Raw genomic sequence first — 230686 nt, forward strand, 5'->3', positions numbered from 1 at the left:
ACGACAGTCTCTTTTTTTTATTAATGAATCATCATGAAACTGATCAGGGCAAGACCCAGCAGTAAAAACATGAAGGCAATAAAGTTAATGGTGAATAATATCATCCCGACAATAATGCTTACCAGACCATGAGCACGATATACGCGCCGGTGAGCAATAAAGAAATAGGCCATCGTGTACAATGACAGGAGTGATATTGCTAAATACAAAATGGTATTAACCGGCCAGAGGTCTGTGAGACCTGCTAATTTGGAGAGTAAGAAAATGAGTAAGATGGTGAGCAGTAAAAATGAGAAGTAATGCAGCGTGAAAATTCCGTGATCAAAATACCACCATTTTTTCTTACTATGGAAGACCCATAAAAAGAATGCGAAAAGAGGAAGATAGATAAAAAGTGCTTTGGGAAGATTATGAAAGGACTTTTCTACCATACCGGCCATAATCTCCTTTTTCTTCACTCCTTTTTCTTTTAGTTCAAAGAATTTGTGAACAATTGGGGCTTCAATAAAACTAAGAGATGACGGATTTTTGGCTTTAGCCGAATCATAAGCCTTTCTGGTTTTGTATTCACCGAAACTAACATCCGGATCTATCTTTTTATCCATGTCAATGATATCTTCTATTTCAGAAGAGTCGGGAACTGCTTTCAGGCCTTCAATGGCAAGAGAGTCTTCCCCATTCAGGTGTTTTTTTGCTTTTATGCTGTCTATCAGCTTTTGTTTTTCAACAGGCTTCATGACTTTCAGTAGATTCGTCTTGCCATTTTCTCCGGTATTTCTCTCTTTCGAAGAACCAATATTAACCATAGGAAAAAGGGCAAACACAAAAAATGTAATAAAACTGACAAAAATATAAAGCTTTACAGGAGGTACAAACTTCTGTCTTTTCCCTTCAAGATAAGTGTTGGTCAGTTTACCAGGTTTAAATAACAGGTTTTTTACAGTTCCCCAGAACTGGCCGTCATAATGCGTAAAATCTTCAATGAAATGGGTAAAAAGAAAATAAAAGGGCTGCCGTCTTTCAGTATTTTCCTGTCCGCAGTGAGGGCAGTACCTTTCTTCAACCTGATGCCCGCAGTTCAGGCAGGTTTTGTCTTCTCTTAGTTTTCCGTGACTCATGGATATAGAATATGATTAACGCAAATATAAATATTTCAATGAAATTATAATGATATCTGGGTATTTTACGGAAATCTTTAAAGTAAAGTTAATAAAAGAAAGAGTTGAGGGAATAAACTCTTTGCTGTTTCATTGTGTTTTTAGAATCTTCGAAGTGTTTCTTTTCATCGGCTCATAAGTTCGCAAGTTTTATGCCAAATTGTAAATAATGTTAAAATCTATTGATAGAGGGGTATAACACATGGATTATATAGATTAAATAAAATATGTTTTTGGGTTACAAAAATAATTTGTACCTTTGCACACCCTTTTAGGGGTAAATTATGTTTAATCTTTAACTAAAACGTGTGAATACATTAAGTTACAAAACTGTTTCAGCGAACAAAGCTACTGCTAATAAAGAATGGGTTGTGGTAGACGCTGAAGGACAGCCGTTAGGTAGATTAGCTTCTACGGTTGCAAAGATTTTGAGAGGTAAGCACAAAACGAACTACACACCTCACGTAGATTGTGGTGATAACGTAATCGTTTTGAATGCTGGGAAAATTACACTTTCCGGAAACAAGTGGGCTGATAAGACTTATATCTGGCATACAGGATATCCTGGTGGACAGAAGTCTATGACTGCGGCTGAACTTCAGAAGAAAGATTCTTTAAAGGTATTAGAGAAATCTGTAAAAGGTATGTTACCTAAAAACAGATTAGGAGCTGCTATCCTTAAGAACCTTTACTTATATGAAGGAACTGAGCACAAACATGAAGCTCAACAGCCAAAAACAATTAATGTTAACGAATTTAAATAATTAATTATGTCTATAGTTCACAAAATCGGAAGAAGAAAAACTTCTGTAGCTAGAGTTTATGTAAAACCAGGTTCTGGTGTTATTACAGTAAACGGTAAAGATGCTAAAGAATATTTCTCTACAGACGTGATGGTTTACAAATTAAACCAACCGTTTATCCTTTCTGAGACTGTTGGTCAGTATGACGTTACCGTAAACGTATTCGGTGGTGGTAATACAGGTCAGGCAGAAGCTATCAGATTAGGTATTTCTAGAGCTTTATGCGAAATCAACGCTGAGTTCAGATTAGCATTGAAGCCAGCTGGTTTACTTACAAGAGACGCAAGAATGGTGGAAAGAAAGAAGCCAGGTCAGAAAAAAGCAAGAAAGAGATTCCAATTCTCAAAACGTTAAGATTTCTCGTTGGCAGATGGCTTATGGCTATTGGCTACAGGAATGTATTAAATTTTTTTTAAACTTAATCTCGGCGAAAAGCCCATTGCCAAAAGCAAAAAGCAGACCGCCAATTGCCCGTTACGTTTAGCATCCAAACGCTTCTCCCATCTAAAGAAGTTGTTGATTGTTTAAAAGACGGAAAGTAAACTAACAAAAACAGAAAACATGGCAAAAGCAAATGTAAAAGACCTTTTAGAGGCTGGCGTACACTTCGGTCACATGACCAGAAAGTGGAATCCAAATATGGCTCCATACATTTTTATGGAGAAAAACGGTATTCACATTGTAGACTTACATAAAACAGCAGTTAAATTGGATGAAGCTTGCAACGCTTTAGAAAAATTAACTTCTGCAGGTAAAAAAGTTCTTTTCGTAGCTACTAAGAAGCAAGCGAAAGAAGTAGTTGCAAAACACGCTTCTGAACTTAATATGCCTTATATTACAGAAAGATGGCCAGGTGGTATGTTAACGAACTTCGTTACTATCAGAAAGGCTGTAAAGAAGATGAATGCTATCGACAAAATGAAAAAAGACGGTACATTCGAAACTTTATCTAAAAAAGAAAGATTACAAGTTGACAGACAAAGAGCTAACCTTGAGAAGAACTTAGGTTCTATCGCTGACATGGTGAGACTTCCATCTGCTGTATTTGTAGTTGATATCTTGAGAGAACACATCGCGGTAACTGAAGCTAAGAAATTAGGTATTCCAGTTTTCGGTATCGTTGATACAAACTCTGACCCTAGAAAAGTTGACTTCGTTATCCCAGGAAACGATGATGCTTCTAAGTCTATTGATATGATCCTTAGCGTAGTTTCTGAATCTATCAAAGAAGGTCAGTCTCAAAGAAAAGCTGATAAAGAAAAATCTAAAGAAGAAGGAGAAAAAGTATCTGCTGATACAGATGCTGATTTCGATGCGGAATAATTGAAGATTTTCTTTAATATAGGAAAAACGCTGGATTTCGATCCAGCGTTTTTTTATTTATATCAGAAATCATTTCTTTGGATTCTTATTTTTGATGTTATGTTTTCTCCGCTTTAAGTGTATTTGTTTCTGCAGGCCTTAATAAAGGGTCAGAATATTCATTAAAATAAAAACCAGCAGAATTCTGCCGGTTATATCTTAATTTGAAAGTTTTATAGAATAAGAAGTTGTGATAAACTTTGTAGACTGGTATACCGAGTTGCAAAGAATACCCGATAATCTGTAATTTTGATTTTTCGGAACCATGGTATATCCAATTTTCCCTGCCCCAATGGGGATTTTCTTGAAGAAATTACCCCCGCTTACCGTAAGCACCATATTGCATGGAGATTTGTTTTCTACAGAAATAGAAGTCCTGGGATTCTTCGGATCATCATTATTCAGAAGGTCGTTCAGAACTTCAGCTGTTTCCGGCTTGTAGGTCTTTATAAGTTCATTATATTCTCTTTCTGTATTGGCTCTGTTGCCTGTTGAATTACCGGCAGGATAGGAGGTTCTTCCCGGATAACCGCCGTAATTTACATTACAACCGGCAAAGATTATTGAAACTCCGGCAAAAACTAATAGTTTTTTCATACTATTTTATTTTTTGATTTTTCTTTTGTTTGATGGCTTGTTTTTCTGAACCTCATCCTTTTTGATTGCACTGGCTTGCGTTTCGGACATTTTTGGGCTGTCCACCGTTACAAATATACTTTTTTTAATATCTTTCTGGGAGAAATATTTTATATCACAGATATTACTACTAAGCGTGTATGAACCTTTATTGATCACAATAAAATTTTCTCCGTGGGCCGGAACAGCGAGGTTATAGAAGTCTTTTCCCTCAACTCTCAATACAATATTACAATCAGAATTATTTTTAAATAAGAGTATAGCCTCCTTGCGTGTAATATCTTCATTGAACATTGCATTCAGAAGCTTCACTGTTTTCTCTTTATGTTCAGCAGAAGTCTCTGTGATAAGTTTTTTAAACTCTTCAGCATCATCTGAATTAGGGTTTTTCATAATGCTTTTAGGGATGTCGGAGATAACAGGCCTTGCTTCCATAGGTTTGGCAGTACGGGCTCCCTTTGTCCATTCAGAGTTTTTTAAAGCAATAAGCTTAGGCTTCAGCACAGTTCTTTTGGGATCATCAGGGTGTGCATTCTTTAGGTATTCTTCAATTTCTTTAATATTCGTGCTTTTTAGAATATCTTTACTGCTTTTCTGAGCCTGTGTAAAGCCGGGAATAAGAAAAGTGAAGAATAAAATCGTTAAAAAATTTTTTTTCATCAGGTTTTTATTTCATCAGCTTATCCGGAATTTGATGTAAGTTATAGTTTTTCCTTTCGCTGAGAATAACTCTTCATAATACGTTTTGATATCTCTCAAATGCTCCGTATTTGGGTCGTATTCCGGGGCACCATAGATATCATGATGAGCAGAAATGATCTCATAACCTGCTCCCTGTAAATATCCTAGCGTATACCCATGCAGGAATTCTGAATCGGTTTTCAGGTGGATAATACCTCCTGGCTTCAGGAACTTTTTATATCGGTTTAAAAAATCCGGATGTGTTAATCTGTGTTTTGTTCTTTTGTATTTAATCTGCGGATCAGGGAATGTAATCCAGATTTCATCTACTTCATTTTCTGCAAAGAAATAATCTACAAGTTCGATCTGAGTTCTCAGAAAAGCTACATTAGTCATGTTGTTTTCTACAGCTTCTTTAGCGCCAAACCAAAATCTTGCACCTTTAATATCAACCCCGATAAAGTTTTTTTCAGGAAATGTTTTTGCGAGTCCTACAGAATATTCTCCTTTTCCGCAACCCAGCTCCAGTATAATAGGATTGTCATTTTTAAAGAAATTTTCTCTCCATTTTCCTTTAAGTTCGAAACCATTCAAAGCATCTTCTCTTGTTGGTTGAATGACATTCGGTAATATTTTGTTTTCTGCAAATCTTGCTAATTTATTCTTGCCCATTGAGTTATAAAATGAGTGCAAAAATAGTGAAAATTTATGGAGTCTCTATGTCTTTTGGTCGTAAAAGACACAGAGATCATTCGTTCCTGGTTTGTGTTAATGGCCTCCTAAAGCGACCATAATTGGCCTTTCAATTGTTTTTTGTGACGCATATTGAGCCCCGCAGACAAGGCTGGTGAAAAGATATTGCCCTTTATCTATCACAATGGAACCTTCACCCTGAGCAGGAACTGCCAGCCTGTATTTGGTAGTTCCTACACCTTCCATTCTTACAATAATATTACAGTCTGATTTATTTTGAATCAAAACGATGCATTCTTTAGTATTGGGATCATTATCAAATAAGGAATTCAGGATCTTTACAGTTCTGTTTTTATGTTCTACAGGAGACACTGCCATCAGCATGTTGAATTCTTCTGCTTCAGTATTAGGAACGGCAGTATTGGCAGCAGTATTTACAACATATGTATTTTGAGCAGTGCTGGGTGTATACACTGTAGTAGATTGTTTTGCCGCAAGCTCAGCTTTATATTTTGCAATCTGCTTTTGTTTGATGATGGCATTCATTTCATCAAAAGTAATTTTGGTAGAAGGTCTTCTCCGTAGCATAGCAAGCATTTCCTGCATATCTTTTACTTTTTGATCAGCAGGATGTGCATTTTTGATATACTCTTTCATCATTTCCATGACCCTTGGTTTAAGAACTGACCTTCGGGGATCATCAGGATGGGCATCCCGTAAAAAAGCATTGATCTCGTAAATATTCTTACTTTTCAAAATATCACTGTAGTCTTTCCCTTTTTTTTGAGAAGACATAGTAACGAAAAACATACAACAAAGAAGTAAAAGTACTTTTTTCATTAATTCATATTAAGTTAGAAATTTGGTGTTTCTCTTTTAATTTGCTTTCACGGATCGGTTAGTTTTTATTTTGATAACGAAATACCAGTGTTTTTATTTTAAACACTTGTTTGTGAGATAAATTTAAACATATTTTTGAATATTAAAGAATAATATGTTCTAAAAGTTGAATAATCCATAGCGTAGCTGCTCTAATGAAGTATCATTGCTGTTTTTCAGCCATTCAATAAAAAATACCCCATGTTAACGTACATGAGGTATAAAATATTTCAAATGATTCTTTTGAATATTAATTGCTGCCTACAACTTCCTGAAGATGTGAGCTTCTTAACCTTTTCTGATAAATAGGAAGATATTTTTCAATAGGGACTTTTATTGCTTCAAAGTTACCCGCCAAAACATAAGCCTGGATATTTTCTGAGGAATACACAAACTGAAGAAAGTTATCAATTAAGTTTTCCGGTATTTTAAATTTTGTGAAATAATCTTTACCCAGATAATTTTTAATCTGTGCTATAGAACTGTTCATTCTTTCATAAGCCTGGTAACGCTGTTTTTTCTTTCTTTCTCCGGAAAGAATATCATAGATGCTTTCCAGACTGAAGGTAAGCCCACCATCACGGAGTCCGGCAACAGGAAGTTCCGGAGGTGTTCCGTCACCTTTTGGTCCAGGAAGACCAATTACTTTTTTTAGAGCGTATGCTTTGTCTTCTTTTCTTAAGGAGTTTACATCATACCGAAGATTTCCGGTAGGTTTAAACCTGCTGAGAACGATTTCCTGAATTTCGTAATACGCAATTTTGAGCTCAACCAGATTTTTCTGCTCCATAGATTGAGGAGTCAGTTTGATGTCTTTTCTTTCGGTCACAATAGAGGTAAACCGGATCACGTCCCCGATATTGGCAGGAATATTAAAATTACCATTGTAGTCCGTGAGAACGGTTTTTTGTGTATTCAGGTTGGTGACATACACCTGATTGAGATATAAAATAGAGTTGTCTCTCAGAAATACCTCCCCGGAATATATTTGTGCATTAATTTTTGCCAGAAAAACCAATAGCAGTAGAGTAAACAGTTTCTTCATATAATGCACAAAATTACATAGAAATAAAGCAATTTTGTGTAATTAGATAAAGAATAGTGGTTAAAGTTATATTAAACTTTGGGATTTAATTGTTAAGGAGTGTTAGAAACTTGCCATATATTCAAAAATGGGAGATTTCAATAAAAAAACCGGAAGAAAGAATTAATTAAATTTCTGGTGTCCTTTCTTCCGGCTTTGTGTATTATCTGTGTTTTACCAGCAGCCAGCTTGTATATTTTATCATAAGGCTGGAGCCGTATTCCGTCCAGGTGATAAAGTACCAGTAATTAGCCGTAGGAACATATCTGCCGCCCACTCTTCCGTCCCAGATATATCTGTTTTCAGGGGTTCCTCTGAAAACTTCTGCACCATATCGGTCAAAGATCCGGAATACGAGATTATCATTATTCATTAAGGCAGAATAGTCTATTACTTCATTAACGCCGTCTCCATTCGGAGTAATGGTATTGATCAGATTAATAATGGCAAATGGCTTTTTAACATCTTCACACATTTTAGAGTCTCTTACAAATACATTGTGTGCTCCTCTTGGTACATTGTAAAAAACATTAGAACTCTGCCATACCACTCCATCTAAAGAATATTCATAAGGAGGTGTACCGCCGCTTGCCCCAACTTTTACAGTTGTTCCATCAATTTCAATAGTGGTTATTATAGGCAGTGGCAGTTCCGTAACATTTACATATTGCTTGTATACACAGCCATTAAAGGTAAGCTCTACCCAATAATTTCCAGGGGCAACATTCGTAATGGAGGAAGTGGTAGCTCCTGTACTCCAGAGGTATTTTTCAAATTCTGGTCCTGCATTAAGTGTGGTAGTGGTTTTCGGGCAAATTGCTTTATCTGTTAAAATATCTGATTTTTTAGGAACTTTAATGTTGATTTTCAGAGTTCCTATTTCAGGACAAACTCCATTTTTTTCAAAACGGATATAATAAGTCTGTGAAGTAGTAATATTCACTGGGGATAAAACCGCATTTACATTATTCTGAGCATCTGCTAAAGTTGCATGAAAAGTGTAAGTTACATTGGGATCCAGGGTAAACTGAGGAATAAACTGTGTTAAATTGACACTTTTAATTCCGTCCAGATCATCATCGCAGGTACTTTCTGTAACGGTTTTTGTAATTAATGGTATTTTAGCTCCGATACTGAATTGCAAAGGTTTGATCACAGAAGCGCACCCGTCAGGAGAATCTACTCTGATGTAAATGGTAGTGGTGGCTGTATAGCTCCAGCTGTTTGGAAGGGTATTGTTGTTTCCTGCATTGGCATCTGCAAGACTGGCATAGTATCTTACATTAGTAAAGTAATTCGGATTGTTAAGTACAATTGGGGTTATATTGGAAAGTGCGACTGTAACTGTTCCATCGAGATTATCATCACAGAAAACACCATTGTAGTTATCCGGTACAATAGCTTTATTAAAAAGGGATAGTGTTATCTGTGCAATATTTTTACAGCCAATATGGTCATTAACAACTGCGTATACGATTGTTCCGTTAGTTGCGGTATAGGCGGTTGTATTAGTGATCAATGCCGCTGCATTTTCATTCTGAGCATCCAGAAGGGTAGGGTAATAAGTAATGGTAACAGGTGAATTGCTGGTCACATTTGCTGTAGTCAGATTGAAGGTTCCCTGTCCATTGATATCACAGGCAAATAATGTTGCATTCATTACTGTTAGAGCCTGAATATTCAGGGTAACAGTGACTGTTTCGCAATCCGGGAAGTCAGGATCATCTCCGCAGAATGTATAAGTGAATGTATCTGTCCCTGATGTACCCAAAGTATTTACCGTATAAGTAATGCTACCGGTAGATGGGTTTACAACAGCTGTGCCTAATGAAGGTGCTGTCGTAACAGCTACAGTGCTTGGGTTAGGAGTCTGTGATGAACTACTGAATCCAGGAGCTATGGTTTTAGCATTACATACATTATAGGATGTATTGGTAAGTTTTGTACAGTTCAGAACTTTAAATTGTTCAGTAACCAAGGGCGCGCAACTTCCCATAGTTACAGAGCATGTGTAATATCCCGGTAAAGTAGGGGTGATGGACGAAGTGGTAGCTCCCGGAACAATAACCCCGTTTCTGTACCATTGGTAGGTATCATAAATTAAAGGATCTACGGTAAGAACCATTCCTGGAATACAGCCGCCTCCAGATTGTAAAATAACTGGCTGCGTAGGAAAGCCTGCAAAAAAACCTCCGTATCCTACGGCATCACTTCCGGCAGTAATTCCAGCCATTATTGCCTTGTCTGATACTACGGTAATAGTACCTGTCACATTGGGAATACCATAGGTAACCCAATTCGTTGTGCCTGTCATATTGTAAGGACCTGTTATTGCAGGAGGATTTGTACCGTTAACTGTAACGTTAGCTCCTCTTTCTGTAATAATATTCAACTTTGTGGTGATATTCAGAATACCTCCGGGGTGGCCGTTGGAATGGACAAAATTTTCATTAATAAGCCCTAGTTCATTAATCTGCTTGGGAAGATAGCAGTTTAACGCGGGAATAAAATTGAATCCCCCGGTAAATACTTCACTTCCTGCATTTGAATCTCCAGCTAAAATCTGATAGACGTAAGCATTTTTAGATGTTTTGAGATATAAATTATAATGACCATTTCCCTGAAGGATGTATTTGGAGTCGGGAATAATGAAATATTTTCCTGCATTGATGTTTGCTACAGGAAGGATTTCATTATTGACAAAGATCTGAGTATTGTCTTCAGTAGCAATTACAATGACCCCTTCTGTACGGGTACCAATCGGTCCGCTTCCTTTTACAATGGCAAATTCATTTCCAAGTCTGTTGACAGGTACTGCCTGATCCATTAAAATATCTGAACTAACTGGATAATTTCCTGCATATTGACCGTTAAAGTTTCCATTGGTTACGTTCACAGGTCTATTCGAAGTAATCTTTGCGCCAATGAAGCCATTAAAGTTGCCTGCTATGTTGCCGATTCCGTCAATAATATAAGACTGCCCTTTATTTAAGGTAAATGTCATCGTCGGGTTGGCGGCTCCTGTCATTCCATTTGAAAATTGTACAGTAGGACTGTAGCCGGAAACAGTAACAATGGTGTTGTCTTCAGTTGCCAGTATGCTGGTCATGAAATTCAGAATGGAGTTGCTCACAGTAATAGGAGCAGCAGCAGCGTAAAACTTTAGTCCTGTGGAAGAAATTCCTTTGGAAGTAATGATTTCTGCATGATTAAATACTGAAAACCTTAAATTGGCATAAAAAGGAAATTCAGCCTTAAGATATAATCCCTTAGTTGTTGGGGTAAATAAATCTCCCTGCAGCTTGGTAATAATATAATCCCTTAATACATCAAACTTCTGGGGATTATTTTTACTGATATTTACTGTCCCGATTAAAATATTATTGTTATAAATATTTACAGGAAAAGGAGTTGTTCTGTTGGTAGATAAATACAGTTTTTGATAAGGATTGGGAGCGCCCGTTCTATCTATCATTGGAGCAAACCAATGCTCCCGGTCCAATTGGGCAAAAGCAGAGGTGAATATGCAAAGCATAAACAAAAAAGATAAAATTTTTTTCATTCAGCGGTGGTCTTTGTAGCAAATTTAGTGATAAAAAGTATTAAATTATTGAAAATAGAACAAAAAAATATGATTTTGAAATAGTGATTAAGAAGAGTTTAAGTTTGTATTATTTTTTTTCTGTTTTTAACATAATTATCAGATAAATTTACTGGGAAAGATTAATAAAAATAAGCCGTGATCAGACGATCGCGGCTTATTCAATATAGTTTTAAACTAATTATTACTCTCTGTTTTTAACCAGAATCCAACCTGTATATTTTATTGGAGTCTTTTCTTTGTTGGATTCATTCCAGCTGATATGGTACCAGTATGTTCCTGTTCCCAGCTTTTTATCAAAATGTTTTCCATCCCATCTGTAGTTGTTGAATCGGTTTCCGGTAAACACCATGTTTCCGTATCTGTCATACACTACAAAGCTCAGATTTTCCTTATAAGCCAGTTCGCTGTAATCTATATAATCATTTACATTATCTCCGTTAGGGGTAATTGCATTGAGCAGATTAGGAATTGTGACTTCTACAGCAATAGGCGTACAGTCATAAAAATCTTTTACATAGAATGTGTGCTGACCTCTTGTTAAACCTGTGAAGGTATTTGAATCCTGCCAGTTAGCAGTTCCATCAACCGCATATTTGAAAGGTGCTTTACCACCGCTTACAATGACAGTAGCTGTATTGTTGTTGATTTCAATAGTTTGGATTACCGGATCTTCCACTTTTTTAACTTTTACAGTCTGGGTAAGGAAGCATCCGTTCTTACCAAGGATTACGGTGTATTCCCCAACACCTATATCTCTGATACCTGATGTGGTAGCTCCTGTGCTCCATAGATATGAATCATATCCAGGACCAGCATCCAGGTTAGTTTTAGCATCCATACAGATGTACTGATCTACAAGGACCGGAGACTTTTTAATTGGAAGTACAATTAATTCAATTTTGGCATTTGCCGTACATCCTTCAGCAGTAGTTACTTTCACATATACAAATCCTCCTGTTGAAGGGAAATTTTCTGGTGTTGTGATTGCATTGATACCTGCAGTAAGGTCATTCAGAGTACGATAATATTTTTTTGTAACAGCATTATAATCTGTTACCTTTGCTTTGGTAAGGTCAAAATAAGCATAAGGATCTACATCATACCAGCAAGCCTTAATAGAAGTATCCGTTACAATGAATGGTACTACAGTAAGGTTTAAGGTTACCTGTTCGCAATCTGTAAACTCAACTGAGTTTCCGCAGAATTTATAAACGATTTTGTCTGGTCCCAGATATCCCGGATTAGGGGTATAAGTGATCGTTCCGTTTGGATTAACCACGGCTGTTCCTTTGGTAGGAGGAGTCAAAATTACTACCGTACTTGGAACCACAGTCTGAGTGGAAGAAGTAAATGTCGGGGTAATAATTTTAGTAGAACAAGCATTAAGAGCCTGTGTGGTTTCTTTTAAACAGTTTTGTACTTTATAAATCGGAGTTGTCACAGGAGGACAAGTTCCCATAGTTACTTTTACGGTGTAATTTCCTGATTGTGTAGGTGTGTAGGTATAGCTGGTAGCACCCGGAATGGCAACTCCGTCACGGAACCACTGGTAGGTTTCATATCCATCATCTACTTCAAGAACGATTCCCGGAACACATTCACCTGTTTTTTTTGCAATAACAGGGATTGAAGAGAATCCTGCAAAGTAACCACCGTATCCTGCAGAGCTATATCCTCCGTTGATACCTGCTGTTACAGCTTTTGTAGACGTAATCTTAATATTTCCGGTTACACTGTTGATGGCATACGTTACCCAGTTGGCATTTCCTGCAAGGGGATAAGGACCTGCTTCAGGGAGAAGAGGCGCGTCATTCAACATTACAGTAGCACCAGCCTCTGTTAGAATGTTTAATTTTACTACCAGATCACTGGGAGTAGAGCTGGCTCCTCCCACTCCAAGTGGCATTTCATTAATCTTCCCGATTTCATCAATTTTTCTTGGAAGGAAACAGTTTAATGGCGGGATATAGTTGAATCCATTGGTAGCATCACTTTGCAAAACTCCGATAAACTGGTATAAATATACATTTTTGGTGGTGGAAATGAACATATTTGAATGTCCTGATGTGCCCTGAGCAACATAGCTGGTTTCGTTAATTCTGTACCATTCTCCGGCAGCAAGTGTTGCAACAGCAGTACCTCCGCCGTTTAAATATACTTCAGTATTATCTTCGGTAGCAACAATAAGACCTCCCTCCATATTTAAGGAAGGTTGAGTAGATCTTGTTTTTACCATGGCAAAAGTATTCCCAAGTCTGTCAACCGGAACAGATTGATCGAGAACCGGATCACTTCCTGTTGTTGAAGCAGAGAAGTTGGCATTACAGCTTCCATTAGTCAACGTTACAGGCTTATCAGAAACAATTTTGGCACCGATAAAGCCTGTTTTATTTCCGGACTGAGAACCGGATCCTGCAAGAATGAAAGATTGTCCTTTTTGTAAAGTGAAAGTCTGAGTATTTCCAGTAGGATTTCCATTAATAAAAACAACTCCGGCAGTAGGATTCCATGATACGGTTACATTGGTATTGTCTTCGGTAGCAAGGACACCTGCCGTAAAATTCTGAATACTGCTGGTATTGGTGTTGGGAGCGGCAGCCACGAAAAATGTTTTTCCAATTCCGGCTTTTCCTTTACTGGTTATTACTTCCCCGTGAACACTCTGAGCCAGTCTTAAGCTGCAGTAAAAAGGCTTGGCTGCTTTTAAATACAATCCCTTATTACCCACAACAAATGCGTCAGTAGTAGTGGTAGCAGAAATAAGACTGTTGGTAACTTTATAAGTCTGCGGGCTACCTTTACTGATTGTAACGGTGGTTACTGGAGCATTATTATTGTAAATGGTTACATCAACGGGAGTTGGAGAGTCTGTGGAAAGATAGAGCATGTTGACATAGCTGTTGCCGCCAACACTGTCGTAATAGGGAGCTATCCAGTGCTCGGTATCCCTTTGTGCAAAGAGTGTATTAATTGTCAAAAAAATTAATACCAAACTGAGTAGAAATCTTTTCATGAGTATGGAATTAGGATTTCTACAAAAATAAAATAAAAAATGAAATACTTTTAATAAAATTTAAATAAATGTTAAATAAAAGTCTTCTATTTTTAATTAAAAGCCTCCTTGGGTATGAAACTGGTAATAGCTGTTGGGCTTAATCTTTCTGATTATCGTTAATTAATTCTTTAATGTGTGAATTATTTATATTTGTTAATTTTTTTAAATGTTTATTGTACAGATGGGTATAAATAATGTTAACAAAAAATCCCGGTGAAATTTTCACCGGGATTCTATATTTTTTGAAAAAGTCAGCTTATAAGCTTACTCTTACAAATCCTGTTACTTTTAAGTCTGCGTTTACAGATTTTACATAATCAGCAACTGAGATACTTCCGTCTTTAATGAAATCCTGGTGTACCAAAGTGTTGTCTTTGTAGAATCTCTGCATTTTACCTTTAAGGATGTTGTCGATAATGTTGGCAGGCTTACCTTCTTCAGTAAGTTTGTGTCTTTCGATTTCCAACTCTCTGTCGATAGTTTCCTGAGAAACCGCAGTTTCGTCAAGAGCAATTGGGTTCATTGCAGCAACCTGCATAGAAACAGCTTTAGCAGCTTCTTCAGCTCCGTCTACTTTTGCAGATAGGGAAGTGATTGCAGCAATTTTGTTTCCAGCGTGGATGTAAGCTCCTAAGAAATCTCCCTGGATTCTTTCGAAAGATCCGATCTCAATTTTCTCACCGATAACTCCTGTTTGCTCAACTAATTTCTCAGCAACAGTGATTCCGTGGAAATCTGTAGCTAAAAGCTCTTCTTTAGTAGCAGCAAAGATTGCCATTTCAGCTAATTCGTAAGCTAGCTCAACGAATGCTTCGTTTTTAGCAACGAAGTCAGTCTCACAATTTAAAGAAATTACAGCACCTAAAGTGTTGTCTTCGTTTACTCTTGCGATTACTGCCCCTTCAGTAGACTCTCTGTCTGCTCTGTTAGCAGCAACTTTTTGTCCTTTTTTTCTAAGGATATCTACTGCTTTTTCGAAGTCTCCTTCAGCTTCAACTAGAGCTTTCTTGCAGTCCATCATACCTGCACCTGTTTGGTTTCTTAATTTAGCTACATCTGCAGCAACTGGTGTATAAGACATAATATCTATTATTTTTTATTTAAGATTAGTATTAATTTTTAGCTTAATTTTAGAGCAGTGCAAAGATAATGATTTTAATGATAAACTAAAAAATGACTTTTCACGTTATTAATATATTTAATACTATTTTAAAGGTTTGATTAATGAAAAAAATCTTCTTCCTTCTATTTATATGCATTTTTGCACTAGGTTTTTCTCAAAAAAAGAAAAAAACAAAATCTAAAGCAGTTGTTGAAAAAGAAACTGTAATCATCTATACCGAACAGGAAGCCGAGATCTCAAAAGAGGCAAGGGTAATTGCCGGCTTTTTGAAGCAGAATCCCGGACATGCTAAAACAGACTATTTTAAGAGAAAACTGATTGATATTATCATGGCAGGGAATTCTCCGGAAGCAAAACCTACCATAAAACCAATCAGCAAAGAAAAAATTGAAAATATCGTTAAAAATAATGAATTGAACAGCGGAAAGACGATGGCCGCAAAAAAAACATATACAGCTAATGGAAAACCTGTCTCTAATAATACAGCAGCTGCTATAGAAGCTTTAAAAGAAGAAAGAAGAACAACTACCTTTGCATCAGTGAGTTCTGCAAAAAATGCCGGTAATTCTAAAGCAGGACCCAGTGAAGAAAATAAAAGAACAGCAGCAATGCTTACCCACCTTTTTAATAATGATATTAATAAAAACGAAGCATATATCAATATTAAAAACAGATCCACCTGCAATCTTATTGTAAAGATAAGTGGTAAAAAATATTATAATCTCAGTGTACCTGCCAAAGGAGAAAATTTTATTCTGGTAGATAAAGGGGAATACGTGCTGACAACAATGGTTTGTGATGCCAAATATTCTTCTTTGAAGAAAATCACCCAGGATATTGAAATTGCACTGAATGTTGCAGAATAGAAACAGAAGAAAACTAAATAAAAAAGGTTAAGAAAAAATTCTTAACCTTTTTTATTTTTTATCCTTTGAACTGGCCCATTGCAATGAATTTGTCCTGTCTCTGGGTTTCAAGCTCCTGTCCTGTAAATTTGGAAAAAGCTTTGATATTTTGTAAAATTGAATTTTTCAGGTTCAGATAGGTTGTTTCCTGATCATAATGAGCACCTCCAAGCGGTTCCTCAATGATACCATCAATGAAATTTTCTCTTAAGGCATCTGCCGGAGTAAGATTTAATGCATTGGCTGCATCTTCTTTGTGATCCCAGTTTCTCCATAAGATAGAAGAGCAGCTTTCCGGTGCAATTACTGTATACCATGTGTTTTCCAACATATATACCTTATTTCCTACACCTATTCCTAATGCTCCACCACTGGCACCTTCTCCGATGATGTACGTGAAGATTGGAGTTTTCAGCTGAACCATTTCAAAAATATTTCTTGCAATAGCTTCACCTTGTCCTCTTTCTTCAGCTTCCAGCCCTGGATAAGCTCCCGGTGTATCTACTAAAGTTACTACAGGGATATTGAACTTTTCAGCAAGCTTCATTAATCTTAAAGCTTTTCTGTATCCTTCCGGATTTGGCATCCCAAATCTTCTGTGCTGTCTTTCTTTGGTCGTTCTTCCTTTTTGAGTCCCTATGATCATTACTTTATGACCATCAAGGGTAATCAATCCTCCAATCATTGCCGGATCATCAGCGAAATTTCTGTCTCCATGAAGTTCTAAGAAACTGCCTTTGTCTGCCATTCCGTTAATATAATCCAATGTATAAGGACGATCCGGATGACGGGACAGTTGTACTCTTTGCCAAGGTGTAAGATTTCCATAGATTTCTTTTTTCTTTTCTAAAATCTTATCCTCAATCTGGCTGCATGCTAATTTTACATCAACACCACTTTCTTCTCCTACTAAAGAACACGTCTGGTATTGATCCATCAATTCTTTGATAGGAAGTTCGAAACTTAAATATTCCATTTCTTGAAGTAAATTAAATCTTTCAAATGTATGAAAAATTATGGTTATTCTATTTAAAATTATTTACAGCATTGTTTATTCTGGAGATACTTTCCTCTTTACCAAGGATTTCCAGAATATCCGGAACGTCCGGTCCTTTCAATTCTCCTACTAAAGATAATCGTAACGGCATCATTACTTTACCCATTCCTAATCCTTTGTTTTCCGCGAAATCATGCATGGTCTGCTTTAATGTCTCAGCCACAAAGTCTGTCGTTTCAAAAGCAGTCGCCAATTCACCTAAAATTGCCGATGTTTCTTCATTCCATGCTTTTTTTGATGCTTTTTCATCATACGAAGCAGGAGCTTCGAAGAAGAATTTGCCGTTTTCATAGATATCTTTCGGGAAAGTGGCTCTTTCTTTCATCAGATGAATTACTTTCAACAGTTTTTCATCAGATACACCGGAAAGATCAAGATCTGTGTTTTTCAGGATTTGAAGAAGCTCTTCATCAGACTTCATCTGAATATACTGATGGTTGAACCACTCAGATTTTTCTTTGCTGAATCTTGCGCCCGCTTTATGTACTTTATGAAGATCAAATTCCCTGATCATTTCATCCAGAGGAAGTATTTCTTTATCATCTGCAGGAGACCATCCTAATAATGCAACCATATTAATGAAAGCATCAGGAAGATATCCGTTTTCTCTGTATCCCTTAGAAATCACACCGGTAGCAGGATCTTTGAAATCAAGCGGGAACACCGGGAATCCGAATTTATCTCCGTCTCTTTTGCTTAACTTCCCTTTTCCTTCAGGTTTTAAGATTAAAGAAAGGTGGGCAAACTGTGGTGCTTCCCACTGCATTGCTTCGTATAATAAAGTGTGAAGTCCTAAAGATGGAAGCCATTCTTCTCCACGGATCACGTGGGAGATTTCCATTTCATGGTCATCAATAATATTGGCAAAATGATACGTTGGCATTCCGTCATTCTTTACCAGAACTTTATCATCTAAAGTATTGGTATTGACTGAAAATTTTCCACGAATAATATCTTCAAGATTTAATACTCTGTCAACAGGCATTTTAAACCGTACTACATAAGGCGTCTTTTCGTCTAATAACCTTTGAACCTCTTCTTCAGAAAGGGCAAGGCTGTTTCTTAAACGGTTTCTTGTTTTATTATCATAAGAGAAAACATCACCTTTCGCTTCATATTCTGCACGCATTGCATCCAGTTCTTCAGCCGTATCAAAGGCAATGTAAGCATAATCTGTTTTCAGGATCTGCTCAGTATATCTGTCGTAGATGTCTCTTCTTTCAGACTGTCTGTAAGGAGCAAATTTTCCTCCTTTCTTTGGACTTTCATCAGGAATGATTCCGCACCATTCTAAAGCTTCTTCAATATATTCTTCAGCTCCTTCTACATATCTGGCCGTGTCTGTATCTTCAATTCTCAATACAAATTCTCCCCCTTGATTTTTAGCAAAAAGATAATCATATAATGCGGTTCTTACGCCTCCCAAATGTAATGGTCCTGTAGGACTTGGAGCAAAACGTACTCTTACTTTCTCCATTTCAATTTTAATTTTTGCAAATTTACTTAAAGTAACTTGAAAAATAAATTGTTTCATAGGATAAAGTTTGAATTGTGATAATAAAAAATACTATCTGAAAAACAGATAGTATTTTTATATGATGAAAGTTTTTATTTAGTAGATATCTGTAATTTCTTCTACGGCAATTTCGTGCCTTTCATAATTGTTTCCTTCAAGAATAAAAGTTGCATAATATTTAGTCCCGGTTATTGCATTGGTTTTTTTTATGATTTGAAGTTTAAATCCTGGATTTGATACTGATTCCGAATCTGTATTTGTTGCCCAGATAGCGTTTCCTGCTACATAGGGCTGCGCCTTGTATAATACCAAATTACCATCGCTTTGAGCTGATAAATAAGGTTGGTATAATCCGGTTCCAAAATCTGTATTTGAAGCCCATTTTACTGGATAAGGTACCGGTCCCCAATAATTAATGGGACTTGCATAGAGCACTAAATTAGAATCAAATTGCATATCCAAATGTAAGTTTACATTTCCATATTTTAAAACTAAGGATTGCCCGGCACTAAGGCCTGACATTCTTTGGCTTTCAGCAAGTACCTCCGTCTTCGTCAATGAAATCCTCTCCTGAACGTTCATTTTTTCGACAGTTTGTATAGGTGGTTGCTCTGTCAATGAATCGTTTTCTCGTGAACATGAGGTAATAGCTAATGTAGCGAAGGCTAAGGTAGAAATTTTTAAAAATTTTTGCATTTTTTAATTTTTTATAGAAACAAATATAAGATTTATTTCTTTTAATTGTGATTAATTTAGCATTAGTATTTTAGATATATCTTATAAATATAAGGGGTTTTCGAGTATTTTTAATTCTTAATATAGTGATTATTTGTGTTGTTAATATTATTTTAATAAAAATTTACACTATGATTATAATATCACATAAGTTTAGTTTTTAATGTAAACTATTTATTTTGTATAGATACCGCATATCTCAATTAATTATTTAATAAAATTTCCTATTTTGAGAATGGTAATTTATTTTACGAACTAAGATCTCATTTTCTGTTTATAATTAAACCCGTTTTCAGTATTATTTAAATAATTATTAAATTCACTTAATATTGATATAAATCATTAGGTGTTTATTTTTTTCACTTGATGATGAATATTATATTTGCTGAAACTTTTAAATAATCTATGAAAAAACAAATTTTATTTTGCTTCAGTAGTCTGCTGATGCTTTTTATGAGTTCATGTTCAACGGAAGAACTGAATAGCGAGACAACCCCTGAAAGCCCTGCGGTAAAAGCTAATAATCGCTTATCTGCTTCCAAATTTGCGGGAGACGGAATTTATGATGTTCTGGGACATGGTTATAATGTTACCGGTGAATATGCCAATGCAACAGCTGCCGGTTTTAAGGTGGTTGATATTGATCGTTTTAAATTGGAGCAAGCCAACAGATTAATCAGCGAAAACACAAACTCTCAGGAGTACTCCGAAGATTATGGTGAAAATGCTGAGGCTTACTCTAAAATGGTTTCAACCAAAGTGGATGCAACAGTTAATTTTCCACTGTTTAAAAAAATACTTTCTGTAGGTTTTGGCTCAGCGGTAACAACCAACAATAAGTTTGATGCAAAATATATCTACGGAAGTTATAACCTTACGATCAAACAGAAAAGAGTAAGATTCAATGCTACTACCGATATGCTGGGTGATTATATAACTCCTGAATTTGCTCAGGATTTACAGACAAAAACTCCGCAGCAGATTGTTCAGGATTATGGAACTCACGTAATGACGGATATTTATACAGGAGCAAAACTTGATATTTTATTCCAGTCTGAAACAACGAGCCAGACTCGTGATAAGGCAGCCAGAATCGGAATAAAGGCAGGAATGCTGAATATTTTTAATGTGAATGTGGATAATGATGTGAATACTTCTGAATACCACATGAATTTTTCTAAAAAGTTGACTTACAAAACCAGAGGCGGGGATCCTTCAAAAGGCTTAGTAGGAGATTTGAACCTAGATCAGACCAATACTAAAGTTAATATTTCCAATTGGCAGAACAGCTCAAATGTAAATAATTCTGTTTTGGTTGACTTTGGAAGCAACGGGTTGATTATTATTTATGACTTTGTAAAAGACCCTGCTAAAAAAGCTCAGCTTAAAGCCTATGTAGATCAATATCTGATTGATAATAAGGTGTATTTAGAATTTAACACCATTCCAATTTACAGATATTATAACGGAGTAGATCATTACTATACAAAAATTGCTGGAAGCTACAGCGGATATTCTTTTGAAGGAACAGAGTTTCACGCATTCTTGTACAAAGCTCCCAATACAGTTCCTATCTACAGATACTGGAATGGTAAAGATCATTACTATACAAAAACTCCGGGATATTATCCGGGATATGTAGATGAAGGAATCGAGTTTAATGCTTTTGCTACTCAGCAGCCTAATACAGTTCCTATCTACCAATATTGGAACGGTAAAGATCATTATTATTCAAGATCCAGCGTAACACCTTCAGGTTATATTAAGGAGGGAATTGAATTCTATGCTTATTAATTAAAAATATTGATATTCTATAACTACAAGCCGTCTCAGTTTTGAGACGGTTTTTAATGATAAATAATATGATATATTTTTTTACCATTAAAAGATAGTACTGCCTTACTGTTTGTATTCATTTTCATTGATTATAATAATGTGCTGTTAATTATTCCTTTTCCAGGGTGTACATATATGGACTTAAGCAAATGTTAAATTGATGTTGGATTTTTTCTTTTACAACTAATTTTGATGGGGTAAATAGAAGTATGATTTTTATTATTTATCTTTACATAAGGAAATAAAAAACATAAACTTATGAGAAAGCATTTATTAGCAATGTTTGGGCTATTGGCAGGAATTTGTATAATGGCTCAAAATATTACACTTGGCACTAATTTGGTAAAGGATAGAAGGTACTATTCCCGAAATAATCAGCACTTTCTGATTTTTCAAAATGATGGAAATTTGGTAGTTTATAATAGCCAGAATCAGCCGGAATGGAGTTCCAGGACTCCTGGTGAAGGTTCAAGGGCTATTTTTCAGGAAGATGGTAATCTTGTCGTTTATAATTCTTCAAACAGACCCTTATTCAGTACAAACACCACCAACAAGAATGCAGCCAACCTTGAGATGCAGGATGATGGCAATCTTGTAATTTATAACAGGAGACGAAATGCTTTGTGGTCTTCTAAGGGAGGTTCTGACGGAAACAATTTCGGTGGAAACGGAGGTTCTAATACAGGAAGTTATAATAATGGTAATATTTACAAAGGATTTAGATTTGTAAAAGGACAAAAGATATTTTCTGAAAATTATAACTATTATTTAATTTTCCAGACAGATGGTAATTTGGTAATGTATAGTAACGGAACTAAAAAAGATATCTGGTCTTCGGCAACAGCAGGAAGTGGAAGAAGCGCTATTTTTCAGGAAGATGGAAATCTGGTAGTCTATGATTCTTCACATAAACCTGTTTACAGTACAGGTATAAGCTCATCAAATATTGAAAGACTTTCAGTTCAGAATGATGGAAATATTGTGATTTACAACAACAACGGTAGTGTTGTTTGGGCAAATAAAAAATAATAATTTAATAAAAAAAGTTAAGTATAAAAAAAGCTAGCCGAAAAGGTTAGCTTTTTTATGCAGTTTGTCTCGTCCTAATATAGCGTTTCTTTTGTAAAGAATATCGTACTCTAGCATTGGGAAATTATTTTTTCCCACGTACTGATCCAATCTTGTGTTTCATTTTCCAAGGAATAATTTTTCATCACAAATTGTGACCCTATTTTCCCTTTTTCAGAAAAAAGAGTCGGATTCTCATGATATTCTAATGCGTGGCTTTCTATTTTTTCAACAAAATCAATAATGTTACCTTCTTCAACCAGGCAAGAAAATTCTTCTTTAAAATATTCTTTTCCTCCTTGTCCAGAGTAACCGATTACAAAACATCCACAAGACATAGCTTCTATAGGAGGAAGCCCAAAGCCTTCTCTATGATTGAAGCTTAAAAAAAATACGGATTCTTTTAAATGTTTTGCAACTTCCTGTTCATCCATATTGTCAATTGGGAAAAACTCCCAATCATCCATCTTTTTTCGTGCTTTTAAAATATTAATAACTTGTAAAGAATCCTCAGCAAGTTTCCTTGGCATAAAAGCAATTTTTTTCTTTTTTTTATTTTCAAAACTGAAAATATGGGTATCAATTCCTAAACGGACTCTATATAGACCAAGAGCAGGAAATACAACATTAAAATATTTTTGTGCATTTTCTGATGCTACAATAGTTCCTAAACAATTTTTATCTAAATAAGGATTCTTTTCATTATAATCAAATCCATACCCCTGAAAGGTGTAGTAGCAATTCTGGTTAAGTATTACATACTGATGATTGGGAATAGTTTTATGGAATGATTTTCCATATATTTCCGGAAAAACAAATAGCGCATCTTTCTCTATGGGATGTGAAAATAAATTGTTATAGAACAGTTTTAATCTTTCGTAAAAACTATTTTTATGTTCTTTAGGGTTATTACTATTTTCTATGTTTTTTAAAAGTTCATAATGATAAGATATTTTTGTGTCACGATACCATATATTATCTCTTTTTCTCTTTTTTTTTAATAAAACAGTAGCATTATAACCATGATTGTTTAAAATATTTACATATTTATAAATTTGTTTTATACCCCCAAAAGGTACAGAAACTGATGGGCAAACAAAATATATCTTTCTTTTTTTCATAATAAGATTACTGTTTTTGAATACAATGCTTCCATATATGTTTTGATTAACGGAAATCAATATCCTTTAAAGTTTTCGGTATTTATTAGGCATTAAATGATTTTGTTGATTAATCAAATCTTATAAACAGAAGTGAATTTATTGCACTCCAGGAACAAAAGATAACCAACTTATTACTCTCATAGTTTACAATAAATGCTTAATTTTGTTTTTCTAAAAAGGCAGGACAAAATAATAAATTTAAAATGGGAATTAAAAGGTTTTTTAAAAATAAAATAAAGGATCGGAATTTTATCAATAATAAGAGAAAACTAAAGATCAATCATTTTGAACTCGACTTTTTTAAAAAACATACATTTGGCTTTATTTATGAAAATGAGCCAGAAGTTTCTATCATAATTCCTGTTTACAATCAGATCAGATATACTCTTAATTGTTTATATACAATTGAACAGTATGATAAAGACGTATCAAAAGAAATTATTATTATCAATGATAACAGCTCAGATGAAACTTTAAAGTATCTGGATACAGTTCCCGGAATTACAATTATTAATAATACTGAAAATTTAGGATTTTTAAGAAATATAAATAAAGGAATTCGGAAGGCAAGAGGAAGATATATTTATTTGTTGAACAATGACGTAGAAGTTCAGGAAAACTATTTATCCAGTCTGTTGGAGGTTTTTAAGAACAATAAAAATGTAGGTGCAGTTGGCTCTAAAATGGTATTTTCAGACAATACATTGCAAGAGGCGGGCTGTCTTATTTTTAATAATACCGAAATTGTTAATCTAGGAAGAGGTGAAGCTATTGATACTCCAAAATATAACTTTTTAAGAAAAGTAGATTATTGTTCAGGATGTAGTTTGTTATTACATAGAACTGATACTGATGGAAAACTTAATCTTTTGGATGAAGCTTTTTTACCTGCCTATTATGAAGAAACAGATCTATGCCAACGCTTGAAATATGAGCAGAAGCTGGATATTTATTATCAGCCTAAATCGGAAATTGTTCATTTTGAAAATGTTTCTTATACTGGAAAAGATAATGGAAAGGAACTTTTGCTTCAGAAAAACAGAACTGTCTTTATGAATAGATGGGATTCGTATTTTACTGATTCAAGATTTCTGGATAATGAAGGAAGAAATAATATTAATAGATTTTATAAAAAGCCCAATATTCTTATTCTGGAGGAACGTATGCCACAACCTGATAAGGATTCTGGCTCAAGAAGGTTTCTTGAAATTGTAAAGATTCTGCAAAAAAATAATCATAGAGTTATTTTAGGGATTCAGCAACCCAACCAAGAGGATGATATCTACGTTGATTTTTTTCGGAGCATTGGTGTAGAAGTTTGTAAAGACTATGTAAATGCTCAGAACAAAATTGTAAAAGTTTTGGATCAAGTGAAAGAAGCTCTTCATTATGTAGATATTGTTTGGATTTTCAGACCGATTGGATTTGATTTTTGGTATGGGAAAATTAAAAATGATATCTCCGGAAAGAAGATTATTTATGATATGGTCGATCTTCATTATCTAAGAATGGAGAGAGAAAACAAATATATTGAAGTGACAAAGTCCCGTAAAAAAGAGATGAGATTCTTTAAGGAAAAGGAATATTTTGGAATGCAAAAGTCAGATGTGGTTATTTCCATCAGTGATGAAGAAAAGAAAATTGTCTCGGGCCAAGGGATCAAAAATGAAAAGATCTTTACTGTTAGTAATATTCATGAACCTGTAGAATGCAGAGATATGGATTATTCTGTTCGGGAAGGTGTTTTATTCATTGGAGGTTTCTATCACATGCCCAATATGGATGCCGTCAAGTTTTTGTATGAAGATATAATGCCTTTAGTTTGGGCCAAAGACGATTCTATTAAAGTATATATTTTAGGACCACATTTTCCTGAAGAGATTAAAGGAAAATATAATTCTGAGAAGTTTCAGATATTAGGTTATCAGAAGAGTGTAGATTACTGGTTTGAAAATTCGAGAATATTTGTTGCTCCTCTACGATATGGAGCTGGAGTGAAAGGAAAGATAGGGCAGGCTCTGGAGTTTGGATTGCCTGTAGTCACTACATCAATTGGGGCGGAAGGAATGGATCTGGAAGATCGAAAAACAGCCCTTGTTTCCAATGAAGATCCGCAGCATTTCGCAAATAAGATATTGGAACTATATTACGATGAAAATTTGTGGAAAACTCTTCATAGTAACAGCGCACTACCACTTGCTAAGTTCTCAGTTGGGCAACAGGAAAAGAATATCAATAATATTATAAATTATTTAGGATTTAAAGATTAAATAAAGAAAGCTTTTATCAATAAAGCTTATTTTTTATGTTATGATTTTTTTGATCCAATTACTGAAACCATATTTTTTTACAATGTCATCTGATAATGTAAAATAAGGTTTTTTTAGAAACTGTTCAATATTTTTATAATTATTATTTTCCACAACAAAGATATTATCAGGATGGTAAAAATCGTATTTTTTAACCGTCACATTATCCGTAATTACTTTTTTCTTATAGTATATTCCTTCAAAGAAACGAATGGAAAGTCCGTTGTGTAATGGATCAACAAAATCCAAAAGAATGTCTGAACTTTTAACAAGATCCAGATTTTCTCGGAAACTAATTCTGTTTTGAATATATTGTATTTTATCATTTTTCGTTTCAGGTTCCTGAAAATATTGAATGAAAATAGAAAGTTCAATAGATAAACCTGAGACTTCATCAATAAATCGGTTAATTTTTTCTTCACGGCTTTTCCAATATAAACCTACAAAGTAAAGCTTAGGCTTTTCTGCATTATATTTTTTTTCAGAAGAAGGAAGGTGATCAAAATAAAAATTAGTAATAGGTTGAATATTGGGCTGAGATTCTACTCTTTCAAAACAAAAGAAGATATCAAATAAATTGAAATAGTTTCTGATCTCTGGAAATTTTTCAATACCATCCCATTGATAAGCAATTAATCTTTGGGTTTTACTTTTTAGATTCTTTATAAATGAAATTGGGAAATTATCCGGACGAATCACCAGGACATAATCCAATTCTTCCGTAATGGCAGAAAGGTTTTTATTCAGCTCATCGAGAAAATGCTTTTGAATAAGATATTGTTTATACTCTTTATTTCTAAGAATATTTTTAATGAAAAAATTTTTTATGCTTTCACAGCCCTTGTATTTAAATCCTGAAACATTGTCTGTGATTAAATAGGGTTCAAAACCTTCCTTCTCCAAGTTCTCTAAAAATAGCTTTGGAAAATCGGAATAGTCAGGCATTACCAAAAGAAATTTTCTTTTTTTCACTTTTTTAATTTAAGTTAAGTATACTGAATATTAATATTTTGTAGTATTTTCTGAGACTGTTGACGGGATTATTAAAATATTCTTTTTTTATGGTCTCAGCATCTTTTAAACTGAGGGTATTAATATACCGGAAATATTTTTTCTCAATACTTTTCAATGAAATATTATCATTGAATTTAGGATTAACTTCTTTGAATACCGTTTCCATCTTATGAATTGCTGTATTGGAATAATTTGAATGATGTTTGTAATTTCCAATAATAATTTTCTTTAAATAGGCAATATAATAGGCAATATTGCTTTGTTCAGGATATTGTAAATAGTAGTTGTTATATATCGTTTGAATAACACTCAGATATCCTAAAAGATTTTTATCACTGTTCTTTTTAGTGATGGACTGTGCATTGTCGATAGTGTAGAAATAAGTAATATCAGGAATAAAGACAACATTCTTTGCCTGGAACATCGTTTCAAAGAACCATAATTCATCTTCGTGATAAATTCCACTTAAAAAGGTGAGATTATTTTCTTTTAAAAATGAAGACTTATATAATTTATTCTGAGCAATTGGACTTAAGCCTTCCGCTATATTTTTAAGCAGGACTTCCGTATTTTTATTTTCTAAGCGTTGTTTTTCTTTAGGCTGAGGTAAGAATGAAACGTTTCGTTTCTCTTCCCATGAATAGGTTGATGTTTTTCCCACAATAATATCCTCTTTACCTGTATACTCGGATATGAGTGATTCCAAGGCATTAGAAGGAAGAAGATCATCACTGTCACAGAAAAAAATAAAATCTCCGGAGGCTTTTTCCAACCCGAAATTTCGAGTATCGGAAAGACCTTTGTTTTTCTGGTTGTATACATGGAATCTTTCGTCTGAAAAACAATTGATAATTTCAAGAGTATTATCTGTACTACCATCATTAATAATAATACATTCAATATTGTAATGAGTTTGGCTCTGTATACTTTCGAGTACTTCTTTTACATAATAAGAAGCGTTGTAGCATGGAACAATAATGCTGATTAAAAATAAAGAATTATCCATTCTTAATTAAATTTTTTTCAAAGTAGAACTTACGGAATCAATGGAAAATGGTTTCAGACTGTCAATAGAATTTTGACTTAATGTATTCCAAAGCTCTTCATCATTACTTAATTGAAGAATTGCCTGAGCAAAACTATTTTCATCATTCGCTATCAATACATTTTTATGGTTGGTGAGGCTCATTCCTTCCGCTCCGATATCTGTTGTGATTACAGGCAAGAAATATTCGAATGCCTGTCCGATTTTCCCTTTTACACCCGCTCCAAATCTTAAAGGCGCCACCATAATTCTGGAATTCATAAAATGCTCTTCAATGCTTTCCACAAAGCCTAAAAATTTAAACTTAGGAAATAGTTTAAGATCAAGTTTTTCAGCAACATTCCCGATGATGCTTACTTCCAGCTCAGGATTGGTTTTCCAGACGATAGGCATTATTTTTTCATAGAGAAACTTTACCGCATCAATATTTGGCTCGTGGATAGATCCGATGAAGGTAATTCCTTTGCTTTCACTGAAACGTTTTCTTTCAGAAATATCAATTTTGGGATAATGAATATTAGATACTGTAATGATCTTATTTTTATCTGCATACTGGCTCATAATTGCTTTCTCCTTATCAGATATGGCAATGATATAATCCAGTTGTGGTGCAACAGCTGTTTCCAGACGGAAAAAATGTTTATAATTCTTCTTTAATGAAATACGGGTAGGTTCCAGTTCTATGGCTCTTTTAAACCTTAAAAAATGAATGTCTACCATATCATAAATAAATTTGGCAGAAGATAAAACGGCTTTCATTTTTTCATAAAAAAGATTCAGAGCCAGAGGCCCGTTGAACCAAACGTAATCTATCTTTTTAAAAGAAGACAGGAAATCATAGATATTCCTGTACTTAGTGTTCTCTATGTAAACGATAACATTGCGCTGCTGATAAAACTTCACATAAGAATCGTCTTCAAACATATGAGGAGCGAATATAATGCAGTTGTATCCTAATTCTTTGTAAATAAGTATAAGTTCTTTCAGTCTGTTAGCCCCGGATTCTTTATCATGGGCTGGGAAATCTCTTGATGCAAACAGGATCGTTTTTTGGGAAGCATCATACAGATTAATGTTGACGATATCCTTAGACTGAAGATATTTAAGTTTTTCTTTTCTTTCGAAGTGCTTTTTTATTTTTTTTAAGATTCCCATTTGTCAGTTTTTAGTATCAAGTTCAAAAACTTTATTCACCCAACTATCCAAAGTGTATCTGTAATAGATTTCTTCCGGAATTTTCTCGTAGGGTGTTTCAAAAAAAGATTTGTCAAGATTACTAATATTTTTGTTTAAAATCAAAATATTATTGGGATTGTAAAAGTCATAGGTTTTAATGGCTTCGTTATCAGTAATGATTTTCTTATCCAGAGCCATGGCTTCAAAAACCCTGAAGCTGAGCCCGTATTGCCCTTCACGCATAAGGTCCAGTAAAACTTTAGAGTTTTTATAATACTTTGGAAGATCGTTATGCGGAATTTTTTTGATACTGAAAATCAGAAAAAGATTTTTCGGTACCGTCATGAAAATATTGGTCAGCTGATGCTTCCAGGATTTTTTACCAATGATCATAATCTGGAATTTTAATCCCTGTTCAATCAGCTTTTTAGCCAGTAATTTTATTAATGAAACTCTTCTGTTATCATAAGATGTAATATAGAAAAGATCCATTTCAGGCTGTTGGATTTCCTGTGAACAATGGGGAAGATAAATATAGTTTGTTAACTTTTCGAACCCGTGCTTTTTGACGTCAACATAGTCGAATGAGAATACTTTGTCAAAAAGATACAGCTTATCTTCTACAGGAACTCTTTCAAGATTATCATAAAGATAGGTCAACAGACGATCTGTATATTTTCTAATTTTTTTGAGAGTAGAAAGATCAAATGTATCCGGATTCATCACCAGAATCTGATCCTGATGGCCTAATTGTTCCAGAGAATCCAGAACATATTTCTGTCTTTTTTCAGTCTTGAGATTTTTATTTAAAAAAGTTTTGCTTAAAGCATTTACAGCTCTTTCATTGAAGTTGGAATGAGTAACGCTACTGATCTTTATATGATGAGCATCAATATCTCTTTTGCATAATGTCTCAACAATATACTTATCATAATCCCAAAAATCATAACTAATGATACAAATCTTCATTTAACTAATTTTGCTCTTTTTTTAATGATTCATAGGTTTCATAAACGCTTAAAGACTGCAGATAAGATAATTGATAGCCTTCTTTTCCGTCTAAAATACCCAGTCTCATTATATAGGCCTTAAAGAATTTAAAAGCTGTTTTAAGATATTGAACCAAAACACTGTACTTTTTCCCTTTTGCAGCCAGTTCCTTCCCCTTTAAAACTCCGTAATGAATCATCTTTTTTCTATAAGATTCATAATCTGAAACGGAGTAGTGGAGTAATTTATTTTTTAAAATACCGATGGTTCCGTTAACCTCCAGAGTTTCATGTACCTTTTTTCCCGCCATATATCTGGCCTTCGATTTTCTGAATAGCCTGAAGTTTTTATCAGACTGTGTTCCTGAAAAGTGAATCGGTTTTTGGGCAAAAAAGAATTTCCTGTAAAAATAATAGGCATCCTTTTGCCCGGGTTTGTTCAGCTCACCGATAATTTCCTGCTGCAGGGCCGGAGTAATTCTTTCATCACCATCCAAAAATAATACCCAGTCGTTGGTTGCATGATCAAGAGCTAAATTTCTCTGCTTTGTAAAGTCCTCAAATTTATTCTGAATCACTTTTACATGGGGGAATTTCTTTGCAATTTCTACAGTTTTATCCGTACTAAAAGAGTCTACCACAATTATTTCATCACAAAAATCAAAAGACTCAAGGACATCCTGTATATTTTTTTCTTCATTATATGTTATGATTAAACCACTTATATTCATCACAACGTTTTGTTTAATAAGGAAATATGTACTATCTCTCTTAAGGTCATTCTAAATAGTTTTAATCTTTCAAAGATAAGTCTAAATTTGAATTTTATAGACCAATCTTTGTCATTTATCTCTATTATGCAAATTTCGAAAAAATGCCGCCTTTGAAGAATATACATTATTGTATTCGGATGTATATAGCAAATACAATTCCTAAATTTTTAAAAAGTGAAAAAATATGATTTTTTTATGCTTTTTTGAAGTCATTGCTGACGGTATGTCTAGGGAAATACATGTATTGATGAGATACATTAAGGGTATGGTTTTTAACTACCATACCCATTAATCTTTTCCGGAAATCAACAGTTCAAATAGTGTTGATCATATTAAAATATCCGATGAATATCAGTTTATTTATACTCGAGAATAGTCTTTTCAATAATCTTCACGCAATCCAGCAATTGTTCTTCAGTAATGACCAATGGTGGTGCAAGTCTGATAATGTTACCATGTGTAGGTTTTGCCAGCAATCCGTTTTCTTTCAGCTGCAGGCAAAGATTCCATGCGGTAGAGCTATCAGGTGTATCATTGATCAGAATAGCGTTTAAAAGGCCTTTTCCTCTTACTTTGGTAATAAGGTTTGTCTTTTCAATAAGCTTCTCTATTTCAGCTCTGAAAAGCTTTCCTAATTCTTCTGCTCTTTCAGACAGTTTTTCGTCAGCTACTACATCCAATGCGGCTACTGCTACGGCACACGCAATAGGGTTTCCTCCGAACGTGGAGCCATGCTGTCCCGGTTTGATAACATTCATAATGTTGTCATTCGCTAAAACAGCAGATACGGGATACATACCTCCGGAAAGTGCTTTCCCTAAGATCAGGATATCCGGTTGTACATCTTCATGGTGGCAGGCAATCAGTTTTCCTGTTCTTGCAATACCTGTCTGAACTTCATCAGCAATGAAAAGGACATTATATTTTTTACATATTTCAGAAGCATTTTTAAGGAAGTTTTCATCAGGAACATACACTCCGGCCTCTCCCTGAATTGGTTCTACTAAGAACGCAGCAATATTTCCGGCTTCTCTGCTTAATACTTCTTCCAATGCAGTGATATCGTTATAAGGAATTTTGATAAATCCTGGTGTAAAAGGTCCGTAATTCTGGTTGGCATCAGGATCATTAGAGAAAGAAACAATTGTTGTTGTTCTTCCATGGAAATTGTTTTCGCAAACGATAATTTTCGCTGCATTTTCTGCAATTCCTTTTACTTCATAACTCCATTTTCTGGCTAATTTTACCGCTGTTTCCACAGCTTCAGCTCCGGAATTCATTGGTAAAACCTTGTCAAATCCAAAAAGAGTGGTTATTTTCTGTTCATATTCTCCTAATTTGGAGTTGTAGAATGCTCTTGAAGTTAAAGCCAGCTTTTGTGCCTGCTCTACCAGTGCTCCAACAATTTTAGGATGAGAATGTCCTTGGTTTACAGCAGAATATGCTGAAAGAAAATCATAGTACCTTTTGCCCTCCACATCCCAGACGAAAACACCTTCTCCGCGATCCAGAACTACTGGAAGGGGGTGATAGTTGTGCGCTCCATGTTTGTCTTCAAGGTCAATAAAATACTGTGAGTTTTTTGTTTGTTCTGCTGTTGACATATTGTTGTTTTTTACAAATTTACACAATATTAATGATACCCATAAACAAAAATAGAATTGAGTATAAGGCTGTGATTAGAGTATATTTTGAGGGAAAATGAATCCCTAATGGAAAATATTTTCTTAACGGATAACAGTTGCAGGTATTCTATCTTTAAGAATAAGAAATTTATACTGAGAAGATTATTCTACATTTTAATCATTCCGGTATTGATTTGCTGTTCTATCAGGGCTATAATATTTTTAAATGCTGTTCCCTAAACAGCTTTTGATTGGGGTTTATCTTATAAATTACTATTGTACGAAATATCAAAAACTTTTTCCATTTGTCTTTCGTTAGTAGTTCTAGGGGTTGCCTTTAATAAAGTATTACGGAGCCAAACTGCCGCACTGTTTTCATAATGAGAAATTTTACCAATAGCAGCGCTTGTATTGACGATATAATGTGCTTTTTTCATGCGCAGTTTTTCGTATTGAGTGAAAGCTTCATCCACCTTTTTACCTTCACCAAAAAGCTTTCCAATGATGTATGCATCTTCAATGGCCTGGCATGCACCTTGTCCCATATTAGGTGTTGTTGCATGGGCTGCATCACCAATCAGGCAAACACGGTCTTTTTGCCATTGGTAAATCGGTTCTAAATCGATAATGTCACTGACAAATATTTTCTCTTTGGGTGTTTCGGAAATCATGCTGAGAATTTCGGGATTAAATTCAGCAAAAAGCTCAGCAAGATTATTGGGATTTTTAACCAGGTGCTCGTTAACCACAGCGTACCAGTAAACTTTGTTATCACTAATTTTCACGAAGCCGAAGCGCCTGCCTTTTCCCCAGGCTTCATAAACATGGTGATTATATTTTTCTGTCCAATCAGATTCGATGACGCCACGCCAGCATTTTTGCTTGGAAGATCTGAGTTTTCCAATATTTAAAATTTGACGACGTACTACTGATTTAATTCCATCTGCTCCAATAACAGCATCTGCATTAGCGATAGTTCCGTCTTCAAAAGTGAGTTGATAACCGTTTTCCTGTTCGATTTTGGATAAACGTTTAGAAAGTTTAATGTTTTCAAAACCAATTTCTTCAGCCAGAATCATTTGTAAATCGGCACGATGAATGGCAATATTGCTTACTCCGTATTTACTTTCGAATGTATTTAATTGTACATCCGATAAGGTTTTGAGCTGTGGATTAGTAATGTTAATAGTTGAAATTTTATGACCTGCCATTTCGATTTTGTGGCGAATGCTTAGTTTGTCAAAAATCTGCATGGCATTATTAGCCATAATGATTCCGGCGCCCACAGGCTTTATTTCGGGTGCACTTTCGTAAACGGTAACGTCCAGATTATTTTTTTGTAAGGCTAAAGCTGTTGTCAAACCACCAATTCCGCCACCGATAATTGCTATTTTCATTGTGATTGCATTTATATTATGAGGCAAAATTAATGGCTGGAAAAACCAAAAACGTTCACTTAAGTTAATTTTCTGAAATTAGCAAATTCTTTTCCGGATTCTGCTCAGCGATTGTGGCGTAATTCCTAAATATGAAGAAATATATTTCTGTGGAATTTTGTTCAGAATTTCGGGTGACTTTTTCAAAAGATTGAGATAGCGTTCTTCCGGTGTATAAAAAAACAGTTCGTCAAGCCTTTGTTTTGCATCCAGAAAAGCTAAATCCGATATGCGTTTTGCCAGCCCAAGCCAGAAAATATCTTTCTGAATTAACATCCCAACAGCTTTTTTATCAAAATATAAAACTTCAGTTTTTAGAAGAGCCTGTATAACAGCGATTGATTTTTTTCCGGTAATATAGCTTGCGTAATCACCAATTACGTCATTATTCACCTGTAAAAGATAGCTGATATCTTCGCCTTTTTCATTGATGTAATAAATCCGGACAGCGCCATTCAAAATGATTCCTAAACGATCAAATACTCCATTTTTAGGTTCTATCATTTTGCTTTTATCATAAGTTACGATATAGCAAATATCCAAAAATTCCTTCGCACGCACCATAGAAATCTGAAGTGTCTTTGCTAATTTCTCCTGTATTGCTGATGTCATCGCTCCTATGTTGGTTTTAATTGATACTACAAAAATAATTTTTCCTGTTTTATTAGAACGAAATAGAGTATAAAACTAAAGAAGGCGCCTTTTTGGACGCCTTCTTTTTATATGAATGATAATTCTTTTTAGTGATTATCGTATTTTCTATCCATTACAAAATCTTCCATGAATTTTGTAGTATAGTTCCCTGAAAGATAATCTTCATTATCCATCAGCTGTCTGTGGAAAGGAATCGTTGTTTTTACTCCTTCAATATAGAATTCTTCAAGAGCCCGTCTCATTTTTGCAATGGCTTCCTCACGGGTCTGAGCCGTAGTAATAAGCTTAGCAATCATTGAATCATAGTTGGAAGGAATTGTATATCCGGAATACACGTGAGTGTCTACTCTGATTCCGTGTCCTCCAGGGATATTTAATCCTGTGATTTTCCCCGGAGACGGTCTGAAGTCTGCGTAAGGGTCTTCTGCGTTGATTCTACATTCGATTGAATGTAATTTAGGATAATAGTTAATTCCTGAAATAGGAGTTCCAGCAGCAAGAAGAATTTGTTCTCTGATCAGGTCATAATCAATTACCTGTTCAGTAATAGGGTGTTCTACCTGGATTCTTGTATTCATTTCCATGAAATAGAAATTTCTGTGCTTGTCTACAAGGAATTCGATTGTTCCTACCCCTTCATATCCAATGAATTCCGCAGCTTTTACAGCAGCTTCCCCCATTTTCTCACGCAGTTCGTCTGTCATGAAAGGAGAAGGTGTTTCTTCAGTTAATTTCTGATTTCTTCTCTGTACAGAACAGTCTCTTTCAGAAAGGTGGCACGCTTTTCCGAATTGGTCACCAGCAACCTGAATTTCGATGTGTCTTGGCTCTTCAATCAGTTTTTCCATATACATACCTCCATTTCCAAAGGCAGCTACAGCTTCCTGAATAGCAGATTCCCAGTGATCTTTAAGGTCTTCAGCTTTCCATACAGCTCTCATTCCTTTTCCACCACCACCTGCAGTAGCTTTGATCATTACCGGATATCCTGTTTCTTCAGCTATCTTTACAGCGTGTTCATAAGATTCGATCAATCCGTCAGAACCTGGTACGCAAGGTACACCTGCTGCTTTCATAGTAGCCTTAGCGTTTGCTTTATCTCCCATTTTTTCAATCTGTTCAGGAGAAGCACCAATAAATTTGATACCGTTCTTCTGGCAGATTCTTGAGAAGTTAGCATTTTCAGATAAAAATCCGTAACCTGGGTGAATAGCGTCAGCATTGGTAATTTCCGCTGCAGCAATAATGTTAGGGATTTTAAGATAGGAGTCTTTACTCATTGCAGGACCAATACATACTGCTTCATCAGCAAATCTTACGTGAAGACTGTCTTTGTCAGCAGTAGAGTATACTGCAACGGTTTTGATCCCCATTTCTTTACAAGTACGTAAAATACGCATTGCAATTTCGCCACGATTGGCTATTAATATTTTTTTGAACATCTTAATACGATTTGAAATTTGAAAATTTGAAATTTGAAATTGATTTTATAATCAATCATCAATCATCATTAATCAATATTTAATTAAGATGGATCTACTAAGAATAAAGGTTGGTCATACTCTACAGGCGTAGCGTCGTCAACTAAAATTTTAACAATTTTTCCGCTGATTTCAGATTCAATCTGGTTGAATAGCTTCATTGCTTCAATAACACAAACTACTTTACCAACAGAAACTTCGTCACCTACATTAACAAATACATCTTTATCAGGAGATGGTTTTCTATAGAAAGTACCAATCATTGGAGATTTGATTGTTACATATTTGCTGTCATCAGATGCAGCTTCAGCTTTCTCAGCAGCAGGAGCAGCCGGAGTTGCAACAGGTGCCGGAGCAGCTACCGCTTGCGGTGCAGTGTGATATACTGCAGGCTGTGCATAAACAGCATCGCTTCCAGCTAATGGAGTTTTAATAGTGATTTCGAAATCTTTAGTTTTGTACTTCACTTCTGAAACTTCAGCCTTAGATACAAACTTGATAAGATTTTGTATGTCTTTAATGTCCATAAATTTGATATTTGATTTGATGCCAAAGATACCAAAAAAACGTAAAAAACAACAAAAAACCGCCAAATTTTATCAAAATTGGGCGGTTTTTGTATTAAAATGAGGCTTTTTCAGCGAAAAGCGACTCTTAGTTTTCTTCAGTAGCAGCTACTTCTTTTTCCAATACTACTTTACCTCTGTAGTATAATTTTCCTTCATGCCAGTGAGCTCTGTGGTATAGGTGAAGCTCTCCTGTTGTTGCATCTTTAGCTAATTGAGGAACTACAGCTTTGTAGTGAGTTCTTCTCTTATCTCTTCTTGTAGACGACTGTCTTCTCTTTGGATGTGCCATTTTCTAATAACTTTTTTAATTGATGAGCGATGAGATTCATCATCTCATCATATTTAAATTATTCTATTTAATTATTGTCTTTTAATTTTCTTAAAGCATCCCATCTTGGGTCACTTTCATGTTCTTCTTCTTCAGTTACCTCAATATCTTTAGGACTGAACTGGTCAAGAATTTTAAGATCTTCATCACTTACATTCGGTGAAATCTTTTTCATCGGGATAGAAAGCATTACATTTTCATAAATCAAATGTGCTACATTGAAAACATGCTCTCCGGTAGGAATGGTAATCACATCTTCATTGCTGTCATCATATTCTTCCCCGAAATTCACCAAAATTTTGATTTCATTCTCAATAGGATAGTCAAAATTTTCATTGGTGATATCACAAACCAATTCAACTAATCCATTAATTTTAATCTCAAATTCTAGAAAAGTAGTGTGTTTATCAAGCGATACATTCACTTCTATTCTAGGATTTGTAAATTCCTGCTCAGTGTCAAATAATTGAAAGAACGTTTTATCTATCTCAAACTTGAACTCGTGTTTTCCGTTTTTAAGTCCGGAAAAGCTTACGTCATAGTTTCTTAACTTGTCCATAAAATGAGTGTGCAAAAATATGCATTTTTTTTATAATAACAAATAAAATCTGAAACAAATTAATTTAAAATTTGTTTTAAAGATTTATGCTTCAGTTTCCTCCGGCAGATCTTCATCTATTCCGTTGTCTACAGCCATTTTTCTAGGCTGCAGGCGGTTGCTCATCAGTTCGCTGTATTCACTTCTGTTTTTGAAAACCTTAATAGCAGTGAAGATCGCTTCTGTAAAACTTTGTTCATCAGCCATATTTTTTCCTGCAATATCATAAGCAACTCCATGATCCGGAGATGTTCTGATGAAAGGAAGTCCTGCCGTATAATTTACTCCTTCTTCATACGCTAATGTTTTAAAAGGAGCCAGCCCCTGGTCGTGATACATCGCTAAAACAGCATCGAAATTTTTGTATTTGCCCGGCTGGAAGAAACTGTCTGCAGGAAAAGGTCCGAATGCCAGTATTCCGTTGTCAGAAAGTTCTTTAATAGCTGGGCTGATGATCTCGATTTCTTCATTTCCGATAACACCGCCATCTCCTGCGTGAGGATTTAATCCCAGCACTGCAATTTTAGGCTTTTGAATACAGAAATCTTCTATCAGCGTCTGGTTTAAAACTCGGATCTGTTTCTTTATTTTTTCCTTGGAAATATTTTCAGCCACCTTTGCAATAGGGATATGATGAGTTGAAACAGCCACTTTAAGATCTTCGGTAACAAGGAACATTAGTCCTTTTTTATTGAATTTCTCTTCAAAATATCCTGTGTGTCCTGCATGTTTGAAACCCATCTTTACCATTTCATCCTTGTTGATCGGAGCGGTTACCAGAACGTCAATGTCTCCTTTCATTAAAGCTTCAGTAGCTGCTTCCAGAGAATCAATTGCCATCTTTGTAGATTCTTCGGTAGGAACTCCCAGTTCTACATTCACGTTTTCTTTGGTAAGGTTCACCATATTGAGTTTCCCTGCCTGTGCCTGCGAAGGTTCATTAACATAGTTGAAATTAATATTCAGCTTAAAAATATTTTTCTGATAAGTGAATAATTTTCCCGACCCAAAAATTACAGGTGTGAAAAAATCTGTAATAGTTTTGTCTTTCAGAGACTTCATAATGATCTCCGGGCCGATGCCGTTGAAATCACCGATTGAAATTCCTACTCGTACTTTATGGTTTTTTGGGCTCATTTTGATTATCTTTGAAGATTATAATTTACAAATTTAGCAAAAAATAATATGTTCACAGGAATTATTGAAGCAGTTGGTGTTATTGAGAAGATTGAAGAAAAAGGAAGCAATATAGATTTTACCCTGACTTGCCCTTTTACAAATGAACTGAAAATTGATCAAAGCCTTGCGCACAACGGCTGTTGTCTTACAGTTGTTGAAATAAAAGACAATCATTATGTGGTGACGGCAATCAATGAAACATTGGAAAAAACCAACCTTGGAAAATGGGAATTGGGAACCGTTGTCAACCTTGAACGCTGTATGAAAATGGATGGAAGACTGGATGGTCATATTGTTCAGGGACATGTTGATAAAACCGGTGAAGTGGTGAGTATCGAAAATAAAGACGGAAGTTATTTTATTACTATGAAGTATGATAATGACGGAAGTTTTGTAACGGTACCTCAGGGATCCATTACTGTAAACGGAATCAGTCTTACTGTTGCTAAAAGTGAAGATAATCAGTTTTCCGTAGCTATTATTCCTTATACCTGGGAATTTACGAATATGAAACATTTGAAAATTGGTGACAAAGTAAACCTGGAATTTGATATCATTGGTAAGTATATTGCTAGGTTAATTAAAAAGTAGAATGTCAATAAATAAGTATAAAGGATATAGCTTAAGGAATCGTGTGTTTTTCGGTTTCCTGCTGGTATGTTTTTTAAGTGTGGTTGCTACATCACTTGTTCCTTACTTTGTATTGAGAAATCATTCTTTACAGCAGAGTAATATCGATATGCAGGATAAAACCAATGCTGTAATGCGATATCTGGACTATGCGGTAAGCCAGAAACTTATTGAGACAAAAGATCTTCCGGAGGTTTTGGGGAATAAAATCTTCGAGATAGCGGATATCAACCAGCATGACATTTTTATTTATGATCTGAAAGGAAACTATTTGCTTTCCAACAAAGACGAAGGATTAATTGAGCAGAAAACAATTCCTATAGAAATCATCAATAAGATTCTGTCTACTGATGCAAGAGTAGATATGGTGAATTATGATGCAGCTAAGGATGCAAAGCTTACCTCTTCCTATCTTTTGCTGAAAAACAATGAACTTGAGCCTATCGGAATTGTTTATATTCCTTTATACCATAATGAATCTGCTTATCTTGAAGTTCTTCATCAGTATGTAAAATATATTCTTTTAGTAGATATCTTCCTTATTCTTTTCAGTATCTGGATCAGTTGGGTGACTTCTAATAGCCTGGCGAAAACCATTACGAAATTCTCTGATATGATTACCCGTATTACCTTGTTTGAAAACGAAATGCGCCCTATCAGATATTATAAGAATGATGAGCTTAATGCTTTGGCCAGAGCTTATAACAGAATGATTCTACAGATTCAGGACCAGAAAGAAAGACTTAGATTCAAAGCATCCGAAGAAGCATGGAGAGAGATGGCCAAGCAGGTGGCTCATGAGGTGAAAAATCCGCTGACGCCAATGAAGCTGACGATTCAGAATTTTGAAAGAAAATTTGATCCTGAAGACCCGAATATCAGAGAAAGAGTAAAGCAAATGAGTAAAACTATTGTTGATCAGATTGATCTGATTGCTACCGTAGCTTCAGCATTCTCAGAATTTGCGAAACTTCCTGAAAAGAATAATGAAGTGATCAATCTGAATACCGAAGTTGAAGATATTCTCCGTGTATTCAACGATGACAGTATTTTCATGCATGCCAACAAGACGAATATTATGATCAATATGGACAGGATTTATCTTTCCAGAATTATCACAAACCTTGTTACCAACGCAAAGCAGGCAGAAAGTGATAAGAGAAAACTGATCATCAATGTAGATGTCGAACAGCACCAGAGAAGAGTCATTATCTCTGTTCAGGATAACGGAGTCGGGATTCCTGAAAATATGTACGAAAGAATCTTTGAGCCGAATTTTACTTCTAAAAGCAGTGGAATGGGGCTTGGTCTGTCTATGGTGAGAAAAATGATTGAGGATTATAAAGGTGAGATCTCTGTAAAATCAGAAGTAGGGAAGGGATCTACATTCATTATTACACTGCCTACCAATTTATAGTGAAGCCATTTACATTTAAACAATTTCAAATTCAGCAGTCTAAAGATGTCTTCCGTGTAGGAACAGACGGTGTTCTGCTTGGAGCTTTGGCAAATGTTGAAAATGCTTCCAGTGTTTTGGAAGTAGGAACAGGTACGGGACTAATTTCTCTTATGCTGGCGCAAAGAAATCTTCAGGCCGGCTTTTTGGGATTAGATATTAATGAAGAGGCAGCAAAACTTACCCAGCTCAATTTTGAAAATTCTCCTTTTCATGCCAGGTTGAAAAACAGTCATCAGGACTTTAAAACTTTTGAAACGGAAGACCGGTTTGATCTTATTGTGTCCAATCCTCCGTATTTTGAAGAATCAGGATCTGAAAAAGATAAGGTTGCACGTCAGACCGTAGAATTGAACTTCATGCAGTTGATCAGTAAGGCGGCAGAATTATTGTCAGAAAAAGGGATATTTTCTGTAATCATACCTGTGGAAGCAGGGGAAGTTTTGATTTCAATTGGTAAAGAAAATAACCTGCATCTGAACAGAAAAGTGAATATCAGAGGAATTGAAAATGCAAAGGCAAAAAGATTGATTCTGGAGTTTTCGTTACAAGAAAAAGAAATCAACGAATCTGATTTTATTATAGAAAAAAGTCCGAGACAATACTCGGACCAATATCTTGAACTCACGAAAGAGTTTCATGTTTTTAAGTAAAGAAGCTAGAAATTAGATTTTAGAAGTTAGTTATTTCTGACCTTCTTATTTTTTATTCTTATTCAAATAATTCTGAAGTATCCAATACAGAAACTTTTCCGTCTTCACATCTGATGGCTTCACCAGGGAAGTTCTGAATCATGTGGTAATCATGTGTTGCCATTACTACAGCAGCTCCATTTTCAAGGGCAACCTGCTTTAATAGCGTCATAATTTCGTTGGAAGTCTCAGGGTCAAGGTTTCCTGTTGGCTCATCGGCTAAGATAAGATCCGGGTGATTCAGAAGGGCTCTTGCGATGGCAATACGCTGCTGTTCCCCTCCGGAAAGTTCGTGAGGCATTTTGTGCTTCTTGCTTTTCATGTTCACGCTTCCCAACACCTCGTTGATACGGTCTTCCATTTTTACTTTATCATTCCATCCTGTTGCTTCAAGAACGAACTTCAGGTTTTTCTCAACCGTTCTGTCTGAAAGCAGCTGGAAATCCTGGAATACAATTCCCAGTTTTCTTCTTAAATTAGGGATATCAGACGGCTTTAGTTTTGCCAGATCAAATCCTACAACAGCCCCATGTCCTGATGCCAATGGAATGTGTCCATAAAGCGTTTTCAGAAGGGAGCTTTTTCCGGAACCTGTTTTTCCGATAAGGTAGCAGAATCTACCTTTTTTAATGTTAAGATTTACATCAGAAAGAACAGTGAAATTTTTTTGCGCAATCTTCGCGTGCTGCAAACTTATAATATTGTCTCCGGAGATATTGGTATGTGGCATAATTTAATTTTAAAGGCTGTTTCTTATAAAAATATTTCAACTTCTAAAAATAGAAAAAAGATGTTGATGTAGCCTAAATTTTAGTAAATTTTAACAACAAAAAATGCCTGAAAAGGATCTTCTCAAGCATGTTTTGTATATGATAATTAGAAATTATCTCTTAGCGCGTGCAGCACTTACAGTTAATCTCTTTCTGCCTTTAGCTCTTCTCGCAGCCAAAACTCTTCTTCCATTTGGCGTAGACATTCTTTCTCTGAAACCGTGTTTGTTTCTTCTCTTTCTTTCTGATGGCTGGAATGTTCTTTTACTCATTACTATATGTTTAAATCGTAATTAATCTATTAATTTTCAGGTTGCAAAGATATATAAATTTTTATAAGTTACAAACTTTAATTATCTTTTTTTAAAATTAAATGTAATGTTTTTTGGTAGGGTATTAACAAACCCTCATCACAAAACCATTTTTCCGGTACAAAAATAATATTTAAATGATTTATATAAAAGCTCTATCTTTGAAAACTTTAATTTTAACGAAAAATAAACACCGGATGTTTACACCAGCAGAACTTTTAGATATCAATACATTACTTACCCAGGATAGCAGAATAGTGATCCTTACCCATTATAACCCGGATGGAGATGCTATTGGTTCAAGCCTTGGATTAAAACATTATCTGAAAGCAAAAGGAATTCATGCGGAGGTTATCGTACCCAATGATTTTCCGAAATTTCTGAAATGGATGCCGGAATCTAAAAAAGTTATTATTGCAGAATATAAAAGAAAACTGGCTGCGGATTTGATTGCGGGAGCAGATGTTATTTTCTGCCTGGATTTTAATTCTCCGTCAAGAATAGGATTATTAGGAGACTGGCTGGTAAAAGCTCCGGGGAAGAAAATCCTTATTGATCATCACCAACAACCGGAACAATTTGATTTTGTGTATTCTGATACAGTCATTCCTGCCACTTCACAGATGATTTATCATTTCATTGAAGCAATGGAGGATGAAAAGCTGGTGAACCAGGATATGGCGGAATGTCTTTATACCGGAATCATGACGGATACAGGAGGTTTCCGTTTTCGTTCTACCAGTGCTACTACCCACAGGATTATTGCTAATCTTATTGAACACGGTGCAGACCCTGCCATGATTACTTCCAATACATGGGATACCAATACGGTTTCCCGCCTGCATTTGCTTGCTTTGGTTCTTGGAAGAATAGAAGTGGTGAATGACGGAACCGTAGCGGTTTTAAGCCTGACAAGAAACGAACTGAAAGAATTTGGTTTCCAGAAAGGAGATACAGAAGGTTTTGTGAATTATGGTTTGAGTATTGCCGGAGTGAAAATGTCAGCATTCTTTATGGAAGATCTGTACGAAGACTTCGTTAAAATTTCTTTCAGAAGTAAAGATGATGTGGATGTGAACCAATTCTCAAGAAAATATTTCAATGGTGGCGGGCATATTAATGCAGCCGGAGGGAAATCTTTAGATTCTTTAGCGGGAACGATCGTCAACTTCAAAGAAAAAGTAAAAGAGGAAGGTTTATAGAGGCAAAAATCTGTAAATTTTTCTGATTAACTTCTAAATACTTCTACGAAACCCCTTTTCTTCAAGCTCCTGGCAGGTATAATCATACACTTGCTGAAACATTTCATCCATATATCTTTTGTTGAAAAGACTGTATTTCGTCATTTTGGGCGGATCAAGAAAAATATTGCAGTATTTTGCTTTAGAATAGACCGACTTTGCGATCGCTAAGTGAAGGATTCTGTCGAATTCTTTCATCAGGCTCATCTTGCTTAACTCATCATAGCTGATGGAATTGACATGAGAGGCAATCAGAAAATTACATTTATCCATGATAGGCTCAATGGGAAGATTATCCAGAACGCCGCCATCCACATAAATTTTCTCACCAATTCTTACCGGTGGAAGAATAAAAGGAACGCTTGAGGAAGCCAGTAATGGTCCAAAAAGCTCTCCTTCAGAAAAGAAATCTACAATGCCATGAGTCATTTCCGTTGCGGCTACATACACCGGAATTTTTAAAATACCGAAATTGTCTTCAGGGAAATAATCTTTGAACAGTTTTAAAATAAAATTGGAACTGAAGATTCCGTTTTTGGATAATTTTAAAGATGACCTGGAAAAAAAAGAAGTTTGCTTGACAATTTCCATCATCTCTTCCGGCGTTTTTCCAAAAGAATAAAAAGCACCAATGATGGATCCTGCGCTGGTTCCTGAAATAATGTGTGGTTTCAGATTGTATTCTTCCAAAGCTTTCAGTACGGCAATATGAGCAATCCCACGCATTCCTCCGCCTGAAAGTGTAAGTCCGATAACCGGTGGTGCCGGTGGTTTCTTTTTTTTGAATGAAAATAAAGCCATTACCCAAATTATCCTCTACTAATATACAGGATTTTTTGTTATGCACAGCTTAATTTGTCAGGTAACCTCTTTTATAAAACCAGTTTTTTAGGAAGATTGTGAAGAAGTTCTGTATTGATGATTTCTGCGCAGATTCCTGGCTTTTCCCAATGACCGTTGTGTCCGCAGTCCAGGATATAAGATTTGATATTCGTTCTGTCCGGAAGATGTTTGATCATCATATCCGTTTTTACCGCATTATCATGTTTACCCGCCAGTACTAAGATTTTAGCTTCCAGGTTTTCCAGCACATGCTTTTTGTCGGTTCTTTCCACCATACCTTTTACACAGGCAAGTGCTCCCAGATTGTTGGTGGAAAGGGCTGTTTCAAGAGCGGTTTCTATTTTTCCTTCCAGGATATCCCTTTCGTTTGGATTGAATAAATTGGGAACTCCGGCTCTTGCATAGTGGGCGAAAGCATCTTTGATGATTCTGTAGCTTTTGATCCGCTGCTGTTTTTTCTCTTCATCATCCGGAAAATACGTAGAGAAAAATAATGTAAGACTTTTTAAAGAATCAGGATACTTCTCTGCAAAAGCGAGAGATGTATATCCTCCCATAGAATGTCCCAGAAGATGTATTTTTTCTAAATGCTGATCATCCAATACTTTTTTTACTTCTTCAGCCATCAATTCCATGGTGTGAACTTCAGCCAGAATTTCAGACTGTCCATGGCCGGGAAGGTCAATTTTGAGCAGTGAAAAATCTTTGGAAAGGTGATGTTCCATATCACTCCAGATGGATAGATTTTCCATAAATCCGTGAAGAAGTACCAATGTTTCTTTTCCGTTTCCTTTTCTTTCAAAGTTCAGCATGATTCCAAAATTTAGAAGGTTAAAAATAATACAGCAGGTTATCTGCAGATCCGTTTCTCCTTTCAAATTTAGTTAAAAAAAAGAGCATTAAAAAAATGCCCTTGTCTTTTATTGAGTTAATTCCTTGTAAACCTTTGTTTCCCAGGGCTTGATATCTGTAACCCCATATCTTTCCTTTTTAGAAATAGCAAGGTTGTCCAGCATATCTACAAAATTCTTGTAATTGGCTTCGTCTGTTGGTTTTACAATCACTGTGAATTTATCAGGTGCCGGAGCATTTTTATACGCTTCAGCAATGATCTTTGAAATTTTTATTCCACTGAAATCTGTTTCTTTCAGGTTTCCTGTATTCAGATCTTTCTGATTGCTCTGATGATAAAATACGCGGTTGTCTTTTCCAAGAATAAAGGTAATCTGGTTTTGATCTCCAATTACCGGAGTATCAATAGAACTGGGATTTGGATCTTTTGCAGGGAGTCCCAGGTCCATTACGTTCGGTTTTGTAAAATTGGTGGTGAACATGAAGAAAGTGATGAGTAGGAATCCCAGATCTACCATAGGAGTCATGTCCACGCGGATCATTTTTTTCTTTTGCTTTCCGCCTTGTTTTTCTTGTGCAATTACTTCTGCCATGATTAAAGTTTTTAAATGTTAGACTATATTTTTTTGAAGAATTCATACAAAACATATGCCTTGATTATTAAAAACTTTATAGATTCATGAATCTATTGATTATTATTGCGTGAATTTTACCTATTTCTGTTTTTTAATACTTTTCCTGAAGGGAAAGGGTAATTATGATATTTTCAAGGGGTTACCGGGTGATTGTTATTTTCTTTGTAAGAATAATTTCTTCTTTGTTTTTTACCTGTACCATATAAAGTCCTTCCGTGAATGCAGATGTACTGATTTTAATTTTTTCTTCGTTATATTTTTGAGAGAAAAGTTTTCGTCCGGACATATCAGTAATGCTAATAGTACTTTCCCGGGGCAGATGATCTAAATAGAAAAAGTCTTTTGCAGGGTTAGGGTAGAGGTTGGGTTTATGCCTCTGTTGATTTTCCGGAATGCCAAGCTGTTCAGGACTTAATTTAACTACCCAGGCATCGATCATACCATGATGTCCGGTAACGTCTCCACTTGTGGATCCTGTACTTCCTGAAACAATATATCCGTTATCAGCGGTCAGTTCAAGAGCAGTTAAGTAATCGAAATCGGGACCTCCCAGGGTTTTCTCCCACTTCAGATTTCCGCTGCTGTCCAGTTTTATGATCCAGTAATCCAGATTACCGTGGTGATTGGTTACCTGTCCGTTGTTGGAAGCTGTCCAACCCGCAACAATATAATCCCATTCGGGAGTCTGGCGAATAGTTATGGCGTTGTCATGAAAACTTCCTCCAAAATATTTATCCCACTCGATGGTTCCGTTATTGCTTAGTTTGATAACCCAATAATCGGGAAGTCCGCTCTCAAGATTTGAAGAATTAAAAGAAGTGCCCACGGCAATATAACCGCCATCAAAAGTCTGTTGCGCATAATATCCTATGTTATCACCAATATTGCCCAACGTTTTTTGCCATTGCATATTTCCGCCGGAATCGAGTTTTACTACCCAAAAGTCATTGTTTCCGTAGCTTACAGTAATATCGCCATCTGTAGACACGGTGGTTCCTGCAATAATATACCCGCCATCAAAAGTTTGCTGCACAGAATTGACCTGTTCACTGCTGCTTCCACCCAGCGATTTCTGCCATTGTATATTTCCGTTAATATCTAATTTTACGATCCAATAGTCTCCTCCTCCATGATTTCCGCTCACATCTCCGTCATTGGAACTTGAAGATCCGGCTACAATATATCCTCCTTCAGAAGTCTGCTGAATAGATTGTGCCATATCCATACTGCTTCCACCCAGCGATTTCTGCCATTGCATATTCCCGTTGGAATCAAGTTTTACAATCCAGTAATCATAATTTCCATGATTTCCGCTGATATCCCCGTCACCGGAATTGGATGATCCGGCAATAATATATCCTCCATCGGTAGTTTGACGGATGGATTGTGCATCATCAACATGGCTTCCTCCTAACGTTTTTTGCCATTGTATGCCTCCTGCAGGGTTTAATTTTACGATCCAGTAATCTCCTCCTCCGTGATTCCCGGTGACATCTCCATCATTGGACATAGAATGTCCGGCTACAATGTATCCTCCGTCGGAGGTTTGCTGAACGGCATTCGCAGATTCACCATGGGTGCCTCCCAGTGCTTTTTGCCATTCTATGGAAGGGGCAGACTGGGCAGCTAATGCGGAATAGATAAGAAATAAAAAAGTAGATGTTAAATATTTCATATGTATTTGAATTGGTGATAGTTATTCAAATATAATTAATTTTAGACTACGTTTTGTGTTTTATTGTTTATTTAATTCATGAAATAAAAAAACTCACACGATAAAGTGTGAGTTTTTGAATGATATGTTAATAAATTATTTATTCTTTTTATAGAAATTTACCCCGCATTCAAGGAATTTTTTGAAATCCTCTTTAGGCATATATCCTGAGACAGGCGTGTTGATTACTTTACCATCAGGAGTAATTAAAACATAGTGAGGTTGAGAGTTATTATTGAAGTTCACCTGCTGGAATAAACTCCATCTGTCTCCAATTGTTTTTACCTTCTTGATCTGTCCGTCTCCAAGGTCGATTTTGGTTTTCTGATCCTCAGGAAGCTCTTCCTTGTCGTCTACATAGAGAGAAGCCAGTACTACATCGTTCTGAAGAATCGGTAAGATATCTGGTTCGCTCCAAACAAATTCCTCCATTTTTCTACAGTTTTCACAACCGTATCCTGTAAAGTCGATCAGGATTGGTTTATCTTCTTTTTTGGCCAGTTCTACAGCTTTGAAGAAATCGTGCTCCGGATGCATTCCTAAAATTCCGTCTTTTTCATCATGGAAATAGCTTACATTGAGTGGAGGTAAAATTCCACTTAATAACTGAAGTTTCGGACGGTCAGATGGGATTAACCCTTGAACCAGATAGATCACGAAACCAATTCCCAATACCCCTAATATTTTTCTGGTGATAGAGATTTTAGGCTTTTTATCATCATGAGGGAATCTGATCAATCCTAATAAATAGATTGCTAATCCTAAGGCGATAATAATCCAGATCGCAATGAAAAGCTCTCTTTTTAAGAAGAATGTTTTGGATACAAGATCAGCTTTAGACAAGAATTTCAATGCCAATGCCAGTTCTACGAATCCTAAAACAACTTTTACCGTATTCATCCATCCTCCGGATTTCGGAAGGCTTTGTAATGCCTGCGGGAATAATGCCAGCAGTCCAAAAATAATCGCCCATGCCAGCCCGAATCCAGCCAAAGCAAAGGTCAGCAGCATAGGAACATTGGATGAACCTGTTACTGCACTTCCCAGTAAACTTCCTAAAATAGGTCCTGTACAGGAGAAAGAAACAATCACCAACGTTAATGCCATGAAGAAAATACCGATAATTCCTCCCGCTTCTTCCGCTTTGGAAGATTTGTTGGCGATAGAACTTGGCAGCGTGATATCATAATACCCGAAGAAACTTCCGGCAAAGAAGATGAATATGATGAAGAACGCAATGTTCAGCCATACACTTGTGGAAATTTCATTGAAGATATTTCCGGCAATTCCATCAATAATATGGAAAGGAATACTTAATAAAACAAAGATCAGAAGGATAAAAAAGCCATAAATAAGAGCGTCTCTTTTTCCTTTGGCTTTGTTTTTACTTCCTTTGGTAAAGAAAGAAACCGTTAATGGGATCATCGGGAACACACATGGCGTAAGCAAAGCGATTAATCCTCCGATAAATCCAAGGAATAGATACGTCCAGTAATTTTCATCCACTTTGGCAGACGCAGTACCGCAATCTGTCAATGGCTTTTTGAAATCGATGGTTGCAATTTTCAACTGCTTTGGATCCAGTTTTGAAGCTTCTGTGATCGTAGTTTCAGTTTTTGCAGGATTTTCAGTAACGGTCCCGGTAACTTTCACTGAATCCTTTACAGGCGCTGCGTTTTCCTCGGCTGCAGCCTCTTCCGCTGCCCCTTTTGGAGTAACTTTTTGATTGAATTCTAATGTATTGGGAGCCAGGCAAACTCTGTCATCACAAGTCTGATACGTAATCTCGGAAGTGACATCTGCAGGTTTTGTCGGATCTTTTAATTTAAATTTCTGCTTAAATCCGGCAGCATTGGAATAAAAAACAATAGTACCTCCGAATGCTTCAGAAAATTCTTCATGTTTTTTACCTACTTCGGTAAATTTTCCAATCAACTCAATATTCTTTCCTGTCACTTTATACTCCGTTGGAATTCCGGTATCTTCCGGTAAATCTTTGGAGTAAATATGCCATCCGCTTTCCATGGTAGCATTCAATACCGCTTCGTACTGATTGTTTCCCAGATCGTTGATGGTGAATTTAAACTTTACAGGATTTTTTATCTGCGCATTAATTCCTGTCGCTAAAAATAGTAGAATTAATAAAAACCAGTTTCTAAATTTCATTGTTCATTTCATTAAAGTTTTGAGACTCCATTTCGTTTTCTCATTCTTTGCATATCTTCTGTTTTCCCTGAAGGATAGCTGTCAAATACAGTATTTTTCCTGATGAGTGCGTGTCCGGATTTTTTGCCTCGCTAAAATAGATAATTTTTCGTCCCTAAAAAATTTAGAAACTTTCTTTTTTTAAGCCTGATGCCTAAAAATATTTCGTCTTCTGCCTTCATCACCATGGCGGTATCACTTATTTCATCATTTAAAGTGATTATTGATTTTGTCAATTTTGCCAACGTGGTATTATGATGATCGTTTGTCATGATAAAAGTTTTGGACCAATCAATTCAGGTTTTTTACAATATCTTCTACAGATGCTCTCTTTTTATAATCTGTATCAAAATGCCTCCATTTAATTTCTTTATCCTCATTAAGGATGAAGGTTGCCGATACAGGAAGTTTTCCGGAATGATCTGATCTGCTGTCAGCAAAATCCTCCTTTAATTTTGAATTATATAAATTAAGAGTTTCACTGTCAGGAGTATAAAGGACGTCAAATGCTTCTGCTATTTTATAGCCTTCATCATATAAAACGGTATAATCGGTCTTTGTTTTACTGATTGTCTTTTCGATAAATTCCGGTTTTTCAGGAGAAATAATAACGAGTTTTGCATTTTTCGACTTCAGTTCAGGAGCCAGATTCTGTAATGTTTCAATATATTTGTTACAATAAGGGCACCATTGTCCGCGAATAAAAACAACCACCAGTTTTTTGTTTTCTGCTGATGAAGAAAATGTATTTCCCAAATGATCTTTCGCACTGAAATTACCTATCTTATCTCCAATCATTTTTCCCTTTACCTGATCTAAAGTTTTACCGGACTGAGGCATTTTTTTTTCAATAACAGCTGCTCCTACACCTAAAAACTGTTCAGCATTATAATAGCCGAAATCATATTGAACCAGTTTTCCTTTTGGATCCAGGAATAAAAAAGAAGGGTAGTTGACTACTTTAAATTCTTTGGCCAGGCTTAAGCCTTCTTTTTCCGCGTCTATGGCCAGGTTTACAAAATTTTTGTTGAACATTTCTCCGACTCTGGAATCTGTGAAAGTGTTTTTTGCCATGAGCTTGCATGGGCCACACCAGGTAGTGAACAGATCAATGAAGATCAGTTTATTTTCTTTTGCTGCGACTTTTTTTGCAGCCTCCAAATCAATTTTTTGAAAACTGATGCCTGTGCTTTGTGCATGTAATGAAATTCCTATTGCTATAAGAAAACTCAAAATGATTTTTTTGAACATATATTTCTTTTCTTATTAAGTTCCCTGATTCATGAAAAAATCACCCATAGATTAAATTATTTTTTTAATGATTTGATTGTCAGGTAGAAAAAATGCTATTGTTTTTAATCCTTTTGATCTGCTCTACACATTTGTATTTTTGATTCTGAGCATTATGCCTGCTGGAATACTGATATTTATTCTGAATTTCCTCTATACTTTTATTTTCGATAAAAATGTCATGAATCAGATTCTGGCAATGTGAGGAAATAGACTTGATATAACCGGCTAGCTTTTCCCAATAATATCTTTCATTTTCAATGGCCGTACTTATTTCCTCCCGATGTTCCATGAAATAGTTTTCAGGAGACTCAACATAAAAGTTTCTGTTTTTTAGTTTTTTAAACCACAGATTTTTTACAATTCCGATAATATAATTTCCCAGACAGGTTTGGACTTTGAAGTCATCAGCATTCAGCTTTTCGTAAAGAATGAGCAGTGCATCCTGGAAGATATCTTCTGCATCTTCAAGATTTCCTTTATTTTTGAGAATGAATTTCTGGGTATAACCAAAATACTGTTGGTATAAAATTCCAAAAGCTATATTGCTGTCTTTCTTAAAATCATCAACAGCTAACGAATTAGTTGTTTTTCTGTCCACTTTACAGTTATCTTTTTTTGAGTAGTGCTGTCTGCCTGATACCTGCGATCCTGTCTGAGAGGGATAACTCCCAGGATATGGTTCCCGGAGTCACATAATAACCAGATCTTTTCCCTAATCAAAGCAGATAATTTTTCGTCCCTGAAAAATTTAGAAACTTTCTTTTTCCCTGAAAACGCTGTCGGATAAAATTCATCTCCGTCCTGCTTTTTCCTCAAAAGAAGTGGGAACTGAAGCTTTTCAGCATCGAAATCCCATTCAAATCCTTTATTGATTCCGGAAATGTTTTCAATATCATCTACGAGATTGATGCTCATCTGGTTTTCAGAAAAATCAAAGTGTTCAATCAATACTATTTCTTCCGGAGTTTCCTTTTTTCCACTTTTATCAATAAAGATGAGTTCATCTCGGTTGACAATCAACTGATATTCCTTTGAAAAAAAAGAACTGTTATTTCCGGCTTTAAAAATTTTCGGAATTTCTTCCTCCTGATTGAATCCGTATTTCTTTAAAATTTCAAATTTTACAAAATCACTTTCACTATCCAGCTTTCCCTTTGATAAGATTTTATAGTTTTGGTTAAATACGGTCAGGCGATTTTCTATCTCCTGGATCTGTTGTTGTACAAACTCTTTGGTTTGATTCAGATATAAAGAACTTTTTCTGAAATTTTCCAGAAAATGATCGTTGGTCTCCATCAGCACCGGAAAAATCTCATTCCTGATCTTATTCCTCAGATAATCACTTTTTTTATTAGAAAGATCTTCCCGAAATTCAATAGTATTCTGCTCAGCAAACTGGTAAATTTCTTTTTTTGAAACATTTAAAAGGGGACGAAGGATGTTATTATCATTCGATGGAATTCCACTCAATCCATTAATGCCGGCAGCTTTGGACAGATTAATAATGAACGTTTCCAGCTGGTCATTAAGATGATGGGCGGTAACAAGAAATTCCAGTTTTTCCTTTTCCTGAATTTCTTTAAAAAAGGCGTATCGAAGCTCTCTTGCCCATAGCTGAATAGAGTTTTCGGGTTTCTGATCTTTTTCTGAAACTTCATACAAATGAAATTTTATATGATTTTTCTCACAAAAATCCTGCACTGTTTTCTGATCCAGATCCGAATCATTCCCCCGAAGTTTATAATTGATATGAGCTACCTGAAACTGAAACCCGGCATCTTGAATTTCCTGCCTGAAATCCCTGAACAATGAGGCCAGAACCATAGAATCTGCTCCTCCGCTTACCGCTAAAAGATAGGTGTGATTTTCCGGCTCGTGAACGAGATTTTTTAACTGACTGATAAAGGCTGATTTATTCAACATATATGTTGAGAATTTCTTTTATGCAAAGATAACCGATATAATTCAATTGAATTTTCCTAACTTTGAGTAGTCTAAAAATGATTATTTATGAAGATTTTAAAAATTTTAGCAGTTTCTGCAATGGCGCTGGGGATGACATCTTGTGTCAGCAAAAAGCAGTATGATGCTTTGAGCACAAACTATAAGCAGTGTATTGAAAATATTGGAGAAAGACAAAGAGAAATTCAGGATTTGAAATCTCAGAACTCTGCATTGGCGGGTGAAAACAACTTGTTGAAAAGCCAGCATGATGCTTTAAAATCATCACTTGATGCATGTTTGTCGAACACAGGAAAAAGTTCTGCTAACATTGATAAACTGGTAGGGGAAATCAATGCTTCCAATTCTTATATCAAGCAATTGATCTCCAGTAATGCTAAAAATGACAGTTTGAACCTGGCATTGTCTAATAAACTGAAGAGATCTTTGGATAATGTATCTGATGAAGATGTACAGGTAAAAGTATTGAAAGGAGTAGTAATGATCTCCCTTTCTGATAAAATGCTATACAAAACAGGAGATTACAACATCCTGCCTGCCGCTCAGGAAGTGTTGGGTAAAGTAGCAAAAGTAATCAACGATTATGATAAATACTCTGTATTGATCGAAGGTAACACGGATAACGCTCCGTTGAACTCTCCAAATCTTCCAAGAGACAACTGGGATCTTTCTGCATTAAGAGGTACTTCAGTTGCTAAAGTTCTTCAGACTCAGTTTGGAGTAGATCCGGCAAGAATTACTGCTGGTGGACGTTCTGAATACAACCCGAAAGCGACTAACATGAGCGTTTCCGGAAGAGCAGAAAACAGAAGAACGGAAATCATCATTATGCCTAAACTTGATGAGTTTATGAAACTGATGGATATCGCTCCTAAGAAATAATGACTACACCCTATATCATTACAAATCCCGAAGCAATTCGGGATTTTTTTATGATGTGTTAATCTGTTTCGGAATAGAATCTGCCAATTTTTTTTGAAGAAAAGATTGTCTTTATTTTTTGGAAATGACATTCGACAGTTTAAAACAAAAATAAATCCCGAAGGTGGCCGGGATCTATTCTTAATCAAATTAATTCTTCCTTTTTCAGGAGCGAAATAATTCGTTGCAAAAATGAAGTGGATATTTCTTTCTTACTTTTTGCTGCAGAAGAATCAGTTCTACTTTTCAGTACAACTTTAGTGTGATTCTCATGGTTAGTTTGTGTCTCTCCTGCAATCATCATGTTTTCTCTTAGTGTTTTTACCCCTTATTCTTACTGCAAACTTATAACTAATACCACAAAAATACCATCCGTGTTTTTACGGTATTTTATATGGGGTTTTTCCCTGTGTTATGTAAAATTTTAATTTATTAATCAAATATGTATGATATAATTGTCTGATTAATAAAAGAATGTGTATATTTAAATCTCCAAATAAGGAAATAAAACAGAGGTGTCCGAAAATCTTAAAGAGTAGGAAATTAATACTAAACTAAAATTATTATGAAAAATTCCAAAAAACTTTCAAGAGGAGAAATGAAAACTGTACAAGGTGCTATTAACGGGTGTAATCCACAGATATTTTGTACCAGCCTGCAAACAAAGTGTTGCCCGGGATGGGTTTGTGCCGGTATAAGAGAATATTGTATAGCAATATAATAAACTTTTAAAGTATATAGATGCATGTAAGGGAGATTAATTTCTCTCTTTTTTTTATCTTCTTCCTGAATTAAAAAAGTAGCTTTAAAATCCTTAAATTTGTTTAAATTAAAATGGTATGAGTTTTTTTGAAGAAAAGAATCCTGAAATGGACAGATATTTGGAGGCGCACGCTTCTTCGGAATCCGAAATTCTGAAAAAGCTGAGAAGAGAGACGTATCAGAAAACAACACAGCCTCATATGATTTCCGGATATCAGCAGGGAAGACTGCTGACGATTATATCCCAGATGCTGCAGCCGAAAAATATTCTTGAAATAGGAACATTTACCGGATATGCTACTTTATGTCTTGCATCAGGACTGGCAAAAGACGGAAAAATCACCACATTGGATGTGAATGAAGATCTTGCCTATCTTCCTAAAAAATATTTTGAATCCAGCGAATATGCCAGCCAGATCGATTTTAAACTTCAGGATGCCAAGGAATATTTAAAAAAAACAGATGAATTTTTTGATCTGATTTTTGTAGATGCTGATAAGGAAAACTATGCCGAATATTTCAGATTGATTAAACCTCATACAAAATCCGGAACGGTGGTGTTATTTGACAATGTATTATGGTATGGGAAAGTGCTGGAAGAAAATCCGAAACTGAAATCTACCCAGTCGATCCAGGAATTGAATGATTTGGCAGCAAAAGACGAAGATTTTGAAAATCTTATTTTACCTTTGCGTGATGGAGTGAACTTTCTTCGCAGAAAGTAACTGAAATATTCAAGGATTAAACATTTAAAGAGATACAACATTGTATTTTAATCTTTAAATTATTCAATCTTTAAATTGAAAATTAATGAATAAAGGAGTTTGTATTGTTACAGTAGCGCCGGTTCGTGCAGAAAATTCTGACAGAGCTGAAATTGTTACGGAAATATTGTTTGGAGAAAGTGCGGATATTCTGGAAGTGGATAAAAACTGGACCAAAATAAAGATGCATTATGATGGCTACGAAGGATGGATGGACACCAAACAGTTGAAACCTGTAACAGACGAAGAGCTGGCCAAAAGAAAAGTGACTGTGGTTACCGAAGATTTTTCTTCCGTATTAATGAACGATGGAAAAACTTTGCTTTCTATGGGTTCAGAAGTGGAATTTCCGGTAGTAGCTTCAAGAAGAAGTCATGATGTGCGCGAAAGCATCGCTCTGACGGCAAAAGAGTTCCTGAACGTGCCTTATCTGTGGGGAGGCAAAAGCTTTTTTGCAGTAGACTGCTCCGGATTTACCCAGTTGGTTTATAAAATTCACAATATAAAAATACCCAGAGATGCTTCACAACAGGCTGAAGTAGGAGAACCGCTTACTTTCGTGGAAGAAACACAGCCTGGTGATCTTGCTTTTTTTGAAAATGCAGAAGGAAAGATTATCCATGTAGGAATTATGCTGGAGAATCAGAAGATCATTCACGCTTCCGGAAAAGTAAGAATAGACACGCTGGATTCCACAGGCATTTTCAATAAAGAAATGAATAAGCATACTCATAAACTGAGAGTGTTGAAAAGTGTAATTTAATCCTCATTCAATCTCATCTTAAATGGAAAATATTCTTTTTACAATTTTTGATATTTTAAATTTTGGATGGGTCGCTTTTTTATGGGGATTTACCCTGAAAAACTATAACACGTTGCCAGAGAGAATTCCCGTACATTTTGATATGGAAGGAAAAGCGGATGGATTTGGAGGAAAAATGTACGCCTTTCTGATGCCTGTACTGGCTCTGGGATTGTATGCTATATTCACTTATGGGATAAGACATCCTGAAGACACTAATTTTCCGGTAGAAATTACAGACCAGAACATGAATGCTCAGTTTTTAATTATGAAAATCGGGCTGAGAATTCTTTTTGTTGTACTGGCAATGGTTTTTCTCAACCTTCAGGACTATATGTTCAGATATGCTGCTGATGATAAAGCCAAACCCAGAATTTCAATGGCCACGATCTTTTTATCAGTCGTTTTATTTACTCCTGCATTACTCTTTATTGCTTATCTGTTTAAATGATACATTCTAAAAATAATTCAGAACATTATACGTGGGGAGACCAATGCGACAGCTGGATCCTTAAAAATACCCAGGGCTTATCCGTAAAGCAGGAAAAAATGCCTGCGGGAACTTCGGAGAAACTACACTTTCATAAAGTGGCAGAACAGTTTTTCTATATTCTGAAAGGAGAAGCCGTATTTTATATCAACGAAGAGAAATTCCTGGTTAGCCAGGGAGAATCTATCTCTGTTGAGCCGGGAGCAAAACATTTTATCTCCAATGAATCCACTGAAGAAATTGAGTTTTTGGTCATATCCAATCCTCCTACGGATCATGACAGAATTGAAATTAAAGAATAAGTAAAATGGCTTTTTTCTACAATATATTGATCAGTCTTCTTTCCTTCGGAATGAAGGTCTTTGCCTTGATTAATGATAAAACTAAAAAAGGCGTTGAAGGGAGAAGGCAGTCTTTGGATAAAGTAAAATCTGAATTTTCAGAAACAGATAAGGTCATCTGGATGCATGCGGCAAGTCTGGGTGAATATGAGCAGGGCTTACCTGTTCTGGAGAAACTCCAGGAGAATTTTCCTCAGCACAAAGTTCTTGTGACGTTCTTTTCTCCGTCAGGATATGAAAATGTGGTTAAGAAGAAACACATTGCTGACGTTGTTTGTTATTTACCTTTCGACAATAAAAAGACTGTCAAAGAATTTACAGATCAATTTAATACTGAACTATTTTTTACGGTTAAATACGATTATTGGTACAACCTCCTCGCTGAACTGAAAAGTAAAGGCACAAAAATTTATGTTATTTCGGCGCTGTTCTATGAAAGGCAATCTTTCTTTACTTCCTACGGAAAATGGTTTGTAAAACAGCTTCAGAAAAATGTGGATTGGTTTTTTCATCAGACCCAGTTTTCTTTGGCATTGGCGAAAAGTATAGGACTGGTAAAGTCTTCCGTAACAGGAGATACACGATTTAACAGAGTAAAACAGCTGCGGGAAAGAAATAATCATGTAGATTTCATTGCAGACTTTATTGGCGAAAATAAAGCAATAGTCTTTGGAAGTTCATGGCATGCGGAAGAGAAAATAGCAGAAATGGTTTCCCGTAAAAATAATACGGTAAAACTTATTATCGCACCCCACGATCTGAAAAGAGTAGAGCATTTGAAAAATATATTCCCGGATGCCTTATTGTACAGTGAAATACAAAACACTCAATCTTCAACTTTCAATACTCCCATTCTGATCATAGACAGCATAGGTTTATTGTCCAGATTATATTCTTATGCAGATGTAGCTGTTGTGGGAGGAGGATTTCATGATGCCGGGCTTCACAATATTCTGGAAGCCGCTACTTTTGGTGTTCCGGTGATCTTTGGGAATCACTACAAAAAGAATCCGGAAGCTGACGACCTGATCTCTGCCAATGGAGGGAAATCTTTCTCTGATGAGTATACGGCCTCAGAATTTGTCTTATTTCTAACGAATGAAGATAACAAAGAAGAACTTACTGAAATGTCTCAAAATGCTGAAAAATTTGTAGACGGGAAACCTGATTCTACGAGAATGATTCTTCAGAAAATTCTATCGTAAAAATCCCTGGCTTTTAATATCTTTCATAATCTGATCAATGTTGTCAGGAATCCTGTTACATTCAAACCAGTTAAAGTCAAGACCATTGTTGATGCACAGCTTTTGGAGATAAGGATTCTCTAAAACTTTATTCAGGGTATCACGAAGGTATTCATCAATTTCCATCCAGTAATCTTGATCCAGTTTTTTTATAAGGACCAAAGATTTGAAGATTTTGTTGATGATGTAAATATAAAGTTTGTAAACATTGTCAAACCTTTGTCTGCTGAGATCACCATTATTTTCCAATACCTTGTTCACGAGAAGAAGATTCAGGGAAACCTCTCCGAATTTATCAGTCGTAATTTTTACATGTTCTGTAATTTCAGCACTTATTTTCCGGACAACAGACAGAAAATATTTGGCATTTCCCACGTATTTTGATGCAAGAAGAACCTGTTCCTCCACATGTTCTTCCATGGCATTTCTTTTATCATCGGTAGTTTCCGGATCTATCAGTTCAAAGTAGAGCTTTTTCGACAATAATTTATCCTTTCTCAGGAGTCTGAAAATAAGTTTATCTTTCTCCGTTCCGGAAAAAGCACTCAGCGCAGCTTTGAACTCTTTTGAATATTCCATTAATTAAAAATTTTCGAATATTTCAGGAATCCGTTTACGGCCCAGTTAGCCGTATAATACAATGATTTTACTGTTGAGAATCCCATGAAATCTTTATAGACAAGATACTGATCTTTGATGATATTTTTTTTATTTCTTGAAACACTGTTTTCACGCATTCTGTATTTTGCCAGTGTCTTTTGTACAGGAATTCCTTCCGGAATTACTTTTAAAAGATTCAGCCACATCACATGATCTTCGCGTTTGCTTTTCACTGGGAACAAAAACTTACCAACCCGTTTGGTGTCATACATCGTAGAAACCGGTGCCAGACGGCATGTCTTCAGCAGATTGGAGAAGGTAACCACTTTGTCCGCCAGAAAATCTTTCAGAATAGGCTGAAGTTGTTCGTTACATCTTGAATAGTTACAATATACCAGTTCTGCATTGTGTTCCTGCATATAATCCGTCATTGTTTCCAGATATTCAGGATACCAGTAGTCGTCAGAATCCAGAAACGCAATATATCTTCCCTGGGCTCTTTCCAGGCTGTTGTTTCTTGCATTTCCTGCACCACCGTTTTTCTTCAGTACCTGCAGTTTTATTCTCGGATCATTATATTTTCTGATGATCTCAAGAGTATTATCTTTGGAAAGGTCATCTGTAATCAGCCACTCCCAGTTTTCGTAGGTTTGATTAAGAACAGACTGTATGGTTTCCTCGATAAATTCCGCAGAATTATAACAGGGAGTAATGATGGAGACAAGATCTTTCATTTGTGTTTTTTAAACTGCTAAATTATAAAAATCTTTTTTCATAAAGATGCCATGAGCTTACACCTACCGCAATAACCACCAACATACATACCAAAGCCATTACAAATGGATTGTAATCTTCAAACAATCCTAAAGTCTGAAAAGTTCTGATAATAGGAAAGTGGAAAATATAGATTCCGTAGGTGAAATCACCATATTTTCCAAAATTATTTAAGAATTTGAATGAATAGGCAATGTACATTACGATAACCCCGATCATCATTGGAGAAAAAAGCTGAACTTTTAAAAATAAGTCAATCCACACAGTAACGAATGCAATGATGAAAATGAGATTTTTATGCTGGATGAATTTATCAAAATTAAAGTAAATCAACATTCCAGGGATAAAATAGGATAATGTTCCAGGGAGCTGTTTGGCAATCGAAATTTTATTTAAAGATTCAAAATAATTGAGGTAAATAAGTGATAAGAAGTATAGAATAACCAAACTTACATTTCTGTATTTATTGTTTTTTCCGAAAAGCAAAAACAACAGAGGAACCGCAAAATAGTAGCACATTTCTATTTTCAGTGTCCATAGGGCACCATTCACTGCTTGATTCCCGAAAACTCCGGGAAGCCAGGGTGCTTTAAAGTTTAAAAATAATGAATTCCAAAATAGGTATTTATAAACTTGTGTATTGCTGAAATATTCAATGAAGGAATAGGTACTTACCAGACTTAATAAAATTGCACATAAAAAAATAACCAATAAGTAGGCGGGAACAATTCTTCTGATTCTCTTTTTTAAATAGCTTTTCAGGCTTGAAGACCTTTCATAGCTCCTTGCAATAAGAAATCCGCTCACCGCAAAAAAGCCGAAAACTGCAATTTCTATAGGGCTGTGCTCAAAAATCTTGAGGTCAGGAGAAGCGCTGAGTGTGCCAAGATGTCCCAAAAAGACAATAAAGGCAAGGAGAACACGTATAAAATCAAAATTGTTTCTCGTAATATCCTGCATTTGTATTTTGTTTCCTGCAAAAATAACTTTTTTAATAGAATGAACGATGCTCATGTATTCATTATTTGTTAAATAAAGGGAAAATGAGGTGTCCCTATTTTTAAATATATATAAATAATCGTCGATGAAATAATTTTTCATAAAAAATAGTAATATAAATCAAAAAAATTATAATTTTAGCGCTTGAAAAAATTGATCTATGAAGAAATTAGCATTACTATTTGCAGGTTTATCTTTGTTTGCTGCCGCTACAGGCTGCAGCAGTGACAACGATACTGTTATGGAAGCTCCTCTTGTTGGGACATGGCAACCGTTAAAAGAAGTAGTTACCACTGTGGAAGTTGGTGAAGACCCGGTTTCTAACACGATTACTTATACAGACTGTCAGAAACAGACAAGATGGTGGTTCAGCGCTGACTCCAAAGGAGGGAAAACGAACTGGGGAGATACTGCTACACCTGGTCAGTGTGCTATTCTTTCAGATATAAAATTCAATTATACATATAATAAGGAAGGGAAGGACGTTCAGATGAAAATTCAGGGAATCGTAGAACCACAGAATGCAAAGGTGATTACTTTGGATGCAACAACGCTCAATCTTGCGGTAAGAGAGGAGACTCAGGATCCTACTATATTTCAGACAAGAACATATACCTTCAAGAGAGTTACTCAATAATAGTATATACTTCAGGATATAAAACAGATCTCATCTCCGGATGGGATTTTTTTGTTGAGGTAGAATTTGTAATTCATCATAATTTCAATTTCTATTTACTTTAAAATCATTAATTTTGTGAATCTTGACAAAAAGAAAAAATAATCAGTCTAACATATAACATATATATCAAGTGTTTTACGATCATCAGCAGATAGAAAAAAAGTGGCAGAAATACTGGGAGGAAAATCAAACCTATAAAACCTCTAATAACACAGACAAACCTAAGTTTTATGTACTCGATATGTTTCCGTACCCATCAGGAGCAGGACTTCACGTAGGTCACCCGCTGGGATATATTGCATCGGATATCTATGCGAGATATAAAAGACATCAGGGGTTTAATGTACTCCACCCGGTAGGATATGACAGCTTTGGACTTCCTGCTGAACAATATGCTATTCAGACAGGACAGCATCCGGCTATTACTACAGAACAAAATATCAACAGATATGAAGAGCAGCTGAGAAAAATCGGTTTCTCATTCGACTGGAGCAGAGAAGTAAGAACTTCAGATGCTTCTTATTATAAATGGACACAATGGATTTTTATCCAGTTGTATCATTCGTGGTATAATAAAGATACGGATAAGGCAGAATCTATTGATTCTTTGATTCAGCATTTTGAAGAAAAAGGAACAGAAGGATTAAATGCCAATCAGAATGATGAATTAAATTTCACTTCAGAAGAATGGAAGAATGCTTCCGATATTGATAAAGAAGATATCCTTTTAAACTACCGTCTTGCCTACAGAGCAGAAACGACTGTAAACTGGTGCCCTGCATTAGGAACTGTACTGGCCAACGATGAAGTAAAGGATGGAAAATCCGAAAGAGGAGGATTCCCGGTTTTCCAAAAGAAAATGATGCAGTGGAGTATGAGAATTTCCGCATATTCTGAAAGATTATTACAGGGATTAAACACTCTGGACTGGCCGCAGCCGTTGAAAGATTCCCAGGAGTACTGGATTGGGAAATCTCAGGGAGCACAGGTTCAGTTCAAAGTAGAAGGACATGACGAAACTGTTGAGGTTTTTACAACAAGACCTGATACGATCTTTGGAGCGACCTTTATGGTACTGGCTCCGGAAAATCCTTTAGTGGAAACGATTACTACAGATGCTCAAAAAGTAGAAGTAGATACTTATATTGAAGAAACTTCCAAGAAAACGGAGAGAGACAGAATGTCTGACGTGAAAAACGTGAGCGGAGCTTTCACCGGAAGTTATGCGGTCAATCCGTTCAGCAATGAAAAAATGCCGATCTATATTTCCGACTATGTGTTGATGGGATATGGAACAGGAGCAGTAATGGCAGTTCCGGCACACGATGAGCGTGACCACAGATTTGCTAAGAAATTTAATCTTGAAATCAAGAAAGTTGTAGAAACCGAAGAAGACGTTCAGGAAAAATCTTTTGACTCTAAAGATTCCGTTTGTGTAAACTCTGATTTCTTAAACGGATTACATTATAATGAAGCGAAAGCAAAAATGATTTCTGAGATCGAAGCAAAAGGCATCGGTCACGGAACTACCAACTACAGACAGCGAGATGCTATTTTCTCAAGACAGCGTTATTGGGGAGAACCTGTTCCTATATATTATAAGGATGGAATGCCTTACACGTTGCCAACTTCTGCTTTACCTTTGGAACTTCCTGAAGTTGAAAAATACTTACCAACAGAAGATGGAGATCCGCCGCTAGGAAATGCAAAAGAATTTGCATGGGATGAAGCTAACCAGAAGGTAGTTGCTACAGATCTTATTGATGATAAAACAATTTTCCCGTTAGAATTATCTACTATGCCTGGTTGGGCAGGAAGCTCATGGTACTTCCTTAGGTATATGGATCCTAATGATGAAGAAACTTTTGTTAAAAAAGAATTAGCAGATTATTGGGGACAGGTAGACTTATATATAGGAGGAAGCGAACATGCAACCGGCCACTTATTATATTCCCGTTTCTGGAACATGTTCTTAAAAGACAGAGGCTATATCAGCCATGATGAGCCATTCCAGAAATTGATCAACCAGGGGATGATCTTGGGAATGAGTGCATTTGTGTACAGAATTGACGGAACGAATCAGTATGTATCTAAAAATTTAGCTAAAGATTACAAGACTCAGCAGATTCACGTAGATGTATCCTTATTAAAAGGAACTTCTGACGAATTGGATACTGAAGCCTTCAAAGCATGGAGACCGGATTATGCAGATGCAGAATTTATTCTGGAAGACGGAAAATACATTACAGACCGTGAAGTAGAAAAAATGTCCAAGTCAAAATATAACGTAGTAAATCCTGATGATATCTGTGAAGAGTACGGAGCAGACGGCTTACGTTTATATGAAATGTTCTTGGGGCCACTGGAACAATCCAAGCCTTGGAATACTCAAGGGTTAAGCGGAGTATATGGTTTCCTTAAAAAATTCTGGAACCTGTATTTCAACGGAGATGTATTTGAAGTTTCAGACGAAGAACCTACAAAAGCGGAATACAAAGTTTTACATACCTTAATAAAGAAGGTAGTATATGATATTGAAAACTTCTCTTTCAATACATCCGTATCATCATTTATGATTGCTGTAAATGAGCTTCAGAAAATAAAATGCAACAAGCGCAATATTTTAGAACCGCTTGCCGTTATCATTTCTCCGTATGCTCCTCACATCTGTGAAGAATTGTGGAGTTTATCAGGACACAGTACATCGATAGAATTTGAAAAATTCCCGGCATTGAATGAGGATTATCTGGTTGAAGATGAAATTGAGTATCCGGTAAGCGTAAATGGTAAAATGAAGTTCAAAATTTCGCTTTCAGCTCAATTATCTGCCAAGGAAGTGGAAGATTTGGTGATTTCGAACGAGAAAATGCAACAGATTTTGGAGGGTAAAACCCCTAAAAAAATCATTGTAGTCCCTCACCGTATTGTGAATATCGTAATTTAAAAAAAAATTAACATTGGGAAATTAAAAAAAATGGGTGTCTTATTTTTTTGATTTTTTAATTCAAATGTTAAATTTGGAAAAAATAAATAAAATAATTTAAAATAATTATTATTTCGAAATCGTATTAAAATTTCTTTATCAAAAAAAAGCAAAATGTTTAATTAAGACTCTTGCATTTTAATTAATTTTGCCTTTAATTTACACCCTGTAAAATTTTAAAACAATATAATTTAGTTAAATATGGAAATGAATGTTTCAAAAAATGATGAGCAAGTAGTTGCTAGAAAGGCAGGAGGTTTAAATCCAGCTGTTATTATTCCTATTCTATTTGCTATAGGAGTATGTATTTATTTATTCGTTCTTGGTAGCCCAGGAAACTTTAAAGATGCAGATAAACTAGGAAGTGGTTCTGTAGCTTTTTCAAGTGTTGAAGGAAAAGACATTCACCCAGAATCGTTTTTAGGTATTATCTACAAAGGAGGGGTTATCGTACCAATCTTGATTACTTTCATGATTACTGTAATCGTTTTCTCTTTTGAAAGATATTTCGTTCTTGGTAAAGCAGCTGGAAAAGGAAACTTAGACAACTTTGTTGTACAGGTAAGAAGCTTACTAAACCAAAACAAAATCGACGAAGCTATCGAAGAGTGTGACAGACAACAAGGTTCTGTTGGTAACGTGGTAAAAGAAGGTCTTACTACTTACAAAGCACTTTCTCACGATACTACATTAAATAAAGAGCAGAAAATGGTAGCGCTTAACAAAGCTATCGAAGAAGCTACTACTCTTGAGATGCCAATGCTTGAGAAAAACATGATGATCCTTTCTACTTTAGGTACTGTTGCAACGTTAGTAGCACTACTTGGAACGGTAATCGGGATGATCAAGGCGTTCTTCGCATTAGGTTCAGGAGGTGGTACTCCGGATGCTGCTGCTCTATCTACTGGTATCTCTGAAGCCTTGATTAACACAGCTTTAGGTATTGGTACTTCAGCAATCGCTATTATCCTTTATAACTTCTTTACATCTAAAATTGACGGATTAACTTACAAGATCGATGAGATCTCTATGAGTATCCAACAGTCTTTCGCTGAATTCAACTAAGAATTAGCAAGATATTTGCATTAGCAATTAAAAGAAGTTTAATTAAAAATATTTTATAATAATGGCGAGAGTCAAACCAAAAAGACATGGAGTAATTACGGACATGACTGCAATGTGTGACGTTGCGTTCCTACTCCTTACGTTCTTTATCTTGACCACTCAGTTTAAAAAACCTGACGTGGAGCAGATCAAACCGCCATCTTCAATTTCGGAAAAATTGCTTCCTGATGCTAGTTTAATGACTATCAACGCTACTCCGGACGGAAAATTCTATTTCCAGCCAGTAGAAAATGCATCAGAAAGACTTGCACTTTTGGATAAAATGGGACAAAAGTATGGTATTACTTTTGACAACAACCAAAAAGCAGCTTTCCAGAAAATTCAGGCAATTGGAGTTCCAATGAACCAACTTAAAGGGTATTTGGATCTGCCTGCAGATGAGCAGAAAAATTATAAGAGTCCTACAGGTATTCCTATGGACAGTACAAATAAACAATTAATTGATTGGGTAAAAGAAAGTTTGAGCGTTAACCCTGACTACAAGTTAGCGATTAAAGGTGACGTTACAACTGAGTATCCTAAAGTTAAAAGTCTATTTGAGGGTTTAAGAGATATTGATTTTCTTAAATTTTGGTTGATTACATCACAAGAAGGTAAACCTAACGAATAATATCGATAGAAATGGCAGAAGTACAAGTACAAGAGAAAGGCGGCAAGGGCGGCAAGGTCCGTTCCAAGAAGCAAAGTACCAGAGTCGATATGACTCCGATGGTGGACTTGGGTTTTCTATTGATTACCTTCTTTATGTTCACAACTACGTTCAGTAAACCGAACGTTATGGATTTGGGTCTTCCGGCTAAACCGAAAGATGAAAAACAAAAACCACCTCCAACAGAAATTAAACTTTCTAACTCAATTTCTATCTTATTAGGAAAAAATAACAGAGTTTTCTGGCACCAGCAGGATGCTACTTCCTTGAATGACCAGACTCTTATGGAAACTACCCTTGATAGAGAAGGAATTAGAAAAGTAATTCAGCAGGCAAAATCTAGAGCTGCAGATCAAACGAAATTTACCGTGATCATTAAGCCAACTGACGATGCTGTATATAAGAACTTTGTTGATATTCTTGATGAAATGGCAATTACCAAAAGTGAGCAGTACGGGGTTACTGATATCAAACCTTGGGAAAAAGCTATTTATGAGAAAAAAGTAGGAGGTGCTGCTGCACCGGCTGCTGCTACAAAGTAATTTAACCATAAAATTGTTATATCTAATCTATGGCAGATGAAAATGTATATGGTCAGAATCTTACTTTAGACGAGATCGTATTTGAAAATAGAAACAAGGAATATGGTGCCTATGATCTTAGACATCAGTATCCGAGACTTTTAACCAAGTCTTTTATTATCGGAACAGCATTATTCCTTTTGGCAGCTTTGTCTCCGTTCATCTATCTTACGATTAAAAATCTTACAGCTCCGCCTAAGCAGGAAGTAAAGGCAGATTTGGTAGATATTATCGAAGAAGATCCGATTATCGAGCAGCCTAAAGAAGAAGAACCACCTCCACCACCTCCACCTCCAAAAGAAGAGGAGAAAATTGAGGTTATTCAGAACGTAGTTCCTGAGCCTGTAAAAGCTCCGAAAATTGAAACTCCACCACCGCCGATTTCTAAGCAGTTGGAAACAACAACTGGTTTACAGAATCAGGAGGGGGTAAAAGCTCCGGCTTATACACCACCACCGCCGCCACCATCTACAGGTACTAAAGCTAGTACAGTAGAAGTAAAAGCGAACAACCCTAACGAGATCTATAAAGATGTTGACCAGTCTGCAGAATATCCTGGAGGTATGGGAGCATTGAGAAAGTTCCTGGGTGATAACTTTGATACTTCTTTGATGGAAGGAGGTGAAGGGACACTTAAAGCGAAGCTTAAGTTCGTTGTAGAAAAAGACGGTACTGTTTCGAATGTAACGATTGAAGAAAAATCTCCAAACGGCGACTTCAACAGTGAAGCGATGCGTGTAGTTAAGAAACTTAAAAAATGGACTCCTGCGAAGAGAAACGGGGAGAGCGTTAGATCTTACTATAGCGTACCATTTACGATGAACTTTGAATAAGACTTATTTATTCAAAATATAAATAAAAAGAGAGGCTTATGCTTCTCTTTTTATTTTTTTTGGTATTTTTGTTACATGATGTTCAATTGGTTATCCCTGGTTACGGGATTGTTTTATATCGTTTTAGGAATTGTAGTGATTGTCTACAAATTCTTCTTTACTATTTTAGAGCCTGCTGTTGCTTATGCATTGGGAGTGGTGCTCATTATCTATGGTATTTTCAGAATTTACAGAGCGATCTCAAGAATTAAAAAATCGAGAAATGAAGAATAGTTTCAAGCTTGCAGTAATTTTTGTACTGAGCATAATGCTTGCAAGCTGCAAAAAGGAGAAAAACGCTCCTTCCTATCACAAAGGTGATCTTACCATTTTCACTGATGAATCTTTTCAAAGCGTCACAGAAGCATTAGCTGATGGCTATATGATCAACTATCCTGAAACACATATCAAAGTAGAAACCAAGAAAGAAGACTTAGGACTTCTTGATCTTTTGAAAGGAAGTGCTAAAGTGGTGGTGATGTCCAGAAATCTTAATCCTGAAGAAATTAAAACATATGAGGAAAGAACAGATCTGAAGTTCCTTCCTGCTAAATTTGCTGCGGATGCAGTGGTTTTTGTAGTTCCTAAAGATTCTCCGAAAGAAAGTATTTCAATGGAAGAAATCAGCAGCGGTCTGATGTCTGATAAAAAAGAATTTATTTTTGATGGAACCAACTCCAGTAACCTGAACTTTGTTGCTGAGAAATTAAAAAAACAGCCAAAAGACCTGAAATTTTCCATTATTCCGGGAAATCAGAAGATTATAGAGGAATTGGGGAAATATCCTGATAAAATAGGCGTTATCGGATTGAATACTTTCAGCCGTCCTTATGATAAAACTTCAGAAAAGCTGAGAGACATGGTGAAGGTACTTCCTGTGGTAGAGAAAGGAAAATCGTATACTGCAGATTTTGATGGACTTCGCACGATGGAATACCCGTTTACCAGAGTTCTTTATTTCCTGATTAATGAAGGTAACTTTAATATTGCCAATGGCTTTATAAGATTTTCATGTACCCATTTAGGACAGAAAATTGTGCAGAAAGAAGGCTTACAACCTTATAACATTTATAAGAGAGAAGTTCAGATGCGTTAAAAAATATTAAATTCACAATTTGTCCTTATTAAAAATTTTGATTTGGTCTGAAAATTGTGTATAATAAAACTCAATTATTAGAAAATATAAAATGAAAGATATAATGAATATGAATGTAAAGAAGATTGCTTTTGGAGCAGCCGTGGTATTTTTTACCGGTTTTGCCTCTGCACAAACACTGCAGGATGGTATCAACAGTATAGACAGTGATAAATTTGCGCAGGCAAAAACAAACTTCACTGACATGATCGCTAAAGAGCCTACAGCTGAAAACTACTTCTATTTGGGAAATACTTTCTTAAGACAAGGAGAGCCAGATTACGCTAAAGCAACTGAAAATTTCAATAAAGGCTTAGCGGCTGATGGTAAAAGCTATCTGAACAAAATTGGTTTAGCTGCTGTTAAATTAGGTAAAGGCGATAAAAATGCTGTTGCTGAAATTCAAAAAGTAGTTGCTGATTCAAGAGAAAAAGATGCTGAAGTTCTTTTCAGAGCAGCAGAAGCTTTAACTTTATTCGAGAAAAACAGTTCACCGGACCTGGCAATCCAGTTTTTGACTAAAGCTATTGAAAAAGCTGAGAAAAAAGGTGTTCCTGCACATTATTATTATACATTAGGAGATGCTTACAGATTGAAAAGATCTCCGGGAGAAGCCATGTCTGCTTACGACAAGGCGTTACCTGTAGCAAAAAATAAAGCTTCAGTTTACACGAGAATGGCTACTTTATGGATGGCTGCTCAAGTGTGGCAAAAAGCGAAAGAAAGCGTTGATAAAGCAATTGCTGTAGATCCTACATACGCTCCTGCGTACAAAGCATTGGCTGGTTACGATATCAGATACCAGCAAAATGCAAAGGCTACTCAAGATCTTATCAACTATACAAAATATGCTGATGAAGATCCATATACCCAATTAGAAATTGCAAAACTATATTTCACGAATGAAGATTATGCAAACTCTAAAATGGTATTAGATAAGATTTTTGATAAAATTGATGATCCTATCAAATTCAAATTGAGAGCTTATAATGCATATGCAGATAGAAATTATGCAGACGCCAAGCAAAATATGGATACTTTCGTTTCTCAGGCAGAGAAAACAAGAGTATTGCCTGCAGACCAAGGTTTACAGGGACTTATTGCTGCCGGTTTAGCAAAAGATGAAAAAGATGCTGCTAAAAAATCTGCTTTAATGGCTGAAGCTCAGCAAAAAGTAGGTATTGCAAAAGCTGCTAAGGATGAAACAATGAAGTGGGATCTTGAATTGGCAAACATCGCAGGTGGTGGTGGAGCTTCTCAGGCAGAAGCAGATAAAGGACCTACTACTCCTGAAATTGAAGCATTAAAACAGAAAGTTGCTGCCAACAGCCAGGATTCTGATTCATTATTTAAGTTAGCAACAGCTTACCAGGATGTCAAAAACTGGAATGGAGCAATTCTTACATGGCAAAAAATGTCAGCACTTCTTCCTGATTGGGCTCCGGCATATTACAGCCAGGGGTATTCTTACCAGCAGGCAGGAAACAATGAAGCAGCAAAATTGGCTTATGAGAAATTCATCAGCACAGTAAAACCTGCTGATCAGGAAGCTAACAAACAGACTCTTGCTTACGCTTACTTTGCAGTAGCATATATGAGTAAAGATTCTGATATGGCAAAAGCAAAAGATTATGTAGCTAAATCTTTACAGCTAGACCCTACTTATCAGGATGCTGTAAAATTAAATGCAGAAATCAACAAGTAATTTAAAATTTAAATTATAGATATTAAAACTTCCCATGCGTAATGTTTGGGAAGTTTTTATTTTAAATCCTATCTTTGAGTTTATGAAAACTGATATACTTGCTTTTGGTGCACATCCTGACGATGTAGAACTTGGATGTGGCGGAACTATTGCTAAAATGGTTTCTGAAGGAAAAAAATGCGTTGTTGTAGATCTTACCAGGGGAGAGCTTGGAACAAGAGGTACAGATGAAACCAGAAAGACTGAAGCAGCAGATGCAGCCAAAATCCTTGGGCTTTCCGCAAGAGAGAATCTTGGAATGAAAGATGGATTTTTGGTAAATTCCGAAGAATATCAAATGAGGATTGTAAAAATGATCCGCAAATACAGACCAGAAATCGTCTTGGCTAATGCAATTGATGATAGACACCCGGATCATGCAAAAGGAGCGAAATTAGTGTCGGATGCGTGCTTTTTGTCCGGACTGAGAAAAATTGAAACCGTACTGGAAGGTGAATCTCAGGAAGTGTGGAGGCCAAAACATATTTTTCATTATATTCAGTGGAAAGATATTAAACCGGAATTTGTTATTGACATTTCAGAATACCTGCCTAAAAAACTGGAAGCTTGTATGGCGTACAAAACTCAGTTTTATGACCCAACTTCTAAAGAACCTGAGACTCCCATTACGACAAAAGACTTCTATGAAAGCTTAACGTACCGGGCACAGGATTTAGGACGGTTATCGGGAGTTGCTTATGCTGAGGGCTTTACGTCTGAAAGATTAATTTCTTTGAAAAATTTTGATGGAATTGTTTGGTAGTTGAGGAAATTGTCCTATATTTGCACTCAGAAAACGGTGATTGTAGCTCAGTTGGTTAGAGCGTCGGATTGTGGTTCCGAAGGTCGTGGGTTCGAGACCCATCATTCACCCTAAATTAGCACATTTTCAAAAAGAAAATGTGCTTTTTTTATGTCCCAAAAACAATCAAGTTGTATTGAAATGACACTTTTTGGTGTGTTATTTTTTTTATCCTGGCTTAGAAAAAGTATATTTGCACGATAATTATAAAACATTATCGGGTAATGAAAAAGATCTACTTTTTACTTTTTATATTCAATTTCATTGTAATTTCCTCAACAGTACGATATGTGAATATTAATTCCACCACCGGAAGCGCACCCTACACTTCATGGGCTACAGCAGGCAATGATTTGCAGGAAGTAATCAATAGCAGTCAGATTGGAGATGAAGTCTGGGTTGCCGCCGGAACATATTTTCCTACCAGAGATCCGTTTGGAAATCCTTCTCCTTCAGATATCAGAGATAAGACGTTTTATTTAAAAGATGGTATTTCAGTCTACGGTGGTTTTAATGGAACAGAAACTTCTTTAACAGACCGGAATTTAAACACTAATATAACGCTCTTAAGCGGCGACCTGGGAGATTTAGGAACTAAAAATGATAATTGCTATCATGTGGTGCTGTTTGCAGCGAATATTGCCAGCGCTATTGGAGTAAAATTAGACGGATTTTCCATTTCCAATGGTTTTGCTGTTGGCACTGTTAATAATAATGTAAGCGGAAATATTGTTTCGAGATTAGCAGGTCCTGCTATCTATTTTATTAATGGAAATAATACAATTTCCAATAACAGGATTTATTTGAACTCCGGCTATTCCGGTGGAGGCATTTATACTTCAAATGGTAATAATATCATTTCTAACAATGAGATTTATAATAATAAAGCTTTTTATGACGGCGCAGGTGTGATTGTATTTCAAGGAACCAATACCATTACCAATAACTATATTCACGATAATACTGCTACCGGCGATGGTGGAGGTATCTATGCGGTTTTGGGTGTAAATAATGTAATCAGTAAAAATGTAATTGCTAAAAATAAAGCCGGGATCAGCCAGATTGATACCTATTATTATGGTGGCGGCGGTATTTATACTGAAAAGGGTTCAAATCTCATCGTCAATAATCTGCTTTATGAAAATACTTCAAACTATATGGGAGGAGGAATTTTTCTTTATTACGGAAGCAATAAAGTGATCAATAACACCATTTATAAAAATATAGGAACAAGAGGCGGCGGATTTTTTACCTATCTGGGAAATAATTATGTGAAAAACAATATATTCTGGGGTAATATCAATGGTACGGATAATCAGCCTGGAGCAGATTATAAAAATCATAATGACTGGCCGGCTGAAAATTACTTCTATAATAACCTGTTTCAGTTGCCGCAGGGATTTTATACTTTGGCAAACCAAAATTCTTTATATGGTTATCCTAATAATATATTCCAGACTAATCCTGGTTTTACAGATGAAGCCAATATTTTTGGAGCTGATGGAGTTTTAAGAACTTCAGATGATGGTTTGTCCTTGTTACCCAATAGCGTTGCTGTCAATTACGGAATGCTGACAGATGCGCCCTCAGACGATATAAGAGGAACAGCCCGTATGGGTAATCCAGATGCTGGAGCTTACGAATTGATGGGAAACCTTGGTGTTGCAGAATTACCAATTCACGATTTTAAAATTTATCCAAATCCCACTAAAGATATTTTGAATATAGAAACCAATAATAAAATTTTGAAGGTGGAAGTATTTAATCTATCCGGGCAACTTATAATAACCACAAAAGAATCGAAAATTGATATTTCAGCATTTCTGCCAGGAATTTATATTCTCAACGTAAAGACGGAAAGCAAAATCATTACAGAGAAATTTGTCAAGAAATAATGTACGGATAAATCTTACTTATTTTTAGCCTTTCAAAGTTTGAAAGGCTTTTTTTATTTTTTTTCAGTATCGATAAATCTTTCCTCTATTTACAAAATATTATATAAAAGTTCTTTAAATAAATTCTATGAGTGGTGATCAAAACATTTATATTTGTTTAACCAGAATCGTGAGAAAAATCTCGTTAAAATTACCATAATCAAAGCTATTAACATGAAAAAAATCTTTACAATTCTTATTGTTTTTTTTGCAATAAAATCTTATTCTCAATCAGGTTCCCAATCTTATTATAAACGTCTTTTTGATACAAGAGGTCTTGATCAGTGGGATGGTAATTCAACAAGTCCGGATCAGCTTGAGTTCGCGTGGGCTGTACCGGCCCATATGGAAGCATTGGTTTTAATGTATGAGAAGACAAAAGAACCAAAATATGCCAAAACCTTAATAAAATGTATTGGTAACACTATTGACAGAAGGGATGATCTTAGAGGTCAGGTACCGGGTTTAAGTCAAATTTCTGATTATAGAGATAGTATAGGTCCTGCTTGGTCGAATAATCACTATAATATACCAAAAATGGATTCGGGAGCAACCTATCCTCATCTGGTGCATAGTGCTAATATATTATATCCTATGGCTAAATTTGCAGCAATCGTTAAAAAAGATAACATTATTCAAAACTTAACATATGATTTACCTGGCCGTTATACCGGACAAACCTATAACGCAATTGCCAATGACCTTATCCTGAAAATAAAGGAAACACTTAATTATCATTCAGATCAATGGTTTATAGAGCCAGGTTCTAACAACACCATAGGATATTACAAAGAACGAAGCGATAATAATCTACCAATAGCTTTTCCAGGAGTAATTTTACCATTCAATATGCAAAGTTCTGTTGGAAGGGTGCTTGTACAAATGTACAGAGCAACGAATGAAAACAATTATCTTGTCCAGCTCAATCAAATTGCCAATTTTATAAAAGCAAATACACAACTTAATACCAACTTAGGATCTAATGTCTGGACCTACTGGAAGTATGATACTTTACGTGAAGATATTTCCCATGCTGATTTGACTGCTGCTTTTCCTTATGAATGTAATAGGTATGGTATTTCAATCAATGGAAGCCTTATTTATACCACTGCAGATATCAATGCCTATACTAAAACACTGACAAAAGATATTTATATCTCTCCTTTACATATAAAAAATGGGGTTAATTATAATGGTGAAAATTGGAATATCAAGTATAATATTAATACCTCTGATCCTACTGTGACTCCTAGATACGGTACTTATACCGCTTATTTATGGTTGTATTTATCTCAATATGATGATCAAATGTTATATCAGATCGTTTCAGATCTGCAGGCTGCTAAAAATTATTATAGCAATATAACGGTATTTGATTCTTCAATAACTTGGGCACTTTTATCAAATTTTGAACACTTAGTTGTGCCTGTCAATACGGATCATGAATATGGAGAAGACTCCGATTGGAGAGGTATTGCCAGTGGTAATTTCGATGGAGATAGCGATGATGAATTTGTTGTTATCAGAAATTTTGACGGCTTAATGCAGACCTTAGAACCCCACGACAGAGCCTTCCGACAGGTTACCACCAGTAAAGTATATGGTGGTTCCAATAACTGGAAAGGATTGGCTGCAGGCGACTTTTTTGGAGATAATAAAAGTGAGATCATAGCTTTAAATGATCATGCAGATGCTACCGAAAATGGTCTTTATGTCCTAAAAGTTGAAAATGGTAATATTGCTGAGCATGCTAAATATACAGGATGGGGAACCCAGTCCGAATGGGCAGGGGTTGTTGCAGGAAATTTTATAAGTGGAGGAAAAGATGATGTTATCACAGTAAGAAATTTTAATAAAGAAGTTAGGGTATATAAATTTGTTGGCACAGATATACAGTCAGTATATGTCAATACACTTAACTTGGCTGCAAGTTCTAAAATTAAAGCGGTAGCATCAGGTGATTTAGATAAAGATGGCAAAGATGAGATTGTGCTGCTTGTTGATGCGGATGATAGTAATGCTGTAAATAATGGTATCCATGTTTATCGTGTAAACGATAGTGGTGTTCTCACAAAAATTACTGAATTTACAAATTGGGGCTCTGCTTCAGATTGGAAGGGGCTTGCTGTTGGAGATATTGACGCCGATGGTGCTGCTGAAATTATTGCTCACAGGAATTTTGATGGGGATTATAAATTATTTAAACTGAATGGGAATAGCTTATCCGGCATTACTTCTGAAAAATTTCCTGTTCTGCAAACCAAAAACAATGTAATGTGCTTCGGAAATTTTGATTCAAGTACTAAGAATGAAGAGTTGGCTACCCTTAGAAAAGATGGGGGAATTGTCATGTTTTCTGCCGCAAATGTTACAAATAATAGTGTGAACAGCATGAATAACAGAAATTCAGAAGATCCATGTCAGAATGAGCTGCCAGATGTGTTATACAGTTTCCTGAAATCAGCACCTTTTGATAAAGAAGATTCAAAAGAAATAGTATCAGTAAAATACGAAAAAAGGAAATAACTAGTTAATATTCAATATAAACGGGCTTTAGCCCGTTTTTTTATATTTAAACAATTTCAGAGCACAAAAAAAGCATCTTTTTCAGATGCTTGTGTTTTTAGATATTCTTTTTTAAACTTCGTCGTCAGAATCAATTGTAAAAGATCTGCTTTTGAAGTCTTTGTCATGTTTTTCTGAAATTACATCCTCACCCTTTTCATTAATGATGAAATCTGTGGACTCATTAAACATCTCCTGGAAACTTTTAAAATCTTCCTTGTAAAGGTAAATTTTATGCTTCTCGAATGTAGCTTCCCCATTCTCTCCGAAATTCTTCTTACTCTCAGTGATTGTAAGATAATAATCTCCTGCTTTCGTCTCGCGCACATCAAAGAAATAAGTTCTTCTCCCTGCTTTTAACACCTTCGTGAAAATCTCATTTTCATGGCGTTCCTTGTATTCACTCATTGTTAGATATTTTTTAATCTTGTTAAGAACAAATATAAAAGAATTCTTTTAATCACAAAATTTTTTTTATGATTTATTTAACAATTGAGAATGAAATGGCTAAGCGGTTACAGAATTGGCAATTTCAGTAAGGTTGATAATTTGATGGGCTTTTTGAGCGCTAGACTCTCTGTGTGTGATAATTATGGAAGTGGCATTGCTGATTTTTCTATCAATATTTTCCAGAATATTCTGCTCAGTTTCTGTGTCTAAAGCAGACAAGGAATCGTCAAAAATGATAATATTGGGGTCCTTAATTAAGGCTCTTGCGATACAAATTCTCTGCTTTTGTCCCCCCGAAAGCATTACTCCGCGTTCACCAACAAGTGTTTTATATTGATCTTTAAACTCTACAATATTCTTATGAACATCTGCAATTTTTGAGTATTCTACTACTTTCTCGTGAGAAGGATGATCAATGGCAAAACCAATATTATTTTCAATAGAATCAGAAAATAAGTAACTTTCCTGAGGAATATACCCGATAAAGTTTCTGTAGTTCTCCAGATTATGATCCTTCAGGTTTTTGCCATCAATTAAAATTTCCCCTTCTGTAGGATCTATTAATCTGCACAACAGCAAGGCAATTGTTGATTTTCCACTACCGGTTTTACCCATAATAGCCAATGACTCTCCGGCTTTTACTTTAAAACTTAAATTATCCAGTGCCCTGATTCCCGTATTTGGATATACATAAGAAACGTTTCTGAATTCAATATCTCCTTTGATAGGATAGTTTTCAAAATTGGTATTAATGATCTCCGATTTCTTATCCATGAATTCATTGATCCTCTGCATAGACGCTTCAGCTCTCTGATTCACAGAAGTTACCCATCCTACCATAGAGAACGGGAAAATCAGGGTGTTGATATACATGAAGAAATCAGCAATCTTACCGATACTTAATTCTCCGGCAATATATTTGGCACCTCCAATCCAGATGATGGCTACGTTTAATAAACCGATAACGAAAAGAATAATGGTGAAGAAATAGGCTTCTGTCTTGGCCAGATCCAAGGCTTTGTTTTGATAATCAGTAACTTTGATGCCATAGTTTTTTTCGATATATTTTTCTCTGGCGAAAAATTTTACCACACGGATTCCGGAAAAGCTGTCCTGTACAAAAGTTGAAATCGCAGACTGGCTTTTCTGCATGATTTTTGACTTTTTATTGATGATTGAACTTACCTTATAAATAGCATACGATAAAATAGGAAGAGGAAGTAAAGTCCACATCGTCATGGAAGCATCTGTTTTTACCATGTAGATCGCCGTTATCAATACTAAGACAATCAGATTGGCTACATACATGACCCCGGGACCAAGATACATTCTTACTGCAACAACATCTTCGCTCAATCTGTTCATTAAGTCTCCGATGGTGGTCTGTTTATAATCCGTTAAAGATAAATCCTGATAATGTCTGTAGATTTTATTTTTAAGTTCATATTCTATTCTCCTTGACGCAACAATAATGGTCTGTCTCATCATAAAAGTGAAGAATCCGGTTAAAAGAGAACATCCTACAATAATTCCAACATAGATTAAAACCTGTTGGTTGAAGCCGAGATTCCCATTTTTTGTAAGTTCATCAACAGATTTTCCTACAAACTGAACCTTATATATATTAAAGAAATTACTGGCAATGATAAAGAGTACCCCCCAAAACAATAGTATTTTGTGTTTCCAAAAATAAGGGTTTAAGGTTTTTAGCGCTTTCATATAGTTTGACAAAATTACAAAAATGTCATCACACTACGAATTTCATCAATTTTAAATTTTGTATCTTTGCAGCCATAAAAAAGCTCTTTGAATGTTAGGAAGACGACAAATCCGTGAAAAAGTAGTACAGACCGTGTATTCTTACTACCAAAATCCTGTAAAATTTGATGTTTTAGAGAAAAACATGTTTGCCGGGATAGAGAAAATCTATTATCTATACATCTATCAGCTCAACTTTTTGGTGGGTCTGAAAGATTTGGCAGAGAATCAGATCGAAATTGGTAAGAATAAATTTCTTAAAACTGATGCTGATATTAATCCTAACCAAAAATTCATCAACAACCAGGTATTGCGTAAACTGGAAGAAAATCCTGAAAGATTATTTTTTACAGGTCAGCACAAGCAATTGAAATGGGATATGCATGATGACTTATTGGTAAAAACTTTCCAGAGAATTACTGCTGGAAAACGTTATCAGGATTTCATGAAAGAAGAAGGATATTCTTTTGAAGAAGATCAGAAATTTATTGGGAAATTATTCTTAAGATATATTGCTGAGAATGAAGATTTTCATGATTATTTAGGTGATAAGGAACTTTCATGGTATGATGATATCCATATCGCCAATTCAATGGTACAAAAAACAATCGGTTTCCTGAGAGAAGATGAAGAAAGCAGAACTTTGATCAAAATGATTAAAGATGAAGAAGATAAAACATTTGCTGCAAAATTGTTGAGAGATACCCTGAACAACTGGGAGAACAATGAAAAGAAGCTGGAAGAAAGACTCGAAAACTGGGATCTGGAAAGAGTTTCTCTTATGGATAAAGTAATTTTATCTACAGCTATTGCAGAGCTTGACAACTTTGCTTTCACACCTTCAAGAGTGATCATTAATGAATATATTGAAATTGCGAAAGTATTTGCTACAGACCGTTCCAATATCTTCATCAATGGTATTTTAGATAAATATTGTAAAGATCAAAATAGAATATAAAATGAAAAAGACGTTATCAATTATCGCCTTGTCAATTATAGGCTTTGGGTTAGTTTCATGTAAAAAAGAAAACAAAGAAACTCAAAGTACGGAAACTGCAACTACTGATTCTGCAGCTGTTGCGGCTCCGGTAACCACTGATTCTACAGCAGCAGCTGTAACCGGTGAAACGGCAGCTCCGGTTTCCAACGAACCATCTACTTCTGTAGCTTTATCTGAAAACAACTTTGATTTTGGTAAAATCAAAAAAGGAGATAAAGTAGAGCATGTATATGAAATTACCAATACAGGGAAAAATCCATTAATTATTTCTGAAGTGAAGCCAGGATGCGGATGTACAGCTCCTGATTTTACAAAAGAGCCAATCATGCCGGGTAAAAAAGGAAAAGTTACTTTGCACTTTGATTCTTCAAGCTTCGACGGAAATGTTCAGAAGTATGCTGACGTTTTTGCAAACGTAGAAAAATCGCCAATCAGATTAACGTTCACAGCGAACATTCAACCATAATATTTAAAATATGTTGACATTATTTTTACAGGCACAGCCACAAGGATCTTCATCAATGATGATGATAGCAATGGGTGTGATGTTCGTAGGGTTTTATTTCCTGATGATCAGACCTCAGATGAGAAAGCAAAAGCAGGAGAAAAACTTTCAGGAAAACCTTAAAGTAGGAACAAGAGTAGTTCTTACATCGGGTCTTCATGGAAGAATTGCTCAGGTTCAGGATGATGGTTTTGTTATTGAAACATTATCCGGAAAACTGAAATTCGAAAAAGCAGCGGTTTCAAGAGAAATGACAGAAGCGCGCTTTGGAGCAAAATCTGCTGATAAGGCAGATGACAAAAAAGAGACAGCCACTGAAGAAAAGAAATAATTCAGTCTGAAAATATTTAGCTGCGGCGGGTGAACTTTGTTCACCCGCCGCAGCTTTTTATAAGATTTTGATCTCATAAGTCGTATTTACTTCCCATATTTTTAATATGTTTGGCTGCTTTTGGGTCCAATTGTGAAAGCAATGAGTGGGAATAGTGTTTAATAAAAAAATTATCTTTGCTTCATGAATCAAAACACAAACAAAACCGTTCTTATTCTTGGTGCTAATTCAGATGTAGCAAAACAATGTATGATACAATATGTTGAAAAAGGATTCACAGTCATTGCTGCTTCCCGAAATACAACATCTCTGGATCATTTTGTTGATTCAAATAATCTTGACCGCTCAAAAGTTTCTATTTTGTATTTTGATGCTGCTGATTTTGGTTCTCATCATCAGTTTTATTACAATCTTTCTGTAAAGCCTCATATTGTAGTCTATGCTGCAGGTTTTTTAGTAGACAACCAACAAGCTCTCACTGATTTCAAGGGAGCAAAGCAAATGATGGAGGTCAATTATATGGGAGGTGTGTCTATTCTGAGTATTATTGCAATGGATAAAAGCAATACGAACCTGGAAAGAATAATTGGTCTTTCATCCTTGTCAGGGGTAAAAGGGAGAAAAAGCAATTTTGTCTACGGAAGTACCAAGGCTGCATTTACGCAGTTTCTGGCAGGGCTGAGGCAGGAATTAGCTTCCCGTAAAATCATCGTGAATGCTTTGATTATCGGGTATATCAGAACAAAAATCAATGAAGGATTGGAACTGAATCAATCCCTGATCATGGAACCGGATTATGTGGCGAAATTTATTGTCGGTGCAGGAAACTCTTTTACCATTGTTCCAAATTTTAAATGGAAAATGATTTATCATATTCTTAGACTTTTGCCGGAAAGCCTGGTTGCGAAATTACCTTAATGAATTTTCATTAATATTATTTTTCTTTAATAGCAGACAGTTCGGTATCGTTTTTGTAATTCTATGTCCCAAAAATTATTTCTTCCTGCAAGATTCAGTTTCTGAATGATTATTGAATAAAGCTGAAACATTCTTTTTCTGCTGTCAATCTATTTCAAGGATAAATATGATTCACCTTCGCTCAGGTAGGGAAGGGTAGAATTCTTTTTTCAAATCCTGCAGAAGATATCAATGCTGTATTGATATAATATTGATATAAATAGTAACACATAGTATAAAAATGGACGATTTAGAATTGAACAAGATTCAACAACACTGGGACACCTTAATTTCTTCAGCAATTTCATGGGCACCGAGGATTTTTACTGCAATCATTTCTGCATTATTAATTTACCTGATTGGCTCATGGATGATCAGAATGATCAAAAAGCTGGTTGAAAAAGCTTTCAAAAAACGAAACATGGAAGCTTCGCTCCAGCACTTTCTTTTAAATATTATCAACTGGGGATTGAATATTCTTTTGTTTATTGTTGTTGTAACACAGCTTGGAGTACAGACTTCTGCATTTGTTGCCATGATTGGTGCCGCAGGTCTGGCAGTAGGTTTAGCCTTACAGGGATCCTTAACGAATTTTGCAGGTGGAATTTTAATTTTATTATTAAAACCTTTTAAAATCGGAGATTTTATTTCTACCAGTTCAGGTGTGTCAGGAACTGTACAGGCTATTGATATTTTTCATACAAAGCTGGTTACACCACAAAACCAACTGATTGTTATTCCTAATGGGGTAGTGTCAAATAATAGCATTACCAATTTTACCCAGCTGGGAACAAGAAGAACATCATTGGATATCGGAGTTGCTTATGATGCGGATCTTAGGCAGACCAAGGATATTCTAATGGAAGTTATTAAAAATAATCAATATGCTCTTGAAACACCTGCGCCCCAGGTAGTAGTAACAGAGCTTGGAGACAGTGCTGTCAATGTATCGGTAAGAGTAAGTACTTCCACTGAAAACTTCTGGACAATGAATGAAGAATTAATCATCGGTTGTAAAGAAGCTCTCGATAAAGCAGGAATCGGAATTCCTTTTCCTCAAAGGGATGTGCATATTTACAATCAATAATTATATTTAATTTTTTTAAAGAAACTCCTGCGTTATATTATGTGGGAGTTTTTATTACTGAGTTATGCGAATAACTGCTGTTGCTACAAATATTTAAGATTAATATTGCCTGCTCAAATATTACATTATATTTGCAAAAAATTACTAACTATGATTAATAAACTGCTCCTTTTTATAGGAATTTTTAGTGCAGTAACATCTGTAACAGCACAAAGCCAATTTTTAGATCCTTCTTTTGGCAATAATGGAATATATACATACACGCCTAACAATGCATACGGATTTATTTATGAAACCGGAGCTTTTACTGCACAGCAGAAAATTATGGTAAGTGGAACCTTTTACAATATACCCAATAGCAGTCAGTCTACTACCAATGTAATTCAAAGGCTGAATGCTGATGGTACTATAGATAACAGTTTCAATACAGTATTTATTCCGCCAGTTTCTTCCAACCCGATTTCCCGTTTGATTAAAATGTGTATTCAGCCTGATCAAAAAATTATCCTTGGTGATATTTTGGGCAATAAGTTAATCCGGTTGAATGAAAACGGAACTTATGATATAGGGTTTGGTACTAATGGAGTGGTTGCTAATTCTGTATTTAACTCATTTTTTGACACCCTTGGACTGTCTGGCCCTTTTAATTTTCATAATGTAATTTTAACTAGTAATAACAAAATTTTGCTGTGCACAACAGTAGTAGATAACCAGTTATCAAAATTAGCCGTTCTCCGCCTTAATGAAAATGGTTCTATTGATACCACGTTTGGAAATAATGGTCTTGTGCTGCAGGAAGCAAATTTAGGACGCCTGGTACTTCAAAATGATTCAAAATTACTATTAATCGGGCAAAAAACAGATGGACAATTTATAAAGTCAAGGTATTCTGCAGATGGCATTTTAGATACTACTTATAATAATAATTCGATATCTTATACCCCGATTCAAAATTATTCAACTTATTTCTGTACGGCAACAGGTAAAGATAATAACACTTACATATATGGAGTTTCGTCTTCTGCTGCTTCACCAGTATCTCTGATCACGTTGATGAAATTAAATCAAAATGGAGATCTGGACAATAGTTTTGGAACGAATGGTATTGTTAATGAATCTTACTATAATAGCAATAATTATTATGTTGACAATAATATCCTTTATCCTACTTTATTATTAGATAATAGCAACCATTTATTTTTGGTATGTATGGCAAGCCCCACGGGAAACGCAGCAGACCTTAACCAATTTATCAAAAAATTTAATACGGATGGTTCCGTAGATTTGGGTTTTGGGAATAACGGAATAGTTGATGTTGATTTAAATTATAAGGAATTTATGAGATCTGCAATCATGACGGCTGATCAGAAAATATTGATTTTTGGAAATCATCAGACGCCGAATAAAGGTATTATTACAAAGGTTTTAAATAATGGAAATATATTAACGGCTAAAGAGGAGAGAATTAAGGATGAAAGTGTAAGTATATATCCTAATCCTGTAAAGAATATCCTGAATATTAATTCCAGAAAAATGAAGGATAATAATGTAGAAATTACAGATGCAAGTGGAAGAAATATATTGAAAGCAATTATTAAAGATAATAAGATAGACGTTAGTAATCTTGAACACGGGATATATTATCTGAAAATCGGAAGTATAACCAACAAATTTATAAAGGAATAAAAAAGAGACGAGAATTTTCTCGTCTCTTTTTTTTACTCTATATTCTGCAGCAGCTCCAAAGCCTTCATCATATCAATTCCCTTACCCAAAACTGGTTTAAACAAATCTCCTTTCTCTTTAATTCTTTCAAGGGTATTGTTAATAGTAAAATCTGTAGGTTTCATTCCCAGTTTCAATTCGTCCCATTCCAGAGGTATGGAAACTGAAGCTCCGGGTTTTGGTCTCAGACTGTATGCACTTGCCAGAGTCTGCCCTGTTCTGTTTTGCAGGTAATCAAGGTAAATTTTTTTGTTATCCCTTTTTTGAAGACTTCTTTCCAGCGTGGTAATCTTGGGCAGTTTATCATTCACCTGCTTCATGAGGATATGAGCGAAATCTTTTACCTGGTCAAAATCATATTTACCACCCATCGGAATATAAATGTGAATTCCTGTACTTCCTGAGGTTTTGCAGTAACCTTTTATTTTAATTGATTTTAAAACTTCATTCACCTGAAGTGCCGTTTCAATCACCTCATCAAATGTATTTTTTGAAGAAGGGTCAAGGTCTAAAACCAGATAATCCGGATGCTCAAGATCTGGTAAAGAACTGTTCCATGGATTGAAATCAATGCAGCCTAAATTATTAAGATAAGCCATAGTAGCTTTGTCATTACAGTAAATATAATCGATATGTTTATCATTGGATTCCGAATATACCTGTGTGGTTTTTATCCAGTCAGGAACATGATCTCCTGCATCTTTCTGATAAAAGCTCTGCTCTTCAATTCCATTGGGAAAGCGGTTGAGAGAAAGCGGACGATTTTTTAAATAAGGGAGAATATAACGTGCTACAGACTGATAATATTCAATGACATCTCCTTTTGTAATGCCATCTTCAGGAAAATATACCTTATCCTGATTGGTAAGCTTTACGGAATGCTTGTCTAAGGTAATCTCTTTTTCAGAAGTCTTTGTCTTTTTTGATGAAGCTTTTGTATTCATATCTTTGGATTTTTCGGTGAAGGATGGATCTTTAGTATCTTCCGGGCTTTTGTCATCCCTGATTGTGATAAAAACCGGATGTCTGAAGATTCCATCCTTGGTAATTTCAGAATATTTGATTTCACATACCAGCTCAGGTTTTACCCACGTTACCGGCATATTGGTCTTGGGAGCTGTTTCGAATGGAGATGACTTTACAATTATTTTCTGAAGTCTCTCATACACTTCTTTCAAAGAAACCGTATTGAAACCTGTTCCTGTATGACCACAGTAAGTAAGCTCCCCATCGATAAATTTTCCTAAGATCAACGCTCCGAAGCTTTCCCGGGATCCTCTGGGTTCCGTAAAACCACAAATAATGACCTCTTCTGTATTGGAAAACTTGATTTTAAGCCAATCGGTGGTTCTGTGATTTTCAACATACAGGCTGTCTGCCCTTTTTGCAATCATCCCTTCCAGTTCCATTTCTTTCATTTGTGCAAAAAACTCAATGCCCTTTTCAGGAATATGATCGCAATACTTGATCCGTTCGGTTTCTGTCAGAGCTTCTTTTAAAAGTTCTTTACGTTGAATTAAAGGAAGATCTTCTGTAGAATGGCCATTGAGCCATAGAATATCAAAAACCTGATAGGCAAGGGCGGCATCAGGGTTATCCCCGATTTGTTGCAAAAGTTGAAAATCAGGTCTTCCCTGTTCGTTATAGACCACAACTTCGCCATCCAGAATCATACGATGTTTTTGTTGGTCGAAATCCTGGGCAATTTTGTCAAATTTTGATAAAAAGGAAATTCCATTCCGGGAATAGAAAAGCGGAGTATCATGGCTGAGATCTGCAATAGCTCTGTAGCCATCCCATTTTATTTCAAAGATCCAGTCTTTATCATTAAAGGCTTCCTCTGAAAGTTTAGCCAGCATTGGTTTAATGAAAGACTTGAGCTTTTTTTCATTTGTTAAAGAATTGAAGTTTCTGAAAGGTTTTTCAGAAGTTACGACTTCTTTTTTTCTTTTATTTTTAGGCTTTTTTTTTCCTCTAAAAATTGGGTGACCAAAGATTTTGGTGAAGTGTTTTCTTCAGCATCGTAAGGACTTTCTGCAAATTCGTCCTTATGTTTGATAAGCAACCATGAGTTGTCATCATTATTTTTCATTTTAACCAGAGCAAATTCACCTTTCAGCTTTTTGCCATGCAAAATAAATTTTAAAGAACCGGCATGGAGTTCCTTCAGAAGTTCTTTTTCATCAGAAAGTTTAGAATTTTCTTCCAGAGGTTCATAAGTTCCGCTGTCCCACACTTCCACTTGTCCGGCTCCATAATTTCCTTCCGGGATGTTTCCTTCAAAATCTTTATAATCGTAAGGATGATCTTCTACCATCATGGCAAGTCGTTTGTCTTTTGGGTCTAAAGACGGGCCTTTCGGAACAGCCCAGCTCTTCAGTACACCTTCCATTTCAAGCCGGAAGTCATAATGAAGCCTGGAGGCTGCATGCCTCTGAATTACAAAAATCAGTTTGTCTTTGCTTTTCTTTGTTTTTCCTTTAGGTTCGCTGGTTTCATCGAACTTTCTTTTGTTATGATAATCTTTGAGAGCCATTACGATGCGGATTTGGATTTAGAGGTATTCAGGCTGGCTTTTAATTGGGCCATAAGGTCAATCACTTTACCTTCCTTAGCAGGCTGCGCTTTTTGGGCTTTTACGTTTTTGCCTTTTGCTTTCTGCTTGATGATCTTCATCAGCTCATCAGAATAGGTATCTTTATACATTGCGGGATCAAATTCCTGAGAAAGCTGCTCAATAAGGCTGACAGCCATTTTCAGCTCTGCAGGTTTCGGAGCTTTTTGGGCAGGAATTTTTAAATCTGAATAGTCTCTTATTTCCTGATCAAATCTCAGGCGGTTAAGAACCAGTATGTCGTCATTGTAAGGACGGATCATCCCAATAGCTGCGCTGTCACGGAGTACGAAAGTCCCTATTCCTACCATAGCTGTTTTTTCAAGAGCTTTTAATAAAAGTCTGTAGGCATTTTCACCATTTTTCTGAGGTTCCAGATAATAAGGAGTCTCAAAATACATACTGTCTACTTCTACTTCCTTTACAAACTGGTCAATAGAAAGTATTTTTGTTTTTTCCGGGCTTGCAGCCTCGTAATCTTCTTCATCAAGAACGATATATTTGTCGTCCATGAGATAACCTTTAACAATGTTTTCCCATTTTACTTCTTTTCCTGTATTTTCATTTACTCGCTTGAACCGGATGTTTGAAAAATCAGATTTGTCGAGCATATCGAGATCCAGTTTTGTGGTTTCCGTTGCGGAATAAATTTTTACAGGAATGTTGACTAATCCGAAGCCAATTGCGCCGTTCCAAATTGCTTTCATTGTCTTACGTTTTTAAAAATCAAGCAATTAATATGCCGACAGAAGCCCGTGTGGTACCTTTCATGGACTTTGTTGCCAAATGACAATTGTTTTTATCTCCGACTTTTATATCTTTATCTTTCCGCAATCCGTGGTGATATCAAAATATGGAAGAGCTTTTTACTTATATCAAAAAATTCGGAATACTGAATCCTCAGGACGAGCTGCTGATTGCTGAAGGAATTCAGGAAATGACAGTAAAAAAAGGAGAGCCTTTTATAGAAGCCGGGAAAGTAAGTCAGAGAATTGCCTTTGTGAAGGAAGGAGTTTTCCGGTCCTTGTATTACAACAAGCAAGGTGACGATTTTACACGGTATTTTATCTATGAAGGACGATTTATCGGAGACTTTCAGGGCTTTACGGATCAACTGCCCGCGCATGAAGATATTGAAGCGATTACCGATGCTGTATTGCTGGTGATTGACCGTGAACATTTTAAAATTCTGGAAGAGAAAATTGCAGTATGGCCTGTTTTGTTTGCAAGAATCCATGCTTTTGTAGTGGAAAATAAACTGAAGGTCGCCAGTATCATGCTTAATCAGGATGCGAAATCACGGTACATTCATTTTTTAAATCATTATCCCGGTCTTGCCAACAGAGTTCCTCAATCTATGCTGGCTTCTTACCTTGGCGTTACGCCGTCTTCACTGAGCAGGATCAGGAGAAATATTGTCTAGAATTATTAATGATAATTGATAGATGATATTATTTTGAGTGGGAGAGTAAGAGGGTTTGTGAGTTTACTAACTTCTAAAATCTAGCTTCTAGTTTCTCAAGAAATCTCTTTTTGTCAAATGACAATGGTCTTTCCTTCTGACTGCCATAGCTTTGCTTCATAAAATTTAAAATACGAATATGGATATTGTATTAGGATTACAATGGGGAGATGAAGGAAAGGGAAAGTTCATTGATCTGATCAGTGAAAATTACGACATTACAGCACGTTTTAATGGCGGATCTAATGCTGGGCACAGCATTGAAAGAAACGGGCGCAGAATAACACTTAAAATGATTCCTTCGGGAATCTTTATGAAAGGAGTACAGAATGTAATCGGTACGGGAACTGTTATTGATCCTGTAAGTTTTAAAAAAGAAATTCTGAATCTTCAGGTATTTGATAAAACCATTCAGCCGGAAAACAATATCATTATTTCCAAAAAAGCACACCTGGCAATGCCAACGCATAAGCTTCTGGATATTTTCATGGAACAAAGTCCTGAGTATACCACTATCGGAACTACAAAAAATGGAATTGCCCAGGCGTATTCAAACAAAATATTAAGACAGAGCCTGAGAGTAGGGGATATATTTTTACCAGATTTTCAAAGCAGGGCGCAGCATATTCTGAATAGAGATTACAGGATGCTTGAAGAAGGAGGAATGATTGTTTTGCCTGCTTTGGAAGAAATCAGTAAAGAGTTTTTTGATGCGGTGGAATTCCTTAAAAAATTCAATTGTACAGAAACTGAAATTTATATCAACAAAGCTTTATCTGAAGGTAAAAAGGTATTGGCAGAAGGATCTCAGGCGGCGATGCTGGATATTGATCATGGTACTTATCCTTATGTAACGTCTTCCTCAACGACAGCATCAGGAGCGAGTAGCGGTCTAGGTGTTTCACCGAAAAAGATCGGTGAAATTTACGGGATAGCGAAAGCGTATTGTACGCGTGTGGGAAATGGTATATTTCCAACGGAACTTTTAGATGAATTTGGTGATGATCTCAGAATGAAAGGAAATGAATTTGGTTCCAATACAGGACGTCCCAGAAGAACCGGATGGCTGGATTTGCCTGCTTTAAAATATGCGGTAATGATCAACGGGGTTACTCAGCTGGTTCTGACAAAAGCAGATGTTTTGAGCGGATTAAAATCTGTAGCAATCTGTACCCATTATGAACTGGAAGATGGAAAAACAGTGGATGTTTCAGGTTTACTTCCTGAAAACGGAAGACCTGTATTGAAATGGATGAATGGCTGGGATGCTGATTTTACTGCCATGAAAAGCCCTTCGGAGCTGCCAAAGGAAGTGATTGAATTTCTGTCATTTCTGGAAGCAGAATTGGGAATCCCTGTAGCGTATCTGTCGACAGGGCCGGGAAGGGAGCAGATGTTGAAATTGATCAGCAAATAGTTTTATGCCAGGCAGTGTATACTGATCTTATAAACAGAAGAGGTTAGAAAATTTATTTTCTAACCTCTTTATTGTATGGAAAAAACTTAGTTAACTTTTGTAAGTGTAAAGCGCTGCTTTGTAGAAGGCTGAACCGTTTGATCCGTAGTGCCGATTACAATAGGGGTAAGATTGGTTGTTAAGCCATCTTTTACCTCTAATCTCAATGCCGGCGCATTTTTGGGAGCAAAACCAAAGCCATTGTTTCCCAGATTGAATAATAACCATTTCTGAGAATCGGCATTAGCATTGGTTCTTAATTCAACAGCCGTTCCATTCGTTGTTCCGTTACCTCTCACGGTTAACACCTTTGAAGGATCCAGTATAGATTTGATGATATAATACCCATGATCTGATTTGCTGAAAGTAAATCTCTGATTATTTCCTGTAGAAGCTGAATACAAAATTATACTGGTGCCATCTGTAGTAGAACTTCCGGTAATATCTACATTTTTATTGTTTGCTAAAGCTGTTGTCATCGTATAAGTCCCGTTGATTGCGGAACTGGCATTAACAGGTCCATATAAATGGTTTATTCCGGCATAATCACCGGCAGACAATCCAGTTCTTTGTTTGGTAAATGTAGATCCGTCCAGCTTAGTCATTACAGGCTGGCTTGGGTCTATAGCAAAGTCTGTAGACTGATACATCATGACTGAACCGAAATCAAAATCCCCATATCCTGCGTAATCATTGTAAATGTTAAAGTTGTGGCGGCTTCCTTCTACAGCTTTGTTAACATCTACAATGATGTACTGATCTCTATCCGGACGGCATTGCTCATGCATAATTCCCATAGAATGCATTATTTCGTGAGCGATAATGGCGGGATACGTGATATTATAAATCTTAATACCGTTAACTCTGTTTTGTTGCCATCCGAGTGGAGAACTGTTGGAAGTTGTATAAGTAAAGGTGATGTATTCTGTTTGATTGGTACGTTGAACAAACTGCATACTGGTTTGAGACGAGATCAATTCAAACGCTTTGTTAATATTGGTAAGGAACGTATTATAATTCTGAGTGCTCATAGTTCCCTGGCTGGGTAATGTATAATAGACTGTGGCATTCGGCCATGTTTTAATAAATGAGCTTACAATAGTACTTTTTTGAGCTGTGGATATTTCTGAATTAGCCAGGCTTTTTAATTTATTAAACTGCTCGGTACTGATTGTTATATCATCTGCATAGAAATATTCGCCATTGACTTCATTAACATATGTGTATTTTCCGTCAATTAATAATTTGTGAATCTTCGCATTGTCCTGTTTAGTCGTTGTAAGGTCTATTGAATCTGTTTGTGCATTTTCAATATCCGATCTACATGAATTCAGGGCCAAAACAAGGCATCCTGATAAGAGTAATAGTTTGCTTTTCATATTATTTAATATTGGTTTGGTGATCAAGGTTTAAAATATGAACAGCTATATTATTATCATACGCATGAGATTATAAAAATACATCAATTCCTAAGTTTTGATTAAGTCTTCATTATAATTCAGCTGTGTAACGTAAATATATTAATAAAAATTATATTTACATATAACATAATATAATGATTGATTTGTTCTTTTTTTATTTGAAAAATGTATTTATTTCGTTGATTCAATTGTTTTAATTTAATTTTTACTATTAAATTGTAAATCAAGTTATTTCATGAATGTTTGATATAATGTGTAAAAATGCATATTTTGCTAGTGTAAAGTTTGTTTTGTTAGTAAATCGATAAATTATAGTAAAATTTGTAATGTTTTTTGATTCTAAATAATATTACTTGATTAAGATTTGTTTTTCAAAATAGTATTGTCAGGATAAAATATCAGGAAGTTCAAGGTGAACTTAAGGTTGTAGGAGAATATAAAAAAAGCGGGGCAAATACCCCGCTTTACATTATGCTTTTAAATTCAATTGTAATTCCAGTTCGTCGAGCTGTGCATCTGCAATAGAAGCCGGCGCATCAATCATTACATCTCGTCCTGAATTGTTCTTAGGGAAAGCGATGTAATCTCTGATCACTTCATTTCCGTCAAGAATAGCTACAAGACGGTCAAATCCGAATGCTAAACCTCCGTGTGGCGGTGCTCCGTATTTGAAGGCATTCATCAGGAATCCGAACTGAGCTTCTGCTTCTTCTCTGGTAAATCCTAATAAATCAAACATTTTAGACTGAAGATCTCTGTCAAAAATTCTGATAGATCCTCCACCGATTTCGTTTCCGTTCAGAACCATATCATAAGCGTTAGCTCTTGCTTTACCAGGATCAGTTTCCAGTAAGTGGATATCCTCTGGCTTCGGAGAGGTGAACGGGTGGTGCATTGCATGGTATCTTTCGGTATCTTCATCCCATTCCAATAGCGGAAAGTCTACTACCCAAAGTGGAGCAAACTCATTTCCTTTTCTTAATCCCAAACGGTTTCCAAGTTCCATTCTTAATGCAGAAAGCTGAGCTCTTACTTTATTTTCGTTTCCGGAAAGAATCAACATCAAGTCACCTTCTTTTGCTCCGAATTTTTCGATGATCTTTGTTAAATCTTCTTCGTTGTAGAATTTGTTTACCGATGAGGTTTTTACTCCGTCATTCTGGAATTTTGCCCAAACCATTCCTGAAGCACCAATCTGCGGACGTTTTACCCAATCAACAAGTTCATCAATCTGCTTTCTTGTATAGTCTGCACACCCCTCTACATTGATTCCGACTACTAATTCAGCATCATCAAATATCTTAAAGTCTTTTCCTTTTACCAGTTCATTCAATTCTACGAACTCCATTCCGAAACGGATATCCGGTTTGTCATTTCCATATTTTCTCATCGCATCTGCGAAAGTCATTCTTGGGAAATCTCCGAATTCCTGACCTGTAATATCTTTTAAAAGAGTTTTAGTCATCCCTTCAAATACGTTCATGACATCTTCCTGCTCTACGAAAGCCATTTCGCAGTCGATCTGTGTAAACTCCGGCTGTCTGTCTGCTCTTAAATCCTCATCACGGAAACATTTTACAATCTGGAAGTATTTATCCATTCCACCTACCATCAAAAGCTGTTTGAAAGTTTGTGGAGACTGTGGCAATGCATAAAACTGCCCCGGATTCATTCTGCTTGGTACAACAAAATCTCTTGCTCCCTCTGGAGTAGACTTGATCAAAACAGGTGTTTCCACTTCAATGAAACCTTCGTCAGATAAATAATTTCTTACTTTCTGTGCCATTTTGTGGCGGAAGATCAGTTTATCTTTTACCGGATTTCTTCTGATATCCAGGTAACGGTATTTCATTCTTAACTCCTCACCACCATCCGTTTCATCCTCAATGGTGAAGGGAGGAAGCTGAGAATCGTTCAGAATTGTCAGTTTCTCTACCAGAATTTCGATTTCCCCTGTTGGAATATTAGGGTTTTTGCTTACTCTTTCAATAACTCTTCCGGTAGCCTGAATCACAAATTCACGGCCCAGTTTTTTAGCTTCTTCCATCAATTGTGCAGAAGAACGCTCCTGGTCAAAAACCAGCTGGGTAATTCCGTAACGATCCCGAAGATCTACCCAAATCATAAATCCTTTATCACGGATAGTCTGTACCCATCCTGATAGTGTAACTTCTTCATTCAGATTTTTCAGAGATAGCTCTCCGTTGGTGTGTGATCGAAACATAATTATTTGTTTAAAGTTCAATGTTTAAGGTCCAGTTCCGGACCTTGAATTTTTCGTTGGCAAAGATAAGATTTTTGCAGGTTTTATAAATAAAAAAAACTTCCTTTCGGAAGTTTCATCTATTGTTTTTAGTTTTTTAATCTCTATTACCGCCTTTTGCAATAAGAATTCTTTTCACTTCTTCGCTGCCTTTAGTCTCATCAGCTACTTCAAGAGGCGTTTTGTTCTGACATTTTTTATTGACATTAGCCTTGCTGTCCAAAAGGAAGTTGATAATGTTTTTTCTGTCGGACATTACACTGAAACCAAGAGGTGAATAAAGTATATTTCCAACAAGGAAACATTTGTTGTAATCTCCCGGAGCAAACTGTTTTTTAAATGTTGATATATCATCAGAATAAATGGCTTTCATCTTTTCCTGAGTCATCTTCTGGGCAGATAACATACTGCCAGACAGTAACATTCCAAATAGAAAGGTAGTAGAGATTATTTTTTTCATAAGAATAATTTTTAAGAATATACAAATCTAAATTAAATTTTATTACCAATTGCTAAGTTTTTCTAATAATTGGATTTGTATTTTTGGGATTACACAAAATATTAATTGCGAAATGACAAAATATATTGAATTTTTGAAAAAAGCATTCAGCGGTGAAGAGACCGATTTTACGAAAGTGAATATCAGAAGTGCTGTGCTGCTTTTAGCCATTCCCATGATGCTGGAAATGGCTATGGAATCCGTATTTGCGCTTGTTGATCTTTATTTTGTGGGCCATCTGAAAGAAAGCGGTTTTGCTATTCAAACGGTAGGACTTACTGAATCTGTACTTTCCATAATGTATTCTATTGCGATTGGGATGAGTATGGCGGCAACAGCATTGGTAGCAAGACGAATTGGTGAGAAAAACCCGGAACAGGCTTCCAGAAGTGCTGCGCAGGTATTGTTGGTTTCTTTTGCGGTTACTTTTGTTTTAAGCTTACTGGGAGTCATCTATGCAGAAGAAATCCTGATCCTGATGGGTTCAAAACCTGAGGCTGCCGCTTATGGAAAGAATTTTACCAGAATTATGATGGGAAGCAGTACAATCATTATGCTTTTATTTTTAATTAATGGTATTTTCAGAGGAGCCGGAAACGCGATGATTGCGATGAAAAGCTTATGGATAGCCAATATAGCCAATATTATTCTCTGTCCGATTCTGATAAAGGGATTGGGGCCTGTACCTGCTTTGGGGCTTACGGGAGCTGCTTTGGCAACAACAATCGGACGTAGTATTGGAGTAATTTATCAGCTGTATCATCTTTTGGTTGCGGATACTCAGATCCGTATTCTGATTTCTTATTTTAAACCGAATTACGGATTAATCAAATCTATTATAAAAATTGCAACTCCCGGTATTTTTCAGTTTGTCATTGCTTCTTGCAGCTGGATTTTTCTTGCAGAACTGGTAGCTACTACAGGAGGAGAGAATGCATCGGCGGGTTACCAGACCGCTTTAAGACTGATGATGTTCTTTATGCTTCCTGCCTGGGGTTTGAGTAATGCCGCATCTACATTGGTAGGACAGAATATGGGAGCGAATGAAATGTTGAGAGCGGAACAGTCGGTGATGAAAACCGTGAAATATAATGTCATCTTTATGTTGATCGTAAGTCTGATCTTTCTTTTTATGGGGAATTTTTTAGTAGGCTTTTTTACTCAGGAAACTGCCATTAAAGATTTTGCTAAAAATGCGCTTCAGATTATGAGTGTTGGATTTATTTTCTATGGAATCGGGATGGTGATGATCAATGCCTTTAATGGAGCTGGTGATACATGGACACCTACCTGGGTTAATCTTTTTGGTTTCTGGCTGTTTCAGATTCCGCTGGCCTATTTTTTATCAAAATATCTTGACTTGGGACCCAAAGGAGTTTTTATATCAATTCCAGCCGCAGAAACATTGATTACCATTGTTGCCTTTATCTTATTTAAAAAAGGAAAATGGAAGACAATAAAAGTGTAGAAAGCGTGGGTGATGGAATTCTCCAGCTTTCCTCCCTAATTTATAAAACTTTAACAGCTTCACTAATTGGATTTTAGTATTGTATTTTCTAAATTCGTGGTACAACAAATACATAATACTATGGGAAAAGGAGACAAAAAATCAAGAAGAGGAAAAATTAATTCCGGAAGTTATGGTAAAAGAAGACCTAAAAAAGCCTCAAAATCTTTTGCAGCTTCTGAAGAAAAATCTAAAAAGTAATCAAAATAAAAAGACCGAAGATCATATCTCCGGTCTTTTTTATGAAAATTAAATTAATTATTTACCTCCTAAAATATTGCCAAGGATGCTGCCTAGTCCGCCGCCGCCTTGTTGTTGGTTTCCTCCACCACCCAATACATTTCCCAGTATATCGTTCAGAGGATTTCCTGATGATTGAGATTGTCCGCCACCTCCCAAAACACTTCCTAGAATGTCATTCAAAGGATTAGACTGCTGGGCTTGAGCCTGATTGGAAGCATTTCCAAGAATTCCTCCTAAAAGATCTCCCAGGCCGCCTGCTCCTACGTTACTCTGTTGTTTCTGCTGTCCGATATAGCCCATAACTACAGGTGCCAGCATCGCAAGAATAGGACCAATTTTGTCTATTGAAATTCCTGTATTTTGTGATAACTGGTTTTCAACAGTACTTTTTTGCCCGCCAAAGATATGATCAAGAATCGATCCTCCTTCAGCCTGTCTTGCCTCAATTTGTGAAGCATCATTTAAAATACTGCCGTTATGGTCTTTATCTAAAGCATTATTTAAAGCTTCCGCTTCTTTAGCATCCTGAGATTTATTTCTAAGATAAGAAATGATAAGAGGTGCAGCAACGGCTAATAGGGCAATTACCTGATTTTTGCTGATTCCGAATTTGTTCTCAGCCTGTTCAGCAACCTGATTGCCGGTGTTCCCTGTAAGAAGGTCAATTAAACTCATTTTTGTGTTTATTAAGTATTAAGTAAACCAAAGTTATCAAAAAATATGCCTCAGAAAATAACCTGCTCTCACAAATATTGTTAAAGTTTAAGGAAGGCTTCAGCAGCCTTTAATTTTTGATAATAGGAACATTAGAACATGCTTCTCCGAACATCAGGGATTTTACCATTGGCTTTAATTGTTCTACCAATTCAATATAAGCATTTTCGGGAATTTCTTTATCTGAACATCCTTTTACAAGGACTCTCTTTCCTCTCATTTCCTCAAAATCATGAGTCTGGATGGCATTATGCATTAAAATAACTTCCAGGTCTTCACGGCTTCCAAACACTATTTTCTTAGCTACATCTGTAAGTTTTGCAGTTAAGACAAAATAAGCCCAAAGAGGAATAATGGTATCTACAGAATTGTAGATGTATATATAAGTATCTTTATATTGTTCCGTATCGATTGCATCTACCTTTTCACGGAAATCCTTTTCTTTAAGGATCATTTCCTGAAAAAGGAAATCTTTAAGATCAATACCTTTTCTTTCCCCTTTTGGCAGTAAAGTGGTAAGGTCAAAATTGATAAGGCCGCTTTCTGCAACTTTATTCCGGATTTCAAATTCTTCTGACATTTTTTATCATTATCTTTGAACAAATTTACGAATTAAGATCATATCTGTCTTAATTTGTTCTCTATCCTTACTATAGAAATGAAGTATTATATTATTGCAGGAGAAGCTTCCGGTGATTTGCATGGAAGCAACCTGATGAAAGCCTTAAAACACAAGGATCCCCAAGCGGAATTCAGATTTTGGGGTGGCGACCTGATGAAAGCTCAGGGAGGAACTCTGGTAAAACATTACCGTGACCTTGCTTTTATGGGATTTCTGGAAGTTGTGATGAACCTCCGTACTATTCTGAATAATATTAAATTCTGTAAAGAGGATATTCAGAAAAACAGACCTGATATCCTGATTCTGGTAGATTATCCGGGATTCAATCTGAGAATTGCAAGATTTGCCAAAGAGTTGGGAATTAAAGTTGTTTATTATATTTCTCCACAGCTTTGGGCATGGAAAGAAGGCCGCGTAGAAATTATCAAAAAGTATGTGGATGAAATGATGGTGATTCTTCCTTTTGAAGAAGATTTTTACAGAAAACACGGCGTTCACTCTCATTTTGTAGGTCATCCTTTGCTGGATGCTATTTCGGATCTGCAGGAAATCAGTATTGAAAAATTCAAGTCGGAGCATGGATTGAACGAAAAAGAAATCATAGCATTGCTGCCCGGTTCCAGAGAACAGGAGGTGGAAAAAATGCTTGAAATCATGCTTTCCGTAAGATCATATTTTAAAAATTACCAGTTTGTCATTGCCGGAGCGCCAAGTTTACCAAAAGAATTTTATCAGAAATATGTAGATGATAATGTTCATTTTGTTTCCAATAAAACTTATGATCTGCTAAGATGCTCGAAGGCGGCTCTTGTGACTTCCGGAACTGCAACACTGGAAACAGCTTTGCTGAATATCCCTGAAGTAGTCTGTTATCGTGGAAGTAAAATTTCCTATGCTATTGCTAAAAGATTGGTGAAAAATATCAATTATATTTCTCTGGTTAATCTGATTATGGACAGAGAAGTCGTAAAAGAATTGATTCAGAATGATCTGAATACTAAAAATCTGGTAGAAGAACTGAATAAAATCATAGCTGGAGAGAAAAGAGAACAGGTTCTGAATGACTATAACCTTCTGAGAGAAAAGCTCGGTGGAAAAGGCGCAAGTGAGCATGCTGCTGAGGTGATATTGAAAGTATAGTCTTTATCAAATCTTTTGAGAATTTAATCTACATTGTAACTATGAATTATTTTAACCGTTTTCTTCTATTATTAACGTTTACATTATTTTTCTCAAACAGTTTTGCTCAGCAGAATGATGAAAGAGATAAAGTCCAGATATTTTATTACGGCTGGTACGGAAATCCTGCAACGGACGGAAGTTATCAGCACTGGAACCATGAAATCCTTCCCCACTGGAGCAACCCGAAGTGGAATAATATGGGCCATCACACAGGAGGAGATGATATTGGTGCTAATTTTTACCCGGCACTTGGAAATTATAGCTCGAATGATACAAAAATCATTGAACAGCATATGAAAATGATTAAGGACTCCGGAGTGGGAGTGGTTGTGGTAAGCTGGCTGGGAAAAGATTCGTTCACAGATAAAAGTCTTATCAAATATCTGGATATTGCAGATCACTTTGATTTAAAAATTGCCTTTCATATTGAGCCGTTCTATAAAAATACATCAGAATTAAAAGAACAACTTTCTTATCTGGTAAAAACCTACTCTCATCATCATGCTTTCTATAAAAAAGAAGGGAAGCCTTTGTTTTATGTCTATGACAGTTATAAAATCCCCAAAGAAGAATGGATGAAAATATTATCCAAAAATGGTGAGGAAACAGTTAGAAACACAGATTTAGATGCTCTTTATATCGGGCTTTGGGTGGAGAAAGATGATGCTAAATTCTTTAATAAATCCGGTTTTGACGGTTTCTACACTTATTTTGCCAGTGAAGGGTTTGTGTATGGAAGTACAACAGACAACTGGGATTTTATGGCCAAATTTGCTAAAGATCATCATTTGATTTTTATTCCTTGTGTAGGTCCTGGTTATTCCGATACAAGAATCCGCCCATGGAATGAAGCTAATTTCAAAAGCAGAGACAAGGGAAAATATTATGAGAAGATGTTTGATGCAGCCATCAGGGTAAAACCGGATTTTATCGGAATTACCTCATTCAATGAATGGCATGAAGGGACACAAATAGAGCCTGCTGTTCCTAAAAAAGCAGGTGATTTCAAATATGAAGATTACGGTAAAGATCCTTTATTTTATATAAAAGAAACGAAGCGTTTGACGTATAAATTTCTGAAAAAGAAATAATATACTTTCAAACTTAATTTTTAAAACAAAAAATAAAGCGTTCTGTTGACATTTTTAATGAAGACAGAGCGCTTATTTAGTTCTTTAAGAGTTTATAAATTCTCCTTTAATCACTTATTTTAAAAGGATAATTAATGGAAATTGAACAAGCAGCCTCTTCTTATTCTGGCAGTATGTTTTATTCTTGGAATTCTTTTTCAGGATAAAATAGCATTGGCAGAATATTTTATTGATGGGGTTGTTGGAACTTGTTTGGTTCTGCTTGTTTTAATCTGCTTTCATTCTTATTTTCTGCATAAAGCCAAAACTGTTTTACTGATGCTCCTATTGTTTGGAGCAGGCATTATCCTCCATTTTTATAATACCTCTTTGTCAGACGATAAGCTTCTGATAAAGAAACATGAAACAGTTACATTTAAGATCTCTCAGAAATTAAATTCTTCTGAAAAGTATAGAAAATATGAAGGAATAACCCGGAAGGGGAGTACATCTTTCAATTCAATTTTTTATGTTCCAAAAGACAGGAAAGAACTTGATTTTATTCACTACTACAAAGCTGAGGCTTATATTACGCAACCTCAGGCGCCAACATATGATTTTCAGTTCGATTATGCCCAATACCTCAAAAGGAAACATATTCATTACCAGATTTATATTTCAGAAGGAATTTTTTCTGCGGAACGGAATGATTTAACATGGGCAGACCGGCTTAAACAATACAGGTTTGAGGTTCTTAGAAAAATAGATAAAACAGCAATTTCAGAAAAAACTAAAGAATTTCTAAAAGGTATTATTCTGGCGGATAGAACAGAAATTGATGCAGGCACTGTCAGAGATTTTAATAGGTCAGGATTGGTTCATTTTCTGGCCATTTCCGGGACTCATATTGTGGTTGTTTTTGGGATTTTTTATTTTTTACTGACTCGTTTTACAACCTTAAAACTCAGAAAATACGCGGTCATTCTCAGTTTGATTTTCATCTGCTTGTTTGCCGCTTTTATCGGATTGGGTAATTCAGTATTGCGGTCATGCATCATGTTGAGTGTTTATTTTATTTTCGTTTTGCTTCAACGAAAGCCGGATCTTCTTCATTCACTGGCCTTGTCTGCTTTTTTTATTCTGATTGGAGATACCCAGCAGCTTTTTGATGTGGGTTTTCAGCTTAGCTTTCTGGCTGTTTTGGGAATTTACTGGTTGAATCAGCCATTGCTGAAATGCTTTCCAAAACAGGATAATGATATTAAAAAACTTTTGTATAACACCATTACACTTTCTTTATCAGCACAGTTGGCAACACTTCCTCTGGTGCTCTGTTATTTTCACCAGTTTTCATTCATATCAATTATTGCCAATGTAGTCATTGTTCCTTTTTCTGAAATTATCATTGTCTTTTCATTTGTAATGACCGGTCTTATTTCTTTGGGAATTGATTTTGATCTTATAAACAGAGTGTATGATGAAGTTATTCAGGTTCTGCTGAAGATGATCCATTGGTTTGCTGAGGTTGATTTTCTTTTCTTTGAAAATATTCCAATGAGTGGAATAGAAGTGATATCTGCATCGGTGTTTGTATATTGGTTAAGGCCGGCTATTCTGAAATTCAATGTGAAAAATAGAATGAGTTTGGTGACCGCAGTTTTACTCTTTCTGATTATAAGAAGCGGAATCACGGCTTTTGAACATCAGAAAGAAGAGATATTGGTTTATCATTTTAATAAAAGCATCGTTTTTTCAGTAAAAAATGGTAGCAGAGTATGTTTCTGGATTTCGGATATGAAAAATAAGACGGAGGTTTTGCAGTATATAATCAACCCATATTGTGCATCCAGAAGAGTAGACCATTTTGAGATAAAAACCTTGTCACCCTCCATTCAAAAAGTAGTTTTCAGAGATAAGACTTATGATCTGAAATGACGGTTCTGAATTTAGCCATTTTCCTGTATTTATAACGGGTGAAAATCTTATTTAGAAAGATTACAAACTGTCTATTTGTGAGATTTCTCACTTTTCGATATTGTTAAACTTTCTTAATTTTGTGGAAATTCAAATTTAAACTTATATGGCAGGTTTAACGAGTTCTACGATAGGTAGAAAATACGCTATGGCATTATCAGCTCTGTTTTTGCTGATTTTTCTTATACTGCATTTGACAACCAATTTGTTATCAGTTCTAAACAAGGATGCATTCAATACAGCATCTGACTTTATGGGCTATAATCCTTTTGTGCAGTTCTTAATGCAGCCTATTCTTGGTTTTGCAGTAATTTTCCATTTTGTAATGGGATTTGTATTGGAGATCAAGAATAATAAAGCGCGTCCGGTAAAGTATGCAGCAAACAACGCATCTGTGAATTCTTCATGGATGTCCAGAAATATGATTATTTCAGGAGCTGTTATTTTAGCTTTCTTGGCGCTTCACTTATATGATTTCTGGCTACACGAAATGAATTACAAGTATGTAGAAGGATTGACTCCTGATGCAGAACGTTTCTGGCCTGAGCTCCATGAAAAGTTTGCTGATCTTTGGAGAGTGGCTTTATATGTAATCTCTTTTGTTTTGTTAGGATTACACTTAGCTCACGGATTCCAGTCTTCATTCCAGTCTATCGGTGCCAGACATCCAAAATATACGCCGGTGATCAAAGCTTTCGGGAAATGGTATTCCATCCTTATTCCTGCAGGATTCATCATCGTAGCAGTTTTCCATTTTATAACTCAATAATATCAATATACTAATATGAGTAAATTAGATTCAAGAATTCCAGCGGGTCCTCTTAAAGACAAGTGGAAAAATCATAAAGACCATATGAACCTTGTTGCACCAAACAACAGAGATAAGATTGATATTATTGTTGTAGGTACAGGTTTGGCAGGAGGTTCTGCTGCAGCTACATTAGCTGAGCAAGGATACAACGTAAAAGCGTTCTGCTACCAGGATTCTCCAAGAAGAGCTCACTCGATTGCAGCTCAGGGAGGGATCAACGCAGCTAAGAATTACCAGGGAGATGGTGACTCTACTTACAGATTATTCTACGATACCATCAAAGGTGGTGACTATAGAGCAAGAGAAGCTAACGTTTACAGATTAGCTGAAGTTTCTGCAAATATTATTGACCAGTGTGTTTCCCAGGGGGTTCCTTTCGGAAGAGATTACGGTGGTCAGCTGGATAACCGTTCATTTGGTGGGGTTCAGGTAAAAAGAACTTTCTACGCAAAAGGACAAACCGGACAGCAGTTATTATTAGGTGCTTATTCTGCAATGAGCCGTCAGATCGGTAAAGGAAGAATTAAGATGTACAACCGTCATGAGATGTTGGATCTTGTTATTGTTGACGGAAAAGCAAGAGGAATTATTGCAAGAAACCTTGTAACAGGAGAAATTGAAAGACACTCTGCTCACGCAGTAGTAATTGCTTCAGGAGGATACGGAAACGTATATTTCCTTTCTACCAATGCAATGGGATCGAACGTTTCTGCAGCATGGAAAATTCACAAGAAAGGAGCTTACTTCGCAAACCCATGCTACGTACAGATTCACCCTACTTGTATCCCAGTTCACGGAACACAGCAGTCTAAACTGACTTTGATGTCTGAATCATTAAGAAACTCAGGAAGAATCTGGGTTCCTAAGAAAATTGAAGATTCAGTAGCGATCAGAGAAGGTAAATTAAGACCTGAAAATATTAAAGAAGAAGATAGAGATTATTATCTGGAAAGAAGATATCCTGCATTCGGTAACCTTGTACCTAGAGACGTAGCTTCCAGAGCTGCTAAGGAAAGATGTGATGCCGGATACGGAATTGAAAATAATGATACTAAAGAAGGTGTTTACCTTGATTTCTCTACAGAGATCATGAAAAAAGGTAAAGAAGCCGCTATCGAAAAACATATTCATAATCCTACAGATCAGCAGATCTATGATCTTGGTAAAAAGTGGGTTGAGGAGAAGTATGGTAACTTATTCGTAATGTACGAAAAAATTACAGCTGATGATCCTTACAAAACTCCAATGAAGATCTATCCTGCGGTTCACTATACAATGGGTGGTGTATGGGTTGATTATAATCTTCAGTCTACGATCCCTGGATGTTTCGTAATCGGTGAGGCTAACTTCTCAGATCACGGGGCAAACAGACTGGGTGCTTCTGCTTTGATGCAGGGTCTTGCTGATGGATATTTTGTACTTCCTTACACGATTGCAGATTACCTTTCTGCAGATATCAGAACAGGAACTATTCCTACCAATTCAGCAGCATTTGACGAGGCTGAAAAAGGAATTAAAGAGAAAATTAATTTCTTCTTAAACAATAAAGGAACTCATTCTGTAGACTATTTCCACAAGCAGTTAGGAAACATTATGTGGAATAAAGTAGGAATGGGAAGAACTCCTGAAGGGTTAAGAGAAGCGATCAAGGAAATTGAAGAAGTAAGAAATAACTTCTGGAAAAATGTAAAAGTTCCGGGAGAAGGAGAAGGAATGAACACTGAGCTTGAAAAAGCATTCAGAGTGGCGGACTTCCTTGAGCTTGGACAATTAATGGCTATCGATGCACTACACAGAAACGAATCTTGTGGTGGACATTTCCGTGAAGATCATTCAACTCCTGACGGAGAAGCGGAAAGAGACGACGTAAACTACAAATACGTCGGAGCTTGGGAATATCAGGGAGACGATATCAACGCGGAAGTGTTGCATAAAGAAGAACTGATCTACGAGAACATCGAGGTTAAAACTAGAAGTTATAAATAATCTCCAACCTATAAATATAACATTATGAGTGCAAAAAAAGGCTTACATCTTACGCTGAAAATTTGGAGACAAAAAAATAGTAAAACTAAAGGTCAGTTTGAGACCTATAAAATATCAGATGTATCTACAGACTCTTCATTTTTAGAGATGTTAGATATCCTGAACGAAAATTTAATTAACGAAGGAAAAGAACCAATCGCTTTCGACCACGACTGTCGTGAGGGAATCTGCGGTATGTGTTCTCTTTACATCAATGGTAGAGCTCACGGACCTGATACAGGTATCACAACTTGTCAGCTTCACATGAGAATGTTCAAAGATGGAGAGACTATCGTTATTGAACCTTGGAGAAGTGCTGCTTTCCCTGTTATCAAAGACTTGATGGTAGACAGAAGCGCATTCGACAGAGTAATGGCAGCAGGAGGTTTCATTTCTGTGAACACTTCCGGTAATACACTGGATGCTAACGCTATTCCTGTTCCGAAAGAAGATGCAGACAAAGCAATGGATGCTGCAGCTTGTATTGGATGTGGAGCTTGTGTAGCGACATGTAAAAACGGATCTGCAATGTTATTCGTTGGAGCAAAAGTTTCTCAGTATGCATTACTTCCACAAGGTAGAGTAGAAGCTAAGAGAAGAGTTCTGAACATGGTAAAAGCTATGGATGAAGAAGGATTTGGTAACTGTTCAAACACAGGTGCGTGTGAAGTAGAATGTCCTAAAGGAATTTCTCTTGAAAACATTGCAAGAATGAACAGAGAATACATGGCTGCTCTTGTAGATCAAGGATAGAATTGATTCAAATACATAGAAAATCGCCTTCATTTTTGGAGGCGATTTTTTTATGAAAAAGAAGACTCTGTTAAAGTTTGTTAACTTATGGCCGGATCTTCGTCATTCTTTATTTATTAACTATATATTTGAAAGGTAGTTGAATCGTTTTTATGAAAAAGCTTTCAAATGCTTTTTACCATCAAAAAGGTGTCATTCAATAATTGGAATACCCCTTTTGAACGGTAATAATAAAATTTTTAAAAAAAATAATTAGTGTGAATTAGCAAGCCCTAAAAAGCGTATTTTTGTGTAATATTAAAAATTGAAATGAAAAAATATCTTTTATTGTTTATCATCACATTCTTTGTGATGTCTTGTTCAAAAAAAGTAGAAGTAAAAGGAAAAATTACCGGAAGCTCACCATTGGAAAGAATTGAATTTGTAGAAGCTTCAGGAGTAGGAACCCTGCCTTTAATTAATATAGGTCTCGATAAAGACGGAAACTTTTCAGGAAGTTTTGATGCTCCTAAGGATGGGATGTACGTAATCAACTATGCAGGCAGACAAAGCCTGATTTATCTTGAAGGAGGACAAAAAGTGAATATCTCAGGAAACGGAGCTACCTTCCCAAATGAATATGTGATTACCGGAGATGCTAAAAAGAATAATGATTTCCTTACAGCTTCTCAGAAGTTTTTAGCTGAGTATGGTAATAAAGTTAACTTAGGCGCTTTGATGGCAGGAGATGAAGCTGCATTTTTGAAAGGAATGCATAAAATTGAAGCGGATATTAATAAAAACGTGGATGACCTTGCTAAGAAAAATAATCCAAGCAAAGGATTACTAGAGTGGAAAAAAAATGATGTGAAAGTAACCATTCTTAATTTGCTTGCCAACTATGAAATGTCTCACGGTCCTATGTCCGGAAACCCTTCTTACAAATCATCTAAAGCTTTTAAAGATTATGAAACCCAGTTAGAAACAGACAAAGAAGCGATGGTGAAAACTATTCCTCTTTACAGACAGTATCTGCTGGTAAAAATGACTCCTGATTTCCAGAAATATGCTGAAGCAAACAGCAAAGGAAAAACAGGTATTACAACTTCTGAGATGTTTGCCCAGTATTTAAAAACTAAAAAAGATTTATCTCAAACAACAAAAGATTATCTTCTTGCATTTGTAATGGCTCAGGCTGATATTCATCCAACAACTCCGGCTGCCAATATCGACAAGATTAAGAAGATCATCGATTCAGATATTAAAGATGCTACTATTAAAAGCGACCTTTTAAAAATGCAGGTAGCGATTACAGGACTTAAAATCGGAGAGGCAGCTCCCGAAGCAGCTTTAGCAAAACAAGACGGAAAAGCTTACAAGCTTTCTGAAAACAAAGGAAAACCTTATATGCTGTTCTTCTATGCTTCATGGAACCCTTACATCAGCGAAGCTACCGTACCTGTATTAAAAGAAGTCGTAAACTTCTATAAGTCTAAAATGAATTTTGTATTTGTAAACGTTGATGATACAAAAGACCAGTTTATTAAAACAAGTAATTCTTTATTAAAAGGAATTCAGGGAGTAAATGTTTACGGAGAAGGAGGATTGAACTCAGATATCGCTAAGAAATATGGCGTATACGGATTCAAATTACCTTGCTTTGTAATCATCGATAAAGACGGTAAAATTGCCAGCAGATCTTTCGTGAACCTTGGTGAGCAGGAATTGGTGACAATTCTTGATAAACTGACAGGTCTTTCTGCTCCGAAAGTAGATCCGAATGCGCAAATGCAGCCACAACTGCAGCTTGATCCATCTGCAATGCAGCAAGCTCCACAGCCAGCAAATCCACAGCCGGCTCCAACAAAATAATAAACTTTAACATTGTATAGAAACCTTATCTTCGGATAAGGTTTTTTTTATTGTATTTTTGCAAACTGGAACGTAAAAGTTTCAATTAGGAAAATAGAAAATTTTAGAATGAGTAGGAAGAAAAAAAGAGATCTGACTCTTGAAAATATAAAATTGTTGACTGCCGGAGCAAAAGGCGTGGCAATAGGAAAAACAGAGGAAGGTAAAACAGTAATGGTAACAGGCGCAATTCCAGGAGATATTGTGAATGTGAGAGTGAAGAAAGCCAAGTCAAAATATTATGAAGGCGAAGCCATTGAAGTTCTTGAAAAATCACCTTACAGAGTTGAGCCTAAATGTATTCATTTTGGTACTTGCGGAGGATGCAAGTGGCAGAATATGAGCTATGAAAAACAGCTTGATTTTAAACAGGAAGAAGTTTACAATAATATCAAAAGGATCGGAGGAATTGATGACTTTGAAACGGTTCCGATTCTAGGATCTGAAGAACAATATTTTTACAGAAATAAAATGGAGTTTTCCTTCTCCAATGCGAGATGGCTTACTCAATATGAAATAAGCTCCGAAGAAAATTTCGGGAGCAAAGATGCCTTAGGTTTTCATATTCCGGGAATGTGGAGCAAGATTCTTGATTTGAAAGAGTGTTTCCTTCAGGAAGATCCTTCCAATGCCATTAGACTGGCTGTAAAAGAATATGGCGTTAATACTGGCCTTGACTTTTTTGATGTGAGAAATCAGGAAGGATTCTTAAGAACCTTAATGATGAGACAGAACTCTAAAGGAGAATGGATGGTTCTTTTCCAGCTTTACAGAGAAGAAAAAGAAAACAGAGAAAAACTTTTTGAATTCTTATTAGAAAAATTCCCGCAGATTAAAACATTGGTATATGCTATTAATCCTAAGCAGAATGACTCTATTTATGATTTAAATATCAATGTATATTTCGGGGAAGGTTACCTTATGGAAGAAATGGACGGACTGCAGTTTAAGATTGGCCCGAAATCATTCTTTCAGACCAACTACAAACAGGCACTGGAGCTATACAGAAAAACATTGGAGTTTGCAGATCTTAAAGGAGATGAAGTAGTGTATGACCTTTATACCGGAACAGGAACAATTGCCCAATATGTAGCAAGAAATGCAAAACAGGTGATTGGAATAGAATCTGTACAGGAAGCCATAGACGCAGCTATAGAACACGCCGCATTGAACGGATTGACAAACACAACGTTCTATTGTGGAGATATGAAAGATATTTTCAATGATGAATTTATGGCGAATCATCCTAAAGCAGATGTGTTAATCACGGATCCTCCAAGAGATGGAATGCACCAGAAGGTTGTAGAGCAGATTTTAAAACTGTCACCTGAAAAAGTAGTTTATGTAAGCTGTAACTCAGCAACACAGGCGAGAGATCTTGCCCTGATGAAAGATCATTATACTTTGGTAAAGATCTTACCGGTAGATATGTTCCCGCAAACGCACCATGTCGAGAACATTGCGTTGCTTGTTAAAAAATAAATTATTTAAATTTGAATTTCAAATCTTAATATGAAGTACTTTAAATTTCTCATAGCAATCTGCTTTTTAGGGATGCTTTTTTCCTGTGGCGGAGATGATGATATCTGTGAAAGCGGAGAAGGAACTCCCAGAATGAAGGTAGGTTTCAGAACATTGGCGGAAGGAAAGGATACAACCATAGATACATTGTATGTATCAGTAGACTATGGCGGAGGAAAGGTGGATTTGGGAAAACTTGCCAACATTGATTCCAGGTTAATTCCTTTACGTGTAGACAACTCACCCTATACGGATGTTTATTTCAAAACCAGATTCAAAGGGCCGGAGTCTCATGTAAGAATCAGCTATAGTACAAAGTCTACCTATGTATCTCCGGGGTGCGGAATCAAAAAATCTTATGAGAATTTAAGTTCAGAATTAGTAACTCCGAATCCTGTTCTGAAACTGGAAGCCGGGCAAAATCAAATAGAGAATGAAGACAAGACTAATCTTTACCTTTCTTTTTAGTTTATTGGGAATAATAAGCTGGGCACAAGAGAAAAAAAAGGAAGCAGAAAAGAAAGTTCATGAGAAATATGAACCCAATTTTATGGTTGGCCTTGATGTACTGAACACCGGAGCCGGATTCTTTTCAGACAGAAAACTGTATCAGGGATTTATTTCGTCAAAGATAAAAGGAAATCTGCATGCTATTGCGGAAGCAGGTTTTGAAAAGAATGTGTATCAGAAGAATGGTTATGATGCAAAAGCAAGCGGTCCCTTCGTTAAGTTGGGGGCTTTCTATATGCTGGCAAAAGATGCAGAGAATGAATTCAACGGATTTTATGCTGGTGGAAAAGCAGCAGGATCATTCTATAACCAGGAATATATGGCAATTCCCGTTCGCGGATTTGGGGGAAGCAGTTCCTCTGAAGCATTTCCTTCATCCTCTCAGTCTTCTTTCTGGCTTGAAGGTACATTGGGGGGCAGAGTGCAATTGTTTAGTTCCAATTTTTATATAGATGTAAATCTTCAGCCAAGATATATGGTTTACACTTCCAAACAGGATGATATTTCTCCAATGATCGTTCCCGGCTTTGGAAGAAGTTCCTCAAAGTTTAATATGGGGTTTGCATGGAATATTGCTTATAAGTTCTAGAAATAACTGCTCTTACCATTTAAAATATAAAAAACACAAACTTTAGATTGTCCTAAAGTTTGTGTTTTTTTTAATGAATGTTACTTATAATTTTTATAAATGATAATTCTTGAATTGTACAATATATAGAATATAAAATTAATCATATTCTTTGATTTGTGTTTTTTTTAATGAATATGTTTTTTAGATGTATAATATTAAAAAATATTAAGTTATTTAATTTGTTTGATTTATAAAATAGCTATATTTGGCGGAAATTATAATTGTTTTTTAATTTATGAAAAGAGTATTTACTGCTTTAATGTTAACTTGCATAGGAGGGGCAGTGTTCGGGCAATGGACACCTACTTCTCTTAAAAAAGGAGACGACAACAAAAGAAGTACAGGATTTAGAGTAGATCAATCTAATGTAAGAGGTAACGGGTACTATAAACTGGACCTGAACTTACTGAGATCTCAGCTGAAGAATGCACAGGAAATGGGAGCTAATTCCACTCCTGTAGTAATTTCTCTTCCTACAATGAGTGGGAAGATTGAAAGGTTTAATGTATACAGTTTTCCGGTAGTTGTAAAAGAACTGGCAGACAAGTATGAATTAGGATCTTATGTTGGAACAAGTGTCGATGACCCTACCAAATACTTAAGATTCAGTATCGCTCCTAACGATTTTCAGTCAATGATTATTCATGGAGATAAATATGAATTTATCGATCCGGCATCAGCAGACAAAACGGTTTACGCTGTTCATCCTAAAACAAAAAAGGATAAGAACGGTTTCCTGTGTTCTACAGAAGAATCTCCTGCTGCTAAGAAGGAAATAGATGCTTTATTGAAAAATGGGCAGTCATTCTCTAATCAGCCAACAACTTTTAACAAAAGTTCTGATAAGAAATACAGAACAATGAGACTGGCAATGTCTGTTACAGGTGAGTATACACAATACTTTATGACACTTGCAAACGTGCCTGCCACTGCTACAGATGCCGAGAAAAGAGCTCCTGCATTGGTTGCCATCAATAACACGCTAACCAGAGTAAATGGAGTTTTTGAGAAAGATTTTGCATTGCATTTGAATTTACAGAATTTTCCAAATGTAATTTATATTGATCCGGCAACCGATCCATATGCTGCAGCTGCAACGGGATCACAAGGGGCTTGGAACACACAGCTGCAAGCAGCTTTGACAGCCAATGTTGGAAACGAAAACTATGATATCGGACACTTGTTCGGTAAATCAGGAGGTGGAGGAAACGCCGGATGTATCGGGTGTGTATGTATCAATCCTACAACTGCAGTTCCTAAAGGAAAAGGTTCAGGATTTACTTCTCCGGCGAATGGAATTCCGTCTGGTGACGCCTTTGATATCGATTATGTTGCACACGAAATGGGGCACCAGTTAGGAGCTAACCATACTTTCTCTCATAATCTTGAAGGAAGCGGGGTAAATATGGAACCAGGTTCAGGAACTACCATCATGGGATATGCAGGTATTACCGGCCCTGATACAGATGTTCAGCAAAACTCTGATCCTTATTTCCATAAAGCAAGTATCGGTCAGGTACAGGCTAATTTAATTGCAAAAACTTGTGATGTAGAAACTACAATTACCAACAATCCACCTGTAATTGCTGATCTTCCAACATATACTATACCTAAAGGTACTGCTTTTGCTTTAACAGGTTCTGCTACAGATCCTGAAAATGATCCAATGACTTATTCCTGGGAAGAGGTAGATGATGCTTCAGTTTCTATTGATAAGTATAATTTAGGAAATACAACATCAGGAGCTTCATTCAGATCTGCTGCTCCAAACGCAAGCCCGACAAGATACTTCCCGAAATTTACTTCTGTAATGAACGGAGTATTAAATAATGCGAACAATACATGGGAAGCTGTATCTACTAAGGCAAGAACTACAAATTTTGCATTAACGGTAAGAGATAATAATTCCAATGTAGCCCAACAGCAATCTGCTTTTAAAATTCAGACTATTGTTGTAGGAGATAATGGTCCTTTCAGATTAGCTAACCAATATGCTGATGTGAATACGCCAACGCCAATTCAGTGGATTGTTGCCAATACCAATGCAGCTCCTTATAATGTTGCTAATGTAAAAATTGATTACACTACAGATAACGGAACAACCTGGACGGTATTATCAGCATCAACACCTAATGACGGATCCGAAAACTTCACTTTCCCTTCTTCATTGAACGGTCAGACAATTAAAGTAAGAGTTTCTTCAATAGGAAATGTTTTCTATGCGGTAGGACCTGTAAGTATTGCACCTCTATCTGCTTGTAGCAGTGCTGCTCCAACTAACGTTGTTGTAAGTAACATTACAGTGTCTTCAGGAAGTGTATCCTGGATGTCTTATACAGGCGCAACTTATAAAGTACGTTACAGAAAAGTAGGTACAACTGTATGGACTGAAGCTGATACAGCAGTTCCTTCAATCAACTTAAGTAACTTAATTGATGGTACAACGTATGAAGTTCAGGTAGCTTTAGTTTGTGGTACTACAGTAGGAACATATTCTACATCCGTAAACTTCAGTACACCTGCACTTGCTTACTGCGCAGCTGCTTCAACAAGTTCAGACTATGAGTATATTGCCAATGTGACACTTGCGAATGTAAATAACACTTCTGTAAATAGTACATATACAAACTATACAACAAATACAGCACTTCAAATTAACTTAACAAAAGGGAATGTTTACCCTATGTCTGTTACTGTAGGGAACTCCGGTAGTGCTGATTATGATACGGTAGCTGCATTTATAGACTTTAACAAAGATGGTGTTTTCAGTGATTCAGAAAGAGTATTGAATTATCCTGTAACATTAACGCAGCCATCAACTGTAGTAAGCGGAAACGTTACAATTCCAGCGAATGCAGTAGAAGGACAGCCATTAAGAATGAGAGTTGTAGCATTCTATGTAGGTGCTGGAACTGGAGGAGGTAACATTGGTTTATCATTACCTTCAGATTATGTTTGTGGAGAACTTTTCGATGGTGAGGTTGAGGATTATAATGTAGTTATCACAGGTAACCTTTCTACTTCTGAAAACGATGTTAAAAATAATGGTATTCAGATTTATCCAAATCCTGCAACTGATGTTTTAAATATTACTAAAGTTTCAGATAAAGCAACTTATAAAATTTATAGTGCTGCCGGACAATTAGTAGACAGAGGAAATATCAATAATGGAAAAGTAAATGTTTCAGCTTTAGTGAAAGGTGGTTATATAATTACTATTGATGATAAAGGAATTGAACAGTTCAAATCTAAATTTATCAAGAAATAAAGATAACCTTTAAATATTAGTAAATCCCCGGAACTTCCCGGGGATTTCTTTATTTAGATCATAAGTAGTTAATTTGTTATTTTTTTATAAAAAAAACATAAATGTACTTATAAATTAATAATAAAAAATGATTAGATTTGTGTGATTAATATTATAATGAAAACATTATGAAGAAATTCTTTACCTCTTTAATTCTGTTTCTCTGTTTGATTTGCACAGGCTTTGTATCCAAAGTCTCGGCTCAGGCAGGCCAGATCGGGACAGGAACGGGTACCTCTGTGTATCTCCCCATACGTTCCTATTATGGGTATAGTTATTCTCAGCAGATTTATACTGCTGCAGAGCTTACGACTGCTATAGGTACGTCAAACTATATCACGGCTATAAAGTTTTATTCCACCACCGTTGCATCCTCTCAGGCTGTATATAAGGATTGGGTGGTATACATGGGAAATACAACCCAGAATAACTTTGCCACCAATACAAGCTGGATTCCGGTAAGTTCTATGACTCAGGTGTTTGACGGAGTTTTACCTAACTTAACGAATGGAAGCTGGGTAACTCTTCAATTGTCTACACCATTTTTATGGAATGGAACAGACAACCTTGTGGTTGCTGTAAATGAAAAAACTCCTGATTATGCATCTTCTCCAGGTACGGCCTGGGGATCATACAATGCAGGAGCAAACAGGGGGATCATCTATTATGAAGATAGCGCAAATCCTGATCCTGCAGCACCTCCTTCTGCAAAAGACAGACTTGCAGATATTCCCAGAATACAGTTGGAAAGCCACCCGCTTCCGGCTTGTTCAACAGCTCCGCCTACCAATATTACAGTTTCAAACCTGACAACAACTTCTGCTAATATAGGCTGGTACCTTTCTGCAGGTGCCACTTATGTTGTAAGATACAGACCTGTATCAGGAGGAGCTTGGACAACAATCAATGTGACAACTCCTATGGTCGCAAACCAGATTATTACCGGATTAACTGAGCAGACTCAGTATGAAGTTCAGGTAGCGACTGTCTGTGGAGGAACACAGGGAGCATTCTCTTCCAGCGTCAACTTTACAACTCCTGCACTTACTTATTGTAATTCCGCTGCTACGAGTACCTATATTGATGGATATATCAATCAGGTTTCTGTAAATGCACAAGGTGCTCCGTCTATGTACAGCAACTCCGGTCAGAGTGGCTATACAGATTACAGTACAGATCCTGCAAGAGTAGTTACTTTGGTAAGAGGAGGTACAGCTACCGTTTCAGTTTCAAAAACGTGGCCAGGCTACCAGTACGGCTTCTTGACAGGAGTTTGGATTGACTTTAACCGTAATGGTGTTTTTGAAGCGAGTGAAAGAGTACTTACTTCACCAAGTAATACAACAACTCCGGTTACCGCTACATTTACAGTACCAACTGCTGCCGGTGGTGCTTATACAGGAAACCTGACTACAAAAATGCGTGTTGTATTAAATGAATACAGCCCAATTAGTGCTTGTGGAACTTATTATTATGGTGAAACTGAAGACTATGCAGTAAAACTTATCGATTTGGCTGGATGTTCTACAGCACCGCCATCTAATATCATGGTTAATAATGTAACCCCTTCTTCAGCGAATGTTACTTGGACATCCACTACAGGAGCTACTTATATCGTAAGATACAGAGTTTCTCCTTCCGGAGCATGGCAGCAGATTGCAGTAAATACACCATTAATCAGTAACCAATTACTTACCGGATTATTGGAACAGACTGCATACGATGTACAGGTAGCCACTGTTTGTGGAGGTACTACAGGGGCATTCTCACCAACTGTTACCTTTACAACACCTACTCTTACTTATTGTACAGCAGGTCCTACAAGCAATACTGCAACAAGCGGATATATTAATAATGTAACTGTTACTCCTACGAATACTCCTATTATGATGAGTAATTCCGGATCTGACAATTATAAAGATTATACACCGGATGCTACAAGAGTAGTAATCTTTGAAAGAGGTTCAGCAAATAATAAAATTTCTGTAAACAAATACTGGCCGGGTTCTCCTTCTTCATATGCAGTTTCAGCCTGGGTAGACTTTAACAGAAACGGAACATTTGAAACCAGTGAAAGAATTCTTAATACCACATACAATACAACTACTCCTGTAACGGCTACTTTCTCAGTACCTACCGTTGCAAGTGGTAACGTGTATACAGGAACTCTTCCTACCCGTATGCGTGTAGTAATGAGATATTTTGATAATGCTAACCCTTGTGGTACATTCACTCAGGGAGAGGTAGAAGATTATGCAGTAAAATTTGTAGATGCTCAGCCTTGTTCAACGGCCGCTCCAACAAATATTACAGTAAATAATATCGGAGCTACTACAGCAACGGTATCATGGGTTGCTACTGCAGGAGCTACTTATAATATCAGATGGAGAGTTTCTCCGGGTGGAGTGTGGCAGACAGCTACAGTTCCTGCGGGTCAGAACTTCTATGGAATTACTGGTCTTACAGAGCAGACTAATTATGATGTTCAGGTTTCTACAACTTGTAACGGTTCCACAGGTTCTTACTCGTCAACAGTAACATTCACAACCCCTCCATTAACTTACTGTCAAATGACAGGAACGGGTACGAATGACCATATTTCGAATGTAACAGTTACCTCTTCGAACCTTGGAGTTCCTCCGATGAATAATACTTCGGTACAGACCAATTATATCAGTTATACTTCTCCGGAAACTCTTATTACTTTAGATGTAGATTCTCAGAATAATAAAATTTCCGTAGCAAAAGGCTGGACAGGTGCAACAGGTAACGATGCTGTAACAGCCTGGATCGACTTTGACAGAAACGGACAGTTTACAGATGCCGAGAGAATTTTAATTTCTCCAGCCAACACAACAACTCCGGTGACGGCTACTTTTGCAGTTCCTTCGAATGCTTACACAGGACTATTAACAACTACAATGAGGGTTGTACTGAAACGTACAAATGCTCCTGTAATGTGTCAGAACGCAGTAGATGGAGAAGTAGAAGACTACAGAGTAAGAATCAGACCTTGCAGCAATGCAACTCCTAACGCACCAACATTTACAACAACGCATACAACAGCTACTGTTACCATCACAGGAGCAGGAGTAAGTTATGTGGTGAGATACAGAGTGCAGGGAACAACTGTCTGGACGCAGGTATATGCTTCTGCACAATTAGGTAACCTTCCTTTAGTAATCAGTGGATTGACTCCAGCAACTACTTATGAAGTAGAGGTTGCGGCAATCTGTGGAGATATCGTTGGAACGGCAACACCAATCAAAACATTTACTACAAGATGTGATCCTACTCCTCCGAATGTAACAGTAACTAATATTACTCCAACAACAGCATTGATTACGTGGTCTCCGCTTGCAGCAAGTTCTACGTATACCATGAGATGGAGAAAAGTAGGTAGTACAGGGCCATGGAATATAGTGAGTTTACCGGCAGCTCCTGCCAATACTTATGTATTAGGAAGTGCAACTCCTCTGGAGCCATACACAACTTATGAAGTACAGATTGCTAACCAGTGTAACGGTGAAAGTACATTAAATCCATATTCAAATCCTAAAGTATTTACAACAGAAAGAATATGTGAGATTCCGCCTCCGGGACTAACAATTACCCAATTGCTTCCTACATCAGCGGCAATTCAGTGGGATCCGTTCCCGGGAGCAACATATGTTCTTAGATATAGAAAAGTAGGAATTCCGAGCTGGACAGAAGTACCATCATTAGTTAATAACCTTGTATTGACAGGTCTTACAGAATTAACAAAATATGAAATGCAGGTAGTGAATATCTGTAACGGTACACCAGGAAACTATACTCCTCCTTACTACTTTACAACTCCTACAGTAATCTACTGTAAGATGAAGGCTGAAAACTCAACAGGAGAGCATATCTCTAAAGTTACAGTGAAGCCTACTGGTAAGAAAACAATGGAGAATGAATCCGGAGCATCGACGTATACAGATTACACAGGAGTTCCTAAAACATTCATCGAGATGATCCAGGGCTCCACTGACAATGAGATCATCATTGAGAAAAAATGGACAGGAACTACTTACAACGAAGGAATCGCAGTTTGGATTGACTTCAACAGAAACGGAGAGTTTGACATCAATGAAAGAGTATTTACTTCTTCACCAAACTCAAACAGCCCTGTTTCAGGTAAATTCAATGTACCGGCAGATGCCTTTGTAAGTATGACAGATTATAAGTATGTAGTGATGAGAGTAGCCATGTCGAGAGACGGTATCCCTGTAAACTGTACTGACTTCAAAAACGGAGAAGTAGAGGATTACACGGTAAGAATCTCTAAACCTGTTGTCGCTAACCCGGTTGATCAGACAAGTGTTATGATTTATCCTAACCCGGTAAGCTCAGTACTGTTTGTAAAAAATGTTAGCAAGAGGGCTAAATATAAGATCTACAATGCAGCCGGACAGGTTATCGCAGACGGTATCCTACTCAACAACCAGATCAATGTAAGCAGATTGATTAACGGTGTTTATGTAATTGATATCGATGACAACGGTACTACTACCCAAAAGAAATTTATCAAAGAATAATCATTTAGATTTCAAATAGAATAAGCCTCCGGAAATGGAGGCTTATTTTTTTGTAAAAGATCTCGGAAGAATCCGTCCCCTCAGGAAAAATTTTTTGCAGAAAAAAACTCGTTAGAAAAGTTTCTAACGAGTTTTTATTTATTCAATACTGAAGATCACTTTTTCAGTTTCTTCTTTTAATTCTTCCAGATTGGTATTATTGTAGATAATGCAGTCTGCCATTTTAATTTTATCCCTTTCGGGCATTTGTTTTTCCATGACCGTTTCTACCTCGCGGTAGGTTTTATTATCCCTGTCCATTACTCTTTTGATCCTGATGTTATCCTCGGCTGTTACCAGAAGAGACTTATAACATTGTCTGTTAAGTTTCAGTTCAAACAGTAAAGCTGTTTCTTTAAAAACTAAATATTTGCTTTGTTTCTTAACCCAGTTTTCAAAATCAATTCTTACAGCGGGATGAATAATTTCATTCAACTGCTGAAGCAGGTCTCTGTTTTTAAAAACTTTATCCGCTACAAATTTTCTGTCATACAATCCGTTTTCATCATAAGCATCTTCACCAAGAAGTTCTTTGATTTTTATTTTCAGATCCTCACTCTCATTAACTATAGCTTTTGCTCTGTCATCGGAATAATAAACCGGAAAGCCGAATTCCTCTATAAAGCGTGCTACTGTGGTTTTTCCGGAACCTATTCCTCCTGTTAAACCAATGATCTTGGGTGCTGGTTCCGGCTCTGTCTGCTGTGTTTCTGAATGTAATTCTTCCATGATTAAAAATTAATATCCAAAAACATCATTAAAGCTAAACGTTTCATCAAGTCTTACCCCTTTATCGGTCATTTTAAGACTTGCCAATTCGTTATGAGCATCATGTTCAAAGAACAATAAATATTCGTTGTCTACACACTGCTTAAGGAATTTCCCTTTTTCTTCCAGTGTTAAAAGAGGTCTGGTATCATATCCCATCACGTATACCTGATTGATATGTCCTGCGGTAGGAATAAGATCGGCTGCAAAAACAACCGTTTTTTCCTGATATTGGATTACCGGAAGCATCTGCTTTTCCGTATGTCCGTCTACGAAGATAACGTCCATCTTCAGATCAGGAGCGAAACCGTAGTTTCCGGTAGTGGGAAGTGGCAAAAAGTTAAGCTGTCCGCTTTCCTGCATTGGCATAATATTTTCCTTCAGGAAGCTGGCTTTTTCCCTTGCGTTAGGTTCTGTAGCCCACTGCCAGTGATTTTCATTCGTCCAGAAGTTGGCGTTTTTAAAGGCAGGTCTGTATCCGGTTCTGTCGTCATTCCATTCTATAGCTCCGCCGCAGTGGTCAAAGTGAAGATGAGTAAGGAATACATCCGTAATATCTTCCTTTATAAAGCCATATTTTTTAAGATTTTTATCAAGAGTATCGTCTCCCCAAAGAGAATAATGTCCAAAAAACTTGTCATCCTGTTTGTTGCCTAAACCGCAGTCTACCAGGATTAATTTTTTTCCATCTTCAATAAGCAGAGAACGGGTTCCCAGCTCAATCAGGTTTTTTTCGTCTGCCGGGTTTGTTTTTTCCCACAGACTCTTCGGGACGACTCCGAACATAGCACCGCCGTCCAGTTTAAATTTTCCACATTGTATTGGATATAACTTCATATGTATATTTTGATTATTTCTTTATTAATTTCATTTTCTCCGCAATTTTTCTTGCGTTATCATCAGATTGTTCAAGTTGAGTAATGATGTTGTTAAAATCATTATCTTTTCTGTTCTGAGAAAGTTTTTGTTTGATGAATATTTCGGTTGGAATAACTTTAATCCCAAAAGCACCTTTCATTTCCTTTTCCACAAATTCCCTTCCCATGTCTTTCACCATCATTGGACATTGCTGAAAACTTTCATATTGGGACGTTAATTTATCCAAATGGGCATACAGTTCATCATGATTCATTATTTCAACTTTTCCGTGAATCTGTACCGCCTCATAATTCCAGGTGGAAACATTCATATGATCATACCAGCTGCTCGATATATAAGTGTGCGCTCCCAAAAAGTCACAAAGAACTTCATCTCCATTTTGTAAGGTTTTTGCCTGGGGATTAGCCCGTGAAATATGGGTTTCAATATAAATATTTTCAGGATTATCCTCATTAAGCATCATCATGGAATGGGTTGCCCGTATCTTATCAACAGAAGAAATCAGTAAAGCAAAAGAGTTTTCTTTGATAATCTCTCTCATCAAATCGTAATCTTCGCTTCTGTATAATTTAGGTATAAACATAAACTAATCAATTCTCATTAAGCTTAAACTTTTAACTTTGAACCGTGAATTCAAAACTTTGAATTTAAAATAGCTCTCCCGGGTCTTTAGGCCTTGTAATATTCAAATGTTTGTAAGCTTTGTCGGTAACTTCCCGTCCTCTTGGAGTTCGGATAATAAAACCTTCCTGAATCAGAAACGGTTCATATACTTCTTCCAGTGTTTCCGGATTTTCGGCAATTGAGGTTGCCAGGGCAGAAATACCAACCGGTTTTCCTTTAAAATTTTCAATCATGACACGCATGATTTTATTATCCATTTCATCCAGACCAAATTCGTCCACGTTTAAAGAATCCAAAGCATATTTGGTAATCTTGATCTCAATCTCACCGTTTCCTTTGATTTCGGCAAAATCACGTACTCTTCTCAGTAATGCATTGGCAATCCTTGGCGTTCCACGGCTTCTTCTTGCTATTTCTATCGCAGCATCTTCATAAATGACAACTCCTAAAACCCTTGCACTTCTCTGAATAATGGTTGATAAAAGTTCAATAGAATAATATTCCAGCCTGCTCTGAATCCCGAATCGGGCAAGCATTGGCTTCGTAAGCATTCCACTTCTTGTAGTAGCTCCCACCAGAGTAAACGGATTTAAGGCGATCTGTACACTTCTGGCATTGGGACCTGTTTCCAGCATAATATCAATCTTATAGTCTTCCATAGCAGAATACAGGTATTCTTCCACTACAGGAGAAAGACGATGAATCTCATCAATGAAAAGAACATCATTTTCTTCCAGATTGGTCAATAAGCCCGCTAAACTTCCCGGCTTATCCAATACTGGCCCGGAAGTAATCTTGCAGTTTACCCCAAGTTCATTAGCGATAATATTGGCCAAAGTCGTTTTACCAAGCCCCGGCGGACCGTGTAATAAAACATGATCTAGTGCTCCGCCACGTCTTTTCGCAGCGGTAACAAAAACTTCAAGGTTCTCCAGCGTTTTTCTCTGTCCCGCAAAATCTTTAAAGCTCTGGGGACGGATCTGCTCTTCCTGCATCAGCTCCTCGTTTGAGTAGTTTTCCTTATCTGGATGTAAAAAATCTGGCATTAATTCATTTCATTTACTTCAAAGATAGCAAATTTAGACAAAGGTTGAAGGCCAGATTGAGAAAACGTTGAGATTGATACAGCGGTTTAAGCCTGGGTTGAAAATGAGAACCGCTAAGATTTAAATAATTGGGATATTTTAAGTATTTTTGAGAGAAGAAATTATTAATACATATTAATGAAATTAATAGGACCATTTAAGCAGGTGGTAACACTTGCTAACTTACCCTTAAGAGGAAAACTTTCTGATGAACAGCTTGAAATTATTGCAGACGGAGGAATTGTAGTAGATCAGAATACCATTCAGAAAGTTGGAAGTTTTGAAACATTAAAAACAGAAAATCCCACTATAGAAATTGAACATATTGAAGGAGAGCAGGTTGTTCTTCCTGCTTTTGTAGATTCACATACCCATATTTGTTTCGGAGGAAACCGTGCCAACGATTTTGCGATGCGTAATGCAGGGAAAACTTACCTTGAGATTGCAGAAAGCGGTGGTGGAATCTGGAGTTCCGTACAGCATACAAGAAATGCATCAGAAGAAGAACTGTTAAAAACTTTAATAGAAAGAATCAACTTTTTGGTTGATCTGGGAATTACCACCATTGAAGTGAAGAGCGGCTACGGTCTGGGTGTGGAAAGCGAGTTGAAGATGCTTAGAATTATTAAAAAAGCACAGAATGAAACTAAAGCCACTTTAGTTCCTACCTGCCTTTCAGCACATTTAAAACCAAAAGATTTTGAAGGAGGTAACCCTGAATATCTGGAATATATCCTTACCGAAATTTTACCGAAAGTAAAAGAAGAAGAATTGGCAAACAGAGTAGATATTTTTATTGAAAAATCTGCTTTTCAGCCTGAAGAAAGTAAAGAATTCTTATTAAAAGCAAAAGAATTAGGTTTTGAAATTACCGTTCATGCAGATCAGTTTACCCCTGGAAGTTCAAGAATTGCAGTAGAAGTAGGAGCGAAGTCTGCAGACCATCTGGAAGCAACCATTGATGAAGATATTCAATTCCTTGCAGAGTCTGACACCGTAGCAACAGCTCTTCCCGGAGCGAGCCTTGGACTTGGCGAGAAATTTACCCCTGCAAGAAAATTATTAGACGCAGGTGCTATCGTGGCTATTGCTAGTGACTGGAATCCGGGCTCTGCCCCAATGGGAAATCTCATTACCCAGGCATCTATTTTAGCCACCTTCCAAAAGCTTACAACAGCTGAAGTTTTGGCAGGGATGACCTTCCGTGCTGCTTTTGCATTGGATCTTGAAGACAGAGGACAATTGGAAACAGGGAAAAAGGCAGATTTTGTCACTTTTAAAACCAATAATTTCCAGAATATACTGTATAACCAGGGAAGCCTGAAAACTGAACATGTTTATATTGATGGAAATCTTATATAAAATTATTAAATAACCATATTTGTTCTTCAATCGATGCTGATTGAATAACAGACAATAGGCAAATGACTGAATAATGAGTACTATTTGGCAAGGCAGATTGGACGGAGAAGAACTTCTCTATCACAGAATATTTCAACGGGTAAAAGAAGAACGTAATTACGACAATATTTCTACAGGAGATTTTGCATTGCACGGTTTTGCTGTAGATGAAGGAGTAAGAAGAAACAAAGGCCGTCAGGGAGCAAAAGATGCTCCAGATGTGATCAGGAAAAATATGTCTAATTTTCCGGTGATTCTTCCTGACTTTTCCATGCTGGACTTTGGGAATGTTACCTGTGAAGACGGCAATCTGGAAAATACACAGAATAACCTTGCCAAAAATGTGTCAAAAGTACTTTTAAAAGGAGGAAAATCTCTTGTTTTAGGTGGAGGTCATGAAGTGACGTATGCTCATTATCTGGGCGTTAAAACAGCCTTTCCGGAACAGAAAATAGGAATCATCAATATCGATGCCCATTTCGATAACAGACAGCCGGAAAAAGGAGTAGGACCAAGCTCCGGAACCGGGTTTTGGCAGATTGCTCAGGAAGGACCTATCCATTCTTTGCATATTGGAATCCAGAGAAACTCCAATACATTAAAGCTTTTTGATACCGCTCATCAGTATGGAATGAAATATATTCTGGCAGACGAATTATTTTTTGAAAATCTTACCTCCGTCTATCAGCGTATTGACGAACTGCTGGACAGTGTAGATTATGCCTATCTTACCATTTGCATGGACGTCTTTAATGCATCAGTCGCTCCTGGAGTTTCCGCGGCGGCATATAACGGTATCTTTGCAGATACAGCTTTTATGCATTTTTACAGACATATCTTAAAAAATAAAAAACTGGTAGCGCTGGACGTGGCAGAAGTGAACCCTTCTTTCGATATCCAGGACAGAACAGCAAGACTGGCAGCATGTCTTGTGAATGAATGGCTAATGATTTAAGATAAAGTTATATTCTTCCGATAGAGAAAATCATTATTTTATTGACCCTTAAGGAATGGAATTTGCTGATTTCACCGTGCTTTTAAAATAAAGGCGCTTATAAATTCATTAGCTGAATTTAAAACAGAAATTTATATTATGGAACAATTAATTGAAAGCAAGCTTATTAAAGCAGATAAAGCGTTTTCAGTGTGGAGAAAAGTGCCGTTTGAGGAAAGGCAGAAGTTAATTGCAAAAGCAGCGGAAATTTTAAAGAATAATTCGGAGAAATTTGGAAAGATAATTACAACAGAAATGAATAAACCCATTTCAGAATCTATTGCTGAAGTGGAAAAGTGTGCTTTAATGATGAATTATTATGCAGGCGCCGAGAATACTTTACAACCAGAAAAAGTAGAATCGGAATTTGCTTATTCTGAAGTTCACTATGCTCCGAAAGGAGTAATCTTAGGTGTAATGCCGTGGAATTTTCCTTTCTGGCAGGTATTGAGATTTGCTACTCCTGCCATTTTAGCAGGAAATACAATAGTTTTGAAGCATGCTTCAATTTGTTTCGGAAGCGGAAATGCCATTGAAGAAGTTCTTCTGGAAGCAGGTTTTCCGGAAGGTGTTTTCCAGAATCTTGAGGTAGGACATAAAGCGGTAAAGGAAATCCTTGAACATGATACTATAAAAGGGGTAAGCTTGACAGGCAGCGGAAAAGCCGGAGGAGAAGTTGCTTCAATAGCCGGTTTAAATATCAAAAAATCTTTGCTTGAATTAGGTGGAAGTGATGCGTTTATTATTTTTGATGATGCAGATCTTGAAGAAGCAGCCAGAGCCGGTGTAAAATCAAGACTTCAAAACTGCGGGCAAACCTGTACTGCGGCAAAAAGATTTATCATTGATGAAAAAATTGAAGATCAGTTCTTACCAATCTTCATTGAAGAATATAAGAAATATGAGATTGGAGATCCTTTAGATAAAGAAACCAAACTGGCCGGAATGGCGAGACCTGACCTTGCTGATGAACTGGAAGCTCAGTTCAACAGGGCATTGGAAAATGGTGCTGAAATTATTATTCCTCTGGAAAGAGTTTCTGAAAATGAATTTAAACCAGGTTTAATCAGAGTGAAGGAAGGAAATCCTATTTTAAAAGAAGAACTTTTCGGACCTCTGGGTATGGTGATGATTGCAAAAAATGATGAAGAGGCTTTACAAATGGCCAATGATATTCCATTCGGGCTTTCCAATTCCGTATGGACTAAAAATAAAGACCGTCAGCTATTCTTCATTGAAAACCTTGAATCTGGAACAGTCAATATCAACCGTATGACAAGCTCTGATCCCCGTTTTCCTTTCGGAGGATCAAAAGCTTCCGGATATGGAACAGAATTGTCTTTACTGGCTTTAAAAGAATTTGTAACAGCTAAGACGATTGTAGGAAATTAAAAGGATAAAATGTCATGCCGAGGAAACAAGGAATCTCAGAGATTCTTCACTTCACTTCGTTGCGTTCAGAATGACAAACTACCATTTATAAGTTAACAGTAAACTTTACACTATAAAATAAAAACTCCCGGAAACTAGTTTCCGGGAGTTTTTTATGCTTTGACAAAAAGTAATTTTGCTTATTGCTTATACTGTCGTAAGTCTCAATGTATTCGTTTTTCCACCTTCATATGATGGAGTAGCATTGATATTGATGACGAAATCTCCGGTTTCAATATAACCATAGTTATGCGTTAACATATTGACCTGGATGATCGTTTCGTCAGTAGACTTCTTCATATCGTAGTAATAGGCATGTACACCCCAAAGAAGGTTCAACATCGTAATTACTCTTCTGTTACCACTATATACGATGATGTGGGAGTTTGGTCTGTGTGCTGCAAGCTGGAAGGCTGTATATCCTGAATGAGTAAGGGTTACAATAGCAGAAACATTGGTTGTTTTAGCAATTCTTACTGCTGCAAGACAAACCCTGTTGGTAATGAATCTTTCATCAATACAGTTATAATCTTTCTCGATAGGCTCATTTTTGTGTTGGTAGAAATGAGTAGTTTCGATATTTTTTACAATTTTAGCCATGTTTTCCACAACCTGTACCGGATATCTGCCTACTGAAGTTTCTCCGGAAAGCATTACAGCATCAGCTCCGTCCAATACAGAGTTCGCAACGTCGTTTACTTCCGCTCTTGTTGGTGTTAAGCTGTTGATCATCGTTTCCATCATCTGAGTGGCAATGATAACAGGTTTAGAGTAGAATCTTGCTTTTTCTACCAGGTTTTTCTGGATCGCAGGAACTTCCTCCATAGGAACTTCTACCCCAAGGTCTCCACGTGCTACCATTAATCCGTCGCATTCAAGAAGGATTTCATCAATATTTTTAACGCCTTCAGGTTTTTCAATCTTCGCAATAATAGGAGTCTTGAATTTACCGTTCGGGTGGTTTGCAATTAATTCTTTCAGGTCAATAATGTCCTGTGCGTGACGTACGAAAGAAAGAGCAATCCAGTCAACTTCCATGTCAAGCATGAAATTAGCATCCTGAACATCTTTTTCTGTCAAGGCAGGAAGAGAAACATTTGTATTAGGTAGATTAACTCCTTTTTTAGAACTTAACGGACCTCCCTGAATAGTTTTTGCTTTTACAGTATCTTTTTCATTGGTTTCGATAACCTCCAGCATTAGTTTCCCATCATCAATAAGGATTCTTTCACCTACTTTTACGTCTTGTGGAAACTGTTGGTACGTCATGTATACCTTTGTGGAATCTCCCTCCATCTTTTCATTAGTGAAGGTAAGAATATCACCTGGGTTCAGGTAAGATCCTTCCTTTACAACTCCCACTCTCAGTTTAGGTCCCTGAAGGTCGCCGAGAATTCCTACAGAATAACCATACTCACTGTTTAGCTCTCTAATTATTTCAATATTTTTTCGAACTAAGTCGTAATCTGCATGTGAAAAATTTATTCTGAAAATATCAACACCCGCTTTCATTAGATCTAACATTACCTCCTTCGACGATGAAGCAGGCCCTAGTGTTGCGATAATTTTTGTCTTCTTTAAATACTTATTCATAATACTGGATAATTTGATAAAGTTCCTCTTCAGAACTCAATGTATAATCTTGAATTGGAAAAACAAGATTTTCAGGGAGCAAAATTACGGAAAAATCAGGAAACTGTTCCGAACTATGCAGAATATATTCCACATCTACCTGATTATTTAATAAAAATTTAATGTTTTCTTCTTCTGTAAAGAGTTCTGTCTGGATTTTTTTTTGCTTACTTTCGGAAGATTTATTGGAAATGAAGGTAAAACAGGTCTTCGAAAACTTGTGATAGGCTTCATATCTTGGAAAAAAATAATCATAATATCCCCCATGAAAGACAAGATCTTTCTTTCTTGAAAAACTGAGGTTGTTGATTTGATTTATTTTGTAGAAAAACTCGTGAGCAGGTATATCTTTGGCTAATCTTACCAATCCTATGGCAATATCTTCAAATTCTATATCATCAAGATCATAAAGTTTTTGAATTTCCAAGTATATTTTCTTTTTTGTTTAAAATATAAAATGCCCTCTGTGCTGCTTTTTCCTCTGCCTTCTTTTTGGAAGTCTCTGTTGCATTAGCAATCTTTTCGTCTCCCAGCCATACATGGCACCTGAATACGACAGATTTATTAGCCTGTATTTCCTCGCAGGTTTCGTACTTTATATTGACTTTCTTCTTCTGGCTCCATTCGAGCAGGAGACCTTTATAGCTTACAATTTTGTTTTCAAGCTTATTGATCTCGGAAGGGGTCAGTAACTTTTCCAGAATAATCCTTTTACAGGTATCATAATGGAAGTCTAAATAAACGGCACCGATTAAGGCTTCGAATAAATTTCCAGAGATATTCTCTCCCAAAGCTGATGAGCTGTTCTGCTTTTGCAGAAGGCTGGTAAGCTTGAGATCTTCTCCTAATTTATTGAGGTTTTTCCTATTAACAATCTTAGATTTCATTTGTGTCAGGTATCCCTCATTGGCCTGAGGATAAGTCTGGAACAAATGACAAGAAATAATTGTACCCAAAACAGAATCTCCCAAAAATTCAAGTCTTTCGTAATTGCTGTCTTGATTTTTAGAAGAATTTTTCAAAGAAAAAGCTTCGCGGTAAAGAGCAATATTCTGTACCTCGGTACCCAATACTTTTCTAAGCTCGGTACTGAGAAAATACTCTCTCTCCGTTAATTGTCTTTTTCTTTTTTTGAGAAGGAATTTAGAAAAGTATTTCTGTAACTCCATTCATTGAATTTAGATTTTCTTAAATAGAACGCAAGCGTTGTGCCCGCCAAATCCAAAAGTATTGCTCATGGCTACTTTTACATCTTTCTTCACAGCTGTATTAAACGTAAAGTTTAATCGGCTGTCAATATTTTCATCATCAGTAAAATGGTTGATGGTTGGAGGAACAGTACCATGAATAATAGTTCCCAATGCAGCGATAGCTTCAATAACACCTGCAGCACCTAAAAGATGGCCAGTCATTGATTTTGTAGAATTAATCTGAATGTCATAAGCATGCTCGCCTAATAATTTCGAAATTGCATTGGATTCTGCGATGTCTCCTAATGGAGTAGAAGTACCATGCATGTTGATATGATCTACTTCATCAGCAGTTAAGCCTGCATCTTCCAAACAGTTTTTCATTACCAGATAAGCGCCAAGGCCTTCAGGATGTGGAGCAGTCATGTGATGTGCATCAGCACTTAAACCACCTCCCAGTAATTCTGCATAAATTGTAGCACCACGTTTTACAGCGTGCTCATATTCCTCAAGAACAATACATCCTGCCCCTTCACCTAATACAAATCCATCTCTGTCTTTGTCAAAAGGTCTTGAAGCTGTTTTTGGATCGTCATTTCTTGTAGAAAGTGCCATCATTGCGTTGAATCCACCGACACCACTTGCTGTAACGGCTGCTTCAGAGCCTCCACACACAATCACGTCTGCTTTTCCTAACTGGATCAGCATTTTGGAATCAATTATAGCATTTGCTGAAGATGCACATGCAGATACAGTTGTATAGTTTGGTCCGTGGAAACCGTATTCAATTGAGATATGTCCTGGAGTGATATCCGCAATCATTTTTGGGATAAAGAAAGGGTTGAATCTCGGAATTTCCGTATTGGCCCATCCTAACACTTCAGTTTCAAAAGTCTCTAATCCTCCGATTCCGGAACCCCAGATTACACCAACTCTGTTTTTATCTACATTGTCTTCAATAATGCCGGAATGCGCTACTGCTTCTCTTGCAGCAACAAGTCCCAATTGAGTATTTCTATCCATTTTTTTAGCTTCTTTCTTATCGAAATGCTGTAACGGATCGAAATTTTTTACCTCGCAAGCAAACTTAGTTTTAAAGTTTGTGGCATCAAAAAGAGTAATCGGAGCGGCACCGCTCTCACCTTTCACAAGATTTTCCCAGTATTCTTTTGCATTATTTCCTATTGGTGTTATTGCTCCAAATCCGGTTACAACTACTCTTTTTAATTCCATAAACTTTGTTTAATTTCTTTTTTTGTTGAAGAATATTATTTATTTACTACTTCTTCGATGTAAGCGATAGCGTGTCCTACAGTAGTAATTTTTTCAGCTTGATCATCAGGGATCTGAATGTTAAATTCTTTTTCAAATTCCATGATTAACTCAACTGTATCTAGTGAATCAGCTCCTAAATCGTTAGTGAAGCTAGCTTCAGGAGTTACTTCTGTTTCTTCAACGTCAAGCTTATCAGCGATGATAGCTTTTACTCTTGATGCAATGTCTGACATAGTAAATTATTTTTTTAATTGTTAGATGGTGCAAATATATAAAATTCTTTACGATAAAACATTTTTTTAGTCTTTTTTGTGGACCGGAAGCTTTCATTTTAGATTGTTTCGCTTTAGTCTTTTAGTTTTCAGGTGGTTATATTTATAGTGTTCAGGGAATATAAAACCAATCATGGAATGACAGAGAGAGAAATAGAAGATAATTCTTCTGAACTTCATCATTGTTAGGTTTGATTGATGAATGGTAGGTCAAAAAAGTAGGGTTGTTTTTAGCGTGATAACAAAAGAGATTTCAAATAAGCTTTATACATCTCAAGATTTTTTTAAAAAACTCATCATATATATAATATATTAATATATAACAGTAAGTTTTATCATTGAAGTTTGGTATAAGCTTGTTTTAAAGTAAAAAACCACTGAATAATCAGTGGTTTCAGTGGAGTTGGAGGGATTCGAACCCTCGTCCAAACAAGCAATACATAAGCTTTCTACATGCCCGAAGATAAAACAGACCCATTGTTTTATGCTTATCTTTTAGAGTTCGGATACAATTTTGGGAACAATTTTGAATCGAAAATTTATGGCATCAGTTAGTTTTTTTAACAGGGGTAAAGTTGAAAACAAGTACAGTACAATTTGGGTACGATTAAGAGATAAGGAGATAGATGTAAAAGTGCCTATCTCACACTTAAAGTGTAAACCAAAAGATTGGAAAAATGGTAAATGTGTGATAAGTTCACGAAATACAGATAGTGATTTAGGTGAATTGAATATAGAACTTATTAGACTTGAAACAAAAATAATTTCAGATTATACAAGTTTTAAACCTGAAATAGATGTAAAAGGTTGGCTTGAAGCTGCTATCTGTCCCCAAAGGCTTGTTTCAGAAAAAGATGAACCACAATCTGACAATGTACTTTTATTTATTGATGATTACATTAACTTGAAGAAAGATATTGTAAGTGAATCAACTATTAAGAAAGCAAACGTTGTTAAGCAATTGATAAAACGTTACTGTGATGACATAAGAGTAAGAAAGAAGATATTTAAACATTTGAAGTTTTCTGACTTAGACAATTCCTTTAGAGTTGATTTTGAGAAGTATTGTTTACGAGAGAACTATAAAACATCCACTACTTATCGAAATCTCAAATTTCTGAAGATGATTTGTAGGGTTGCTGAGTCGCTTGATATAGAAGTTCATAAGCATACTTTTTTGTGGACTTTTGATATTGAAAAAGCTTCTAGGAATGTCCCTAAATCTATTTACTTGACTTTTGATGAATTAGATAAAATTGAACGAACAATAATGCCTAATGAGCACCTGGACAATGCGAGGGACTGGCTTCTTATAGCTTGCTATACAGGACAGAGAGTTAGTGATTATTTAAGGTTTAATTCCAGTATGATTATACGTGATGATGAGAATCAATCATACATTGAGTTTAATCAAATTAAAACGGGAACTAAAATGCAAATTCCAGTACTGCAAAAAGTTGAAAAAATTCTACTGAAAAGAGAGGGAGAATTTCCACGTAAAATATCTGATGTAAATCTTAATCTATATATTAAAGATGTCTGTGAGCTAGCTGGTATAAATGAGGTTCTATATAACGGAAAAGTTATGACGATTAAAAGGGACGGTTTACCTAGAATAACAAGGAAGGTATTTGGGAACTATCCAAAATATCAACTTGTAACCTCTCACATTGGACGTAAAAGCTTTGCTACAAATTTCTATGAGAAAATCCCAATAACGTACTTGTTAAACTTTACTGGGCATAAGACGGAAAGGCAATTGCTAGCTTATATAAGTAAAACTGATGTTGAGAAAGCAAAGTCAACAGCAAAGATTTTTAAAAGCCTTGGGTATTAAGATTCTTAGAATAGTAATAATTATTATTGATGATGTGCTAACACTATGACTTTATTGAAATTAAAATGTTGCTATCTCAAAGTGTTCTCAAAATGACAAAATTCAAATTATTTGACATTTGAGATAGCATCATTAAAGAAATAACTTTGATATTAGGATATCAAGGCTGTTCCGACAAGAATTCTCCAATATATTTATAAACCGTTCGGCTAGAAATTAGAATATTATACTTTTCTTCCAAAATATTACTAATTAATTCTGCTAATGCAGTTTTAGAACCAGTGCCAGCATAATGCTCTCCGTTATTCGTTAATTCCTTGATAAGAGATTTAACTAAATCTTTTATCTTTTTATTATCATTGGTGTCAATAGTGAATATTTCTCTTGGTATATCTTTCATATTTGAATCCGAAATATTCTTTATTTCCCTTTGCATTTCATTCAACTTTTCAATAATATATTGATTTTCGGATACTGTTTTAGTGTCTAATTCTTTGACAACAAATTTTCCGAAATCTTGTAAATACATTGAGTGATTAGCGTCTTTTGATTTTTCAAATGTAGCACGTAGTTTTTGAGATAAGTCTTTTTTAAATTGCTCAATAGATGAAAAACGTAAGTCTTTTCTATAATTGATGTGCTCTACTGGACTGGTATCAAATGAGTATCCAGTTTCGTCATCCTTTATTATTACTGCTGCTTTATCAAAGGCAAATCTTAATCCTAATTCAAACATTACATTTGGATTTTTTGAGCTTACATCACATATTACGATATCATCATCAAAAACATTTTGAACAATGGTTTTCTGGATTACACGTACATCTTCGCTTTCACTGACAAGTCTTGTTCTGAATCCTGCTTCTTCAGCGACAGATGTTATAATCTTTTTTACTTCCTTCCAGTGTCCTGTAGGGTAGCCGTCTGTATCAGCTATTGGCATAATTAAGCCGCAGACTGGACGGTTATCTTGTTCATTATTTTCAGTTTTCTCTTGTGATTTATTATCTGCGTCTAATTCTTCCTTTTCTTTAGTTGTCATGGTTAGATGTTTTAAAAACAAATATAAATAAAATACTAATGAAAAGTTAAATGATAAAATTGGATGTATCTTGAATAGTTTTTAACCTCATTTATTAGATTATTTAATGAGTAAATTGCTTACTGAAAATGTTGAAAAATCCACTCTGCTATTTGTTTTAATTAACTAATTGATAGTTAGTGTTTTAATATATTTTACACCACGTGTATGTGTCCACAAGATAAAATTTATAAGAAAATTCCCCCTTAAATATAGGAGGAATTATTTTTTTTTAAACAGTATAGAAGATGTATGTCCGTCTTTTGATTTATAAAAGATTTTGTTCCATAACAGTTACTTTGTAGTTTGGAATGCTCTGGATTTCTTTAAACCATTTATCATATCTTCTGTTCAATGGAATAATTTTTACTAAATCTTTGATTTCACCATCCTCTAGTTCATCAAATCGTTTTTCTAGTTTATTGCCCAGCGATTCACCTATAAGCTCTTTAAAGTGAGGATTTATAAAGTAAGTAACGTTGTATCTACCTAATTCATTACAGTTTAAGGCTACCTTGCAAAATGGAGTTATGAATTCCTGAACTCTGGTATGGTTAAACCAATTTTTATTTTCAGTATGAATGCACTCAATTCTGATTCTTAAATCATTAGCCTTTAAATATCCTTGAATTTTAATTAAAAACCTTTTTGTCTTATCATAATACTCTTTTGTGTTTTGATTCGATTTTTGAACCTCTAAAGAGGTAAAATTAACAAGTTTAGAATTGTGGTAGCTGTCTTCAAAAAAGTGAGCAAACATTACTGGGTTCAAATCGGGCATTCTCTCCTTCATTTCCAGAAACTCATAGATTACAAGTTTCTCAATGTATTCACCAGTTGTAAAACCACATTTTCTTAGTATGCTTTTAGTTTCCAGAATTTCAACAAATGTGGGGTAAATTTTACTACTGGTAGTATTCCTTTTTTTATTAACTCCATACCATTTTAGATAATCCATTACTACTTTTTGAAATGATGTAGAGTAGAGATTGTCTACAGGCGGAAACATATCACATCCCTGCTCTTGTACTGGCATTAGCCAATCATGGATTTTATCATAAAACTTACTTAAAGTTATCATGGTCGTTATTTGGCTTTTTCTGACTGTTAGTTACGATAGCCCCGATAATCCCAGCACCAACAATAAGAATAACTACAATCAAAACTGTATTATCACTACCATTATTGCTATTTTTTTGGTAGCCAGTATCTTTTTTGATGTAGCTTCCATCTGGCTGTTGATTATAATATTCATCAACATTAACTCTTTCACCTTGAAAAGATGGTGATTTGTCTTCCGGTGAACTGAATGGGTCTACCTCGTTATTCTGAGGGTTGGTTTGGATGTTTCCAGACTGATTATAACTTCTATTTTCATGGGTTGAGGTACTTTGATAAACATCTTCAAATTTTGGAGTTTCCAAATTCTCAACTTTTTCTAAAGACTTTTCTAGCTTTTGTCCGATTTTACTCTGTTTATTAGCTTTCAAGGCTTCATTGGCCATTTTAACACTCTCACTCTCTGTGTTATTCATACCTATTACAGGATTTATTGCTGAAGGGGATTCGTTATAATAGTCTCGCTGTGTTTGTGCACTGACAAGAACTGTAAACAAAACTAAGGGAAGTAATATTTTTTTCATATTAATTAAATTTTATAGTTGTTTATTCTTTATCCAAAAAGAAAGGAGTACTACCAACCCATTGAATCTTTGTATCACTGATTTTCTTGAATTTGTATTGCCCTGAAGAAGCACCTGCTGTTATTGTAAATTCATAGTAATAGTCTGAGGTCTGTTCTACTACTTTTGCAGGTTGCCCTGTTTTGGCTGTTTGCTCTAAAACAGCTTTATAACTGGTATAAGGAGTTACTAGAATAAAATCATCTGAATTGAATTTAAAATAAGGATTTGCACTTCCAGTGATTTTCCAACTGCCTTGAATCCATGCAGGGGGGTGAAAATATTGAGTTGTTACAGGGCTGTTTTGCTGTGGTGCTGTGGTGTCATCGTTACCAGAACAGTTAACGAAAGAAATAGCTACTGAAGCTATAAGAAATAAATGTTTCATATAAATTAAATTTTATTGTTCATAATCTGAGATATAAACAACAAAAAAAGTGAGGCACTTATCCATGTTAGTAATACAAGCTCGGCAAAGCTTTGACACATAACAGGAAAGTCCTCACCATTATATGGCAAGGAGCTAAACTGTTTGCATTTTGTGTCAAATTTGAATTTTGCCGATTCGTATTACAATTGCAAAAGTTTTCTCTTTTTTTTCGTTGAAGTACGACAAAGGTATTAAATCAATTCGAGTGTTTAAAATCTATTTCTTGTAAAATAACTTTTTGGTTATTTCAGAATGATAGAATCCTTTTTTAGAGTGAATTTCTAATACTGGAATCTAGCAACAATGTAATTCATGAGCAATTTGACTACTACTAAGCAGCAGAAGTCAATAATTTTTGAATTTGTTTTTTAGCATTGAAAAATGGCTGTATATCGTCAATGTCACCTCCGTATTGTTCCATTAATATTTCAGGAAGGTATTTAGCTATGGTTGTGGGGGAAGCCTTAGTCTCCGTCTGTATATCTTTAATTTTAAATTTTCTACCCTCGCTAAGCAGACCTGCAAAAGAATTACTTATTGTATGTTTTGTTAATTCTCCTACATATTTATTTCTATAAATTGCTGCATAGCTTTGTTTTTGTTTTGCTGTAAACTCCATTAAAGGGTCAAAAAAGAATCTCTTTTTCTGGTTGGGAATAAGCTTCCATATTTCTCTTTTGTCTAAAATACTCTTGCAAATAGACATTATATTACTCTCCGACATTGAAGGTTTGCAACAAGTTTGGTTTACTTTCCTTATAAACTCAATAAATCCTCCGTCAGATAATTCAGGATTTAAAGCAATAATCATTATTCCCAGATTAGATAATATAGTATTTCTCCTGCCATTATTAATGTTTTTGGGAATTATTGCCCTGGAATAAAGTAGCTTATTATCTTTTAAATCACAAACCCCTCTTTCATCATAGTTTATTGAAATCTGGGATTTCCTTTCTTCCAGATTATCGTACCTGATTGAAACATTTTCACCATTCCGGTTATAACTATAATTTTCTCTAAAGTTACTACTGGATTGGTGATTTTCTGTATTAATATCTGCAATGTCATCAGTAGACAGAAAACTACACTTTATAGTCTGTGCAGACTCATTATAGTATATATCTGGGTCAAATGAAAGAATATTAACCCTACTAATGCTATTTACTTTCGGGTCAAATGGAATGGACAAAAGCTCTGCTATATGCTTAAAAGCCTCTTTAAAATTACTTGAATTAACTCCTGAAACCTTAACAATACACCCGTAACCCGTATTACTTACACTCCTCCAATGAGCTGTGAAGTATTCTGGATTGAATTTAAAGTCTAAATTATCATCAATATCGAAATAAATATAGCCTGTAGACTGGATTATGTCTTCTGTTCTACGTTTACCGTTGGTGGTAAAATTCCAGAGAACACATGGCAGCTGGAACTCTTTTATTTCATCAAATTCCTTAGTTCCTTTCTCTAAGGTTCTTAATTTTTTAATTTTTTCTACTTCAGGTCTTGAATCATCTTTGATATAGCTAATCACTTCCTGAAGGTCTGAAAATTGGGTCTTTGAATAGGTTGTTTTTACATTTTTAAAAGTTCTGAACATAATCTTGTATTTTATTGATTTTAAATACAAGAATACAGTGGTTTTTGGGGGATTATTGAGGGATTATCTTTGTTTTTTTAAATTTATTTTACTGATTTTCAATTGGTTATAGTTGGCTTTAGGGGGATTGGTTTCTTTTATCCTAAGTTTATAACTACATTTCTGATTTCTGAGCTCTTTGAAACCTCACGATTTGTAACTTGTTTGTTTAAATCACTGATTCCTCCGGATATCTTTTTGGGTTTTAAATGTATTTTAGTTTTCTCGTTTGTATTAACTAAAAACCTATCTGATATTTGCTGGTAGAAATCCATATGTTTACTTGAAAACTTTTCTTTTAAATACCTTACTAAATAGTAGAACTCGTTCAAGTTATTTAGTTTTAGGATTATTTTATCTTCACCACTGTAATTAATATTTAATATCTCAAAAAATGAGTCACTAGAAATACAGGTGCTCAATAATTCATATGCTTTAAGCTCAGTATGTAGCTTTGTAATAAAGTGTAGGTCTAAACCAAAGATAGTTCTAAGGTTATCAATTTTAATCGTATGATTGATGTACTTATCATATTCATCATTAAGCATACGTATAATTCCTGTGTGTGCATCATTTATGATAGTAATAGTGATTCTCTGAATCTTATTTAAAGGAATATTGAAATCATCTTTACCATCTAACTTTTCTGTAAATCTAGAAATACAGTTCTTTAGAGATAAGATTGTGTTTTCATAGTACTTCTTTTGGCTCAGTTCTGTATTATAGGCTCTAAAGTTATTGGCAATAGTTGTAATGAAATCCTGCTGATAGTATTCTATTTCTGAAACTAATAAGGTCTCATACTTTTGAATTATGAAATTAATATTAGGCTGAGAGAGAAACTGTTCATAATCTATAGCTTCAAAATCGTAGTGTTCTGAATCTCCCTCAAAAGATTCATCATCTATTAATAAGTAATATTTTCTACTAAGTTGGATTTCATTATCCTGAAAGTTTATTTTAGAGATAATAAAATTATTTATCTTTTCAATTGTATCTATAAAAACCATACTGTAAATTATTGATTTATAATTTTCTTAACCTTTTGGACAGTTGCTAAACTAACTTTACACAGTTTTGCTGTATCTCTCAGAGATTGTCCTTTCTTTAGATATTTTACAACATCTTTATACTTCTCTAAAACCTGTTCATCTGTTTCCTTCGAGCCTTTGGCTCGTCCTTTGTACACGCCTCGTGCTATAGCTAGTTTTATGCCCTCTTGTTGCCTTTCCAGAAGTGAATTCCTTTCCATTTCAGCTATATTAGCCATTACTGATATAATTAGTTTAAAAGCTGAATTAGGCTTATTATTAACTAGGCTTTTCAACCCTAAATTATCGACTTCTAAAGTTATTTTCTTTTCATTTAGAAACTCTAAAGTAGCTAAAATATCAAATAGGTTTCTTCCTAGTCTGTCAATAGCATGCACCGAAATATAATCTATTAAACCAGCTTCAATATCTTCAAGCATCTTTTTGCCCTCTGGTCTTTGGCTGAATGGTGTAGCTCCACTAATGATGTCAATATAAAGCTTTTCATTAGGGTGGCTTTTATGTAATTGCCTCGCTGTATTCTGGTTTCCAGTAGAAACTCTTATATATCTTGCTTTCATTTGATTATAGTATAAAGCACCCTGATAACAGGGTGCAAGTTTATTATTAATTTCTGAAATAATGTCCGTTTGAGCATGCATAGTCAAACATGAAATTATATGCTGTTTTTTGCCAGTCTATGAAGATGTAAGAAGGAAGATTTTCTGGAATGCTACCATCTTGTTCTAACATTTCCTGTGTAAAGTCTTCATCTGAATTAAATTCTCCATAATATGAATCCTAAACCTTATCTAAAAGCTCCACTGTATCTTTACAATAATTACCAATACAATCTACGTAGGCTTCAATGATTTCAAATTCTAAGCCTGAATCATTTATTTTCTCTTCAATTTCGTAAATGTCTTTTGAAATGTGACATTCACTTATTAAACCCTGATTGATAAAGAATTTTGGTAGCTCATAATCCTGAAACATAAATTCCGGTTCTTCCTCATCGCTGTGAAGCTCTTTCATAGCTTGATAAAGTTCATCATAATCATCATAATCTGAAAGATTGAACCATTTTCCAAACAAGTTTCCGTTGTTGTACTTTGCATAAGTGCCACAGTAAACGGCACAATTGTCGAGACAATTTTGTAAATTTGCCATAGTCGATAATTTTAAGTAAGAGTTAAAATTTATTGATATGCCTAGTGATACGCCAATATTACTAGGCTTTTTTTATTTAAAGTAAATGTACAAAATCTTTTTCATTGTACCAAATTTAAAGTGGGTGTTTTTGATACGTTTTAAACCTTTTATACCATCGTTTTTAATGAATATTTAATGTGTCACATTTAGACTTTAGTCTAAAATTGAAACAACATCGAGAGATGGAATTTTTGTATTACTTTTTTGCTCTTTTTTGTTGGGGGGGATAACCTAAATAGAAATTTATAGGGGGGGATTTAATCTATATAGGAGGTTAGGCTGTCTACATTTTGTGTTTTCTTATTTTATAGGTATCTTTAGCTCTATTATTAACTATTATTACCAATTACCATGGCTGACAAGGACATCTTTATAAATAATAAACTTTTTCCAAAAGCGAGCGATATTTTTTCATTGTCTGGTTCTCCTGTTTCCTTGGTTAAATCCAAGTGTTTATTTGTCCTTGATACAAATGCTTTAGTTTTACCATATACTACTAGTTCTGAAAGTGTTGACGAAATAAAAAAGGTATATGTTCAAATAATTAAGGAAAAGAGATTATTTATTCCCGGGCAGGTTGCACGTGAGTTTGCAAAAACTAGACCCGAGAAACTGAAGGAGCTATTTTCAAAACTGACTAGAAAACGTAGTAAGACACAAAATCTTTACGATGGTAAATTTCCTTTGCTCAATGGGCTTCCAGAGTATGATGAATTAATAAATCAAGAAAAGGAAATTGATAAACAAATAAAAGAGTATAAACAAAAAATAGGTGCAATAATAGAACATGTAAAGAATTGGTCTTGGGATGACCCTGTTAGCCAAGTTTATAAATCATTATTTAAAGAAAATGTAGTAGTTGATTTAGAGATAAATGAAACGCAAATAGAAAAGGATTTAAAGTTTAGATATGAACATAAGATACCTCCAGGATTTGAAGATGAGAATAAGGCTGATAGAGGAGTCGGAGATTTGTTGATTTGGTATACAATTTTACATTTGGCAGAAACTTACAATAAAGATATTGTGTTTGTTTCTGGTGATGAGAAAAAGGATTGGTTCTATCAGAGTGAAAGTCAAGCTTTATATCCTAGATTTGAGTTAATTACAGAATTCAGAACTAAAGCACCCAATAAGTCATTTAACATAATTAAACTTTCTGAGTTACTCGGATTGTTTGGTGCGAATGATAATGTTGTAAAAGAACTTGAAATTGAAGAAAAAGAACAAAATTTTACTGAGATTACTCTAAATAATTTACTTAGTAAACCGACTACTCATAATGATATTGAGCAAAAAGTTAAAATGTGGTTGTTAGAAAATCATGCAGGTTCTTATGTGATGTCTAATGAGAATGGTTTTCCTGATATTGTTTTAAGTGATGATATTGGAAATGAGAGTGGTGTAGAAATTATTTATTCAAGAAGGCTCGATATAGACTTTAAGCATAGGCTATCAAACATTTTAATCAATTCAATCAAACATTCAAGGCTTCTCAATTACAAAAAATTAATAATATTTGTAGTTACTGGACCTATTGTATTGATGGAAGGTATTAATGAGATGATTTCTGAAATGAAAAATCAATATGAAACTAATGATTTGGAAATAGAAATATTATTAGGATATGTAAATAAGATAGGTAAACTTAATAGATTGTTATAAACTTTATTTTGTTTTAATTGAAAGAATATCAGCTTTCAAACTTGTAAACATTTCTTTTATCGTTTCAAAATCATTGCTGGGAGTTTCTAACTCCTTTGTATTGACACTTCCAGCAAACTCCCAAATCTCAATAATCTTATCCCATTCAATCTCATAAGGCTCGTAGAATACATTATCAGAACTTACAAATGTACCTGTACTATTAAGTTTACCAAACCTTTTGTAAACGATACCATCTCTGGTAACAAATATATAACTCTTGCCTTTTCTCAAGTAATCTTTACTTTCGATATACTTTCCTATAATATAAGTCCCATCATTATAAGGAGGCATAGAGTCTCCCTCAACAGGAAATGCTCTATACTTACCATTTCTCAAAAATGGAAGTGACATGTGCTGCAAACTGTCAATGTACTCAGGGTCATTATAGCCAGTGAGATAACCCATTTTCCCTTTGTGTGGAACTATTTCAATTTTATTTTCACCTGTCTTACCAACTTTAATTGGCAAAACAATTCGGTTATCAGGTAACTTTAAAATATCATCTATTGAGTACTTTTTTAAATCAACAGTCAACAATAAATCAATACTAACTTTGTAGTATCTGGAAATACTAACTAGAATATCAGGTGATGGATTATTAGCATCATCCTCATATTTAGCATATCGCCCACGAGTAATATTTATGGCATTTGCGACACTCTGTTGTGATGCTCCAAGCTTACCTCTCAAATACCTTATGTTTTCTGAAAAAATTGACATTGCTATAAATTGTAGCAACAAATTTAATCATTTATGATATAAAACGTAGTAATTTTGTTGCGTGAAACGGAATATTGTACATATGGATTTGGATACATTCTTTGTTTCCTGTGAAAGGCTTAAAAACTCAGAACTTGTTGGAAAGCCAGTAATTATAGGAGGTGGAGATAGGGGAGTTGTTGCATCATGTTCCTATGAAACAAGATTTTTTGGTGTAAGAAGTGCAATGCCAATAAAGATGGCTTTAAGACTTTGTCCTGAAGCAAGAGTAATTAAAGGAGATATGGAAATGTACTCCAATATGTCACATACTGTAACAGAAATTATTCAGGAAAAAGTTCCAGTCTTAGAGAAAGCTAGTATTGATGAATTTTATCTTGATTTATCAGGAATGGATAAGTTTTTTGGATGCTATAAATGGACTACTGAAATTGCATCTACTATAACAAAAGAAACGGGATTACCTATCAGCTTTGCATTATCAACGAATAAAACAGTTTCTAAGATAGGAACAGGTGAATCAAAACCAGTTGGTAGATTGGAAGTACAAGAGGAATTGGTAAGACCATTTTTAAATCCTCTTTCTGTAAAGAAGATTCCAATGGTAGGAAATCAGACATTTCAATTACTTTCGAGAATTGGTGTACGAACGATTCAAACACTTTCTGAAATGCCAGTTGAGGTATTACAACAGCTAATAGGAAAAAATGGTATTGAGTTATCAAGGAAAGCAAATGGAATTGATGAAACTCCCGTTATCCCTTATAGCGAAAGAAAGTCAATTTCAACAGAGAATACCTTTGCACAGGATACAATAGATATTCCAGTTATTAAAAGTATTATATCCGGTATGGTTGAGCATTTAGGATTTCAATTGAGAAAAGAAAAGTGGCTGACTTCAACTGTGGTTGTAAAAATTAGATATAGCAATTTTGATACTGAAACAAAACAATGCAGGATTCCATATACTTCAGCAGACCACACATTGCTCAAGTATGCATTGGAGCTTTTTAATAAGCTTTACACAAGGAGAATCAGAATCAGATTGATTGGAGTGAAATTTACAGGACTTGTACATGGTTGTCATCAAATGAATTTATTTGAAGATACGGAGGAGTTAATGTCATTATATCAAACTATGGACTATCTGAAGCATAGGTTCGGTAATGACAGTATTATGAAAGCATCTGGTTTTTTAAAATAATGTTATGTTTTTAAACTGTCATTCATATCATAGTTTAAGATATGGAACAATTTCCATTGAAGAACTAGTTCAACAAGGTGTTGAATCTGGAAATAGAGTAGTGGCTCTTACAGATATTAATACCATTACTGGAATTTATGACTTTTACAAGCTATGTAAAGAAAATGAAGTTAAGCCTGTGGTTGGTGTTGAGGTAAGAGTTGAAAATGAATTGTTTTACATCTGTTTAGCTAAAAATAGAAATAGCATTGGTGAAGTAAATAAAATTTTAACGGCTTATAATTGTGATGGAATTGAGATTCCTAAAACTAATCCTAAGCTCATAGATACCTATATTATCTATCCACTGAGTAATCTTCCTGAAGAACTTTTTGAGAACGAGTATATAGGTGTAAGACCAGAAGAGCTAAATCTTTTAATTAAACCTGAGTTAAATAAATTAATTGATAAAATGGTTGTTTTACAACCAGTGACCTTTCAAACCAAAAGAGAATACAATCTTCATAAGATACTACGAGCTATTGATAATAACACTTTACTGACAAAACTTTCAGTAAATGACTATTGTGGAGAGAATGAAAAGTTTATTAATGTTTCAGACCTTATAACAAAATACAGCCACTATCCAAGAATAGTAGAAAATACAAAACGAATTCTAAATGACTGTGAAATCGAATTTGATTTCTCCACTCCAAAGAATAAAAAGTACTATACGGATAGTAAGGAGAATGATTTTAAACTCTTAAAGCAACTTACCTATAAAGGATTAAAACAGAGATATCCTAATGATAAAGGTATTGCATTAGCAAGGGCTGAAAAAGAACTTGAAGTTATAGACCAGTTAAATTTTTGTGGGTATTTTCTTATTACTTGGGATATTATTCAATACAGTAATGAAATGGGGTTTATGCATGTTGGTAGGGGTAGTGGGGCAAATAGTATTGTTAGTTTCTGTCTAGGAATTACTGACATATGTCCATTAGAACTGGACTTGTACTTTGAGAGGTTTCTCAATCTAAATAGAAAAACACCTCCTGATTTCGATATAGACTGGGGCTGGGAAAACCGAGATACTATATTAGAATACATATTCAATAAATATGGAAAAGACCATGTAGCTTTTTGTGGAACCAATGTAGAGTTTAAATACAAGTCAATTTTTAGAGAAGTCGGAAAAGTCTTTGGCTTACCTAAAGAAGAACTAGATGTTTTAGCAAACAAATCAATAAACGAGCATGATGATAACTCTGTTTTTCGTTCGGTTTACAAATATGGAAAGTTGTTAGAGAAGTTTCCTAATCAAAGAAGTATGCATGCCTGTGGTGTGTTAATCTCAGAAGAGCCTATAACAAACTTTACTGCACTAGAAATGCCACCTAAAGGATTTCCTATAGTTCAGTTTGATATGCATGTCGCTGAAGATATAGGCTTTGAAAAGTTTGATATTTTATCTCAGAGAGGATTAGGAACAATCAATGATACAGTTAACTTAATCGAAGAAAAAAGAGGCATAAAGGTAGATATCAGAAATACAGCAATTTCTAAAGATGAGGTTAGAGCGAATGAGTTTTTAAGTAAAGGAAAAACCATCGGGTGCTTTTATATAGAAAGTCCTGCCATGAGAGGCTTACTCAGAAGGCTTAAATGTGATAATTATAAAGTTTTGGTTGCTGCATCATCAATCATTAGACCAGGAGTTGCCCAAAGTGGAATGATGAAAGAATATATCTTCAGGCATAATAACCCCGATAAATTTGAATATTTCCATGATGTCTTTGAAAAAGAATTAGGAGAGACCTATGGCATAATGGTGTATCAAGAGGATGTGATAAAAATTGCTTTGCACTTTGGAGGTTTATCAGCTCCTGATGGAGATATCTTGAGAAGAGCTATGAGTGGCAAAGGAAGGTCACTTTCAGCACTACAGAAAGTAAAGGACCACTTTTTCGAATCGTGTAAAGAAATAGGACATCCAGAGCAATTATCTAGAGAAGTTTACAGGCAGATTGAATCTTTTGCGGGGTATTCATTTTGCAAAGCCCATTCAGCATCTTATGCAGTAGAGAGCTATCAAAGTTTATATTTGAAGGTTTATTACCCTCTTGAATTTATGGTGTCAGTAATAAATAATCAGGGAGGTTTTTATAGAACAGAAGTTTACATACACGAGGCGAGAATGTCTGGTGCTAAAATTATGAATCCTTGTGTTAATAAAAGTGGATACAGAACAACTTTATATGATGATGAGGTATATCTCGGACTCATGCATTTGGAAAAGGTAGAAATTAGACTAGGACAGTTTATTCCAGAGGAAAGAAAGAATCACGGGGATTTTAAATCACTAGAAGACTTCATTAAAAGAGTTCCGGTAGGAATTGAAACAATACAAATATTAATCTTTATAGGGGCATTTAGATTTACGGGCAAACAAAAACATGAACTCCTTATTGAGGCGAGGTTTTTATTATCTGAGAGTAGATTTAATTGTAGGTATTTAACATTATTGGAAGCCTCCCCAAAGAATTACAAATTACCAAAGGTTGACAGACATAAGTTTGAAGATGCATTTGATGAAATTGAAATTTTAGGATTTCCTATTTCTTATAGCCCTTTTGATATTTTGCAGACAAAATACAGAGGTAGTGTTATGGCTAAAGACTTAACAAGCTATCATAAAAAAGAAGTAAAGATGCTAGCTTATCTAATCTCTAGAAAGCATGTGCCCACCAAGAGGGGAACGATGTTTTTTGGTACTTGGATTGATACTGAAGGGGAATACTTTGATACTGCTCATTTTGCTGATTGTCTTGAAAAATATCCATTTCAAGGAGGAGGCTGTTACTTATTGTTAGGAATTGTTGAGGTTGACTTTCACTTTCCTACAGTAACCATTAAAAAAATGGCAAAAATGCCTTTTATTCCAGACCCAAGGTACTCTCTTGATAAAGATATGGCTCAAAGAGTTCAAACTAATATTAAGGAAGATATCAGTATGACTTTTAGAAAACCATATCCACAGGAGCAAGAAATAGGGTTACCCAGACATAAAATGATATAATTACGGTTTTCCGTATTTCCATAAGAAAGATAGTTTGTAAATTGAAAAGTCAGTAAAGTAATAAATTTATATTGTAATTTGACCTGTCATAGGTTATTAAAAAATATGTAGTTCAAGATTATGAATAATGTATATTTGTTGCTAGCTAATTTAAACATATTAGATTTGTAAATGGATTTGCTACACCAAGAACATATAAATAAAATAGAAAATTGTCCGCTTGATGGTCAGAAGGGTGAACTTACTCTATTTAGATGGGTTCATAAGGATAAGTTTGTCGAATCTTTTGTGCCTAATGGAGTGAGACCAAAGCATGCTAACAACTGTTTAGCGTGGGGGTTATCAACATTTAATAGCAAAGATTCAGCAATTCAAGAGCTTAATAATTTGTCTAAGAATATTAGAAAAAAATATAATGCAATTGCTTTATGTAAAATAAAAGACGAAGATGGTATCAAGCATCAGTCGGGCAATAAAAAGCATCATTACACTTTTTACCCCAAAAGTAGTTTTGATTTAATTACAAACTTTCAAATTATAGAAGATGAAAACTAATTCATACTTTGATTTATCAGCGTTTGAGAAAGTAGAAGATATAATCTATTTAGATGAACCAATACTTTCTCATTTAAAGCTAAATGAAAAAGACTATTTTCTGTATCTCGTTGATAGCTTTGAAGATTATGATGTTTTTCTATTCTTTGAGATAGATGCAGACACTATCTTAAAATATCTAACTAAATCAATTTCGTTGCGAGATATTATTAAGAGTAATAATATCCTTTTGATACTGGAACAGGACTATGATGGGAATGTTATAAATGCACAATCTATTTTATGTGAAAGTTTACCTGAGGATTATCTACCAGAAGCTAATTCTTTCCTTGAGTACGAACCATTAGAAAATTCATTTTATTATGAAATGATTAATGAGTATGACAGAAAACTTTATTTACATGATTTAAGAAAAAATGCTTTTTATTTAAAGTTTTCTACGAATGATAGAAAGTATGGGGATACAATAGGGTTGAGAGAACTAACAAACACACTGTTAACTAACTTATCAACATCATTTAAGCACTTTGTTACAATAGATTTTGAGAAGAAATTTAATAGTATAATACCGGAAGATAATAAAAGAAGTAAAATATTAAAGTCTGTTTTTGCTGATACTGATTTAAGAATGGTAGATTTAAATTTTGGTAGTTTCGAAATTGGCTTATCAACGGATAAATTAATGAAATCCAATATTGAATTTAAAGAGGTTAAGGAATGGGCTGATAATGTTGGTGATAATTATAAAAAAATTGTTTTAGATAATGATATTACCAATGCGGAGCTGGCAACACTTTTAAATAACTATACAGATGAAGAAAGAAATCAAATCTTTGAGCCAGTGTTAAGAATTGTAGAGAATAAGAATTACAATTTAAAAGTTAAGGGCTCTGTAGGTGAGAAGTATAGTAACTTGGGCTTAAACAAAAAAGAAGTTTCATCTAAAATTGTTACTAAAATCAAAAAGGTTGATGATATCCAACAAAAACATTTGGAATTAATTACTGTTACAACAATCATTGATAAAAACAGTAATAAAAAAACTATTAATCTTGATAATACATTGTTTAGTTCAATAGAATCTACGGAATATCTTTTGGGTTACAATGACTTTAAAAAATATGGATATAATAATGTTCCTGATGGTATTAAAATTGCGATATTAATAGAGAATAATGATACTTATATTGTTTTGAGAGCAAATTACAATGAAAATGCTTTTGAGGTTCGTGTCGATAATGATAAGATTGAAGAAGGAATTAAAAAAATGGTAGATAGGATTTACGAGTATACTATAAATTTATAGTTTAATATATCTTTATTAGGTATGAGAGCCACGCATTTGTGGCTCTTTTTCTGTAATTTTTTATAGTAGTGAATCTTCTATTTGATATTATTTAGGGAAGTACCAGAGTTCGGAATCTTTTTTTAGATTTCTTTTTTTAGGGTCAGTAATGCCTTCTATCAGATGGAATAAATCGTTAATTAAAAGTTTTGTGTCAAATATATAACTGTGATTAAGACCTGACGATTCGATATTAGAAGCATCTATAGAATATAAATCTTTATCAACGAATGCAAATGCTCCTGCCTGTCCTAAACGTGGTAAACTTCTAATCGTACTAGAGGCTTTAAGAGCAACGTCTTTGTCGGATATATACATAGTTCTACTATTTCCAACATTTCTAAAAATAGGTAAAATTTCATTTTTAAATACATTTTGGTCTATATCTGGTGCTGCAAGAATGATTTGCTCAATTGCTGCTAGAGAAGTTGAGTATTTAGGATTGCTTGCGAGTTCGTTTAAAGATGCAGTAACTAAGACATTCCCCATGCTGTGTGCTATAATGTGTAGTTTTTTTATATCAGCCATGGTAATAATGGAATTGATAAATTCAGTCAGGGATGTTTTACTTGCGTTAACCATTTCTGAATCTCTTAGATAGGCTGTTGTTTTTCCTGCTGAAGGCCAACTAAAAAATCCAGTCAACCCATTAAAGGATAAATCATATGCAATTTGGCCAGTTCTCCATGCTGTTTCCTCAAATGAATTATTATAACCATGTACGAAAAGTAGAAAAGAATTTTCATCAGTCTTCAACAGGCTTTCTTTAAGATGATTGTAGAAATCAGTCTCTTGAAATTCATTAATGGATTGTAATAGAATATGTTTGCTTTTGTCTTCTCTTTTTCTCCATATTAAGATTTTGCCAGGTCTTTCAACTTTTCCTACTTTATGTGTATTTGGAATGCTGATTGTGCATTTTCCAACATTCAGTGATTTACCATTTATTATTTCATCATTAAAGTATTCATTTACTTTGTTCTTACCAGATTTCTTTCTATTTGTACCATAAAATACTTCAATAATGTTTTCCTTAACTACTTCTTTTTTTTGAACGTTTCCATTTTGTTTATTAGTCCAATAAAAAGTTTCTGCTTGTTCGTGTATTTTTTTAATGGATTTATCAATATCACTAAAGTAGCCATCTTTTTGTCTGTAGCGTACTTTAATACCTTTAAATGGAATAACTCTATCATCTTTCTTATTATATATATTTTCAATGTCAAATTGAAAGTTTTTTTTAGAACCTTCTATCTTAAAGGTCTGAGAATTTAATAATTGATTCCTGTAGTATAACTCAATTTTACATCTTTGCGCTTCTGTACTCTTTGTTTTACTTCCAATAACGGTCAAGGTGGTAGAGTTTAGGTATTCAAAGGTTGTATGATATGATTCAGTTAGGTTATTCCAATTTAGGAGCTGCTTATGGCTGTTTATAGATAAATATAGTTCACTTACCTTAAAATCAAATTTGATAACACATGTAATATTCATTTCTTTTCAAATAATTAATAGTTTTGCTGCCAATTTACATTTTTATTGTGTAAAAGCATAACAACAAATATTATAATGTAAGTAAATTTGGTATATTTACAACCGTATAATGTATCTGCTCTTTATAGAGATAAGCATAGAGATATATAAGAAAATTGGGAACAATTTCGGGCACAAAAACAAAAAAGAGAAAATATAGTTATTTAGAAATAAATAAGTTACATCTTCTCTTTAGCTTAAAAAGTGGAGTTGGAGGGATTCGAACCCTCGTCCAAACAAGCAATACATAAGCTTTCTACATGCTTATTCTACCATTGGTTTTCGACTGGAAGCAGAGGATAGACACCCAACGACCAGCTTATCTTCTGAAATTTTCGAGCTTTAGCCAAAGCTTCTAAAACCTTATTTCTGCATTCCTATATCCCAGGATCAAACGCTGCAGAACTGAGCATTTGTGGAATATCTTGCTTCCCTACTAAAATCTTCGGGAAAACGCTTGATCTACTATACTTCGATATTAAGCTGCAAGAGCGAACTCTTCGTTGCCAGTTAAAATTTTGTAGCAAGGGATTATAGAGATCGCGCTACGGTTCTCTGCATGCTTACTTACCCATTGGTCTTGCTGTCGAAACCAGTCAACCCCATGAATAAAGTGAATACAAAGATAGTGCTTTTTGTTTACATTTCATTAATATCGATGGTTTTAATAGAAATTACGAAATAAAATGAGTAACCTGAAGGTAGTAAGAATTGAATATCCAGTGATTGTGATAAAAATATTATTGTTTGCTAACAGGCTTTAATACGGGGTTTTTAAACAGTCATAGGGTGGATTAGTGATTGTTTATGGCAATATATTTTGTGTTCTGATAAAAAATGTCTACTTTTGCAATCCAAAATGAGATGTAAAATATGTTAATAATTCCAGTAAAAGATGGTGAATCCATCGACAGAGCTTTAAAAAAATACAAGAGAAAATTTGATAAAACAGGAACTGTTCGTCAATTAAGATCTAGACAACAGTTTATTAAGCCTTCTGTAACTTTGAGACAAGCTAGACTAAAAGCGGCTTACAAACAAAGAGCGCTTAGCAAAGAAGAGCAGGCTTAAGATTTTTTCTTAACCATATATTAATTCACTTCTTAAATTCTTATATTTGAGGAGTGAATTTTTATTTTTATACCCTATGATGCTGGAAAAGTTTTTAGAATACTTACAATTCGAAAAAAGATATTCTCCTCATACCATCACAAGCTACAAAAAAGACCTTGAAGACTTTTCCCATTTCTTTCTCCGAACAGAATCTTCTGACAATTTAGCCAAGGCAGACAAAAAAATTATCCGGAATTTTATTGTCGAACTGAGTGAAAACGACATTTCGAAAAGAAGTATCAATAGAAAATTATCTTCTCTCCGCAGTTTTTATCTTTTTCTTTTAAAAATAGGTGAAATTACAGTTTCTCCCGTTGAAGGGATTTCTTCCCTGAAGTTTTATGCTGAAAAACAGATTCCTATGTCTAAAGAGGAAATGACAGATCTCAATGAAAGAGTTTTTGAACAGGTACATGACGTGCTTGAAAAGTGCATTATGGAGGTTCTTTATCAGACGGGAATGCGTAAAGCGGAACTTTGTGGCCTGATATTTGAGAATGTTGACTTATATGGAAATGAATTAAAAGTAATAGGAAAAGGGAACAAAGAAAGGGTAATTCCCATTTCCAATGAATTGTCTGAACTTCTGAAAAGTTATCTGGAAATAAGAAATCCGCAGACAGAATTTAAATCATATTTTTTCGTCAATAAGAAAGGGAAAAAACTCAATGAAAAATTTGTTTATGTGGTAGTTAATAAGTACCTTAGTCTTGTAACAACGAAAGAAAAAAAAAGTCCTCACATCCTTCGGCATAGCTTTGCTACCCACGTATTGGATAATGGGGCGGAGATCTCCAAAGTGAAAAAAATATTAGGGCATTCCAGCCTTGCCAGTACTCAAGTCTATACGAATGCTAATATTGAACAATTGAAAAAAGTGTTTAATCAGGCTCACCCTCGAGCATCAAAAAAAGAAGAATTATGAAGATTTCAGTACAATCAATTGGTTTAACTCCACACGAACCACTAGAATCACACATCGACAAAAAAGTAAGTAAATTGGATACCTTCTATGACAAAATTCAGGAGTGTAAGGTGTTCTTGAAAGTTGAAAATAATTCGGATAAAGCCAACAAAACTGCCGAGATTATTTTAGCGGTTCCGGGAGACGATATCGTAGTAAAGAAGACCACTACAAGTTTTGAAGAAAGTCTGGACCTTTGCGTTGATACTGCTAAAAAGCTATTAATCAAGAAAAAAGAAATGGCGTAGAAAAAAAAGTTAAAAAAAGTTTATAAAAAATTTGAGAATTCAAAAAATCCGTTCTATATTTGCACTCGCAAAAAAGGAACAGCGATCTTTTGAATTCTTTTTTATATTTGCCTCCATAGCTCAGTTGGCCAGAGCACGTGATTTGTAATCTCGGGGTCGTGGGTTCGAATCCCTCTGGAGGCTCATAAAATATAAACTTTTGGGGAGATTCCAGAGTGGCTAAATGGGACTGACTGTAACTCAGTTGCTTCGGCTTCGTAGGTTCGAATCCTGCTCTCCCCACTTTATATTTTTATAAAAAAAACTTGCAAGATTAAATAAGTTTTCTTAGTTTTGCACAGCGTTTACCAATAGTTTTGGAAACAAAATTGCGGAAGTAGCTCAGTTGGTAGAGCGTCAGCCTTCCAAGCTGAATGTCGCGGGTTCGACCCCCGTCTTCCGCTCAATAGAATCACACAATTAAGAGTGATTTTTTTAACACTGGAATGTGTAGAGTAGAGTTTCTCGATCAGTTTCAGTCCTTTATTAAAATGCCTCCATAGCTCAGTTGGCCAGAGCACGTGATTTGTAATCTCGGGGTCGTGGGTTCGAATCCCTCTGGAGGCTCATTTTAATATAAAATATCTGGGGAGATTCCAGAGTGGCTAAATGGGACTGACTGTAACTCAGTTGCTTCGGCTTCGTAGGTTCGAATCCTGCTCTCCCCACATTTTATATTATAAAAAAAACTTGCAAAATTAAATAAGTTTTCTTAGTTTTGCACAGCGTTTACCAATAATTTTGGAAACAAAATTGCGGAAGTAGCTCAGTTGGTAGAGCGTCAGCCTTCCAAGCTGAATGTCGCGGGTTCGACCCCCGTCTTCCGCTCAACGAAAATCACGCTACTTAGTGTGATTTTTTTAGTTGATGCCGACTTAGCTCAGCGGTAGAGTGCTTCCTTGGTAAGGAAGAGGTCACGGGTTCAAGTCCCGTAGTTGGCTCTTAATTTTCCCGAATTTCTTCGGGATTTTTTATGCCCTAATTTTAGATGGAATCTCATTGCAAAAGGAACCGCATGAAACAGGATTTTGCTGAGTTCTAAAAAAATCACGGAAGATTTATATGCTCTGAAGTATTTTGGTTCTTACATATAAAAAAAGTAAGTGTTTAATATTGTCTTTGAACTTTACAAAATGGGAAGTTCACACTATAAAGCGGTGAAATTAATTTTGAACTTATACACTGGGTATAGTGTCATTAAAATAGCCCTGACTCAGGGCTAAATTACAATAGATAAGTAATATTGTAGGAGTTTTATAAGTTATATTTTACTTTTACGCCAATATATCCAGGTAATCTTTGAATAATACTTGTTTGAAGAGTTACATTTTGTAGTGTAGATAAGATAATTTGAGTTTTATTAAAATTTAAAATATCATTTCCAATGACACTATATTCCCATTTTTTACTATAATCATAAGAAATTTCAAAATCGGTCTTTAAAAAATGCTGTTTTTGTTCAGAGATATAAATATTATAGTGATTTCGGAAGTAGTATTTAAAATGTTTATTAATAATACCATCAAAATCTGCAAATAGTTCAGTTCTATCATTAGATATTTTTTTATTTAAATTTGTATAGCTACTTATATTTTTTTGTTTAGAAACTCCTATTTCATAATTAAAAATTCCATTTTTAAAAACACTCATTAAACTTGCTTTTAAAATGATATTTTGTGAAGTAATAGGATTTTCTATTTGATCTATTATATTTATTGAATTTGAGTGTGAATAAGACCCATTTAATTTTATTTTAGCTTTAAGGAAACTAACTTTCTTATCTAAATTAATATTTGTAAACCAGTTTTGTGTAGGTGTTGAGTTAAGAACTTGGCTTATTACAATATATTGTGGAAGCAATTGGCTAGCGGTTATAATTGATTTTTCATTTTTAGTATAATTGAAACTTAGATTTAATATAGTACCTGAAAACAAATTGAAATATCTTAAATAAACGCTGAAATTATGACTTCGCATAGGAAGTCCTAAATCCAAGATGTTATTTTGCAGAATTCTGTTATAATCATCCAGTATGGGTTGTATAAAAGTCTGATTAGTATTTGCAAAATCATTCTTTACCTGATAAGATAAATTAAGTTCAGATAATTGATTTAACTGAAATTTTACATTGGCTTTTGGCAAGTATAAAAGCCTGTTTAAAGAAGTATAGTATAAAAGTGTATTCTGTAAAGAAAATTGAAAAAAACCTTTACGCTTATAAATACTAAATTCAGTATTGAAGAAATTTCTACTGATTTTATTGTTATTTGAATATTGAGAGTTTTCGATTGAAGATAAAAAACTATCTTGAGTTAAAGAATATCCTAATCCTATATAATAAATCAGTTTTTTGGGCTTAAAGGTATAAGTACTCAAAAGTCCATAAGTTTCCTGATTATATTTTTTATCCTGTAGTAACGGAGAATCTAAATTTAAAACATTGGGGAAGTTATCTAACTGAAAGTTATTTTGTTGGTAATTAATGTCATTGAAAATATACAAAGCCAAAAGCTTTGTTGGAGATAATTTAGAAGTATAGCTTAATTGTTGAGATAGCGTATAAGGGGTATCATGTACTTTTTCGTCAATTCTATTTTCTATATTACCAAAAGTTTGATCTATTTGAACGTCTTTTTTTCCACTGTATGGATCAAATGCTAAACTATATGTAAGTAGACTGTTATCTGAGACTAAATAGTCCAAATTGGCTCTTGTTCGGTTAAAAAATAATTGCTCTTTTGTTTTTATATTTTCAGTAGTGCTGTAACTTGAATTTTGGTCGAAAAAAAGCGTATTATTTAGGATGTTTTTATTTTGGTTAACATTATTAAAGATACTGTATATGTTAAGTTTTGTCTTTTTTGAGAGATAAGAAGTGAGATTCAATGCTCCAAAATTGTTATATTTTTTCGTCATCCTGTCATCACTAATAAGAGTTGTTGGCATTATAAAATCTGTGTTGCCAACATTGCGTTTGCTTACAAAATCATTTTTAGATGAAATAATCATTTGAAAGTATTGATCAAATGTAATTACTTCATCATTTATATTGTTTGAATTTCCTATAAAGCTCATGTTTGTAGTTTTATCAAATTTAAACAAGTTTACTCCGGCTTTGTAGCGTCCTTCATATGCAGAGATTAAAGTAGTATTTCCCGTTATTTTACCTTTATATTCTTTTTTGATTCCAATATTTATGGCTGTTTTATCCGAAGGTTCCAAGTCCTTTATTTTCGCATTATCTGAATAATGATTGATAACTGCAATATCATCAATCATATCTGCATCTAAATTTTCAGTGGCAAGTTGATGATTATCACCAAAAAAGTCCTTTCCATCTACAAGAAGGTTATCTACTTTTTTTCCTCCTATTTTGATTTGCCCATCATTTCCTACTTCAAACCCTGGAAGTTTATTAAGAATATCTTTAAGGTTATGTTCCGAACCCGTTGTAAAGTATTTTGTTTTATAGGATATAGTATCACCGCTTTGCTTTAAAGCTGAAGCCTGTCCGATAATCTTAACTTCCTCAACCTGATTTATTTTTTCTGAAAGAATTATTTCTAATTCTACTGATTTTTGATCATTGCTTATAGTAATGTTCCTTTTTAGAGGTTCGAAAAGTATTTTATTAACCTCTAATGTATAAGAGGGCTCTTTGTTAACCTGAAAAGTGAAATTACCATTTGAATCAGAGTTTTGAAAAGAAAGTGTTTTTCCGTTATTGTCTAATATCTGAACAATAGCATCTTCCACAGGATTATGATTTTTATTTAAAATTTTTCCATTAACTTTTATCTGAGAAAAAAAGAAAACAGGAAAACAGAAAATAAGAAAAATAGAACTCTTCATATGATTTAAAAGCTTTTACAAAAATTAATCTCCATAAACTTTATGGAGATTTTGAATATTTAATTTGATTCCTAATTTCTGCCGAAAGTCATTGGAGGCATTGTTTTTTTATAATCTTCAGCATGTTGTATTACCTTTTTTTGAAACTCTTGAGGGCTTATTTTTTCACCTTTTGTTGGTATTGTTATCGTACCAGCTATATTCTCTTTGATTTGAATTGCTAAATAATGTTGTGTCTTATTTCTAACTTCTACAATGAGCCCGGGTAATCCCCAATAAATACTTGGTCCAGCCATAGTAGGAATGCCGGGAGCATACCAAGCCTCTATCAAATCTCCTCCTATTTTTGCTTGTGCTTTTCTACAGTCAATACTGCCTATTGTTTTTGTTTCATTAATTAATTCCCAATTAATTTTTTGAAGATTTTCTGAAACTAAAAATTCTTTGTCTAATATAGTTCTTGAAGATACTGAAGTTTTTGTTTTAAAGTTTTTGTACATTTCAGCAATTCCACCAAATTTAATTACCGTTTCTTTCATTTGCATATTTCCAGTGTTCAAATCCTCTGGGTTTTCTCTCTTTTTCTCTTCCTTTTTATACAAAGCTTCGGATCCATTAAATAATAGTTCATAATATTTAGGAATTTGTTTGCTTGTTTTTATCATTTCCTGATACTGTTTTGGAATATCTTTTAAGTCATCCAAATTAGTAATTGGTAATTCTTCATAAAAAACACTGTTTATCAAATTTCCTTTCTGAGTATTATTTTCAACAGAATTTTGGGCAAATCCAAATGAACACAGCAAGCTAAAGCATATAGAAAATAAAATCTTCATTTTATATTAATTTTAATTAAAAAATAGAGGAGACTATCCGAAAAACTCTCTTTAGACTCCTATCTTACATTTTTGTAATATAGTATTTTTGATATTCTCGGAGAGTCTCTATTTTTGTCTACATAGGAACATCTATCCACATATCAACAACATGCATGTCTATTGTTCCATCTGGATTAGAAGTCGTATAATAATAAAAGACGTGAAGGGGAAATTTAGAATCCTTCTTTAAAATTTTTGTAGCAAAAGATTTTTCGTTGGGTTTATTACCTTCTGTTTTTACTTCTTTAGCGAACCCTAAAGTTGTTCCAGCAACTAAAAGTGCTGCAAATAGATTTTTTTTCATAATGTTTTTTTTTATATTAAATTGTTAGTTTTTAATATGTTGATCTTTACAAGTATACAAATATTTTTTTAATCACTATTGCGGGAATCTGCATTTTCTAAAACTTCTTTAATATATAGAATACATACTAAGTGAAAAAGGTTTTTCGCTTCATAAAATTCTTTAATTTTATTCAAACGCTTCCAACGGAGCTCCAACTGTTGGGCTTAATATATTGTAGGTCGATCCAATTTTTACTTCATCTTTACAATCACAATCATAAAATTTTCGTTAAATTCGTGTAAAATAAATTTTTGATGAATATTCTTTTACTGGAAGATGATCTCATTCTGTCTGCAGAATTGTGCAGATTTTTAGAATCAAATAATTTTAATTGTGATAAAATCTATGACGGGGAAACTTTTCTCCGCCAGATAAAAAACAGTAGTTATGATCTGTATTTACTCGATATTAATGTTCCTAAGATAAATGGACTTGATGTCTGCCAGACGATCCGCTCTTTTGACAAAAATACCCCCATCATTATCATCTCTGCTTATGGGGATATCTCTGATAAAAAAGATGCTTTCACAAGACTGGCCGATGATTATCTGGTAAAACCTTTTCAGTTTGAAGAACTTCTGCTAAGAATCAATTCGCTGTTGAGAAGAAAGGTACCTTCTGATAATTCAGATCAGGATATTCTAAGAGTTGACGACCTTATTATCAATAAAACAGAACAGAAGGTCTATCGTGGAGGAAATGAAATAACACTTACATTAAAAGAATTCCAGCTGTTGGTTTATCTTGCGGAAGCGCAGGGAAGAACGGTTTCCAAGCAACAGATTACAGAACATGTATGGGAACACAATTTTAATACGAATACCAATACCGTAGAAGTTTATATCAATTTTCTGAGGAAAAAGATTGATAAAGATTTTAAAATAAAACTGATCCACACCCGTTCAGGTTTCGGATACTACCTAAGTCCATTATAAATGTCTTTAAAGAGAAAGATAGCCCTAACGATCAGTATCGCCTTTTCATTATTATTTGGGATGGTGATGGCAGTCATTTATTTATCGTTTAATGATTTCAGAAGAGATGAGTTTAAAGAAAGATTCAGGCAGAGGCTTGAGTTTACTTCTCATTTCATTTCAAAATCCAAAGACTTTGAAGAAGAAGCACCCGTTTTTTTCAATGAAAATTCAGATAATATCCTTTTGAATGAAAAGATTTTAATTTTCAACGAAAAAAAAGAACTCATCTACAGCACGATTAAAGACCGGAATGTCATTTGGGACAGTGCCATGCTTAAAGAGCTGGATAAAAAGAAGATTATTTATACTGAAAAAACCGTTCCAGAAATCTACGCTGCGCTCAGGAATATCAACGGTGAAAATTACTATATCCTTACAAGTGCCTTTGATACCAATGGAAAATCCAAATTAGGTTATCTTAAATATCTTTTGATAACAGCGTATGTGATGAGTACTATGCTCATCGGTTTTTTCAGTTATTATTTTGTCGAAAAATTTCTCCGACCTCTGGAAGACCTGAACAAAGAAATCTCTGAAGTTACGGCTCATAAACTCACCACGCAGATTCCGGTAGAGCAATCCAATGATGAAGTAAGCGTTCTGGCAAAATCCTTTAATACAATGATTGGAAGGCTGGATGATGTATTTCAGTCCCAAAAAGATTTTACTGCCAGTGCTTCGCATGAGATCAGAACCCCAATAACAAGAATGGCCTTTCAGCTGGAAAACCTGATTAAGTTTGAAGAACATTCTCCGGAGACATTATCATCTTTAAAGCAAATCCAGAGAGATGTATATCAACTGTCCGATCTGACCAACTCGCTTTTGCTGCTGACAAAATTTGATAAAGAAAATATCCAGAGTATTTATGAGGAAGTAAGAATTGATGAAGTTATTTTTGAAGCTTTTGAAGCTGTAGAGAAAAGTTATCCACAGCTGAAACTGGATTTTCTGATCAATGAAAATAGTTTTGAAAATGCATTCTTAACCATCAAGGGAATTCAGTCATTATTGGTGATTGTCTTTATCAACCTGTTTAAAAACGCTGCTGTGTATTCAGACAATACGGAGGTGAAAGTCCTGATTACTGAAACCAATGATAATCTTTCTGTTGAAGTAATTTCCCATGGTAACACGATTTCTGAAGATGAGCAGACTAAACTTTTTGAAGCGTTCACAAGAGGAAACAATGCACAGAATATAGCAGGCTCTGGTTTAGGTCTTAGAATTGTCAAAAGGATTCTGGAATATCATGATGCAGATATTGTATATTCTTCACCAGCAGATTTCATCAATAAGTTTACCCTAAGTTTTAAAAAATAAATGAAAAACAACTGATATAAAACAGTTGTTTTTTTGTTAAACCTGCGATTGATTTTTTTAACAAAAATTCAATAATTAGAGAAAAATTCACTTGTTTTATCCGGTGATTTATTGGATAAACGGTCTGCTCAAGCCTATTTTAATATTTTTTTAAGCGTCATTTAAGTTTCTTTTAATCGCATCAAAGCAATTTTGTAATTTAAAAATAAAAATAATGAACAGAATTGCAGTGCTGTGCCTCGCCGTTTCCTCATTCATGGCGGCACAACAGCAGATGTCTCTTTTGGAATGCGAAGAAGCGTTTCAGAAGAACAACCTCCAGCTGCTCGCCGAACAGTACAATATCAATATGGCTGATGCGGATATTCTGCAGGCTAAAATCTGGGAATTACCTCAATTAAGCGGACAGTTCAATGCTTATAATCCGCAGGACAAAAAGTTTTTTGATGTAGGACATTCTAAGGGAGCAGGTATTACTCAATTGATTTATATGGGTGGTAAAAAGAAAAATGAAATTGCTTTTGCCAGGTCCAATAAAGAACTGGCCCAGCTTCAGTTTTCCCAACTGCTGGTAGATCTACGATATCAGCTTCGTTCTGCTTATTTCAATCTTTATTATGAAAAACTAAAACTGGAAAACACCAACAGGCAGCTGGGATATATGAATGATCTCTTAGATGCTTACCGTGTACAGTCGGCCAAAGGAAACGTTTCTCTTAAAGATGCTGTCAGATTACAGAGCATAGTGATCCAGCTCAATCATGATAAGCTGGAGATCAACAAAAATATTCTTGGTTTTGAACAGAATCTGAAAGTTCTGACAGGAGTTTCAGAAGAAATAGAGCCAACAATATCCGAAACCGAAGCTAAAGAAGCTTTGGCAGCACAGCCTTTCGGTAATGAAGAAGAGTTGAAAGGTAAAGCCCTTGAAAATAATGCAGATTACCGGTATAATCTGAAGCTTATTGATAACAGTAAGCTGTATGCACAATGGCAGAAATCACTGAATGTCCCTGATGTTACGGTAGGAGCTGCATGGGATCAGGCGGGAGGAACTTTTAATAACGAAGCTAATCTGACGCTGGGAATTCCTTTGCCTTTATGGAAAGCCAACCAGGGGAATGTGATAAAAGCAAATTATGCGATTCAACAAAACCAGAAAAATGCAGACTTTCAAAAGCTGACTCTGGAAACTAAAGTCCAGTCTACCTACAAAACCTGGAAAGCACAATATGATCAGCTGCAGGATGTAAAAACGACAGATCTTCAGAATATGGAGCTTGTTTATAACGGAATGCTGAACAATTTCAGAAAAGGAAATGTCAACCTGATTGAATTCACAGACTTTATGGACAGCTACAGGGAAACAGCCCTTCAGATCTACGATATGAAAAATGAGATCATGCAGTCTGCAGAACAGCTTAATCAACTAGTACAAACGAAAATCTTCTATTAAAATCATGAAAACATATATTATTCCCGTATTGATGGTTCTTTCATTAATAGCCTGTTCAAAAAAAGAGGAAGAGAAAAATGTTCACACCAAAAAAGGGTTTGAACTCAGCAATACAATGCTGAACTCTATTTCCCTGGCAAAGGTTGAAAAAAGAAATATAGAAGACGAATACAGTTTTTACGGAAAAATCTCGGCAGACAAAAACAGTTACATAGATGTATACCCATTGGTTGGAGGAAATGTGATGAGTGTCAATGTAGAATTGGGCGACTATGTGAAAAAAGGGCAGGTACTGGCAACCATCAGAAGTACTGAGCTTGCAGAAATTCAGAAGGATGTAAGTGATGCAAAAACAGATCTGGTAGTGGCAAAAAATAACCTTCGTGTCGCGAAAGAACTCTATGAAGGAAAACTGAATACCGAAAGAGATGTCCTGGAAGCTAAAAGCCAGTTGCAAAAAGCCGAAGATCAGTTACAGAGAGCTGCTGCGGTAAGTACGGTTTATAATGTGAAAACCGGAAATATATACAGTGTGGTAGCACCTATCAGCGGTTATATTGTTCAGAAAAGTATCAATAAAGATATGCAGCTGAGAAGTGACAGAAGTGATAATATTTTTGATGTGGCCAACACCACCAATGTATGGGCCATTATGAATGTCAATGAATCTGATATTGATAAAATCAGTCTTGGAATGAAAGCTCAGGTATCTACTCTATCTTATCCGGATAAAGTTTTTGACGGAAAAATTGATAAAATTTTCAAGATTATTGACCCGCAGACCAATGCCATGCAGGCAAGAGTCGTATTGGACAATGCCAACGGACTTTTGATCCCAGAGAGTAAAGCCACGATAAAAGTTTCCAGTCTGGAAAGCAACTCTACACTTACCGTTCCCTCCAAAGCAGTGATTTTTGATGATAATAAAAGCTTCGTAGTGATTTTTAAATCCAGGACAGATGTGAAGATCAGAGAAATCAAAGTATTAAAGCAGGTTGGTGATGTCACCTATATTGCAGACGGTCTGAAAGAAGGAGAAGAAGTGATTACCAACAACCAGCTGCTGATCTACCGTTCACTGAACAGCTAGTCTTATTAAACCATTAAGAATACTGACATTTTTCTTTAACGGCTTTTTTAGGTCACCAATGTATCTATCATGAATAAATTCATAAAAAATATAATTGCTTTTTCATTAAAAAATAAAGCATTTACCTTTATCTGGGTAGCGATTTTAGCCATCTCCGGTTTTATAAGTTTTAAAAACATGCCTATTGAAGCTTTTCCGGATGTAACCAATACTCAGATTGTCATCATTACCCAATGGAATGGGCGTAGTGCAGAAGAAGTGGAACGTTTTGTTACTACTCCCATTGAATTGGCAATGAGCCCGGTTCAAAAGAAAACAAGTGTGAGAAGTACCACCATGTTTGGACTTTCTATTGTTAAAATTCTGTTTGACGACGGGGTGGACGATACTTTTGCCAGAAATCAGGTCAATAACCAGTTAAGAACCATTAGCCTTCCTGATGAGGTAGACCCTGAAGTACAGCCACCCTACGGGCCAACCGGTGAAATTTTCAGATATACGCTGGAAAGTAAAACAAAAGATTCCCGAGCGCTGCTTACCCTGCAGAATTGGGTAATAGACCGTGCTTTAAGAGGAGTTCCCGGCGTTGCGGATATCAATGTTTTCGGAGGACAGGATAAAGTTTTTGAACTGAGTATCGATCCGAGGGCATTGGATAAATACAACCTTACGCCGCTTCAGGTATATGATGCCGTCACCAAAAGTAACCTGAACGTAGGAGGAGATGTCATTGAAAAAAATGGTCAGGCTTATGTGGTAAGAGGTATCGGTTTGGTAAAATCTGTAGCGGATATTGGAAATATTACCATTCAGAATGACAGTGGGAATCCTGTTTTGGTAAAAAATGTTGCAGAAGTTCATGAAAGTTCCATGCCCAGAGTAGGACAGGCCGCTCTTAATCATCATGACGATACGGTGGAAGGAATTGTTGTTATGAGAAAAGGGGAGAACCCGCGAGAAGTTTTAGTAAGTGTGAAGGCTAAAATTAAAGAGCTTAACGAAAAAGTACTTCCGAAAGATGTTAAAATGGTGACTTTCTACGATCGTGACAATCTGATGGATTTCACTACACATACCGTAATGCATAACCTTATTGAAGGTATTGTACTGGTAACGGTTATTGTTTTGATCTTTATGGCAGACTGGAGAACCACGCTGATTGTTTCCATCATTATCCCATTATCCTTATTGTTTGCCTTTTTATGTTTAAAGCTGGCAGGGATGAGTGCGAACCTGCTTTCTTTGGGAGCCGTAGACTTCGGGATTATCATAGACGGAGCCGTCGTCATGGTGGAAGGTCTTTTCGTAATGCTGGATCATAAAGCGCATAAGTACGGGACGGAGAAGTTTAATAAACTCGCCAAGGGAGGATGGATTAAGCAAACCGGAACAGGACTGGGAAAAGCCATCTTCTTTTCAAAATTAATCATCATTACTTCCTTGATTCCTATTTTCTCATTCCAGAAAGTAGAAGGAAAAATGTTTTCTCCGTTGGCATTTACATTAGGGTTTGCATTAATGGGAGCATTGATATTTACATTAACTCTCGTTCCTGTTCTTTCGCATATCCTTTTAAATAAAAATGTAAGAGAAAAAAGCAACCCGTTTGTGAACTTCTGGGACAGAATCGTTTTGAAAGGCTTTAATTTAACATTCAGACATAAAAAGATGAGCATGATTGTAGCGATTTCCTTTCTGGCTGTTACACTATTTTCGGGTAAATTCCTTGGAACAGAGTTCCTGCCTCAGTTGAATGAAGGTTCATTGTGGATCACAGCCGAAATGCCGATGAGCTCCTCATTAAAAGAATCTCTGAAAACAGCTGATCTTTTAAAGAAGGACATTATGAGCTTTTCAGAAGTGACAGATGTGCTTGCCCAGACGGGAAGAAGTAATGATGGAACAGATCCCAACGGATTCGGATTTGTACAGTTTGCGGTAAATCTTAAGCCAAGAGAAGAATGGAAGCGTAAAATTACTTATGATGAACTGATCAATGAAATAGACAAAAAACTCAGAAGTTATCAGGGAATTACGTTCAACTACTCCCAGCCGATTTCCGATAACGTAGCAGAAGCAGTGGCTGGTTTTAAAGCTGAAAACGGAATCAAAATCTATGGTGATAACCTGGAAACCCTTGACAGATTAGCCCACGAAGTTTTGCTTAAAATTAAAGACGTACAAGGCGTGAAGGATCCGGGAATTATTAAAAATATCGGCCAGCCGGAAGTAAGCGTGGTTTTGGACAGAGATAAAATGGCCGCTTATGGAGTGATGCCCGCAGATGCTCAGGCTGTGCTGGAAATGGCATTTGGTGGAAAAACTGCCTCTGAAATGTTTGATGGGGAAAGAAAGTTCCCGATCCGTCTTCGGTATTCTCAGGAATACAGAACCAATGAAAATGACATTGCTGCTTTGATGGTTCCTACACAGGATGGAGCAAAGATTCCTTTAAAAGAAATAAGCACCATTGTTAAAGATAACGGAGCCGCATTTATTTACAGAGACAATATCAAGCGATACATCGGGGTTAAATTCTCCATCCGTGACCGGGATTTGGGAAGTACGATTGCGGATGCACAGAAAAAAGTAGAAACGATTGAACTTCCGGACGGTTATTCAATAGGATGGACAGGTCAGTTTGAAAACCAGCAGCGTGCCTCACACAGACTGGCGCAGGTAGTACCGGTGAGTATTCTGATGATTTTCTTCCTCTTGTTTATTCTGTTCGGCAATATGAAAGATTCTCTTCTGGTATTAGCGAACGTACCTTTTGCTTTGATTGGAGGAATCATCGCTTTACATGTTACCGGAATCAATTTTGGAATCTCTGCCGGAGTAGGAATGATTGCTCTCCTGGGAATTTGTATCCAGAACGGGGTAATCCTTATTACAGAATTCCACCAGAATGTTAAAGACGGAATGGATATCGATACCGCTATATTAAATGGAGTAAAATCCAGGACAAGACCTGTCATTATGACAGCATTGATGGCTTCCATCGGGCTTATGCCGGCTGCCTTGTCTACAGGAATCGGATCGGAGTCTCAGAAACCTCTCGCAATTGTCATTATCGGAGGACTGATTACAGCTACAGTGCTTACCCTGCTTATTTTCCCGATTATTTTCTGGATCTTCAACAGAACAAGAAAACTGCAATCAATTTAATTTTGTTATAATATTTCGCCTTTGGAAATTCCTAAGGCGATTTTTTTTTATTTCTTGTCGTCTGATTTCAAATAAAATAATTAAATTGGGCAATTAGAAAAATAAACAAGTGATATCTTATAATTAATCCCTCATCTTTATACACAAATGTTAAAACACAAAATGAAACGCTACAAAAAAAGAGTTCTTTTTTTGTTTGGCTTTTTAATCGTCTTGCTTCCTCTGCAACTGGTTTTTAAGATTAATATTGAAGAAACCTATCCTTCATTTAACTTCCCGGGATTTGCATCCTATCCCATAAAAGATGGAAAATATATTAATTTTACCAAAACCACTTCCCATGTCTTTTTTAAAGACGGATCAGACAGTATTTTGGTCAATAATGATTATCTGGGAGAAAGTATACCGAGAACCATACAGATTACCCTTATTCAGAATTTGCTTTTTCCAAGGAAATATCCGGTTCTGGACAGCCGTGTGAATTCCCTTCCTCCTTATAAAAAGAGGCTTTACCTGTTGAAAAAATCTATCCTTAACCGGAACATTAAAAAAGTGGATATGGAAGAAAGTAAAAAATTCATTGTAAACAGACTGGAGAAAAGATTTCCCGGTAAAAAAGTCGCCGCTATACAGGTGATCAATGAAACTAAAGATTTTGATATAACCACAAGAAAAATGACCCAGAAATCAGTGTATGATACTGTACTGAGTTATCGTTTTTTAAACTAATAATGATGAATAAACTAAAAGAACTTCCCTTTGTTTCTTACCGTCCCAGCTATGAGTTCCTGGCATTTTACAGGATATTCTTTTCCATGTTTCTGTTATGGTCGGGAGTAGCAGATAACAGCTGGATCCATTCTATTCCTAACAGTGCTATGCATCCGCCTATCAGCATCCTGTCTTTCACTGATATTGTCCCTTCTGAAGCATTTTTTGTACTTTGCAGATATATGATCTACGCATGTTTATTGTTGATACTGATAGGATATAAACCTAGAATATTTGCAATATTGTATATGATCCTGTATGTACTGACGAATAATTATGCCTATTCGTTTGGAAAAGTGAATCACGATTTTGTTTATACACTTCCGATCATGATAATGGCATTCTCTCCCTGGAACAAAACCTTTAGCTTCTTTCCTGAGCCCGTAAAAGAAACGGATGAGCTGGCAAAATCGTGGCCTCTGTTTATGATAAGTTTGATTTTCAGCTTCGGAATGTTTACTGCCGGGTTTTCTAAAATTCTGGGAGGCTGGCTAAGCACTGAAACTCAGTATACTCAGATATTTTTTACGCAATATAGGTTTATTATAGGGTGGAACGATCTGCTTTCGGATTTTTATGAAGGAATTAATTCTAAAATATTCTGGGAAGCCCTGGATTATTTTACTGTTATTTTTGAAATGGTTTTTATTGTAGCGTTCATGTCCCCGAAATTTTTCAGGTATATGTTGCTGGTAACTATTTTCTTTCACCTTAATGTATTATTGATGCTGAATATATCTTTTATGAATTCCATAGGACTTTACAGTCTTTTTATTCCGGCATGGCTCCTGCCGTCAGGTTTCAGAAACCGGATAAAGAATGGGATGCTCAGAATATTTAATCCGGAATATAGGAAAGCAGCTATTGCAGTAGTGATCCTGTACCTTTTAGTACTGAAAATTTTTAATATTAATACAATGGGGTCTGTGATAAACGGTTTCTTCTCCCTTATTGCATTCTGCAAACTTTCCACACCTCTTATTGTGTTGGGAAGTGCGTTTTTATTTTCATTGTATCTATTGATTCGGTCATTAAGGAAGACTGATCGGAGTAATATTCTGAAATAAATACAGCTAAGAGTGAATGCTGCTTTCTGAAACTTATTTTTTATATTGGGTTTCAGGCTTTTTCATAAAAGGTTTCAGAAAGATTTTTTCAATCCGGAAAAATGTGTAAATTTGCAGTCTCAATACGTTGAAATATAAGGTTTGTCCTTCACTGGATGATAATATTGAAAGTTTTTTTAATAAAAAGTTTTTGGTATTTAAAAATTCATTATATTTGCACACCGAAAATTTGAAAAACAATAAATAAATAATTTTAAATCATGGCAAAGGAAACGTTTAATCGTAACAAACCACACTTGAACATTGGTACTATTGGTCACGTTGACCATGGTAAAACTACACTTACTGCAGCTATCAGTAGTGTATTAGCTAACAAGGGTCTTGCTGAGAAGAAAGATTTCTCTTCTATTGACTCTGCTCCAGAAGAAAAAGAAAGAGGTATCACTATTAATACAGCTCACATCGAGTACGAAACTGAAAACAGACACTATGCACACGTTGACTGTCCAGGTCACGCCGACTATGTTAAGAACATGGTAACTGGTGCTGCTCAGATGGATGGAGCTATCTTAGTATGTGCTGCAACTGATGGACCAATGCCTCAAACTAGAGAGCACATCCTACTTTGCCGTCAGGTAAACGTACCAAGAATCGTTGTTTTCATGAACAAAGTTGACATGGTGGATGATGCTGAGCTTTTAGAGCTTGTTGAACTTGAACTTAGAGATTTATTATCTACTTACGAATATGACGGAGATAACTCTCCAGTAATCCAGGGATCTGCTCTTGGAGCTCTTAACGGAGACGAGAAGTGGGTTAAGACTGTTGAAGAATTAATGGATGCAGTTGATACTTGGATCGAGCAGCCTGTTAGAGATCAGGATAAAGCATTCTTAATGCCAATCGAAGACGTATTCTCTATTACAGGTAGAGGTACTGTAGCAACTGGTAGAATCGAGGCTGGTGTTATCAACACTGGTGATCCAGTTGATATCGTAGGTATGGGTGATGAGAAATTAACTTCTACTATTACAGGGGTTGAGATGTTCAGAAAAATCCTAGACAGAGGTGAAGCTGGTGATAACGTAGGTCTATTGTTGAGAGGTATTGAAAAAACTGACATCAAGAGAGGTATGGTTATCGCTAAGAAAGATTCAGTTAAGCCACACAAAAAATTCAAAGCTGAGGTTTATATCCTTTCTAAAGAAGAAGGTGGACGTCACACTCCATTCCACAACAAGTACCGTCCTCAGTTCTACGTAAGAACTACTGACGTTACAGGTGAGATCTTCTTACCAGAAGGTGTAGAAATGGTAATGCCTGGTGATAACTTAACAATCACTGTTGAATTACTTCAGCCAATCGCTCTTAACGAGGGTCTTAGATTCGCGATCAGAGAAGGTGGTAGAACAGTAGGTGCAGGTCAGGTAACTGAAATCATCGACTAATCCACATCTAAAACAATATAAAAAGCTTCCGTAAGGAACACTCTTTACGGAGCTTTTTTTAACTACGGGCATCGTCCAATGGTAGGATACCGGTCTCCAAAACCGTTGATCAGGGTTCGAATCCTTGTGCCCGTGCAAATATAAATTATGAGTTCATTTGTCGATTTTTTAAAAGGTTCTTATAACGAATTCAGACATAAAGTTGAATGGCCAAAATGGGCTGACCTTCAGTCTTCTACAATTGTAGTGACTATTGCGACAGTTATTCTGGCTTTATTTACCTTTGGAGTTGATGAATTGTTTTCAAAAGCAATCAGCAACATAATAGGAATGCTAATCAACTTGTTCAATTAATAATTAAGTATTTTCCATAATGAGCGAATTGAAATGGTATGTGCTGAAAGCAATCAGCGGACAGGAAAATAAAGTGAAAAACTATATTGAGACAGAAATCAAACGTTTAGGATTTGAGCAGTACGTTACTCAAGTGGTTATTCCTATGGAAAAGGTGATCCAGATTAGAAACGGTAAAAAAGTTCCTAAAGAGAGACCTTACTATCCTGGCTACCTGATGATTGAAGCTGACCTGATGGGAGAGATTCCTCACGTTATTAAAAATATCCCGGGAGTTATTTCTTTCTTAAGTTTAACAAAAGGAGGTGATCCTGTTCCAATGAGAAAATCAGAGGTAAACAGAATGCTTGGAAGAATGGATGAACTTTCAGAATTTGCAAGCGATGTTGAAATTCCTTATGTAGTAGGTGAAAACGTTAAAGTAATCGACGGACCTTTCAACGGATTCAATGGTACAGTTGAGAAGATTCTTGAAGACAAAAAGAAAATTGAAGTTTCTGTATTGATCTTCGGTAGAAAAACTCCGATGGAGCTGAGCTACATGCAAGTAGAAAAAGTATAATACATTACTTATAAAATATAAAAAGACTGCTTTTAAAGTGGTCTTTTTTCGTTGATACCATTTCAATATATTGTAACAATAGCCTCTGGCGATGCTTCTCAGTTATTTTTCGATAAATAATTGTGCATCTGTATTAATTCATAATGAAATATTGAAATTGAATCTTTATATTTTTTTTCACTCTAGCTAGAGTTTTTTTAAGTTTGTTAAAATTATTATGTTGATTTTCAAATTTCATAAGTCTGTTGGCTACTTCTATAAAGAAGTTTACTTTAATTAAATTATCCCCGTTACGTGATAATTTTTGTTTTTTATGGATCAAGTTCCTTTTAGTTCCTTAATTCACTTTCATATGGCATGCTTCTTGCAACCAAGCTGTTAGCTAATCCACAAAATTTTATTCTTTTTATTTCATACACTGGTTACAGAGGTATGGACATTCTTTGTTGTTTTTAAATAAGAATAGAATTCAGATAAGCCACCCAAGAGCATAAGCTTTATAAACACATAACTCAATGACAAAAATTATTTCGATGATCACTCTGGTGGGCACCTATGTGTTGATGAGTGCGCAGGTTGGCATCAATACTGCGACACCAGAAAAAGAACTTACCGTAAACGGTACAATGAAAACATCAGGAATTGTTTTTAAACAACCCCTGGAAAAACTGAAAGCGGATGAGAATTACACTTTTATTATCAAATCTCCCGCGCCGGAAAACAAAATTACAGCGTATAATGATTCTTTTGTACCTAATTCGCCGGCTCCCATTAATCTTATTCAGTTTAAAATCACCTGTGATCCTACAGACAAAGATTGGGTAAACCAGTTTGACACAAAGATCAACTCCAGCAAGTTTTTGGTAGTAATTTCTTCTTTTGGATTTACACAGCCTACAAGAACTTACTCTGCAGACTGGCTTACTCCGATACCTCAGATCTTTGCTTATTCTGCAGGAGGGACATGGAAACTTAAGGCAGATTACCAGGGATTTGCTCCTGATAATTCTTTGCCTACAGGAGTCTGGACACTCAACTTACTGGTGTTTGACAGGTCGTACGCCAAAGATTTTAATTCAACACAAAACCTTAATGGATTAACTACTGGTGCGGCGACAGCTCCATTAATTCAATAAAAACATAAATTATGAAAAAAATTATTGCGATACTCTTTACGGGTTTTGCTGCTTTAAGCATAAATGCACAAGTAGGAATAAATACTAAAACACCTAAAGGAACTCTTGATGTTGAAGGGGAAACTTTAGTAGAATCTTATTTAATAGATACTGAAAATACAAAGGCAAGCGGAAACTATCTTCTTCTTACCCGGTCAAAAGATACTTCACCGGTAGGTAAGGTGAAGCTGCTGGATATATCGCTCCGTAATGTAGCCCCTGTAAATATGTATAATGTTGTATTGAAAAATGTAAGACAGGATGAAGTTGTGAATCTCAATACAGGATTAGATGCAAGTAAATATGTGGTGGCCATTACAGGTGCTGTTTTTACAGGAGCGGTTTCAGCAGCGAACACAAGTACCAACCCTAAATCGTATGGTTCTTACTCAACTGAAATTACACAGGTGACCAGCGGTGGTAAACAGTACCATGCTATTAATTTAGCTTTTAAAGGAGCAGGAACTGTTTCTTCCATCAATGGAACCTGGACACTTACCTTAAATGTCTTTGAAAAATCCTTAGTGAAAGACTGGGGAACTTTTAACGGTTCTGTTTCAGCATCCGTTTCACCGGGATATTCAGGAGTATCAACCAATACGCCACTGGGCCTTCAATAAAAAAACTATGGAAAGAAAAATTTATATCACAATAATCCTATGTCTTGGGATGTTTTTAAACGCCCAGAAAGGAAAAGTAGGGATCAACACTGCTAATCCCGCAGAAACACTTGATGTTAATGGAAAAACATATACGAATTCCTTATATTTAAGAAATCCGGGAGAACCTACGATGACAGGAGGAAGCTTTTTAGCCACTTCGCAGAATGCCTTACAATTGTATGATCCGGCTTTGGAAAGCAGCGGGCTGTTCAATTATCTTAAACTTACCCTTACCGGCGTACCTGGAACAGGCATTACAGATTATGATACTAAAATTGATGCCAACAACTTTTTGGTTATCCTCCACAATTATTCCTTCAAGCTGAACGATGGAAATACGAGTGTAATGCTTGATTATGGCGACAACGGTGTGAATGATAACAAACAGGGATCACCGGATGTAGTGGCTTTCAAAAGTAACGGAACATGGCACGTCAGAGCTAGATTTACAGATAGCAGAATGATTGCCACCAACACAACTACACCATCAAGAACCTATAATAACTTTACGGTTGATCTTTATCTGATGGCTTACAAAAGATTAATTGAAAAGCAAAATATAAACGATATCAATGATGATCTTGGAGGAAACGACGGTTCTACAAAAACAATTAATAAACCTTCAGGTTTTTAATCAGCCTTCCTTTTAAAATATTTTAAAACGGTTATTTGCATAAAATAACCGTTTTCGTTTTTACTGACTGTATTTTCAATTCTATGACAGGGAAACATGATTTATTTTTCTAAAACTTTTAAAAATCAGCAATTTCCGTTTGCTATTTCAAAAATATTTTATACTTTTGCAGTCCAAAAAGTAGGTTTATTGTTATGTGAGTGCATAACCTACTGAATAATAAATGCTTCCAAACTCATTAATTATTCAAATTTAAAAAACAAACAATGGCTAAGAAAGTCTTTAAAATGGTAAAGCTTCAGGTGAAAGGTGGCGCAGCTAACCCTTCTCCACCAGTAGGTCCAGCATTGGGTTCTGCAGGTGTGAACATCATGGAGTTTTGTAAGCAATTTAACGGAAGAACCCAAGATAAGCCAGGGCAAGTTTTACCTGTAGTAATTACAGTATACGAAGACAAATCTTTTGAATTCGTTATTAAAACTCCACCTGCAGCAATCCAGTTAATGGATGCAGCTAAGATCAAGGGAGGTTCTGGTGAACCAAACAGAAACAAAGTAGGTTCTGTAACTTGGGAACAGGTAAAGAAAATCGCTGAAGATAAAATGGCGGATCTTAACTGTTTTACAATGGACTCTGCTCTTTCTATGGTTGCAGGTACTGCCAGATCTATGGGATTAAGAGTAACAGGAACTAAACCAACTAACGCTTAAAACTTAAAGAAATGGCAAAATTAACTAAAAAGCAAAAGGAAGCTTTAAGCAAAGTAGAAAAAGGAAGAATCTATAACCTTGAAGAAGGTTCAGCTCTTGTAAAAGAAGTGAACACTACAAAGTTTGATGCTTCTGTCGATATCGCAGTAAGATTAGGAGTAGACCCTAGAAAAGCAAACCAAATGGTAAGAGGTGTTGTATCTCTTCCTCACGGTACTGGTAAAGATGTTAAAGTATTAGCTCTTGTAACTCCAGATAAAGAAGCAGAAGCTAAAGCTGCTGGTGCTGACTATGTAGGTCTTGACGAATATTTACAAAAAATCAAAGAAGGTTGGACAGATGTTGACGTTATCGTTACGATGCCAGCTGTAATGGGTAAATTAGGTCCATTAGGTAGAGTATTAGGTCCAAGAGGTTTAATGCCAAACCCTAAATCAGGAACTGTAACAATGGAAATTGGTAAAGCAGTAACTGAAGTAAAAGCAGGTAAAATTGATTTCAAAGTAGACAAGTATGGTATTATCCATGCTGGTATTGGTAAAGTATCTTTCGATGCTGCCAAGATCAAAGAAAATGCTCAGGAATTAATCCAGACATTGATCAAAATGAAACCAACTGCTGCTAAAGGAACTTATGTGAAGAGTATCTATTTATCTTCTACAATGAGCCCAGGTATTGCAATTGATACTAAATCTGTTAACTAATAATAATCCTTAAGACAATGACAAAAGACCAAAAAGTTGTAGCAATACAAGAGATCAAAGATTTGCTTCAGGATGCAAAAGTAGTATACGTAGCAGATTTAGAAGGTTTGAACGCTGGTAAATCTTCAGATTTCAGAAGACAGGCTTTCAAACAAAATATCAAAGTGAAAGTTGTAAAAAATACACTTTTACAAAAAGCAATGGAGCAAATTGAAGGAGTTGATTACTCTGAAATGTTCCCATCTTTCAAAGGAAACTCAGCGTTAATGATTGCTGAAACAGCAAACGCTCCTGCGAAATTGATCCAAGGATTCAGAAAGAAAGAAGAAAAGCCAGCTTTAAAGTCTGCTTTTGTTCAAGAAACTTTCTACGTTGGTGACAATAACCTGGACATGTTGGCTAACATCAAGTCTAGAGAAGAAATGATCGGTGAAATCATCGGATTACTTCAGTCTCCAATCCAGAGAGTTGTTTCTGCTCTTCAAAACAAACCTGAAACTGTAGAAGCTAAAGCTGAAGAAGCTGCTCCTGCGGTAGAAGAAACTCCTGCTGAAGCTCCTGAAGCTGCTGCAGAAAGCACTGACGAAACGCCAGCTGCTGAATAATTACACTCAAAAAATTAAATAAATAATCAACAAAAACATTACAACAATGTCAGATTTAAAAAATTTAGCTGAAACGCTAGTAAACCTAACTGTAAAAGACGTAAACGAATTAGCTGCTATCCTTAAGGATGAGTACGGAATTGAGCCAGCTGCTGCTGCTGTAGTTGTTGCTGCAGGTGGTGCAGGTGATGCTGCTGAAGAAAAGACTGAATTCGACGTAATTCTTAAGTCTGCAGGTGCTTCTAAATTAGCTATCGTTAAATTAGTAAAAGATTTAACTGGTGCTGGTCTTAAAGAAGCTAAAGATATCGTAGACGGAGCTCCTGCTGCAATTAAGCAAGGTGTTTCTAAAGACGAAGCTGAAGCTCTTAAGAAGCAATTAGAAGAAGCTGGTGCTGAAGTAGAATTGAAATAATTTCAATTGTATTATAAATAAAGAAGCCCGGGCATTTGCCCGGGCTTTTTTGTATGTAAGCTTTTGTAAATGTGTCTTTTAATTTTTAATAGTAATATAATATTGTTATTACTAATACTGATATAGTTTTTTATGATTGCATATTTTGTGGTAACGTATGATTTTTTTTATGTTTATTATTATGTTTAATTATTTTATGTGAATTTTTATTAGTTAATTATTGTTTTAATTGAAAAAATATTATATTTGTATTGAAAAAAACACAATAATTGGATAGAAATAACCTTCTTTTCTTTGGTCATAAGATTACGCTTCTAAAGATTTTGACGGCTATAGGAAAACTAAACACGAAGATAATATCTCTAATAAGGGCAAAGCCTGGGTTCTCATATGGTACAGCTATTACCAATCATTTATGGGGTTGCTTTGCTGATGTTTCCGTTTATTATTGGACAGGTTTGTATAATGGTTCTGCCGGTCAAAAAGAAAGCTATTGGTTATGTAATAAAGGTTTCCGGGATAATTTTCCTTTTTTTAAAACAGCAATTCTGAAATGTCCTTCCTCAGAAGTAGTAAATCGACTGCCCAATAGAATGGATGGCATTATTCATAATCCTGTAACATCTTATAAGTATAAGCGCCTTTGTGGTGTTATTTATAAATTAGATGAGAATAGAATTGTCCTTTCAAAAAGTACATTTATATAAAACATCAAATAGCATTAGAAATGAAAAATAAATTATTAACCATCGTTCTACTAATGATCTGTAAGTTTCCGGGAAATCGCTCAGGTAGGTATTTGTATTTGTACAGTCACGGGAACTCAAAAAATAAAATCTTATAAGGTTATTGTGAAATAATCATAGGATTAGCTTGTGTTGTGGAGGGGGTGCTCATATTTGGGCAGCCTCTCTCGTTTTTAAGAGTCTCAAAATGAGATGATTTATTTGTTTTTGTGGATAACTTTTTGTATCTTTGCCCTTCTTTTGGCGCGAAAAATTGTATGTAAATTTATAAAATACTGAAAATCAACTCTTTCACTGTGTAAACGTGGAGGGGATTTCGTGTATATAAATACTGCGGTAATACAGCCTCAAAAGTAATAAAAATATTTTGCATTACGCTGTGAAAAGATATACCAGTGTTGCAGTTAGAAAGAACCATGTAGGAAGTTTAAAAGAATCTAAGGTCCTTTGTGAGCGCCAAAAACACTTTTACCTTTTACTTTTATCTTGTTTCTTGTTCTTTTCTGATATTTTTTAATGAATCAAAATATTTTTTAACCCTTTCTTAAAAGTTTTATGAGTAAAACAAAATCAACAACTCAAGGAAATCCGAGAATTAATTTCTCATCAGCGAAAGGAAAAATCATCACTCCGGACTTTTTGGATATCCAAATTGAATCTTTCAGAGAATTTTTCCAGCTTGATACACTTCCTGAAGCCAGAAAGACAGAAGCTCTTTACAAGACTTTCCAAGAGAATTTCCCAATTACGGATTCAAGAAACCAATTCGTATTAGAATTCTTAGACTATCTGGTAGATTCTCCACGTTATTCAATCGATGAGTGTGTGGAAAGAGGACTTACTTATTCAGTTCCTCTAAAAGCTAGACTTAAACTGTATTGTACTGACCCGGAACATGAAGATTTCCAGACTGTGGTTCAGGACGTATACTTAGGTCCGGTTCCTTATATGACGCCAAGTGGTTCTTTTATCATCAATGGTGCTGAAAGAGTTATTGTTACGCAGCTTCACCGTTCACCTGGTGTATTCTTCGGACAAACTTACCACGCTAACGGAACCAAACTTTACTATTCAAGAATTATCCCTTTCAAAGGATCTTGGATGGAATTTACAACTGATATCAACAGCGTAATGTACGCGTATATCGACCGTAAGAAAAAATTACCATTAACAACTTTATTAAGAGCAATCGGTTACGAATCTGACAAGGATATCCTTCAGATCTTTGACCTTGCTGAAGAAGTGAAAGTTTCTAAAGCTGCCCTTAAAAAAGTAGAAGGAAGAACATTGGCTGCGAGAGTATTGAACACCTGGTTCGAAGATTTCGTAGACGAAGATACAGGTGAGGTAGTTTCTATTGAAAGAAACGAAATCATCCTGGATAGAGAAACGATTCTTGAAAAAGAACATTTGGATCTTATTCTTGATGCTGGTGTGAAGTCAATCCTGATTCACAAAGAAAACAGCAACGAATTCTCTATCATCCAGAATACATTACAAAAAGACCCTACTAACTCTGAAAAAGAAGCGGTAGAGTATATTTATCGTCAGTTAAGAAACGCAGATCCGCCAGATGAGGAAACAGCAAGAGGAATCATTGAAAAATTATTCTTCTCTGAGCAGAGATATTCATTAGGTGAAGTTGGGCGTTACAGATTGAACAAAAAGCTAGGTCTTAACATTCCAACGACAACTGAGGTTCTTACAAAAGAAGATATCATTGCTATTGTAAGACACTTAATCGAGCTTGTCAACTCTAAAGCAGAGGTTGATGATATTGACCACTTATCAAACAGAAGAATTAAAACTGTTGGTGAGCAGTTGGCTGGACAGTTCGGGGTAGGTCTTTCAAGAATTGCAAGAACAATCAAGGAAAGAATGAACGTTAGAGATAACGAAATCTTTACTCCGCTTGACCTTGTCAATGCAAAGACATTAACATCAGTAATCAACTCGTTCTTTGGTACCAACCAGCTTTCTCAGTTTATGGACCAAACCAACCCTCTATCAGAGATCACTCACAAGAGAAGATTATCTGCACTAGGGCCTGGTGGTTTATCAAGAGAAAGAGCAGGTTTCGAGGTTCGAGACGTTCACCATACTCACTACGGAAGAATTTGTCCGATTGAAACTCCGGAAGGACCAAACATCGGTTTGATTTCATCTTTAGGTATTTATGCTAAAATCAACAGACTAGGTTTCATCGAAACTCCATATAGAAAAGTAGAAGGCGGTAAGATTGAGCTTAACGCAGATCCTATCTACTTAAATGCGGAAGATGAAGAATCTAAAGTAATTGCTCAGGCAAACGTTGAATTGAGCGACAACGGTGAATTCGAAACAGACAGAATCATTGCAAGATTGGATGGTGACTATCCGGTAGTAGAACCTAGCCAGGTAGACCTTATCGACGTAGCACCAAACCAGATTTCCGGTATTTCCGCTTCATTAATTCCATTCCTGGAACATGATGATGCGAACCGTGCATTGATGGGATCCAACATGATGCGTCAGGCCGTTCCTCTATTGAAGCCACAGGCTCCAATCGTTGGTACAGGGCTTGAGCAGCAGGTTGCAAGAGATTCAAGAATTTTAATTAACGCTGAAGGTACAGGTACAGTACAGTACGTAGATGCTGACAGAATCGTTATTAAATACGAAAGAAGCGAAGACGAAGATTTAGTACAATTTGAGTCTGCTACTAAAACATACAACCTTACTAAGTTCAGAAAAACGAACCAGAGTACAACCATTACCCTAAGACCAAACGTAAGAGTAGGTGATGTAGTGGAAAAAGGACAGGTACTTTGCGACGGGTATGCTACTGAAAAAGGAGAATTGGCTCTTGGTAGAAACTTAGTGGTAGCGTTCATGCCTTGGAAAGGGTACAACTTCGAGGATGCAATCGTAATCAACGAAAAAGTTGTACGTGAGGACTGGTTTACTTCAATCCACGTAGATGAATATTCTCTTGAAGTTCGTGATACTAAATTAGGTATGGAAGAACTTACAGCAGATATTCCAAACGTATCTGAAGAAGCTACGAAAGATCTTGACGAGAACGGTATGATCAGAATCGGTGCTGAAGTGAAGCCTGGAGATATCATGATTGGTAAAATTACTCCAAAAGGTGAATCTGACCCAACTCCTGAAGAAAAACTTCTTAGAGCAATCTTCGGTGATAAAGCTGGTGATGTGAAGGATGCTTCACTGAAAGCAGACTCATCATTAAGAGGAGTTGTTATCAACAAGAAATTGTTCTCAAGAAATATTAAAGACAAAAAGAAAAGAACTGAAGAAAAACTTAAACTTGAAGAAATTGAAAACACTTACAAGGCTAAGTTTGATGAGTTGAGAAATACGTTAATTGAAAAATTAAATACACTGGTAAGCGGTAAAACTTCTCAGGGGGTACAAAACGACCTTGACGAAGAAATCATCGGTAAAGGTGTGAAATTCACTCACAAGTTATTAACTTCAGTTGAAGATTATGTAAACGTTAGCGGTTCAGACTGGACAGTAGACGCTGACAAGAATGAATTGATCAAACAATTGATTCACAATTACAAAATCAAATATAACGACATTCAAGGAGTTAAAAACCGTGAGAAATTTGCTATTTCAATCGGAGATGAGCTTCCTGCAGGTATCATGAAGCTGGCTAAAGTTTACATCGCTAAGAAACGTAAACTGAATGTAGGAGATAAAATGGCAGGACGTCACGGTAACAAAGGTATCGTTTCAAGAATCGTTCGTGAAGAAGATATGCCATTCCTGGAAGACGGAACACCGGTAGATATCGTATTGAATCCACTTGGGGTACCTTCCCGTATGAACATCGGTCAGATTTATGAAACAGTTCTTGGATGGGCTGGTCAGAAGCTGGGTATGAAGTTCGCTACACCAATCTTCGATGGAGCAACTCTTGATCAGATTACTGAATATACAGACAAAGCAGGTCTTCCTAAATTCGGTCACACTTACCTTTATGATGGTGGTACTGGAGAAAGATTTACTCAGGCTGCGACTGTAGGGGTTATTTACATGCTGAAATTAGGACACATGGTTGATGACAAAATGCACGCACGTTCTATCGGTCCTTACTCATTGATTACTCAGCAGCCGTTAGGAGGTAAAGCTCAGTTCGGAGGTCAGAGATTCGGAGAGATGGAGGTTTGGGCACTTGAAGCATTCGGTGCATCTAACATCCTGAGAGAGATCCTTACTGTGAAGTCGGATGACGTGATTGGTAGAGCAAAAACTTATGAAGCAATTGCAAAAGGTGAATCTATGCCTGAACCAGGTATTCCGGAATCATTCAACGTATTACTTCACGAGTTACAAGGTCTTGGATTAGACGTAAGATTGGAGGAGTAAGATATCAGATGTCAGACACAAGATGTCAGACTACGACACTCTAACAATTTTATAATCCTTGAATTTGGAATGATGATTTCTTCTGAAATCTGAAATCTGAAATCTAAAATCTAAAAAAAATTATGTCAAATAAAAATAAATCAAGTAGATTTAATAAAATAACCATCGGTTTAGCTTCACCGGAGTCTATTTTACAAGACTCAAGAGGGGAGGTTTTAAAACCGGAAACTATTAACTACAGAACTCACAAGCCTGAAAGAGACGGGCTATTTTGTGAGAAAATCTTTGGTCCTGTAAAGGATTACGAATGTGCTTGTGGTAAATACAAGAGAATTCGTTACAAAGGAATCGTTTGTGACCGTTGTGGAGTAGAAGTTACTGAGAAAAAAGTAAGAAGAGAGAGAATCGGGCACATCAACCTTGTAGTTCCAATTGCACACATCTGGTATTTCCGTTCATTACCAAACAAAATCGGATACCTTTTAGGAATTCCTTCTAAGAAATTAGATATGATCATCTACTACGAAAGATATGTGGTGATCCAGCAGGGTATTGCTAAAAAATTAGACGGTTCTGATTTTGAAAATATGGAATTCCTTACAGAAGAAGAGTACCTTGATATCATGGAAACTCTTCCTGTAGAAAACCAGTATCTTGATGATTCTGATCCAAACAAATTCATCGCCAGAATGGGTGCTGAAGCTGTGGAAGATCTTTTAAAAAGAATCGATCTTGATGCATTGTCTTTTGACTTGAGACACAAAGCTCACAACGAAGGTTCAAAACAAAGAAGAACTGAAGCTCTTAAGAGATTGAACGTGGTAGAAGCATTGAGAGGTGCTAATACAAGAATGATCAACAGACCAGAGTGGATGATCATGCGTGTGCTTCCTGTTATCCCGCCAGAACTAAGACCATTGGTTCCGTTGGATGGAGGACGTTTCGCAACTTCTGACCTGAATGACCTTTACAGAAGAGTTATCATCAGAAATAACCGTTTGAAGAGATTATTGGAGATCAAAGCTCCTGAAGTAATCTTGAGAAACGAGAAGCGTATGCTTCAGGAATCTGTAGATTCATTATTCGATAACACGAGAAAATCTTCTGCAGTAAAATCTGAGTCAAACAGACCATTGAAATCACTTTCTGATTCATTGAAAGGTAAGCAAGGTCGTTTCCGTCAGAACTTACTAGGGAAAAGGGTTGACTACTCTGCGCGTTCGGTAATTGTTGTAGGTCCAAACTTACAGCTTCACGAATGTGGTATTCCTAAAGATATGGCAGCTGAACTTTACAAACCGTTCATCATCAGAAAACTGATTGAAAGAGGAATTGTAAAAACAGTAAAATCTGCAAAGAGAATTATCGACAGAAAAGAACCGGTAGTTTATGATATCCTTGAAAACGTGATGAAAGGTCACCCTGTTCTATTGAACAGAGCACCTACGCTTCACAGACTGGGTATTCAGGCTTTCCAACCTAAGATGATCGAAGGTAAGGCAATCCAGCTACACCCGTTAGTAACTACGGCCTTCAACGCCGATTTTGATGGTGACCAGATGGCGGTACACTTACCGTTAGGACCAGAAGCGATCCTTGAAGCTCAGTTATTGATGTTAGGTTCTCAAAACATCCTGAACCCTGCAAACGGTTCTCCAATTACAGTACCATCTCAGGACATGGTTCTTGGTCTTTATTTCATGACTAAAGAATTAAGCTCTACAGAGACGATGAAAGTAAAAGGAGAAGGTCTTGCATTCTATTCTCCTGAAGAAGCGGAAATAGCTTATGCTGAAGGTAGAGTATCTTTAAATGCTAAAGTAAGATGTAGACTACCAATTAAAGAAGACGGACAAATCGTAACAAGATTGATCGAAACTTCTGTAGGTAGAATCCTGTTCAACCAGATCGTACCTAAACAGGTAGGATATATCAATGAGCTTCTAACGAAAAAATCATTGAGAAACGTTATCGGTAAGATCCTTGCTGATACAGATTTCCCTACAACTGTGAAGTTCCTTGATGCAATGAAAGACTTAGGGTATTCAAACGCATTCAAAGGAGGTCTTTCTTTCTCACTTGGGGATATCGTAGTTCCTGTTGAGAAAAAACAGATGATTGCACAATCAATTGAAACTGTAGACGAAATTAGAGCCAACTATAACATGGGTCTGATTACCGATACAGAACGTTATAACCAGGTAATCGACGTTTGGACAAATACCAACGCCGGATTAACTGAAATGATCATGAGCAGAATGAAAACTGACCAAGGTGGTTTCAACTCTGTATACATGATGCTTGACTCTGGAGCGAGGGGTTCTAAAGAACAGATCCGTCAGTTATCAGGGATGAGAGGTTTGATGGCAAAACCGCAGAAAGCTGGTTCTACCGGAGCGGAGATCATTGAAAACCCGATCCTTGCCAACTTTAAGGAAGGTCTTTCGATTCTAGAGTACTTTATCTCTACCCACGGTGCCCGTAAAGGTCTTGCGGATACCGCTCTTAAGACAGCCGATGCCGGTTACTTAACGAGAAGATTGGTAGACGTTGCACAGGACGTTATCGTTACAGAAGACGACTGTGGAACTCTAAGAGGTACAGAAGTTACTGCACTTAAGAAAAATGACGAGATCGTTGAAAGAATCTCTGAAAGAATCTTAGGTAGAGTATCTCTTCATAATATTTACGATCCTGAAACTGACGAGCTTATCGCAAGTGCAGATCAGGTGATCATTGAATCTTTGGCGAAGAGAATCGAAGAAGCTGGATTAGAAGCTGTGGAGGTTCGTTCACCATTAACTTGTGAAGCTAAGAAAGGTATCTGTGCGAAATGTTACGGTAGAAACTTGGCAACAGGTAAAGTGATTCACATGGGTGAAGCGGTAGGTGTAATTGCAGCACAATCCATTGGGGAACCAGGTACTCAGCTTACGTTGAGAACCTTCCACCAGGGGGGTACTGCAGGTAACGTATCAGAAAACCCATCTATCGTTGCAAGAAGAGATGGTATCGTAGAAATGGATGAAGTAAGAACAATTACTTCTGAAGATGAAAACGGTAATACAGCTGAGGTTGTGGTTTCCCGTTCAACAGAATTCAGATTAGTTGCTGATAATGAGTCCAGAACTCCATTAATGGTAGCTAACGTACCTTACGGATCTATATTATCTGTAAAACCAGGTGATAAAGTGAAGAAAGGTGATACAATCTGTAGATGGGATCCGTATAACGCGGTTATCATTGCTGAAACTTCAGGTAAGGTAGAATACGAGGATATCATCCAGGGTATTTCATTCCAGCTTGAAATTGACGAACAAACAGGATTCGAAGAGAAAGTAATCTCTGAATCCAGAAATAAGAAAGCCGTACCTACCCTGAAAGTGGTAGACTCTAAAGGAGTTGAGCAAAAAGCTTACAACTTACCGGTAGGAGCCCACTTAATGGTTAACGATGGTGAAAAAATTAAGGCTGGTAAAGTCTTAATCAAGATCCCAAGAAAATCTGCAAAAGCAGGGGATATCACCGGAGGTCTTCCGAGAGTTACCGAATTATTCGAAGCAAGAAACCCTTCAAACCCAGCGGTTGTTACTGAAATCGACGGGGTAGTTTCTTACGGAAAAATCAAGAGAGGTAACCGTGAACTTATTGTTGAGGCTAAAACCGGAGAAAGAAAAATTTACTTAGTAAAACTTTCTAACCAGATTCTTGTTCAGGAGAATGACTTCGTAAGAGCAGGTTCTCCACTTTCTGACGGTTCTATCACACCGGAAGATATCTTGAGAATTAAAGGTCCAACAGCCGTTCAGGAATACTTAGTAAACGAAATTCAGGAAGTTTACCGTCTACAGGGGGTAAAAATCGATGATAAGCACTTCGAAATTATCGTAAGACAAATGATGACGAAAGTATCTATCGTAGATGGAGGTGATACTCAATTCCTTGAAGGAGCTCTTGAACATAAGTATGACTTCCTGGAAGAAAACAACAGAGTATTCGGTCTTAAAGTAGTAGTAGATGCTGGTGATTCTAAAGAATTCAAGCCAGGTCAGATGATTACTGCAAGAGAATTAAGAGACGAAAACTCTAAGTTGAAGCGTGAAGATTTAGCATTGGTAGAAGTAAGAGAAGCTCTTCCTGCTACGGCAACTCCGGTACTGCAAGGTATTACAAGAGCAGCCCTTCAGACTAAGTCATTCATGTCGGCAGCATCATTCCAGGAAACAACTAAAGTTCTTAACGAAGCAGCAGTTGCTGGTAAGATAGACGATCTTAACGGTCTTAAAGAAAATGTAATTGTAGGTCACAGAATCCCTGCAGGTACAGGTCTTAAAGAATATCAGAACGTTATTGTTGGTTCTAAGAAAGAATTCGAAGACCTTAACTAAAATTAATGATTTGAAATTTGGGATTTGAAATTATTTTTATATTTTCACAATCTCAAATTTCGAATTTTAAAAACATAATTTATAACAATGGACAACAATCAAAATCCACAAGACGGAAACATCAACATCGAATTAAACGAAATGGTAGCGGCTGGTATCTATGCTAACCTTGCATTGGTAAACCACTCCCCATCTGAATTTGTAGTAGACTTTATTCAGTTGATGCCAGGTGTTCAGCAGGCTAAAGTAAGATCAAGAGTAATTCTTGCTCCACTTCACGCTAAAAGAGTATTAAATGCTCTTCAACAGAACATCGCTAACTACGAGCAGCAGTTCGGAGAAATCAAAGAAGTTGAGCCTTTCGTATTAGGAGGAAACAACGTTCAAGCGTAAGATTTCTTTTGTAATCATATAATTGCCCCGGATTTATCCGGGGCTTTTTGTTTTTTAATTAAAAAAAATAAGCATTTTAATTAAAAAACAAAAAACGCTCAATTAGGTATTTGATATATTTGTGTTGTTTTTATATGTATATCTGTAATATATTTTGTTTTTTATTGAATATTTAATATTTATTTTTAATATATTTGAAAAAAAACAAATGAAACTGAAAATCTATCCTATCGCAGCGGTATTATTCTGCACTTTTACTAATGCACAGCAAAATACGCTCAACAATAATCAAAAACATTTACAGAAATTGTATGCCCAGTACGATAAGAAACTTAAACAGCAACATAAAGCTGCTAGGGCAGCTGGAATACCTCCCAATGAATATTATGAGGAAGATTACAAAAGAACAATGGATCCAGTTACAGGAAGGACTTATTTTGGGAAACTGGTAAAAATAAATCATGATATCCTGTCGGGTAAATATCGTTCTGAAAAACCTATGTCATTTATTTCCAGTAATCATCATTCTTCCACTGGAAAAATTATTAATGAACCCTGGATTGAAAGAGGACCATATGATGTAGGAGGGCGAACAAGGGCAATTATGTATGACCCTAATGATACTACCGGCAAAAGAGTCTTTGCAGGTGGAATTTCCGGTGGACTTTGGGTTAATCAGGATCCTTCTGTAAGTACAAATGAATGGCAGCCGCTCAGTACGTTCTGGGCCAATACTTCGGTTTCATGCATTACTTACGACCCAAACAATCCACAGGTATTTTATGTTGGTACAGGGGAATGTGAAACGGGTGATGCCAAAGGATCCGGAATTTGGAAATCAACGGATGGAGGCACTACCTGGACACAGATATTTACAATACCGGTAACCTATTCGAATGGAATAGGAAATGGAAACTTTTATATTAATGATATTAAAGTTAGAAATAATGCTGGAGTTTCAGAGGTTTATGCTGGAGTAAGCGGTAATTATTCTAGTGGTACATTTCAGGGATTAAATCAGGCGGGATTGTACAAATCTACAGACGGAGGTGCTACATTTGTAAAGAACACCAGTTTATTAGCACAGAATACAACAACAAATTCAACCAGTACAATAGGATATTCTATTCAGCAAATAGAAATCGGAGCTGATAATTCGGTTTGGGTCTCCACCAGATCTTCAATATATTCCACTATAGATTCAGGAGGAAGAATTTTTAAATCTGCTGACGGAAATACTTTTAATCAGGTGTATAATGTTGGAAATGCAGGAGCAAGAGTCAATTTTTGTCTTTCCAAAACAAATGCTAATAAAGTGTATGCTTTTATGCAGGGAAGCTCTACTACTGCAGAACCAATCAGAATTGCACGTTCTGCTGACGGAGGAGTAACATGGCAGGCTACCAATGATACAGCGCCTGTTTTGACATTACCTGCGCCTACAGACACGAGTATTCCTGCTAATGATTTCACCCGGGGACAATCTTTTTATGATCTTGTGATTGCAGCAGATCCTCAAGATGACAATACAGTGTATATCGGAGGTGTTGATCTGTATAAATCTACCAACGGAGGAGGTACATGGAGTCAGATTTCAAAATGGTCCAATAATAACAATATGGCCGCTTTACAGGTTTCAGAGGTACATGCGGATCAGCATGCAATCATATTCAATCCTTATAATAATTACGCAACCGGGCAAATGCTTTTTGGAAATGATGGAGGAGTGTATTATGCTTCCAATAAAACCAATATCGGGACTGTAGATGGCTTTGTTGCAAGAAATACCAGGTATAATGTAACTCAGTTCTACACAGCTATGCTCAATCCTACAAAAGTACCTGCTAACGAAGAATTACTGGCGGGGGCTCAGGATAATGGTTCATGGTGGCTTTATGGTGTTCCACAAGCCAATAACTTTCTTTCCAAGTGGCCTGCTACAGGGGGAGATGGCATGTACACAGAATATGATGATCTGGATACTTATGAAATATCAAGCTATACTTATAACAATCACTATTTATTGACGAACAATGCGCAGAGTCTTATAGCCGATACCAATGCAAATTTAGGACATTTTGTCAATGAAATAGCATTAGATAGAATCAATGATGTCTTCTATTCTTACCGTTCAGGGCTCACGCTTTTCAGAACAAGCGGACTTTCTGCTACTGCTACATCATTCACTAATGATGTGGTTACTGTAGGAACAGCACAGTCCGGAGAGCAGTTATCGTGGATGAAAGTATCCCCTTATACAACTGCTTCCACCACACTTTTTGTAGGAACCAATCTTGGGAGAATCTTTAAAATAGCAAATGCAAATACCACAGCATATACAGCAACTCTGTTAACATCACCAATAGCAGGAACTATTTCTGATATCGAGTTTGGAGCAAATGAAAATGAGATTATGGTAACACTTTCCAATTATAACCTCACCAGCGTTTTCTATTCTACAGATGGAGGAACAACCTGGCAGAACAAAGAAGGAGACCTTCCTGATATGCCGGTAAGAACAGTCCTCAGAAATCCAGACGATCCCAATGAAGTATTAATAGGAACAGAAATGGGAGTTTGGGGAACTACTAATTTCCTTGATTTAACTCCTGAATGGTCTTCAGTAACTGGAAATATAGGGAATGTGAGAATTACTAATCTGGATTACAGACCTGCTACCAAAACAGTATTGGTTTCTACTTATGGAAGAGGAGCCTGGACAACACAGAATACGCTGACTCCATTGTCAACCACAGAGACCAAATTTAAAAAGAATATGAATATTATATATCCGAATCCTTCAAAAGGGATTTCCCATCTGAGATTTGATACAGCTAAATATAACAGCGTGGATATAAGTATTGTGGATGCATCGGGAAGGCTTGTGTATAGTAAGAAAAACGTAAAATCTGATGAAGAGTTCGGACAAAAAATGTTATCTGGAAATTATATACTGAAAGCCGAATATAAAGGTGAAATTGTATATAGTGGTAACTTCCTTGTATTGGGACCTAAAGGAGGTGATAATGACTAAAAAATGAATAATCAATTATTTTTAACTGTGTTTTGGATGCTGGCTTCCTGCGGGATGCCGGTATCCTCTTTATATCAGGATAAGGCAATATCAGTCATCTCTGCTGAAAAAACAGAATGGACAGGAGGAAGATCGGGAGTAAAGGGAATCATGTATACCGTTAAATTTAAGAAAAATAATAACAGTATAGTTACGGTAAAAACGCTGAGAGCAGAAGGAAATACTATTCCGTTTAGTCAGGATAATGCCGGAAATACAATTATAGTAAGAGGCAATCTTCAGTATAAAAACGAAGATGAAACCAAAATGGCTGATCAGGTGCCGGCAGGAAAATCTGATGAAATTCCTGTTTCCCCCAAAAAAAATCCAAAAGACAATTGGATAGAATACAATGTACAAGGTTCCCAAACGCTGCACAGAATAAACATTTCAAAATTTATTGCAGTTGATTTTTCCGGTGAATCTGCTCCTTAATATCCAATTCTTTGTACAAAAAAATATTTTCTATTGTATTGTGCCTTTCTGTTATCGTATTGTTCAATAATATGATATATTCCGGTATGACTATTCTAAAAAAAGAGCTGTATAAGAAAACACAATATAATATTACCAGGAATAAATTCAAGGATTCAGAAACCGTGTGCTTTACAGAAGCAGATATTGCAAATGTGCAGTGGAAAGAAAAGAAGGAATTTATTCTTAACGGATATTCTTATGACATCATCCAAATACGGATCATTAATGGAGAAAAAAAATTCTTCTGTTATAGGGATAAAAAAGATATAATCATCAATTCCCTGATTGATCTGTCAAAAATGCTGGCTGTACAAAATATAGATATGCACAAGCATATTAACTTCCCTCTGCATCATAAAAATGAATGTAAAACCTCTCTTTTTTTAGCGGTTATTTCTAGTAAAGAAGATGATGTTTCGGATCATTCAGATTTCAGAATACTCCCGGACTATAATTTTCCATCAGCAAATACATCCTATATATCCATTATTCCTCCTCCTCCTGAAATGTGTATCCATCAAAACAGATATAAATAGTATATTAATGGTAACACAAATTTTGAATAATGAAAAAATATATATGCATGGCAGCGGCGTTAGGCTGCATTATAGCGCATGCTCAGCAAAATCAGGAGGGGACAATTGACGAAGTGAATATCCTGGGAAGAAAAAAAATAAAACAGGAACGTGCGGAATTTAAAAGACATGGACAGTCAGTAGAAACTCTTTCCGAAGAAGACCTTAGCAGAAATAATCCGGCAGCAATAGATCAGACTTTATCCACTATGGCAGGACTGCAGGTAGATAAAAGAACCAACTTTGGTGGCCAGAGACTTGTTGTCCGGGGATATGGAAATGATCAGAAATTCAACAACTGGGGAGTGAAAGCATACTGGAATAATATACCGTTAACTACAGCAGAAGGAATCACTGTTCTGGATGATATGGATTTTGCTTTTGTGAATAATGTAGAAGTTATTAAAGGTCCGGCAGCCACCATGTATGGAGGTGGAACAGGCGGAGCGGTCCGTTTTTATACAAGACCGGATTTTACAAAAGGAATTTCAGTTTCGGAAGATGTAATGTTGGGCGCTTTTAAAACCTTTCAGTCCAGAACACAGCTGAATGCTGCAGATGAAAACTACTCCGTAAATGCTGCATATGGACATCTTGAAACGGATGGTTACAGACCCAATGGAGGCGGATTAAAAAACTTCTTCAATGTCAATGGTACAGTGAAATTAAGCAAAAAAGATCAGTTAAGTTTCCTTGCAAGTCAGGCTTATTCGTACGAGCACACTTCAGGACAGATCTCATACGATGATTACTATGCCGGAATCGATAACGGAAATGTTGCTTATATCAGAAAAAATGCCGGAACAAAAATAAAATCAACAAGAGTAGGATTGAGTAATACTGTAAGCCTTACTTCAAATTTAAAAAACTATACCACTCTGTTTTATTATAACGCAAATACAGAAAGTGTTTCTGCCGGAGCATACGGAGTGACGAGTTCCCCGAATGTAGGGCTGCGTTCCACTTTTACATTAAAGAACGGGTTTAAAGATTTTGAAAATAAGCTGGACTTTGGCGTAGAAATACAAAATTCTGTTTCCACTACTTCAAGTTATCGTTTTACAGGCTCAGAAACAAATCCACTGCAGACAACAGGAATGTCCGGAGCATCTTATTTTAAATATAATAATAATCAATCCACCTATTTTGTGATCGATTATCTGACATATAAGCCCTGGGGGCTTACTTTGCTCGCTGGACTTAGTGCCAACAGAACCAATTATGACAGGAAGGATCTTTATGCCTTACCAGATTTAGTTCCCGGACACAAAGATCAGTCTTTTAATAAAAAGTATGACATGGCTTATACGCCTCATTTTGCATTACAGAAAGAATGGAAACACCAGATCTTTAATCTAAGCTATAGTGAAGGATATAATACTCCTACCGCAGCTTCTTCGTTCATAACTGCTACCAACACTGTAAATGATGATTTAAAGCCTGAGCGTGCAAAAATGTTTGACTTCAGTGTACATGGCCTTTTACTGAATACAAAACTGGATTACCGCATTTCAGCATTCAGAATCGACTATTCCGATAAACTTGCACAGCTCCTTTTACCAGGTAATACAAGTGGGCAAACGTACTGGGCTAATACCGGAAGTCAGAAAAATACAGGCCTTGAGTTGAGTATAGGATATCAGTACAGAACAGAGAACTCATTTATTGAGAGAATTGTTCCTTTTGTAAATCTTTCTTATTACGATACAAAATATAAAGATTTTTCAATCTATGATCCCAAATATCAAGACCCTGTTACAGGGAAGACTGTAGGGAAACTAATGGTGTACGACCATAAGACAGTAGTAGGAGTACCAAGAAATAAGTACGCTGTAGGATTGGATATCTTTACCAAACCGGGATTTTATCTGGTGAATACATATAATTATCTTGGAAATGTTTATTCTGATTTTAACAATTCGAATCTGGTAAAAGGTTTCGGATTGCTTAATTCAAAATTAGGGTTTAAAAAATCATTCAATAAACTGGATCTGGACCTGTATGTGATGGGTAATAATCTTACCAGCCAGATTAATTATACATTTTTATTCTTAGGAAATAATATCAGCGATTCAGATAAAGGAAGTAACTACATAGTTCCTACAGATCTCAATCCGGGACCTGGAAAAGCCTATTTCTTTTACGGATTCAATGTGAAATACAGATTTTAAAATATACTTTTATATTCATAGATATCTTTTTACAGCAAAATGAAAATGCCACAGTTCATGACTGTGGTTTTTTATTGAATTATAAACATCACTGAAATTCATATTGGATTTGTCTAATTGTTAATTTTCTTTAATGAGGTGAAAATATGTAGTAAGCATATATCAATTTTATATCTTTGTTTAAGAAAAAGCAGAAAATATAAGATATGATTGATAACTCGTTCGCTGTAAGTAAATTTGGCTTTTTGGGTGCCGAATTTTTATCGGAGCTTGAAAAACATGCTGTTGCTGTTGATATAAAAGCAAAAACAGAGATCATAAGAGAAGGGCAGAAGAATAAATTTGTTCCTTTCCTCATAAAAGGCTCTATCAAAGTCTTTACCCTTAATGATGGAAGAGAACTGATCTACTATTACATCAAACCGAAAGATAGCTGTCTCATGACCTTTTCATCCATTCTGACAGATTATATCAGCAGGGTATATGCCATCGCAGAAGAAGATTCGGAAGCGATTCTTATTCCCGTTTCTATCATGCACGAATGGCTTATCAGATTTCCGGAAATTAATAAGCTCTTTTACCATGAATATGACCGGAGATTTTCAGAAGTTATGAATATGGTGAATGATGCTGTTTTCCATAAACTGGATAAAAGGGTTCTCAATTATATCAAACAACAGATTTCGTCCAAGGGAAACAATCCTATTAAGATCACCCATCGTGAAATTGCCAACAGTTTGGGGACTTCCAGAGAAGTTGTGAGCAGAGTTCTGAAAAAAATTGAAAGCGAAGGTGAAATTGTTCAGACTAAAGAAGGAATAAAAGTTCCTGTAAATGAAAATGTTAGAACGGTCTAATTTTAATTGTTTGAAAAGTTTATTTCTATTATTGATAAAAACAATTTGACTGGTGACTTTTATCACCTATTTTTGAATTGAGAACTCAATAAGTTTGTCATATCATAATTTAATTCAAATTGTATATGACAAAAACTCTCTTATTTTTGTCAATGTTTTCTTCAGGTCTTGTCTTTGCACAGGAAGACCTGCTGAAAGATATTGACACGGTTAAAACCAATACAGAAACCTCACAACCTGCTTTCAAAGCCCTTCAGATTGTAACAGGACAATCTACAAAACTTGCAGCCAAAAAAGAATGGTACATTATCGTTGCCCATAGATTTGGTGATATAAGCGCTGGATTTAAAGACTTTTTCGGTCTTGATCATGCTTCCACCAAATTAGGTGTTATCTATGGTATTTCAGACGCAGTATCTGTAAGCCTTTCCAGAGAAACTAATATGAAAACATTTGAAGGAGCAGTGAAATACAGATTGATAAAACAAAGTGAAAACTTCCCGGTGGATATTGTGGGGTATAACGTAATGGGAGCCAATACTGAACTGGATAAGGACACATATCCTCACCTTAAATTCAGTGACAGGCTTTCTTATCTTACCCAGGCATTGATCTCAAGAAGATTCAGTGATAAGCTTTCAGTACAGTTTACGCCTTCCTTTGTTCATAAAAACCTTTACGAACCGACCATTGAAAACAAAAATCAGTTTCTGGCAGGTTTGGGAGGACGCTATAAAATCTCAAAAAGAGTTTCTTTAAATGCAGAATACTTTGTGAATTTTGACGATCACAGTTTTTATAAAAACCCTTTATCATTGGGCGTAGATATAGAAACAGGAGGACACGTGTTCCAGCTTTTACTCACAAACTCCCAGATAAATTCAGATATCGGATATCTTACCAATGCCACAGGAGCATGGGGAAAGGGACATATTTTCTTTGGGTTTAATCTTTATAGAGTTTTTTAATATGAAAAAGCTAACATCCTTATTGATATTGTCGTCAGCAATCATACTGACGGCTTGTGACAGCAGAACGTATGAAGAGATTTCTGATAACACACCGATAACGGCATCTGTAAAATATACAGCAGATGTAAAACCCATTATGGATAACAGCTGCGCAGGCTGTCATTCTGCAGGAAGTTTTAAACCTTTAGTTACATATGATCAGGTAAAAAATAATATTGACGGAATTCTGGATCGTATCCAGAGACCTAATGGTGATCCGGAGAAAATGCCAAAGGGAGGATCTATGTCCGCAGCTCAAATCAATATGTTTATCAAATGGAAAGCTGACGGACTAAATGAAAATTAAAAAAAATGATATGAAAAAATTAGCATTATTAAGCGTATTACTTCTTTCTGCAGGGTACGCTTCAGCACAAAAATATAGCTCCAAAACAGGGAAAGTAACTTTTGAAGCTTCGGTACCACTGTTTGATGATATTTTTGCTCAGGATGACAACAATGTTGTCATTCTCAATGCAGACAATGGTGAAATGGCGTCAGTTTCAAATGTCAAAAACTTTCATTTTAAAACAAAATTAATGGAAGAGCATTTCAATGAAAGCTATGCTGAATCTGCAAAATATCCGAAAACCACTTTCAAAGGAAAGATTGTCAACTTTGATAAAACAAAGCTTACCACAAGTCCTCAGAAATATACGGTGCAGGGAACATTAAACTTTCATGGAGTAGATAAAGCCGTTACCTCTGCTGCCACTTTATATGCCAAAGACGGTAAAATCTATATGCAGGGAGGTTTTGTAGCAAGACCTGTAGATTATAAAGTGACTATTCCCAAAATGGTTACCAAGAAAGTGGCTGAAAATGTCAATATTGAATACAACTATGTAATGATAAAACAATGAGACATTTCATCTTAATATTAGGACTGTTCCTGAGTTCAGTAGTATCTGCTCAGGAAAAAGCGAAATCAATATTTGATATTGCAAGAAATGGGACTGTAACTGAAGTACAGGAGTTGATGAAGCAAAATCCGGATGTGATTAATCAGACCAATGAACACGGATTTTCACCCCTTATTCTGGCCTGTTACAGAGGAAATACAGACGTTGCCGATTTTCTGATTGAAAATGTAAAAGATGTCAATTACAAAAGCCGTGAAGGAACGGCATTGGCAGGTCTTGCGATTAAATACAACAAAGACCTTGTAGAACATCTGCTTAAGAAAAAAGCAGATCCCAATATTGCAGATGAAACAGGATACACCCCTTTATTCTGGGCTGTAAAATCCGGAAATAAAGATCTGGTAGAACAGCTGCTGAAATATAAAGCAGATAAAACAAAGAAAGATTCAATGGGAATGACCCCTTTCGAATATGCATTACAAACCAATAACAAGGAAATTATTAATCTTTTAAAAAATTGATATGAAAAAAACTCTACTAGCGCTAAGCGTACTTCTTGCTAATTTCGCATTGGCACAGTTTTCGTCAGGAACGGTAAACTTACCGGCAACTTCCATGACGGTGAAATTAGATACAACTCCTTCAGGAGTAACGATTACGGTAACAGGTGACAGCAACTCTATGATGGGAATAGGTTTTGGAACTACCGGCATGGCTGCTGGATCAGACGGATTTATTTATAACTCTTCTGCCAATAGAGACTATTCGTTCAGTAATGTTCCTAATGCACCTTCGGCCGATGCATCTCAGGACTGGACAGAAACTTCGAACACCGTATCCGGATCTACAAGAACTGTAGTAGCAACAAGGTCACTTACAGGTGGAACAGGAGATTTTGCCATTGCCAATGCGGCTGGAACAATCAATATCTTCTATGCCCGTAAAAGTGGAGGAACTTCTTTAGGATACCATGATGCAGGAAGAGGATATGCAACATTGACGATGACAGCTGCCACTTTATCTACCAATGAAATTACAGCTGATAGCAAAAAGGTAAATCTATATCCTAATCCGGCAAAATCAACCGTTAATTTCAAAAATTCTGACAAAATAAAATCCGTTGATATCTACGAAGCAACAGGCAGAAAAGTATTGTCAATAAAACCGGATGGAGAAAGCATCAGTATTGAAAATCTGAAATCAGGAAGTTACTATCTTGAAATTCAGCTTAAAGATGGAAGTACATCTTATGAAAAACTGATCAAAGAATAATTTTTCAGAAAAAACACACCTCAATATTTTTTAAACAGATACCTCTGATTTTTCAGGGGTATCATTTTTTCTTAAAGTCCCAATTTCAGGGTGATTGCTTTAAAATTCTTATATTTGTATGTATCCTGATTCTTAATAAAGGAAAATTTTTTGACCTTATAATTTTTACGATCCTATGGAATTCAAAACCTTAGCTGATATCACAATAGATGAACTTTTATCAGTATTCAATTACTCATTTTCTGATTATGTTGTTCCTTTTCACTTGACAAAAGAAGTGCTTGTTTCAAAAATTGCAGCAGAAAAATTAGATCTGAGTTTGTCTGCCGGAGCATTTGAAGAGGGGAAACTGGTTGGCTTTATCCTTCAGTCTGAAAAAATTGAAAACGGGGAGAAAATTATTTACAATGGCGGTACAGGAGTAGTTCCGGAAAGCAGAGGCAAGGGATTGGTGAGAAAAATGTATGATTTTATCATTCCTGTTTTAAAGGATAGAAATGCCAATACCTTATTGCTTGAAGTGATTGAAGGAAATCAGCCTGCCATCAGAGCTTATGAAAATCTCGGGTTTACGATTGTACGAAGATTACTTTGCTTCAACGGAAGTATTCAGCAGGGAAAAGAAAATGCTGAGGTTTCTATTAAGGATTTGAAAGAATTTCAATGGGATTTGTTATGTTCATTCTGGGATATTGAACCTTCATGGCAGGGATCAGTTTTCGTATTGGAACCGATGCCTGAAAATTATGTGACTTTAGGTGCTTATGAAAGGGAAAAGCTCGTCGGATATATTGTTTATGGTCCTCCATCGAAAAAAGTATATCAGTTTGCTGTAGATAAGAATTACAGAAATAAGGGAATTGGTACAAAGCTCTTTAATGCTATCAGAGAAAAAAATAACGGGCAGGCGATAGCGTTAAACAATGTGGATGATTCTTCAGAAAGTACAGATAAGTTTCTTAGCGAAAAAATAGGACTGAACAACTGGCTGTCACAATTTGAAATGAAAAGGTCTATTTAACAGCGATTAATTTTGATTCAAACAAAATAAGAGGTTTTAATATACTTTTAATCTCTTAAACTTTTCAGGGAGAAGGATAGGATGTAACTTTGCCGAAAATTTTTAAAATAATGAAGCGAGGAATCCATTTTTTACTGCTGCTCATTTCCTTTACGGCTTTTGCCCAGCAGGCCAATATTGATACTGCCCAGGTTGTAATACCAGAAAGACAAAACAGTACTGAAGCACAGTCGAAACCTTATGTGATTATGATATCAACGGATGGTTTCCGTTATGATTATGCTAAGAAATATAATGCTGAAAATCTTTTAAAACTGGCTAATGGCGGTGTAAAGGCTGAAGCAATGATTCCAAGCTATCCAAGTATTACTTTCCCCAACCACTGGAGTCTTATCACAGGGCTTTATCCTTCCCATCATGGCCTGATTGATAATTTTTTCTATGATTATAAGAGAAAAGAAGGATATGCGATGAGCAATAAGAAAAATGCTGAGGACGGAAGCTGGTATGGAGGAACTCCGCTTTGGGGGCTTGCTGAAAAACAGGGAATGGTGTCGGCCTCTTTAATGTGGGTAGGATCTGCCAGCGATGCAGGAGGGATGAGACCCACTTATTATTATCCATATCACGAAAAGTTCACACCTTCCGAAAAGGTAGAAAAAGTGGTAAACTGGCTGAAACTGCCTGAAGATAAAAGACCTCATTTTATTTCATTGTACTTCCCGGAAGTAGATGGGAGCGGGCATCATTTTGGTCCTGATGCGAAAGAAACGGAAACAGCTGTTCATCTGATAGATCAGGCTATTGGTGATCTTGTTCAGAAAGTAAATGGATTAGGATTGAAAAATGTCAACTTTGTTTTTGTTTCCGATCACGGGATGATTAAAGTAGACGGCGGTACACCTTTGGAAATTCCTGCTCTTCTTTTTGATAAAAACAGATTTGATTTTTATAATTCCCAGACTTTGTTGAGAATTTATGTTAAAAATCCGGATGAGGTAAAAGCAGTTTACAAAGAACTGAAGGCTAATAAAACGGATGATTACGAAGTATATCTTGATAAAAAACTTCCCAGATACCTTCACTTTGCAACAAGAGATGACCAGTACAACAGAATAGGACAGATTCTTCTGATTCCTAAAGCCCCAAAAATATTTCTGGAAAAAGGTAAGAAAACATCTGTTGGAAAACACGGCTATAACCCTAAAGTTGTACCGGAAATGAAAGCGGTTTTCTTTGCCTGGGGACCGGAATTTAAAAGCAATATGGTGATCAGCGAATTTGCGAACATCAATGTTTATCCATTGGTAGCTGAGGTTTTAGGATTAAAAATTGATCAGCCTATTGATGGAAAACTGAAAGTTTTAAAAAGAACTTTAAAAAACAAAAAATAGTATTGATTTAAAGATATTATAAAATAAATTCGGCGCACCTTTGGTGCGCCGAATTTACTTATAGCCAGCATTTTAATTCCAGTCCTGAACTTTTGTTTCAAGACAAAAGAAATTAAAATTGAGAAGCAAACTCCTTTGCAAAATCTTCTAATTTAACACTTCCTGTAATCGGGGAACCATGATCAATAAAATCTTTCTGTACAACACCGGTTCTTATTCCTCTTCCCATTTCAACATACAAATTAGCCATATCTTCAGGTAATCCCGCCTGAAGCATTCCGTTTAAAGAATCTTCATCAGAGAATTCTACCCATGGAAGTTCAGGTTTATTAACAGATGTTCCCAGAACCTTTGCAAAGTCAGAAGCTTTTCTTACATCACTTACAATATATCTGATGTTGTTAGCTTTTTCATCTTTTACCAATTCTTCAGCGGCAGCGTTGGCTATATCATTGGGATGTACTACAGGTACTTCAATATCTGCAGGATAATTTCCTCCAATGATTCCTGCATTTTGAATTAAAGGAATATCATTGAAAAAATTATTGTAAAAATATCCGGCTCTTAAAAAAGTAAAAGAAGTGTCTTCTACGTCATTATATATTTTTTCAATATTGTGAAGACCCGCAATAGGACCGTTTTCTACCGGAGATTCTGCACCTACACTGCTTAACATGACAGCTCTTTTTACATTCGTATTTTTCAAAGCTTCAGCATAATTTTTTCCTGCATTGGTCGTGTTTTCCACAATTTTATCCGGGCTGATCGCTGGAGGGGTCATCACAAAAACTGCATCCGCTCCATCAAATGTTTGTGTTAAAAAATCAACGTCTGTGATAGACCCAATGGCCGGAGTTGCACCCAGAGATTCAATATCCTGTTTTCTGGCATCGCTGCTGCTTACTATGGTAATATTGTGCCCGTCGGCAATTAATTTTTGTGCTAATGGTTTAGCTACATTTCCTAGTGATCCTGTGATTATAATTTTCATATGTAAATATTTTTTATTTCTGAGAACAAAGTTATATTTGTACTTACTTTTATACAAGTACTTACCTTAAAGTATGTAGATATGACAGCGATTAAAGAAAGTTCAACCATTCAGGAGAATAAAAAAACAGTGCAGGATTGTCCTGTAATGTACGTTATGGAAAGAATTGGAGGATTCTGGAAACCGATTATCCTGTTCAATCTTTCCACAGGAGAAAAAAGATACAGCGAATTGAAAAAAGCAATTCCTGCCGTAACAGAAAAAATGCTTATCCAGCATTTGAAACAGCTTGAAACAGACGGACTCATTATCAGAACAGCAAAACCTGTAGTGCCACCTCATGTGACCTATAAACTGAGTGAAGCAGGGAATGAACTGGCTCCAGTGATTGATGCCATGGCAGCATGGGCTTTTCAGGATATGGAAAGAAATGATAATAAATGTACTGAAGGAAACAGATATATAACGAATCAGGATCAGAATGCTTTTAGCCAAAATCTGAAAAAATAAAGCAGGCTCTTCGATCTGAAGAACCTGTTTCTGTTACTATTTTATAGAAGAATTATAAAGACTGCATATCAATAACGAAACGGTATTTTACATCGCTTTTAAGCATTCTTTCATATGCGTTGTTGATATCCTGCATTTTAATCAGTTCAATATCAGATACAATATTATGTTTTCCACAGAAATCTAACAGTTCCTGGGTTTCTGCAATACCTCCGATTAAAGATCCTGCTACAGAACGACGTTGGAAGATCATAGGTCTTGTACTTACCTGCGTTTCCTGGAATTCACCTACGAATCCTACGAGAACCAGAGTTCCGTTCAGAGAAAGAGTCTGCATATAAGGATTGATATCGTGTTCGTAAGGTACCGTATCAATGATAAGGTCGAATTTACCTTTTACAGCATCCATTTGAGAATCATCCGTAGAGATTACTACGTGATCTGCTCCAAGCTGTTTCGCATCATCCGTTTTTCCCGGAGTTCTTGAGAATAAAGTAACTTCTGCTCCCAGTCCTTTTGCTAGTTTGATAGCCATATGACCTAAACCGCCTAATCCTACAACGGCTACTTTTGAACCCGGACCAGCGTTCCAGTGTCTTAACGGTGACCATGTGGTAATTCCTGCGCACAGAAGGGGTGCTACTGCTGCCAGATCTAAATTTTCAGGAACACTTAAAACAAAATGTTCATCAACAACTACTTTTTGAGAATATCCTCCAAAAGTATGACCTCCAAGGTGCTTATCTTTTCCGTTATAAGTCCCTGTAAATCCATTCTGGCAATATTGCTCCAGATCGTGCTGACAACTGTCGCAATGTCCGCATGAATCCACCATGCATCCTACTGCCGCCAGATCTCCTGCTTTAAATTTGGAAACCTCACTTCCTACTTTGGTAATTCTTCCAACAATTTCATGTCCCGGAACTACAGGATATAAAGATCCGCCCCAGTCATTTCTGGCTGTATGAAGGTCAGAGTGGCATACCCCGCAGTATAGGATTTCAATCTCTACATCTTTTGAGGTGACTTCTCTTCTTTCAATATTCATTTCTTTCAGATCTGCTGTGGTAGACTCTGCACCATAAGCTTTTACTGTTATTGTACTCATTTTTATATTTAGTTTATTTAGGGTTATAAATTATGATATTCAATATGAACCTATGCTGTTCCTTAAGAGAACTAATCCGGAAAAGCTTTTCCCTTTTTGAGGAATGTCCGTATTAAAAGTTTCTATAACGATACAAAAGTCGAAACTTTCCTGTAAACAAAACTTATACAGATTACCGAATTACTTACCAATTTTACAGACACCATTTCAGTTACAAATGAAAGTGGTAATTTTGAATAGTAATAAAAATGTACTTCATGGAAAATCAGAAGGTTGAAATCTACAACAGTGTTTCGGAATACAATAAAATGGCCAATCATGAAACCCTGCATCCGCTGGTGAGTATTATTGATTTTTCCAAATCTGATCCTATCTGCCAGCACCAAAGAAAATTCGGGTTTTATACCGTTTTTCTGAAAGATGTAATGTGCGGAGATATGCAGTATGGGAAACACAGCTACGATTATCAGGAAGGAACTTTAGTTTTTATTGCTCCCGGACAGACGTATGGAATTTATAATAATGACAGATTTATCCAGCCTGCAGGTTTTGCCCTTATTTTTCATCCTGATTTAATTAAAGGAACCAACTTAGGGAAGAATATGAAAGACTATTCCTTCTTCTCTTATGATGTACATGAAGCGCTTCATCTTTCAGAAAAAGAAAGAGAAGTGGTGCTGGATTGCTTTAAAAATATTAAACTGGAGCTGGAACAGGCTATTGATAAACATAGTAAATCTTTAATTGTTAATAATATTGAACTCTTTCTGAACTACTGTATGCGTTTTTACGACCGGCAATTCATTACAAGAGATCATATCAATCAGGGTGTCATAGGTAAATTTGAAAATCTGGTGGATGATTATTTAAAATCTGAAAATCCGAAGAATATAGGTTTTCCTATGGTGAACTATTTTGCGGAAAAGCTAAATCTTTCTGCCAATTATTTCGGAGATCTGATCAAAAAAGAACTGGGAATCTCAGCTCAGGAGTTTATCCACAATAAACTGATTGATATAGCTAAAGAACAGATTCTGGATCAGGGAAAAACAATAAGCGAAATTTCTTATGATCTGGGCTTTAAATATCCACAGCATTTTACAAGGCTGTTCAAAACCAAAGTAGGAATTTCACCCAGCGAATATAAAACCCTGAACTAGTTTTTTAACACGAATAACACTAAATTTTTTACGAATTACACAATAATGGTTTGTGAATATTTGTGCCTGCATTTGTGGAATTAGTGGTTAAATTATTTTTAACACGAATAACGCTAATCTTTTCACCAATGACACCATAATTATTAGTGAATATTTGTGTACTCATTTGTGAAATTTGTGTTTAAATAATTAAATTTAAAGAGAAAAGTTTTCACAGTTTTAAGATGACACCAAATCACCAAGACACTACTGTTTTTAATACCAGATTCGGGAGAATTACAGCTCTAAAAGAACAAGGAGTTATAAGGCTTAAAAGTATCCGATACGCCCATTCTGAAAGATTTAAAAAACCAGTCGCCATAGAAGCCTCTTTATCTTCAAACATTATTTCTCCGGAAAAAACTCCGGTGTGCCCGCAGGCTTTAAGTCCGCTTGTAGAAAAAATGATCGGAGCGACACCTGTTGAAAGTTTTGAAGCAGATGAATCTACCCAGTATCTTTCCATAACCCGGCCACAAATTATATCTGAAAATGAAAAACTTCCTGTGGTGGTCTGGATCCATGGAGGCTCTCATGAAATAGGCTGTGGAGATCTGGCTACAGCCGATCCTGCCGAATGGGTAAAAGAACAGCATATTATCGTTGTGAGTGTTTCATATCGTCTGGGATTATTTGGTTTTTTAGGGGGAGATGAGAAAAGACCTGCCAATCTTGGATTGCTGGATATCATCGAAGCATTAAGGTGGATCAGAAACAATATAGCAGATCTGGGGGGCGATCAAAATAATATTACCCTTCTCGGGCAGTCTTCAGGAGGCGATGCTATTGCTCATTTAATGATTTCGGAAGGTGTGGAAGGCTTATTCCAGCGTGTGATTATTCAAAGTGCTCCCTTGGGATTACGTCATAAAAGACAAAAAATGTCTGCAGAATTTCTGAAAAAAACAGAAGTGCTGAAAGAGGAAACCGATGTTTTAAAAATGATGGATGAGTACAAAGCATGTGTGCCTTCCGTAATAAAATATGGGTTGAAAGCTGCGATGCCTTTCGGAACTCAATACGGACATTTTCCTTTGTGTAAAGAAGAAGATTCTGTGGAAATGTGGAAAAAAAATGCTCAGAAATTTGATGTCCTGATTGGTTTAAATAATGATGAAACGGCATTCTATCTTAAAACCTCAGAAGCTTTAAATAAATATTTCGGAAAAGGATTAGGTTTAAAAATCATGGATAAAACGGTTGAAAAAACTACAGCATTGATCTATGGAAATCCGGCAAGACAGTTTGCCCGGAATCTGGCGGATGCCGGTGGAAATGTCTATCTATTCAGAATTCATTCAAAACTGAAAGACAATCATATCGGAGCACCGCATTGTATTGATCTTCCTTTAATTTTCGGAAATGAATCAGCCTGGAAATCTTCCGAATTGCTGAAAGATATTCCATGGAGTCGTATTCATGAGAATGGTAAAAAACTGAGAGCGCTCTGGGCTGAATTTGCCAGAACCGGAAAAATTGCTGATACCTCAGAAAGACCGGAAATCCTGGAGCTTCAAAAGATGTAACCATACGTCAACTTACCACGACCTTTCAACTTAATCGATATTCAATTGAAGACGTAAATTCCCCTCCTGTGGGGCGGCGAAAATTCAAAGAATTTTTGACGGGGTGGTTATCGTTTTTCAATGTTTGTTTTTTTTATGAATTATGTTTTAAATTAAGTAATTGGTATTGAATATATATTCATAATTGTAATTTTTAATGTATATTTATTATCTAAACCATAAAAATAATAATTATGAAAACAAACAGAAACTTCAAAGTAAGAAAACTGAACCGTCTGGAATTAAAGAGTTTAAAAGCCGGAGATATCAACAGGGACAGAGTATGCTGTACTTCCAACGAAGAAGGGTATTGCTGTGAATGGGCTATAGATGTTTGGAATTGCAGATATATTTACTGCTAAATCTTAAAGACCCCTGTCAAGGTTTGAAACCTTGACAGGGGTTTCTGATAAATTAATCTTATTCAGGAATCCAGACACTTACATTTCCTGCCGGAGCAGGAAAATCTCCCCAGCCGTTTTCATCAATAATTACTTTTTCTTCGAATCTTTTCAGCAGGTCTTTAAACTTTTTTCCGGCATAAAGTTTTCCTACTTCCATAGGCTTATTGTAGGCATCTTTATTACTTAAAACGACTGCACATCCGCTATGTTTGTCATCTCCTGTACGAACCCATCCAAGACAGTTGGCATCCTCAAAATAATCATGCTGATTACCATAGGCGTGTTCTTTTCTGGCTTTTAATAATTCTTCAATTCCATCAATTTTAGGCATGAATATTTCCTGATCGTTGCCCTCTCTGTCTTTATCCGTATAATGAGCACCATAAAGATCCGGATAGAAAACACATGGATAACCGTCTTTTCTCAATAAAATAAGAGCATAGGCAAGTGGCTTGAACCATGGCTCTACAGGAGCTTCAAGATCCTGTAAAGGCTGCGTATCATGATTGGCTACCAAACTTACTGAATGTAGGGGATCTGCCTGGGTAAGGGTTTCATCAAAAATTCTTCTTAGGTCATACGAAGCGCCTTCCCGTGATGCTGTATGAAAGTTATTCTGTAATGAACTGTCAAAAAGGCTCATACAGCCTTCTGTCACTTCAATATACTTTTGAAGTAAATGTAAATATCCCGGAGCCCAGTATTCGCCTACGGCAAAAATATTTTTCCCGGAATTGGAACGAAGCAGAGTGAGCCATTCTTTGTAGAAATCAAATGAAATGTGCTTTAAAGCATCCAGTCTCACGCCGTCAAAACCTGTCTGGTCGAAATACCATTTTGCCCAATGGTTGAGTTCTTCCCGTACAAAAGGATTCCGGTGCTCAATGTCATTATACATCAGGTAATCATAATTTCCTTTTTCATCATCAATCATTTCCTCCCAGTCATTTCCATATTCGGATTGGATTTTAAAGATATGAGAGTCCATACCCTCGGCATAATCCACACCGCTGAAGCAGGTGAAGTTCCATTCAAAATCAGAATACTTTTTTCCTCTTCCGGGAAACGTAAATTTCGTATAAGATTCTATTTCGATGACATCGGAAATCACTTTTTCCCTGTTTTCCTCATCTACTTTTACGACTTTAAATTTTTCAAGCTCATCACCTCCGGCTTTATGTCCCAGAACAATATCTACAATGACTTGTATATTTTGTTTCTTTAAGGCTTTGATAGCTTTTATATAATCGTTTTTAGTGCCGTATTTGGTAGGAATAGTTCCCTTCTGGTCAAATTCTCCGAGATCATACAGATCATAGGCATCATAACCAATCGAGTAACCGCCATTTGTTCCTTTATAGGCTGGAGGAAACCATACAGAAGTAATTCCAAGTTTTGCCAGATATTTTGCCTGTTTTTCGGCTTCTTTCCACAACTTTCCGTCTCCTTCAGAATACCAGTGAAAAAACTGAATCATGGTTGGGTTCATAAATTTGCTGATTTGATTGATACAAGATAGCAAAAAAATATGACCTATTCATTTTCAAATTCCTCAAACGGGATTTTTAGTTGAACGGAAACCTGTTTCTTTTCTTCCGTATTCAGGTGGGAAAGAGACAATCCGAGCAGCCGGACAGCTTTATCAAAAGGGCGAAGCTCCCAGAGTTTTCTTCCGGTGTTGTAGTATTGTTCCGGTGAGGAGAAATAATCTTCTTTCGTAATGCTTCTTGTAAAAAGAGAAAAATCTTTATATTTTATTTTTAATGTTAAAGTTCTTCCGAGAATATTATTTTTCTGTAGTCTCTGATGAATTTCTTCAGCCAGGCTTTCCAGCTTTTCATTGATCTGCTGTTCATCAAGAAGATCCTCAAAAAAAGTTCTTTCTACGGCTACACTTTTCTGAATCCGGTGAGGTTTCACTTCGGATGTATGGATTCCGCGAACCACATTATAATAATGCTGGCCGGATTTTCCAAAAAGCCTTATCAGATCTTCAAGTGATCTCTTTTTTAAATCTTTTCCTTTATAAATTCCTAAACTAAACATTTTGTTAGCCGTAACCTTTCCAACCCCATAAAATTTTTCTACGGGCAATTCTTCCAGGAATTGTTCCATTTTATCAGGATGAATGGTTTTCTGGCCATTAGGTTTATTGATGTCAGAAGCAACTTTAGCCAGAAACTTATTCACTGAAATTCCTGCAGAAGCTGTTAATCCTGTCTGTTCAAAAATTTTCTGGCGGATTTCTTTGGCGATGAGGTTGGCAGATTCCATTCCTTTTTTATTTTCGGTGACATCCAGATAGGCTTCATCCAGAGAAAGTGGCTCTACCAGATCGGTATACTCGTAAAAAATTTCCCGGATCTTTTTCGAGATTTCTTTATATCGGGCAAAGCGGGGAGGAACAAAAATAAGCTGAGGGCATTTTTCTTTGGCTGTTTTACTGGGCATGGCAGAACGGACACCATATTTTCTGGCTTCATAGCTCGCGGCAGCGACAACGCCACGATGCTGTCCTCCTACTGCTATTGGCTTGCCTTTTAAGGTAGGATTATCATGCTGTTCTACAGAAGCATAGAATGCATCCATATCCACATGAATAATTTTACGAAGAGGCAAAGAAAAATCCATATACAAAGATATGGATTCCTTTATTGACGGTAATTTTTTTTAGAAGGGAAGTTTTTTATATGATGGAAGTGTGAAGCGGGAGGCTGGAAGTTAATGAGGACGATATAGAAATTGATGACCTGTTTATTGAAAATTAATTAAAAAATCACAGGCTATTCTTAGTGCATAAACTACTTCCAGCTTCCTGCCTTTAAGCCTTCAGTCTCATGGTAAGAAGATGAGGTTCAAAACCTGCCTTTTCATACGCTTTTATGGCAGATTCATTCTGAGCATATACGTCCAGTCTTACCTCATTGATTCCCCTTGATTTTGACCAGGAAATGAGTTCATCAGTAATGACTTTATTGATTCCTTTTCCCCTGTGTTCGGGCTTTACATACATAAAACCAAGATAGGCATATTCTTTAAACTGATAATAATCTTTTGCCGCTTTCTTAATCAGAGCATATCCTGATGCAATGATTTCATTATTTTCTTCGGCAACAATTACGGTTGCTTCGGGAGATTGTATCAGATGTTTTAAATCGTAATAATGAATCTCTCCTTCAATCAATGTGCTGTTGAACGGTCTTTCGGCAGTAACAACTCCCTGTTCAAATTCTAAAAGGATTGCTAAATCCTGCTCTTTGGCTTCTCTTGTAATCATGGTGCTATGGGTATAAAATTTGAAACCCACTGAAAGTTTTTGGTTTTCAATGAGTTTTTTTATGTTTTTTCGGATTAGATAAATAATAATTATTTTAAAAGCTTGTCTATGGTTTGTTGAAGTTCAGGGTCTTCAGGAGATATTGCATAATATTTTGCAATGGAAGATTTCTGATCAATCACCATATATCTCGGGATCCAGTTTAGATCTACATAATTATTGAAATCGTTCTTCCAGCCTGTAGAAAACCAATAGTTTTCTTTGTCTTTCATATCAAATCTTTCCAGACTTTTTTCAAACCCTTCTTTTGAACGGTCTAATGATAGAAATACAAAATCAATATTCTTGTTATTTTCTTCTAATTCTTTAGCTTTTGGAAGAGCATTTAAACAGTCTCTGCACCATCCGGCCCAGAAATCAATCACTAAAACTTTTCCTTTATGCTGATTCAGAATCTGCTGGATGGTAACGGTTTTTCCATTTTCATCTTCCAGCTTCTGCTGTAAAGCTTCTTTTGAAAATCCTGTTTTAAGGACAGCAGGTGCTTTTTGTGAATAACTTATTCCAAAAATACCCATCATAAAAATTAATATCAGCTTTTTCATTTCGTACAATTTCATGGGTACAAATCTAAACAATGAATTGGAATCTGAAACTGATTTCCGGTGAATTAGGAAAAATTTATAATATTGATGGATTCTATGGAATAGGAGAGTGAGAGTGTGAAAACCACCCCCGTCAAAAATTCTTTGAGTTTTTGCTACCCCTCCAGAGGATGGGAATATTACGTCTTCAGTTGCAGTATTAGGTTATTTTTACTGATAGTTTTTAATCAGGCCTTTGACAACGGCAATTACATTGGGCATTGCTTTATTGGCAGCATTCAGAACTTCTTCGTGGGAAACGGCAAAAGCGACATCCGGTCCGCCAAGGTCCGTGATCACGGAAATACAGAAAACATCCATTCCCATATGTCTGGCAACTATAACTTCGGGAACGGTGCTCATTCCTACCATATCCCCACCAATAGCTTTAATCATGCCATATTCGGCCGGGGTTTCAAAAGTTGGTCCTTGTAGTGCCACATAAACTCCCTGATGAATTTTAATCTGGTGGTTGGCAGCAGCCTTTTCCGCTGTGGCAATCATTTTTTTGTTGTAAGGCTCGCTCATATCCACAAAACGTGGCCCGAGCTCATCGATATTTTTTCCACGTAAAGGATGCTCAGGCATCATGTTGATATGATCTTTCAGAATAACGATGTCTGCAACATTGTAAGCTGGGTTTACACCACCACAGGCATTGGAAAGAATAAGGTTTTGAATTCCCAGCAAATGAAAAACTCTTATGGGGAATGTCACCGTTTCCATAGAATGTCCTTCATAATAATGGAAACGTCCGCTCATCATCAGTACTTTTTTTCCTTCCAGAATTCCGTAAATCAGTTTTCCGGTATGTCCGGCCACTGTAGTCTGTGGAAAATGAGGAATGTCTTTGTACTCTAAAACATGGATCAGTTCTATTTCATTTTGTAATTTTCCCAGTCCGGATCCTAACACCACTGCAAAATCAGGGGTTTCCTGAATAATATTTTTAATAAAATCTGCAGTTTCTTTAATTTTTTCTAACATAATCTAAGATGATTTGATTGAATTCTTCTTTCTTATCAATCAATACATTGATAGGCCAGTAGTAAACAATTTCTCTAAGATAGTCAAAAGTTTTCAGACGCACATAGTCTTTCTCTGTGGTTAATATCAGTTTATATTCTCCTAATTTTTTATACTCGGCAAGGATTTTTTTAATATCATCATCCGTGAAATTATGATGATCTCTGAACCTTAAATGTTTCACCCTTTTTGAGAATTTTGCCAGATGTTCCAGAAGCGGTTTAGGATTGGCAATTCCGGTGATCAGTAAAATATCATAATAATTCAGGTTATTATCCGGAAGCATTTTATCTTTTCCGTAGACATTTTCGTCATAACCGATGGATGAAAAGAATACTTTCTGCCCGTAAGAAGGTCGTATTCTTGATATATAATACCTTTTTGTTTCCTCCGTCAGTTCATCAGGGCATTTGCTGACCATGATGATGTCGGCCCTTTTATATCCGGCTCTTGATTCTCTAAGATCTCCGGCAGGAAGAAGATAATCCTTGAAAAAAGGATCACTGAAATCGGTCATCAGAATATTGAATCCGGCTTTGATGGCTCTGTGCTGCATGGCATCATCCAGTACAAGAACTTCAAGATCCATATCGTCAATTACTTTTTTGGCTCCGGGAACACGTTCTTCAGAAACGGCAATTACGAAACGGTTTTTAAAACGTTCAAAAAGCTGCATCGCTTCGTCACCCACCATTTTGTAGTTGCTTTCGTAATTTGTTACTTCATAACCTTTGGTAAGCCTTCCATAACCCCGTGAAAGCACTCCGGTTCTGTAATGTTTGGACAGGAACTGAGCAAGATACATCACCATAGGTGACTTTCCGCTTCCGCCCACAGAAAGATTCCCGACATTGATTATCGGTGTTTTGAATTTTGTCGACTTAAAAATTCCCAGATCATACATTGTGTTCCGGATACCCGTTACCAAATGATAACCAAGGGAAAAAGGATAAAGGTACCATCTTTTCATACGATTGCAAAAATAGGAATTTTCATAAGCATTGATGTAATATTCTCGAAGACTTTTCAACAAATATTTCGTTAAATTAAAGTATTTTTGTGGAGTTATTACAATACATTGAGATACTTTATTGAATTTTCTTACAACGGAAAGAATTATTTTGGCTATCAGATACAGCCGGATGCTATTTCTGTACAGGAAGAACTGGAAAAAGCGCTTTCTACCATTTTGCGCGAAGAGATTAAAACAACAGGAGCAGGAAGAACCGATACAGGAGTTCATGCCAAAAAAATATTTGCCCATTTTGATACGGAAAAAGAGTTGGATGATCAGCTTACAAGAAGGCTGAACAGTTTTCTTCCTCCTGATATTTCCATTAAAAGGATTTTTCCGGTAAAAGACGATTTTCATGCCCGTTTTGATGCCACGTACAGAACCTACGAATATTTTATCTCATTGGAAAAAAATCCCTTCACTCAGGAATCTGCATGGCAACACTGGAAAAGATCACTGGATATTAATGCCATGAATGAAGCCTGTAAAATTCTTTTTGAATATGAAGATTTCACCAGTTTTGCCAAATTAAAAACCGACAACAAAACCAATATCTGTAAAATCTACAAAGCAGAATGGGAACAGAACGGAACGGAACTTAAATTTACAGTTTCTGCGAATCGCTTTTTAAGAAATATGGTTCGCGCAATTGTCGGAACGATGGTAGAAATAGGAACCGGAAAACTGAAACCTGAAGATCTCCGTAAAGTGATTGAAGACAAAAACCGTAACGCCGCGGGAACTTCAGCACCGGGACACGGGCTGTATCTTGTAGATGTGGGATATGAATTTTAAATAAAAACTTAAAAAACAAAATAATAATCATGTTATCAATTTTTATTCTTATCGGCGCTTACCGGTATTATGCACAATTAGCAGAAAGGTTTGGAAAAACAAAGTGGCAGTATGGTGTTCTGGCTATCGGTATTTATCTGGGAACTCAGCTTTTGTTAGGCTTAGGTTATGGTATATATATGGGATTAACAGATCCTGAATCCGCAGAAAATGTCAATTATACAGGATTTTCAGCAGTGAATATCGTTGGCTGGTTAATCTCTATTGTTGCGGTTTGGGGAGTTTATAAATTCCTTGAAAATAAATTTATCAAAGAAAGACCGGCAAAGACCATCGAAATTGAAGAGATAGGGAAGACTATTGATCAGTAAGATTTCTTTTTTTAGTATCGGAAATTAAGATTATTTTTAAATACTGTAAGAAATACTAAAAAAATAGCCATGACTGAAATTGATAAATTAGCCTTCGCATTATATCATTTTGCTGGACTTTCAGAAGAAGATTTCAGACTGTCTGAAAATTTTTGGTTTCCAAAAGAATATAAAAAAGGAGAATTTTATAATCTTCAGGGAAACGTCTGTTCTTATTTAGGATTTATTGTCGATGGAGTTTTTCGTTCTTATGTCATCAATGGAGATACGGGTGAAGAAAAGAATGTTTTTCTTTATTCGGCCAATGGTTTTGTAGTTTCTTTTAAAAGTTTTCTCAATCAGATCCCATGTGATTATTTTACACAGGCCCTTACGAATGCTTCTATTATTTTTATCCGGCATGCAGATCTTATTTCTCTTTACCAGCAGTCGCATCAATGGGAAAAATTTGGGAGACTTCTGGCACAGGCAGCATTTAACGTTACCATGACAAGGGTAGAAGGATTTTTATTAAAGTCTCCGGAAGAGCGTTATCTGGATCTGATGAAAGAGCATCCGGATATTTTCAGTAATGTTCCGCTGTATCATATTTCTTCTTATCTAGGGATTCAGGGGCCTTCTCTGAGCAGGATAAGAAAAAGAATTTCAGGCAAATAGTACGATTTTAACCTGGGTTAAAGTTTTCGTCATTTTATCTGCAGAAATTTGTTTCATCAATTTAACAAAACAAAAAAGTGAAAATTATGAAAACAAAAACGATCGTATTCATTCATGGGTTATTTGTGAATAATACAAGCTGGAAAGAATGGAAAACTTATTTTGAAGCGCAGGGATATACTGTACATACACCCTCAAATCCGGGACATGGAGGGGATCCCGTATACTTAAAAAATAATATTCCCGGAGAATTAAGACATGTCGGTTTTGACGATACCGTGGACAATCTTGTGAAACTGATTGACAGTCTTCCCGAAAAGCCTATTGTTATCGGACATTCTTTTGGAGGACTTATGGTTCAGAAGCTGATTGACATGGGAAAAGCAGCAGCTGGTATAAGTATTGACGGTGCTCCTCCGAAAAATATCATGGCTCCTTTTTCTACCATTAAAATTGTTTGGCCTGTAGTGAATTTCTTCAAAGGAAACAGTCCATATATGGGAACAAAAGAATGGTATCACAAAGCTTTTTTCAATAATTATTCAAAGGAAGAAAGTGACAGGCTTTACGAGACAGTAGCAGTTCCTGAAAGTAGAAAATTGGCAAAAGATCCTTTGTTTAAAGCTTCTGCAAAATTAGATTTAAAGAAACCCCATCAACCGCTGCTGTTCATTGCAGGCTCTAATGATCATATTTTCCCGGCAGCATTTTCAAAGAAAATAGCAGGGGCTTACAAAGATCCGGGAAGCATTGTCGATTTTAAAGAGTTTGCAGGGAGAAGTCATTTCATCTGTGGAGAGAAAAATTGGGAAGAAGTAGCAGAATATGTTTTAGGCTGGATACAAAAGAATACTTAATCTATTCATATTGTAAATGGTAGGTATCTGATATTTTCTATGACGATTTGCAAAAGTTGTAAAGGCAGTCCGGTTATAATGTCTTATTTTTGCATAGAATATTTTAATTCTTTCTTTCGATTCGTACAATGAAAAAACAAGATACCTGGGGAATTATAAAGAGGCTGTTCTTTATCGGAATGAAATTTCGTTCTTGGTTCATCCTTACCCTTATCATTTCCATATTCCTTTCGATAGTTTCTACTTACAGGCCTTATCTCACTATGCAGGTGGTGGATAATGATATAACAAAGCTTCATGATAAGGCTTTGATGATGAAACATATCTATATCCTTGTGGGATTGGTGTTTGCTGAAACGATTTTAAATTTTTTCCTGGTTTATTTTTCAAATTTTATCTCACAAAATGTGATCAGGGATATCAGAGAGCGATTATATGCTAAACTGATCTATTTCAAAACTTCATTTTTTGATAAAACACCCATCGGACAGCTGGTGACGCGGGCTGTAGGAGATGTGGAAACCATTGCGACGGTATATACAGATGGTTTCCTGATGGTATTTGGAGATATCCTGAGAATTCTGTTTGTATTGGTGATGATGTTCAGTACCAATGTTCACCTCAGTTATATTACACTGGCCATCTTACCTTTGATGGTAGTCATTACGAGATTCTTCCAGAAAAGACTGAAGAAAGCTTTCGGGGATGAGAGAAACTGGACAGCCAATCAGAACTCTTTTGTTCAGGAAAGACTGGCAGGAATGTCTATTATTCAGGTATTCAACAGACAGGAATCTGAGTTTAAGAAATTTGATGATATCAATATTACCCTGAAAGGAGCATTGCTGAGAACCGTATTTATTTTCTCACTGTTCTTCCCTGTGGTGGAACTTATTTCTTCATTATTCATAGGATTTATTCTTTTCTATGGAGGATATATTACCATCAGTGCCGGAGTCGTGATTGCATTTATCCAGTATATTTCAATGCTGATCCGTCCTTTGAGACAGATTGCTGACCGTTTTAACAATATCCAGCGAGGAATTGTAGGAGCAGAAAGAGTGCTGGGATTAATGGATGAAGAAAACTCGATGCCGAATAACGGAACCGTGAAGAAAGATCATTTTGCAGGAAAAATTGAATTCCAGAAAGTACACTTTGCTTATGATGAAAAGCAGGAAGTACTGAAAGGAATTGACTTTAAAGTAAATCCGGGAGAAACGGTAGCCATCGTTGGTGCTACAGGTGCCGGAAAGTCTACTATCATTAGTCTGATTACAAGATTATATGATATCAACTCCGGAAATATCCTGATTGATGATGTGGATTTAAAAGATTATGAGCTTTATAATCTCAGAAGTCATATCGGCGTGGTGCTGCAGGATGTATTCCTTTTCCACGGAAGTATTTTTGAAAACCTTGTCTTCGGGGATGATAGTATCACACTGGAAAAAATAAAAGCGGGAGCGAGAGAAATTGAGGTAGATCAGTTTATCGAGCAGCTTCCCGGTGGATATGATTATGTAGTGAGCGAAAGAGGCTCTTCAATCTCTTTAGGTCAGAGACAGTTACTGTCTTTCCTGAGAGCTTATTTATCAGATCCTAAAATTTTAATTCTGGATGAAGCTACCTCTTCCATTGATCATGAAAGTGAAAAGCTGATTCAGAGAGCTACAGAGAAAATTACGAAAAATAGGACCTCCATTATTATTGCCCACAGACTTTCCACCATTGAGAAAGCAGACAAGATTATTGTGATGGAGCATGGTAAAATCGTAGAAGAAGGAAAGCATCTTGAACTTCTGGATAAGAACGGATATTATGCCACGCTTTATAAAGCTCAGCTTCGACATGAAGTGGAAATGGAAGAAAAAAAAGAATCATAATCGGGAAGAAATTATTCTTTTGAATGAGATAAACAAAAAAGAGAGTCAGCAATAACTCTCTTTTTTTATTCTATAATTGAAATAATTAAAATTTTAATTTTTTCGTAATTACTTTTCCGTCTTCCAGTACTGCTGTAGCTGTGATGATTATATTTTTCTGGTCAACAGGATATTTGAATTCTGAAGATTTAATATCATTTTTTCTCATCAGTAATCTTCCTGCAGCATCATAAATATGTACCGCGGAAATTTTCACATTACTTCTTACAGATACTGAATTTTCATCTTTAAAAATAACAGGTGCATTTTTCAATCCTGTATTTTGTATTGCTAATACATTCTGAGGTTCAATGATGACGGAGTAATCTTCCACCTGTCCGTACTTTGGAGTATAACATGCCGTTACTGCTGTTCCGTTGTACTCTCCAATGACTCTCATTCTTAAAGGAGTATTGGTTATTGCACCCGCAGGAGGAGTTACCTGTGCTGTAGCCAATGAACCATTGCTTATTCCACTTTGATTAAGAACCAGCTCTGTAGATTCATCGAATTGACCGTCATTATTATAATCAATATATGCTTTGATAATGTGAGGGTTGTTTGTTCCCGGAGCTACAGTAAGTGTGGTGGCTGCATTTTGGGGAATATTGGTTTTTGAAATCCCCAAACAGTAAGTACCGGTAAAGTTTTCATAAAAATTATTGGTTGCCTGCTTATAATTAGTTGAATAATTATTAATACTTCCAAACTTTACCAAAGTAATTCCTACATTGTAATTACCCGGATTTGTAATGGTTGCGGGAGTACATGCATTGGTTAATGTTACATTGTTATTAATAGTAGTTGGAGATCCAACCGGTGAGTTGATCAGCGATTGTCTGTATTGTAAAAGCTGTGCTGTAGCTCTGTTGGTCTGTCCTTGTGTAAATAAATCTCTGAAACAGTAGGTATAAGCCATCACATTTCTCTCACCACCATTGTATAATTGGGTGGTACAAGGATTGATCTGTCCGGTTTGACATGTGTGAGGAACTGAGGAATGATAAAGACTTTTCATAGGCTCAGTATCACAAACAAGATCTCCTTCTAAAGTACAGTCATTGTTGACAGGGCAGTCTCCTGTAGTTTCATTGTATCCCTCATGCGTATGTCTGAGTCCCAAAGCGTGTCCGAATTCATGCCCTAAAGTCTGAGCATTAACAGCGGATGCACTTGCTGCCATAAAAGAATAATCTTTGCTTCCTCCCGGATAATAAGCGAAGCCATTTAATCCTCCGGAGTTGGATGTTAATTTTTTAACAACATAGATATTATAATATTTAGAAGTATCCCACATTCCCATTGCAGTAATCTCAGAAGCAGTTACGGCATTGGTTGTATTGTCATTATTTACACCGCCGCTTACATATTTGGGAAGACCTGAAGCATTGATTCTATTGATCCCGTTAGTTACATTACAGTTAGGATCCTTGGTTGCAAAAACAAATTTGACAGGCAGTATTGCACTTGTTCCTGACATTCCGCTGGTGGAACTTCCTGCAAAAACACCATTGGTATAGTTTATCCATGCAATGATGTCTGCGTCAGACTTATTATTAGCAGTTCCTATAGCACTTCCGTCTCCTACAACGTGTACAACAATAGGGATTTCGTATACCTGATTGTTGAGCTTAGACGTAAATTTGCCACTTTTGATCATTTTTGACAATTCCAGGTTGAAAGCATCGTCACGCGCTTTCTCTTCAGGATACCTTTCATAATGTTTTTTCATTAATTCATCGGTTCCGCATTCCTGGAATTCCAAATGTTGTGAATAAAAATTTGAGCAGAATGTGCCTGAAATAAGCAGAAATAATAATTTTTTCATAGTATTTTTATTTAAATGGTTGGGAATTTAAAAATAAATAAAAAATACATACAATTCATTACTACTTTTTAAAACTGCAGAAAACAAAATTCTGAACTGTATCAAAGGGAGTGATATGATCTTCAGTAATACATTTTATTTTTTCAAAGCTTTCTTTAAATTTTTCGGATAATGATTCTTCATCATACTGCTGAATATCCAATCCACTGCATTTCGTAGGACCGTTTTTCGAAAAAGTTCCGAGGATCATAAAGTTATTCACATTCTTTTCTGCAATACCGATATATTTTGAAACCTGTTCCGGGGTTGTCAGAAAATGAAAGGCTGCTCTGTCATGCCAGATATCATAGGTTTCCATAGGTTCGAAAGCCGTAATGTCGCTAGTGATCCATTTTACTTTGTCTGCTGCTGCTCCAAGTCGTTTCTGTGCTTTTTCCAAAGCTTTAGCAGAAATATCAAGAACTGTAATATTTTTATAACCTTCCTCCAAAAGAAAATCAACAAGGTTGCTGTCTCCACCACCAATGTCTATGATGCTGGCCTCTTTTCCCAATCCGGAAGAATGTATAAAATCAAGGGAAGTCTGAGGTTTTTTCTGGGTCCAGCTTACCTGATCCGGATTTTTGGTTTCATATACATTTTCCCAGTGATTTTTGTTGTCAGAAGATATCATGATTCTTTTAATTGATTATTGATCTCTTCAAATTTATTAATTAATTCGTCAAGTTTACCTTGCTGTTTCTTTATTGTTCGCGGTCTCAGATAAAACCAGTTGAAAGCAATCCAGACAGATGTTAAAGCATAGGCCAGAATACCTGAGCTAAGGGGCATTCTTGAAGTATATTCATACATATACAGACATATTCCCAGAAAGAGCATGACAAAATATAAGTTAAGTATGGTGGTCTGCATAAATTTCTGCTTACTCTTTACTACATATAAACTCTGGAGATACTCGTTGTTTGACTGCGTCTGATCAATCTTGTAAAATACCATAAACATTTTGTTGTAGGCAAGAAGAAAAATAACCATTCCCAGCACGACAAGTACAATCCCGATTTTTGTAGTGATCATTTCAGGCTGGTAACGGTACCAGATAAAAAGAATCAATAAGGAGGTAGCGATCAATCCAATATTAGCAAAGATTAGTCTGCGCAGATTTTGATTTCTGAATTTTTTCAGCTTACCGAGAAGCGCATCCAGATCAGGTTTGTGGGAAGTCTGCTGCTTCCATATATTTTTAAAATCTATATTAGAATCCATTTTCTTTAAACTTTTGCGTTAATTTTTCTTTTATTCTGTGAATCTTTACCCTTATATTGGATTCAGAAAGTCCTACGATATGGGCTATCTCAGCCTGTTTTACCTCTTCCAGTTCCAATGAAATAATAATTCTGTCCGTTTCAGGCAGTTCTGAAATAAACTGGTAGAGCATCTGGATCTGAGGTTCTATAGATTCCTGTTTTTTCTCTTCCAGATTCATGGGCAGACCGGTTTTGCTGAATTTCTTTTCCTTTTCAATCTGCCGGAGGCAGTTATTGGATGCAATTCTGAAAATCCACGTCCCTATACTGGATTCATTCCTGAATTTCGGAAGCTGCTGCCAGACGATGATAAAGGTTTCCTGGGCAAGATCCTGAGCAAGTTCGGCATCATTTACATATCCCATACATAAACGGAATATCCTTTGCCAATAGAGTTCATATATCTCTTCAAAAACCATTATTTCGCAGATAAAAAGTGAGTAAGCTGATTAAGATACCAATCCTTATCATCGTACATGATAAAATGCAAACCTTTTGAAGCATACTGCATATTGGCATTTTTTAAATTTTTGTACTGGTTTTCGATCGTTGGCTTTAGAGTAACAAAATAAGATTCCAGAAGAATAAGGGAAGGACATTGGATGTTTTTTATTTTCTCTCTGAGATCGGTATTATAAAAATCACAGTACATTTTAGCAAATGTTTTTCGGTCCGATTTCATACTCCAGTTGATTACCGTTTCCTGCATAGAAATATCAGCCATAAGACGTGGCATAGCCTGTGCCTGCATTTTCCGGAACTGCTCATCGTTCATCGCTGTCAATTGAGCAATAGCAGGCGAACAGTCATTATTTTCTTTCGATGTAAAACTGGGATCAGATAGCGCTGCCAGGCAGGGAAGCGTGTCTACGATGATAATTTTACCTGCAAGCTCCGGATAATCTGCCGCTATGGCCAGGGCAAGACCACCTCCCATACTGTGCCCGATAAGAATGGGCTTCTCAATTTTATTGTCTTTGATATAGGTTGCAATTCCTTTTTCCCAGTCTTTAAAACTGGCATCTGTCTGGGGTTTTATTCCTGCAAATCCAGCCATTGTTAAAGTATAGCAGGTGAAATCTTTTTCAAACTTTGCGATGGTTTCATTCCAGACGTCACCTGAAGAAGCAAATCCGGGAATGAAAATTAATGCCTGATTTCCGTTTCCTGTTTTCTTTAATTCAAACGGATACACTGTTTGTTGGCCGAATATATTGCATACTGCTAAAAAAAACAACATAATGATTAAAAGGAGTGTAAATTTTTTCATGATTTCTTAAGTTTTAAAGTGTATTTGTCTTTTAGAGACGAACCTTAAAAAAATGTTACACACTATTTGATTTTTTTTGAAAAAAAATATTTCTCCTCCTTCTCAACCCTTTTGTTCAGGGCAAAATCATATGAAATTTATTTTAGCGATTTTTTGTTAATGGTTCAATAATATTAAATTGATAAGTATTTATTCGGGATGATTAATCCAATATTTTTCCATAGAACCTGCTGATGTCAAAATAAAATCCGGGAATTTTATATTGGTCCTTTTCAAACTCCTGATAATCGCATTTTCCCTTCAGGCTTTGAGATTTTGTTTCCATTTGAAATCTGTTTAAAAGGACATATTCATCTGTTACAGAAATCACATGAAAACCTGTTTCACATGTGAGACCATCGCCGGAAGTAAGAATGGCATTTAATAATCCGTGGAAATTTCCTGCAATTTTTTCGGCGGTAGCATCATCTTTATTCAAATGATACAAGTAAGCGAGATAATTCATAGCCCGCAAATCCAGTGGATTTTCCTCCAATGCACCCAGGAACAACTGGATTCCCTTTGAAAGATCTTTTTGGGAGATACCTTCACCTCGGTAATATTTGGCTACTTCTTCAGCTTTCTTTCCTATTTTATAAGGTTGATATTCTTTTTGAAATGTATATCCGAAATAAAGATGACGGTACTGATTGCCGGTAAGGAGCGTATCGTTCTGCTTTAATCTTTTTAAAAGCTTTGGATAATAGAATTCTGAATTTTTATCCTCAATACTTTTTTGAATGGCAGCATAATCCGGTGCTTTGAATTCCATTTTCTGAGCATGCAGAAAAGTCAGCAGTGTTAGAAAGAATAAAGTGAAAAATGCTTTGATACTCATGGTTTGTATAAGGTTGTTACAATTTTTTGTGAGATTAAAAATACGAAATATGCATCAATCGGGTAATATCAACTTACTATTTGTAAAAAAAATAATAAAATATTATCAAACTGCTACTTTGTGTCAATAAATTTACTAACTTTATTCGGAATTTGAGATGTTACCCCTGACATTTGAAGGGGTAAAAGGAATTTTTAACTAAAAAACTAAAAATATTAATGAGCAGTAGTAGTATACAAGATGAATTTAAAGTCTTCAAAGACGAATTAAGAAAGTTGAATATCGAAGTACAGAAAGTTGTGAAAGTAGGAAACGGCAGTATGGATTTCCATGAGGTTTTCTACAAATCGCCGAGGTATGAAGAGGTAAAAAGTATCTATGTCCAGCGTCATAATCTGGATCATATGATTGAAAAATTTAAACAGGCCTATCATTAAAAATAGAATATGCGCCGCAGAAAATCTGCGGTGCATGTTTTTTATAATTTAATCTTTATCCAGTGTAGAGGTCTTTTTGGTGTCTTTCATTCCGGTATAAACAACCAGAGAAAAAAGAATACAGCCGGTAATATACCAGTAAAAATATTCTTCAGACCCTATCTTTTTAAACCAAAGCGCAAGATATTCTGCTGTTCCGCCAAATACAGCAACAGTAATAGCATAAGGTAAACCTACACCAAGTGCCCTGATTTCAGAAGGGAAAAGTTCTGCTTTTACTACCGCATTGATCGAAGTGTAGCCGCTTACAATAATTAAAGCTGCCATAATCAGGAAAAATGCACCCCATATTGAAGTGGTAGTACTGAGAGCCGTAAGGAGCGGAACGGTACATAAAGTTCCCAAAATACCAAAACCTAAAAGAAGCGGCCTTCTTCCGATTTTATCTGATAATCCTCCAAATACAGGCTGAAGACATGCAAATATAAAGAGTGAAACAAAGGAGACTAATGTAGATTCTTCCTTGGTAAGATGTACTGTATTTACCAGGAATTTTTGCATATAAGTGGTGTAGGTATAAAATGCCAGCGTTCCTCCTAAGGTCAGCCCCACAACGGTAAGCAAAGCTTTTGGATGTTTCATAAGCTCTTTTACCGTTCCTTTTTTCTTTTCGCTGACTTCTTTTTTATTCTCAAAAGCTTCCGTTTCATGAAGATTAGCTCTAAGATATAAGGCAATAATAGAAAGCATAGCTCCGATCACAAAAGGAATTCTCCATCCCCATTCTTCAAGCTGGGCCTCAGTGAGTAATAATTTTTGTAAAATAAGCTGAATACCTAAAGCAATAAGCTGCCCGCCAATCAAAGTGACATATTGAAAGCTTGAATAAAATCCTCTTCTGTCCTGCGTGGCCATTTCGCTGAGGTAAGTGGCGGAAACTCCATATTCACCACCCACACTTAGCCCCTGAAGTAATCTTGCCAGTAAAAGTAATAAAGGGGCCAGAATACCAATAGACTGATAAGTGGGAGTAAGGGCAATCAGCAGAGATCCAAAAGACATCAGCAGGACGGAGAGCGTCATTGCTTTTTTCCTTCCGATCTTATCTGCAATGCTTCCGAACATCCAGCCGCCGATAGGGCGCATGAGAAAACCTACGGCAAAGATCCCTGCGGTATTCATCAGTTGGGCATTGAGATCAGAATCAGGAAAAAATGAATGGGAGAAATAAATGGCGAAGGCTGCGTAAGCATACCAGTCGTACCATTCAACGAGATTACCGATAGATCCGCCAATGATGGCTTTGATTCTTTGACCTGTGGTGATTGAGGCTGAGTCCATAGATGTTGTTTCCAGAAAGTTTTTTTATAATGACATCCAAGATACAAAATTCAGAAAAAAATAAACCGTTCCTAAAAAGAACGGTTGAATACTATATTAAGAATGATTTCTTAAAACCGATATCCAATGGAAAGCCCGCTTCTGAAGCCTGCCCACGGCCCGTCTACTTTTATTCTGGCACCATTGGCATTGGTTTCTACGGTATACTTAACAAATGGAATGTCCAGATTTTCAATTTCCTTTTTAAGCTGAGCCTGCATATCAGGCGTCAGTACATAATCCGAGGTCATGGTAAAATCACCTTTTCCGCTTCCGTAATGGGCTCCAGCGATCCAGAAATCAAGGACAAGATTCTGGCTTCTGGTCAGAAAGAATTGTACCCCAACCATTAATCCACCACTGTTTCCATTGGTGTCCCCCTGTCCTTTGAGTGGAATTGGATAGGTAACTCCATTCGGACCCTTATAATCATAATAAAAATCAAAAGTATTGGAAGTAACACTTGAGTACCGGTAATAAGGAGCAAAATAAAATCCTTTTCCATAGCCTTTACCGATATAAAATCTTGGTTCAATGGTGAAATTGGTTGCTTTTACTCTAAGATTCTGGAATCTTTTTTCATCTTCATCTTTCAGAAAAGCATTAATGAAAGGTACTTTTCCTTCAGGCATTGTGCCGAAACCGAGATTCACAGAAAACCATTGGCTGATAGCTCTTTCATAAGACAGATTGATATTTCTGAACGTATAAGCCGTGACATTGGTCTTGATGATATTCATCTTCTCTGCCGGGCTGTTCTGAATTTCCTGAGCTCCCAGGACCGAAAACAGGAAGTACGGAATTACTATGAATGCTTTTTTCATGACTCAATATTTTGTGATGTAAAAAAATACCAGCAAAAAACGGGCTGAATTTAACATAATAAATGGAAAATAAAAAAATATGTTGATTTTTTAATTGTTTGCTGTTATTAATGTAATAGTCATCAGCCATTGATTGTCCTACTAGTATAATTCATCTTCAGACATGAAAAAAACTATATATACCATCTTCTTTCTTTGCAGTGCTTTTATGTTTTCACAGGAGAAGAAAAATGATACGGCTGATGTAGGGACAACCAAAGAAATTCAGGAAGTTATTTTAAAATCACAACGTAAAAAACAGTTTGCAGACAAAGCTGTTTATACTTTTGATAAAGAAGCGCTTGCCAGAGCACGCTATGCAAAAGATTTACTTAGCACACTCCCGGAGTTACAACTGAATCCCGTAGAAAATACCATTACCAGTACGAAAGGCGGAACCACACTATTCCTTATCAACGGGATTGAAGCTACAGATATGCAGATCCGAAGTGTTGCGCCCGGTGAAGTGGTGAAAGTAGAATATTATGACATTCCGCCAGCGAGATGGGCTACGAGAGCAGATACGGTAGTTAATATTCTGACAAGATCCACAGAAACAGGGTATGTTTTCGGGGCTGATGTATCTACGGCTTTGAATACCGGATTTGTGAACGGTTCTGCCTACGCCAATTATACTAAAGGGAAAAATAATTTCGGACTGGAATATTCCCTTAATCTTAGGGATTATAATGACAGAAGAGTCAACAGCATCTATGATTATCAGCTGAACGGGAAGCATTACCGGTCTGATGAAAACCGCAAAGATCATTTTGGATATACCTTCCAGAGTATAGCTTTGCGCTATACGAGACTTGTTCCCGATGACTATGCTTTTCAGGCTAAACTTAATATGGATATTTTCAGCAGGTTTTCGAAAGGAACAGGACAGAGCGTCTTTACCGAAGATTATCTGAAAGAAGAACACAATATGTTTAAAAATAATGGCTCGGATTATGTGATTCCTAAGCTGGATCTATATTATTCTAAAAAGATTGGTGAAAAAGATGAGTTGAGTATTAATGTAGTAGGTTCTCATTACACCACCAATACCACAGAAACGGCCAAAGAATGGATTGTTGGTTCGGGATTGTCTGTATATGACAATGATATGGTATTGAAAGCAAAGCAAACAAGTTTGGTTGGGGAACTTGCGCATATGCATGATTTCACGGCTGGAAAACTTTCGTCCGGATACCGGATTTCAAGGTCTTCTATTTCCAATGATCTGAATAATCTTGCCGGATACTCTCAATATAATGTTACTTATCTGGAACAGTATTTTTATACTGAATTTGCAGGAAAAGCAGATCAATTCAGTTATCGTATCGGAGCAGGGCTTACCAATATTCACAATAAAAGTGCAGAAAATACTTTTGATGAATGGACTTTTACTCCAAAGGTTATTTTAGCTTATCAGCTTAAAGGGAATCAGAACCTACGTTTTACAGCAAGTTATAATCCGGTAAGTCCATGGAGTAATGCTTTGAGTAGCAATGTGGTGCAGCTGGCTCCTAATATTGTTCAGAGGGGAAACCCCTTTTTACAATCTCAGCAGGTTTTTTCTAATAACCTGACTTATTCTTTTAATAATAAGTATTTTGATTTTAATGCAGGCTTATTTTACCGGTATACCAACAGGGTAATCAATCAGTACTACGTTCACGATGAGGTGTTGAATGGATATGCCCTGACTTATGAAAACGGGAAGAATGCTCAGAGATATGGAGTTCAGTTAACAGGATCTTATAAACCTTTCGGAAATACTCTTTTGGTCATAAAAGCTGTAATCACACCAACATCTGAAACAGTAAGAACTAGTAAAGGTGCTCTGATAAAAAATGACTATTTAGGAAATTACTTTTCGCTTTCTTCAGAATATAAATCTTTCTCTGTTCAGTACCAGTTCAATATTCCGGTATACAGCCTTAATGGAGCATTTCTTAATACGAATGAAAACCAGAATAATATTTTTGTGAGCTATAAACATAAGAACTGGACATTTTCTACAGGAATGTACTGGATAGGAATGCCTTCGGAATATAAAACGAAAAGCCTACCGGAAAGTCTCGTAGATTATAAAGTTCATACACAGATTATGAACAACAAATCCATGTTTGTATTAGGACTGAGCTATGATTTCTCGAAAGGGAAAAAGACAGAAATTCAGCGAAAGCTTAATAATGATACTGCACCTGCAGCTACCTTTTAGATGCTAATTTGAATGTTAATAAGAAATCCCCGCTCATTTGTAGGAGTGGGGATTTTGTTTTATTATTTCTTAATGAATTTTGTGTTCTTTGTATCTGCAGCATTTTTTCCGCTGATCTGAATGAAATAAGATGCTGGCGGAAGATCTGAAATCTGTATGTTTCCGGATTTTACATCTGAAGTTTTAACCAGTTTACCATCCAGGCTGTAAATATCTGCTTTGGAATAGTTATCCGTATTTCCTTTGAAACCGATAAAATCCTGTGCAGGATTAGGATAAACCACTAAGTTTTCTTTTTTTACTGCACTGTTTACGCCCAGGAATGTTTCACTTAATGCAAATGTAGTTTTTACATTCTGGTTGATGCTCAACAGTGGAATACTGATATTTCCGCTTGTAGAATTAAGCAGGGCATATCTGTGAGAAGCATCGTAATAAGAATAGGCTGTATTGGTTATTGCTCCGATAGGGTTAGAATAAGTAACATCCAGAGATGAATACAGGTTGAAATTCTGTGTGAATTTTACTCTAAGAACATTAGTGTATGTTTGATTGCCTATAATTAAAGTTCCATATGCATCAGCAATGGCAGTCATTGTACCACTGAATAATCCGCTGGCAGAAGATGAGGAAAAAGTACCTTTGGCGGTGTCGTTCTGTGTTGCTCCGTACGTTGTTGGATAATTAATATGAGTACCGTTATCCACACTAAAGTTTAAAGTGGCCTGTGTATTTACAATTCCTGTAATTTCCAGTTTAGAAGTTGAAGCTTTGTAATAAACGGTTGTTGCTCCGTCTACCATTTTAAGAGTAGAACCCGGGAAAGTTGCTATTTCAGTAGAACTAGGAGTTGAATACGTTGTTTGTGATGCTGCTCCCATCGTAAGCCCGCCATTGGAAAATGTTGCGTTAGGACCTGTTGCAGAGTTGTTTACGGTGCCGGCTGTGTTGTTGTAATTAACAATATTTCCGGAAATAGGGTCATTGGCTGCTTTTGTAAGCGTGATCTGCGCAGACATCATGGCAGATGCTCCTAGTAAAAGGAGTAGAGATTTTTTCATAGTCAGAATTTTTTTGTTAAAAATAATTAAAAAATAGTATTCAAATGTTAATTTTTTTTCTTTTTAATTATATTTTTAATAAAAACGCCTGCTGATCGAATCAACAGGCGGTCTGTGCGTTAAAAATGCTTGGGTTTAATTGCTTATTACCATTTTACGGTAAGCATAAATATCTTCAATGGTTACGACACTCATATCTTTTTTGATGGCAAAGTCTACAATTTCAGGGAGCCTTGCCATGGAACCGTCTTCATTTGTCAGTTCACAAAGTACGGCATCTTCACCAAGATTGGCCATTTTTACAAGATCTACACTGCCTTCGGTATGTCCACGCCTTTCAAATACACCATCTTTTCTTGCAATCAGAGGAAAAACATGGCCCGGACTTGCAATATGTTCTGCCTGAGCATTTGCTGCTACAGCAGTTCTGATTGTTGTCACGCGGTCTTTGGCAGAAACTCCCGATTCCACACCTTCTCTTGCCTCAATGGAAATCGTGAATGCGGTCTGGTTTTTTGAATTGTTGTTTTCCACCATCGGACGAAGATTAAGGTGGCGGCTTTTTTCCTCGGAAATACAAAGGCAGACGATACCGCTGCATTCGCGGATCAGAAGTGCCATATCCTGTTCTGTAATAGTGGAGGCGGGAAAGATGATATCACCCTCATTTTCGCGGTTTTCATCATCTACCAGTAGAATACCTTTTCCCTGCTGTAATGTCTGAAGTGCTTTTTCTACACGTTCTTTGGAGGTTGCTCCGAATTGTTCTAATAATTTTTCCATGTTATTTTACTTTTAAAAGTTAAAATACACTTCGGTACATGGAAATGAAATACAACGCAACAAGAGTCCATAAGGAATCTTATTGGTCATCTCATTTTCTTCTCCCATCCAGACTTTAACTGTCGGTTCCGGAATTTCACCAGATCAGTCCCTTCCGAAGAAAGGAGTCGCGGACTGTAACCGCCGGTAGGGAATTTCACCCTGCCCCGAAGAAAACTTATACTAAGTTTTGCTGTATGTTGTAATTAAATTTTTATTTCATTAATAGTATTTAACGCACAGACCGCTAATTTCGGGAAGTTTTTTGAATTGGAGAAGCTTTTTAATTATATTTAAGCAGTAACTCTTTTTGAAATTAAATTTTCAGACTGTTCTTAGTATTTTTTCCATCTTCTTTCCTTTGGCCAGTTCATCAATCAGTTTATCCAGATACCGGATGTTTCTCATGAGTTCATCTTCAATTTCTTCCACACGATATCCGCAGATGACTCCTTTGATCAATGAAACATTTGGATTGAGTTGAGGTGCCTGTTCAAAGAAAGTTTTAAAGTCGGTTTTGTTGTTAAGGATGTTCTGCAGATCACTTTCATCATATCCCGTCAGCCAGAATATGATTTCATGCACTTCTTCTCTGCTGCGTCCCTTTTTCTCAGCTTTTTGAAGGTAATGTGGATAAACACTGGCAAAAGCCGTGGTGAAAATTTTAGTATTCTGCATGACTTTATTGTTATTAATTAATATTGAGAATAAGATTTTAATTACCACTTCCAGATCTGAGGCTCATCTTTCCAGATCAGCAGTCTGAACTCTTCATAATGTTTCCCATTGCCGATGGTGTGGGTATCTCTATGTCCTTTCTCTAGTTTTAATTTGTGTAAAATACCTGAGTGTGCCGCTACCCACAGGGTTTCTTCATCATCAGAAAGTGCAATTCCTGTAATGGTAGACCCAAGGAAGTGTCTCCAAAGCTGATTTCCATTCTTATCAAAAGCTTTGATATAGCCGTAAGCGTCTCCCAGAATATAATAATCTTTTATGGCAGCCCCTTCATAAACTCTCATTTCTTCATCAATGAAAGTAAAGTCTTCACTTTCTGTATACGCTTCAATATCAGCTCCTGCATATTGATCGGCATTGATTCCGATGGTAATTCCGTTGTAAAAGTGGCAGGAATTTGTAATCAGTTGGCTGTCATCTTTTGCAAAAAGACAAAAATGTGGATAAGATGATTGTGGTCCTATAGATCCCACGGTATTGCCTTCGTGATCCAGTATTCTGTGATCATAGCACTGATCTCCTACTACGATATAAGAATTGTCGTTGGATAATGCTGCATTTTCCATGTCAATCTGAGAGCTCCAGTCTTCTTCATTGTCTTCATTGATGGGATGGATGAGTTTTTTTTCAGTATTTGAAACCAGAAAAATTCCGTCTGAGGAAACAATCACAACTTTGCTTCCATCATTAAAAGGATATAAATCTGTAATCCCGAAATCTGGGTTTTCATCCATTTCAAATTCATTGATAAGGTCTCCATTCCAACCTTTGTATAAAGATATTTTGTGAGCATCTGCAATGGCGAAAATGTTTTCCCGTTTGGATTTCCCGATAGCATGGATATTTTCATCGAGTTTTGTGACAATATCTTTATCAAGAAGATAAGCCTGTCTTTTTTCATATGAAGTGCCTGTCAGGAAAACAATTTTTTCATCAGTGATAAAGTGCATATGCTCAATATTCTGAGCTTTATTTTCCATTAAGGGAATGATAGGAGCGTGAGCAGGTGGGAAATATTCTCTGAAGTTTTCTGTGTCTCCTTTTTTGTTGGCAGTTTTAAGCAGTTCAAAAACTTCGCGGGCAATATTGGCTCTTTTATCTTCAGGTTCTTCACCTTTCCAGTTTTCCCAGCCGTTTTTTTCACCAAACTCAACCATTTCATTGATGCCTTTTGCATAACGTTCCCCTTCTGAGAACCACTCTTTTTGGATTGTAGTGTTGTACATTGAACTTTTTACATTAAAATTTTATTGAAATGAGGTTCTATCCCCTATCAACTAACTTACAAAAAATCTAATAATCCGGTATGAAAACAATTCCGGTAATTGGAGCAATTTATTTTGTCGATAACCTCTGGCATTTGCTTTAAAAATAATGCCTGCGAATAATAAGGTCAAAAAAATGTGGATAAGTTATCCACAGAACTTATCCACATGATTTTTCATTGTGGAAAATCCATAAAAAACGGTATTCATTATAAAATAATGATTTATAGATATTTATAAGGGATTTTTTAAATGACTTAAAAACTTATCCATAGTTTATCCACAATGGTAAAAAGAGATCATAGAAAGTTATCCACAAATAGTTGAAAATGTGGATAACTGCCTGTTTTGATTTAAAATATTTAAAATCAATATTTTAATTGGATTCGATCGGTGTCCGAAAATTCTATTTTACACTTATCCACAAAATTGGGCTTTTATTGCTGATCTTTATAAATATTCCAGAAATTAAAATCCGTCATAGGAGCATCGGTGATTCCTATATTTCTTCCCATCGTTACGATCTGTCCTCTGTGATACGTTCCGTGAAGAATAGCATGCTGGATATACTCGTATTTCGAAAAATCACACTGAAACCATTGGGATTCTATCTTTACATTTTTTGAAAGATCTTCTTCAGATAAACTTTCCACATAATCTACAAGTTTCTGCGAATTGTTTTTTATGGCATTGAAAACATCTTCTTTGCTGGTAGTTTCTGCTGTTTTTACAAAATCAAAATCATCTTTTTCTGAAATGTGGCTCCACCAATATTCCTGAGTTTGCCAGATGTGGTGTAACGTTTTTAAAATTGTCGGAAAACTGGAAATGGTTTCCTGATTCAGCTGTTCGTCAGACTTTGTGGATAGCCAGTCGATGTATTTATTGACTACCCAGTTGTTGTACTGTGCACTTTTGCTGACTAATGTTTTTAAGCTCATATTATTAATGTTTAGTTGTGTGTGTAAAGGTGAATGTTATAAACCAAAATGCCTGTCCTGGTCTGAATTTTCAGGATTAATGAGTGCTTTGTTGCTGTAGGTCGCTGCTTCGAAATCATTGATATTGACAGAAAGAAAAGAAATATCAGGCAGCAATTCTGAAAGCTGGTTACAGATCTGCTTCGAAAGATCTGCTTTTTGTTCTGTATTGCGCCCCTGCATGATATACCCAAACACATGTAGAAAATTTTTCTTACCTGTGCCTAATTTGTAATACTGATAGGGTTGAAGTCTTACTTTGATGTCATTGGGAGCAAACAGTCCTGTTCCGTCTGCCGCTTCATAAACTGCATCCATCAATTCATCGGGTGTTCTCTGCTGAAGAATATCCTGTGAACAATCTATTATAAAATGGGGCATAGATTCTATTTTGTGTTTGATTTTGTGTGAGATAAAAATAATAAAAAATAGTAATGGAAATTAAAAATAAAAACCGTTTTGAAAACAAAACGGCTTTAAAATATGTATTTTTTACTTTGTGAATACTGGTTTTATAGATTTGATTTTTTAATGCTGTATTGTGGTTGTACAGCGTTGGTCATGTCAAGAACAATATCATAAATTCCATCTTCATGGATTGGGAAATCATAAGCATCGAAGGCAATACTTTTATTGTCATTATTCAGACCGAGGTTGTATCCCCAGTCATTATTAAACCTGAATTTTAAATTACCTTTTTTTAATGTATAGTTTTTCAGAAAATAAATATTCGGATTTTTAGGATCTGTTTGTAGCAGTATATCTTTTCCGTCCCAACCGTTCGGCGTTGCGTTTCCGATAATTCCCCACGTAAGAGTATTGGCCTTTCTTTTTGCTGTTTTTACAGTTCCATCCCAGAAATGAATGACCAGAGTATTTATTTTTCCGTCTTGATCCCGTTGGAATGTACAGGTGAATTTTTCATCCAGCTGGAAAGATGTTTTGCTTTTTGGTAACAACGCATTTCTTGGATAGCTGCCCTCTTTGAAAACAAGTTGTCCATCGTTACTGGTGATGTAAAAATTTGAATCTTCTGTGGAATAAACACCTTCCAGCTTTTTTAAATCCTCTGCACTCACTTTTGCAATGGCCGGAATGCTATATGGTTTATTGTACAGTATTTTTTCTACTTGAGGAAAGATAAAATCCGTGTGTGAAAGTTCTGAATTTGATATGACAATCACACAAATATCATCCTCCGGAATTCTGTAATATCTGCTTCTGTAACCTGGTCCGCCGCCATCATGCCCCACCCGTTTTTTGTCAAAAACAGTCGAAATCTGGAAGCCTAATCCATAATGATCCTTGAGATAGGGAGTAAAAGCTTTATCTGTGGTTTCCTTTTTCAGAAGGGTGTGATTCTTTAATGCTTCGTTAAACTTGAAAAGATCTTCTACCGTAGAATACATGGCTCCTGCCCCAAAAGGATGGTCAGTTTTGAAACGTAATGCTTCATTAGACTTATTATCGGATAGAAATTCATAACCTAATGCTTTATTCTCATCCGTAACATTCTTGAAGTTGAATCCGCTATGGTTCATTTTAAGGGGCTTCAGGATATTATTCTCTATCACTTTATCATAACCTGAACCTGTTATTTTTTTAATAATGTAACCCAGAATATAATATCCGGAATTGGAGTAATCCCAATTTTTGCCCGGGGGGAAATTCAAGGGTTTTGCAGAAATATATTTTAAAAATGTTTCTTCATCTACAGTATCCTCAGAGTTGGTATGATTTTGAATTCCTGATGTATGGGAAAGCAGATGAGCTAAAGTAATGCTGTCACCCTTCGGAAAATCAGGATAATATTTGGAGAGTTTGTCATTCAGAGACAATTTCCCTTGTTCTTCCAACTGAAAAATAACGGTTGCTGTGAACATTTTTGTGGTGGAGAAAACTCTATAAAGACTGTTATTGGTATTTTTTTCTTTTTTAGGAGCATTTCTGTAGCCATAGCTATTTTCAAAAATAATTTTTCCTTTTTCGGCAATCAAAACAGAACCACTGAACAATCCTGCTTTTTCATACGTTGAAAATAACTGTTCCAGTTTTTGGGATTTCTGTGAAAAAAGAGGATGCATCGCAAACATTAAAACGATACAGGTGAGAATAGATTTCATGTAATTTTTTTTTAAATAAGACACTTTTAGGTGTGATAATATTACATGGAATTTTTTGGAAAATATTTTTTGTTGAAGAACAATTAAGGCTTTTTAATTTGAATTAAAGTTTTAACACCATTGACCATAACCATTGACGCTTTTTCGGTTTCAATAAAATATTTTAAGATTTTTCCATTTTCCAGAATGATTTTTCCGAAAGTAAACTTCTCATTTCCATGTCCTTTAAAATTTCCATACAATCAATAACCAATTGGTTTTGTTTTTTATTTTAATGGTGACTGGCATAATCATCTATACTTTAGAGCAAGTTTTTTTCATATAACTTTGTTTTCTCAAGCCCGAAATTATTAATTGTGACCGTTGGAGAATCCATATCCCAGGTTGGAAGATGCAATGAAAGCTGATCTTCTAATTTTACGATTCCAGGTGTTATAGTATAATCAAATTCATAGCTTTTATTACCGGTAATGATTTCAAGCCCGGATTGTTTTCTATCACTGAATGGAGTTGGGACACTGAAAAAATATATTGAAATAATTTCATCCCATTTTATAAATTCAGAGTTATTCTTTTGCTTAATATAAAACCCTTTTTCTGTGTATTGAAAAATTCCGTCATATTGATGCTGTCTATCCATTTCCCTTTCAAATGAATCATAATCTTTCTCATCGGGATAATACAGTTTTGCTATTGAAAATATAAGAACAACAAAGCACAGAAAAATAACAGCAAATGTAATTTTTTTATCATCAAAAATAGGATAATTATAAAGAGTCAGTACCAATACCAGACACGTAACTACGATTAACTTTTTCATATTAAGTGATCTGTGTTAAACAGTAATTTTAAAATTGAACTGAACGGATTTCATTAATTAAATCATTCGTACTATTATAAATCTGAATAGCTGAAAATATAAAAGGTTCTGCTGATTCTCTAAAAATATTATTCATGAATGATGATATTAGAGTCTGTTATAAATGATTTTAGAACAAAGGCTCTCCATTGAGATCCGTTGTCAGCACCTCACTCATATAATCAAAAAAAGGCCGCATTGCCAGCAAGGTCTGTATGGCTTCCTTCTGAAAGCTGTCTGACAGAACCTCCTTATCTGTAAATTTCCGTATTACCAGGAATTGCTTTTTTCTGATTAAATCAATAGCCGGATGATTTTTATCAAATCCCCGCGGTGCAGTTTTTACAGAGTCTCCTTTAAGTTCTCCGAAGTATTGTATAAAAGTCTTATCAGAGGTGATTTTTTCAATTTCCGAGCTGCTGATTTCAAATTCTTTACGGATGCGAAGTAAATCTTTGGCTTCGGGGCCCCAGAATCCACCACCTACAAAACTGTTGCCCGGTTCCAGCTGAATATAATATCCGCCTCTCAGCATGGGCTTCGAACGGGAATATCCCACTCCGAAATTGGTTTTATAGGGTGTTTTGTTTTTGGAAAAACGGACGTCATTATAAATCCTGAAAATATGCATTCCTTTAAGCTGATCATGCTCCTGAAGTTCATTGTAGATCTGAGTGAAGAAAACTTTATTTTCCTTTACAATGGCATCATATTCAGATTTGTGCTTTGCGAACCATTCCCGGTTGTTATTTTCTTTTAAATGGGTGAGAAACTCAAATGCTTTTTTCATATTCAGATCAGGATTTTCCTTCGTTGATATATTCTTGATAATCTTCTTCTAATTTGTCAATTTCTTTGATTAAAAAGTCATAAATATTTCCTTCAAATATATCGTAATCTTCCTCGTCATATTTGTCATATTCAATTTTTATGATTCCATTGTCGGTATAAGCTCTGTACAGATTTCCACTGCGTTTGAAAAATAATTGGCCCAGAGGCTTTTCTTTATATTCAAGAGCTTCGGCATGCTTCTCTTCAAAACCCATCCATGAAGGCATTTCTTCGTCCTGCGAAAGCCCGTACACGAAAAAGCCGTACCCGAATTTCCAGGCTGGAAGAACATCAAATTCTTCGGGCCGTTTCCATACTTCTTCTCTAACTTCAAGAAGCAAGGAGCCAAATGTTGTCAGGAAATCCTTAATATCTTCACTGAATGTAAAACCTGTACTTTCTTCATACTTTGTAATCTGTTCTTCGGTGGCCGGATTTGCCAGGGAACTCATTACGAAAAAATCATCATTTAATTTCTTTTTCCTGTCCCAGAAGTCTTCTTTTGTTGTCATATTTTTTGTTTGGTTTGTGCCGTCATCATTGATCAGACCGTTATTGAAACAAATATAAGGGAAAGTTGGAGGGATAAAAAATGAAGGAAGGGAAAATGATGAGGTTTACTCATTTTCAATTGTAAACCCATTTTCTTTGTCCATTTGTTCACGTTCTTTTTGTGACATTCTTTTTCTTAAAACTCTGGTAGTATAACCTCCTTTCACAATATTTTTGTCGATATATATCCAATCTGTAATATTGTGTGGATTAATTTCAATAGTATCTCCCAGTTTTACTTCTGTTGTTGATATGGGATCTCCATCTACAATTCCATAGAATTTATCATCAGAATATTGAACTTCACTTATCCAGATATGCTCGCCTCCGGAACCTGCGGTGTTAAATCTTTCTTTCAGTGCAAAATTGTAGTAATCCGGATTGCGGC

At 35.9% G+C, this 230686-nt stretch carries 207 protein-coding genes, 9 tRNA genes, 1 other RNA gene and 1 riboswitch (1 of these 218 only partly in view); of the genes, 117 read left to right on the forward strand and 100 right to left on the reverse strand.

All coding sequences use genetic code 11. From position 1 onward, the window contains the following. Positions 1 to 20: 20 nt before the first annotated feature. Complete coding sequence (locus tag AB1278_RS03135; protein ID WP_202841589.1) at positions 21 to 1118, reverse strand: DUF3667 domain-containing protein; 1098 nt, start codon at positions 1116 to 1118, stop codon at positions 21 to 23. 347 nt (positions 1119 to 1465) lie between these two features. Between AB1278_RS03135 and rplM the strand changes: the two genes are divergently transcribed. The 3 genes from rplM (at position 1466) to rpsB (ending at position 3283) form a co-directional block, all read left to right on the forward strand. Then, positions 1466 to 1921 carry a 50S ribosomal protein L13 gene (gene rplM, locus AB1278_RS03140; RefSeq protein WP_002976217.1) on the forward strand — a complete coding sequence of 152 codons (456 nt, stop codon included), beginning with the start codon at positions 1466 to 1468 and terminating at the stop codon, positions 1919 to 1921. Positions 1922 to 1927: 6 nt separating this feature from the next. After that, positions 1928 to 2314, forward strand: a complete 387-nt coding sequence (gene rpsI, locus AB1278_RS03145) for a 30S ribosomal protein S9 (RefSeq protein ID WP_002976218.1) — start codon at positions 1928 to 1930, stop codon at positions 2312 to 2314. 207 nt (positions 2315 to 2521) lie between these two features. Further along, a complete protein-coding gene (gene rpsB, locus AB1278_RS03150; RefSeq protein ID WP_002976219.1) occupies positions 2522 to 3283 on the forward strand; it encodes a 30S ribosomal protein S2 in 762 nt (253 codons plus the stop codon). A 198-nt stretch (positions 3284 to 3481) separates the two neighbouring features. Here rpsB and AB1278_RS03155 read toward each other — a convergent pair whose 3' ends face one another. From AB1278_RS03155 to tsf, 8 genes are all read right to left on the reverse strand, one after another. Then, positions 3482 to 3919 (reverse strand): DUF6759 domain-containing protein, encoded by a 438-nt coding sequence (locus AB1278_RS03155; RefSeq protein WP_202841588.1) that lies wholly within the window; start codon positions 3917 to 3919, stop codon positions 3482 to 3484. A gap of 6 nt (positions 3920 to 3925) precedes the next feature. Beyond that, on the reverse strand, positions 3926 to 4618 hold the full coding sequence (locus AB1278_RS03160; protein ID WP_202841587.1) for a DUF6759 domain-containing protein: 693 nt from the start codon (positions 4616 to 4618) through the stop codon (positions 3926 to 3928). A gap of 15 nt (positions 4619 to 4633) precedes the next feature. Beyond that, on the reverse strand, positions 4634 to 5311 hold the full coding sequence (trmB, locus tag AB1278_RS03165) for a tRNA (guanosine(46)-N7)-methyltransferase TrmB (RefSeq protein ID WP_202841586.1): 678 nt from the start codon (positions 5309 to 5311) through the stop codon (positions 4634 to 4636). Positions 5312 to 5407: 96 nt separating this feature from the next. Further along, complete coding sequence (locus tag AB1278_RS03170; RefSeq protein WP_202841584.1) at positions 5408 to 6172, reverse strand: DUF6759 domain-containing protein; 765 nt, start codon at positions 6170 to 6172, stop codon at positions 5408 to 5410. A gap of 289 nt (positions 6173 to 6461) precedes the next feature. Next, positions 6462 to 7256 (reverse strand): hypothetical protein, encoded by a 795-nt coding sequence (locus tag AB1278_RS03175; RefSeq protein ID WP_429812389.1) that lies wholly within the window; start codon positions 7254 to 7256, stop codon positions 6462 to 6464. A gap of 202 nt (positions 7257 to 7458) precedes the next feature. After that, complete coding sequence (locus AB1278_RS03180) at positions 7459 to 10857, reverse strand: T9SS type B sorting domain-containing protein (RefSeq protein ID WP_429812392.1); 3399 nt, start codon at positions 10855 to 10857, stop codon at positions 7459 to 7461. 223 nt (positions 10858 to 11080) lie between these two features. Then, on the reverse strand, positions 11081 to 13912 hold the full coding sequence (locus AB1278_RS03185; RefSeq protein WP_411413347.1) for a gliding motility-associated C-terminal domain-containing protein: 2832 nt from the start codon (positions 13910 to 13912) through the stop codon (positions 11081 to 11083). 298 nt (positions 13913 to 14210) lie between these two features. Continuing rightward, entirely contained in the window at positions 14211 to 15035 is an 825-nt protein-coding gene (gene tsf / locus AB1278_RS03190; protein ID WP_034692936.1) for a translation elongation factor Ts, read from the reverse strand. Positions 15036 to 15178: 143 nt separating this feature from the next. Here tsf and AB1278_RS03195 point away from each other — a divergent pair, with 143 nt between their 5' ends. After that, positions 15179 to 15943 (forward strand): DUF6759 domain-containing protein, encoded by a 765-nt coding sequence (locus AB1278_RS03195; RefSeq protein WP_343643382.1) that lies wholly within the window; start codon positions 15179 to 15181, stop codon positions 15941 to 15943. A gap of 58 nt (positions 15944 to 16001) precedes the next feature. Here the strand turns inward: AB1278_RS03195 and AB1278_RS03200 are convergent, their stop codons facing one another. The 3 genes from AB1278_RS03200 to AB1278_RS03210 form a co-directional block, all read right to left on the reverse strand. Continuing rightward, complete coding sequence (locus AB1278_RS03200; protein WP_343643381.1) at positions 16002 to 16958, reverse strand: acetyl-CoA carboxylase carboxyltransferase subunit alpha; 957 nt, start codon at positions 16956 to 16958, stop codon at positions 16002 to 16004. A gap of 49 nt (positions 16959 to 17007) precedes the next feature. Beyond that, the gene (gltX, locus tag AB1278_RS03205) at positions 17008 to 18516 is read right to left on the reverse strand and encodes a glutamate--tRNA ligase (RefSeq protein WP_137905666.1); all 1509 of its coding nucleotides are present in this window, start codon (positions 18514 to 18516) and stop codon (positions 17008 to 17010) included. A gap of 135 nt (positions 18517 to 18651) precedes the next feature. Continuing rightward, complete coding sequence (locus AB1278_RS03210; protein WP_429812397.1) at positions 18652 to 19251, reverse strand: hypothetical protein; 600 nt, start codon at positions 19249 to 19251, stop codon at positions 18652 to 18654. A 444-nt stretch (positions 19252 to 19695) separates the two neighbouring features. Here AB1278_RS03210 and AB1278_RS03215 point away from each other — a divergent pair, with 444 nt between their 5' ends. Beyond that, entirely contained in the window at positions 19696 to 21084 is a 1389-nt protein-coding gene (locus AB1278_RS03215; protein WP_202841578.1) for an MAC/perforin domain-containing protein, read from the forward strand. Between the two features lie 300 nt (positions 21085 to 21384). Then, on the forward strand, positions 21385 to 22155 hold the full coding sequence (locus AB1278_RS03220) for a hypothetical protein (RefSeq protein WP_202841576.1): 771 nt from the start codon (positions 21385 to 21387) through the stop codon (positions 22153 to 22155). A gap of 110 nt (positions 22156 to 22265) precedes the next feature. Here AB1278_RS03220 and AB1278_RS03225 read toward each other — a convergent pair whose 3' ends face one another. Next, positions 22266 to 23315 carry a glycosyltransferase gene (locus AB1278_RS03225; RefSeq protein ID WP_110011470.1) on the reverse strand — a complete coding sequence of 350 codons (1050 nt, stop codon included), beginning with the start codon at positions 23313 to 23315 and terminating at the stop codon, positions 22266 to 22268. Between the two features lie 245 nt (positions 23316 to 23560). Between AB1278_RS03225 and AB1278_RS03230 the strand changes: the two genes are divergently transcribed. Beyond that, positions 23561 to 25627 carry a glycosyltransferase gene (locus AB1278_RS03230; protein WP_202841575.1) on the forward strand — a complete coding sequence of 689 codons (2067 nt, stop codon included), beginning with the start codon at positions 23561 to 23563 and terminating at the stop codon, positions 25625 to 25627. A gap of 33 nt (positions 25628 to 25660) precedes the next feature. Here the strand turns inward: AB1278_RS03230 and AB1278_RS03235 are convergent, their stop codons facing one another. The 13 genes from AB1278_RS03235 to pdxA all read right to left on the reverse strand — a co-directional run bounded on the left by AB1278_RS03235 (position 25661) and on the right by pdxA (position 38491). After that, the gene (locus AB1278_RS03235) at positions 25661 to 26638 is read right to left on the reverse strand and encodes a hypothetical protein (RefSeq protein WP_202841574.1); all 978 of its coding nucleotides are present in this window, start codon (positions 26636 to 26638) and stop codon (positions 25661 to 25663) included. Positions 26639 to 26642: 4 nt separating this feature from the next. After that, positions 26643 to 27686, reverse strand: coding sequence for a glycosyltransferase family 2 protein (locus tag AB1278_RS03240; protein ID WP_395971815.1), 1044 nt, complete (start codon positions 27684 to 27686; stop codon positions 26643 to 26645). A 6-nt stretch (positions 27687 to 27692) separates the two neighbouring features. Further along, positions 27693 to 28880, reverse strand: coding sequence for a glycosyltransferase family 4 protein (locus tag AB1278_RS03245; RefSeq protein ID WP_395971813.1), 1188 nt, complete (start codon positions 28878 to 28880; stop codon positions 27693 to 27695). 3 nt (positions 28881 to 28883) lie between these two features. Next, the gene (locus AB1278_RS03250) at positions 28884 to 29870 is read right to left on the reverse strand and encodes a glycosyltransferase family protein (RefSeq protein ID WP_110011465.1); all 987 of its coding nucleotides are present in this window, start codon (positions 29868 to 29870) and stop codon (positions 28884 to 28886) included. 4 nt (positions 29871 to 29874) lie between these two features. Continuing rightward, positions 29875 to 30621, reverse strand: a complete 747-nt coding sequence (locus AB1278_RS03255) for a glycosyltransferase family 2 protein (RefSeq protein ID WP_202844176.1) — start codon at positions 30619 to 30621, stop codon at positions 29875 to 29877. Between the two features lie 398 nt (positions 30622 to 31019). Continuing rightward, the gene (gene rocD, locus AB1278_RS03260; RefSeq protein WP_395971811.1) at positions 31020 to 32267 is read right to left on the reverse strand and encodes an ornithine--oxo-acid transaminase; all 1248 of its coding nucleotides are present in this window, start codon (positions 32265 to 32267) and stop codon (positions 31020 to 31022) included. A 284-nt stretch (positions 32268 to 32551) separates the two neighbouring features. Further along, entirely contained in the window at positions 32552 to 33685 is a 1134-nt protein-coding gene (locus AB1278_RS03265; RefSeq protein WP_202841568.1) for an FAD-dependent oxidoreductase, read from the reverse strand. A 78-nt stretch (positions 33686 to 33763) separates the two neighbouring features. After that, the gene (locus tag AB1278_RS03270; protein WP_238349655.1) at positions 33764 to 34336 is read right to left on the reverse strand and encodes a Crp/Fnr family transcriptional regulator; all 573 of its coding nucleotides are present in this window, start codon (positions 34334 to 34336) and stop codon (positions 33764 to 33766) included. A gap of 128 nt (positions 34337 to 34464) precedes the next feature. Continuing rightward, positions 34465 to 35820 carry an acetyl-CoA carboxylase biotin carboxylase subunit gene (accC, locus tag AB1278_RS03275; RefSeq protein WP_110011462.1) on the reverse strand — a complete coding sequence of 452 codons (1356 nt, stop codon included), beginning with the start codon at positions 35818 to 35820 and terminating at the stop codon, positions 34465 to 34467. An 83-nt stretch (positions 35821 to 35903) separates the two neighbouring features. Continuing rightward, positions 35904 to 36386 carry an acetyl-CoA carboxylase biotin carboxyl carrier protein gene (gene accB / locus AB1278_RS03280; protein ID WP_047385964.1) on the reverse strand — a complete coding sequence of 161 codons (483 nt, stop codon included), beginning with the start codon at positions 36384 to 36386 and terminating at the stop codon, positions 35904 to 35906. 127 nt (positions 36387 to 36513) lie between these two features. Further along, complete coding sequence (gene rpmF, locus AB1278_RS03285; RefSeq protein ID WP_002976251.1) at positions 36514 to 36717, reverse strand: 50S ribosomal protein L32; 204 nt, start codon at positions 36715 to 36717, stop codon at positions 36514 to 36516. 67 nt (positions 36718 to 36784) lie between these two features. Continuing rightward, the gene (locus AB1278_RS03290) at positions 36785 to 37315 is read right to left on the reverse strand and encodes a YceD family protein (RefSeq protein ID WP_429812411.1); all 531 of its coding nucleotides are present in this window, start codon (positions 37313 to 37315) and stop codon (positions 36785 to 36787) included. Positions 37316 to 37399: 84 nt separating this feature from the next. Beyond that, positions 37400 to 38491 (reverse strand): 4-hydroxythreonine-4-phosphate dehydrogenase PdxA, encoded by a 1092-nt coding sequence (gene pdxA, locus AB1278_RS03295; RefSeq protein ID WP_202841566.1) that lies wholly within the window; start codon positions 38489 to 38491, stop codon positions 37400 to 37402. Positions 38492 to 38539: 48 nt separating this feature from the next. On the opposite strand from pdxA, the gene AB1278_RS03300 reads away from it, so the two are divergent. Genes AB1278_RS03300 through AB1278_RS03310 form a run of 3 tightly spaced genes read left to right on the forward strand, consistent with a single transcriptional unit; the run spans position 38540 to position 41272 of the window. Then, positions 38540 to 39124 carry a riboflavin synthase gene (locus AB1278_RS03300; RefSeq protein WP_110011459.1) on the forward strand — a complete coding sequence of 195 codons (585 nt, stop codon included), beginning with the start codon at positions 38540 to 38542 and terminating at the stop codon, positions 39122 to 39124. A gap of 1 nt (position 39125) precedes the next feature. After that, positions 39126 to 40580, forward strand: coding sequence for a sensor histidine kinase (locus AB1278_RS03305; protein ID WP_227943343.1), 1455 nt, complete (start codon positions 39126 to 39128; stop codon positions 40578 to 40580). Continuing rightward, a complete protein-coding gene (locus AB1278_RS03310) occupies positions 40580 to 41272 on the forward strand; it encodes a tRNA1(Val) (adenine(37)-N6)-methyltransferase (RefSeq protein WP_202841564.1) in 693 nt (230 codons plus the stop codon). Before AB1278_RS03305 ends, AB1278_RS03310 begins: the two co-directional genes overlap by 1 nt. A 58-nt stretch (positions 41273 to 41330) precedes the next feature. Here the strand turns inward: AB1278_RS03310 and AB1278_RS03315 are convergent, their stop codons facing one another. Together AB1278_RS03315 and rpmH are read right to left on the reverse strand one after the other, a co-directional pair. Then, positions 41331 to 42041 (reverse strand): cell division ATP-binding protein FtsE, encoded by a 711-nt coding sequence (locus AB1278_RS03315; RefSeq protein ID WP_076594903.1) that lies wholly within the window; start codon positions 42039 to 42041, stop codon positions 41331 to 41333. Positions 42042 to 42194: 153 nt separating this feature from the next. Then, a complete protein-coding gene (gene rpmH, locus AB1278_RS03320) occupies positions 42195 to 42353 on the reverse strand; it encodes a 50S ribosomal protein L34 (protein ID WP_002976260.1) in 159 nt (52 codons plus the stop codon). A 236-nt stretch (positions 42354 to 42589) separates the two neighbouring features. Between rpmH and AB1278_RS03325 the strand changes: the two genes are divergently transcribed. Further along, positions 42590 to 43594 carry a DHH family phosphoesterase gene (locus AB1278_RS03325; protein WP_110011456.1) on the forward strand — a complete coding sequence of 335 codons (1005 nt, stop codon included), beginning with the start codon at positions 42590 to 42592 and terminating at the stop codon, positions 43592 to 43594. 33 nt (positions 43595 to 43627) lie between these two features. Here AB1278_RS03325 and AB1278_RS03330 read toward each other — a convergent pair whose 3' ends face one another. The 9 genes from AB1278_RS03330 to tilS form a co-directional block, all read right to left on the reverse strand. Next, entirely contained in the window at positions 43628 to 44434 is an 807-nt protein-coding gene (locus AB1278_RS03330) for a patatin-like phospholipase family protein (RefSeq protein WP_062675737.1), read from the reverse strand. A 71-nt stretch (positions 44435 to 44505) separates the two neighbouring features. Continuing rightward, positions 44506 to 45288 (reverse strand): alpha/beta fold hydrolase, encoded by a 783-nt coding sequence (locus AB1278_RS03335; protein ID WP_343643373.1) that lies wholly within the window; start codon positions 45286 to 45288, stop codon positions 44506 to 44508. A gap of 108 nt (positions 45289 to 45396) precedes the next feature. Continuing rightward, on the reverse strand, positions 45397 to 45921 hold the full coding sequence (locus AB1278_RS03340; RefSeq protein ID WP_227943349.1) for a biopolymer transporter ExbD: 525 nt from the start codon (positions 45919 to 45921) through the stop codon (positions 45397 to 45399). 181 nt (positions 45922 to 46102) lie between these two features. Continuing rightward, positions 46103 to 47638: a T9SS type A sorting domain-containing protein gene (locus AB1278_RS03345; protein ID WP_411413356.1), complete on the reverse strand. Its 1536-nt coding sequence runs from the start codon at positions 47636 to 47638 to the stop codon at positions 46103 to 46105. 135 nt (positions 47639 to 47773) lie between these two features. Next, positions 47774 to 49843: a cytochrome c biogenesis protein CcdA gene (locus AB1278_RS03350; protein WP_429812420.1), complete on the reverse strand. Its 2070-nt coding sequence runs from the start codon at positions 49841 to 49843 to the stop codon at positions 47774 to 47776. A 131-nt stretch (positions 49844 to 49974) separates the two neighbouring features. Continuing rightward, positions 49975 to 50154, reverse strand: a complete 180-nt coding sequence (locus AB1278_RS03355) for a hypothetical protein (protein WP_343643698.1) — start codon at positions 50152 to 50154, stop codon at positions 49975 to 49977. A 19-nt stretch (positions 50155 to 50173) separates the two neighbouring features. Then, positions 50174 to 51115 carry a redoxin domain-containing protein gene (locus tag AB1278_RS03360; RefSeq protein WP_429812423.1) on the reverse strand — a complete coding sequence of 314 codons (942 nt, stop codon included), beginning with the start codon at positions 51113 to 51115 and terminating at the stop codon, positions 50174 to 50176. A 97-nt stretch (positions 51116 to 51212) separates the two neighbouring features. Beyond that, positions 51213 to 51773 (reverse strand): RNA polymerase sigma factor, encoded by a 561-nt coding sequence (locus AB1278_RS03365; protein WP_202841557.1) that lies wholly within the window; start codon positions 51771 to 51773, stop codon positions 51213 to 51215. Further along, positions 51746 to 53098 carry a tRNA lysidine(34) synthetase TilS gene (gene tilS, locus AB1278_RS03370; RefSeq protein ID WP_343643696.1) on the reverse strand — a complete coding sequence of 451 codons (1353 nt, stop codon included), beginning with the start codon at positions 53096 to 53098 and terminating at the stop codon, positions 51746 to 51748. The genes AB1278_RS03365 and tilS overlap by 28 nt, the downstream gene beginning before the upstream one ends. An 87-nt stretch (positions 53099 to 53185) precedes the next feature. Here tilS and AB1278_RS03375 point away from each other — a divergent pair, with 87 nt between their 5' ends. The 7 genes from AB1278_RS03375 to AB1278_RS03405 all read left to right on the forward strand — a co-directional run bounded on the left by AB1278_RS03375 (position 53186) and on the right by AB1278_RS03405 (position 58422). Next, complete coding sequence (locus AB1278_RS03375) at positions 53186 to 54019, forward strand: OmpA family protein (RefSeq protein WP_202841555.1); 834 nt, start codon at positions 53186 to 53188, stop codon at positions 54017 to 54019. 604 nt (positions 54020 to 54623) lie between these two features. Further along, on the forward strand, positions 54624 to 54779 hold the full coding sequence (locus tag AB1278_RS03380; RefSeq protein WP_407936191.1) for a CCPGW family putative bacteriocin: 156 nt from the start codon (positions 54624 to 54626) through the stop codon (positions 54777 to 54779). A 118-nt stretch (positions 54780 to 54897) separates the two neighbouring features. Beyond that, complete coding sequence (locus AB1278_RS03385; RefSeq protein ID WP_429812428.1) at positions 54898 to 55545, forward strand: O-methyltransferase; 648 nt, start codon at positions 54898 to 54900, stop codon at positions 55543 to 55545. An 85-nt stretch (positions 55546 to 55630) separates the two neighbouring features. After that, a complete protein-coding gene (locus AB1278_RS03390) occupies positions 55631 to 56347 on the forward strand; it encodes a C40 family peptidase (protein ID WP_110008296.1) in 717 nt (238 codons plus the stop codon). Between the two features lie 22 nt (positions 56348 to 56369). Then, positions 56370 to 56837: a DUF1648 domain-containing protein gene (locus AB1278_RS03395; protein ID WP_395971792.1), complete on the forward strand. Its 468-nt coding sequence runs from the start codon at positions 56370 to 56372 to the stop codon at positions 56835 to 56837. After that, entirely contained in the window at positions 56834 to 57178 is a 345-nt protein-coding gene (locus tag AB1278_RS03400) for a cupin domain-containing protein (RefSeq protein WP_395971790.1), read from the forward strand. The genes AB1278_RS03395 and AB1278_RS03400 overlap by 4 nt, the downstream gene beginning before the upstream one ends. A 5-nt stretch (positions 57179 to 57183) precedes the next feature. Further along, positions 57184 to 58422 (forward strand): 3-deoxy-D-manno-octulosonic acid transferase, encoded by a 1239-nt coding sequence (locus AB1278_RS03405; RefSeq protein WP_395971788.1) that lies wholly within the window; start codon positions 57184 to 57186, stop codon positions 58420 to 58422. On the opposite strand, the gene AB1278_RS03410 is transcribed toward AB1278_RS03405, so the two are convergent. From AB1278_RS03410 to AB1278_RS03420, 3 genes are read right to left on the reverse strand one after another with little or no spacing between them, the layout of a single operon-like run. Continuing rightward, on the reverse strand, positions 58414 to 59040 hold the full coding sequence (locus AB1278_RS03410; RefSeq protein WP_343643692.1) for a deoxyuridine 5'-triphosphate nucleotidohydrolase: 627 nt from the start codon (positions 59038 to 59040) through the stop codon (positions 58414 to 58416). The two genes, AB1278_RS03405 and AB1278_RS03410, sit on opposite strands and share 9 nt — an antisense overlap. Continuing rightward, a complete protein-coding gene (locus AB1278_RS03415) occupies positions 59040 to 59795 on the reverse strand; it encodes a glycosyltransferase family 2 protein (protein ID WP_202841548.1) in 756 nt (251 codons plus the stop codon). The genes AB1278_RS03410 and AB1278_RS03415 overlap by 1 nt, the downstream gene beginning before the upstream one ends. 22 nt (positions 59796 to 59817) lie before the next feature. Beyond that, a complete protein-coding gene (locus tag AB1278_RS03420) occupies positions 59818 to 60849 on the reverse strand; it encodes an acyltransferase family protein (protein ID WP_171006308.1) in 1032 nt (343 codons plus the stop codon). Between the two features lie 145 nt (positions 60850 to 60994). On the opposite strand from AB1278_RS03420, the gene AB1278_RS03425 reads away from it, so the two are divergent. From AB1278_RS03425 to AB1278_RS03485, 13 genes are all read left to right on the forward strand, one after another. Next, on the forward strand, positions 60995 to 61471 hold the full coding sequence (locus tag AB1278_RS03425; RefSeq protein WP_429812435.1) for a lipocalin family protein: 477 nt from the start codon (positions 60995 to 60997) through the stop codon (positions 61469 to 61471). Between the two features lie 172 nt (positions 61472 to 61643). Beyond that, the gene (gene leuS, locus AB1278_RS03430) at positions 61644 to 64457 is read left to right on the forward strand and encodes a leucine--tRNA ligase (protein ID WP_429812438.1); all 2814 of its coding nucleotides are present in this window, start codon (positions 61644 to 61646) and stop codon (positions 64455 to 64457) included. Positions 64458 to 64697: 240 nt separating this feature from the next. Further along, positions 64698 to 65561, forward strand: coding sequence for a MotA/TolQ/ExbB proton channel family protein (locus AB1278_RS03435; RefSeq protein ID WP_076594929.1), 864 nt, complete (start codon positions 64698 to 64700; stop codon positions 65559 to 65561). Positions 65562 to 65622: 61 nt separating this feature from the next. Beyond that, on the forward strand, positions 65623 to 66231 hold the full coding sequence (locus AB1278_RS03440) for an ExbD/TolR family protein (protein ID WP_047435560.1): 609 nt from the start codon (positions 65623 to 65625) through the stop codon (positions 66229 to 66231). Positions 66232 to 66242: 11 nt separating this feature from the next. Then, positions 66243 to 66812 (forward strand): ExbD/TolR family protein, encoded by a 570-nt coding sequence (locus AB1278_RS03445; protein ID WP_202841545.1) that lies wholly within the window; start codon positions 66243 to 66245, stop codon positions 66810 to 66812. Positions 66813 to 66841: 29 nt separating this feature from the next. Next, the gene (locus tag AB1278_RS03450) at positions 66842 to 67684 is read left to right on the forward strand and encodes an energy transducer TonB (RefSeq protein WP_062675757.1); all 843 of its coding nucleotides are present in this window, start codon (positions 66842 to 66844) and stop codon (positions 67682 to 67684) included. Between the two features lie 75 nt (positions 67685 to 67759). Beyond that, complete coding sequence (locus tag AB1278_RS03455) at positions 67760 to 67957, forward strand: DUF308 domain-containing protein (RefSeq protein ID WP_171006307.1); 198 nt, start codon at positions 67760 to 67762, stop codon at positions 67955 to 67957. Continuing rightward, complete coding sequence (locus AB1278_RS03460) at positions 67947 to 68819, forward strand: PstS family phosphate ABC transporter substrate-binding protein (RefSeq protein ID WP_429812445.1); 873 nt, start codon at positions 67947 to 67949, stop codon at positions 68817 to 68819. Before AB1278_RS03455 ends, AB1278_RS03460 begins: the two co-directional genes overlap by 11 nt. 91 nt (positions 68820 to 68910) lie before the next feature. Further along, complete coding sequence (locus AB1278_RS03465) at positions 68911 to 70563, forward strand: tetratricopeptide repeat protein (RefSeq protein ID WP_202841542.1); 1653 nt, start codon at positions 68911 to 68913, stop codon at positions 70561 to 70563. A gap of 82 nt (positions 70564 to 70645) precedes the next feature. Next, positions 70646 to 71365 (forward strand): bacillithiol biosynthesis deacetylase BshB1, encoded by a 720-nt coding sequence (bshB1, locus tag AB1278_RS03470; RefSeq protein WP_062675760.1) that lies wholly within the window; start codon positions 70646 to 70648, stop codon positions 71363 to 71365. 35 nt (positions 71366 to 71400) lie between these two features. Beyond that, positions 71401 to 71476: transfer RNA gene (locus AB1278_RS03475), tRNA-His, on the forward strand. Between the two features lie 152 nt (positions 71477 to 71628). Next, the gene (locus AB1278_RS03480) at positions 71629 to 73299 is read left to right on the forward strand and encodes a right-handed parallel beta-helix repeat-containing protein (RefSeq protein WP_429812449.1); all 1671 of its coding nucleotides are present in this window, start codon (positions 71629 to 71631) and stop codon (positions 73297 to 73299) included. Between the two features lie 213 nt (positions 73300 to 73512). Continuing rightward, complete coding sequence (locus tag AB1278_RS03485; RefSeq protein WP_202841540.1) at positions 73513 to 75864, forward strand: FG-GAP repeat domain-containing protein; 2352 nt, start codon at positions 73513 to 73515, stop codon at positions 75862 to 75864. 111 nt (positions 75865 to 75975) lie between these two features. Here AB1278_RS03485 and AB1278_RS03490 read toward each other — a convergent pair whose 3' ends face one another. Together AB1278_RS03490 and AB1278_RS03495 are read right to left on the reverse strand one after the other, a co-directional pair. Further along, positions 75976 to 76311, reverse strand: a complete 336-nt coding sequence (locus tag AB1278_RS03490) for a DUF3276 family protein (protein ID WP_027375472.1) — start codon at positions 76309 to 76311, stop codon at positions 75976 to 75978. 99 nt (positions 76312 to 76410) lie between these two features. Then, positions 76411 to 78072, reverse strand: coding sequence for an ABC transporter ATP-binding protein (locus AB1278_RS03495; protein WP_429812454.1), 1662 nt, complete (start codon positions 78070 to 78072; stop codon positions 76411 to 76413). A gap of 91 nt (positions 78073 to 78163) precedes the next feature. Between AB1278_RS03495 and AB1278_RS03500 the strand changes: the two genes are divergently transcribed. The 6 genes from AB1278_RS03500 (at position 78164) to AB1278_RS03525 (ending at position 83677) form a co-directional block, all read left to right on the forward strand. Next, positions 78164 to 79069: a transcription antitermination protein NusB gene (locus AB1278_RS03500; protein WP_110008282.1), complete on the forward strand. Its 906-nt coding sequence runs from the start codon at positions 78164 to 78166 to the stop codon at positions 79067 to 79069. A 1-nt stretch (position 79070) separates the two neighbouring features. After that, on the forward strand, positions 79071 to 79577 hold the full coding sequence (locus tag AB1278_RS03505) for a DUF1573 domain-containing protein (RefSeq protein ID WP_429812457.1): 507 nt from the start codon (positions 79071 to 79073) through the stop codon (positions 79575 to 79577). Positions 79578 to 79587: 10 nt separating this feature from the next. Beyond that, positions 79588 to 79947: a preprotein translocase subunit YajC gene (yajC, locus tag AB1278_RS03510; RefSeq protein WP_202841537.1), complete on the forward strand. Its 360-nt coding sequence runs from the start codon at positions 79588 to 79590 to the stop codon at positions 79945 to 79947. A gap of 183 nt (positions 79948 to 80130) precedes the next feature. Further along, positions 80131 to 80865 (forward strand): SDR family NAD(P)-dependent oxidoreductase, encoded by a 735-nt coding sequence (locus tag AB1278_RS03515; protein ID WP_202841535.1) that lies wholly within the window; start codon positions 80131 to 80133, stop codon positions 80863 to 80865. 280 nt (positions 80866 to 81145) lie between these two features. Then, entirely contained in the window at positions 81146 to 81991 is an 846-nt protein-coding gene (locus tag AB1278_RS03520; protein ID WP_202841532.1) for a mechanosensitive ion channel family protein, read from the forward strand. Positions 81992 to 82141: 150 nt separating this feature from the next. Next, positions 82142 to 83677, forward strand: a complete 1536-nt coding sequence (locus AB1278_RS03525) for a T9SS type A sorting domain-containing protein (protein WP_202841530.1) — start codon at positions 82142 to 82144, stop codon at positions 83675 to 83677. A gap of 32 nt (positions 83678 to 83709) precedes the next feature. On the opposite strand, the gene ligD is transcribed toward AB1278_RS03525, so the two are convergent. From ligD to AB1278_RS03540, 3 genes are all read right to left on the reverse strand, one after another. Continuing rightward, on the reverse strand, positions 83710 to 85575 hold the full coding sequence (gene ligD, locus AB1278_RS03530) for a DNA ligase D (protein ID WP_429812462.1): 1866 nt from the start codon (positions 85573 to 85575) through the stop codon (positions 83710 to 83712). Positions 85576 to 85646: 71 nt separating this feature from the next. Beyond that, a complete protein-coding gene (locus AB1278_RS03535; protein WP_202841526.1) occupies positions 85647 to 86252 on the reverse strand; it encodes a DNA polymerase ligase N-terminal domain-containing protein in 606 nt (201 codons plus the stop codon). Further along, positions 86252 to 87037, reverse strand: coding sequence for a Ku protein (locus AB1278_RS03540; protein ID WP_120232730.1), 786 nt, complete (start codon positions 87035 to 87037; stop codon positions 86252 to 86254). Before AB1278_RS03540 ends, AB1278_RS03535 begins: the two co-directional genes overlap by 1 nt. A gap of 146 nt (positions 87038 to 87183) precedes the next feature. Between AB1278_RS03540 and AB1278_RS03545 the strand changes: the two genes are divergently transcribed. Together AB1278_RS03545 and AB1278_RS03550 are read left to right on the forward strand one after the other, a co-directional pair. Beyond that, entirely contained in the window at positions 87184 to 87753 is a 570-nt protein-coding gene (locus AB1278_RS03545; protein WP_202841524.1) for a Crp/Fnr family transcriptional regulator, read from the forward strand. A gap of 178 nt (positions 87754 to 87931) precedes the next feature. After that, positions 87932 to 89209, forward strand: a complete 1278-nt coding sequence (locus tag AB1278_RS03550; RefSeq protein ID WP_411413368.1) for an adenylosuccinate synthase — start codon at positions 87932 to 87934, stop codon at positions 89207 to 89209. 86 nt (positions 89210 to 89295) lie between these two features. Here the strand turns inward: AB1278_RS03550 and AB1278_RS03555 are convergent, their stop codons facing one another. The 3 genes from AB1278_RS03555 to AB1278_RS03565 form a co-directional block, all read right to left on the reverse strand. After that, positions 89296 to 90627 (reverse strand): M12 family metallopeptidase, encoded by a 1332-nt coding sequence (locus AB1278_RS03555; RefSeq protein ID WP_202841519.1) that lies wholly within the window; start codon positions 90625 to 90627, stop codon positions 89296 to 89298. Between the two features lie 511 nt (positions 90628 to 91138). Further along, positions 91139 to 92893 carry an aspartate--tRNA ligase gene (gene aspS / locus AB1278_RS03560; protein ID WP_202841517.1) on the reverse strand — a complete coding sequence of 585 codons (1755 nt, stop codon included), beginning with the start codon at positions 92891 to 92893 and terminating at the stop codon, positions 91139 to 91141. A gap of 136 nt (positions 92894 to 93029) precedes the next feature. Next, entirely contained in the window at positions 93030 to 93392 is a 363-nt protein-coding gene (locus AB1278_RS03565) for a hypothetical protein (protein ID WP_202841515.1), read from the reverse strand. A 112-nt stretch (positions 93393 to 93504) separates the two neighbouring features. On the opposite strand from AB1278_RS03565, the gene AB1278_RS03570 reads away from it, so the two are divergent. Beyond that, complete coding sequence (locus AB1278_RS03570; protein ID WP_429812469.1) at positions 93505 to 94899, forward strand: MATE family efflux transporter; 1395 nt, start codon at positions 93505 to 93507, stop codon at positions 94897 to 94899. 120 nt (positions 94900 to 95019) lie between these two features. Next, positions 95020 to 95139 (forward strand): 30S ribosomal protein THX, encoded by a 120-nt coding sequence (locus tag AB1278_RS03575; RefSeq protein ID WP_065119703.1) that lies wholly within the window; start codon positions 95020 to 95022, stop codon positions 95137 to 95139. Positions 95140 to 95196: 57 nt separating this feature from the next. Here the strand turns inward: AB1278_RS03575 and AB1278_RS03580 are convergent, their stop codons facing one another. Next, on the reverse strand, positions 95197 to 95856 hold the full coding sequence (locus AB1278_RS03580) for a DUF937 domain-containing protein (protein ID WP_202841511.1): 660 nt from the start codon (positions 95854 to 95856) through the stop codon (positions 95197 to 95199). Between the two features lie 109 nt (positions 95857 to 95965). Next, the gene (locus tag AB1278_RS03585) at positions 95966 to 96475 is read right to left on the reverse strand and encodes a DUF2480 family protein (RefSeq protein ID WP_202841509.1); all 510 of its coding nucleotides are present in this window, start codon (positions 96473 to 96475) and stop codon (positions 95966 to 95968) included. Between the two features lie 78 nt (positions 96476 to 96553). Between AB1278_RS03585 and lpxB the strand changes: the two genes are divergently transcribed. The 12 genes from lpxB to AB1278_RS03645 all read left to right on the forward strand — a co-directional run bounded on the left by lpxB (position 96554) and on the right by AB1278_RS03645 (position 116753). Then, the gene (gene lpxB, locus AB1278_RS03590; RefSeq protein ID WP_202841507.1) at positions 96554 to 97657 is read left to right on the forward strand and encodes a lipid-A-disaccharide synthase; all 1104 of its coding nucleotides are present in this window, start codon (positions 96554 to 96556) and stop codon (positions 97655 to 97657) included. Between the two features lie 41 nt (positions 97658 to 97698). Next, positions 97699 to 98790 (forward strand): glycoside hydrolase family 99 protein, encoded by a 1092-nt coding sequence (locus AB1278_RS03595; protein WP_343642782.1) that lies wholly within the window; start codon positions 97699 to 97701, stop codon positions 98788 to 98790. A gap of 141 nt (positions 98791 to 98931) precedes the next feature. Beyond that, positions 98932 to 100704, forward strand: a complete 1773-nt coding sequence (locus AB1278_RS03600; protein WP_202841503.1) for a ComEC/Rec2 family competence protein — start codon at positions 98932 to 98934, stop codon at positions 100702 to 100704. Positions 100705 to 100849: 145 nt separating this feature from the next. Continuing rightward, positions 100850 to 101512 (forward strand): succinate dehydrogenase cytochrome b subunit, encoded by a 663-nt coding sequence (locus AB1278_RS03605; RefSeq protein ID WP_062675783.1) that lies wholly within the window; start codon positions 100850 to 100852, stop codon positions 101510 to 101512. Between the two features lie 15 nt (positions 101513 to 101527). Further along, on the forward strand, positions 101528 to 103540 hold the full coding sequence (locus AB1278_RS03610; RefSeq protein WP_202841501.1) for a fumarate reductase/succinate dehydrogenase flavoprotein subunit: 2013 nt from the start codon (positions 101528 to 101530) through the stop codon (positions 103538 to 103540). Positions 103541 to 103564: 24 nt separating this feature from the next. Continuing rightward, a complete protein-coding gene (locus tag AB1278_RS03615; RefSeq protein ID WP_062675785.1) occupies positions 103565 to 104332 on the forward strand; it encodes a succinate dehydrogenase/fumarate reductase iron-sulfur subunit in 768 nt (255 codons plus the stop codon). 309 nt (positions 104333 to 104641) lie between these two features. Next, the gene (locus AB1278_RS03620) at positions 104642 to 106183 is read left to right on the forward strand and encodes a TlpA family protein disulfide reductase (RefSeq protein ID WP_227944177.1); all 1542 of its coding nucleotides are present in this window, start codon (positions 104642 to 104644) and stop codon (positions 106181 to 106183) included. 108 nt (positions 106184 to 106291) lie between these two features. Continuing rightward, positions 106292 to 107704 carry a 23S rRNA (uracil(1939)-C(5))-methyltransferase RlmD gene (gene rlmD / locus AB1278_RS03625; RefSeq protein ID WP_110008260.1) on the forward strand — a complete coding sequence of 471 codons (1413 nt, stop codon included), beginning with the start codon at positions 106292 to 106294 and terminating at the stop codon, positions 107702 to 107704. A 30-nt stretch (positions 107705 to 107734) separates the two neighbouring features. After that, on the forward strand, positions 107735 to 108211 hold the full coding sequence (locus tag AB1278_RS03630; RefSeq protein ID WP_110008259.1) for a hypothetical protein: 477 nt from the start codon (positions 107735 to 107737) through the stop codon (positions 108209 to 108211). Then, a complete protein-coding gene (locus AB1278_RS03635) occupies positions 108177 to 108842 on the forward strand; it encodes a DUF6048 family protein (protein WP_202841497.1) in 666 nt (221 codons plus the stop codon). Before AB1278_RS03630 ends, AB1278_RS03635 begins: the two co-directional genes overlap by 35 nt. Positions 108843 to 109119: 277 nt before the next feature. Beyond that, positions 109120 to 112152 carry a reprolysin-like metallopeptidase gene (locus tag AB1278_RS03640; protein WP_343642767.1) on the forward strand — a complete coding sequence of 1011 codons (3033 nt, stop codon included), beginning with the start codon at positions 109120 to 109122 and terminating at the stop codon, positions 112150 to 112152. 167 nt (positions 112153 to 112319) lie between these two features. Next, complete coding sequence (locus tag AB1278_RS03645; protein ID WP_202841494.1) at positions 112320 to 116753, forward strand: GEVED domain-containing protein; 4434 nt, start codon at positions 112320 to 112322, stop codon at positions 116751 to 116753. Between the two features lie 138 nt (positions 116754 to 116891). Here AB1278_RS03645 and coaE read toward each other — a convergent pair whose 3' ends face one another. From coaE to ruvB, 4 genes are all read right to left on the reverse strand, one after another. Continuing rightward, positions 116892 to 117521: a dephospho-CoA kinase gene (gene coaE, locus AB1278_RS03650; RefSeq protein WP_429812481.1), complete on the reverse strand. Its 630-nt coding sequence runs from the start codon at positions 117519 to 117521 to the stop codon at positions 116892 to 116894. Positions 117522 to 117530: 9 nt separating this feature from the next. After that, on the reverse strand, positions 117531 to 118397 hold the full coding sequence (locus AB1278_RS03655; RefSeq protein WP_110008254.1) for an MBL fold metallo-hydrolase: 867 nt from the start codon (positions 118395 to 118397) through the stop codon (positions 117531 to 117533). A 13-nt stretch (positions 118398 to 118410) separates the two neighbouring features. Next, positions 118411 to 119022, reverse strand: a complete 612-nt coding sequence (locus AB1278_RS03660; protein ID WP_429812484.1) for an FMN-binding negative transcriptional regulator — start codon at positions 119020 to 119022, stop codon at positions 118411 to 118413. Positions 119023 to 119086: 64 nt separating this feature from the next. Next, on the reverse strand, positions 119087 to 120109 hold the full coding sequence (ruvB, locus tag AB1278_RS03665) for a Holliday junction branch migration DNA helicase RuvB (RefSeq protein WP_429812487.1): 1023 nt from the start codon (positions 120107 to 120109) through the stop codon (positions 119087 to 119089). Positions 120110 to 120286: 177 nt separating this feature from the next. Between ruvB and hutI the strand changes: the two genes are divergently transcribed. From hutI to AB1278_RS03680, 3 genes are all read left to right on the forward strand, one after another. Then, positions 120287 to 121510: an imidazolonepropionase gene (gene hutI, locus AB1278_RS03670; protein ID WP_429812490.1), complete on the forward strand. Its 1224-nt coding sequence runs from the start codon at positions 120287 to 120289 to the stop codon at positions 121508 to 121510. A 73-nt stretch (positions 121511 to 121583) separates the two neighbouring features. Then, the gene (gene hutG, locus AB1278_RS03675; RefSeq protein WP_202841482.1) at positions 121584 to 122504 is read left to right on the forward strand and encodes a formimidoylglutamase; all 921 of its coding nucleotides are present in this window, start codon (positions 121584 to 121586) and stop codon (positions 122502 to 122504) included. Between the two features lie 138 nt (positions 122505 to 122642). Then, positions 122643 to 123935, forward strand: coding sequence for an aldehyde dehydrogenase family protein (locus tag AB1278_RS03680; RefSeq protein ID WP_202841480.1), 1293 nt, complete (start codon positions 122643 to 122645; stop codon positions 123933 to 123935). A gap of 186 nt (positions 123936 to 124121) precedes the next feature. On the opposite strand, the gene pyk is transcribed toward AB1278_RS03680, so the two are convergent. Genes pyk through AB1278_RS03705 form a run of 5 tightly spaced genes read right to left on the reverse strand, consistent with a single transcriptional unit; the run spans position 124122 to position 128304 of the window. Next, the gene (gene pyk, locus AB1278_RS03685; protein WP_110008248.1) at positions 124122 to 125567 is read right to left on the reverse strand and encodes a pyruvate kinase; all 1446 of its coding nucleotides are present in this window, start codon (positions 125565 to 125567) and stop codon (positions 124122 to 124124) included. Further along, positions 125560 to 126033 (reverse strand): IPExxxVDY family protein, encoded by a 474-nt coding sequence (locus AB1278_RS03690; RefSeq protein ID WP_110008247.1) that lies wholly within the window; start codon positions 126031 to 126033, stop codon positions 125560 to 125562. The genes pyk and AB1278_RS03690 overlap by 8 nt, the downstream gene beginning before the upstream one ends. Continuing rightward, the gene (gene rnc, locus AB1278_RS03695; RefSeq protein WP_076594972.1) at positions 126011 to 126775 is read right to left on the reverse strand and encodes a ribonuclease III; all 765 of its coding nucleotides are present in this window, start codon (positions 126773 to 126775) and stop codon (positions 126011 to 126013) included. Before rnc ends, AB1278_RS03690 begins: the two co-directional genes overlap by 23 nt. A gap of 9 nt (positions 126776 to 126784) precedes the next feature. Further along, positions 126785 to 128029: a beta-ketoacyl-ACP synthase II gene (gene fabF, locus AB1278_RS03700; protein WP_002976350.1), complete on the reverse strand. Its 1245-nt coding sequence runs from the start codon at positions 128027 to 128029 to the stop codon at positions 126785 to 126787. Between the two features lie 35 nt (positions 128030 to 128064). Next, positions 128065 to 128304, reverse strand: coding sequence for an acyl carrier protein (locus tag AB1278_RS03705; protein WP_002976354.1), 240 nt, complete (start codon positions 128302 to 128304; stop codon positions 128065 to 128067). 580 nt (positions 128305 to 128884) lie between these two features. Between AB1278_RS03705 and AB1278_RS03710 the strand changes: the two genes are divergently transcribed. Next, positions 128885 to 130180: a phage integrase SAM-like domain-containing protein gene (locus tag AB1278_RS03710; protein ID WP_429812508.1), complete on the forward strand. Its 1296-nt coding sequence runs from the start codon at positions 128885 to 128887 to the stop codon at positions 130178 to 130180. Positions 130181 to 130340: 160 nt separating this feature from the next. On the opposite strand, the gene AB1278_RS03715 is transcribed toward AB1278_RS03710, so the two are convergent. The 8 genes from AB1278_RS03715 to AB1278_RS03750 form a co-directional block, all read right to left on the reverse strand. After that, positions 130341 to 131222 (reverse strand): RNA helicase, encoded by an 882-nt coding sequence (locus AB1278_RS03715; protein WP_429812511.1) that lies wholly within the window; start codon positions 131220 to 131222, stop codon positions 130341 to 130343. Positions 131223 to 131529: 307 nt separating this feature from the next. Then, complete coding sequence (locus tag AB1278_RS03720) at positions 131530 to 132342, reverse strand: hypothetical protein (protein WP_429812514.1); 813 nt, start codon at positions 132340 to 132342, stop codon at positions 131530 to 131532. Continuing rightward, entirely contained in the window at positions 132326 to 132904 is a 579-nt protein-coding gene (locus tag AB1278_RS03725) for a hypothetical protein (protein ID WP_429812517.1), read from the reverse strand. Before AB1278_RS03725 ends, AB1278_RS03720 begins: the two co-directional genes overlap by 17 nt. Positions 132905 to 132926: 22 nt before the next feature. Then, entirely contained in the window at positions 132927 to 133331 is a 405-nt protein-coding gene (locus AB1278_RS03730; RefSeq protein ID WP_429812520.1) for a hypothetical protein, read from the reverse strand. A gap of 373 nt (positions 133332 to 133704) precedes the next feature. Then, positions 133705 to 134973, reverse strand: coding sequence for a BT4734/BF3469 family protein (locus tag AB1278_RS03735; RefSeq protein ID WP_429812523.1), 1269 nt, complete (start codon positions 134971 to 134973; stop codon positions 133705 to 133707). Between the two features lie 137 nt (positions 134974 to 135110). After that, positions 135111 to 136022, reverse strand: coding sequence for a hypothetical protein (locus AB1278_RS03740; protein WP_429812527.1), 912 nt, complete (start codon positions 136020 to 136022; stop codon positions 135111 to 135113). Positions 136023 to 136030: 8 nt separating this feature from the next. Beyond that, entirely contained in the window at positions 136031 to 136705 is a 675-nt protein-coding gene (locus tag AB1278_RS03745) for a recombinase family protein (protein WP_429812530.1), read from the reverse strand. A 139-nt stretch (positions 136706 to 136844) separates the two neighbouring features. Continuing rightward, the gene (locus AB1278_RS03750; protein WP_429812533.1) at positions 136845 to 137213 is read right to left on the reverse strand and encodes an antirestriction protein ArdA; all 369 of its coding nucleotides are present in this window, start codon (positions 137211 to 137213) and stop codon (positions 136845 to 136847) included. Positions 137214 to 137606: 393 nt separating this feature from the next. Here AB1278_RS03750 and AB1278_RS03755 point away from each other — a divergent pair, with 393 nt between their 5' ends. Next, positions 137607 to 138920, forward strand: coding sequence for a PIN domain-containing protein (locus AB1278_RS03755; RefSeq protein ID WP_429812536.1), 1314 nt, complete (start codon positions 137607 to 137609; stop codon positions 138918 to 138920). A 3-nt stretch (positions 138921 to 138923) separates the two neighbouring features. Here AB1278_RS03755 and AB1278_RS03760 read toward each other — a convergent pair whose 3' ends face one another. After that, entirely contained in the window at positions 138924 to 139682 is a 759-nt protein-coding gene (locus tag AB1278_RS03760) for an XRE family transcriptional regulator (RefSeq protein WP_429812538.1), read from the reverse strand. A 61-nt stretch (positions 139683 to 139743) separates the two neighbouring features. Between AB1278_RS03760 and dinB (AB1278_RS03765) the strand changes: the two genes are divergently transcribed. The 4 genes from dinB (AB1278_RS03765) to AB1278_RS03780 all read left to right on the forward strand — a co-directional run bounded on the left by dinB (AB1278_RS03765) (position 139744) and on the right by AB1278_RS03780 (position 145805). Continuing rightward, entirely contained in the window at positions 139744 to 140886 is a 1143-nt protein-coding gene (gene dinB, locus AB1278_RS03765) for a DNA polymerase IV (protein WP_429812541.1), read from the forward strand. 4 nt (positions 140887 to 140890) lie between these two features. Beyond that, positions 140891 to 143944: a DNA polymerase III subunit alpha gene (locus AB1278_RS03770; RefSeq protein WP_429812544.1), complete on the forward strand. Its 3054-nt coding sequence runs from the start codon at positions 140891 to 140893 to the stop codon at positions 143942 to 143944. 171 nt (positions 143945 to 144115) lie between these two features. Continuing rightward, a complete protein-coding gene (locus AB1278_RS03775) occupies positions 144116 to 144499 on the forward strand; it encodes a hypothetical protein (RefSeq protein WP_429812547.1) in 384 nt (127 codons plus the stop codon). After that, positions 144489 to 145805 (forward strand): hypothetical protein, encoded by a 1317-nt coding sequence (locus AB1278_RS03780; RefSeq protein WP_429812550.1) that lies wholly within the window; start codon positions 144489 to 144491, stop codon positions 145803 to 145805. The genes AB1278_RS03775 and AB1278_RS03780 overlap by 11 nt, the downstream gene beginning before the upstream one ends. Positions 145806 to 145892: 87 nt before the next feature. Here AB1278_RS03780 and AB1278_RS03785 read toward each other — a convergent pair whose 3' ends face one another. Then, positions 145893 to 147338, reverse strand: a complete 1446-nt coding sequence (locus tag AB1278_RS03785) for an alpha/beta hydrolase (RefSeq protein WP_429812553.1) — start codon at positions 147336 to 147338, stop codon at positions 145893 to 145895. A gap of 241 nt (positions 147339 to 147579) precedes the next feature. After that, positions 147580 to 147981: a transfer-messenger RNA gene (gene ssrA / locus AB1278_RS03790) on the reverse strand. A gap of 269 nt (positions 147982 to 148250) precedes the next feature. Here ssrA and rpsU point away from each other — a divergent pair. The 10 genes from rpsU (at position 148251) to AB1278_RS03840 (ending at position 150682) form a co-directional block, all read left to right on the forward strand. Beyond that, positions 148251 to 148448, forward strand: coding sequence for a 30S ribosomal protein S21 (rpsU, locus tag AB1278_RS03795; RefSeq protein WP_034693154.1), 198 nt, complete (start codon positions 148251 to 148253; stop codon positions 148446 to 148448). Positions 148449 to 148527: 79 nt separating this feature from the next. Beyond that, positions 148528 to 149415, forward strand: a complete 888-nt coding sequence (locus AB1278_RS03800; protein ID WP_343643282.1) for a tyrosine-type recombinase/integrase — start codon at positions 148528 to 148530, stop codon at positions 149413 to 149415. After that, positions 149412 to 149702, forward strand: a complete 291-nt coding sequence (locus AB1278_RS03805; RefSeq protein ID WP_002976393.1) for an HPF/RaiA family ribosome-associated protein — start codon at positions 149412 to 149414, stop codon at positions 149700 to 149702. The genes AB1278_RS03800 and AB1278_RS03805 overlap by 4 nt, the downstream gene beginning before the upstream one ends. Positions 149703 to 149811: 109 nt before the next feature. Continuing rightward, positions 149812 to 149885, forward strand: a tRNA-Thr gene (locus tag AB1278_RS03810). A gap of 18 nt (positions 149886 to 149903) precedes the next feature. Next, positions 149904 to 149984, forward strand: a tRNA-Tyr gene (locus AB1278_RS03815). Positions 149985 to 150072: 88 nt separating this feature from the next. Next, positions 150073 to 150145: transfer RNA gene (locus tag AB1278_RS03820), tRNA-Gly, on the forward strand. Between the two features lie 89 nt (positions 150146 to 150234). Next, positions 150235 to 150308 (forward strand) — tRNA-Thr (locus AB1278_RS03825). A 20-nt stretch (positions 150309 to 150328) separates the two neighbouring features. Then, a tRNA-Tyr gene (locus AB1278_RS03830) sits at positions 150329 to 150409 on the forward strand. An 87-nt stretch (positions 150410 to 150496) separates the two neighbouring features. Then, positions 150497 to 150569, forward strand: a tRNA-Gly gene (locus AB1278_RS03835). A 41-nt stretch (positions 150570 to 150610) separates the two neighbouring features. Further along, positions 150611 to 150682, forward strand: a tRNA-Thr gene (locus AB1278_RS03840). A 313-nt stretch (positions 150683 to 150995) separates the two neighbouring features. Here the strand turns inward: AB1278_RS03840 and AB1278_RS03845 are convergent. From AB1278_RS03845 to AB1278_RS03855, 3 genes are all read right to left on the reverse strand, one after another. Next, positions 150996 to 153593, reverse strand: coding sequence for a carboxypeptidase-like regulatory domain-containing protein (locus AB1278_RS03845; protein WP_343644019.1), 2598 nt, complete (start codon positions 153591 to 153593; stop codon positions 150996 to 150998). Positions 153594 to 153664: 71 nt separating this feature from the next. Further along, positions 153665 to 154429, reverse strand: coding sequence for a GLPGLI family protein (locus AB1278_RS03850; protein WP_411413377.1), 765 nt, complete (start codon positions 154427 to 154429; stop codon positions 153665 to 153667). 118 nt (positions 154430 to 154547) lie between these two features. Continuing rightward, positions 154548 to 154775: a hypothetical protein gene (locus AB1278_RS03855; protein ID WP_411413378.1), complete on the reverse strand. Its 228-nt coding sequence runs from the start codon at positions 154773 to 154775 to the stop codon at positions 154548 to 154550. 296 nt (positions 154776 to 155071) lie between these two features. Between AB1278_RS03855 and AB1278_RS03860 the strand changes: the two genes are divergently transcribed. The 34 genes from AB1278_RS03860 (at position 155072) to AB1278_RS04025 (ending at position 194555) form a co-directional block, all read left to right on the forward strand. Next, positions 155072 to 155752: a response regulator transcription factor gene (locus tag AB1278_RS03860; protein WP_429812559.1), complete on the forward strand. Its 681-nt coding sequence runs from the start codon at positions 155072 to 155074 to the stop codon at positions 155750 to 155752. Beyond that, positions 155753 to 157117, forward strand: a complete 1365-nt coding sequence (locus AB1278_RS03865; protein WP_202841477.1) for a sensor histidine kinase — start codon at positions 155753 to 155755, stop codon at positions 157115 to 157117. It abuts the gene before it with no gap. A 214-nt stretch (positions 157118 to 157331) separates the two neighbouring features. After that, positions 157332 to 158573, forward strand: coding sequence for a TolC family protein (locus tag AB1278_RS03870; RefSeq protein WP_429812563.1), 1242 nt, complete (start codon positions 157332 to 157334; stop codon positions 158571 to 158573). Positions 158574 to 158577: 4 nt separating this feature from the next. Then, a complete protein-coding gene (locus tag AB1278_RS03875) occupies positions 158578 to 159663 on the forward strand; it encodes an efflux RND transporter periplasmic adaptor subunit (RefSeq protein WP_429812566.1) in 1086 nt (361 codons plus the stop codon). Between the two features lie 69 nt (positions 159664 to 159732). Continuing rightward, positions 159733 to 162831: an efflux RND transporter permease subunit gene (locus tag AB1278_RS03880; RefSeq protein WP_429812569.1), complete on the forward strand. Its 3099-nt coding sequence runs from the start codon at positions 159733 to 159735 to the stop codon at positions 162829 to 162831. A gap of 162 nt (positions 162832 to 162993) precedes the next feature. Next, positions 162994 to 163560 (forward strand): hypothetical protein, encoded by a 567-nt coding sequence (locus AB1278_RS03885; RefSeq protein ID WP_146207822.1) that lies wholly within the window; start codon positions 162994 to 162996, stop codon positions 163558 to 163560. A gap of 2 nt (positions 163561 to 163562) precedes the next feature. Next, on the forward strand, positions 163563 to 164669 hold the full coding sequence (locus AB1278_RS03890) for a hypothetical protein (protein WP_429812573.1): 1107 nt from the start codon (positions 163563 to 163565) through the stop codon (positions 164667 to 164669). Between the two features lie 260 nt (positions 164670 to 164929). Beyond that, positions 164930 to 166117: an elongation factor Tu gene (gene tuf / locus AB1278_RS03895; RefSeq protein ID WP_110008219.1), complete on the forward strand. Its 1188-nt coding sequence runs from the start codon at positions 164930 to 164932 to the stop codon at positions 166115 to 166117. 64 nt (positions 166118 to 166181) lie between these two features. After that, positions 166182 to 166252, forward strand: a tRNA-Trp gene (locus AB1278_RS03900). Positions 166253 to 166264: 12 nt separating this feature from the next. Then, entirely contained in the window at positions 166265 to 166471 is a 207-nt protein-coding gene (gene secE / locus AB1278_RS03905; protein WP_002976410.1) for a preprotein translocase subunit SecE, read from the forward strand. Between the two features lie 19 nt (positions 166472 to 166490). Beyond that, entirely contained in the window at positions 166491 to 167033 is a 543-nt protein-coding gene (nusG, locus tag AB1278_RS03910) for a transcription termination/antitermination protein NusG (protein WP_002976412.1), read from the forward strand. 515 nt (positions 167034 to 167548) lie between these two features. Next, positions 167549 to 168169 (forward strand): hypothetical protein, encoded by a 621-nt coding sequence (locus AB1278_RS03915; protein WP_110008218.1) that lies wholly within the window; start codon positions 167549 to 167551, stop codon positions 168167 to 168169. Positions 168170 to 168180: 11 nt separating this feature from the next. Beyond that, positions 168181 to 168828: a hypothetical protein gene (locus AB1278_RS03920; protein ID WP_110008217.1), complete on the forward strand. Its 648-nt coding sequence runs from the start codon at positions 168181 to 168183 to the stop codon at positions 168826 to 168828. 7 nt (positions 168829 to 168835) lie between these two features. Further along, positions 168836 to 169504 (forward strand): hypothetical protein, encoded by a 669-nt coding sequence (locus AB1278_RS03925; RefSeq protein ID WP_110008216.1) that lies wholly within the window; start codon positions 168836 to 168838, stop codon positions 169502 to 169504. A 266-nt stretch (positions 169505 to 169770) separates the two neighbouring features. Beyond that, a complete protein-coding gene (gene rplK, locus AB1278_RS03930; protein ID WP_047435399.1) occupies positions 169771 to 170214 on the forward strand; it encodes a 50S ribosomal protein L11 in 444 nt (147 codons plus the stop codon). Between the two features lie 11 nt (positions 170215 to 170225). Further along, positions 170226 to 170918: a 50S ribosomal protein L1 gene (gene rplA, locus AB1278_RS03935; protein WP_002976422.1), complete on the forward strand. Its 693-nt coding sequence runs from the start codon at positions 170226 to 170228 to the stop codon at positions 170916 to 170918. A gap of 17 nt (positions 170919 to 170935) precedes the next feature. Continuing rightward, positions 170936 to 171523 carry a 50S ribosomal protein L10 gene (gene rplJ, locus AB1278_RS03940; RefSeq protein WP_110008215.1) on the forward strand — a complete coding sequence of 196 codons (588 nt, stop codon included), beginning with the start codon at positions 170936 to 170938 and terminating at the stop codon, positions 171521 to 171523. A gap of 46 nt (positions 171524 to 171569) precedes the next feature. Further along, positions 171570 to 171938, forward strand: a complete 369-nt coding sequence (rplL, locus tag AB1278_RS03945; protein ID WP_062675820.1) for a 50S ribosomal protein L7/L12 — start codon at positions 171570 to 171572, stop codon at positions 171936 to 171938. A gap of 269 nt (positions 171939 to 172207) precedes the next feature. Then, positions 172208 to 172645 carry a hypothetical protein gene (locus tag AB1278_RS03950; protein WP_202841462.1) on the forward strand — a complete coding sequence of 146 codons (438 nt, stop codon included), beginning with the start codon at positions 172208 to 172210 and terminating at the stop codon, positions 172643 to 172645. Positions 172646 to 173239: 594 nt separating this feature from the next. After that, positions 173240 to 177061: a DNA-directed RNA polymerase subunit beta gene (rpoB, locus tag AB1278_RS03955; protein WP_137905183.1), complete on the forward strand. Its 3822-nt coding sequence runs from the start codon at positions 173240 to 173242 to the stop codon at positions 177059 to 177061. 122 nt (positions 177062 to 177183) lie between these two features. Beyond that, complete coding sequence (rpoC, locus tag AB1278_RS03960; RefSeq protein ID WP_202841460.1) at positions 177184 to 181449, forward strand: DNA-directed RNA polymerase subunit beta'; 4266 nt, start codon at positions 177184 to 177186, stop codon at positions 181447 to 181449. Positions 181450 to 181536: 87 nt separating this feature from the next. After that, positions 181537 to 181842 (forward strand): DUF3467 domain-containing protein, encoded by a 306-nt coding sequence (locus tag AB1278_RS03965; RefSeq protein WP_002976436.1) that lies wholly within the window; start codon positions 181537 to 181539, stop codon positions 181840 to 181842. Between the two features lie 208 nt (positions 181843 to 182050). Further along, complete coding sequence (locus tag AB1278_RS03970) at positions 182051 to 184876, forward strand: T9SS type A sorting domain-containing protein (protein ID WP_429812583.1); 2826 nt, start codon at positions 182051 to 182053, stop codon at positions 184874 to 184876. Between the two features lie 3 nt (positions 184877 to 184879). After that, positions 184880 to 185350 carry a hypothetical protein gene (locus AB1278_RS03975; protein ID WP_411413382.1) on the forward strand — a complete coding sequence of 157 codons (471 nt, stop codon included), beginning with the start codon at positions 184880 to 184882 and terminating at the stop codon, positions 185348 to 185350. An 86-nt stretch (positions 185351 to 185436) separates the two neighbouring features. Then, entirely contained in the window at positions 185437 to 185928 is a 492-nt protein-coding gene (locus tag AB1278_RS03980) for a hypothetical protein (protein WP_202841456.1), read from the forward strand. Between the two features lie 29 nt (positions 185929 to 185957). Next, positions 185958 to 188138, forward strand: coding sequence for a TonB-dependent receptor (locus AB1278_RS03985; protein ID WP_202841454.1), 2181 nt, complete (start codon positions 185958 to 185960; stop codon positions 188136 to 188138). Between the two features lie 206 nt (positions 188139 to 188344). Further along, complete coding sequence (locus tag AB1278_RS03990) at positions 188345 to 188995, forward strand: Crp/Fnr family transcriptional regulator (protein ID WP_429812587.1); 651 nt, start codon at positions 188345 to 188347, stop codon at positions 188993 to 188995. A 125-nt stretch (positions 188996 to 189120) separates the two neighbouring features. Next, complete coding sequence (locus tag AB1278_RS03995; protein WP_429812590.1) at positions 189121 to 189963, forward strand: DUF5777 family beta-barrel protein; 843 nt, start codon at positions 189121 to 189123, stop codon at positions 189961 to 189963. A gap of 1 nt (position 189964) precedes the next feature. Continuing rightward, positions 189965 to 190312, forward strand: coding sequence for a hypothetical protein (locus AB1278_RS04000; protein WP_065119704.1), 348 nt, complete (start codon positions 189965 to 189967; stop codon positions 190310 to 190312). Between the two features lie 10 nt (positions 190313 to 190322). Beyond that, the gene (locus tag AB1278_RS04005; protein ID WP_062675921.1) at positions 190323 to 190868 is read left to right on the forward strand and encodes a YceI family protein; all 546 of its coding nucleotides are present in this window, start codon (positions 190323 to 190325) and stop codon (positions 190866 to 190868) included. Next, positions 190865 to 191389 carry an ankyrin repeat domain-containing protein gene (locus tag AB1278_RS04010; protein ID WP_062675833.1) on the forward strand — a complete coding sequence of 175 codons (525 nt, stop codon included), beginning with the start codon at positions 190865 to 190867 and terminating at the stop codon, positions 191387 to 191389. Before AB1278_RS04005 ends, AB1278_RS04010 begins: the two co-directional genes overlap by 4 nt. Before the next feature lies 1 nt (position 191390). After that, complete coding sequence (locus tag AB1278_RS04015) at positions 191391 to 192140, forward strand: DOMON domain-containing protein (protein ID WP_202841448.1); 750 nt, start codon at positions 191391 to 191393, stop codon at positions 192138 to 192140. Positions 192141 to 192315: 175 nt separating this feature from the next. Continuing rightward, positions 192316 to 193161: a GNAT family N-acetyltransferase gene (locus AB1278_RS04020; protein ID WP_429812594.1), complete on the forward strand. Its 846-nt coding sequence runs from the start codon at positions 192316 to 192318 to the stop codon at positions 193159 to 193161. 110 nt (positions 193162 to 193271) lie between these two features. Next, entirely contained in the window at positions 193272 to 194555 is a 1284-nt protein-coding gene (locus AB1278_RS04025) for an ectonucleotide pyrophosphatase/phosphodiesterase (protein WP_202841444.1), read from the forward strand. Between the two features lie 112 nt (positions 194556 to 194667). Here the strand turns inward: AB1278_RS04025 and AB1278_RS04030 are convergent, their stop codons facing one another. After that, positions 194668 to 195546, reverse strand: coding sequence for an NAD(P)H-binding protein (locus AB1278_RS04030; protein ID WP_343640642.1), 879 nt, complete (start codon positions 195544 to 195546; stop codon positions 194668 to 194670). Between the two features lie 81 nt (positions 195547 to 195627). On the opposite strand from AB1278_RS04030, the gene AB1278_RS04035 reads away from it, so the two are divergent. Continuing rightward, a complete protein-coding gene (locus tag AB1278_RS04035) occupies positions 195628 to 196056 on the forward strand; it encodes a winged helix-turn-helix transcriptional regulator (protein ID WP_411413392.1) in 429 nt (142 codons plus the stop codon). 52 nt (positions 196057 to 196108) lie between these two features. On the opposite strand, the gene AB1278_RS04040 is transcribed toward AB1278_RS04035, so the two are convergent. Next, entirely contained in the window at positions 196109 to 197164 is a 1056-nt protein-coding gene (locus tag AB1278_RS04040) for an NAD(P)-dependent alcohol dehydrogenase (protein WP_110008202.1), read from the reverse strand. A gap of 257 nt (positions 197165 to 197421) precedes the next feature. On the opposite strand from AB1278_RS04040, the gene AB1278_RS04045 reads away from it, so the two are divergent. From AB1278_RS04045 to AB1278_RS04055, 3 genes are all read left to right on the forward strand, one after another. Continuing rightward, positions 197422 to 198324 carry a helix-turn-helix domain-containing protein gene (locus AB1278_RS04045; RefSeq protein ID WP_343640644.1) on the forward strand — a complete coding sequence of 301 codons (903 nt, stop codon included), beginning with the start codon at positions 197422 to 197424 and terminating at the stop codon, positions 198322 to 198324. 224 nt (positions 198325 to 198548) lie between these two features. Beyond that, complete coding sequence (locus AB1278_RS04050) at positions 198549 to 199889, forward strand: carboxylesterase family protein (protein WP_202841438.1); 1341 nt, start codon at positions 198549 to 198551, stop codon at positions 199887 to 199889. 233 nt (positions 199890 to 200122) lie between these two features. Then, positions 200123 to 200290 carry a hypothetical protein gene (locus tag AB1278_RS04055; protein WP_202841437.1) on the forward strand — a complete coding sequence of 56 codons (168 nt, stop codon included), beginning with the start codon at positions 200123 to 200125 and terminating at the stop codon, positions 200288 to 200290. A 58-nt stretch (positions 200291 to 200348) separates the two neighbouring features. Here AB1278_RS04055 and AB1278_RS04060 read toward each other — a convergent pair whose 3' ends face one another. The 6 genes from AB1278_RS04060 to lpxK form a co-directional block, all read right to left on the reverse strand. Next, on the reverse strand, positions 200349 to 201821 hold the full coding sequence (locus AB1278_RS04060; protein WP_202841436.1) for an alpha-amylase: 1473 nt from the start codon (positions 201819 to 201821) through the stop codon (positions 200349 to 200351). Between the two features lie 44 nt (positions 201822 to 201865). Further along, on the reverse strand, positions 201866 to 202963 hold the full coding sequence (gene dinB, locus AB1278_RS04065; RefSeq protein ID WP_343640650.1) for a DNA polymerase IV: 1098 nt from the start codon (positions 202961 to 202963) through the stop codon (positions 201866 to 201868). A gap of 190 nt (positions 202964 to 203153) precedes the next feature. Next, complete coding sequence (locus AB1278_RS04070) at positions 203154 to 203609, reverse strand: GNAT family N-acetyltransferase (protein ID WP_202841434.1); 456 nt, start codon at positions 203607 to 203609, stop codon at positions 203154 to 203156. Between the two features lie 89 nt (positions 203610 to 203698). After that, positions 203699 to 204214 carry a TlpA family protein disulfide reductase gene (locus tag AB1278_RS04075; protein WP_202841432.1) on the reverse strand — a complete coding sequence of 172 codons (516 nt, stop codon included), beginning with the start codon at positions 204212 to 204214 and terminating at the stop codon, positions 203699 to 203701. 210 nt (positions 204215 to 204424) lie between these two features. Continuing rightward, a complete protein-coding gene (locus tag AB1278_RS04080) occupies positions 204425 to 205240 on the reverse strand; it encodes a purine-nucleoside phosphorylase (protein WP_202841430.1) in 816 nt (271 codons plus the stop codon). Next, positions 205224 to 206249 (reverse strand): tetraacyldisaccharide 4'-kinase, encoded by a 1026-nt coding sequence (gene lpxK / locus AB1278_RS04085; protein WP_429812603.1) that lies wholly within the window; start codon positions 206247 to 206249, stop codon positions 205224 to 205226. Before lpxK ends, AB1278_RS04080 begins: the two co-directional genes overlap by 17 nt. A gap of 87 nt (positions 206250 to 206336) precedes the next feature. On the opposite strand from lpxK, the gene truA reads away from it, so the two are divergent. The 5 genes from truA to AB1278_RS04110 all read left to right on the forward strand — a co-directional run bounded on the left by truA (position 206337) and on the right by AB1278_RS04110 (position 210860). Beyond that, entirely contained in the window at positions 206337 to 207089 is a 753-nt protein-coding gene (gene truA, locus AB1278_RS04090) for a tRNA pseudouridine(38-40) synthase TruA (RefSeq protein ID WP_429812606.1), read from the forward strand. A 29-nt stretch (positions 207090 to 207118) separates the two neighbouring features. Next, complete coding sequence (locus tag AB1278_RS04095; protein WP_202841424.1) at positions 207119 to 207460, forward strand: hypothetical protein; 342 nt, start codon at positions 207119 to 207121, stop codon at positions 207458 to 207460. A 69-nt stretch (positions 207461 to 207529) separates the two neighbouring features. Next, positions 207530 to 208117 carry a Crp/Fnr family transcriptional regulator gene (locus tag AB1278_RS04100; RefSeq protein ID WP_110008193.1) on the forward strand — a complete coding sequence of 196 codons (588 nt, stop codon included), beginning with the start codon at positions 207530 to 207532 and terminating at the stop codon, positions 208115 to 208117. Between the two features lie 86 nt (positions 208118 to 208203). Beyond that, positions 208204 to 208974 (forward strand): alpha/beta hydrolase, encoded by a 771-nt coding sequence (locus tag AB1278_RS04105; RefSeq protein WP_202841419.1) that lies wholly within the window; start codon positions 208204 to 208206, stop codon positions 208972 to 208974. A gap of 128 nt (positions 208975 to 209102) precedes the next feature. Beyond that, positions 209103 to 210860, forward strand: coding sequence for an ABC transporter ATP-binding protein (locus AB1278_RS04110; protein WP_429812611.1), 1758 nt, complete (start codon positions 209103 to 209105; stop codon positions 210858 to 210860). Between the two features lie 85 nt (positions 210861 to 210945). Here the strand turns inward: AB1278_RS04110 and AB1278_RS04115 are convergent, their stop codons facing one another. From AB1278_RS04115 to AB1278_RS04140, 6 genes are all read right to left on the reverse strand, one after another. Continuing rightward, positions 210946 to 212727: a GEVED domain-containing protein gene (locus tag AB1278_RS04115; protein ID WP_343640662.1), complete on the reverse strand. Its 1782-nt coding sequence runs from the start codon at positions 212725 to 212727 to the stop codon at positions 210946 to 210948. Positions 212728 to 212788: 61 nt separating this feature from the next. Beyond that, on the reverse strand, positions 212789 to 213400 hold the full coding sequence (locus tag AB1278_RS04120) for a class I SAM-dependent methyltransferase (RefSeq protein ID WP_202841412.1): 612 nt from the start codon (positions 213398 to 213400) through the stop codon (positions 212789 to 212791). Continuing rightward, complete coding sequence (locus AB1278_RS04125) at positions 213397 to 213990, reverse strand: hypothetical protein (protein ID WP_202841411.1); 594 nt, start codon at positions 213988 to 213990, stop codon at positions 213397 to 213399. The genes AB1278_RS04120 and AB1278_RS04125 overlap by 4 nt, the downstream gene beginning before the upstream one ends. Further along, complete coding sequence (locus AB1278_RS04130; protein ID WP_202841409.1) at positions 213980 to 214450, reverse strand: RNA polymerase sigma factor; 471 nt, start codon at positions 214448 to 214450, stop codon at positions 213980 to 213982. Before AB1278_RS04130 ends, AB1278_RS04125 begins: the two co-directional genes overlap by 11 nt. Beyond that, positions 214450 to 215301, reverse strand: a complete 852-nt coding sequence (locus AB1278_RS04135) for an alpha/beta fold hydrolase (protein WP_202841407.1) — start codon at positions 215299 to 215301, stop codon at positions 214450 to 214452. The genes AB1278_RS04130 and AB1278_RS04135 overlap by 1 nt, the downstream gene beginning before the upstream one ends. 202 nt (positions 215302 to 215503) lie before the next feature. Beyond that, positions 215504 to 216178 (reverse strand): DUF4919 domain-containing protein, encoded by a 675-nt coding sequence (locus tag AB1278_RS04140; RefSeq protein WP_343640668.1) that lies wholly within the window; start codon positions 216176 to 216178, stop codon positions 215504 to 215506. A gap of 218 nt (positions 216179 to 216396) precedes the next feature. Between AB1278_RS04140 and AB1278_RS04145 the strand changes: the two genes are divergently transcribed. Next, positions 216397 to 216615: a hypothetical protein gene (locus AB1278_RS04145; protein WP_110008184.1), complete on the forward strand. Its 219-nt coding sequence runs from the start codon at positions 216397 to 216399 to the stop codon at positions 216613 to 216615. Between the two features lie 48 nt (positions 216616 to 216663). Here AB1278_RS04145 and AB1278_RS04150 read toward each other — a convergent pair whose 3' ends face one another. Beyond that, complete coding sequence (locus AB1278_RS04150; RefSeq protein ID WP_429812618.1) at positions 216664 to 217956, reverse strand: MFS transporter; 1293 nt, start codon at positions 217954 to 217956, stop codon at positions 216664 to 216666. A gap of 110 nt (positions 217957 to 218066) precedes the next feature. Beyond that, the gene (locus tag AB1278_RS04155; protein ID WP_110008182.1) at positions 218067 to 218819 is read right to left on the reverse strand and encodes a DUF3575 domain-containing protein; all 753 of its coding nucleotides are present in this window, start codon (positions 218817 to 218819) and stop codon (positions 218067 to 218069) included. Between the two features lie 163 nt (positions 218820 to 218982). Between AB1278_RS04155 and AB1278_RS04160 the strand changes: the two genes are divergently transcribed. Then, a complete protein-coding gene (locus AB1278_RS04160; RefSeq protein WP_202841404.1) occupies positions 218983 to 221067 on the forward strand; it encodes a TonB-dependent receptor domain-containing protein in 2085 nt (694 codons plus the stop codon). A 62-nt stretch (positions 221068 to 221129) separates the two neighbouring features. On the opposite strand, the gene AB1278_RS04165 is transcribed toward AB1278_RS04160, so the two are convergent. The 11 genes from AB1278_RS04165 to AB1278_RS04215 form a co-directional block, all read right to left on the reverse strand. Further along, a complete protein-coding gene (locus AB1278_RS04165; protein ID WP_343640676.1) occupies positions 221130 to 222128 on the reverse strand; it encodes a T9SS type A sorting domain-containing protein in 999 nt (332 codons plus the stop codon). 135 nt (positions 222129 to 222263) lie between these two features. Next, a complete protein-coding gene (gene ribB / locus AB1278_RS04170) occupies positions 222264 to 222911 on the reverse strand; it encodes a 3,4-dihydroxy-2-butanone-4-phosphate synthase (RefSeq protein WP_411413397.1) in 648 nt (215 codons plus the stop codon). A gap of 92 nt (positions 222912 to 223003) precedes the next feature. Further along, positions 223004 to 223129, reverse strand: a riboswitch (FMN riboswitch). Between the two features lie 145 nt (positions 223130 to 223274). Beyond that, a complete protein-coding gene (locus tag AB1278_RS04175; protein ID WP_411413398.1) occupies positions 223275 to 223628 on the reverse strand; it encodes a DUF2200 domain-containing protein in 354 nt (117 codons plus the stop codon). Between the two features lie 41 nt (positions 223629 to 223669). Further along, entirely contained in the window at positions 223670 to 224914 is a 1245-nt protein-coding gene (locus AB1278_RS04180; RefSeq protein WP_411413399.1) for a hypothetical protein, read from the reverse strand. 476 nt (positions 224915 to 225390) lie between these two features. Next, positions 225391 to 225894 carry a DinB family protein gene (locus tag AB1278_RS04185; RefSeq protein ID WP_346562296.1) on the reverse strand — a complete coding sequence of 168 codons (504 nt, stop codon included), beginning with the start codon at positions 225892 to 225894 and terminating at the stop codon, positions 225391 to 225393. 36 nt (positions 225895 to 225930) lie between these two features. Continuing rightward, positions 225931 to 226314, reverse strand: coding sequence for a 5-carboxymethyl-2-hydroxymuconate Delta-isomerase (locus AB1278_RS04190; protein ID WP_062675862.1), 384 nt, complete (start codon positions 226312 to 226314; stop codon positions 225931 to 225933). Between the two features lie 131 nt (positions 226315 to 226445). Beyond that, positions 226446 to 228056 (reverse strand): serine hydrolase, encoded by a 1611-nt coding sequence (locus AB1278_RS04195; protein ID WP_411413400.1) that lies wholly within the window; start codon positions 228054 to 228056, stop codon positions 226446 to 226448. A 301-nt stretch (positions 228057 to 228357) separates the two neighbouring features. Next, positions 228358 to 228876: a hypothetical protein gene (locus AB1278_RS04200; protein WP_411413401.1), complete on the reverse strand. Its 519-nt coding sequence runs from the start codon at positions 228874 to 228876 to the stop codon at positions 228358 to 228360. 169 nt (positions 228877 to 229045) lie between these two features. Then, positions 229046 to 229705: a DUF2461 domain-containing protein gene (locus tag AB1278_RS04205; RefSeq protein ID WP_429812626.1), complete on the reverse strand. Its 660-nt coding sequence runs from the start codon at positions 229703 to 229705 to the stop codon at positions 229046 to 229048. A 7-nt stretch (positions 229706 to 229712) separates the two neighbouring features. After that, positions 229713 to 230258: a hypothetical protein gene (locus tag AB1278_RS04210; protein ID WP_429812629.1), complete on the reverse strand. Its 546-nt coding sequence runs from the start codon at positions 230256 to 230258 to the stop codon at positions 229713 to 229715. Positions 230259 to 230363: 105 nt separating this feature from the next. Then, positions 230364 to 230686: the 3' portion of a YegJ family protein gene (locus AB1278_RS04215; RefSeq protein WP_411413403.1), read on the reverse strand. It continues 187 nt past the right edge of the window; only the last 323 of its 510 coding nucleotides appear in the window; its start codon lies beyond the right edge, outside the window; its stop codon occupies positions 230364 to 230366.

The sequence above is a fragment of the Chryseobacterium sp. NRRL B-14798 genome, from assembly GCF_050470705.1.
In the GTDB taxonomy this organism is placed as follows: Bacteria; Bacteroidota; Bacteroidia; order Flavobacteriales; family Weeksellaceae; genus Chryseobacterium; species Chryseobacterium cupriresistens.

What these genes read in the sequence shown, in the direction of transcription:
- AB1278_RS03645 (WP_202841494.1), top strand. Translation starts at nt 112,320, where the DNA reads ATGAAGAAATTCTTTACCTCTTTAATTCTGTTTCTCTGTTTGATTTGC.
- AB1278_RS03720 (WP_429812514.1), bottom strand. Translation starts at nt 132,342, where the DNA reads ATGATAACTTTAAGTAAGTTTTATGATAAAATCCATGATTGGCTAATG.
- AB1278_RS03305 (WP_227943343.1), top strand. Translation starts at nt 39,126, where the DNA reads ATGTCAATAAATAAGTATAAAGGATATAGCTTAAGGAATCGTGTGTTT.
- rpsI (WP_002976218.1), top strand. Translation starts at nt 1,928, where the DNA reads ATGTCTATAGTTCACAAAATCGGAAGAAGAAAAACTTCTGTAGCTAGA.
- AB1278_RS04115 (WP_343640662.1), bottom strand. Translation starts at nt 212,727, where the DNA reads ATGAAAAAATTATTATTTCTGCTTATTTCAGGCACATTCTGCTCAAAT.
- AB1278_RS03210 (WP_429812397.1), bottom strand. Translation starts at nt 19,251, where the DNA reads ATGCAAAAATTTTTAAAAATTTCTACCTTAGCCTTCGCTACATTAGCT.
- AB1278_RS03465 (WP_202841542.1), top strand. Translation starts at nt 68,911, where the DNA reads ATGAAAGATATAATGAATATGAATGTAAAGAAGATTGCTTTTGGAGCA.
- AB1278_RS03160 (WP_202841587.1), bottom strand. Translation starts at nt 4,618, where the DNA reads ATGAAAAAAAATTTTTTAACGATTTTATTCTTCACTTTTCTTATTCCC.
- AB1278_RS04120 (WP_202841412.1), bottom strand. Translation starts at nt 213,400, where the DNA reads ATGATATCTTCTGACAACAAAAATCACTGGGAAAATGTATATGAAACC.
- AB1278_RS03890 (WP_429812573.1), top strand. Translation starts at nt 163,563, where the DNA reads ATGATGAATAAACTAAAAGAACTTCCCTTTGTTTCTTACCGTCCCAGC.
- hutG (WP_202841482.1), top strand. Translation starts at nt 121,584, where the DNA reads ATGAGTACTATTTGGCAAGGCAGATTGGACGGAGAAGAACTTCTCTAT.
- AB1278_RS04125 (WP_202841411.1), bottom strand. Translation starts at nt 213,990, where the DNA reads ATGGATTCTAATATAGATTTTAAAAATATATGGAAGCAGCAGACTTCC.
- tilS (WP_343643696.1), bottom strand. Translation starts at nt 53,098, where the DNA reads ATGTTGAATAAATCAGCCTTTATCAGTCAGTTAAAAAATCTCGTTCAC.
- AB1278_RS03490 (WP_027375472.1), bottom strand. Translation starts at nt 76,311, where the DNA reads ATGAGTGAATACAAGGAACGCCATGAAAATGAGATTTTCACGAAGGTG.
- AB1278_RS03155 (WP_202841588.1), bottom strand. Translation starts at nt 3,919, where the DNA reads ATGAAAAAACTATTAGTTTTTGCCGGAGTTTCAATAATCTTTGCCGGT.
- yajC (WP_202841537.1), top strand. Translation starts at nt 79,588, where the DNA reads ATGTTGACATTATTTTTACAGGCACAGCCACAAGGATCTTCATCAATG.
- hutI (WP_429812490.1), top strand. Translation starts at nt 120,287, where the DNA reads ATGAAATTAATAGGACCATTTAAGCAGGTGGTAACACTTGCTAACTTA.
- AB1278_RS03800 (WP_343643282.1), top strand. Translation starts at nt 148,528, where the DNA reads ATGCTGGAAAAGTTTTTAGAATACTTACAATTCGAAAAAAGATATTCT.
- gltX (WP_137905666.1), bottom strand. Translation starts at nt 18,516, where the DNA reads ATGGAGAAAGTAAGAGTACGTTTTGCTCCAAGTCCTACAGGACCATTA.
- AB1278_RS03725 (WP_429812517.1), bottom strand. Translation starts at nt 132,904, where the DNA reads ATGAAAAAAATATTACTTCCCTTAGTTTTGTTTACAGTTCTTGTCAGT.
- AB1278_RS03965 (WP_002976436.1), top strand. Translation starts at nt 181,537, where the DNA reads ATGGACAACAATCAAAATCCACAAGACGGAAACATCAACATCGAATTA.
- AB1278_RS03785 (WP_429812553.1), bottom strand. Translation starts at nt 147,338, where the DNA reads ATGAATATTACATGTGTTATCAAATTTGATTTTAAGGTAAGTGAACTA.
- AB1278_RS03570 (WP_429812469.1), top strand. Translation starts at nt 93,505, where the DNA reads ATGACAAAATATATTGAATTTTTGAAAAAAGCATTCAGCGGTGAAGAG.
- AB1278_RS04190 (WP_062675862.1), bottom strand. Translation starts at nt 226,314, where the DNA reads ATGCCCCATTTTATAATAGATTGTTCACAGGATATTCTTCAGCAGAGA.
- AB1278_RS03345 (WP_411413356.1), bottom strand. Translation starts at nt 47,638, where the DNA reads ATGAAATATTTAACATCTACTTTTTTATTTCTTATCTATTCCGCATTA.
- AB1278_RS04160 (WP_202841404.1), top strand. Translation starts at nt 218,983, where the DNA reads ATGAAAAAAACTATATATACCATCTTCTTTCTTTGCAGTGCTTTTATG.
- AB1278_RS04210 (WP_429812629.1), bottom strand. Translation starts at nt 230,258, where the DNA reads ATGACAACAAAAGAAGACTTCTGGGACAGGAAAAAGAAATTAAATGAT.
- AB1278_RS03740 (WP_429812527.1), bottom strand. Translation starts at nt 136,022, where the DNA reads ATGGTTTTTATAGATACAATTGAAAAGATAAATAATTTTATTATCTCT.
- AB1278_RS04040 (WP_110008202.1), bottom strand. Translation starts at nt 197,164, where the DNA reads ATGAGTACAATAACAGTAAAAGCTTATGGTGCAGAGTCTACCACAGCA.
- rpmH (WP_002976260.1), bottom strand. Translation starts at nt 42,353, where the DNA reads ATGAGTAAAAGAACATTCCAGCCATCAGAAAGAAAGAGAAGAAACAAA.
- AB1278_RS03845 (WP_343644019.1), bottom strand. Translation starts at nt 153,593, where the DNA reads ATGAAGAGTTCTATTTTTCTTATTTTCTGTTTTCCTGTTTTCTTTTTT.
- AB1278_RS04110 (WP_429812611.1), top strand. Translation starts at nt 209,103, where the DNA reads ATGAAAAAACAAGATACCTGGGGAATTATAAAGAGGCTGTTCTTTATC.
- AB1278_RS03380 (WP_407936191.1), top strand. Translation starts at nt 54,624, where the DNA reads ATGAAAAATTCCAAAAAACTTTCAAGAGGAGAAATGAAAACTGTACAA.
- rpsB (WP_002976219.1), top strand. Translation starts at nt 2,522, where the DNA reads ATGGCAAAAGCAAATGTAAAAGACCTTTTAGAGGCTGGCGTACACTTC.
- AB1278_RS03660 (WP_429812484.1), bottom strand. Translation starts at nt 119,022, where the DNA reads ATGTTTATACCTAAATTATACAGAAGCGAAGATTACGATTTGATGAGA.
- AB1278_RS03925 (WP_110008216.1), top strand. Translation starts at nt 168,836, where the DNA reads ATGGAAAGAAAAATTTATATCACAATAATCCTATGTCTTGGGATGTTT.
- AB1278_RS04035 (WP_411413392.1), top strand. Translation starts at nt 195,628, where the DNA reads ATGACAGCGATTAAAGAAAGTTCAACCATTCAGGAGAATAAAAAAACA.
- AB1278_RS04020 (WP_429812594.1), top strand. Translation starts at nt 192,316, where the DNA reads ATGGAATTCAAAACCTTAGCTGATATCACAATAGATGAACTTTTATCA.
- rlmD (WP_110008260.1), top strand. Translation starts at nt 106,292, where the DNA reads ATGAGTAGGAAGAAAAAAAGAGATCTGACTCTTGAAAATATAAAATTG.
- lpxK (WP_429812603.1), bottom strand. Translation starts at nt 206,249, where the DNA reads ATGAAAAGATGGTACCTTTATCCTTTTTCCCTTGGTTATCATTTGGTA.
- AB1278_RS03640 (WP_343642767.1), top strand. Translation starts at nt 109,120, where the DNA reads ATGAAAAGAGTATTTACTGCTTTAATGTTAACTTGCATAGGAGGGGCA.
- AB1278_RS03410 (WP_343643692.1), bottom strand. Translation starts at nt 59,040, where the DNA reads ATGGAATATTCAAAAGAGTTCAAAGCTGCGCTGAGTGCTTTTTCCGGA.
- AB1278_RS03200 (WP_343643381.1), bottom strand. Translation starts at nt 16,958, where the DNA reads ATGGAATATTTAAGTTTCGAACTTCCTATCAAAGAATTGATGGATCAA.
- AB1278_RS03980 (WP_202841456.1), top strand. Translation starts at nt 185,437, where the DNA reads ATGACTATTCTAAAAAAAGAGCTGTATAAGAAAACACAATATAATATT.
- AB1278_RS03225 (WP_110011470.1), bottom strand. Translation starts at nt 23,315, where the DNA reads ATGAAAAAAAGAAAGATATATTTTGTTTGCCCATCAGTTTCTGTACCT.
- AB1278_RS03395 (WP_395971792.1), top strand. Translation starts at nt 56,370, where the DNA reads ATGGAAAATATTCTTTTTACAATTTTTGATATTTTAAATTTTGGATGG.
- aspS (WP_202841517.1), bottom strand. Translation starts at nt 92,893, where the DNA reads ATGTTTCGATCACACACCAACGGAGAGCTATCTCTGAAAAATCTGAAT.
- rocD (WP_395971811.1), bottom strand. Translation starts at nt 32,267, where the DNA reads ATGTCAACAGCAGAACAAACAAAAAACTCACAGTATTTTATTGACCTT.
- AB1278_RS03990 (WP_429812587.1), top strand. Translation starts at nt 188,345, where the DNA reads ATGATTGATAACTCGTTCGCTGTAAGTAAATTTGGCTTTTTGGGTGCC.
- AB1278_RS03735 (WP_429812523.1), bottom strand. Translation starts at nt 134,973, where the DNA reads ATGTTCAGAACTTTTAAAAATGTAAAAACAACCTATTCAAAGACCCAA.
- AB1278_RS03610 (WP_202841501.1), top strand. Translation starts at nt 101,528, where the DNA reads ATGAGTAAATTAGATTCAAGAATTCCAGCGGGTCCTCTTAAAGACAAG.
- AB1278_RS04095 (WP_202841424.1), top strand. Translation starts at nt 207,119, where the DNA reads ATGTTATCAATTTTTATTCTTATCGGCGCTTACCGGTATTATGCACAA.
- AB1278_RS03185 (WP_411413347.1), bottom strand. Translation starts at nt 13,912, where the DNA reads ATGAAAAGATTTCTACTCAGTTTGGTATTAATTTTTTTGACAATTAAT.
- AB1278_RS03250 (WP_110011465.1), bottom strand. Translation starts at nt 29,870, where the DNA reads ATGAAGATTTGTATCATTAGTTATGATTTTTGGGATTATGATAAGTAT.
- AB1278_RS03230 (WP_202841575.1), top strand. Translation starts at nt 23,561, where the DNA reads ATGGGAATTAAAAGGTTTTTTAAAAATAAAATAAAGGATCGGAATTTT.
- pdxA (WP_202841566.1), bottom strand. Translation starts at nt 38,491, where the DNA reads ATGAGCCCAAAAAACCATAAAGTACGAGTAGGAATTTCAATCGGTGAT.
- AB1278_RS04180 (WP_411413399.1), bottom strand. Translation starts at nt 224,914, where the DNA reads ATGTACAACACTACAATCCAAAAAGAGTGGTTCTCAGAAGGGGAACGT.
- AB1278_RS03385 (WP_429812428.1), top strand. Translation starts at nt 54,898, where the DNA reads ATGAGTTTTTTTGAAGAAAAGAATCCTGAAATGGACAGATATTTGGAG.
- AB1278_RS03655 (WP_110008254.1), bottom strand. Translation starts at nt 118,397, where the DNA reads ATGAAGTTATATCCAATACAATGTGGAAAATTTAAACTGGACGGCGGT.
- AB1278_RS03580 (WP_202841511.1), bottom strand. Translation starts at nt 95,856, where the DNA reads ATGAGTTTAATTGACCTTCTTACAGGGAACACCGGCAATCAGGTTGCT.
- AB1278_RS04130 (WP_202841409.1), bottom strand. Translation starts at nt 214,450, where the DNA reads ATGGTTTTTGAAGAGATATATGAACTCTATTGGCAAAGGATATTCCGT.
- AB1278_RS03180 (WP_429812392.1), bottom strand. Translation starts at nt 10,857, where the DNA reads ATGAAAAAAATTTTATCTTTTTTGTTTATGCTTTGCATATTCACCTCT.
- AB1278_RS03565 (WP_202841515.1), bottom strand. Translation starts at nt 93,392, where the DNA reads ATGAAAAAAATAATCTCTACTACCTTTCTATTTGGAATGTTACTGTCT.
- AB1278_RS04195 (WP_411413400.1), bottom strand. Translation starts at nt 228,056, where the DNA reads ATGAAATCTATTCTCACCTGTATCGTTTTAATGTTTGCGATGCATCCT.
- AB1278_RS03985 (WP_202841454.1), top strand. Translation starts at nt 185,958, where the DNA reads ATGAAAAAATATATATGCATGGCAGCGGCGTTAGGCTGCATTATAGCG.
- AB1278_RS03265 (WP_202841568.1), bottom strand. Translation starts at nt 33,685, where the DNA reads ATGAAAATAGCAATTATCGGTGGCGGAATTGGTGGTTTGACAACAGCT.
- AB1278_RS03715 (WP_429812511.1), bottom strand. Translation starts at nt 131,222, where the DNA reads ATGACAACTAAAGAAAAGGAAGAATTAGACGCAGATAATAAATCACAA.
- AB1278_RS03330 (WP_062675737.1), bottom strand. Translation starts at nt 44,434, where the DNA reads ATGGCTTTATTTTCATTCAAAAAAAAGAAACCACCGGCACCACCGGTT.
- AB1278_RS03245 (WP_395971813.1), bottom strand. Translation starts at nt 28,880, where the DNA reads ATGGGAATCTTAAAAAAAATAAAAAAGCACTTCGAAAGAAAAGAAAAA.
- AB1278_RS03550 (WP_411413368.1), top strand. Translation starts at nt 87,932, where the DNA reads ATGGATATTGTATTAGGATTACAATGGGGAGATGAAGGAAAGGGAAAG.
- AB1278_RS03270 (WP_238349655.1), bottom strand. Translation starts at nt 34,336, where the DNA reads ATGACATCAGCAATACAGGAGAAATTAGCAAAGACACTTCAGATTTCT.
- AB1278_RS03450 (WP_062675757.1), top strand. Translation starts at nt 66,842, where the DNA reads ATGGCAGATGAAAATGTATATGGTCAGAATCTTACTTTAGACGAGATC.
- secE (WP_002976410.1), top strand. Translation starts at nt 166,265, where the DNA reads ATGAGTTCATTTGTCGATTTTTTAAAAGGTTCTTATAACGAATTCAGA.
- AB1278_RS04200 (WP_411413401.1), bottom strand. Translation starts at nt 228,876, where the DNA reads ATGAAAAAGTTAATCGTAGTTACGTGTCTGGTATTGGTACTGACTCTT.
- AB1278_RS03440 (WP_047435560.1), top strand. Translation starts at nt 65,623, where the DNA reads ATGGCGAGAGTCAAACCAAAAAGACATGGAGTAATTACGGACATGACT.
- AB1278_RS03680 (WP_202841480.1), top strand. Translation starts at nt 122,643, where the DNA reads ATGGAACAATTAATTGAAAGCAAGCTTATTAAAGCAGATAAAGCGTTT.
- rplK (WP_047435399.1), top strand. Translation starts at nt 169,771, where the DNA reads ATGGCTAAGAAAGTCTTTAAAATGGTAAAGCTTCAGGTGAAAGGTGGC.
- rpmF (WP_002976251.1), bottom strand. Translation starts at nt 36,717, where the DNA reads ATGGCACATCCAAAGAGAAGACAGTCGTCTACAAGAAGAGATAAGAGA.
- AB1278_RS03135 (WP_202841589.1), bottom strand. Translation starts at nt 1,118, where the DNA reads ATGAGTCACGGAAAACTAAGAGAAGACAAAACCTGCCTGAACTGCGGG.
- rpoC (WP_202841460.1), top strand. Translation starts at nt 177,184, where the DNA reads ATGTCAAATAAAAATAAATCAAGTAGATTTAATAAAATAACCATCGGT.
- AB1278_RS03860 (WP_429812559.1), top strand. Translation starts at nt 155,072, where the DNA reads ATGAATATTCTTTTACTGGAAGATGATCTCATTCTGTCTGCAGAATTG.
- AB1278_RS03335 (WP_343643373.1), bottom strand. Translation starts at nt 45,288, where the DNA reads ATGCTGAACTTTGAAAGAAAAGGAAACGGAAAAGAAACATTGGTACTT.
- tuf (WP_110008219.1), top strand. Translation starts at nt 164,930, where the DNA reads ATGGCAAAGGAAACGTTTAATCGTAACAAACCACACTTGAACATTGGT.
- accC (WP_110011462.1), bottom strand. Translation starts at nt 35,820, where the DNA reads ATGTTCAAAAAAATATTAATAGCCAATCGTGGCGAAATTGCAATGCGT.
- AB1278_RS03995 (WP_429812590.1), top strand. Translation starts at nt 189,121, where the DNA reads ATGACAAAAACTCTCTTATTTTTGTCAATGTTTTCTTCAGGTCTTGTC.
- dinB (WP_343640650.1), bottom strand. Translation starts at nt 202,963, where the DNA reads ATGGATTTTTCTTTGCCTCTTCGTAAAATTATTCATGTGGATATGGAT.
- AB1278_RS03495 (WP_429812454.1), bottom strand. Translation starts at nt 78,072, where the DNA reads ATGAAAGCGCTAAAAACCTTAAACCCTTATTTTTGGAAACACAAAATA.
- rpsU (WP_034693154.1), top strand. Translation starts at nt 148,251, where the DNA reads ATGTTAATAATTCCAGTAAAAGATGGTGAATCCATCGACAGAGCTTTA.
- AB1278_RS04030 (WP_343640642.1), bottom strand. Translation starts at nt 195,546, where the DNA reads ATGAAAATTATAATCACAGGATCACTAGGAAATGTAGCTAAACCATTA.
- AB1278_RS04005 (WP_062675921.1), top strand. Translation starts at nt 190,323, where the DNA reads ATGAAAAAATTAGCATTATTAAGCGTATTACTTCTTTCTGCAGGGTAC.
- AB1278_RS03920 (WP_110008217.1), top strand. Translation starts at nt 168,181, where the DNA reads ATGAAAAAAATTATTGCGATACTCTTTACGGGTTTTGCTGCTTTAAGC.
- bshB1 (WP_062675760.1), top strand. Translation starts at nt 70,646, where the DNA reads ATGAAAACTGATATACTTGCTTTTGGTGCACATCCTGACGATGTAGAA.
- AB1278_RS03455 (WP_171006307.1), top strand. Translation starts at nt 67,760, where the DNA reads ATGATGTTCAATTGGTTATCCCTGGTTACGGGATTGTTTTATATCGTT.
- AB1278_RS03240 (WP_395971815.1), bottom strand. Translation starts at nt 27,686, where the DNA reads ATGGATAATTCTTTATTTTTAATCAGCATTATTGTTCCATGCTACAAC.
- AB1278_RS03255 (WP_202844176.1), bottom strand. Translation starts at nt 30,621, where the DNA reads ATGAATATAAGTGGTTTAATCATAACATATAATGAAGAAAAAAATATA.
- AB1278_RS03325 (WP_110011456.1), top strand. Translation starts at nt 42,590, where the DNA reads ATGTTTACACCAGCAGAACTTTTAGATATCAATACATTACTTACCCAG.
- AB1278_RS03445 (WP_202841545.1), top strand. Translation starts at nt 66,243, where the DNA reads ATGGCAGAAGTACAAGTACAAGAGAAAGGCGGCAAGGGCGGCAAGGTC.
- AB1278_RS03750 (WP_429812533.1), bottom strand. Translation starts at nt 137,213, where the DNA reads ATGGCAAATTTACAAAATTGTCTCGACAATTGTGCCGTTTACTGTGGC.
- AB1278_RS03420 (WP_171006308.1), bottom strand. Translation starts at nt 60,849, where the DNA reads ATGAGCATCGTTCATTCTATTAAAAAAGTTATTTTTGCAGGAAACAAA.
- AB1278_RS03555 (WP_202841519.1), bottom strand. Translation starts at nt 90,627, where the DNA reads ATGAAAAGCAAACTATTACTCTTATCAGGATGCCTTGTTTTGGCCCTG.
- AB1278_RS03405 (WP_395971788.1), top strand. Translation starts at nt 57,184, where the DNA reads ATGGCTTTTTTCTACAATATATTGATCAGTCTTCTTTCCTTCGGAATG.
- rplA (WP_002976422.1), top strand. Translation starts at nt 170,226, where the DNA reads ATGGCAAAATTAACTAAAAAGCAAAAGGAAGCTTTAAGCAAAGTAGAA.
- AB1278_RS03520 (WP_202841532.1), top strand. Translation starts at nt 81,146, where the DNA reads ATGGACGATTTAGAATTGAACAAGATTCAACAACACTGGGACACCTTA.
- AB1278_RS03575 (WP_065119703.1), top strand. Translation starts at nt 95,020, where the DNA reads ATGGGAAAAGGAGACAAAAAATCAAGAAGAGGAAAAATTAATTCCGGA.
- AB1278_RS03855 (WP_411413378.1), bottom strand. Translation starts at nt 154,775, where the DNA reads ATGAAAAAAAATCTATTTGCAGCACTTTTAGTTGCTGGAACAACTTTA.
- AB1278_RS03540 (WP_120232730.1), bottom strand. Translation starts at nt 87,037, where the DNA reads ATGAAAGCAATTTGGAACGGCGCAATTGGCTTCGGATTAGTCAACATT.
- AB1278_RS04045 (WP_343640644.1), top strand. Translation starts at nt 197,422, where the DNA reads ATGGAAAATCAGAAGGTTGAAATCTACAACAGTGTTTCGGAATACAAT.
- AB1278_RS03760 (WP_429812538.1), bottom strand. Translation starts at nt 139,682, where the DNA reads ATGTCAATTTTTTCAGAAAACATAAGGTATTTGAGAGGTAAGCTTGGA.
- AB1278_RS03485 (WP_202841540.1), top strand. Translation starts at nt 73,513, where the DNA reads ATGAAAAAAATCTTTACAATTCTTATTGTTTTTTTTGCAATAAAATCT.
- AB1278_RS03875 (WP_429812566.1), top strand. Translation starts at nt 158,578, where the DNA reads ATGAAAACATATATTATTCCCGTATTGATGGTTCTTTCATTAATAGCC.
- AB1278_RS03400 (WP_395971790.1), top strand. Translation starts at nt 56,834, where the DNA reads ATGATACATTCTAAAAATAATTCAGAACATTATACGTGGGGAGACCAA.
- AB1278_RS03850 (WP_411413377.1), bottom strand. Translation starts at nt 154,429, where the DNA reads ATGAAGATTTTATTTTCTATATGCTTTAGCTTGCTGTGTTCATTTGGA.
- AB1278_RS03500 (WP_110008282.1), top strand. Translation starts at nt 78,164, where the DNA reads ATGTTAGGAAGACGACAAATCCGTGAAAAAGTAGTACAGACCGTGTAT.
- AB1278_RS03975 (WP_411413382.1), top strand. Translation starts at nt 184,880, where the DNA reads ATGAATAATCAATTATTTTTAACTGTGTTTTGGATGCTGGCTTCCTGC.
- AB1278_RS04000 (WP_065119704.1), top strand. Translation starts at nt 189,965, where the DNA reads ATGAAAAAGCTAACATCCTTATTGATATTGTCGTCAGCAATCATACTG.
- AB1278_RS04165 (WP_343640676.1), bottom strand. Translation starts at nt 222,128, where the DNA reads ATGAAAAAATCTCTACTCCTTTTACTAGGAGCATCTGCCATGATGTCT.
- AB1278_RS03505 (WP_429812457.1), top strand. Translation starts at nt 79,071, where the DNA reads ATGAAAAAGACGTTATCAATTATCGCCTTGTCAATTATAGGCTTTGGG.
- AB1278_RS03805 (WP_002976393.1), top strand. Translation starts at nt 149,412, where the DNA reads ATGAAGATTTCAGTACAATCAATTGGTTTAACTCCACACGAACCACTA.
- AB1278_RS03435 (WP_076594929.1), top strand. Translation starts at nt 64,698, where the DNA reads ATGGAAATGAATGTTTCAAAAAATGATGAGCAAGTAGTTGCTAGAAAG.
- AB1278_RS04155 (WP_110008182.1), bottom strand. Translation starts at nt 218,819, where the DNA reads ATGAAAAAAGCATTCATAGTAATTCCGTACTTCCTGTTTTCGGTCCTG.
- AB1278_RS04140 (WP_343640668.1), bottom strand. Translation starts at nt 216,178, where the DNA reads ATGAGTATCAAAGCATTTTTCACTTTATTCTTTCTAACACTGCTGACT.
- nusG (WP_002976412.1), top strand. Translation starts at nt 166,491, where the DNA reads ATGAGCGAATTGAAATGGTATGTGCTGAAAGCAATCAGCGGACAGGAA.
- AB1278_RS03290 (WP_429812411.1), bottom strand. Translation starts at nt 37,315, where the DNA reads ATGGACAAGTTAAGAAACTATGACGTAAGCTTTTCCGGACTTAAAAAC.
- AB1278_RS04150 (WP_429812618.1), bottom strand. Translation starts at nt 217,956, where the DNA reads ATGGACTCAGCCTCAATCACCACAGGTCAAAGAATCAAAGCCATCATT.
- trmB (WP_202841586.1), bottom strand. Translation starts at nt 5,311, where the DNA reads ATGGGCAAGAATAAATTAGCAAGATTTGCAGAAAACAAAATATTACCG.
- AB1278_RS03730 (WP_429812520.1), bottom strand. Translation starts at nt 133,331, where the DNA reads ATGAAACATTTATTTCTTATAGCTTCAGTAGCTATTTCTTTCGTTAAC.
- AB1278_RS03220 (WP_202841576.1), top strand. Translation starts at nt 21,385, where the DNA reads ATGAGAAAGCATTTATTAGCAATGTTTGGGCTATTGGCAGGAATTTGT.
- accB (WP_047385964.1), bottom strand. Translation starts at nt 36,386, where the DNA reads ATGGACATTAAAGACATACAAAATCTTATCAAGTTTGTATCTAAGGCT.
- AB1278_RS04100 (WP_110008193.1), top strand. Translation starts at nt 207,530, where the DNA reads ATGACTGAAATTGATAAATTAGCCTTCGCATTATATCATTTTGCTGGA.
- rplL (WP_062675820.1), top strand. Translation starts at nt 171,570, where the DNA reads ATGTCAGATTTAAAAAATTTAGCTGAAACGCTAGTAAACCTAACTGTA.
- AB1278_RS04105 (WP_202841419.1), top strand. Translation starts at nt 208,204, where the DNA reads ATGAAAACAAAAACGATCGTATTCATTCATGGGTTATTTGTGAATAAT.
- tsf (WP_034692936.1), bottom strand. Translation starts at nt 15,035, where the DNA reads ATGTCTTATACACCAGTTGCTGCAGATGTAGCTAAATTAAGAAACCAA.
- AB1278_RS04135 (WP_202841407.1), bottom strand. Translation starts at nt 215,301, where the DNA reads ATGAAAAAATTTACACTCCTTTTAATCATTATGTTGTTTTTTTTAGCA.
- AB1278_RS04060 (WP_202841436.1), bottom strand. Translation starts at nt 201,821, where the DNA reads ATGAACCCAACCATGATTCAGTTTTTTCACTGGTATTCTGAAGGAGAC.
- AB1278_RS03535 (WP_202841526.1), bottom strand. Translation starts at nt 86,252, where the DNA reads ATGGCTCTCAAAGATTATCATAACAAAAGAAAGTTCGATGAAACCAGC.
- AB1278_RS03705 (WP_002976354.1), bottom strand. Translation starts at nt 128,304, where the DNA reads ATGTCAGACATTGCATCAAGAGTAAAAGCTATCATCGCTGATAAGCTT.
- AB1278_RS03195 (WP_343643382.1), top strand. Translation starts at nt 15,179, where the DNA reads ATGAAAAAAATCTTCTTCCTTCTATTTATATGCATTTTTGCACTAGGT.
- AB1278_RS03595 (WP_343642782.1), top strand. Translation starts at nt 97,699, where the DNA reads ATGAATTATTTTAACCGTTTTCTTCTATTATTAACGTTTACATTATTT.
- AB1278_RS03170 (WP_202841584.1), bottom strand. Translation starts at nt 6,172, where the DNA reads ATGAAAAAAGTACTTTTACTTCTTTGTTGTATGTTTTTCGTTACTATG.
- AB1278_RS04175 (WP_411413398.1), bottom strand. Translation starts at nt 223,628, where the DNA reads ATGCAGAATACTAAAATTTTCACCACGGCTTTTGCCAGTGTTTATCCA.
- AB1278_RS03775 (WP_429812547.1), top strand. Translation starts at nt 144,116, where the DNA reads ATGGATTTGCTACACCAAGAACATATAAATAAAATAGAAAATTGTCCG.
- AB1278_RS04145 (WP_110008184.1), top strand. Translation starts at nt 216,397, where the DNA reads ATGAGCAGTAGTAGTATACAAGATGAATTTAAAGTCTTCAAAGACGAA.
- AB1278_RS04055 (WP_202841437.1), top strand. Translation starts at nt 200,123, where the DNA reads ATGAAAACAAACAGAAACTTCAAAGTAAGAAAACTGAACCGTCTGGAA.
- AB1278_RS04185 (WP_346562296.1), bottom strand. Translation starts at nt 225,894, where the DNA reads ATGAGCTTAAAAACATTAGTCAGCAAAAGTGCACAGTACAACAACTGG.
- AB1278_RS03375 (WP_202841555.1), top strand. Translation starts at nt 53,186, where the DNA reads ATGAAGATTTTAAAAATTTTAGCAGTTTCTGCAATGGCGCTGGGGATG.
- AB1278_RS03515 (WP_202841535.1), top strand. Translation starts at nt 80,131, where the DNA reads ATGAATCAAAACACAAACAAAACCGTTCTTATTCTTGGTGCTAATTCA.
- AB1278_RS03880 (WP_429812569.1), top strand. Translation starts at nt 159,733, where the DNA reads ATGAATAAATTCATAAAAAATATAATTGCTTTTTCATTAAAAAATAAA.
- ribB (WP_411413397.1), bottom strand. Translation starts at nt 222,911, where the DNA reads ATGGAAAAATTATTAGAACAATTCGGAGCAACCTCCAAAGAACGTGTA.
- AB1278_RS03350 (WP_429812420.1), bottom strand. Translation starts at nt 49,843, where the DNA reads ATGAAATTTAGAAACTGGTTTTTATTAATTCTACTATTTTTAGCGACA.
- pyk (WP_110008248.1), bottom strand. Translation starts at nt 125,567, where the DNA reads ATGAATAAGTATTTAAAGAAGACAAAAATTATCGCAACACTAGGGCCT.
- AB1278_RS03915 (WP_110008218.1), top strand. Translation starts at nt 167,549, where the DNA reads ATGACAAAAATTATTTCGATGATCACTCTGGTGGGCACCTATGTGTTG.
- AB1278_RS03870 (WP_429812563.1), top strand. Translation starts at nt 157,332, where the DNA reads ATGAACAGAATTGCAGTGCTGTGCCTCGCCGTTTCCTCATTCATGGCG.
- AB1278_RS03605 (WP_062675783.1), top strand. Translation starts at nt 100,850, where the DNA reads ATGGCAGGTTTAACGAGTTCTACGATAGGTAGAAAATACGCTATGGCA.
- rnc (WP_076594972.1), bottom strand. Translation starts at nt 126,775, where the DNA reads ATGGAGTTACAGAAATACTTTTCTAAATTCCTTCTCAAAAAAAGAAAA.
- AB1278_RS03175 (WP_429812389.1), bottom strand. Translation starts at nt 7,256, where the DNA reads ATGAAGAAACTGTTTACTCTACTGCTATTGGTTTTTCTGGCAAAAATT.
- AB1278_RS03425 (WP_429812435.1), top strand. Translation starts at nt 60,995, where the DNA reads ATGAAGAAATTAGCATTACTATTTGCAGGTTTATCTTTGTTTGCTGCC.
- AB1278_RS03615 (WP_062675785.1), top strand. Translation starts at nt 103,565, where the DNA reads ATGAGTGCAAAAAAAGGCTTACATCTTACGCTGAAAATTTGGAGACAA.
- AB1278_RS04050 (WP_202841438.1), top strand. Translation starts at nt 198,549, where the DNA reads ATGACACCAAATCACCAAGACACTACTGTTTTTAATACCAGATTCGGG.
- AB1278_RS04010 (WP_062675833.1), top strand. Translation starts at nt 190,865, where the DNA reads ATGAGACATTTCATCTTAATATTAGGACTGTTCCTGAGTTCAGTAGTA.
- fabF (WP_002976350.1), bottom strand. Translation starts at nt 128,029, where the DNA reads ATGGAATTAAAAAGAGTAGTTGTAACCGGATTTGGAGCAATAACACCA.
- rplJ (WP_110008215.1), top strand. Translation starts at nt 170,936, where the DNA reads ATGACAAAAGACCAAAAAGTTGTAGCAATACAAGAGATCAAAGATTTG.
- AB1278_RS03340 (WP_227943349.1), bottom strand. Translation starts at nt 45,921, where the DNA reads ATGGCAGAAGTAATTGCACAAGAAAAACAAGGCGGAAAGCAAAAGAAA.
- coaE (WP_429812481.1), bottom strand. Translation starts at nt 117,521, where the DNA reads ATGGAAGAATTACATTCAGAAACACAGCAGACAGAGCCGGAACCAGCA.
- AB1278_RS03480 (WP_429812449.1), top strand. Translation starts at nt 71,629, where the DNA reads ATGAAAAAGATCTACTTTTTACTTTTTATATTCAATTTCATTGTAATT.
- AB1278_RS03315 (WP_076594903.1), bottom strand. Translation starts at nt 42,041, where the DNA reads ATGCCACATACCAATATCTCCGGAGACAATATTATAAGTTTGCAGCAC.
- AB1278_RS04025 (WP_202841444.1), top strand. Translation starts at nt 193,272, where the DNA reads ATGAAGCGAGGAATCCATTTTTTACTGCTGCTCATTTCCTTTACGGCT.
- AB1278_RS04205 (WP_429812626.1), bottom strand. Translation starts at nt 229,705, where the DNA reads ATGAAAAAAGCATTTGAGTTTCTCACCCATTTAAAAGAAAATAACAAC.
- AB1278_RS03300 (WP_110011459.1), top strand. Translation starts at nt 38,540, where the DNA reads ATGTTCACAGGAATTATTGAAGCAGTTGGTGTTATTGAGAAGATTGAA.
- AB1278_RS03620 (WP_227944177.1), top strand. Translation starts at nt 104,642, where the DNA reads ATGAAAAAATATCTTTTATTGTTTATCATCACATTCTTTGTGATGTCT.
- AB1278_RS03885 (WP_146207822.1), top strand. Translation starts at nt 162,994, where the DNA reads ATGAAACGCTACAAAAAAAGAGTTCTTTTTTTGTTTGGCTTTTTAATC.
- AB1278_RS03970 (WP_429812583.1), top strand. Translation starts at nt 182,051, where the DNA reads ATGAAACTGAAAATCTATCCTATCGCAGCGGTATTATTCTGCACTTTT.
- AB1278_RS04015 (WP_202841448.1), top strand. Translation starts at nt 191,391, where the DNA reads ATGAAAAAAACTCTACTAGCGCTAAGCGTACTTCTTGCTAATTTCGCA.
- AB1278_RS03355 (WP_343643698.1), bottom strand. Translation starts at nt 50,154, where the DNA reads ATGACAAACGATCATCATAATACCACGTTGGCAAAATTGACAAAATCA.
- AB1278_RS03585 (WP_202841509.1), bottom strand. Translation starts at nt 96,475, where the DNA reads ATGTCAGAAGAATTTGAAATCCGGAATAAAGTTGCAGAAAGCGGCCTT.
- lpxB (WP_202841507.1), top strand. Translation starts at nt 96,554, where the DNA reads ATGAAGTATTATATTATTGCAGGAGAAGCTTCCGGTGATTTGCATGGA.
- AB1278_RS03710 (WP_429812508.1), top strand. Translation starts at nt 128,885, where the DNA reads ATGGCATCAGTTAGTTTTTTTAACAGGGGTAAAGTTGAAAACAAGTAC.
- AB1278_RS03635 (WP_202841497.1), top strand. Translation starts at nt 108,177, where the DNA reads ATGAAGACAAGACTAATCTTTACCTTTCTTTTTAGTTTATTGGGAATA.
- AB1278_RS03215 (WP_202841578.1), top strand. Translation starts at nt 19,696, where the DNA reads ATGAAAAAACAAATTTTATTTTGCTTCAGTAGTCTGCTGATGCTTTTT.
- AB1278_RS04075 (WP_202841432.1), bottom strand. Translation starts at nt 204,214, where the DNA reads ATGAAAAAGCTGATATTAATTTTTATGATGGGTATTTTTGGAATAAGT.
- AB1278_RS03415 (WP_202841548.1), bottom strand. Translation starts at nt 59,795, where the DNA reads ATGAAAGATCTTGTCTCCATCATTACTCCCTGTTATAATTCTGCGGAA.
- AB1278_RS03780 (WP_429812550.1), top strand. Translation starts at nt 144,489, where the DNA reads ATGAAAACTAATTCATACTTTGATTTATCAGCGTTTGAGAAAGTAGAA.
- AB1278_RS03525 (WP_202841530.1), top strand. Translation starts at nt 82,142, where the DNA reads ATGATTAATAAACTGCTCCTTTTTATAGGAATTTTTAGTGCAGTAACA.
- AB1278_RS03460 (WP_429812445.1), top strand. Translation starts at nt 67,947, where the DNA reads ATGAAGAATAGTTTCAAGCTTGCAGTAATTTTTGTACTGAGCATAATG.
- ruvB (WP_429812487.1), bottom strand. Translation starts at nt 120,109, where the DNA reads ATGCCAGATTTTTTACATCCAGATAAGGAAAACTACTCAAACGAGGAG.
- AB1278_RS03545 (WP_202841524.1), top strand. Translation starts at nt 87,184, where the DNA reads ATGGAAGAGCTTTTTACTTATATCAAAAAATTCGGAATACTGAATCCT.
- AB1278_RS03865 (WP_202841477.1), top strand. Translation starts at nt 155,753, where the DNA reads ATGTCTTTAAAGAGAAAGATAGCCCTAACGATCAGTATCGCCTTTTCA.
- AB1278_RS03630 (WP_110008259.1), top strand. Translation starts at nt 107,735, where the DNA reads ATGAAGTACTTTAAATTTCTCATAGCAATCTGCTTTTTAGGGATGCTT.
- AB1278_RS03770 (WP_429812544.1), top strand. Translation starts at nt 140,891, where the DNA reads ATGTTTTTAAACTGTCATTCATATCATAGTTTAAGATATGGAACAATT.
- AB1278_RS04070 (WP_202841434.1), bottom strand. Translation starts at nt 203,609, where the DNA reads ATGATTACAAGAGAAGCCAAAGAGCAGGATTTAGCAATCCTTTTAGAA.
- ligD (WP_429812462.1), bottom strand. Translation starts at nt 85,575, where the DNA reads ATGCTGGCTAAACTTTCAGAGGAAGCCTTTAATGATAAAGACTGGATC.
- AB1278_RS03755 (WP_429812536.1), top strand. Translation starts at nt 137,607, where the DNA reads ATGGCTGACAAGGACATCTTTATAAATAATAAACTTTTTCCAAAAGCG.
- AB1278_RS03745 (WP_429812530.1), bottom strand. Translation starts at nt 136,705, where the DNA reads ATGCATGCTCAAACGGACATTATTTCAGAAATTAATAATAAACTTGCA.
- rpoB (WP_137905183.1), top strand. Translation starts at nt 173,240, where the DNA reads ATGAGTAAAACAAAATCAACAACTCAAGGAAATCCGAGAATTAATTTC.
- AB1278_RS04080 (WP_202841430.1), bottom strand. Translation starts at nt 205,240, where the DNA reads ATGTTAGAAAAAATTAAAGAAACTGCAGATTTTATTAAAAATATTATT.
- AB1278_RS03390 (WP_110008296.1), top strand. Translation starts at nt 55,631, where the DNA reads ATGAATAAAGGAGTTTGTATTGTTACAGTAGCGCCGGTTCGTGCAGAA.